We start from the raw sequence: 220777 nt of genomic DNA, 5'->3' as shown, positions 1-220777 counted from the left end.
AATATATAGAAGATCCACATCACTCGGCCAACTAAAGAAAGAACACGGGGACTGAAGTCCCCCGCGCCGCTTCCCTCTCAGGACTAAAGTCTCTGAGTTTCCCGCATCCCGCATTAATTCTTATGAACTGCGCAACCAACTTTAGTCAGGAATTACGCAGGCATATATACAGGACTAAAGAAACCTGGTTTTTCAGAAATATTAAGGGTTTGAATCAAATATTTTAGTAAAAAAACCCGGTTTCTAAACACCCTTACTTAAGTCCTATTTCATATATTCAACCATCTGCTGTTCCAACTTGGCCAACAATGTATCAACATCCGCCGCAGCTTCCTCAAAACAAACAGGAGGTTCCGGCTTAGGTTCAAATAGAATCAACTTAATTTGACCTTCTCCTATAGCCAAAATCGCCACTTCCTTCTCAGGCTTGTGAGCGTTCAACACCCCTATAACTTCCTGAATATGACTTCTAACTTGACGGTTCAACTCCTCAACCGCCTCTTTTTTACAATACACAAAACGTGCTGTTTCTGCAATATCAATGGCCAAAATTTCCTCGCTTTCCTCACCCCTTTCCAGAAATAGCCCCCAAGCCAAAGCAGCCAATTCATGTTGATTAGCTTTCACAAACTTATCTAATTTGCGACTCCAGCTATTTTCGTTGGGTTTAGACTCAGGGTTATCAAATAGAAACATTTTCTCTTCTTGCTTATAGAAACTAATATCTTACGGTTATTTGTTATTGGTTATTTGTGATTGGTTATTTGTGATTGGTTATTTGTTATTAGAAGAGTGTGAATAACTAATTACCAATGACCAATGCCCAATGACCAATGCCCAAGGCCCAAAACCCCTGCGTTCCTATTTTATACCAGATTGGACGCGCCAGAGCGACGCATAAACTCCATCATTTTCGATCAGTTGTTCGTGCTGTCCCGATTCTACCACTAGCCCCTCATCCATGACAAAAATGCAGTCGGCATTACGCACTGTGGAAAGACGGTGGGCGATCGCAATTGTAGTCCGATTTTTAGTAATTCGTTCGAGCGATCGCTGAATAGCCGCCTCCGTCTCATTATCCACCGCCGAAGTAGCCTCATCCAGAATCAAAATCGGTGGATTCTTCAACACAGCCCTTGCAATAGCAATCCGCTGGCGTTGTCCCCCCGACAATTTTTGACCCCGTTCCCCCACAATTGTCTCATAACCATCGGGCAATTGCACGATAAACTCATGGGCCTCAGCAATTTTTGCAGCATCTATGATATCAGAATTAGTTGCATCAAAACTGCCATAAGCAATATTTTCTGCCACCGTACCATGAAATAAAAATATATCTTGACTCACCAATCCAATCGCCCTGCGCAAATCTTTTAAATTCAGTTGAGTTAATTCAATACCATCCAAAGTAATGTAACCATATTGTACCTCGTAAAGCCGCAAAATCAACTTCACCAACGTACTTTTTCCCGAACCAGTAGGACCAACAATCGCCGTAGTTTTTCCCGCCATTAGCGTCAAGGAAAAATATTGTAAAATCGGTCTTCTTTGATTGTAAGAAAAAGTCACATTTTTAAATTCCAGCGCCCCCTTAATCGAACTGATGGGCAACCGAATATCTCCGGTGCGAATGGCGATCGGAGTATCCAGCAAATCCATCGCCCGATTAGTAGAAGCCATCGCCCGTTGATACTGATCCAGAGTGTCACCAAGCCTAGTCAGAGGCCACAGCAACCGCTGAGTCAAAAACACCAAAACACTGTAAGTTCCCACTGACAATCTGCCCGCTACCACCTCTAAACCACCCAGAAATAGCGTGGCGATAAAGCCCAAGAAAATGATAATCCGAATCAACGGAATAAAAGCAGCAGAAAGCACGATCGCCCTTCGGTTACTTTGGCGATAAGCTTCGCTTTGGTTGGCGATACGCTGAGTCTCATAATCCTCAGAAGTGAAACTTTTAATAGTAGTAATTCCGCTCAAGTTATTCGATAATTGACCGTTCAAAAAGCTCACCTTTTCTCGCACATCCGCATAGAGAGGGGCGAGACGGTTCTGAAAGGCGATCGAACCCCAAACAATAAATGGAATCGGCAGCATAGACAGCACAGCAACAGTCGGAGATGCTGCAAAAAAAGCCGCGCCAATAATCACTACCGTTGTAATTACCTGAATCACATCATTAGCACCACCGTCTAAAAAACGCTCCAGTTGATTAATATCATCATTCAAAATAGAAATTAAACCACCAGTGCTGCGTTCTTCAAAATAAGCTAATTCTAATTCTTGTAAATGACTGTAAGCTTCCAAGCGCAAATCATGCTGAATATTCTGAGCCAAATTCCGCCATAAGTAATCGTAAGCATATTCAAAAATAGATTCCAATCCCCAAACAATCGCGCTCAAAATAGTAATAATTGCCAGTTGCCAAAAAACATCTTTTATTCCCCACTGAGCGATAATTGAATCTTCATTTTTCACCACCACATCAACCGCAATCCCGATTAATGCCGGTGGTGCTAAGTCAAAGAGTTTATTCAGAAATGAACAGATAGTTGCTAGCCAAGCTTGGAGGCGGTAGCGGCGCCCGTATTTCAGCAACCGCTGTAAAGGATGGGTAGATTTAGGGGGATTTGGTGACAATTGAGGACTGGGGGTAATATCAATTCCGATCGCATCGGAATGATTGTTGACAGTTGACAGTTAACGGTTGACAGTTAACGGTTGACAATTGACAGTTAACTGTGAAACCATTGCTATTATTACATTTCCCTGATTCCTGATTCCTGATTCCTGATTTCTGACCTCCGCGCTCTCGGTTAAATCCGTTGCCGAATAGCCTTCTTGCTTCTGTCATATCTTGCACTACTGCCTTCAACCCGTCGAGTGGTTAAAACCCCCCGTCTAACAGCAGACATTAGCTTAAAATCGACTAAAAAGCTGAGAGCAAAAAGTTTTTAGCCATCCTAGCGAAGACTTGAGCTATCAGACAGGAGTTTCCACCTGAGAGTGGTTATGGTAACTGCGACTCCAGCCCATGGCGGGGGGCGGGTTTTTGAGTCTTTGCGTATCCTTTCCAGCTAAGGAGTGAACCCGCTCCTACCGATTCTGGTAACTGGTACTTAATCCTACGCTTTAAAGGTTAACACAGGCTTCATTTTAGCGACTACATCAACCATTTGCGCCTCTACTTGAGCGTCAATTATTGGTTGAATAGGCTTGTAAGCTGCCGGTGCTTCTTCTATTCTCTGCTCTTGGCGTAAGGTAATACAATCTATGCCAGTTAAACCCAAAGCCGTGTCACTTTTGTCAACACCTTCGCGACTCATATCGAAGCGCGATCGGGCTCTACCCGCACCGTGAGAAGCCGATCGCAAAAATCGATCGTTTCCCTTACCAACTAGCAGATAAGACGGTGCACCCATCGAACCAGGTATGATTAATGGCTGTTCGAGATAGGCGGGACAAGCACCTTTGCGAGTCACCCAGCCAGCACCTTCAGCTAAAGTAATATTGTGAGGTAAATCGTAGACTAAGGGAGCTTCGATATCGCCGAAAATTTGTCGCAAACGCAGCCGCAAAAGTTCTGCTAACAGCAAACGATTCACAAAACCGTAGTTAGCCGCTGTTGCTTCCGCTTGCAGATAGCTGTTGACAAGTTCGGGATTGGCGGAGAGTGACAGCCCGAAAAGCTCTGATTCCGGGTATTTTAGGCTTTTCGGCCAAGCGTCGCGCGATCGATCGCGCCACATTCCACCTATATATTTACCCACATTCCGAGAACCGGAGTGAATCATGAAAGCGATTTGTCCCGATCGCACACCCCAAGTATAGGCCCTAGCTTTATCCACAACTTCATCAACCACTTGAATTTCCACAAAGTGATTCCCGCCGCCAATAGTACCTAAGCCACCATCCCTGACTAAGCCGTCGTTTGGGACTAATTCTGGGGGAGCCCATTGGATATCGCCATTCATGAAACCGCCGAGGAAAGTGCGATCGGACTCTGCTACCAACTGCTCGAAATCAGAATTTGCGACACTGCCAGTTGCCACCTCCAACATAGCATCCAGCCATCCGGGAATCCCGTATTGGAACATCGCGCGAGCAGTTTTTGCCGTCATGGTAACATCGCGGGTACCGAAGAAATAATCACCTTTCATCAATTCGACAAATCGATCGCGTTTTGCTAAGAATTGGGCGATAGACAAATCAGCAAGGAACTTCGGCAACAAACAAACAGTTTTTTGGTAATTCCATTAGAATCAACCAGGCCATCGCCCAAAAGTGACAACTATCTTGGCAAAAAAACCATCTCGCGCCCAAAAATAACAAAGTCGCGGAAAATCTGTATAACTGGTATTCGCCACCAATAGCAAAATCAACAGAGTTGCTGCCTGCAAATAATAGTTAAATACACCCACTCAAAAAAAAAAATTCCTAATAGGTCAAAGTCAGTCGTGCATTTTTCCATGAAAATCATAATCTAGACTGCGACCTTAGCAAGTTAATTTTTACCTAGGTTTTTAATTTTTAACTTTTTAGTTGGAATTGCTTAACCCGTAGCTGCTTCTGGTGTCTTGAGTCAGGTTCAGCTTGTTTTCGAGAGTGGCCCAATCTTGAGCTTCGATATTGCCAATCAATTGGTCGAGACAGTCGCGGTATATAGAGAGCGATCGCAATAATTCCACTCGATTGTACTTGGCCACCATCACTCCCAACTCAGGATTGCCACCACCAACCCTACTGGTGTCTCGAAAGCCTGAACTGGCCAAATGTTGCGCTAGCTTAATAATATCTCGATCGCTCTCGTTGGCGCAGGCCGCCAGCAATGTCGCGCTCGCCATGATTGGCAAATGAGAAATCCAAGCCACAGCTCGATCGTGTTCTGCTGGCCCACAGCGGTAAATTTTAGCACCTAGCGATCGAGCAATCTCCTCTACCCTTGCCACCGCAGCAGCAGGGGTACAAGCAGTGGGAGTCACCACATAGGGCCGGCCCACAAACAAATCCGACACCGCAGCGTCAATCCCGCTCTCGGCAGTCCCCGCCATTGGGTGTCCCCCCACAAAATTGGGCCACAGAGATGATAGGGACTGGACTATGGGTGTTTTTACCGAACCCACATCGGTTAGAATAGTATCAGGGGAAAGATGAGGTACTAACTGTTGGGCGATCGACTCGATCGACCCCAAGGGCGTGCATATAAAAACCACATCGGCTACTGCCATGTCAGACAGATAGACACTGGCTCTATCCACAACACCGCGGGCGATCGCCCTCTGGCAGGTTTGTTCCCGGCTAGAAACCCCAAACACCGAAAAACCGCGCGATCGTAAATCCAGCCCGATCGACCCGCCTATCAAACCCAATCCTACAATACCAATATTCATAACTATAAAATGGAGACATTTGTTTGGTGCTCGACGCACTCTTGACTATAAAACCCCGTTGCCTGTCTCTTGTCAAACTCAGGATTTTGGTAAGGCGTAGTTTCTGGGGGGATTTACCTGTAAAACCGCGTTCTTTTTAACGCTATGGCTAGCAACTTTTTGTCTTTTGTTGATTTTAACAATTATGATTCAAACTGAATCTTCTCAAAAATGAGCGATCGCCACTCCAATTGTATTATAATCATTTAATTACTTTTTAGGCAAAAGTAAATATTTTAAATCCGACTACTTCATCGAGGCTCAAATGCGGCGAAAAACACAGACAGATGGTTGAAGAATAAATTTATTCCAGAAAGGTCAGAAATGGTGAGTTCCACCAAGATTGCCTGTGGAGCGGATCGACAAGAGTAACAGTAATTCTTAGACCGCGATGAAGCAGGAAGTTAAAACCAAAACTAGCTTAGTCCAGTTAAGTCTAGACTTAAACAGCTTTGGATAAATTTAACAGAACGGTTCTCAGTCTTCCATCTTTTTTCTATAGGGTGCCGTCCCCATGACAGTCGAGGAACTCCTTACAAAATATGCCACCGGAGAGAGAAACTTTGCCGGTATCAACCTGACTGAGGCAAACCTCAGCGGAGTCAACTTGAGCGGAGCCAACCTCAAGGGTGCGAATCTGAGTGTCGCCAACCTCAGCGGAGCCAACCTCAGCAAAACCAACCTCACCGGGGCCAAACTCAACATCGCCAGACTCAGCGGAGCCCATCTCGGTGGAGCCAACCTCACCGACGCCGACCTCAACGTCGCATACCTAGTGCGAGTTGACCTCAAAAGAGCCACACTCACAGGAGCCAAACTGATCAGAGCCGAACTGATTCGAGCCGAACTCAGTGGTGCCAACCTAAGTGGTGCAAACCTCAGCGGTGCCACCCTCACCGAAGCCACCCTGCGGGGAGCGAACCTCAGCCAAGCCAACCTTCGAGGTGCAAACCTCAGCGGCACATCCTTGACTGGGGCCAACCTGGAACAAGCAAACTTGCAAGGAGCCGACCTCAGCCGAGCCGACCTCAGCGGTGCAGACTTGCGAGGTACAGAACTCCGACAAGCCAACCTGACTCAAGCTATACTCAGCGGGGCCGACCTCAGCGGGGTTAACCTTCGCTGGGCTATCCTCAGCGGCTGCAATCTCCGCTGGGCAGATCTCAGCGAAGCCAAACTCAGTGGTGCTGACTTGAGCCGAGCCGACCTCTGCCACGCTAACTTGCTCAATGCCAGCTTAGTCCACGCCGACCTCTCCAATGCTTATCTGATTCGAGCCGACTGGATTGGGGCAGACTTAACCGGTGCCACTTTAACCGGAGCCAAACTCCACGCTGTTTCCCGGCTCGGTATCAAAACTGAAGGCATGACTTGCAAGTGGGTTGACCTCAGTCCCAACGGCGATCACAGCCAAATTTACTGGCTAAATCCCGGAGGCGGCACCCAGGAGTTTTTTCACTCCTCCTTGCCTACAGTTCGGATTGTGATTGATGCCCCCTTAGACCAAGGCGCTCATTTTGCACTAGCTGCAACTTATTACCAAATTACTCAACAATACCCAGGTTTAAGCGAGCCACCAACCATCGAAGTCAACTCCAGGCGCACCACACTTGCTTTTAAAATGGACAGTGATGATAAGTTATTCGCCACCGCTTACGTCGCCATAATTCCGTTTAACGATGCGGCCATCACTCAAAAAAATCTGATAGCCTTGATGAAAATGATTCAATCCCATGATGCAGGCAATCTCAATGTCAAAGAATCCAAACACGTCCAACATTCCAGCAAAGCCCTCAACCAAGCTATCAGCAAAGTAGATCAAATCAAAATATCTAATTCTTTTCCCAAAATAGGGGCAAGTATCAACTTCTTTCAGATACCAACACAAATGATATTAATTAATTCTCGCGACCAAAGGCTCAGTGTATATCACCACCAAGCTTTTGGCAAGCGCCTGATTAAAAAATATGACCCCAATAACTCAACAGCAGGCAAGTTCGTGGAAAGTAGCAAATTATCTCAGACAAATCTCAGTAATGTTTTAGATTTTATCAAAGGTTTCCATAACATTGATGTATAAGCATATTGCCTCAAGTTGCCAAAATTGCTTATTCTAAAGCTTTGCGATCGCTAAAAAAATCTAGGAGATAGATAAGCATGGACGCCGCAGAACTCCAAGCCAAATATGCAGCAGGAGAAAGGGATTTTACTGCCATCCTGCTGTGCGAAGCCAATCTCAGCAGAATCGATCTGAGCGGGGCTAATTTCACCGAAGCAATCTTAAGTCTCACTAACTTGAGCGGAGCTAATCTCGTTGGCACCAATCTCAGAAAAGCCAAGCTCAATGTTGCTAGACTCAGCGGTGCTAATCTCAACAAAGCTAATCTGTCTGGTGCAATCCTCAACGTAGCTAATTTGATTCGAGCTGACCTCCGGGAGGCTCAACTGGTGGAAGCTACACTGATCAGGGCTGAACTGATTCGAGCTGATTTCAGCAATGCCAATCTCAGCGGTGCTAACCTCAGCGAAGCAGATTTGAGAGAAGCCACTCTCCGAGAAGCCAATTTAGAACAAGCAGACCTTAACGGAGCTCATCTCAGAGGTGCTTGTCTCACGGGGGCTAACTTGGAACGGGCAAATTTGCACAGGGCTGACCTCAGCAGGGCTGACCTCAGAGGAGTTAACCTCTGCAATGCCGAACTCAGACAAGCTAATCTGTCTCAGGCTAACCTCAGTGGTGCCGACTTACGAGGGGCTAATCTCCGCTGGACTGACCTTAGTGGGACTAACCTGACTGGCGCGGATCTCGGTGAAGCGAGGTTGAGCGGGGCCAATTTATACGGAGCCAATTTGAGTAATGTCAACCTGTTGAATGCTACTCTGGTACACGCGGATTTGACCCAAGCCAACTTGATTCATGCTGATTGGGTAGGTGCTGATTTGACTGGTGCTGCTTTGACGGGGGCAAAAATTTACGCTGTATCGAGATTTGGTTTGAAAGCAGATGATATTACTTGCGATTGGGTTGACCTCAGCCCCAATGGCGATCGCAGTCATATTCAGCGTTTCACTGCCGAAGAAGCTCAAAAGTATTTTAATGCTACACCACCTACGGTACAAATTATTGTCGATCGACCCCTAGACCCCAACGCTAACTTTATCCTGGCCGCCACCTACCGCCAAATTGCCCGCCAATACCCAGGCTTGAGCAATCCTCCCAGTATCGAAGTTAACTCCCGACGCACCATCATATCGTTTAGAATTGACCAGGACGAACAACTCTTTCCCACTGCCTTCGTTGCCATCATTCCCTTTAGCGACGCGGCATTTACTCAGAAAAATATTATCAGTCTACTGAGGATGATTCAACCACAAACGGGCAATAACCTTGGGGTCAGAGTTTCCAACTTGGTAGCGCAATTGAGCGTGGCTTTGACCCAAACTATTAGAAAAATAGGAGAGATGAAAATTCAGCCTGTGCGCCTGGATAATGAAACTGTATCAACTTTTTTTCAGTCCCCCACCCAAACTATACTTTCTAATTCCAGTGCCGAAAGTTTGATGGTTCACTATCACCCAGATTTTGGCAGACATTTGATAAATTTACCAGGGGTCAATAAAACTGCCATTAATCCTACCATTAAAGCCCAAAGACTCACAACTCCACCTATCAACACCGTAATTGAGTTTATTAAAGGGTTTTATCAACTAGGTGATTAAATATCATCAATTCAGGCTCAAGTATTTTTATTTCTATATGCCGCCAAGTAAATCCTAGCATAATTAAGGTAAAAAAAATGGAAATAGCAGCACTTCTGAATAGATTTGAACTGGTGAAAAAATACACAGAAGGCAAGAGAGATTTTACAGAAATTAACCTCAATGAAGCAAATTTGAGTCGGATTAATCTCAGTCAATCAATTTTGAGAAAAGCGACTTTATTTGTCACCAACATCGGCGGTGCTAACTTGAGCGAATGTGACTTGACAGAAGCTAATCTGAATGTAGCAAGACTCAGTAATACCAATCTGACGCGAGCAATCTTAAATGGCGCTACTATTAATGTTGCCAACTTTGTGCAAGCTAACTTAACAGAAGCTCAATTAATTGGAGCATCCCTGATTAGAAGTGAATTAATCAGAGCCGAACTCAGCAAAGCTAACTTCACCGGAGCTAACCTGACTCAAGCAGATTTAAGAGAGGTACAAATTACCGGTACTAACCTCAGTGGTGCTAATCTTTCTGGTGCAAACCTCCGAGGTGCCTCTGGTTCATCAGCTAACTTTGAAGAAGCTAACTTACATGGGGCTGATTTGACTAAAGCAGAGCTTAAAGAAGTGAATTTTAGCAATGCGGATATGAGACAAGCTTCTTTACATGAGGTAGATCTCAGTGGCGCGGATTTAAGCGGAGCCAATCTTACCTGGGCAGATTTGAGCGGTGCTAATCTCAACGGCGCTGATTTGAGCGATGCTCAATTGAGTGGTGCTAACTTGAATTTAGCAGATTTAAGCAATGCTAATTTAGCAAATGCTAGTTTGGTTCACGCTGATTTGACTGAAACAAATTTGATGCACGCCGATTGGGTGGGTGCTGATTTGACGGGAGCAACTTTAACAGGGATAAAAATTTATTTGCTGCCGCGATTTGGGGTGAAAGTAGACGATATTACCTGTGAATGGATCGATCTCAGCCCTAGGGGCGATCGCACTCAGATTCAAAAATTTAATTCGCCCTCAGAATCGAGAAAATTTTTAAATCACAAACCGGCGTTAGTACAAATTATAGTTGATGCGCTGTTAGACCCGTCAGCAAACACCGCTTTAGCAACAGCTTACTACGAAATAGCTCGGTATTATCCGACCATGAGTTCTTCTCCCAATATTGAAATTGACTATCGTCGGACAACTATCACTTTTAAATTTGAGAGCGATGAGCATTTATTACCCTCAGCTTTTTTAGCAGTTCTTCCTTTTGACGACTCTATAGAAATTCATAAAAATATTGTAGAAATTGGCAAAAAAATTCTCAATCAAGATCTGGGTAAAAAACGGATAGTGCAGTTCTGTAAAGAATTGAATGCTGCTATAAATAATATCAGAGAGGTCAAGGAATTAGTGTTATCCAAAAAAGCTGAATATGAAACCAAATTTTTTGATTCACCTACCAAAACTATTTTAATTAGTTCGGGAATGCAGAGTTTGACTGTACATCATAACCCGAATTTTGGTAAGCGAGGTCAAAATCATCGCAGCCGTAAGTTCAATGTGTCTGTGGGTCAACAATTAGTTGATTTTATGGCAAGTTTTGATTATGTTGATTGAGGAATCTTAACTGCAAAATCAATTGATTGAGGTAGACGTCCACAACTCGCTGCTCCGTTTCCTGCGATCGCACTCCGACGAGCCACACTGGCCACATCATTTAACGATGGCGCGTCTGGTGGCGCGGGCTTTACGTTTGGGGCGCAGCGCTCTGATTCAAACAGGGCTCCCCGCAGGAGCTCACCAACAACGGTATCGAGTCAGTTATTTGATGCCGATTTTGATGTGGCCGGCTCCTGTAATTTTAGTCGCTCCGCCACGGGCGATCGAGCATTTGAAAGCAGTGGAAATCCCTCGATTGCAAGAGTGGCTGGAAACCGATCGCCCGTTAGCGAAGCCCTCGAAGAGGATCGCCACTAATGACCAAAATACCGATTTTCCAGGACTCATGCTACTAGATCCGCAATCTTGGCTAGCATCGCGCTTGGGGACTGATGCGCAACCACAGAGCCAAATTCCGACAATTATTGACGGTGTAGATGACTTGGAAGTTTGGACGCGCCAGCAATTGACGGTGTGTTTGCATCCGGGAGATTGGAATGACTTAATGTTGGCGGTACCCAGCCAAGCCGATGCTATCCTGCAAGGGCGGGTGTTGTTAACACGAGCTTGCTTTCAGCATCCAGCTAAGCCGGATGAGTGCTATTTGCTAGAAACCCCAGAGCAAAATATCTTGGAGGGGCTGTTTGAACAGATTAATCTTCGTTCGATCGAGTCTTCCACCCACATTCCGGCTGCTTGGAGCAATTTTTGGCATCGGTGGGAAAGCAACGGAAAACTGAGGTGGGCCCAAATCAATCGTGAAGCTGGGTCCTTTTCTCTGTACTGCGCGCCGATGCAGGTGGCCGAGGTTTTGGGCAAAATTTGGCAGGATCAGCCAGTGGTGTTAATTGGTGGGGCGGTGGATTTGGAACCAAAAGCGCCGATTTTTCGCGAAATGCTGGGACTTCCACCCTTGACTAGCGTTAAATTTTCGCCCGATCGACAAAGCGAATTAATTCAACTTTACATTCCCGACGGATTGCCGCTACCGAATACGCCGGAATTTCAGGGAGTTTTAATTGAGGAAATTCGGACTTTGCTATTTATGAGTTTGTCGGTGGCGGGTTTAACGGTGCTGATTGTGGGAGATGTACCGCTGAAGGCGAGAATGGCCGCGAGGCTGGCTTCTGAGTTCGGTTCGAGGGTGCGGGTAGAAACCACAGATGTGGGGGAGAATGGGATTTTGGTGACTGGGTGGGAATTTTGGCGGGAACATCAGGGGGAATTGAGCGCCCCTCATTTGCTGGCGATCGCCACTTTACCACTTCCTTCCATGGAAAATCCTTTGGTGACGGCGCGGGTGGCTTATTATAAAGAACGGCGTCAGGATTGGTTTCGGTTGTATTTGTTGCCGGCGGCCTTGAATGAGTTACAAAGGGCGATCGCACCTGTGCGAGAAAGACAGGGCGTAGTGGCGATTTTCGACAACCGAGTGATTTACCGTAGTTATGGACAGCAAATTTTAGTGGCGATGAGTCCCTATGCGAGGATTGATTATTTGGATACTACTTGGTTAACTCAGGCGTAATAAAGCCTGCTCTAAGATGATTGATATCAATTCCGGTTGTATGGGAATGATTTAACCGCTAAGGGCGCGAAGGAAGAGAAGAGAGTGTTTAATACGGGACTATGAAGAGAGGATTTTATGTGATTAGGTAGATACTGTCGCCAAGACAGTATCTACGGGAATTATGGCGATGGATTCAGAGAACTTTTAATAACCAGCTTCCTCTTCGTATTCAGGAGTCTTAGTCTTCTCAGGGATATTTACGCGAGGAGCCTTGTAAGGCTTCGGCGCTTCATCATCAGCCCAAGCATCGGCTTCCACATCATCCTCATACTCGTATTCCACCACAGGCTGTTTTTTGGTGCCATAACTTTCAGGACGATCGTACTTTTTCTCTTCGTACTCTTCCTCATAATCGTCTTCCTCGCCGCCCCAATTATCCTCTTCATAATCATCGTAATCATCCACCGGAGGTGGTTCCACCTGACGCAGGGGCTGTCGCACAGCAGGCCGATTCCACTGCGAATCCTCATCCCAAGGAACCTCCTCCACCACAGGGGCTGCTGTCTTCCGGACCATGGACGGGGCTGCTAGGGGCACTCCAGGCCCCAATTGATTTGGCGTTCCCACGGGCTTGGGATAATAGCCTTGTTCGTCCTCTTCTCGTTCCCAGGGTGCTTGTCCTAAGCCGACGCGCTCCAACAGCCCCACACTAAGCTGTCGGAGTCTTTCCTCGGAACCTTCAAACACAATCAAGCGATTGGGGCCACTGCTGACAATTTCTTCAATTCCCAAGTCATAGGTGCTGAGCACTTGTTCGGGGATTTGGGGGATTCCCAGAGAAGCAATCACGATGGAAACTAACTTACCGTCTTCTGGGTCGAACCGAAAACCTCGCACTCTCCCCAAAAGTTCGCCGGTTTCGGTGATGACTTCGCTGTTAATCAAAATACTGTAGACTTCAACATCAATATCATCTTCGATCGCGCTCTCATCTTCCACCAACAGCACGTCGCCGATTTCGCTGACACTGGTGAGGAACATATACTTAGGCATTCCAGCGACTGCAAATATATTATCTCGTAGACCGATCGCCACAACTTCCCGCCGGTCGATGTCCACCCACAGTTGACTAACTACACCCAGGCGTTTACCTCTGTCGCGGGTGATGACTTGAGTGCCGAGAATATCGGAGCGTTGGCAGATTTGTTCGGATGTCATTCTAATTTTGATCCTAATTTATTAATGAAGTACATATATCACTCAACATGGTCAGTCGATAGGAGACTTGAGATTTACTCCACAGATTAACCTGAGAGCTGGAACTGTGGTCTAAAATTTTCATCTCTTTAACGACTTAAATCGGGGATTATAACTTCAGCCCCAACACTTGAGTATAAGCTCCCCGTGCTTGAGTAACACCAATTGTACGCTGAGCCGATTGAATCATAGGTCGCCGCAAACTCACAACAATAAACTGGGCTTGTTCAGACTGTCGTTTTATCATTCTAGCTAATCGCTCCACATTTGCCCCATCCAGAAACATATCCACTTCATCAAAAGCGTAGAACGTAGACGGGCGGTAGCGTTGCAGCGCAAAAATAAAACTCAGCGCCGTCAAGGATTTTTCACCTCCAGACATGGAAGCCAGACGTTGTACGGGCTTACCTTTTGGGTGAGCGACTAGATTCAAACCGCTACTGAAGGGGTCTTCTAGATCGTCTAGCTGTAGATAACCGTCACCTTCGGAAAGTTCCGCAAAGATAGTCTGGAAGTTTTCATTGACAGCATCAAAAGCTTCTTTAAAAGCACGTCGCCGTAGGGTGGTAAAGTTTTCGATTCTCAACAGCAGTTCTGTCCGTTCACCTTCCAAGGTTGTCAATTTTTGACTCAATTCTTGCAGCCGTTCTTGAGTGCGATTGTACTCAGATAATGCTAGCATATTCACTGGTTCTAGAGCTTGAATCCGTTTGGCGATCGCCTTTACTTCCTGCTGCAATTCCATCAAATTTCCCTGCTCCACATTTTCGGGAATCGACGGGACTGGATCGGGCATTTCCGCCCGCGCCGATGCCAATAAATCCCGAACTGCGGTCAATTGTTCCCGTCTTTCTTGCTGGCTTTCATTCAGTTTTTGTAACTGCCATTGTAACTGCTGTTTGGCTAAATGTTTTTCTCTGACTTGAGATTCTGCCCGATCGCGTTCTCCCTTCTGCACGCCCAATTTTTCCTCAATTTCTGCCACCTCAGCCTTAGCTGCGGCAATTTGTTGGTCGATCGCCAACTCCTGAGAAACTATCAGGTTTAGGGCATCGGCGCAAGTATGTTGCTGGATTTGCCATTCCTGCAATTTCTCGGAGCCTGCTTTAATTTTCTCCTCCCAACGCCCGAATTGAGTTTCCAGGTCTAAAAGCCGCTGCTGGACCTTTCTGAGAGCCAATTCTCGCTCTTGCAGTTGGGCTTCTAGGCTACGAAGACTAGATTGCATTTGTTGCCATTCGCTATGACTGTTGGACTCTTCCAACTGGGCTAAAGTTTGGCGATAGTGCTGCAATTCTGTTTCCTTTCCGGGCAATTCTCCTATCAGCCATTGCAATCTAGACTGGGAATTAGTTAATTCTTGAGTATTTTTAGTAATTTGCGATCGCCCTTGTTCCTGTTGGGCTTCTAGCTTGATAATTTCTGTCGCTAATTGTTCCAGCCGCAACTGATGTTCGCGCAAATTTTGTTTAGCTTCCATCAACTCCTGACTGCTGGTTTTGACAGCCACAGACGCGCGATCGATCGCTATTTTACACCGTTCTAAAATCCGTTCAATTTCCTGAAGGCGTTCTTGCTCATAGGCGATCGTCCTTGCTTCAACTTGCGCCTCCGACGCATCAACCGTACCAAAATGCAAGGTAGATCTATTGGTAGAACTCCCCCCTGTCATCGCCCCACTCGTCTCCAAAATCTCCCCATCCAAAGTCACAATCCGGTACTGTCCCAAATAGCGGCGAGCATCACTGAGATTGCTAAACACCACCGTACTGCCAAAAACATAGGCAAAAATCTCATTGTACCGCCCATCACAGTCAATCAAATTCACCGCCGTATCCACAAAACCCGCCGCCCTACGCAAATTTTCATTCACCGAAAATCTGCCACCCCTAATTTTATTCAACGGCAAAAACGTCATCCTACCAGCCCGTTTTTGTTTCAACAATTCAATCGCCCCGGCAGCTATGCGGTCATCTTCCACCACCATATTTCCCATCCGACCACCCGCCGCAATTTCCAATGCTAATTGATAGCGTGGTTCCACCCTTCCCAGTTGAGCTACCAGCCCACAAATTCCGACTATACCACTTTGTACTATCACTTTGGCGGTAAAAGTTCCCGTGGCTTCTTGGAGTGCTTGAAACTGCATTTCCAGTTTATCTAATTTCCGCTGTCTTTCCCGTTGTTCTACTAACAAACGAGTTTGAGTTTCTTGTTGTAATTGCAATTCTTGTTCATTTCCCGCCACAATTTGAGTGAGGGATTCTACTTGCAAAGCTGCAATTCCTTGAGTTTCCATCAGCCGGGATTGTTGAATTTTTTTCCCGGCTATTTCCTGCGCTAATACTTGCAGGGATTGGTTTTGTTCTTGAATTTGACTTTCTAGGCGATCGACTCTTTCTCCAATGGCTGCTTGTTCGGCGCGAGCGGGTTCCAAACTTTGTTGCACAGTTTCTATTTGGCGGTGCAATTCCGTTTGCTGTTGCACCCAAGCTTCCGCTGTCGAGGCGATCGCATTGGCAACTTCCCGATGCTGCTCTAAAATTTGCTCTGCTTCATCCCGCTGTTGGACCAAAGTTGCTTGCTCTGACTTAACATAAGATATTTCAATCTCAATTTGCTCCAAACTTTGCCGGAATTGCCTAATTTCTTGCTCAATTTGTGCTATGTTTGCTGCCAATTGTCCCGCATTAGTTTCCAATTCTTGCTTGCGGTTTTGCATTTGCCGTCGTTCGGCTTCTTGGGTCGCCATGGTCGATTGTAGCGCCAACAATTCCGACTCTCCCAAGGCTTTGACGCGGGCATTTAGTGCATCTAGTTCTGTGGTTACTGTGTGAATTTCAGTGTTAATGGTTTGCAGTTGTTCGGTGAGAGCGGTACCATGGCGATCGCCAGCTTCGATTTGTTCCCGCAGTTTCCATTCTTGCTTTTGCAACTGACGGAATTTAAGGACTATTTCCCACTGGGATTTTTCTTGAAGTTCCGCCCGCAATTTTTGATATTTTTCCGCTTTTGTGCGATCGCTAGCCAGTCTATCTCGCTGGGAAATCAACTCTTTTTCCACAATCCGGCTGCGTTCTTCCACATCCTTAACTTCATCCAATTTCTGCCTAGCTAAGGAGATTTTGCGATCGAATTGAGCGACACCAGCCAACTCGTCAATTATTTCTCGTCGTTCTTTGGAATTCATTGAAATAATGCTAGTAACGTCCCCTTGCAATACGACGTTATAACCTTCGGGATAAATTCGCAATCGGTTGAGTTGTTCGTGAAGTTGAGTTAGGGTACAAGGTTGCCCATTGATATAATAAGTAGAAGTGTAAGTTCCTTGGCGAGTTACTCGCAGTTTCCGCGTGACACTCCATTCCGAGGATTTGAGATTTTCGAGTTGAGATTTACGATTTGAGATTTTCGATTTGTCAAGATTTTGTTGTGGAGTTTCGGGACTTTCGACTTGGGGGATTTCTACTACTTCTGCTGGTACTGCGGGCACTTCAGAGAAATCATCTGCTGCATCTGAATATTCCTCATCTTCCTCATCACCAAACCATTCATCTCCCACACCTTCGAGGGCGAAGGTTGCCGTAACACTAGCTTCCATCGTACCGCGTTTATTTTGGGCATTGTTTACCAAATCCGGCAAACGTTCAGCCCGCATCCCTTTAGAACTCGAAAGTCCCAGACAAAACAGCAAAGCATCGAGGATATTCGATTTCCCAGAACCGTTGGGACCCGAAACCACGGTAAAACCAGGCAGCACGGGAATGGCCGTCGTGCCGCCAAAAGATTTAAAGTTAGTTAGTTCGATCCGTTTAATGTGAACCATATGCTAGGACTAGCTTTGGCTCTAAGTAATTGTTCCAAGGTAACACAAGCACCGCCGATGATGAACAAAGTTTCAACTTTCGCAGTCGCGATCGAACAGATATCTTACACCTTTGTCAAGAACCCAGGATGCCTGTTGACCAACAACTGGTGGAGAATGCCCCCACCACAGGCCAGCCCAGGCAAAAATTGTAAATTTTGATGCAGTTAATTAAACTAAAGCCGATCGGGGTTGTTGGTGCAATTTTTCCTGAAAGGCTAGGCCAGAAAGCGTTTGAGAACTAAGAAGTCCGAAATTATTTTCATACCCCCTAGACATATGAAATCTTTCAGGTAAAATCGAAACCAAAATTAATAATGTATGAAGTAACAAATCACATATGGAGGGCAAAATCATTAAACCAGCTCAGAACTCATCCAATATGTCAGCTTCACCCGAAAGCGACCAACCAGTATTGAAAATTTGGGGTCGCCAGCCCCTCAAAGGACACGTCAAAATCAGTGGGGCCAAAAACTCCGCCTTAGTAGTCATGGCTGGTGCCATCCTCTGCCCGGAAGATTGCCGTCTGCGCAACGTTCCCTCCCTAGTCGATGTTGCCAGGATGACCCAAATTCTCTCCGCTGTAGGGGTCAAAATCGAGACTAATGGGGATATCTTAGATATCAATGCCAGCCAAGTCATAGACGCTCAAGCTCCCTACGAGTTAGTCAGCCAACTGCGGGCGAGCTTTTTCATCATCGGCCCGCTGCTGGCACGTTTGGGATTTGCGAAAGTCCCGTTACCGGGTGGGTGTGCCATCGGTGCCCGGCCAGTGGAACTCCACGTTCGTGGCCTGCAAGCCCTCGGCGCTGAAGTCCACATCGACCACGGCACTGTTCACGCCTATGTCAAAGGGCCAAACCGCCGTTTAAAGGGAGCTAAAATTTATTTAGATTATCCCAGCGTCGGAGCGACGGAAACTTTGATGATGGCTGCTACCTTGGCCGAAGGAGAAACCATTATTGAAAATGCGGCTCAAGAACCGGAAGTGGCAGATTTGGCAAATTTCTGTCGCGCTATGGGAGCTCAAATTCAGGGTGCTGGGACTAATACCATCGTCATTTCGGGGGTTCCCAAACTTCACTCCGTAGACTATTCAATTATTCCCGATCGCATCGAAGTTGGCACATTTTTAGTAGCTGGAGCGATTACTCACTCCGAAATCAGTTTATCCCCAGTCATTCCCGACCACATCACCGCAGTCATTGCCAAGTTGCAGGCAATGGGAGCAAAATTGATTACAGAATCTCCCGACGTGTTGCGGATAGTTCCCGGTCAGATTCATAAAGCCACAGACATCGAAACTTTGCCTTACCCCGGTTTCCCCACAGATATGCAGGCTCAGTTTATGGCCTTGCTAACTATGAGTGAGGGCGACAGCATCATTAAGGAAACTGTGTTTGAGAACCGCTTGCGTCACGTAGCCGAACTTAACCGTATGGGTGCGGATATTCGCGTCAAAGGCAATGTGGCCGTGGTGCGCGGAGTGCCAATGCTGTCCGGTGCCCCCGTCACAGCCACAGATTTGCGGGCTTCGGCGGCTTTGGTGTTGGCGGGACTGGCTGCGGATGGTGTTACCACCATCAGCAGTTTGCAGCATTTGGACCGGGGTTACGAGCAGTTAGAGGTGAAATTGCAAAAATTGGGAGCGAAATTGGAGCGGGTTCAAGAGGGTACAGAAGTCGCTAATGCTGAGGCTCCTGTCGAACCAGTGCGATCGGGTTTAAAGTAGTCATTAGTCATTGGTCATTAGTCAGTAGTCATTAGTCATTAGTCATTAGTCATTAGTCATTAGTTAGTAGCGGTGCCCTTCCTCGTAGTCGAAGGGTCATTAGTTTGTAGAAAGTCCTTACTACAAACTTTAATAACCAATTCCCAATGACCAATTCCCAATGACCAATGACCAATGACCAATGACCAATTCCCAATTCCCAATTCCCGATTCCCAATGCCCAATTCCCAACTGACTAAAATGCCAAATATACCGCTCATCGGTTTGAAAGCAGACCAGTTTCGTCACCCCCTCGATTTGGAAGCTACTAATACTCTCAAACAACTGCCGGGCTTGGATTTGATGGTGCGACAGTTGTTAGGTCAAATTGGCGAACAGTTTTTCATGCTGGAACATTTGGCTTCCAGCGTCCAAGTGGGCGAAAATCAATTGCCCCACCTACATCATTTGTTATTGGATGCCTGCAAAACTCTGGATTTGGAAGTGCCTCAACTTTATGTCCGCCAGCATCCCATGCCCAATGCTTACACCTTTGCTATGCGGGGAAAACAGCCTTTTGTGGTGATGCACACTTCTTTGATTGATTTGCTCACAGATGAGGAAGTTAAGGCGGTAATTGGTCACGAGTTGGGGCATTTGAAGTGCGAACATGGAGTTTATTTGACTCTGGCTAATTTAATTGTGTTAGCGGCTGGTCAAATTTCCCCTTTGGGAACCGTGCTAGTGCAGGGTTTGCAGGCGCAAATGTTGGAGTGGCTGCGATGTGCTGAATTTACTTGCGATCGCGCGGCTTTGTTGGCAACTCAGGACTCCAAAGTGGTAGCATCGGTGTTGATGAAGCTGGCTGGAGGTTCTCCGACTTTGGCTCCTAAACTGAGTGTTGATGCGTTTTTGGCCCAAGCGCGGGCCTACGATGACCTCAGCAGCACGGAGTTAGGGCAAATGCTCAAGCAAGCTCAGACTTCTCAGTTGTCCCATCCAGTGCCAGTATTGCGGGCCAGGGAAATCGATCGCTGGGCAAGTTCAAAAAATTATGAATCTTTGCTTGCACAAAGTCGATCGGTGTGTTATGATGGTGAAACTAAGAAAAAGGGCGGGTGGCGAAATTGGTAGACGCATCAGACTCAAAATCTGACACCGCAAGGTATGAGAGTTCGATTCTCTCCCCGCCCACTACCAATCATAAAAACAATACGGTGTGTGGCAAACAAGCGAGACTAAAGTCCCGATCGAGAAGCTGCTAGTAGAACCTCAGTCAAGAGTGTTCTTCGTAATGTGATAAAATTTGCATTGTGAGTAAGAAAAATAAACATCTACGCACGCACTGTCGATCGTGTCAATGGGCAAGTCTTTGCGTTAGTGTATCTCAGGATGACTCGCTCCTGATGGAAAAACAATGAAATCATTAGTTCGTTTAGGTGCAATTTTGGGGATTGTCGGCAGCACTCTGCTTGGCCCGTCACCCCTAGGTAATATGTCTGCACTGGCCCTGCCGGAACCGCAAATTTTGGAAAAGTTGCGATCGGTTCCTGTATTTACCATTACAGATGCTCAGGGTGCACCTCTGATCGCTTCTGTACCGAAGCAAGGTCAGGGTCAAACTGGTAATGCTTCTGTGGCGGGAATTTTTATCAGCCAGAAGGACGCTCAAGCTTTTGTCGATCAACTGAAAACCAGAAATCCTCAGTTGGCGGCATCGGTGCGCGTAACGCCCGTGTCCCTGGGAGAAATTTATCAAATCACTCAGGCAAATAAAGGTAAGCCGGATGAAGTAATGTTTGCCTACGTTCCAACTCCCCAACAAGTCCAGTTAGCTAAAACTGTACTTCAGCAAACTGGGCAACAAGTCAACGAGTTCAATGGTGTGCCTCTGTTTTTGGCTAGAGGTGGCCCGGAAAATGGTTATTTGACCATTCAGCGCGGCCAGGAAGAGGTGATTCCTTTGTTTTTTAACAAGGAAGAATTGCAAGGAATGGTCGATCGTTTTAAACAGCAGCAGCCGAGCGTGACGACGGCAATTAAGATTGAGGTAGTTAATTTGGAAAGCGTTTTGGAAGCTTTGCGTACTGAGAACGACAAATTTTTAACGCAACTGATTTTGATTCCTTCACGGGAGTCACTGGAATTTGTGCGATCGCTCCAACCTGCCGGCGCGGGGAACCAAAATCAACCCCCGGCCTCCAACCAAACCAGACCGGCACCTCAAGCTCCCATTCCCAGCCAACCCCGACCCACTCGCTAATAATTAGTCAGTTGACAGTTGGCAGTTGGCAGTTGACTGTTGACTGTTGACTGTTGACTGTTGACTGTTGTCAATTCCTAATTCCCAATTCCCAATTCCCCATTCCCCATTCCCATGTTTGTTTCTGGTTTAGAGCTTTGGCAGTGGATAAATCGAGCTAAGGTAGAGGCGATCGATTCTGATGTTTCCTTAACCGAACTTGAATGGCTCCTGCAAGAGTTGACCAGTTTGGATAAATTGGCTCTGCGTTTGGAGTCGTTTAAAGATTTACCAAAAGTTGAATTAAATTTATCCTTAGCTGAACTTGCCCAATTGTGGGAGCGACGCTTGCAGGAACGAGTGCCAGTCCAGTATTTAACTGGAATTACACATTGGCGAGATTTTGACCTCAAGGTAACGCCGGCGGTGCTGATTCCTCGTCCTGAGACAGAATTGCTGATTGATTTGGCTGTGGAAGCTATTCAAAGCCGTTTAGAAGCAGAAAATACTAATCCAAAATCTACCCCCACCCACCCAGGGCGGGCACGGGGGCACCGCCCCTACAGTCGGGGGGGAGAATTTTCTAAATCTAATTGGGTGGATTTGGGAACTGGTAGTGGGGCGATCGCGATCGGACTAGCTTCGGTATTGACAAATTCCACAATTTATGCAGTAGATTTTTCTGCCGCAGCTTTGGCAGTTGCTCAACAGAATGCGGAGAATTTAGGTTTTGGCGATCGCATTAAATTCGATCGAGGTGCGTGGTGGGAACCGCTAGAATTCCTGAAAGGGCAAGTTAGCGGCATGATATCTAACCCGCCTTACATACCCAGCAGCACTGTGTTAACTCTGCAACCGGAAGTCACCAAACACGAACCTCATCTAGCCTTAGACGGCGGTTTAGATGGATTAGATTGCATCCGGCATTTAGCAGCAACAGCTCCCGATTATTTAGAATCCGGGGGAGTCTGGTTGGTTGAAATGATGGCGGGACAAGCTGAGGTGGTAGTTGAAATACTCGAAAGTCAGGGGAGTTATTGCGATGTTCAGATATTTGCTGATTTAGCCGGAATCGATCGCTTTGCTTTAGCGTATCGGTGTTAGGAACTATTACTAAATTTTAAATTTGGGATTTGGGATTTTGGATTAAAAAGCTACTCCCTTCCCACTTAAAGAATATGGAATTATTGAACCGCGAAGACGCGAAGGACACCAAGGAAGAAAAGAAATAGAGATGAATAATTTCGATTTTTATTTGCATCAAAAAAATATTTATTATTTCTAGCTAAGTCAAAATCGACCCACTCATCATGCGCTGATATCTACGTTCTAATTCATCCCGTACCACTGGCCAATTATTCAGACTTTCATCATCTTCAATTACCATCTGAGCAGCTTGTCGCGCCAACTCCAAAACTTCTTGATCCTCGACCAAACTAGCCAAGGCAAAATCTGGTAAGCCTGATTGACGAGTTCCCAAAACTTGACCTGGCCCGCGCAATCTCATGTCCATTTCAGCAATAAAAAAGCCGTCTTGGGACTGTTCTAAAACTTTCATTCTCTGTATGGCATCAGTGGTTTTAGAACCTGGCATTAGCAAGCAGTAAGAACGGTTGCTACCCCGACCAACTCTACCCCGCAACTGGTGCAATTGTGACAGTCCAAAACGCTCGGAGTTTTCGATTAACATTACTGTTGCATTCGGGACATCGACACCAACTTCTACCACCGTAGTAGAGACTAAAATATCCGTTTCTTTGTCTCTAAATTTAGTAATTGCTGCATCTTTGTCAGCACTACTCATTCTACCGTGGAGCAAACCAACCTTAAACTCAGGAAAAATACTTGTTTCAAGTTTTTCTTTTTCTTCAATAGCCGATCGCACATCCAGCTTTTCCGACTCCTCTACCAAGGGTAACACCACGTAAACTTGACGTCCGCTCGCCACTTCTCGCCGAATCAGATCGTAAGCTTGACTGCGTTCCTTTGAAGACAAAACAGTAGTTTGAATCGCCTGTCTTCCCGGTGGCAATTCATCAATTTGACTGACATCTAAATCGCCGTGTAGTGTCAAAGCCAATGTCCGAGGAATGGGAGTTGCAGTCATGGTCAAAACGTGGGGAGATTCCCCTTTTTGTTGCAACTTCGCCCGCTGCTGTACACCAAATCGGTGCTGTTCGTCAATGACTACCAAGCCTAATTTATGAAAATTTACAGTATCTTGAATGAGGGCGTGAGTTCCTACTAAAACAGGCAATTGTCCGGTTTCTAACTGACTGTGAATTTCTCGTCGCTTGGCGATTTTTGTGGAACCAGTTAACAATTCCACAGACAAGTGCATCAAGTTGAACCAGCCTACTAATTTGCGGTAATGCTGTTCTGCTAAAACTTCCGTCGGTGCCATTAAAGCTGCTTGATAGCCGGATTGAATGGCGGCTAACATTGCTACGACGGCTACTACGGTTTTGCCAGCCCCCACATCGCCTTGGACTAATCGGTTCATCGGTGAAGGCGAGGCTAAATCGTTGAGAATGTCGTTAATTACTCTTTGTTGAGCATTCGTTAACGCGAAGGGCAATATTTGGTAAAAATGTTCGATTAACTGGCCACTAGGAAGGATGATGGCGCTAGCTTGAGCTTTTCTTTGGGTTTGACGACGGTTTAAAAGTCCTAGTTGCAGATAGAAAAATTCGTCAAATACTAAGCGGCGACGGGCGGCGGCTAAACAATCGCGATCGAGGGGAAAGTGAATATTGGTGACAGCATCGGCTAAACCCATTAAACCATAGCGATCGCGCAAGTCGGCCGGCAAGGATTCTGATAACTGTTTCGTCGCCGACATTACAGCCAAAATCCCTCGCCTGACGACACCTGCATCCACTCCATCTGTCAGGGGATAAACGGGAATCAATCGGCCAACTTTCATCGATTCGATCGCACTTCCTGAGTCATCTAATACTTCTAATTCAGGATTTTCTAAAGTAATTCCATATTTTCCCTGCTTGACTAATCCCGAAGCTGCTAGCACTGCACCGGTACAATACTCGCGCTTTTTGTGTTCTTGCCAGCCGCGATTGCTGTAGCGTGGGCCTGCAAAAAAGCGACTGAGTTTAATTTCGCCGCTGCGGTCTTTTAAAATTAATTCTAATATGGTTAACTTCTTATTTTTGGGACTAGAAAAGCAATTACAACGCTTGACTTGGGCAATCAAAGTGACTGTTTCTCCAGCTACTAATTCCCTAATTTGTACTTGCTTGGCATAGTCAATATGGTTGCGGGGATAGTAGTAAAGCAAGTCGTATACAGTGTATAAACCCAATTTAGCCAAGCGGTTGCCGTTTCCGGGTCCAATTCCGGTAACGCGGGTCAATTCTTGTGTCAGAGTCAAACTCACTGCTGTTGATGTTGAACTCAGAGGTGCGGTGCGAGGGGAAATTGGTGGATTTTGTGTTTCTTGTGTTTCTTGTGTTTCCTGTGTTTCCTGTGTTTCCTGTCTTTCTGGTTCCGCTTGTTGGCTGCTTTGTTGTTCCCAAACTCGCTGGGTTTGTGTCAGAAAACTGCTGGTGATGGCGAGCAAATGCTGACGTGCTTCGATATCCTTCTGTGGATAGATGTCAAATTCGGCTGCTAGTTGGCGGGTGCGATCGCGCAAATTGGCAGTCACGACACCAGCTAGTTGTCTCAAGCTGACGCTTAGAAACTCGCTGAAACGGTATTGACTGCCTTGTAAATCGTTAAATCCGCGATCGGCTTCTACTGCAAGAGCTTTCTGCCATCGCTGCCATTCTGGTTGGTTATTAGTCATCAGTCATCAGTCATTAGTCATTGGTTATTGGTTATTGGTTATTGGTTATTGGTTATTGGTTATTTGTTATTGGTTATTTGTTATTGGTTATTTGTTATTGGTTATTGGTTATTGGTGTTAATTCCAATTCCCAATTCCCCATTCCCCATTCCCCATTCCCCAATTCCCAATTCTCCAGTCATTAGTTACTAATCATAGCTCAATCATTCCAGAGAACTGACAAATAACTAATCTTCCAACCAACTCGATCGCCAAGCCGACTCAGCCTCCACCACCGCTAATTCGCGTCGCTTTTTCTGGTAATCGCGTCCCAGAGTATTTAACCGCACAGATAAGTTGCGAATTTGCTGACGGTAAGTTGAGGTTGCTACATCGGCAAACTCTATTTCCGACAATCGCAGTTTAATCGCTGTAATTTGGATCGTGGTAGTACCTCTGGTTTCTCTCAAGCTTTTTGATTCTGAGGAACTACCTGTTTCAATGATGATGTTTAATAAATGAGGAGGTCCGGCGACGCTTTCCCCGGAGGATTCTGCTTGATAAGCAGCTTCTAAAACCTCTTCTGGCAATTGATTGGATAATATTCCCGATTGTTGCAATAAGCGATTTATGTCACGAGAAAGCTGTTTGATAATGTTAAATATTGCCTTTTCAATAGTCCGTTGCCAGTGCGCCAAAGTTTCGGGTGAATTGGCAGGTAACTCTTGGTTTCGGGCGGGATATTGATAATTAATGATGGAATCTTCTTGTTCTTCTATATCCCGATCGTCATCTATGTTATCATCTTCTTCTCTGTTTTCATATTCGGCTAGTTCATCATATTCTTCTAGGTCTTCATCTTCTTCTATGTCGGCGCTTGGATCTTTTTTAGTGGCTAGCGATCGCAATTTTTCTTGAGATATTGCAGCCAACAGCCTTACCGAATGCTGCATTTTCTGCCGTTCTTTGAATGACAACTTGAGAAACGCATCAGGGGTTACTTGAGTGCAAAGGTGATAGCAAGCCAAAATCAACTGCTTTCGCACTGCTTCTCCCAAAGCAGTTAGATAATCTTCGTAGGTACTGCGAAACTCTAAATTAAAGGCTGTTAAAGTTTCTTCTAGTGCTGCTAAATCTTGCTCTATTCGCTCTCTAGATCCCACCATATCTCCCCGCTCAAATTTAAAAAAATTGAGAGTTAAAAACTAAAAATGTAAGCATGGCGATCGCATTTTTTGCTTTTAATTCTCAATTTTAATGGTTAATTACTGAATACCCATTTGGGCAGCGACTTCATCGGCAAAATTAGCTTCTACCTTTTCAATACCTTCACCCAACACAAAGCGCACGAATCGGCGAACTTGGATATTTTCTCCTATCAGGGCGATCGTTTGTTTCACCAACTCTTCCACCGAGATGTTTTGGTCGCGAATAAAAGGCTGATCCATCAAAGACAACTCTTTCAAACGCTTTTCAATTCGCCCTTGAACAATCTTTTCCTTGATATTTTCCGGCTTGTTGCCCAAGTCATCCTTGCCCATTTCAATTGCCTTTTCTCTTTCGACAATTTCCGGTGGGATGTCTTCAACTTTCACGTATTCCACGTTGGGACAAGCTGCAATTTGCATGGCAATATTCCGCACCAAAGTTTGGAAATCTTCGCGGCGGGCAACAAAATCGGTTTCGCAGTTTACTTCGACCAACACGCCGACGCGGCCGCCTGTGTGAATATAGCTACCGACGATACCTTCTGAGGCAACTCGTCCACCTTTTTTGCCAGCAGAAGCTAGACCTTTTTTCCGCAGCCATTCAACTGCTTTTTCTAGGTCGCCTTCATTTTCAACGAGGGCTTTTTTGCAGTCCATCATGCCAGCGCTGGTTTTGTCGCGCAGTTCTTTAACAAGTTTTGCCGATATTTCCGCCATCTTCTTTAATTTCCCAATCAAAATAAATTATTAGTCCTTAGTCATTAGTCCTTAGTCATTAGTCATTAGTTCTTAGTCCTTAGTCCTTAGTCCTTAGTCCTTAGTCCTTAGTCCTTAGTCCTTAGTTCTTAGTCCTTAGTCCTTAGTCCTTAGTCCTTAGTCCTTAGTCCTTAGTCACTAATTTTAATGTTAATGATTCTCTTTTAATGATTAGACTTTTTGACCAAATACACAGTTCGCTCACGGAGAATTTGCATTTGTAGCGCCATAATTAATTATGGCGCTAACTTTTGGCTGTGGCCAGCACTCTACTAAGGAACCCTAGGACTCGTCTGCTTCGCCGTCGTCGGTTTCATCATCTGGATCTACGTAATTGGGGTCATCCAATTCTTCGATTTCACCCTCATATTCTGCGCCTTCGTAAGCGCCTTCGTAGTCGTAGTCTTCATCCATGTCGTTACCTTCGAGTTGACCGTGACGACCTTCATAGATGGCATCAGCCAACTTGCCAACAATCAGCTTAATCGATCGAATAGCATCGTCGTTAGCCGGAATCGCAATGTCCACCAAATCGGGGTCACAGTTAGTATCCAGTAAAGATACGATGGGAATTCCCAATTTTTGGCATTCCAACACCGCATTATACTCCCGGCGTTGGTCTACCAGAACCACTCCGTCGGGAATCTTCCGCATAGACTTAATTCCGCCCAGATATTTCTGGAGTTTGACCATTTCACGGCGCAACACCGAAGCTTCTTTTTTGGGTAACAAATCCAGAGCACCTGTTTCCTCGCGGCGCTCCAAATCCTTGAGGCGTTCTACGCGGGATTTAATTGTCGTCCAGTTGGTGAGCATTCCACCCAGCCAGCGCTGGTTGACATAATAAGCACCACAGCGTTGGGCTTCTTGTGCTACAATCCCGGCAGCTTGGCGCTTCGTACCTACGAATAGAAACTTTTTGCCTTTTTCGGAGGCTACTCTCATGTACTCATAGGCATCTTCCATGAGCTGAGCGGTTTGCACGAGGTCGATGATGTGAACCCCGTTGCGCTCTGTAAAAATGTAGGGAGACATTTTCGGGTTCCACCGACGGGTTTGGTGTCCGAAGTGAACTCCTGACTCTAGCATTTGAGCCAAACTGACTACTGGCATGGTTTTTAACTCCTAATTCGGGTTAATCCTCCACCCGGTCGTATTTCTGAAGGTTTGCGCAACAGAAACACCCGAAAACCCGGATGTGCGAATTTAAACAACTTTTCTAGTTTATCACAGTCTGTGCTAATTTGTTCGACAATTTTAGACACTTATTTAGATATCTTGTGAGCTAGTACCTAGCTAGCTATTAAATAGACAAGGTGGTACACTTATAGACAAATCTACGATGTACCATTTTGTTCAAACCCTGCGCGATTCCCAAAAAAGCTTGGATTATCAGTAAAGACACTTGCTTTCGCAGGGATGTTTCGGGGAAGTTACCAGCCAAACGCACCCTGTCGGGTCATCGGTGAAATCCAGTGTTGAGGTCGAACAATGCTTTTATCCATCAAAACAAAGTTAAAGCTAAACAAGAGTCAGGCAACAATTATGAGCAAACACGCAGGAATAGCGAGGTTTACTTATAACTGGGGATTGGCTACTTGGAGCAACCTTTATAAAGATGGAGTAGCGCCCAACAAATACCTGCTTAAGAAATTCTTCAACAATCATGTGAAACCTGAGTTTACATGGATTAAAGAAACAGGAATCTGCCAGAAAATAACTCAATACGCTTTTGACAATCTTGGAGACTCTTTCTCCTTATTTTTCTCAAAAAAAGGTGGATATCCCAAGTTCAAGAAAAAAGGACATCACGACTCTTTCACGATTGACGCAGGCGGTAAGCCTATTCCTGTGGGCGGTACGTCTATAAAGTTACCCACAATCGGCTGGGTGAAAACTTACGAGGGATTGCCTCATACTACCTGCAAGTCTATCACCATTTCACGTACTGCCGATAGTTGGTTTATCGCCTTTGCTTATGAACAAAATCATGAACCGACCATCAAAAGTCATCAAGTTGTAGGGGTTGATTTGGGAGTAAAAGAGTTAGCTACCCTTTCAACGGGCGTAGTATTTCCTAACCCAAAACACTACAAATCGCATCAGGCTAAACTCAAGAGATTATCAAGAGTTCTGGCGAGAAAAGTGAAAGGTTCTAATAATAGACAGAAAGCTAAAGTCCAGCTAGGGAAACATCATGCAAAAATAGCCAACCTCAGAAAAAACACTCTGCATCAAATCACTACTTACTTATGCAAAAACCACGCAACGATAGTAGTAGAAGATTTGAAGGTCAGTGGGATGCTAAAGAATCATAAGCTAGCGCAGGTAATAGCTGACTGTGGATTCCATGAATTCAAACGTCAGCTAGAATACAAGGCTAAAAAGTTTGGTTGTGAAATAATCATTGCTGACCGTTGGTTTCCGTCAACCAAAACCTGTTCAAACTGTGGACATATACAAGATATGCCACTAAAAGAAAGGACTTACAACTGTGGAAGTTGCGGTCATGCGATGGACAGGGATTTGAACGCAGCAATTAATTTATCGCGGTTGGCTAAATCGTGAAAGCTTACCAAGGGATAACCGCTCCCATGCTCCCGTTGAAGTAAGAAGCAAATGTCTAGACTTGTCTAGGATTTGTATAGCAGAGCCCATCTGGATTGAGCTCGATCGCTAATTTTGGTCCTGGCACTTGTCCCTCTTAACATAAGCAAAAATCCCTAATCTAATAACACCATGCCGATCGCCATTCTAGTTCTAGTGGAAGTTCTAATTGTCATCGCACTATCCAGACTTATCGGTTTGGGATTCCGGTGGATCAAGCAACCTCAAGTCATTGGAGAAATCGTAGCAGGAATTATGCTCGGCCCGTCTCTGTTTGGTTTGGTTGCGCCAGATTTAGCAGCAGCAGTTTTTCCAGCCGAAGCTGTCCCATTCCTGAACGTGCTATCGGAAATTGGGCTAATATTTTTCATGTTTTTGATTGGTTTGGAACTGAATCCCAAGTACCTCAAAAACAATTTAGACACCGCTATTTTGACTTCCCATGTCAGTATTTTAGTCCCATTTTCCCTGGGAAGTTTCCTAGCACTGCTCCTGTATCCGATTATCTCAAATAACAGCGTTTCATTTACTGCTTTTGCGCTGTTTTTGGGGGCTGCAATGTCAATTACAGCATTTCCGGTACTGGCCAGAATCATTACCGAACACAACTTGCAGAATACGAAATTGGGGACTCTGGCCCTGACTTGTGCGGCCGTGGACGATGTGACAGCTTGGTGCTTGTTAGCAGTGGCGATCGCAGTTACTCGCACTAACTCAATGGTTGGCGCTTTGCCGACAATTTTTGAAGCCGTAATTTATATCACTTTCATGGTGACAGTAGTCCGCTGGTTCTTGCAGCGGCTTTCCAAGCACTACAATCGTACAGGCAGACTAACTCAGTTAGTATTGGCCGGAATTTATATGGGAGTTGTAGCATCAGCCCTAATTACTGAATGGATTGGCATTCACTTAATTTTCGGTGCATTTTTGCTGGGCGCAGTTATGCCAAAAAATGCGGGATTAACCAGAGAATTAGCAGAAAAAACCGAAGATTTTGTGCTAATATTTCTGCTACCCGTATTTTTTGCTTACAGTGGTTTGCGAACGGAAATTGGTTTGCTCAATAGTCCAGAATTATGGTTGCTGTGCGGCGCAGTATTAGGAGTAGCAATTATTGGTAAATATGTCGGAACCTACGTGGCAGCTAGAGTGTGCGGCATCAATAACCGCGAAGCTTCTGCCCTGGGATGGATGATGAATACTAGGGGTTTGACTGAACTAATTGTTCTGAATATCGGTCTTTCCCTGGGAGTAATTTCGCCGATTTTGTTTACGATGTTAGTGATTATGGCTTTAGTGACAACTTTTATGACTTCGCCACTATTGGAGTGGACTTATCCCAAACGGCTGATTCGGTTAGATATTTCAGAATTTAGTTCTGATGATTCAGAATTAGAACCTTCAGCAAATACTGGTAACAGCGAAGAAACTGATAAAAAATTGCTACCAACTTATCGGATTTTAGTACCAGTTGCTAATCCCAGCACCCAGAAAGGTTTGCTGCAACTAGCCGTAGCACTGGCGCAGTCGGCGGGTAGGGGTGGTAGCGATTTACAGTCGGCGGCGGTTCATCCTCTGAGTTTGATAGAATTAAGTGAGGATTATGCTTTTGAAAGTACCCCTGCGGAAGCAGATCGCATTATTCAAGAGCGACACTTGAAACTAGGAGAATTAATTGAGAGTTTGCAGCCTCCAGAAGCTCGACAATTGGTGCATCCGATTGTTCGTGTGACTAAAGATGTGGCGCGGGAAACTGCACAAATTGCCGAAATAGACCGGGCGGATTTAATCTTAGTAGGATGGCACAGACCTACTTTTAGTAGTAACCGTTTGGGAGGGCGTGTCGGTCAAATCCTCAGCACTGCTAAAGTCGATGTAGCAATTTTTGTAGATAGAGGGCGGGAACGGTTGAATAATTTGTTAGTGCCTTACGCGGCGAATATTCACGATGATTTGGGATTAGAATTGGCGCTGAGACTGTTAGTTAATAGTGAACAGCGGCGTTTGACGGTGCTGCGGGTGGGGGATGATGGTGAATCGGAAAATGAGCTGAGTTATGAGTTTAGGCGAGTGATTGAGCAGTTGCCGCTGGAGGTGCAGTCACGGATTGAAACTCCGATTGTGGAGGCTGCGGAGCCAATTCAAGCGGTGATTGCGGCTTCGGCGAGGGCTGATTTGACGATTGCGGGTACGAGTCGAGAGTGGGGAATTGAGCGTCAAACTTTGGGGCAGTATACTGATGAATTGGCTGTTCAGTGTCATTCTTCGCTGCTGATTGCGCGGTGTTACGTTAAAGTGCGATCGCATTTGGCTTCGGTACTTCCTCAAAGGTAGTTAGTTGTTATTGGGAATTGGTAATTGGTAATTGGTAATTGGGAATTGGTAATTGGTAATTGGTAATTGGTTATTTGTGTTAATTTCAATTCCCAATTCCCCCATTCCCCATTCCCAATTCCCCCATTCCCCATTCCCCATTCCCAATTCCCCATTCCCCATTCCCCCATTCCCAATTCCCCATTCCCCATTCCCCAATTCCCAATTCCCCATTCCCCCATTCCCAATTCCCAAAAATATGAGTCATTTCAACCTCAAGTCCTTGGCATTTTACAGTATTGCGATCGCCTCTGTCACATTGTTGTTTAAAGTAGTAACTGCCTACGGAGAAACTAATTTGAAAGCGGCTCCTGCTATTGCGGGGAGTTATAGCTTTGATGCAAAAAATTTGCCCGAATGTCTCAAATCAGATGATTTGGTATTGACAATTGAGCAATCTGGTGTTTATCTAAGTGGTAATTTGAAGTCAAATAACAATTCTGTCGATCGCCAAAAAACTAATCCTGAGAAACCAACTCTAGCTGGCAAGTGGGAAAATCAAGGATTGAGTTTGTCCGGTGCGGTTCCCAATTTAACAGGTTGTGGCAAGTCCACAGGCGACGGTAGTCAAAAGAGTCTGGTGAAACTGCGAGGAGTTGTGGAGGGAGAAAGCCTGAAAGGAAAAATTAGTCTGGTTGAAAATGCAGTGGCTACTGATTTTATTGCCCAAAGGGTGAAGAAACAAGAGCAGCAACAAGAACAAGGACATTGATTTGAGCGCCTGTAGCCCCATTTTCCTAGTCCGTAATCCTGGGAGCATGGAAGTCTGGGAGTCGATCGCCGTGACCAGTTGCTGCTAGATTGAAAACATTGATAAAAATAAAGTATCTCATAGGAGTCCTGAGTTGAGAATTTCTCATGCCAGAGACCCCGCGTCCCCGTATAGTTTGTTTGGAATAGATGTTGCCGTGATCGTAATGCCGTCAGAAACTTCGCTTGCCGAGTCAAACCCCTTGATTTTAGACAGTTTGCCAGATTTGTCGCCCTCCGATGGCGGATGTCCACGCCGCGCCAGATTGCAAATTGACCTGATGTTATTGGCGATCGAAGCCTTGTATCTCGGAGGTGCGGAAGAAATGCTGGCAGTCTCAAAAGAACTGGAATTGGCAGGAATTATCAAAAATCGCGTTGCCCTGTGGCTGCTGCGTAATACTAACCCCCTGCGTCGCTATACTCAACGCCGCCCCCTCACGGCGCTGGAGGCAAAAGCGCTGGTGGCGATCGCCTGCAATTTGGCGCGCAAGCTAACAGCGACAATTCGCCAGTTGCTGCTAGATTCCCAACAGTTACGCTCCAGAAATCTCCCATTTAACCAGCACTTACCGTTGGCGGAGTATTTAGAACGGTTTCGAGCTCACTTTCGATCGCGCATGAACCCGAAGCGATCGGTAGTGGCAGCTTACGACTCCGACGAGAAGCTGGACGAACTAGCTTTGAACTTGTTGAGCAAACTGCTATTTTGTACTGGTACAGCCGGAATGCAGAGGTTTTGGGTGAGTCTGTTTGATGGAGAAGTTGAGTAATGACTATTAGGCGTCAGTACAGTTTGCCAAATTGCACCCTAGTTCTAGAAGGGTTGAGCGATGGCTCGGTGGCAAGCCAGTTAGAAATACGGCCGGTGCTTTCGATACTAATGAGCGCTGAATGCTATTTGAGCGGTCTCACCGAGCCCCTAACCGGGGGACGGGATTTTTTTGAAAGCTTGGTGAGGGTTGTCAGCGGCTACGCTCAAGAATTTATGAGCGGAGTCCATTATCCCGATCGCTATGACCCTGATTCAGCCCTGGTGCAGTTACACAGAATTGACGGGAATTTGCATAGATTGACCATTCTAGCTGGGCAATCCGAGAGCGGAACCCAAATCGATCAAAAAACACAACCCTCTGCTGAAATCGATTTAACCACGGTTCAGCTATTTGATTTGGTAGAAGCGATCGACCAATTTTTTGCCGACAGCCAGACGCTACCAGAGTTATCGCTGCAATTAACCCCTGTTTCCAAGCGCTATATCAAATCAGCAGCACCGGTAGCGCAGCGGGTGTTACCTGCGGCGGTGGGGGTGTCGAGTTTGGCTTTGGCTGCCATGGCGTTTTTCTTGGTACCACTGCCAGAAGTCCAACGCCCCAGAGAGCCGGTGCGTCAATCCAATGGTACGGGCCAGAATATCGGCACGCCAAATCCTGGTGCGGGGACACCCAATCCCAATCCCACGCCCGCGGCAGAGGGTTTGCTACCAGACGATCGCACTCAGTCAGCTATATCGCCGGCATCTACTCCGAGTCAAACTCCGGGTGAAACACCAAGCCCAACTTCCAGTCCCATTTCTACTGCTAATGCTTCGCCATCCGTTACTCCCACACCTGTTGCCGAAGGTTTGCAGGAGGCGGCGGTGGGAGTTCCGATTACCGATCCCGCAAAAATTGAGCTGTTGAATGGCAAACTGAGGGAGGAAATTGACGGAGTTTTGAAAACGAAGGCACCTGTGGAACGGGAGTTGGTTTATCGGGTGAGTGTGGCTAACGACGGTGCGATCGTCGGTTACAAATTACAGAATTCTCCAACAGTGGATGGAATGGGCGAAGCGTTATTTTCTGAGTTGCTTTACAAGCCTGTGGGTACCAGGCCACCTGCGGAACCCCTAGCTGATTTCCGGGTAGTTTTTGTACCGGGTAGCAGTGTGCAAGTCAGTCCTTGGTAGGCTGGGCGGTTTCATTCTCGGTAGAGGCCGTGCCAAAAGCGCCGGCCCAGAGGTCTGAAACTCAAACAGCCAAAAACCTTTGAATTACTTCATCGCTAAGTTCGCTAGTATTTCCCGATGCCACAATACCACCTTTTTGCATAGCATAATACCAGTCAGCTTGCCTCACAAAATGCAAATGCTGTTCCACCAACAAAACGGAAATGCCCCTAGTAGCAACCACGCGACGTACCGCAGCTTCTATGTCTAAAATAATCGATGGTTGAATTCCTTCTGTTGGTTCATCTAAAACCAGCAACTGTGGCTCTCCCATCAAAGCTCTCGCAATCGCCAATTGTTGCTGCTGTCCTCCACTCAAATCACCACCTAGGCGATCGAGCATAGTTTTCAGCACCGGAAATAAATCAAATATTTCATCAGGAACTTCAGGATTTTTAGTTTTAGTGGATTTCGCTTCCAAGCCTAACAAGAGATTTTCCTTGACAGTTAAGCGGGGAATAATTTCCCGTCCTTGAGGTACATAACCAATACCCATTTTCGCGCGCTGATGAGTCAACTTAGAAACAATAGATTGACCACCAAAATTAATAGTGCCACTGCGAGGTTGCAGCAAACCCATTAAAGTTTTTAGCATGGTAGTTTTGCCCACACCATTACGACCGATTAAGCAAACCATTTGCCCAGCTTTGACGCTTAAATCGACATCGCGGAGGATGTGACTTTCACCATAGTAAACATTTAAATTAGAAACTTGTAGCATAGGGTTATTTGTTATTTGTGATTTGTTAGCTGCTACTGACAACTGATATCAATTCCTGTTGTATTGGAATGATTTAACCGCGAAGGCGCAAAGGGCGCGAAGGAAGAGAAGAGAGTGTTTAATATAGGACGATGCTACCAAATTTGATATGATATCAATTCCTGTTGTATTGGAATGATTTAACCGCGAAGGCGCGAAGGGCGCGAAGGAAGAGAAGAGAGGATTTGATAGGACTATTCTTCTGGTTTGCCTAAATATACCTCTATTACGCGATCGTCATTTTGCACCTCATCCATAGTTCCTTCACACAAAACTGCGCCCTGATGCAGCACCGTTACCTTTTGAGCAATTTGCCGCACAAACTCCATATCATGTTCAATCACTAAAACGGAGTGACTTTGGGCCAGAGAAATTAGCAAATCTCCCGTTAATGCTGTTTCCTCATCAGTCAAACCCGCCACAGGTTCATCTACCAACAACAAGTCAGGAGATTGCGCTACTAACATTCCAATTTCTAACCACTGCTTTTCGCCATGAGAAAGCAAACCAGCCGAAAGATCCGCTTTATTCACTAAACCAATAGTTTCTAACAAACCAGCCACCGTGCGTTTTTCCGCGACAGGGGCTGGCTTGAACAGCGTGGGAAAGACATTTTTATTATTGTTACAAGACAACTCTAAATTTTCGCGAGGTGTTAAATTCAGGAAAACTCGCGGTGTCTGAAACTTACGACCAATTCCTAAACGTGAAATGCTATCTTCTGACAAGCCACGCAAATTCCGACCTTTAAACAGTACCCGTCCTTCCGTGGGCTGCACCTTCCCGGTAATCGCGTCGAGAAAAGTGGTTTTTCCCGCGCCATTGGGCCCAATTACTACCCGTAATTCCCCCGCATCCATGCTAAAAGTTAAACCGTTAATTGCCTTGAAGCCATCAAAACTAACCGTCAAGTTTTCGATTTCTAATACTTTTCCATTCATCGTATATTTTCCTCGTAGAATGCGTCAGTTAACAGTCTCTAGCAAGCCGGAAAATCTGCGGAATTACTTACACATCGCCAATTTTCTCTGAGAAGGTGCGTCACTTAACCGTCTCTCAGTAAGCCGGAAAATCTGCGGGATGACGCACCCTAGATAACCAAATAAAAAGTTCTTGTTGTCTCAAGTAAAATTGCTAGAACTGCTCGAAATAGGAGTAGGAGCCGCCGCCAGAATACGCTCAGCTAACTTGGAGAGTGGCAGACTTTGAATGTAAACTTTACCAGGCCCAGTCATCTTAGCCAAAAACACGCCTTCACCTCCAAATAAAGCATTTTTAAACCCACCGATAAATTGAATATCGTAGTCCACTGTGGCCGCAAAAGCTACTAAACAACCAGTGTCTACTCGCAACACTTCGCCCACTCCCAAATTTTTCTCGACAATGGTTCCTCCGGCGTGGACAAAAGCGAGGCCGTCACCCTGCAATTTTTGTAAAATAAAGCCTTCTCCGCCAAAGAAACCGGCTCCGAGTCGTTTGGTAAATGCCACCTCAATTTCAATGCCGTTGGCTGCGCACAGAAACGAGTCTTTTTGACACAGAAACTTGCCACCTAGTTTACTTAAATCGAGGGGAATTACTTTACCAGGATAGGGAGCAGAAAAAGCTACTCTCGCTTTGTTTCTACCGTTGTTTACAAAGGTTGTGATGAAGAAACCCGCTCCGGTAAACATCCGTTTAAATCCTTGAAATAAGCCACCTGTAGAAGTTTGCATTTCGATGCCGCCTTCCATGTATGTCATTGTTCCAGCTTCAGCCCGAACACCTTCTTGGGGGTCAAGTTCAATTTCAATTAGTTGCAAGTCGTCGCCGTAGATTTTGTAGTCAATAATATCTGCCATAGTTTGCCTCTAAATTTGCCTAAACTCTACCATAATCATTGTTCAAGTTCTTCTTTTTCATGGAGCACTTCGGGGTCTTGTTCCAGGCTGGGGTAGGTAGATACATACCTGGGTTTTTTGAATAAGTTGCGGATTAGGTTAAAGCCTTGTTGCTGAAGCCATCCGACTAAGCCATCGGGCAGGACTGTGACTACTATTAAGAATAGTGCACCTTGGAAAAACAGCCAGACTTCGGGGAATTGTTCGCTCAAGAAACTTTTGCCAAAGTTGACGAGGAGGGTGCCTAATAGAGCTCCAGATAATGTGGCGCGACCTCCTACTGCTACCCAAATTACCATTTCAATTGAAAAGGCAATGTCCATGGCTTTGGGAGAAATAATTCCGGTTTGTACAGTATATAATGCGCCGGCAATTCCTGCCATAGCTGCTGAAATTGCAAATACTAAAACTTTAAATCCTGTGGGATTGTACCCAGAGAAACGGAGACGAACTTCGTCGTCGCGAATGGCGATTAGGAGCCGACCAAAACGCCCGGTTGTCAACCAGCGACATAGGCCGTAAGTTGCTCCTAGAAATAGTATGGTAAGAATGTAGAAAATATATTGGGTATCTCGGTCATTGACTATGGCTCCAAATATGGTTTTAAAGTCTGTTAAACCGTTGGTGCCGTTAATCAGTTTTTGTTGGCCGTTGAAAAAGTTGAAAAATACGATGGTTGCTGCTTGGGTGAGAATGGAAAAGTAAACGCCTCGAATCCGATTTCGGAATACTAAGTAACCCAAGATGGCTCCGAGTAAGCCTGGGATGAGAATTACTGCTAGTGCTGAGAAGGGAAAGGAATAAAATGGTTGCCAAAACCAGGGCAGTTCGGTAACGCCATATAGGTTCATAAATTCTGGCAATTGACTGCTGGCTGTTGGGGGAATTTGCAGTTTTAGGTACATGGCAAATGCGTAGCCGCCGATCGCAAAAAATACGCCATGCCCTAAACTAAGTAAACCTGTGTATCCCCAGATTAAATCTATACCGAGTGCTGCAATTGCTAGGGCTAAAAATCGTCCCAATTGGTTGAGGCGAACATCGGGAAGTATGCCTGGGATCAGTAATATGAGTATAAGTGCGATCGCCCCGACAATCACCCCTTCTTGTAGCCATACCTTTCTAGTTAAATTATTCATGGTTAATCAACTTTAAGATTGGGAAATTTTCAATTTTCTACCGTGCGTCCTTTTTGTGGAAAAATCCCTCCTGGGCGCACTTGTAGAAAAGCCATAATTAAGGCAAATACCATTACTTTTGCCATGCTGGTAGTGGCAAAAAAAGTGAAGAAATCAGCTAAAGGCTTGACAGGAGTCAAGATTGTTGCTAGGGTTCCTGAACCGATCAGGTAATTTGCAGTGCCGATCGCGATCGCAGCAACCACAGTCCCCACAATCTTACCCACACCGCCCACAACCACAACCATAAAAGTATCAACCACATAATTCTGCCCCGTATTTGGTCCGACAGAACCCAGCAAACTAATCGCGCAGCCAGCAACACCAGCCAAACCAGAACCCAAAGCAAAAGTCAGCGCATCTACTTGCTCCGTAGGAATCCCCAAACAAGCACTCATGCTGCGATTTTGAGTAACAGAGCGAATCCGAAGCCCCCACACAGATTTTTGCAAAAATAAGTAAATTCCCGCCAAACAAACCGCCGTTAACACAATAATAAAAAGTCGCGCATAGGGCAACTGAAAATTGCCCAGAGGTATGCCACCCCGCAGCCATCCAGGTGCTGTCACATCCACATTTTGAGCACCAAACCAAGGTTTAGTGACAGCCAGTTTGTAAGTTTCACCTAAAAACGCACTCACCGCCCAAGAAATACCCAAAGAAAGAGGCAAAAGAATCGCGATAATTCCGTTACGAACTCTCTCGAAATCTGGGCGACGTTTTAGTACCTGCAAACCGCCAAAAAACAGTAAACAAAATACCCCAATCCCAGCTACCAGCACCCCACTGACGCTGCGGACAAACTGCTGTAAAATTAAACTTACACCCCAAGTTGCTAGTAAAGTTTCTAGCGGCCGCCCATACAGATAGCGAATCACACCGCGTTCCAGAATTAATCCTACCAGTGCCGCCACTAAAAAAGCTAAGGGTATGGCAAATAAAATATAGGTTTCAAAAGCAAATCCTCCGATACCTTTGAAGACATTTTGCACTACAAAAGTGGTGTAAGCGCCCAACATCATTAACTCACCGTGAGCCATATTAATCACGCCCATCAGGCCGAAAATAATGGCTAATCCCAAGGCTGCAATCAGCAAAACAGCACCGATGCTAATCCCGTTAAATAAACCGTCTAATATCTCCATTTTGTTTTCCTCTTATTTGTTCACATAAAATCTTGGCTTTAGAGGTAATTTGTAATTATGTCACCTATTTCATATCGAGAATTGGTAATAGGTAATGGGTAATAGGTAATGGGTAATAGGTAATTAGTAATGCCCTATACCTTTCCCCCCCTGGGGGGGCAGGCGGGGGGTTCCCATTACCCACCTCACTGAGAAAGGCTATATTTCCTGTGCATAGGTGTTAGAAACAACCGGGCGACGCAAGTAAAGTGCATCGCCTAGAGTCAATCTATAAGTTGTATCAAATAGCTCGCAGCTACTAAACCTACATATTAGTAAAATTCACAAGCTATCCCTAGGATTTCCCTACTTAGGTGGCTTTAAATTTGCCTCCTTTGGCGGGGTCAGACCAATCGCAGGAAAAGCCTTTAGTTTCTGCTACAAATTGATTCCAAGGAATCGGTTTAACTGCTTCTGGGGTAGCAAAAGCTATCTTAAACAAACCGTCTTCTCTCACTTCGCCTAACCGCACAAACTTCGATAGGTGATGGTTTGTCTCCAGGGTTACTTTACCTCCTGGTGCGTCAAAAGTTTGACCCAAAGCTGCCGCCCGCACTTTGTCTAAATCGTCTGCTGTCCCTGCTTTTTCGACTGCTTGCTTCCAGAGGTAAACCATGATGTAAGCGGCTTCCATCGGGTCATTGGTTACTCTATCTTTGCCGTATTTTGCCTTGAAAGCTTCCACAAATTTTGTATTTGCGGGAGATTCCACAGTCATGAAGTAATTCCAGGCTGCATAGTGACCTTTGAGATATTCTACACCGATCGCCTTTACTTCTTCTTCAGCAATACTGACCGACATCGACGGATACTTATCCGGTCCCAAACCTGCACCCTGTAGGCCTTTGAAAAATGCCACGTTGCTGTCACCGTTTAGGGAATTAAAAATTACACCACCGTCAGGTAAAGCAGCCTTGATTTTCGTAATAATTGGGGTTACTTCTGTACCACCCAAAGGAATGTAATCTTCCCCAACTAATTCGCCGCCTTTGGCAGCTAGCTGTGCTTTGATAATCGTATTTGCTGTGCGCGGAAAAACGTAGTCTGACCCCACTAAAAAGAATTTTTTGCCTTTATTTTCTAGCAGCCAGTCAACGGCTGGTTCGATTTGCTGGTTTGGCGCTGCCCCGGTATAGAAGATATTCTTGGAACACTCTTGACCCTCGTATTGTACGGGATACCACAGCATATGATTTTTTTCTTCAAAGACTGGCAATACTGCTTTGCGACTGGCGGAAGTCCAGCAGCCGAAGACAGTGACAACTTTGTCTTGATCGATCAATTTTTTGGCTTTTTCTGCAAAAGTTGGCCAGTCTGAATTGCCGTCTTCTACTATTGCTTCTATTTGTTTTCCGAGGACACCACCAGCTTTATTTATTTCTTCAATTGCTAATTTTTCAGCATCGACCACACTATTTTCACTAATTGACATAGTGCCGCTTAATGAGTGCAAAATACCTACTTTGATGGTGTTGCCGCTGCTGGCTGGCGAACCTGGTGTGCTAGTGGGAGAAGCTGAATCTTGGGGAGTTGCTGTTGGGCTTGGTGTTCTACAAGCTTTTAGAAATAAACTGGATGTGAGAGTTGCAGAACTGTATAAAAGAAACTTCCGCCGATCGAATCGCTTAGTCATTTTTTTTGGTTACTCCTGAATATTTGACAATTCCCGGTGACGCTAAGGCGGGGATTTTTGACAATTTGCACCCTTAATATCCCTATTTCTAGGGTTTTGGGGCGAAATTTTTATAAGTTAGACGAGTAAAAATCCTATCACATCGCGGCTCTATATTAATCCTGGGTTCCAAGGGATGTTGTATGTTGCGATACAAAATGTCTAGTACCTGGAATCACCCACAACTCAAAAGCAACAATATGAAATATTAAAGGTAAATTTATGGAGAATAGCGGACTTGAACCGCTGGCCTCTGCGGTGCGATCGCAGCGCTCTACCAACTGAGCTAATTCCCCCGATCGATCTTGAAGTTAGGATTTGAGATTGGGGATTGTCCAATCTAAAAGCCTTAGAGGTTGCGATCGCTCTCACTTTCGCACATAGTTAATTATACTAACACGTAAGTGCCAATTATGTAAAGCCTAATTTACTTTCGGTTCTTTTCAAATACAAGAGCAACGATGGCATAAACCCAGTCGAAGGGCCCTTCGACGCAACGATCGCGCCTACCACCACGTAGTCGAAGGGTAAAATGGTCCGACACCGCGACACTGAGCCGGACCAATGAACAAAGCGCCAAGGTGAGTGTTAGATGTTGAAAATCTGGATAATTTGTCGAGAGCTGGGTAGAATTTTAGTAACAGTTTCTCAGCCTATTCTGGGAGCTTCCAGCCAGGTTTGACAACTTGTCGGGAACGGGCAACTACTAAACAGTCACTGGGCACATCTTCCGTCACCACAGAACCCGCCGCCACAGTAACATCTTCACCCAGAATAATGGGTGCGACCAGGACACTATTAGAACCTGTTTTGGTCCGATCGCCTATCTGAGTTTTGTGCTTATTCACTCCGTCATAATTGGCGGTGATTGTCCCCGCACCGATATTGACTTTCTCTCCTAAAGTCGCGTCGCCTAAATAAGATAAGTGAGCAACATTTGTGCGATCGCCTATTTGAGTATTTTTCAATTCTACAAAATTTCCCACCCGACAATTCGCGCCAACTTCTGCATGACCGCGCAAATGTGCGTAGGGTCCAATCCTTGAATTATCAGATACAATACTATCAGAAACTACGGCATAAAGTACAGTTGCATTTTTACCAATTTGACTGTTTTCAATCAAACTGCCTGGACCGATGCGACTACCACTAGCAATGGAAGTTTTACCTCGTAAATGGGTTTGTGGTTCCAGGATCACATCCGGCTGCAACTCTACGGTATCATCGATGGTAATGCTATTCGGGTCGATCAGGGTTACTCCCGCAGCCATCCACTTGTCCTTGATCCGCATTTGCAAAATATCCGCAAGTGTGGCTAAGTGTTTGCGATCGTTAATGCCCAATATTTCCCGCTCGTCTGCTACATCCATCGCCATCACCGGTGCCATGTATTTCACCGTATCAGTAAGGTAATATTCTTGTTGGTTATTGTCTGCCTTCAATTGGGGCAAGACTTTTTCCAAATGTGGCCAGTGAAAACAATAAACACCTGCATTAATCCGGCAATTTTCTTTTTGAGCGGTTGTGCAATCGCGGTCTTCTATAATTTCTGTTACCAAGTTTTGACTATCTGTAAACACTCGACCATATCCTTGAGGATTTGCCAAGTTAGCTGTTAACAAAGTAGCAGAATTTTGGTGTTGCTGGTGAGTTTCTACTAATTGCTGGAGAGTTTGCGATCGCAACAAAGGCACATCCCCATTTAAAACCAGTAAATCTCCCGTAAATCCCTCTAAATGAGGCAGTAGTTGTTGAATAGCGTGACCAGTTCCCAATTGTTCAGTTTGTTCGACAAATTCTAAGGGTGGCAATTTAGCATTTTCCGGTTCTAATTCTTGATTTTCCAGGAGTGCTTTTTTAACCAGTTCGCTGCGATAACCGACGATGACCAGTCGCCGGGAAATTTCAATTTCTTGACAACTGTTGAGGACTCGTTCAACTAGAGTTCGACCGCCCAATTCTTGTAAAACTTTGGGCAAGTCGGATTTCATGCGCGTGCCACGTCCAGCCGCTAAGATTGCTATTGCTATCATTTTGCGATCGATTAATCTAGTATGTGTTAAACATTTTGGCTGATGATAAGTAGGTCGCTCTAATTAAACATCAAATCCGATCGCCCTCTCCTCTCTCCGACTTGTTTCAGAATTAGGGGTTCTGGATCTGCTGTTTTTTTTAGCCGTTGCTCACCGATCGCTAGCCATCGGTCAATTGTACTGCGAGGACACAATTTTTTAATCTCCAATCTGAAAGGGAAAATTCCTTCCGGCGATATTTTTTATCGACGGATGTCAGCGACAACCCAGCCTCAGTGGCTGAAGCAGCTTGGCAGCGCACAACCACTGTCCTGTTGGGTTCCATAGGAGAGGGAAAAATCTACCAAGATAGGGAAATATCGGAAAGCCACCGGATCGATCCTTAGACTCCCTAGCTTCAAAACTCCCATCCCCAATCCTTGACTTCTAAATTCCCAATCGATCTCGCTAGTTTCGACACTTCTGGATTATACTGTTGTAAAATTTCAATTATTGTGCTTTAACATCAACAAAAATTTTCACATATAGGAAGGGGAAGTCCCTAAGTCTATCCGTTTACGGGATAAGTTACGGGATGAAAGTAATCCCGAAAATAAATTGATCGATAGCGAATCAATTATCCAAAAATTCAGGTGTTCAGCTATGACAGAGCTTAATTTTCAGGAACTTGCAAAACAGGGAAATCCACAGGCGATCGCCTCTTGGCTCCAGAGTCAGTTACAATCTGAAGACATCACAGTGACAGTTAATCTCAACGGCGATTATTTGGAAGTATTTCTGGATGCTTCGCCCGTACCTGCACCAGATAAATCAGTAGAATTTGTCCGAAAGCAATTAACCGATTTGCAGCCAAATTCGATTCGCATGGTGAAAGTTGAGGGTCGAGAAATTGGTCAGGTTGTGTCTGATTGGAGTCAAGAATTTATTTTAGAAGACCCCAACATCCCTCAAGAAAATTATCCTGAAAAATCCTTGACAAATACAATAGTTACTAATATGGAAACTGCGAAAAATATGGAGGCGACACAGCCGGAAATGAAAGAATTAGAGAAGAGACTGCGATCGACTTTCATAGTAGTCGGGATGGTGACAGGTATATTGGCGATCGCCGTCGTAGCCTTTGTTGGTAAACTTTTAAACGAGCCAGCAGCAACTGCGGGTAAAAATCTAGAAGAAACACCCACTGTAGCAACATTACCAGATCCTTTTCGAGATGCAGTTAACAGTGCAGTAAAAGCAGCAGAATTAGGACGAGGTGCCAAAACCAAAGAGGAATGGAATTTAGTTGCCAATAACTGGCAAGAAGCCATCTCTTTGATGAGAAGAGTACCCCCATCAAGTCCTCATCATGAACTAGCTCAGACAAAAGTAGCTGAGTATCAGAAATATCTGATCTATGCTCAAGAATCAGCAGTAACTCTGCCTTCCCCAACTCCAGCAACAGCCACGGGTGAAAAAGAATCGACCGAAAAATCAACTAAAAAGTCAAATTCGGAAAAAGAAGCCACTGAAAAATCAACTTCTGAAAAAGCAGCTTCTGAAAAATCAACTAAAAAATCAACTTCTGAAAAAGCATCTAATGAGAAAGCCAATCGGAAATCTAATCCCGAAAAATAAGGTGAGGAAAAAAGCAGCTTATTTTCTAGAGATGTTCAAGCTTATCACCTTTAAAGCACACTAATTTTTTAATCAATATGACAGACACCAATTTGATAGTTAATCCCGAATGGTTAGCCGCCAATACCGAAAATCAGCAAGTTGTAATTATTGACTGTCGGTTTTCTCTAGCCGATCCTGAATTGGGACAAAAACAATATCAAGAAAGTCACATTCCCGGAGCTTTTTATTTAGATTTAAACCAAGACCTCGCTAGTCCCGTTGAAAAACATGGTGGCAGACATCCGCTGCCAAATATTACAGAATTAGCCGAAAAATTGAGTGGAATTGGCATTAATTATCAAGAAACTTTAGTCGTCGCCTATGACGATTCGCGGTTGGCTTTTGCGGCTCGGTTGTGGTGGTTGCTGCGATATATGGGACACAGTAAAGTAGCATTGTTAGATGGGGGTTTCAGTGGCTGGAAAGCTGCTGGATATCCAGTGACAAATGTTTTGCCAAAACCTCGTGAGGGTAAATTTGTCCCCGAATTGCGATCGGACCTAATTGTTGATATTGAGGCCGTAAAAGCACTAAAAGACTTGCCGGGAAAGGTTTTGGTTGATTCGCGGGAGAACGATCGATATCTTGGCCTCCGAGAGCCGATCGACCCTATTGCAGGCCACATTCCTGGTGCTGTCAACTATCCTTGGCAACAGGTGACAGATGAGACAGGAAAAGTGCGATCGACTGCCGCACAAAAGCAACTTTGGACAGAATTAGCCACCGCCCAAGAAATTATGGTTTATTGCGGTTCCGGGGTAACAGCTTGCGTGAATTTATTGTCTTTAGAAATAGCCGGAATTCCCAACGCTAAACTTTATCCAGGTAGCTGGAGTGACTGGTGTTCCTATCAATAAGTGACGCAAAAAAACTAGGTACCCCACATAAATTCGAGTCTTATTCCTTCCCATCCTCTAAAAATCAAAATAAATGTAAGGTAAACCACCCTCCGGTGCCAACAACCAAACCGCATACAAACAAAGCGGTACTAACATCAACTTCACAGGCCAATTCAACTCCACCTTCAAACCCCGAATTAACGTATAATTCATCAGCATCGCCACCGCCAAGCCCCCCAACATCCAACTTAACTGCACTCTTTCCAAACCCAAGGCTTCCACATAAACCTTATGTGCAAACTGGACATCAGCAGGATGTCCCCACAAATGGGAAATCACCCATCCAGAGTCTTTCAAATTGGGAAGACGGAAAAATATCCAACTACCAAAAACCATAGCTTGAGTTAACAACCAACCGATGAAAAAGCCGATCGCATTGTCCCACAAAAAATCTATTCGCAACCGCTTAAACACCACATCCGTCAGCCTATGAACCACCAAAGCCAAACCGTGTAACCCCCCCCACACAATAAATCCCCAAGCCGCACCATGCCAAATTCCAGCCACTAACATGACGATTAACAAATTCAGACAAGTACGCCACAAACTAACCCGCGAACCCCCCAAAGGAAAATACAAATAATTCCGCAGCCAATCCCCCAAAGTCATGTGCCAGCGCCGCCAAAAATCGCCTATGCTAGCACTAAAATAAGGAAAATCAAAATTGGGTGGCAAGTACCAACCTAGCAACAAAGCAGTACCGCACGCGATGTCCACATAAGCACTAAAGTCCAGATAAAGTTGCAACCCGTAAGCAAAAATTGTCAGCCACAAATCTTCGCTTCCCGCCCGCTGCAAATTAGTAAAACTTAAATCTACATAAATTCCCAAATTATCAGCCAAAAGCCCTTTTTTTACTGCACCGCAGGCGATCGCCCACAGTCCCTCTGCAATGCGATCTGCTGTGGGAAATTTCTGGGATTTTAGTTGATAAATTAAGTTGTGATACCGAGTAATTGGTCCAGAAATTAGTTTGGGGAAAAACAACTTGTAAGCAGCAAAGTGCAGCAGTGAATTGGCCGCAGGTGCACCTCGATACACGTCTATCAAATAAGCAATGCACTCGAAGCAAAAAAAACTCAATCCTAGAGGTGCAATTACATGGGTTTTTACCCAGTCCGCACTATCTAAAACCACGGGTAAATTTAACAAATTGCCGAGGGAACTTAAGAAAAAAGGCACATACTTAAAACCTAGAAGCAGCAATACATTCAGGGTGATTCCTATGCACAGCAGCAACCAACGGCGACGGTTCCAAGATTCGTTAGCAATCCGCCAATCCAGAGGTTCCCCGATCGCCATTGCCAAGACATAATTAAACAGAGTACCTACTAACAGCAGAGGAATGTACCATCTTTGCAGCGAACCATAAAAAATCAGACTCCCAATCACCAGGATTGACAGTCGCCACCATCGCAGTGGCACTAACCAATAAACCACTAAGAAAATTAGCAAAAATTGGGCGTATTGAAGGGAGATGAAAGTCATGTTGTACAACTAAAACAAATAAGTGTTTGCATATTATGGCTGTATTCTATAACTGCAAAATGCGTTTGACGATCGCACTGGTAGAACTCGGAATTTCTATTTTAACTAAGGAAATTTTGCCTCCACAGGCTAAAACCGCAGGTGCTTCCGGTAGTGTTTCGATTTGATAGTCCCCTCCTTTAACGTAGATATCTGGCTTCAGAGTCGCGATCAGTTCAATGGCGGTAGTTTCGGGAAAAATTACTACGGCGTCTACGGCTTTGAGAGCTGCTAAAACTTCGGCTCGCTGTTCCTCTGGTACGATGGGGCGTGCTGGTAATCCCGGCTGCTGGGGTTTGAGGGCTTGTACGCTAGCATCACTATTCAATCCCACCACGAGGGAGCGCCCCAAGGATGAAGCCTGCTGCAAATAACGGACGTGTCCTGCGTGTAAGATATCGAAGCAGCCGTTGGTAAACACGAGAGGACGCCAGTGAGCCGGATTTGAGGCGATCGCACTAGCAAGTTCTTTCAACCTATAAACACCAGAAATCATTGTTTCCACCAACAGCGAGTTTGAACAGCGATGAACCATCCTACCAGCAAAAGTGAGAAATTGCACTTGCTAAATTGAAAAATTTATTTTTCAATTGCCTAATAATTAGTAAGTTATAATTGGCAGGCAAGAGCTAAAGTGAAATCAAAAAAAAGACAGCATTTTTGTTGATAAAAAATCAAGTTAAGTCGGAGAGTATGAAATTATTAAGCCCATCAGTGTATGTTAAAACTCAAGTATACCTCCCCCTGTTTGACACAATTAACAAACTAAAATGCCATCCTCATTACCGAGTTTTATGCGATCGAGCGTCTCCACAGACTTGTGGTGCTCTGAGCAAGTCGCTAAAATCTTTCACAGGAGTGCTGAAATTGTTTCGAGAAGGGAAGCTGGAAGATAACCCAAAACACCTAAATTATCGTCCTGCGCGGATTATTTTCGACATCACCGCGCCCACGCAAGCTAGTTAAAAGCTGCTGGAACCGCAAGCATCGAGAACACCTCTGTATGGAAACCGCAGTCAAGAACAATTAGAAAAAAGTCGAGCCTGGTGTCGCAACGAGCTCTTTTGGTGGAAAATAACTTAACTTGTGCAACAAAATCTACTCAACTACCGCCTTGAATCTAACGGTGTAAAATTATCCAACAGGAATTCTTGCTTTACGCACATCTCACGATACGCTCCCTCGCCAGAGCCATCAATTCAGCCGTACTGACGGGCCTCGCGTCTTAACTGACTAGGTTATTTGAGTCAATACACCCGCTTGATAGCTAGCTAATCAAGAGATCTGTTGCTGCTGGTTCATAGTCTGCTATGTAACAGAGACCGTGCTTTGGGCCCCTAAAACTGTCATCACAAAGGCGCCCTCACATCACTCCGCAAGGGAGTAGGCCCAAAGGTATGAGGGGTCAACCACCCTCGATTCTGCTATTGACTAGGCGGTTCCCACCGCGGCTGTCACTTTCCTCTTGGATCTAAACTCCCTCGTTTCCCACTTACCGCATATTTGTATGAAAGCAACTAATAGCCGTCAATTTTCTTCTGTAGCCGCTCGCACTCTCAAAGTAGTGGGGATTATCTTGATTCTCTCTGCTTTGCTCGACTGCATTGTGCTGTCACTACCGGGAGAAACCTCCGACATTCTGAATCGAGGGTGGCAGTTGGCTGCGGCAACTCAGATAGTTGACCGGGGAATTATTCCTTTAATGGGTATAGCCCTACTGATGACTGGCTTTTGGGTGGACAGCAGCACTGGAGTCTCGATCGAACGCCACAATATTTGGCTGGATTTACGATTCTGGGCCCTGTTAGTTTCCAGTTTGCTAGGCCTGATTTATCTGTGTCTGGTGCCGCTTCATCTCAACAATACTCGTTTGGAACTCAAGGACGCTCTTGTTCAAGTCGATAGAGAAGTCGGACAAGCTGAGGGTCAACTGGAAGCCCAAATTAAAAGCGATCAGTTCAAAGCTCAGATAGAACAGCTTAAAAGTCAGCGCCGCAGTCAGATAGCAGCCCTGCTACAAGATGAAGGAAAAATGGCACAAGCACTCAAGAGTCCAGAGGTTCCCAAGGAATTGAAAGCTGTGCTTCAGGAGTCAAAAAATGACCCGAAAGCCCTAGACAAATTTCTGGAACAGCAAGCCCAAGAACTTCCCAACCAGGCCCGCAAAGAAATTCAGACTCGTAAGCAACAAAAAGAGAAAGAGTTGAGAACTCGATCGAGAAATTCTAGTTTGCAGACGGGAATCAGCAGTTTACTCTTGGCGATCGGTTACATTACTGTTGGTTGGACTGGATTGAGAAGCATGGGAATTCCTCGGTTCGGCCGCCGCAAGAGTTGACCAGCCAACAGCGGGGATCGCGCGGGTCGAGACATCTCTAATAAATATTTGATGTGGTTAATAGAGCAACCGCTGAGGCAGTTAGGACGTTGTTAATTGCTGAAACCATTGATTTTCTTGCATTTGCACATCGCTCTTCTGCCGACATCCATCGGACTTCTTCCTTCTGCTATGGTTTGCCCTTACTGAAAGCTGGGAATGTTCTCAATTTATATTCTGACTTACAACGAAGAGATTGATATCGCCGCTTGCATTGAATCGGCGCTACTTTGTGACGATATCATTGTGGTTGATTCTTTCAGCAGCGATCGTACCCTTGAGATTATCCAGGGCTATCCAGTCCTCTTGGTACAGCACGCTTTTGAAACTCACGGGCGTCAGCGGACTTGGATGTTGCAAGAAGTTCCCTGCAAGTACGAGTGGGTTTATATCCTCGAAGCAGATGAGCGCATGACACCTGCACTGTTTGCTGAATGCTTAAAGGCGATCGAAAGTCAAGAATATATAGGCTATTACGTCGCTGAAAAAGTAATATTTATGGATCGTTGGATTCGCCGCAGCACTCAATATCCCCGCTATCAAATGCGTCTGTTTCGCAAAGACAAAGTATGGTTTAGTGACTACGGTCACACGGAACGGGAAGTTTGCAATGGTCCGACTCACTTTCTCAAGGAAACCTACCCTCACTATACTTGCAGCAAAGGTCTTTCTCGCTGGATTGAAAAGCACAACCGCTACTCGACTGACGAAGCAGCCGAAACCCTCCGTCAATTAGAAGCTGGTCAAGTAAATTGGTGGGATTTATTTTTTGGAGCCTCAGAAGTGGAAAGACGCCGTGCATTGAAAGATTTTTCTTTGCGCTTGCCTTTACGACCAGTTGTGCGCTTTTTCTATATGTATATTTTACTAGGCGGATTTCTTGACGGTCAAGCGGGATTAGCTTGGTGTACGCTACAAGCTTTTTATGAATATTTAATTCTGCTGAAAGTTTGGGAAATGAAGCATATGCCACTGCCAAATTTAGACTGTGGGAAAGAAGAATCTATTTCGGATATAGTAACAATTGACTCGCCTAAAGTTTCATCGAATATCTAATAATTCTGCTCTCTCTGTGTTCTCTGTGTTCTAGTAAGGTTAAATCATTCCGATGCAACCCGAATTGATATAACCAATAATCAACAGTCAACGGTCAACCCTCAAAGAGTCAACCGTCAACCATCAACTATCAACCGTCATCAAAATTCTTGAGATTTTGCTGCTGTTTTTGCCCGATCGAGCTTCAAAATTAACACACCCAAAGGCGGCAAACACAAGTCGATCGAATAAGCACTATTGTGGAACCACCACTCATCAGTCCACTTGCCCCCCAAATTGCCCATATTGCTGCCACCGTACTCCCGTGCGTCGCTGTTAAACAACTCCGTATAGAAACCCGGTTCCGGCACTCCGACGCGATAATGAGAGTGTGGCTGTGGCGTAAAATTGCAAACTGTCACCACAAACTCGTCACTATCCTTAGCTCGACGTATAAAAGCGACGACGCTGTGCCGATTATCGCTGCAATCAATCCAGTCAAACCCATCCTCAGCAAAATCTTGACTATAAAGTGCTGATTCACTCCGGTACAGATTGTTCAAATCCTTAAAAAACAGCTTCAACTTTTGGTGAGGCTCAAATTGCAGCAAATTCCACTGCAAATCCCCCCAAACGTTCCACTCTTGCCACTGACCGAACTCCATCCCCATAAACATGGTTTTCTTGCCGGGGTGAGTAAACATAAAAGTAAACAAACACCGCACGTTTGCACACTTTTGCCATTCATCTCCAGGCATTTTCCCAATGATGTGAGCCTTGCCGTGGACTACCTCATCGTGGGATAGCGCCAGCATAAAATTTTCGCTGTGGTTGTACCACATACTGAAAGTTATGTTGTTCTGATGAAACTGACGGAACCAAGGGTCCATGTGGAAATAGTCGAGCATATCGTGCATCCAACCCATGTTCCACTTCAGATTGAAGCCCAAGCCACCTACATAGGTCGGCCAAGAGACCATCGGCCAAGAGGTAGATTCTTCCGCAATGGACAGTGAACCTGGGAAATAGCTGAAAATTACATGATTCACCTGCCGCAGAAAATCTGCCGCCTCAATATTTTCCCGGCCGCCGTACTGATTAGTCAGCCATTCTCCCGGTTCGCGACAGTAATCCAAATACAGCATGGAAGCCACCGCATCTACCCGAATCCCGTCAATGTGGTACTTGTCGAACCAGAAAAGAGCGTTAGATACTAAGAAATTCCGCACCTCGTTGCGGCCGTAGTTAAATACCAGGGTTCCCCACTCTTTGTGTTCGCCTTTGCGCGGGTCTGCGTGTTCGTACAAGTGAGTTCCATCAAAGAAAGCCAAACCGTGTCCATCTTTGGGGAAATGTCCCGGTACCCAGTCCACCAGTACACCAATGCCCGCTGCGTGACACTGGTCAACAAAATACATGAAATCTTCTGGTTTGCCGTAGCGGGATGTTGGGGCGAAATAGCCCGTTACTTGATAACCCCAAGAGCCGTCGAAAGGATGTTCTGCTACTGGCAGAACTTCGATGTGAGTGTATCCCAAATCTTTGACGTAAGGAATGAGTCGTGAGGCTAATTCCCGATAAGTCAGAAACCGGGCTCCTGGTTTCAGTTCCGAAACTTGGACTCGCCTTTCTATGTCACCATTTGGCAACACTGAAGGTTCATCACTCGCGGCATGGAGCCAAGAACCGATGTGGCATTCGTAAACGGAAATCGGCTGTGTCAGGGGGTCTGTCTGCCTCCGTTTTTCGATCCAAGCGCTGTCGTTCCAAGTGTAGGTGTTTAAGTCTGTGACTATGGATGCTGTTTTCGGTCGTACTTCTTGCTGGAAGCCATAGGGGTCTGACTTTTCATAGGGATGTCCGTCTTGGTTTTTCACTTCATATTTGTAGTGAGTTCCCGCATCGAGTCCCGGAATAAATAATTCCCAGATGCCATTTTGGGATTTCCGCATTTGATGTTTGCGGCCGTCCCAATAGTTGAAATCGCCTAAAACTGAGACATTTCGGGCATTGGGTGCCCAAACTGCAAAATAAACTCCTGGGATGCCGTCTACTTCTGTGAGGTGCGCCCCTAGTTTTTCGTAGATCCGGTGGTGATTACCTTCTGAGAATAGATGCTGGTCGAATTCTGTGAGTTTGGGCGATCGAAAGGCGTAGGGATCGTAGATAAAACGTTCGTGTTCTCCTTCTTTGACTCGCAGTTGGTAGTTAGCTAGTTCTGGAATTTCGATCGCACATTCAAAAAAATGAGGGTGATGTACTGACTGCATCGGGTGTTCCGTTCTCGATGCTGGCAATACCACCGATACCGCATCCGCATTGGGCAGATAAACTCGGACGGCCCAGATTTTTTTGCCGTTTTCCTCGATCGCGTGGGGGCCGAGCACTTCAAATGGATCGTGGTGTTGATTCCCCACAATCCGGTCAATCTGTTCAAATGGGACAGTCGCGGGCATAAAACTACTTACCTCAATCACTTAATTTAATTGTTTTGAAAAGAAAAAGTTGGCTCGACGTGGTACTTTACATTTTTTTACATTTTTTCTTGCTCATCCTACCACTGAATCAGCCTGAATTTCCCCGATCGCATTCTGACCCCGCCTGTATGTCAAGTGTTTTCACCTGCTTTTGAGCTTGGTTTTCCTAGGGTCTAATATCTAAGTATCAAAATCTTAAAACAAATTGAAAGATTTGTATATTTCTCTAAATACTATTGACCTATACGTTGTCTTGTGGTATGGCAACTACTAAATTCAAGTTTTTAGATCGATATTTAGGTCTAAATTCTTTCCTGTTGACACAGCCACTTATCGGCGTTAAGTAGAAGCCATCATGAAAATAGCAGGAGGCTAATATTATTTATTTTCACAATTTTTTTGATTAAATAATTGACGATGCACTCTGTTCAGAAGTGTTTTTGCATCCAGTGTCCCTTCGAGATCGGACAAAAACCAACACCCAATATCAGGCCCAGACCAGTGTGATAAAAAAATGTGAGAAGCGAACGATTTTTTAGCAGCAGGCTAGGCCCGTTGGGGCTGTACTCCGCGATCGCCGTGGTTAGGGCTTTTTAGGAGCAGGAGAAGCAGATTCTTTAGCAGCAGGAGACTTCTCAGCCCCTGGAGACTTCTCAGCCCCTGGAGAGGTCTTTGGAGATTCCTGTGGTGCTGGAGCCGAAGCAGGAGGAGGACTGGCTTCGCCAGCAGGGGAAGGAGTAGTGGTGGTAGGGGGAGTTTCAGCAGCACAAGCGCCAAGAGTGGCGGCTAAGCCTAGTACCAAAGTCAGACGAATTAATCCCTTGTTCATAAAAAATCTCCTAGGTTGGAAACCCTGTCTGTTTAGAGCAGGGATGAAAACGAGTGAGCGGTTTTGAACCGTAAAATCAGAAATCTCATCGCTCCCGGTGAGATTCCGTCGCTTCTATCAGTAACACTCTGGTAGAGCAGCTACAGATAGGGAATGGTTTACTGGAGAACCAATGCTGGCACGAATCGAGCGACGATTCGCTCGTTGATTACAATACTGCATTTAGTCACATATTCCCACATCAAATCAAAGATTATTTTGTGGGCTGACAACAGACCCATTGAGGATATGTTGAACTTGGCTTCGAGGTATCCTGGTGATTGACCTCTACAGCGTTTTATAGTGAGGAAGTATAGCTGGCCTTACTGCCGATCGGCTCAAGGATTTGTTTTACTTCCGGGTATCCTAAGTCGCAAAGTTTTTCTTTTTCCGGTAAAAGAAGCAAGAAAATAGACCAGTGATAGGATTGGTTAGTTGGTTTGTGAGGTATCCTTGGCAAGGATAACCGATCTAGCTCCAATTGCCACCATTGAATATCCGATCGCTCCAAAAGCAATTCTAACCTAAGTCAAATATTGGTGAATTCTATGACTGCTGCTATCAGAACCACGGATTCTCGCCGCAAAGCGGCTCGCAAACCCCCCTCTGGGTCTGCCAACAGCAAAGTTACTTCCATTGCTCAACGGAGGCGGGCAAAAACAGGACCAGTATTACCCAATTACTCCCCGGCAGAAACAGCTCAAACACAGTCTCGGCAGGAAGCATCTGTACTCAAAGTGCTGCCGAATCATCGCGTACATCCCGCGTGGCTCCAATCGCTCCTGGGGGCGCAACGGGCTTCTGCTGTGGCAGTTATGCTGCTGTTGAGCGGAGCTTTAAGTGTCTACGGCTTGACTGTCTACGGCGAGCAACGCTGGAGCCAAGAGTATCAAAAGTTGGAAACTCTGCGCCTCCGAGAACAGCAATTGAGTGCCGCCAGCGAAGTCTTGAAACACCAACTGGCTAAAGACGCGGAAAATCCAGCAACGGGTTTAGCCCCACAGAAGCCTGGGGAGACTATTTTCTTGCCGCCGACCCCAGTTGGTCGATCGCCCCAAGCGGCGACCCCACCAAATCCCGCCCCAGGAGTCCAGGGTTCAGATTCTGTGGAAACTCCCCTGGGTTATTAATCAGGCATCGGGCATCGGGCATCGGTTATTGGTTATGAGTTATGAGAACGAACAAATAACAAATAACAAATAACCAATAATCACTAACTAATGACTTCTTTATGAGCTACGATCCTCGTTTTGACCGCTACAGATCCCCCAACTCGAAAGGTTCAAAACAGCCGGACGATCGCACTCGATGGGCTAAACCAACGAAAATGGCTATTTCTGGCAAGCCTGGTAGCCCGCCTCGGCCACCGATGAATCGCTTAAAACTGAGCAAGTTTCGCTTGTGGGCGGTGTGGGCTGTGTTGATGTTAGGAGGGCTGGGGTTGGCTGTGAATTTGTTTTATTTGCAGGTGACGCGAGGGCCAGCGCTGCAAAAACAGGCCGAGCAGCAACAGACTTTGAAAACAAAGCCCTTTGTACCCAGACGCCCGATTATTGACCGCAATGGGAATGTGTTGGCGATCGACCGACAGGTATACACGCTCTACGCTCACCCGAAGTTATTCAAGCACACCAAAGCAGAAATCGCAGCCTCCTTGGCTCCCATGGTCCCCATCAAAGTTAGCGCTGGTAATACGGCGGAAACTGAATTGCTCCAAAAGTTTAATCTTGCCGAAACTGGTATTACGATCGCCGATTCCTTGGCTCAAGAAGTTGCCGATCAAGTGGGGCGGATGCTGATTAAAAATAGTCCCGTTGATGGGTTGGAATTGGTGCGACAGCAGCAACGTTTTTACCCCCAACAGGAATTGGTAGCCGATGTCTTGGGTTATGTCGATGGAGAGCGGAAGGGGCAAGCAGGAGTAGAATACAGTCAGCAGAATTTGCTGGAACGATCGATGCCGTCAATTCAATTTAGCAAGTCGATCGATGGGCATTGGCTTCCCGATCGACTGACGGCAGGATTTGTCCAGTTGGATGACTTGAAATTGCAATTGACGATTGACAGCCGTTTGCAGCGGGTAGCCCGGATTGCTCTACGGGAAAAAATGGAGAAACATGGGGCGAAGCGGGGCACAGTGATTGTGATGGATGCCCGTAATGGAGAGTTACTATCGATGGTGGCCGAACCTTCCTACGATCCCAATCAGTATTTTAATTTTGGTTTGGAACGTTATAAAAATTGGGCTGTCACTGATGTTTACGAACCAGGTTCGACTTTTAAAGCAATTAATGTGGCGATCGCCATGGAAGCTGGTGTGGTCAAACCTAACAGCGTGTTTAACGATGAAGGTCGAATTTACATGGGTATTTGGCCGATTCAAAATTCCGATTATCAGTCAGCAGGGGCGCGGGGTCCTTCGACGGTTACAGAGATTTTAAAACATTCTAGTAATGTGGGGATGGTACACATTATGAGAACTATGAAGTCTTCTCTTTACTATCAAGCTTTAGAAAAACTAGGACTAGGACAAAGTGCAGGTACTGATTTGCCTTTTGAAGTAACCAGTCAGCTCAAAAATCGAGAGCAATTTATCAATTCTCCGGTGGAAGTTGCTACCACTGCTTTTGGCCAAGGTTTTTCAATTACTCCGATTCAATTAGTGCAGCTTAATGGGGCTTTGGCCAATGGTGGGAAGCTGGTAACTCCCCACGTAGTGCGGGGACTTTTCGATCGCGAAGGTCAAGCTTATTGGAAGCTTCCGAGGGCTGTACCGAAGCAGGTTTTTTCACCTAAAACCACTAAGCAAGTGTTAGAGATGATGGAAACTGTTGTGGATGGCGGTACGGGGAAGGCTGCACAGATTCCCGGCTATCGAATTGCAGGGAAAACTGGTACGGCTCAAAAGGCTAGTGGTGGTGGTTATTCTAACAAGGCGATTATTACTAGCTTTGTCGGAATTATGCCTGTGGAGGCTCCTCGGTATGTGGTTTTGGCAGTGATTGATGAGCCGAAGGGGGGTTCGGGAGGGACTGTAGCGGCACCGATTGTGGAGTCAGTGATGGAGGCGCTGATTAGTATTGAGAAGATTCCTCCTAGTAAGAAATAGGAGGTTAACGCACAGTTAAAATAGTTCAAGGGCTCTCACCAAGCGTTAATTTCGGCGTGCCCCGCCGTATTTTGAGCGCGTTGTCCGAAAACTTAGACCAAATTGTTTGCCCCCGGTGGTGGATTGTCAAGAGGGAATAGATCTTAGCAAAGTTTCCACACTAGCATTGTGGTCGATAAAGGAGAACAAATGTTTAAATAAAAGTTTTCCATCTGCATCCAAAACAAACTGAGCAGGCAAAGGCGCTCCTAAAGCTTGACCGACTTGATAGGCGCGAAAAACTTGACAACTAGGATCGCTCAACAGTGGCATTTTTAAGCTTAAATCTCTAACCACTATCTGACTTTGCCGCTCGTCGGTACTTGTCACCATCAATAATTCTATATTGCGATCGGCAAATTTTTCCCAGTTTTCATTCAAGGCTTTAATATGAGGAAAACAGAAGGGGCAATATTGCTTTTCAGTAAAAATCCGAGTAAAAGCCAGAACCACAGGCCTATCGCCACGATAATTAGATAGCCGTACTAATTTACCATTATTGAGATCCGGCAATTCAAAATCAGGGGTTCTGTGTCCCATTTTCAGAGAATTAGTAGCAGGGACAGGCAATAAATTTTGGAAAAACCGCTGATTTAACAAGCCGCTAAAATCAGTAGAAGTTAGCATATTTCCTAATTGGTTAATTGGGAATTGGGGAATTGGGAATTGCAGGGAAAGTTTCGAGTTTTGAATTAAAAACTCTTTAACTCAAAACTCAAAACTCAAAACTATCAATTTAGACAGCAGCAAAGAAGACTTTAGACTTAACAGGATCGGGAGTCATAGTCTTGTCACCGGGCTGCCAGCCGGCGGGACAAACTTCATCGGGGTGAGACTGGACGTGTTGAATCGCTTGGAGAGTGCGGAGAGTTTCGTCCACGTTGCGACCGAAGGCAAGGTTGTTGATAGTAGAGTGTTGGATGATGCCTTCTTTATCGATGATAAACAGACCTCTGAGGGCAATGCCTGCTTCTGGGTCAAGGACGTTGTAGTCGGCACTAATTGTTTTTTTGATATCTGCCACTAAAGGATAGTTGAGGTCGCCAACCCCGCCGGATTTGCGGTCTGATTGTATCCAAGCTAGGTGAGAGAATTCGCTGTCAACTGATACGCCGAGGATTTCGGTATCGAGTTTATTGAAGTCTTCAAAGCGATCGCTAAATGCTGTAATCTCTGTTGGGCAGACAAAAGTGAAGTCCAAGGGGTAAAAGAACAGGACTACATATTTTTTGCCTTTATAGTCAGACAGTTTAACAGTCTTGAATTCCTGATCCACTACGGCTGTTGCTGCGAAGTCTGGGGCAGCCTGACCAACCCGGAGGCATTCACTCGTCATAGATTTTGTTTCCTTTTTTACGAACTGTTACAACTATATCATAGTCATAACGAGTACAGTTACCTTAAATTAAAATAAAAAACACGCTCTCTATTTTGAGAGCGTGCTGATTGTCATCACATTATGGCTCAGGCGGGATTTGAACCTGCGACCTTGGGCTTATGAGTCCCCTGCGCTAACCACTGCGCCACTGAGCCAAAACCTGTTCACGATTTACTATCGTAGCACGGTAGGGCGTTCTAGGGATAGCTGCTTGACTAAATTATTTGTAATGACTAACGGATAAAGTTATGAGTTTTGCTGATATATCAAAACCCATAACTTGAAACAAATCCTTAGCGAGAAGCGCTGGAATCATCCTTGGGCAGAAAAGCCATGGGATTGACAGCTCCCGATCCGGCGGGATGAATTTCAAAGTGCAAGTGAGGGCCGGTACTATTGCCTGTGCTCCCCATTTCGGAAATCTGTTCCCCTTGAGCAACTCTCTGACCTTTTTGCACCAAAATCCGGCTGTTGTGGGCATAGATAGTCTCAGTCCCGTCAGGATGGGTAATTTCCACCAGATAGCCGTAGCCACCGTCGTTCCACTGTGCATAGGTTACTACCCCGTCCGAGGCCGCGACAATGGGTGTGCCGATCGGTCCTGCAACGTCAATACCCTTGTGCATCCGTCCCCAACGCCAGCCGTAGCCGGAAGTGAAAACACCTTTAGCAGGCCAAATAAACCCATTGGCTGACTGTTTTGAACCGTTAGGCAGATAGGTATCAGCGCCGGAAAGGGGTGGCAGTTCTGGAGAAACCATCTGTCCCAAAGAGGGATTGCTGAGGGGGTCGTAACCCTGGGAACCCAAGGGAGCAGTCGCCACCACGGGCCGTTCTAAATTAGAGTTCGGTGTCAGGTCGATGGGTTGCGATTGGGCGGCGCGGGCGGGGTCAAAACGCTCTTGCTGCTGCTTCTGAACCTCCTGGCTCCACCCTCTCGACGGGGGTCGGCTGATTTCATTCTGCACCGTTCCAGCGTATTCTGGGGTGTAGAGATAGGGATTGAGATGTTCGCTGTCCTCCGACGGGTTGACCCCAGGGACTTTAGCCTCTGGGTCTTCCGTGGGAGCTAGAGCCACTGAATTGGGACCGATCGAATTTCGCTCTGCCCGATATTCCTCTCGTAGCCGGACGACTTCTGCCCTTAAGCGTTCAGCATAAGGGTTGATAGCCTCTGCCGATGGAGTAGTCACTGCTGAGGAATCCGGTAGGACACTAGCTCCATCGGTGGCTAAACTCTGGGTGCTGACAACTGGTGTCCAGTTAGCAGGCTGGGCTGATGCAGCATTCAAGGTAGAGCTGGCAGTGGCAGTGGCTGGCATTGGTAGCGCACTGGTATCCACAGCACCGGTGAATTTTGGTTCGCCTTGAAGCTCCAACTTCCCAGGGTCGCTAATGGTTTGAGAAACTTGACTTAGCGGGATGTTGTTAATTTGGGGAACCATCGGCGCTGAAATATTGTTCAGACCTTCTAAGTTCGCCAGGGGAGAGACCATCGGTACTGTGGGCGCAGATACTGTAACGCCAGCACCAGGGATTTCTGAGTTAGACGAGCTGGGGTTCAAAGATGCGGGAACCGAAGCTGCCGAAAAGACAGATGTAGAGTTAGATGCCTGAATAGAAACGGATGCTTGCACCCCTGGATTGTTTAACCCAGCTTTCGGAATTTTCAGTCGTTGATTGACATTGAGCAAATTGGGGTTGCCGAGCTTGTTGACCGCGATCAGGTCTTGTGCCGACACGCCCTGAGATGAGGCGATCGCGTCTAGGGTATCTCCCGGACGGACACGGTACAACACATCCGTCGGTGCAGATGTAGTGTTTGCTGGGGCAACTACCACAGCAGAGGGTAAACTGGGTGTTACCAGGGATTGTTCAATAGATGATTGAGCAAACCCGCTATTGGGGATAACTGTTGGTGTTGCAGAGGTAGAAGATGCCTGCGTCGGTGCTGGCGACTGTAAGGATATAGCGGAGGATGTAGATGAACTCGTTCCTCCCTCAGACTCCAATTGGGTCTGACCCACTGCCGCTGTCCGGTTTTCTTGTTTTTTCAAACTCTCAATCGCCCCGTTGGGATTGGGCACGAAGCTTGAATTTTGCTCAGGTGTGGGTGTGACGAGGGGGCTCGTTGCTGTTGATTGCTCCCCTGACTGCACCACCCCACTAGCAGAAGGCTCAGAGCCTGTTAAATCTAACTTTTGTTCGGGATTGACCTGGGAGGCTGCATCTGGTGCTGGGGCTGCGGTGTTGCCGAAATTCTGTTGTGGTGCGACGACATCGGCTGACGGAATTGTAAGCTGTTGCCCTACTTGGAGTAAGGTTTCCGATTTAATGCCGTTAGCAGTTGCTAGTACATCTGGAGCAACTGCATAGTCCTGAGATAACTCCCACAGAGTTTGTCCTGGTTGCACCTTAACCGCTACCTGGTTATCAGGTTGAGCTGCGGGTGCAACTGGGGAAGTATCACCTACAGAGGTAGGGATTTCGTTAGCCGAGGCAGGCTGTACTTCCGCGGTGGGTTCTGGTGTCGGTGCGAGTTCGGACGCGCGAGCGCTGTCCCCGGTTCTCGGCAGCAGGATGCCGGAAGCACCTACTGATATTGCAAGTCCGAGCGTGGCTAGAGAGCGAACTCTGCCAGTGCTTAGCGTTGTCTGTTTGGACTGTTCTGTAGAACCGTCTCTATCGATTTCACTAGCCTTAACAGGCTGATTGTTTTGGGGATATATTCGTTTCAAAAAAACGACCTCCTACTGAGAAGCGCTAACTGTCCTTGGAAACACGCAAGGTATTGCATGAGACTGATTTATCAACAAACAAAAATATTTTGATTGTTGACAGCTATCATGCTTAGGCAAGATTACCTTGATTTTTTAATTTAGACAAGCTCGGAGAGCCACAAAAATTAAATTTTCTGGTAAATTATGCGGCGATCGCACCCAAAACCCTTACACGGCAATAGCTAGAACAAATAGATAAAATATCTGTTGGCGCTAGGGCTAGGAGTACGATCTTTGACGATCGCACTCTATCCTAACTTCGGAATTAACTACAACCGTATATTTACTAGATGTAGCGCCACTAGGGGTTCTAAGTTCCATCTAGAACGCTCTAGCGCTCAAAAACTCTGTTTTGGTTGCTCAATCATCTTTGAAATATTTTGGTATTGATGATAACAATCTCTTTTTGGTTGAATATAATCTATTAATCTTGGCTGTTTAGATTCTCACAGCTTTGATACAAATTTCTTATCTTTTGATGTAGATTTCCTAGATGTATAAAGCTATTAAATATCTATATCTATATTTATCGATGATTCTTTATCCGAGTTCGCCCAACTGTCGCTTTGCCTCAAATAAACCTACAGCGGCGCTGACAGAAAGATTTAAACTCCGCACTCCAGGCTGGCTCATGGGAATAAAAACTGTGGCATCGCAGGCATCTAAGACGAATTGAGGAATGCCGACTGTTTCGGAGCCAAACATCAGCCAGTCGCTGGCAAGAAACTGGAATTGCGTGTAACTGTATCGCCCGCCTGTGCTGAATCCGATCGAGCGTCCTCCCCTTTGCTGCTGACAAGCCAGAAAAACTTCTAAATTCTCGTGAATGTGGAGGTTGACATGGGGCCAGTAATCTAAACCAGCCCGTTTCAGGTAGCGATCGCTAATTTCAAATCCAAGTGGTCCGACCAAATGCAATTCAGTGCCTGTGGCTGCGCAAGTGCGGGCGATATTCCCAGTATTGGGGGGGATTTGGGGGTGAATCAAGACAAGTTGGGGCATGAAGCTATAGAAGAAGGAAGCAGCAAGAAGAAAGAACGAATAAGTCACCCCCTCCGCCCTTGGGGGGCAGGGGGAAATTCAGGAAACAGAAAGAAGGGAGATGTCTAATGGTTCGAGCCATTAAGAGCGTCTTCACCGCCTGGGTAGTTGCTATAAAAATCTACCCAAAGGTAGAGACAACCATAGCTTTTATTTATAACCTGTGTCAGACGCGATTGATTAAATATTCTGATTTGTCTGGAAATTGTCTTTTCAAGCAACTAACTGGGCGCACAAGTTATCTTCGAGTTCCCATTCCTGTTGAACCATACCATTAATCCCTTGCAGAATAATACTGCGGGTGTCCAAACCACTGTCATGGAGTTTTAACCACTGCTGGGCGGTGTTGCCTTCTCGCAGAATCTTTTTGAGCGGTGAGAGAAAGCAGCTAAAGCCACTTTTTTTGGCAATTGGCCAGACTTGCTGGTAGATTTCCTCTATCCAATCCCGTGCCAGAATAGTTCTGCCATCTTGCCAGTGTCGCAGTTCTGCATCCAAACTATGACGAGATGCAGCAATTTCATTGGCATCGGTGAGAGCAACTAAGTCTTGGTTGCGGGTAGCCGCGGGGAAGGTGGACAGTTCTAAGGGGTCTAAGCTGGGGTCTTCCATCATCTGCCCAATCCGAGCTTCTAGCAAGGCAGTAATGGCTAACAGGGCAAGAGGATTGACTTCAAGGTCACAAATTCTCAGTTCTAGGCGGTTGAGACAGTAGGGGCGACGATCGCCATTGGGGCGCACGGCAGACCACAGGTGGCGGACGTTTTGCATGGTACCGAGTTGTAGCTGTTCCTCAGTCCACTGGATGTAATGCTTGTGACTTTCAAACAGGGGGACGATGGCGGGAGTTTTGGGAAACAAACCCCAGCGAGTGGAATGATAGCCGGTGACTTCGCCATCGAGGAAAGGAGAGGAAGCACTCAAGGCGAGGTAGAGGGGTGCTTCCACGCGGGCGAGACGAATTGCCCGCATCAGCAGTTCTGGTTGAGAGATGCCGATGTTGATGTGAATGCTGGCGGTGACGACTTTGGTGCCGTAGGTTTGCTCGATGTAGGTGTGGTAGGGGTTGTTGGGGTCCGATCTGTAAAATCGATCGCTCCCTCCCAGAGACAGGGTACTTCCTGGCAGTAAGGTATAGTCGCCCAATTGTTTTAAGTATTGCCGCAGCCGGACTCGTGGCTTGACTAGGGCACACAGCAGGCGATCGTAGCTACACAGGGGTGCAGTCGTGTATTCTACATTGCGACTATCGGGTTCTCGTACAAATCCCTCTAAATCGGCGACTATGCGATCGGAGAGACCGACAACATCACCTTCTGGCGTGCCGGTATACATTTCTACTTCAAAACCTTTTGATAGCAGCACGTTGGTTCCTCAGCTAAGTTGAGTGCTGCTGTTTATTATCCCAAAAATTGGCCATTTCAGACTATCCTCCACAAGGCATAGTTGCCCATTTTTATCTGTTCTGAGGGAATCTAGGTGCTATGGATTTGCACTCAGAAATTTGAGAATGGGTAATGGGTAAGGGGTAATGGGTAATGGGGCATGGGTAATGGGTAATGGGTAACTTGTACTGAGTCCTTCGGCTTCGCGAGCGGGTCGAAGTATGGGGCATAGGGTATAGGGCATTATTAATTACCTATTACCTATTACCCATTACCAATTACCAATTACCCATTACCAATTCTCGCTCGTACCTCGACAGCTCGAAAGGCTATATTTGGTTGATTATCAATAAATAAATTGCAATTCCGTTGGAAATCTTGCTTCTTCCGGCTCTGGGTTGTAGATATAATCACAGTCAAAGTGCAAAGCTTGAGCGTGCCGACTGATAGAAAATCCACAGTTAGTTACCATTTCTGTGGTAAAAGTGGCGGTTACTAATTCAATTAGTTTTTTGTAGGAAATATCCGGCTGTTGAACGTAATATACCCGCCTCGCAAAAAATATTTTTTCATCCTTTGGGACAATGATACCGTTAATTTTGTGTGCGTGTTGAATGGGTTTGATGTAGGTTTCTATAAACTGGCACTGATTTTTTTGTAGTCTCGCCAATCGTTCGTGTTGCAACCAGCTCATTTGAAATACTATTTTAATAAATTCAAAACCCAAAATGTAGTTGAAAACATTATTGCGTTCTTCTGTACTCAAAACGAAACGAAGTGCCGATTCTAAATATTGGTCATTTTGCCCGCGTACTTGTTGAGCAGAGTGGATGTAAAATTGTTTGATGTAGGTTCTTAAATCTGATTCGTTTAATTCTTTTTTAACTCGGAACCTGATGAGATACTCTTTGACTCGATTTAGGGTATCTACGTCTTCAAACATTTTTGAAACTAAGCCATCTGCCGTGTAGTCATCTAAAAATTCGGCTTGCAAGTCGGGAGTGGAGGCGCACAAGATATAACAGAGGGACAATAGATAGCGGCGCTTGTTCCAAGGGAGGCTTTGGGCCCAATCTTTAACTTCTACAGGAATTTGCCCTAGGATATCTGCGTGTCGGCGCTGAGAAAGGTCGGCATATTTATTTGGTGTTTGAATCATTGCCTAGAACCTTGATTATGAAGATGATTAAGTGGAGGAGATAATGTATCGCAGAGAAATTTAGGGTAGAGGAATTATGAAAAGATGCACTTAATTTGTTATCTTATTTTTTACAATTATATATGCTGTTATAGAACAAAGTAGTGATACAGATCACATTAATTGGGGTTTGAAATCACAAACATTAGGTGTGCCGATCGCCTCTGGAGAATAGAACTGTCACAAAAAAGACTTATGCTCGTCACCTGAAAATCTACGGATTGAGTGGAGGATGAAGTAGAGTTATTATTAGTCATAATTACTGAGGTTTGTGATAACTAGACCCTAAGTATTTTTTCTCAAAATCATTGCCAAGATTTAGCTATTTCCCCCTAGGCTTGCGGATGCAGTGGGATAGTAGTTAGATTCAATAGATGTGCGATCGCGAGTCCTAGCTAAGTAGTTGTACCAAGTTATACTGTTAATGTGTTCTGTTGAGTGAAATATCTAACGATAGGGCGATCGCAGCGGAAGATGTCAAATAATTTTGGATGTTAGATGTGAGATGTGGGATTTTATTTAACGAAATAGGTTGATTGTCAGGGCTTAGGGGTGATTGAAGGGTCTGACACCTCGATCGCCTATAGATGCTAATTATTTAGGGCGCGCCTGGAGTGGCTAGTTGTTCGATCGCTAATTTCAGCCTTCGTCGTTGATAATCTATTAGTAGATGCTTGTCGCTCAGAACAGGAATCGAGAGGAAAAACTAGCTAAAAATTAAGCTAAAATAGTCGCCTCTAACCAAGTCGAATAAAAATATTTAAACCGCTAGTGTCGAGCAGGGAAGTGAATATGTTTAATGCCACAGAATTACTAATTAAAGCTTTCGTAAATAGGCTGATTGAAGGATACCGCCACACTTACGGTGGCTTCAAGTCAGACTATGGAGAGATTATTTGCTGGGTAGCTGATATGGCCTTGCAAAATATTGCCAATAGCGATGCTCTTTACCACAATGTAGAACATACTATTTTAGTGACCTTGGTGGGACAAGAAATTATGCGTGGCAAACACATTCGTGAAGGGGGTGTTTCCTGTGAAGATTGGCTACATTTCCACATCGCTTTGCTATGTCACGATATTGGGTATGTGAAGGGAGTTTGCCGTCTCGATCAAACTGATTTGAGGATGTATGCGACGGGGATAGGCGATGGGAAAATAAAACTGCCTCCGGGGGCGACGGATGCTAGTTTGACTCCCTATCATGTCGATCGCGGTAAAATGTTTGTTTCTGAGCGTTTTGGCGGTCATAAACTGATTGATGCGGAGCGGGTTAAGCGTAATATTGAGCTAACTCGTTTCCCGGTGCCGGTGGCAGAAGATTATCAAGATACGGTCAATTATCCAGGTTTAGTTCGCGCGGCTGATTTAATTGGTCAGTTGAGCGATCCGCGATATTTACAAAAAGTGGCGGCGCTGTTTTACGAGTTTGAGGAAACTGGTCAGAATCAGGTTTTGGGGTATAGGAATCCGGGGGATTTGCGGGATGGATATCCTAAGTTTTATTGGAATGTGGTTTATCGGTATATCAAGGATGCGATCGGCTATTTGGAACTGACGCAGCAGGGGAAACAAGTTGTGGCTAATTTAAGCGCAAATGTGTTTCGGGTGGAGCATTCTCAGGTGATATCTGAGGATGTGGCTGTAGCTCGTTGAATCGGGAGCATCCCGAATTTGCAAATATATCGGTAGGGGCGAAGCATGACCGTAGTAAATCTTTCCTTTTAACCAATAACTTATCTGCGGTCATGCTTCGCCCCTACAAAATCGGGATGCTCCCGTTGAATCCTTGTCCGATAGGAGGAACGAAGCAATCCGAATAAAATCTGTAATTCCCGATCGAATTCAGCAATCCTGTTGATATTGCAGCGCTAAATATTCGATGAGTTCCACCATGGCGCGAACCATCGGCATTTTAGTGAGAATTTCGATCCAATACCACTGTCCGTTGGGATTGAGTTCGATAAAATAGAGCGTATGATGTCGAATGCACCAAAATGTAAGCCGAACTCGTCAAGCATTTGATGGAGTTTGTTGAGGTAATCCATTGGTAGCTTGTCGGGAACGTGAACGAGTTTATCAGGTTCGGTGACGCGCCAATCCAAAGTCACGTCTGCATCCTTGGTATGCTGGGCATCAATGCGGCAGACAAAATCATGCTTGCCAATTAATGTAACACGATTTGACAGAATAGAAGATATAGCAAGTGCTAAGGGCTGAGGGACTTCATTATCGAGCGGCTCAAGGTTGGATAGAGCATGAAATATCTAGTTTTGGTAACTCGCCCCATCCATTTTTCCAATGGGTTAAAATAATAGGTAAACTACTTTAACATAGATTGACCATGAGATTCATTAACCCCAAAACTGATTTTGCCTTCAAAAAAATATTCGGCTCCAATCAAAGTAAACCAATCTTAATCAGCTTTCTCAATGCTATGATTTATGATGGCAATCCCACCATCACTGACTTAGAAATTATTGACCCGTATTTAGCATCGAGAGTACAGTATCTCAAAGACTCTTACTTGGATGTCAAAGCCAGACTGGCCGGAGGCGAAACTGTAATTATCGAGATGCAAGTTTTAAATGTAGAATCTTTTGCGAAACGGGTAGTTTACAATACTGCGAAAACTTACTCAACTCAACTGATTCGCGGTGAAGGTTACTTTAAGTTAAAGCCTGTAATTGCTTTGACAATTACTGATTTTGAAATGTTTGACAATGACCGAGAAGTAATTTCTCACTTTGTGTTCAAGGAGAAAAAGCGTTTATTTGAGTATCCAGATCCAGGGATGGAAATGATATTTATTGAATTGCCGAAATTCAACAAACAATTGGATGAGTTGGAAACTTTGACTGATAAGTGGGTTTATTTTATGAAAAATGCCCCCAGTTTGGAAGTAGTACCGTCAACAATGGAAAATGTTTCGGAAATACAACAAGCTTTTGCGATTGCTAATGAAACTAACTTGAATGCTGAAGAGTTGAAAGATTTAGAAGATCGCGAGAGGTATATTATGGATCAGCAGGGAATCTTGCGAAAGGGAATTGAAGAAGGACTCGCACAAGGGCGAGAACAAGGTAGAGAAGAAGGCAGAGAAGAAGGCAGAGAAGAAGGCAGAGAAGAAGGCAGAGAAGAAGGAATCGCGCTAGGAATGCGAGAAAAAGCTATGGAAATTGCTAGGCAACTTCTGAATGTTCTGGACAATCAAACTATCAGTCAAACTACTGGTTTGAGTGTTGAAGATATTCAAAGTCTGCGATCGGAATAAAAGGAGGGGAAAAAGTCCGATCGCCCTGACGATCGTATTCAGTAAAAAATAGAATGCGCGAAGCCTTCCCCCCATAGGTGTTTGGTGAGATTGGAGCAGCCACGGGGGGCTGCCCCTACAAAAGAATGAAACAGCCCTGCCCCGTCCACTCAAGGGCTGATTATTTCTGATATCGTCTGGGGGTGTAAACCCAAACATCTCCATATTTGCGAGGAATAATCCGAGTCTGACTGGAACCAATAATTACCAAAGTTCTCATATCCGCGTCTTCGGGCTGGAATTCACCTAGTGTACAAACGCGCACGGATTGTCCAATTCTGCCGAGGTTTCTACCTAGTATGACGGGGGTTTGAGCCGATCGACTTTGCAACAAAATCTCGATCGCCTTAGACAATTGCCAAATCCGCTGTTTCGAGATGGGATTGTAGAATGCAATCACTAAATCAGCAGCCGCAGCCGCAGCAATTCGCTGTTCAATCACCTCCCAAGGCTTGAGAATATCCGAAAGCGAGATCGCGCAAAAATCGTGTCCCAGAGGTGCTCCGATGGCAGCCGCGGCGGCCTGCATGGCAGAAATGCCGGGTGCGACACGGATATCGATACCATCCCATTCTGGTTTGCTATCGAGGTCGATCGCCTCAAACACCGCCGCCGCCATGGCAAAAATCCCCGGATCTCCCGACGAAACCACGGCGACAGACTTTCCCGATGCTGCTAAATCTAGGGCAAAACGCGCGCGATCGATCTCTTGGCGGTTGTCAGAATCGTGTCGTTGCTGGCCTGGACGCAGGGTTCCCGCCAAATCAAGATAGAACTTGTAACCTACCCAATCCGTAGCTTCCCGCAGAATTTCCTTAACTTCCGGGGACATCCAGGGCGCGCCGCCTGGCCCAGTACCGACGATCGCCAGTTGGCCGCGACTAATGCCGATCGCCTCAGCATCAAGGGGTTGGGCTGCCAGGGCGATGGCGCAACTGAGTTGGTTGAGGCGATCGTACCCGACTAACTGACTGTTGGCACCGCCGGCTGTCAGGGCAATTTGTGCCGCCGTCACATCAAAATTTGCGTTATATTCTATTAATTTAACCGAGTCAAATTCTGTCAGTTCTGATAGATTGAAGAAACGGACGGGGGCTTTAAAATAATCTGAAATCGCTGTCAGCGCCGGACTGCCCATGTCATTTTTGATGGCAAATATTCCCGCAATTGAAGCTAGGGATAAACCAGATTTTGCCAAAACTTGCTGGATAAGTAAAATTGCTATTTCTGGCTGAATATTTGATATTTGCGTGAGGGCAACTGTCACTGTTTTAGGATGGTAAACCAAACAATCTGGTGTTGGTTTTATGGCTTTTTCGGTGATCTGAATAGTCAATTTTGCGTCGGGGTCGATCGGCAAATTACTCTCCAAGAGCCAGTTGGCTGCGCCTTCAATGCGTACTTTCGCCCCGGCGAGCAAATTTGAAATAAAAGTTTTGGCATCCTCTGCATTGGCCAAATTATAGCCCTGGGGAGGACTGAGTAGGGCGGTGCGAAACCGGATATCTCCGGTAGTGGTGATGGCTGGCTGCACGCCGAGGGCTTGGGAAATTTCTCTGGCCAAGTCATTCACCCCGTGCAAACCGCCCAACAATGGTACAACGGTGCTGCCATCTTCGGCTACGGCTAAGACAGGGGGTTCGGCGCGTTTGTCTGACAGCAGTGGGGCGAGGGTGCGAATCAGAATTCCGGCGGCGCAGATGCCGATAATTGGGGTTTCGGTTGTAAATAATTCCCGCAAGGTTTCGCCGAAGTTGGTAATGTTGATATCGGCATCGGTTGTGCGATCGCTCAAACCGTAAATCAGTGAACCGGGGAAAAGTGTGGCGATTTTTCGGGCGATCGGCTGGCTGTTTTGACCTAAAATTACAATGGCGGGAGAAACTCGATTCACTGTTGTCTGTATGGCTGTGTTTGCATTTGTTTCTTTATTTTAATCGCTTTTTAGTCAAATCATATTTATTTAATCAACCGCGAAGATGCAAAGGGCATGAAGGAAGATTTAGCATAAAATAGAATTTTTGCTAGTGTTTTATGACTAATTACTGTGATTAAAATTCAGTATAAATGACAGATTCCCAGGCTCTTCCTGGGAATCTTTTAATGACTAAAGTCCTTACTACCAACAAATTATATCGTTTCCGGCTACATCGGAATGATTTAACCGCAGAGAACACAGAGGACACAGAGGGAGAGAATAGACATCTCCCATAATTATTTTGGAACAGGCAGGATGCCTGTTCTTGACAAGCTTTTTGGGAGATGTCTAATAGAGATCTGAATTATTCAGATGCTACCGGATTTGATATTAAATATTAAATCCCCCGATCGCTCTCTGGTTTTTCGGCGGGAACAGATGGTTTGTTTGTAGTTGAATGAAAAGAGCGATCGACAAAATCGCCAAAGGGAATAAACTGCTGGGAAGATAATTGTTCTGGGTTTCTGGTTCTCAAAACTGTTACCTGTCCACCGCCATCTTGGGCGAAATTAATTAATCTGCTTAAAACTTCACTGGGATTTTTAGCATTTTTGCTATCCAGGGTGAACAAGATATTTTGAGAATTGCAACGCCCTCTTCCATTCACATAACAAACCACAGGGAGGTTATTAATCGTACCTGTTGTTAACTGTAAGTTGGTCAAGCGCCCGCCGTTGTCCGCAACTGCTCTGGTCAATCTGTTGGAAACAATCTGACAGCGCTGCCAAGGTGTAAATTCTGGTCCGAATTCCCTAGATTTCCACAGAATTATGGGATCTGTCGTCACATTTCCCCGTCGGGCAATTGTCACAAAATTCCTACCGGAAGTAACGCATTGAAATGTTGTTGTAGTGTCATTTAAAGTATTGGTGACAAGCCGAGTTTTTCCTTGACCTGCCAATGCAGCAGTACCGGTCAAAACTAAAGCGGATGCTAATAAAGGTGCGACAAATGTTAATTTCATGATAACTCCTGGATCTGAGGCAGGTAGATTTATGTAGGAAGTCATATTTGTAGGTACACTGCTGTTGAGTGTTCCTACATATCTTAGATTCTGCTGGTTGGTACTTGCACCCGGATATATTTTAGTTGATTTAGGCCCACACCGATCGCCCTTAAATCCTCGACTCCTCACAGCCCAAGCACAAATCCCCGACTTCAGGGAAAGGAGAAGTCGGGGATTATAGTCTCAGAGGCTTAAATTCGCTTTCTGAAGCTAATTTTGTGCTTGTTCCTGTGCCTGCATAAGTCCTGTACTTATACCAATTTTAAAAAATAATGCAACAGTAGTCTTGTCCTTCCCCTTTATAAGGGGGGGTTAGGGGGGGTCAAAGATTGTTGCACGATTTTAGAGAAATGGTATTAGATTCCTCGATTGCTTGGTTGGGCTTTCACAGGCGCTGGGGCTGTATTCAAAGCTCGATCGACTAAATCTTGCAAGGAAACGTACTGCTGTTCCGGTTCATCAGTAGGACGAGTTCTGGAAACTACGGCTTGACCAACACCGTTTTCCGCAAAATTGACCAAACGGGTGAGCACGGCACCAGGATTGCTGGCATTTTTGCGGTCAAGAGTAAATAGTGTATTGCTAGAGTTGCAGCGTCCACGTCCGCTCACGAAACAAACAACGGGTAGGCTATTAACAGTACCTGTAGTTAAGAGTAAATTACTTAAGCTTCCGCCATTATTAGCAACTGCTTGTGTCAATCTTCTCGACACAGCTTGACAGCGCTGGCTGGGAGTAAACTCGCGACCAAATTCTGTGGTGCGCCACAGAATTATCGGGTCAGTGGTACGATTTCCTCGCTTGGCAATTGTTGCTAAGTTTCGACCTGAACCAACACATTGAAATACTGTCGTTTCGTTAGCAACCAAAGTGGCTGGACCAGCTTGCACTGTTGTTGCAGTTACCATAGTGCCCGATACTGCTAGTGCAGATAACAATATTTGTGCAATCAATTTAGATTTCATGAAAACTCCTCTTGTTTGGATGTTGTAGATGATTTTTAACTTCTCATCTAACCGTTGCCTGTTGATCTGAATATAATTTTATTATTCGCTAAAACCCTCACCCATCCGGGTGATAAATAGCTGTTTTTTTCAAAGATTTAAAATTATTTAAACTGTCCCGATTTACTATATTTCTTGCCGAATACACTAAGTTTTAAGTGGTTGACAAAAGCATTTAAAAAGTAGTTACTATACTGGTATAACCTCGAAGTTTCAGGATAAAATTTTTTTTTAAATCCGGCGCTATCGGGAAACTGCGGCTACAGAAAATGTCATCTGACTGTGCAGACAAGGGATATAAAATGGTAATAAACCTGATAAAATTAGGTCAGCACAGACTCTCTATTACCTGCGATTGAGAATGATAAAATTTTTAGCCTTAGTTGTGTTAGGGATGATTTTGGCGATCGCTCCTGTAGCTGTTGCCGCTCAACCTTTGTTTGTGGCTTATCCTCCTCCTAATCACCAGACTACAGTCGATCGCATTTTTTTAATTGGCACAGCACCACCATCGGGACAAGTCTTGGTAAATGGCAACCAGATCCCCCGCACTCAAGCCGGTCATTTTGCCCCCACTTTTCCCCTACAAGTGGGAGAAAATGTCTTTACACTGCGTTACAACAATCAGGAAGTGAAAATTAAGGTGACGCGCCAGCCAAGTCAGGCAGCAATTCCTTTAGGATTGGCTTTTGCTAAGGATTCTCTGACACCGAAAGTTGATGTGGCAACTTTGCCGGGGGAATATATTTGCTTTGGGGCGATCGCACCTATGAATGCTCAGGTTTCGGTAAAATTGGCTGGGGAAACTATTCCTTTAAAAGCGCGATCGCAAGTTGAATTGCCAGATAATAAATCTGTATTATTAGGCGAAAACTCTCCAATCAAAACTGCTACTCAACAATATCAAGGCTGCGCCAAAACCCCCCCCAACCCCCCCTTACTAAGGGGGGGCATTGAGTCGGACACCCAAATAAATAACAGCAAAAAAGTAGATTTGGGAGTGCCTGTATTTGAACTAACCATGAATAATCAAACAGTCAGCCAGCAAGGCACGGGCAAAATTTCTATTCTTTCTCCTGCTGATTTGGAAGTAGCAGAAGTGACAGCAGAACCAGGTGTTGCCCGCACTGGCGCGAGTACCGATTTTTCTCGGATGACACCTCTACCGAAGGGAACAAGAGCCACAATTACTGGCCGCGAAGGAGAATGGGTTCGACTCGATTACGGTGCTTGGATCAAAGCATCAGAAGTGAAAATTGTCAAGGATACAGTGCCACCGCGATCGCTAATTCGCAGTGTGCGATCGCGTCAAGTTCCCGGTTGGACTGAAGTCTTATTTCCTCTAGAAATACCAGTCCCCGTCACCGTAGAAGAAGGTGAACGCGCGTTCACTTTAACGCTGTACAATACCACCGCTCAAACTGACATTATTCGCCTCGATGATGACCCCGTAATTTCCCGTTTGACATGGCAACAAATATCGCCATTGCAATTACAATATACTTTTAATCTCAAATCAGCGCAACAGTGGGGTTACAAATTGAGATACGATGGCACAACTTTAGTGCTGTCCTTAAAACATCCCCCTGTAAAAGCCAGCCAGATAGCTAATCCACCAGCAAAGCCGCTGTCTGGAATTAAAATACTGTTAGATCCGGGACACGGCGGGCCCGAAGATTCAGGGGGTGTCGGGCCCACAGGCTACCGAGAAAAAACTGTGGCTTTAATTGTGTCAAAATTGGTGCGTCAGGAATTGGTAAATCGGGGTGCAAATGTGGTAATGACGCGGGTGGAAGATGTGGATCTGGATTTGCCACCGAGGGTGGAAATGATTCAAAAAGAAGCACCTGCGATCGCAATTTCTCTTCACTACAATGCTTTACCCGATAACGGGGATGCCATTAATACTAAAGGAGTTGGCGCTTTTTGGTTTCACCCGCAATCCCACAGTTTGGCAATGTTTTTGCACAACTATTTAGTGGCTAAATTGAATCGTCCTTCCTATGGTGTATTCTGGAACAACCTAGCCATGACTCGTCCTGCCGTTGCTCCTTCGGTTTTAATGGAATTAGGATTTATGATTAATCCTGATGAGTTTGAATGGATTGTCAATGCGACAGAACAGCAGAAGTTAGCAGAGGCGATCGCCCAAGGTATTACCGAGTGGTTTGCCTCAGTTAAATAAAAATTAGTAGTAAGGACCAAGAGTCCTTATTAACCCACGGAGATTAAATAGATGCTAAGTTTGACTCAATCCAAAGCCTTTTTCATTGCAGCCGCCGTCGCTACTTTTGGCTTTTCCCTGGTCAGTTTTCCCGTTTTTGGTAAAGAGCAAACTCTGTCACCCGACAAAGTAGAAGCTTTAAAAGAGCAAACTAAATGCTCCTTTATTAATGTTAAAACAGGGACTGTTAACATTCGGAAAGGTCCCGGCAATAATTACCCGGTGGTTGTTAAACTGAAAAGAGGAGACGGAGTTAGGGCTGTTAGCAGAAAGGGACAATGGGTGAAAATTGCGGCGAGAACTCATGGGACTACTCCCAATGAGACTTTTGAAATTTTGGACGGTTGGGTGAACAATCAATATATCAACGGCTGTTCGGAAGATCAATTTGATATGTGGCGGAAATAACGAATTTCTTATTCTTAGACACCAACACCCTGTAGGGGCGGCTTCTACCAACAAGATCTCACCAATACAAACAATCTCGAAAAACCTGCCCACACACACAGATCGACCACATAAACCAGGATGTTTGTCAAATCCCAAAAATATCGCCAGGGATTTACCGTTGGGTGCGGGCGGGTTGAATAGATTGTCGATTATTCACGATTATTATTGGTGAAACCCGCCCCTACAGCGACATTTACTGAAAACCAGGGGATTTACCGTTGGGTGCGGGCGGGTTGAATAGATTGTCGATTATTCACGATTATTATTGGTGAAACCCGCCCCTACAGCGACATTTCCTGAAAACCAGTTATGAAAATTCCTTCTTTTTCTAACTTATTCGCCAGAGTTGCTGGGACACTTCCCCTACGAACTGTTTTAATTGTTCCTTTCGTTATACAAATTGTCGGGACGGTGGGATTGGTGGGTTATCTATCCTATAAAAACGGGCAACAGGCAGTTAAAGACTTAGCTTATCAGTTAATAGATGAAGTGGACGGGCGCGTTGAGCAAAATCTGCAAAATTACCTGGATGTCCCAAAGCAGATTAATCAAAACCATGCAGCAGCAATTCGCACAAGGGTTTTAGACTGGAAAAATTTTTCGGATTTAGAACGCTACTTTGCACAGCAATTACAAATCTATGCCACGGTTAGTAATGTGGCGATCGCCACTGAGCAAAAAGAATTCCTCGCTGTCGAAAAATCATTGGCAAATGATTCTTTGGTGATCCGAGTTATGGATAAATCTACGGATTACGCCTTTCACCGCTATGCTGCCGATCGTCAAGGGAAGCGAATTAAGCTCACCAAAGTAAGACATGACTACGATCCGCATAACGATCCACCTAAAGGTCGTCCCTGGTATCGAGCCGCCCAGGAAGCAGGTAAAGCAATTTGGCTTCCAGTTGTTAATTTATCACAGGGAGTCGATCGTCCTTTATTGACAATTGTTAACTTTTTGCCGTTTTCTGACCCAGATGGGAATTTTCAGGGAATTTTGGCATCCTCCCTCTATCTCCCTCAGTTTGCTAATTTTCTAAATAGTTTGGAAGTGGGACGGACAGGGCAGGTATTCATTATCGATCGCCTTGGCCTACTCATTGCGAGTTCCACAGGCGAGACACCATTTAAGCAAAAATTAGATTCAGATTATCTAAAAAACTTAAAGCCTCAAGAATGGAGACTGCTGGCTCAAAACAGTAGGAATCCCCTCACTCAGGCATCTGTTAATTTTCTGTTGACTCATCTTAAAAATTTTCCTAAAATTGAGCAAAATCAAAAATTAGAGTTTGACTTTAACCGCGCTCGCTATTTCTTACAGGTGAACCAGATCTCGGATAAATCTGAGTTGGATTGGTTGATTATCACAGTCGTTCCAGAAGCCGACTTCATGGCACAAATTTATGCCAATACTCGCACGACTATCCTGCTGTGTATCGCGTCATTAATCGGGTCTACAGGTATTGGGATTATTACGGCTCGTTGGGTTACAAAACCCATTCTGGATTTAAATAAAGTTGCTAAAAATATTGCCCGGGGCGAATGGCATAAATCAATAGAAATTGAACGCTCTGATGAATTGGGACAATTAACAAAGACGTTTAATCTGATGTCTGGTCAACTGAAACAGTCATTTGCAGACCTCCAATCCTTAAATGAAGCCTTAGCCCAGAGCGAGAGCAAACTGAATCAAATTCTCGAAGCGATGCCAGTGGGGGTAGCAGTTCACGATCTTACCGGACAAATCATTTACGTTAATCAGATGGCCAGACAGTTACTGGAGATCGACGAAACTTTACCCTCCGCTCAAACCGAGGAATTAGCAGCAACTTATCGCATTTATCACGCCGAAACCCAGCAGTTATATCCGGCGGAAAATTTGCCGATCGTGCGATCGCTTAAAGGCGAACAGGTGAGGCTTGACGACCTAGAAATTCGGTTTAGCGATCGCATCTTTCCCGCCGAAGTCTACAGTATGCCACTGTTCGACGAAACAGGGCAAATTGTCGGAGCCATTGCTGCTTTTGCCGACATCACCGATCGCAAACAAGCAGAAAAATTCTTAGCCAATTACAATCGCACCTTAGCAGCCCAAGTTACAGAACGTACCGCCGAGTTAGCCCGCACCAACTCTCAATTAGAACAGGAAATTTGCGATCGCAAACAAACAGAAATCGCCCTTGCAGCAGCCAAAGAAGCCGCCGAAGCAGCATCCCTAGCTAAAAGCACATTTTTAGCAAATATGAGCCACGAACTGCGCACCCCCCTCAACGGCATTATGGGCTACGCCCAAATCTTGCAGCGATCCAAAGACAGCACCGCCAAACAACAGCAAGATCTTCAGATTATCTACAAGTGCAGCGAACATTTGCTGACGCTGATTAACGATATTTTAAGCTTGTCTAAAATCGAAGCCAACAAACTCGAACTTAACCCGGAAATCTTTGATTTTGCCGAATTTCTGCAAGAAGTGTCAAAAATTTTTAGCCTCAAAGCTCAACAAAAATTAATCGACTTTACCTGCATCAATCTTACCCAACTACCACTCAGCATTTGTGCCGATCGCCAGCGGCTGCGCCAAATTTTAATTAACTTTTTGTCCAATGCGCTCAAATTCACCGACAAGGGTAGTGTCGTGTTGAAAGTTGGACTCAAAGACAGCAGCCCGGATGAATTAGAAATTGTGCAGCATGAAGCCGATAGCGATCGTCATTCATCGGGGCTAAATCACTCCCAGAAAATGCGCTTCCAAATAGAAGATACAGGCTGCGGTATCTCTCCCGAAAACGTAGCAAAAATCTTCTTACCCTTCGAGCAAGTCGGAGATATTTCTCGCCAAGCAGAAGGAACAGGCTTGGGATTAGCAATTACTAAAAATCTGCTTTCTTTAATGGGAAGTAAAATTTGTGTCGAGAGCAAGGCCGGAGTTGGCAGTAAGTTTTGGTTTGATTTAAAATTGCCTGTAAGTTCAGATTTAATCCCATCAATCTCCCTCAAATCAACCCAAAAAGTTATTGGATATCCAGGTCAAAAACAGAAAATATTGGTAATCGATGACCACTGGGAGAATCGATCGGTGATGATGAATTTGCTAGAACCTCTCGGCTTTGAAGTGGTAGAGGCAGCCGACGGAGAAACAGGTTTAAAAAAAGCTGTAGAATGGCAACCGGATTTGATTTTTTCTGACTTAGTAATGCCGGGGATGGATGGCTTACAACTGATCCAAAAACTGCGCCAATTACCTCAGTTTCAAAGTACAACCATCATAGCTGCCTCTGCCAGCGTGTTTAATGAAGACCGCCAAAAATGTTTAGAATTGGGCTACAGCGATTTTATCGCTAAGCCGATTCAAGCGGTAGAATTGCTAGACAAAATCCAGAATTATTTAAATTTTTCATGGATTTACGAACCAGCATCAAACGGGTCAAACTTGACTGAGGCTGTATTTTTAGCTGCTAGTCCGCAGGAAATGGTAGTGCCGCCCAAAGAAGAATTGCTTGCTTTGTATCAAGCAGCGGAGAGCTTTTATGTTGAAGATGTCGAATCGGAAATCAGACGGCTGCAACAATTACATCCAGAGTACAGTTCCTTTGTTGCTAGGATGCTGGAACTTTCCGAAGATTTTGAATATGAAAAAATCGTCAAAGTTATAGATGGATATTTATCGTAAAATCTAGTATAATGCAGCGGTTCAGCTACTTTATAACTAACAAACACACTGTACCATAATTTTACCAAAAAATAGCCCATGACCGAGCACCCAATCGATCTGACAAACTGCGATCGCGAACCGATTCATATTCCGGGAACGATCCAGCCTCACGGAGTTTTGCTAGTTTTGCAAGCTTCCAGCCTCGAAATCATTCAAACCAGCAGCAACACTCAGGAATTGATTGGTCGCGCACCCGCAGAACTGCTGGGAAAGCCGCTCTCAAACTTATTCGAGGCCGAGCAAATTCAGCAGATTCAACAATGCTTGAAATCTGATTTTGATAATATTAATCCCCTCAATTTGTCATTCGAGCATCTGGAGAATTTAATTTATTTTGATGGAATATTACATAGTTTAGATACAGTCATTATTCTGGAATTAGAGGCGAAACAGGTCAAACAAAAAAACGATTTTTTTGAATTCTACCACCAGGTAAGAGGAACCATTACCCGGATTCAAAAAGCACCAACGCTGTTAGAAATGTGCCGGGTAGTTGTGAAGGAAGTCCGGCGAATCACTGGCTTCGATCGCGTGATGATCTACAGATTCGATCCAGAAGGAGCAGGCTGCGTCATTGCGGAAGATACCGACCACGAAACGCCTTATCTCAACTTACATTATCCCTCCTCTGATATTCCCCAACAAGCCAGACAGCTATACACCCTCAACTGGCTGCGCTTAATTTCCGATGCCAACTATCAGCCAGTTCCCTTAATTCCAGAGACAAATCCCGTCACAAATCAACCCCTCGATCTGAGTCGATCGGTATTGCGGAGCGTTTCTCCCCTGCATCTAGAATACCTGAAAAATATGGGCGTGACTGCCTCTATGTCAATTTCGCTAATGCAAGATGGCAAGCTGTGGGGGTTGATTGCCTGTCATCATTTGTCTCCCAAATATGTTCCCTATAACATCCGCACCGTTGGCGAATTTATCGGACAGGTGATGTCTGTAGAATTGGCAAATAAAGAATCCAGTGAAGACAGCGACTACAAAATACAATTGAAGTCGCTGCAAACTCAGTTTATCGAAGCCTTGTCTCAAGCTGAATATCTTATGGATGGCATGGTGCAACTGAAATCTCAGTTGCTCCATTTGGTGAATGCCACTGGAGCGGTAATCTACAATAGCAAGGAGTGCATTCTAGTGGGTGAAACACCATCGGAACCAGAAGTATATGCCTTACTCGATTGGATTCTACCTCGCTTTAAGCACAGCTTATTTGAAACGCGATCGCTCTCTAAAGATTACCCGGAAGCCGAGTCATTTAAGGCGATCGCCAGTGGCGTATTAGCCCTAGAAATTTCCAAAACTCACCAAAATTACATTCTTTGGTTTCGTCCCGAAGTATTTCAAACCGTGAATTGGGGCGGCAATCCCAACAAGCCTGTAGAAGTTTTAGAAGACGGTAGCTTGCGAATGTCTCCCCGCAAATCCTTTGAGTTGTGGCAGGAAACAGTGCAAGGCTGTTCCTTGCCCTGGAAACCCTGCGAAATCGAAGTGGTTGCCGAACTACGTAGCCTGATTGTGGGTATTGTGCTGCACCAAGCAGAGGAAATGGCATCGATGAATTTTGAATTGCAGCGCAGCAATGAAGAACTCGATTCCTTTGCCTACATTGCCTCTCACGATTTGAAGGAACCGCTGCGAGGCATTCACAATTACGCCAATTTCTTGATGGAGGACTATGCAGATGTACTGGATGACGATGGAGTGGGGAAACTAAAAACTATGGTGCGGCTGACACAGCGCATGGAAGATTTGATTAATTCACTCCTCCACTTTTCCCGCGTGGGACGCGCTGAGTTGATACGGCAAACTTTAAATCTAGATGAATTAGTACAAGAGGCGATCGCCACCCTCACTATTTCCCGACCCCAGAGTGAAATAGAGTTTCGCGTTCCTCGCCCTCTGCCCAACATTAAGTGCGATTTCAATCAAATTAACGAACTTTTCACCAACCTGATTGGTAACGCGATTAAGTACAACGATAAAGCCCAGAAATTTGTGGAAATTGGCTTTATCGAAAATCCGCCGCCCCAGAGCACTCAGGAGGCTGCTACCCAGGAGCAAGATCCACCAGCACTCGGAACTCACTACACCTTCTACGTGCGCGATAACGGCATTGGCATCTCGTTACAGCATTTTGAAAAAATATTTCAGATATTCCGTCGCTTGCACGGGCGGAATGACTTTGGCGGTGGCACGGGGGCAGGGTTAACTATTGCCCGCAAAATCGTAGAACGGCACGGTGGCAGAATTTGGGTGGAATCGAGCCTGAATGAAGGCAGTACGTTTTATTTCACCCTATCGGCGGAGGCAACCCTATGACTAACAGTTTCAGCACTCCACTCAGGCAAACTCGATCGCTGCTAGTGGTGGAAGATAGCAACGAAGACTTTGAGGCACTAAAGCGCTTTTTGATGCGATCGCCCATTGCCCCTAACGTGGTGCGGTGTATGAATGGCGAGCAAGCCTTGGCGTTTCTTTACCGAACTGGCAGTTATGTCGATCGCAAAATTGCTCCCCGTCCCGGCTTGATCGTGCTTGACCTAAATCTGCCTGGAATTGACGGCCGCGAGGTTTTGTGCCAGATCAAACAAGATGCCAAGCTCAAAACCATCCCGATTGTAGTTTTTACTACTTCCAACAATCCTAAAGATATCCAAGAATGCTACCAATACGGAGCCAACAGCTACATTGTCAAGCCGATCGATTTTGCTCAACTGAAACGAGATGTGCAAATGCTCGTAGATTACTGGTTTGAGGTGGCGACGCTGCACGATTGGGAGGATTAATCGACAGCTTGCCGGCATGGCCAATGTATTGGCGATCGCCCTACGGATGGCCTCGATTTTTGTCTAAAAAAACTACTTAAAATTTCGCAAAATGAGGAAAAAACTGATTGTCATAGTCAAGGGTGCGGAGTGTAAGTCGATCGGTAACTGCAAAATTGCACTATGGTAGAACAGGCAAGATGCGTGTTTTAAATTTTTAAGGGCGGGTTCTCCTGCCACCCCACAATCAAAAAAACTAAGTATTGTGGAACAGGCCTCAACAGTCTGTTAATAGATTTACCAGTGGGGTCAGTTCTTCCATCAAAAATCCCAGCTCCGAAATCTAAAATCGAGATCGTCGATATATATATGGAATTCTATGCAGTTGCAGCGGCAATTTAGCGGACAACTGATCGCGATCGACACTAACACGGCGATCGCCAGTGGAGGTGAAGGTCGCATCTATCCCCTCCCCCAAGACCAGTCCCTAGTAGCAAAAATTTACCACAGACCGACAGAAGAAGACGGCGACAAACTCACAGTCATGTTTAGTATGCCACCAGATGCGCCGATCGCCGCACCGGGACACGCTTCAATTGCTTGGCCACTGGATTTACTGCATACTGTCGGCGGGCGAGAAAAAATCGTCGGTTTTGTGATGCCCCGCGTCACCAAGGTATCGCCAGTTCACACTTTTTACACTCCCAAAACCCGTCGCGAACAAAAACCGCTATTTAACTATCTTTACCTGCATCGCACCGCCCGAAATCTGGCAGCCGCCGTCAACGCCCTCCATGTACGGGGTTACGTGATCGGCGATGTGAATGAGTCGAATATCCTCGTCACCGACACAGCTTTAGTAACCTTGGTAGATACGGATTCCTTTCAAGTACGCGATCCCTATACAGGTTACGTTTATCGATGTCCCGTGGGAAAGCCAGAGTTTACGCCACCGGAATTGCAGGGAAAAACTTTTCGGGATATTGACAGATCCCCAGAACATGATTTGTTCGGCTTAGCGGTGCTAATTTTTCAACTACTGATGGAAGGTACGCACCCGTTTTCAGGAGTTTATCTCGGTACGGATGAACCGCCGCCCTTAGAAGCAAGAATTCGATCGGGCCATTTCCCCTCTGGCACCAAGCGAATTCCCTATCGCCCCATGCCCGCAGCACCAGCTTGGGAAATGCTGCATCCCCGACTGCGACAGATGTTTATCCGCTGTTTTGAGGATGGGCACACCAGTCCTTTGGCGCGCCCGGATGCCAAAACTTGGGTAAATGCGCTGCGGGAAGCGGAAGATGCTCTAATTACTTGCAGCAGAAATAATCAACATAAATACGGCAATCATCTCAGTCGCTGTCCTTGGTGCGATCGGGCAAAACTGCTCAAAGGGCGCGATCCATTCCCCTCGCGGGAAGCAGTCCGCAACGGAGTGAACTTGCAGCCTGCGAAAAATCAGCGTCAGAAGCCCAAACCCCCCGTGGTTGTACGGGAGACCGCAAGACCCAGACAACAGCAGTCTACGGGACTGCCAAGGTCTCTAGGTCAATACCAGCCGCCACTGTTGCCGATGCCGATGTCTTCTCGGACTCCGCCTCCGACAGTACCTGTTAGCAAGTTGGAACGGGTATTTCAGGATGCTGTTTGGGGTGCTGTTTGGGGCGGTTTGTGTTTGGCGGCGGTGGCGGGGGTATTTTCGGCGATCGCCCAGGGTGGTGGGGCGATTTTGGGGGCAATTTTTGTGGGTTCGATTTGGGGCGCTTTTTTTGGGATGATATGGGGCATTTTGGCTGTACCTCCGAATCGGATTTTGCGGAAGTGGGTGGGTGTTTTGGTGGGGACTTTGTGGGGGGCTTTTGTGTTGGCGGCGATCGGGGGTGTGGTGTTTGGGGCGATTAGTGAGAATCCGGCGATCGGTCGAGGAATTTGGTCTGGTGTGGGGGTGGGTATTGTCTGGGGCTTGGTTTGGACGAGCTTTAAGCCTCCTCTGATAGTGCCGATGGGGAGAGTTTGGGGCCGACGGGGAGCGTTTTTGGGGGCTGTCTGGGGGGCGTTTTTGGGGACTTTGGCTGGTGTTTGTTTGGGTTCGGGGTTGGTGGTGTGGCAGCAATATAGTGGGACGATGACTCCGGGGAATGAGTTTGCGAATTTGTTGTTGGTGGTGGGGATGGTAGCGGCGGGGGTGGGTTCGGTTGGTGGTATGGTTTCTGGGAGTTTGTTGGGTTTTTGTGGGTTTGCGCCGAAGTTGCCGGTGTCGTTTCAGCCTTCGGGGGTGAGTGGGGGATTTTTGGGAGGGATTTGGGGCAGTTTCTTGGGGGCGATCGTCGGTATGGTGCTGGGTGGGGGCTTGTCGGTAGTGTTTCCGGCTATCAACCCTGGGGTGGTGGGAGATTTTGCTCCTGTGGCGGGGGCGATCGTTGGTTCGGGTTTAGGGGCGATTTGGGGGGTGGTTTCGGGTATGGTGTGGGGGGCTTTGGGGAAATGGTGAATCCTTGCCGAAAAAGCTGGAGCAGTCGTCGTTCCGCAGAAACCTGCTTATACTTCAATGGTTCTGTGCTATCGGAATGAAATTATTTTCACCGATTGCGGTATACGGAACTATTGGGATGAGCAACATTCTTTAATGGTCGATCGCGATCTTAATGCTGCGATTAACGTAAAAAGACTGGGGTTGGACATTTTCCCCAGTATAAAACGCCGTAGTGGGAATCTTTCCATAGTTGGTTCTATGGATAAAGCGTACCAGAAGGAAATCTTACATACCCTTCATCGGGCTGTTAAGAAGCCCACATCATAATCTGTACTCAGATTTGATGTGGGAGTATGTCACGATTTACGCAGTGTTTAGAAACTGAGTTTTTTTACAAAAATACTTGATTATCAACCGCAGATTCGGTAAAAAACCCGGTTTCTGATCCCCATCGTCTGATAACTCTCAAAACAAATTTTCACTTGAGATGACAATGACAATTCGGCTTTTCAATCAAAGACTCAACCAAAGCATTCAAAGCCACCGCCGCCAACAATCCACCGCCAAAAGTCCCCACAGTCGTAATATAAGGAACACCCGATCGCACTAAACGCCGTTTCGCCACTGGAGCATGACTAAAACCGATCGGCATACCAATCACCAAAGCCGGTTGCAGTTCCCCTAGCTCGATCGCCTCACAAACAGCCATTAACACAGAAGGCGCATATCCTATCACCAATATACATCCTTTTTCCACTTGCAACAACTGTTCACACCATCCTTTTTTTTGCCAAAATTCCTGTTCCGCTTCCCCAGGAGCATTAATGTGTGGAGCGTCAATTAAATTGACAATACTTGTTCCCAAATGTGCTAACCTAGTAGCATCCAAAGCAGCAAAAACTGGCGACACATCAGCCACAATTTGACAGCGATTTTTCAAAGCTTCCCGCGCCGATTGAATCGCAGTTTCGCTCAACTTCACAAACGGCAATAGGGAACAATCACCACTAGCTAATACCAGTTTTGAAAGCAAGTCTACCTCAATTTCTGAGCGATCGCTCAAATCCGGCAACAAATGCTGCAAAGATTCCTCAAAATTCTCCGGGTGAGAATGCGCCACAGCATCCCAACTCTCCCACAACTGTTCCAACTCACCCAATCCCCCCTCAGTTTCCACCTGTAACAGCCTCATTTGCGCCAATGCTTCCCCTTGAACCGCTTGACAGGAGAGATCCCGCCCCAGCAAACCCTCCAGCGCTAAAGCCGTTTGTCGGAGGCGAACTATCTGCTCAGTAACAGAAAGATACTGTTGCTGTAGAGTCCCCATCAGCGCGTCAGGAGAAGCATCCCCATCAGTTTCTAACAACTTGCGGATGTGGGAAAGCTGAAAACCTTGCTGTTTTAGTGCGACTATTTTTTGCAGTTTCTGCACATCGCTGCGGGTGTAGAGTCGGTAATTAGAGGTCGATCGCACTGCGGTCGAAAGCAGCCCCAAGGAGTGATAATGTCTTACCATCCGGGGGGTGACAGCACCTTGAACTGCTTCTGTAAGTTGTTTGATTGTGAGGTATTTGGGCATTAGATTTGAGATGCTTGAATTATATATTGGGCCATCGCATTCACCCGCAAGTCCTATCTCAACTCTCTTCAGTCCTCTGTGAGAGGACTTGCGCTTTCTCGACAGGGATTTCAATCCCTGTCGGAATCTCGGATGTAACCAGGGGCGAGTTGATGACGAATTTATTTTGGTTTTACTCTTGACATTGACATTAATGTCAAGGTTTAGGCTACAGAAGTCATTCTACCAAATCAAATTTTTCCAATGACTTCTAATTCCATCTCAATTTCTCGCATCTCTCAGTTAGCAGAAGAACATCCCGACGCTTTAACCGCCACCCTGTGTGGAATTCTGGTCATTTTGGGTTCCCTAGCGCTGCAACTAGGCTGGTTGGGCTTGGCTATATTCATCCTCCCGGCTGCTTATGTCATCGGCGGTTATTCCAGCGCCCGCGAAGGATTAACGACGCTTTTTCAAGAACATGAATTAGATGTCGATTTGCTAATGATTGTGGCTGCTTTGGGGGCGGCAGGTTTGGGACTGTGGCGACATGAATATCATTTAATTGTTGACGGCGCTGTGTTGATTTTAATCTTTGCGATTAGCGGTGCCCTAGAAGGTTATGCTATGCAGCGGACTGAACGCAGCATCCGCAGTTTGATGAGTTTGACTGCGGATACTGCTAGAGTTGTGGTGGATGGCGATGAAAGGAAAATTGCGATCGATAAATTGCAAATTGGCGATCGCATTTTAGTCAAGCCAGGAGAAATAATTCCCACGGATGCGATAATTTTAGAAGGTGCTAGCAGCCTCAATCAAGCCTCAATCACCGGCGAATCTATGCCCGTGGAAAAAACAGCGGGTGATGAAGTTTATGCCGGAACAATTAACGGTTTCGGCGCGCTACAAATAGAAGTCCACAAAACCCCAGAAAGCAGTTTAATTCAGCGCGTCATTCGGCTGGTACAGCAAGCACAAACCGCAGCACCTCCTTCTCAAATGTTTGTGGAAAAATTCGAGCGTGGTTATGCTCGATTTATTGTAGTTTTTGGCTTGCTGTTGGCAACTTTGCCACCATTTATTTTCGGTTGGAATTGGGAAGATACAATCTATAGGGCATTGATTTTCCTAGTAGTTGCTTCTCCCTGCGCGCTGATGGCTTCGATTATGCCCGCCCTACTTTCGGGAATTGCCAATGGGGCGAAACAGGGAATTTTGTTTAAAAGTGGCGCGCAGTTAGAGATAATTGGTAAAGTCAGGGCGATCGCCTTTGATAAAACAGGAACTCTAACTACCGGAAAACCGGAAGTTATCCAAATTGTCCCCGCCACCGGATATACTGAAACAGAAGTTCTGCAATTAGCGGCCGCCTTGGAAACTTACTCAGAACACGCGATCGCAATTGCCATTGTCGAAGCCGCCCAAAAGCAAAAATTAGCACTTCCCATCGCCACCGAAGTTCAAGCCAAAGTCGGCCAAGGAATTGTCGGCAAAATCAACAACCAAATCATCTCCATTGGTAAAGCTAATTTTGTAAAAGCAACAGGAGAGTTAACTCAAGTCAGTCAACAGTTGCAAGCAGCAGGAAAAACAGTGGTTTGGGTGAGTCAGGGCGATGAACTGTTGGGCATAATTGCTGTAGCAGACACCCTCCGCCCCGAAGCAGCCAATACCATCAAACGCTTGACCAAGTTAGGCGTAGAACATATAATTATGCTAACGGGTGACAATCAGCAAACAGCTCAATACATCGCCCACGAATTAGGCATCAAAGAAGTCTATGCCGAACTGTTACCAGAAGACAAAGTAGCCGTAATTCAACGACTGCAAAAACAATATCAAACCGTCGCCATGGTAGGAGACGGTATCAACGATGCCCCCGCCCTCGCTCAAGCCTCTGTGGGAATTGCCATGGGAATTGCTGGCAGCGATGTAGCTTTGGAAACTGCGGATATCGTATTAATGGCCGATCGATTGGAACAGCTAGCAAAAGCAATTATTTTAGGGCGTCGCGCTCAAAATGTTGTCAAACAAAACATTGTTTTTGCACTCAGTTGTATTATGCTATTACTGGCGGCTAATTTTATCGGAAATATTACCATGCCTTTAGGTGTCATCGGTCACGAAGGCTCTACAGTAATAGTAACATTAAGCGGCTTGCGATTGCTGAGAAATTAGAGAAATGCGACGCAGAGGAAGAGCGACATCAAATCCACCATAACTAGGAATAATTAGCCCCCTTTCCTCCTCCTCTGCGCTCTCTGCGCTCTCTGCGGTAAAAAAAATCAAAATAACAACAAGAGCCACATAAAATCCACCATAACTAGGAATAACTAGCCCCCTTTCCTCCTCCTCTGCGCTCTCTGCGCTCTCTGCGGTAAAAAAAATCAAAATATTAAGAAAAAATACAATTTTTGTTTTGTCACCCAAAACACGCTAGGGTCAAAAGTATTGAATCATACCAAAATCTAAAATTGCTCTAGAGTGCAATCAAAAATTACCTAGAAACAGTCTAGAAGATGAGATTCAATTTAATCCACTCTAGAGCAATTGAAAACTTGTTTTCAGTCGGAGGCAATATGAACCACAAAGTCATTGGGGCCACGCGGAACATTGCAATTGTTGGCCCTTATTTAAGCGGTAAAACCGCACTGCTGGAGAGTTTACTATCGGTGACAGGGGCAATTACCCGCAAAGGTAATGCCAAAGATGGCAATACAATAGGTGATAGTTCCCCCGAAGCGCGCGATCGCAAAATGAGCACAGAAGTGAACGCCGCGAGCACAGAATACGAAAATGTCCGCTTCACATTTCTTGACTGTCCAGGGTCCATCGAATTTGCTCAAGAAACTCTCAACGCACTCATCGGTGTAGACGCGGCCATAGTAGTTTGCGAACCCGTAACCGATCGAACTCTCACCCTCGCGCCCCTGTTTAAATTCCTCGATGATTGGGAAATTCCCCACCTAGTTTTTGTCAACAAAATAGACCGCGCTTGTACCGACGAAACGACTTGCGGTAGCAACTTTACCAACATCATCAACGCACTCAAATCTATTTCTAGTAGACCGATCGTACCTCACCAATATCCGATCGGACAAAACGAAAAAATCATCGGTTTCATCGACTTAGTAACCGAACAAGCTTATCACTACCATCCAGGAGCCCCCGCCGATCCCGTACCGCTACCAGAACACCTCCAAGCCCAAGAAAACGAAGCGCGGCAACAAATGCTGGAGGAATTGGCAAATTTTGACGATAATTTACTTGCAGAATTGTTGGAAGAAATCAACCCCCACACCGAAGAAATTACCCGCGATTTAAAGATGGAATTGGGTGCCGATTTAATCGTGCCCGTATTCATCGGTATTGCAGAACAAGATTTTGGGGTGCGCCCATTACTGGAAGCTTTGCTGCGAGAAGCCCCCGCCCCAGAAACAACAGCCCAAAGGCGCGGTCTTATACAAAGTGATGAAAAAGTCACCGCTCAAGTCCTGAAAACCTATTATACACCCCAGGGTGGCAAACTATCTTTAGTGAGAATATGGCAGGGGACCTTAGCAGATGGAACAACTTTGAACGGCATTCGAGTTAACGGTTTGTACCGTTTAAACGGCTGGCAAACCCAAAGCTTAACCAATGCCAGGGCCGGGGAAATAGTAGCTTTGGGACGGCTAGAAGGTGTAAACACAGGCGATACCCTGACAGTCGATCGCACCAAGTCATTGCCAAAAGCCGAAATATTGTCGCCAGTGTACGCCTTGGCGATCGCCCCTGAAAAACGCAACGACGAAGTAAAAATGACCAGCGCCCTAGCCAAACTCCTGGAAGAAGACCCATCTTTAGTTTGGCAACAGCACGGCGACACCCACGAAATTATACTTTGGGGTCAAGGCGAAATTCACCTGAAAGTATCTTTAGAGAGATTGCGCCGCAAGTATAACTTGCCGATGACAACTCACTTACCACAAGTACCCTACAAAGAAACCATCCGCAAACCCGCATCAGCCATCCACGGGCGCTACAAACACCAAAGCGGTGGCCATGGACAATTTGGTGACGTTTACCTAGACATTCAACCGCAGCCACGAGGAGAAGGCTTCAATTTCTGCGATCGCATCGTCGGTGGAGTCGTCCCCAAACAGTACATTCCCGGTGTAGAAATTGGGGTGCGCGAATATCTCGATCGCGGCCCCCTCGGTTTCCCTGTGGTAGACGTAGCTGTGACACTGACAAACGGTTCCTATCACAGCGTCGATAGTTCGGAACAAGCTTTCAAACAGGCGGCGCGTTTGGCGATGCAGGAGGGGATGCCGAAGTGTGAATCGGTGTTGCTGGAGCCGATCGCCAAAGTGGAGATTCACACTCCCAATGAGTTTACTTCAAAAGTGCTGCAATTAGTGAGCGGTCGCCGCGGTCAAATTCTCGGCTACGAAAGCAAATCAAACTGGAAAGGATGGGATACCGTTACAGCTTATGTGCCGCTAGCAGAAATGCAGGATTCCATTGTCGAATTGCGATCGCAAACCATGGGAGTCGGCTTTTTCCACTGGGAATTCGATCGGTTGCAGGAAGTACCAGAACCTTTAGCAAAGCGGGTTTTGTTAACTACTGGAAACGGTAAAAATTAAACCCTAGGGGCGGGTTTGACCTGTTGGCGTATAATTTGGTTCAGTATCCAATTGGAAATCTAATTTAGTAGACAAAGATTATGGGCGAATCTAAACGTCGCAAACAGGCGATCGGCGACAAGTATGGTGAAGAAGAACGTATCTATCCTTGGCTGCCGATCACGAAAACCCAAAGCGAAGATTTTGTAAAGTGGACAAGTCGGGGAAGCTGGATCGGGATTAGTTTGCTGGTTGCTTGGTGGGTTGTAGTACGATTTGTCGGCCCCGCGGCGGGCTGGTGGTTGGTTGATTGATGCTAGGCTCGACTAATGCCTGTGCGTGCGATCGGGCATTTTGTCGAGTGCCACTAAATTTTTCGGGAAATTGTGCTTGCAAATCTGGACATAGTATGATAGATTAGTTATCTACGGGCAATTAGCACAGTGGTAGCGCACTTCCTTCACACGGAAGGGGTCACAGGTTCAAATCCTGTATTGCCCATTTTTTTCACTCAAACTAACCCACATTTTTCACAGCTAACAGTAGGGTGCGTCAGGGGGAAATTCTTAGTTTATTGTCGTCACATTCTGCCCTGACGCACCCTACAACTTTCATGGGCGTGTAGCACTTCCTGCACAACATGAAAGTGAAAAGGGGGTATGAGGAAAAAATCAAGCAGGTAGAAAAACGGACTGGAAATAAAAATTAATTGGTGCTTAGCTTAAGCTTCAACATATTCGCAAATAGAGACAGGTTCGGGAATCGGAAAAGCATCCTCTTGTAGTCCTTCAATATGAAATGCGATCGCCTCTTTAATTAAATTCCTCACCTCTTCTAAACTTTCAGCCACAGCCACACATCCCGGTAAATCGGGAACATACGCACCGTAGCTAGTTTTACCTTTTTCAATTACCACAGCATAACGCATTAATCTTCCTCCTCTAGTTGAGATTGTCGCAAAACACTTTTAAGCGTACCAATTGGCATATCAATGCCTAAATTACCTGACACCGTGACAGTTCCAGCCTTTTCTGGGTGTTTGAATTGACGGTGACTGCCCCTTGTTCTAGCTAAATACCAACCATCATCTTCTAACATTTTAATAACTTCTCTAACTTTCATTGTTCATTTATCTATAAAATTCATCAACTCCCGCATTTATATCCCCATAATATGCTTTAACTTCAGCAACCTCTCGATTGTAACCTAGGGCGACTGATAAAAAACCTGATTCTGCTCAATCTGAAGACAATGTTCAACACAGTAAGCTAACAGTAGGGTGCGTCAGGGGGAAATTCTTAGTTTGTTGTCGTCACATTCTGCCCTGACGCACCCTACAACTAGAAAACAGGATGATCTTCGGGAAAAACAACATCTTCATACAGCAGAGAAATCGGACAGCAGAAATCAACGCTCGTAAAATCAACTTCTACTTCTGTACCGTCGATAGTTGTCGCGTCAAGACAATAAGCAGTGAGTTCCCATTTGCCTTTCTCATTGATGCGGTAACATTCCACGTTCAGGCGATCGGCTTCAATCAAAACATATTCTTTTAAACTTTCAATTTGACGGTAATTTCTAAATTTCTGGCCGCGATCGAATGCTTCTGTTCTTGGAGATAGCACTTCAACAATTAAACAGGGATGATAAATAACTTTACGGGCTTTTTGGTCGAGTGGATCGCAACTGACCATGACATCTGGATAGTGAAAAGGACCATTTTGCGAAACCCCTAGTTTGGCATCTGCCATAAAAACTTTACAACCTTTACCCCGCAAGTGATTTTTGAGTGCAGATGTCAGGTTGATCGCAATGGAGTTATGGGCCAGAATTCCCCCGGTCATAGCAAAGATTTCCCCATTCATATATTCATATTTAATGGGTTGTTGTTCTTCCCATTCCAGATATTCTTGGGGACTCATGAATTGAGGTTGTAGTTGAGAAATCATTTGAAATATCTCCTTCGATTACCATAGTATAACGCATTAATCTTCCTCCTTAATAATTAGACACTGTTCAACAAGGTCAAAATTGCCTTAGCTTGCGGGGCGGAACGCGATCGCCCAAAACTCCCTTTCCTTAATACTACACATATGTTACAATAATATTATAACTCTTGCCCCCCCGGAGGTTCCCTCATGGCAAATGCCAATATTTCCCAAAATTTCAACTTAATCATCCCCGCAGGAACCCAGATTGTCACCAAAATCGAGGTCAAAAACCCCGCCACTAATCAATCTTGGAAACCAGGAGCAGTAGGTGTCATCGTTCAATCGCCTACGGATAATTCTCACGCATATTTAGTCAAACTCCCAGACGGCACAGAAATCAGTTTACGGCGACACGAACTCAGTATCCGCAAGCAGTTTCAGAGCGAAGGATTGCAGTCAAAAGCAGATTTTTTAGCAGAATATAACCTGTATGATTCTGTCATTTACCGCTGCATAGTCGGTTCCAAAGCCTATGGTTTAGATAACGCGCAATCTGATACAGATCGGCGCGGGATTTATCTGCCACCCGCAAACCTTCATTGGTCGCTTTATGGGATTCCAGAGCAATTGGAAAACAAGCAAAATGATGAATGTTATTGGGAACTGCAAAAGTTTTTGATTGTGGCGCTCAAAGGTAATCCAAATGTGCTGGAATGTTTGTATACTCCTTTGGTAGAAACCCTTTCCCCTGTAGCACAAGAATTGCTGGAAATGCGGGAAATCTTTCTGTCTAAATTGGTTTATCAAACTTACAACGGCTACGTTTTATCTCAGTTTAAAAAAATGGAGCAAGACTTGCGAAATTCAGGAGAAATTCGCTGGAAGCACGCCATGCACTTAATTCGGTTGTTGTTGTCAGGAATTACGGTGCTCAAGGAGGGTTTTGTGCCGGTGCGAGTGGATGATTATCGATCGCAACTTTTGTCGATCCGCAATCAGGAAGTACCCTGGGATGAGGTGAATCAGTGGCGGCTGGATTTGCATCGAGAGTTCGATCGCGCCTTTGACTCAAGTTGCTTACCCGAACGCCCTAATTATGAAAAGGCTAATCAGTTTTTGATTAAAGCGCGCCGAAGTGCGATCGAGGATTAAGGTAGCTGCGAATCAATTCAGCTTGTCAGTAAGTGATAAAACTAACACCCATCGAGAACCCCGACTTGTTCAAGAAGCCGGGGAGCTAAACCACTTATTCAAAATGCTTTTTAAGCAATAAAAACTAGAGTTCCCTTACTCATTTCCAAACAATCGCCCATCTGCATACCATTGTGAAAAGCACCTAGAAGCACATCGCTAGTTTTACCACAAGCGATCGCACCAGTAGCATCAATACCAATTGCCCCAAAATCCCGTTTATGTTCGTCAGCTTCGGTAAAAGAACGCTCAAAAGCAGCTTTCAAACTAAAACCATCCGTCACCCGAATCACAATTCTGGCAGCCAAACACTCATCCATAATGTGTTCGCCAATTCCGGTACAACTTACCCCTGCACTTCCAGTAGCATAATTTCCCGCCGGCATCGCCGAGTCGCTAACCCGCCCAATCCGCTCAAAACCCTTACCACCAGTAGAAGTTCCCGCCGCCAAACGTCCCTCGGCATCCAAAGCTACGACTCCGATCGTACCTACCCCCCTTTCTCCCCCCTTACCAAGGGGGGACAGGGGGGGTGAGGCCGGTTCCGCCACCACAGTAGCCATGGCTCTGCTAAAATTGCCTTTGCGTTCCTCCATCCACTCATGTAAACGCAAATCCGTCATAGGATCGTAAATCGGCAAGTGAAGTTCTCGCAACAATTCCGCCGAGCCATAATCCGAGAGTACCCGATCGTCCGAAGTCTGCAAAAATTTAGCAAGTTCGATCGGATTTTGAACGCGAGAAACATTAATCGCCCCGCTGAAACGCTGCACAAAACCATCCATCAACGAAGCACTCATCCGAATTTGACCATCTGACTGCACCACAGAACCCGTACCCGCATTAAAACGTGGGTCATCTTCCAATAACCGACAGCCCCGCACCACTGCATCTACGGCACTCGCACCATCTTTGAGCAGGGGATAAACTTCCTCCAAAACATGATAAAGCGATTTACGTACCGCCTCAATTCCGCCTTTGCTATGTAGAGAACTGCCGGCACCGCCGTGAATAACTAACTTTGGTTGTACCTGTTGCGATGCCATACTTTTTAAATTAACCTAGGATTTTTCCTTTGCAATCTTAACCTCGGTTTTGTAAATGGCAAGAAATTCTTAATTTTCGGTGCTATGCCGACGGCGACGACAGCGTTCCGAGCAGTATTTGACATCATCCCAACACTCAGCCCATTTTTTGCGCCAAGTAAAAGGTCGATCGCACACCGGGCAAATTTTTGTAGGTAAATCGGATTTCGATCGCTGCTTAGCCATGTTAATTTTGACAATACATATAACTAATTTACATTTTGTATCATTTTCAAGAGCACGCAAGATGCCTGTTGCGAAAAAAACAATTTGCTTGTGGAACAGACATTGTTGATTGCTGAAACCCTTGCTCACCATTGCCTCTTCCTTCTTCCTTCGCTATATCTCCCTAAATTAAATGCTCTCAACGGCCGCCGCCAACATCCGAATTATCTTAGTTGAACCCGCAGGCCCTTTGAATGTAGGCTCTGTAGCCCGCGTGCTCAAAAATATGGGTTTGCACCAATTAGTTTTGGTCAATCCCCAGTGCGATTATTTAGGAGCAGAAGCCCGACTGATGGCTGTGCGCGCCGCCGATATATTGGAAAATGCCAGAGTAGTTGAGAGTTTGCCAGCGGCTTTGGTAGGCTGTACAAGGGCGATCGCCACCACAGGGGACGATCGCCCCTTAGCCACAAAGCCAGAAGCACCAGCAGATGCCTTACCTTGGCTCCTAGAAGCCCCCAGCGCTCTCATTTTTGGTCGAGAAGACTGTGGCCTAACCAACGCCGAATTAAACTATGCTCAGCGCCTGATCCGCATTCCCTCCAGCGAAGCTTACACCTCCCTAAATCTCGCCCAAGCCGTTGCTATCTGCTGCTATGAATTATATAAGTTAGTTCTTAACCCCCCCATCGAAGTCAACCCCCCCCTACCCCCCCCAAGGGGGGAAAAGAAGGAACCCCCCCCAAGGGGGGAAAATAAGGAAACTCCCCCCTACCTCCCCCAAGGGGGGAAGGAATCATCACCCCCCCCAACTCCCGGAAGGAATCATCACCTCCCCCAAGCGGTGAAGGAAGAAGATGCTTCTGCTACCTTAGAAAATTTAGAAGGATACTACCAGCAACTAGAAACTTTGTTGTTAAAAGTGGGATACTTGCATCCCCACACAGCAGCCAGCCGGATGGCAAAATTTCGCCATTTATATAATCGCGCCTATCCTTCCGTTGGGGAAGTCGCCATGTTGCGGGGGATTCTCCGACAAGTAGAATGGGCGATCGGAAAAACTCACCCGATCGGTCCTGTTTCTGATAGTCTGGATCAGGCGTTGCCCGATTATCCAGCTCAAAAGGCGAGCGATCCAGATTAAAAATCAGCAATTTGAAGTGTACATTGGTGAAGGAGTAAGACGTGGCAGAGCGGTTTCCCAAGCGATCGATATTCTCAGAGATCTCCTCAATATCATCTCAGCAGTCGAGCAAAACAAATCAGTCTAGCAAATCAGGCCGCCGCGGTTCCACCCAATCGCAGAAACCAAAACCGCCAGCTTCCAGTAAAGCAAAAGAACCTTCGACTCTACCATTGGAACCACCAAGCGGCAGCAGAATTAGGGCAAATTCCCCTGCTAATCCCCCCGCAGAATTAAACACACCAGACTTTTTATCCAATCCCCAATCTGCAATTACGGGTAAAAAACCCCGAACTAGCAAAACTCCCCAGTCGAAGAGCCGTCAATCTCCCAAAAAAGGCCTCGCTGCTGTAGATTTGTTCAATCCAGGGCCAACACCAGAAAATCTGAGTCCGGCCAGCAATCCCAACAGCCAGTTTATACCGCCAACCACCCCTGCATCCCGTCCCGGAAGTCGCTCCCAGTCCTATTTAGGTCGCATTGCAGACACTGAAACGCCTCCCAAGGTCAAAAAACGCCCCGACCCCAAACAGCGCCCCCAAGCCAGCGATAAACCCCGCAAACGACCCACACCTAGCACGACACCACCGCTGGTGTACGCTACTCGTTTGTTGATTTTGGGAGTTGGGATGGCGGTGATTTGCGGGACAATGTTGTCAGTGGTGAATGCTGTGAGTCGATCGGGTTCCACAGCGCAAGAACAGAACGCTCCAGGAGCTAATGGGCAACAAACTCCCGCAGAAAGTGATAGCGCCGCAGCTACAACCCTAGCCCCCCCTGCACTGCAACTGAATCAAGAATTAGCCACCCTCAAAACGCAAGTTCAGGTTTTGACCACGGACAACCCTAGCTTGACTGCGGGAGTATTCTTAGTCGATTTAGATAGTGGAAGCTACCTAAATGTTAACGGGGACACTACTTTTGCTTCAGCTAGTACGATTAAAGTGCCGATTTTAGTAGCTTTTTTCCAAGCTGTAGATGAGGGGAAAGTGCGACTAGATCAGATGTTGACTCTACGGGCCGAAGATATTGTGGGCGGTTCGGGAGAGATGCAAGACCAACCTCCGGGTACGAAGTATTCGGCTTTGGAAGTTGCCAAAAAAATGATTGTTGTCAGTGACAATACGGCGACAAATATGATGATTGAGTTGTTGGGAGGTGCAGAAGTTTTGAATCAGAAATTTGCAACCTGGGGTTTGAGGGCGACGGTTATTCGCAATAAATTGCCTGATTTAGAGGGAACCAATACTACCAGTCCCAAGGATTTGATTAATATTATTGCCCAGATCGATCGGGGTAATTTGGTGTCAGTGAAATCGCGCGATCGCATTTTTCAAATCATGAGGCAAACTAAAAATGATAGTTTGCTACCCAAAGGTTTGGGGGACGAGGCAATTATTGCTCATAAAACGGGAAATATCAACACTTTGCTAGCCGATGCAGGGATGGTAGATTTGCCAAACGGCAAGCGTTATTTAGTGGCGGTAATGGTGAAACATTCCCCGGAAACAGAGAAGCCTGCTCAAAGTTTGATTCGGGATATTTCTCGGATGAGTTATCAGTATTTAAATGATGGAGAATCTACGGTTGATGCTAAAGTAAAACTTAAAAATTAAACCACAAGGCAAAAGCCGCTTTAAAAAATTTTTTGTTGTTACCGGATTTTTAGTTTAACTGTTGTATATCTGACAAACTATAAATCAGTTTGCCCTATGAAACCAAACATCAGGCTTCCTTATCTGGTAGCATTATCAATTATGGCTGTTGGAGTCTGTCCCTCAGCGAGTAATGCCAATTCTTCTCCTCAAGGTGAATTCGACGAAATCACAGTTGTTTCCAATAATATCGAACTGAATCGGGCCAAAAACTTAGCTCGTCAAGCAGCAGAAGTCGCCAACGGTGGCTTGGGACAATATCGAGCCGAACCTTCTATGCACGGTGTTTCTTCGGAAGCGCCGTTTGTAGACAATGGCGATGGTACTTGGACATTTTCTTTTAAAGGAAGCAGACCTGGTTCTTCTGTCTATAGGATAGAAAGCGTTGTTACTGTTTCTCGAAATGGACAGGTCAGAATTGATTACAACGGGCTGATTCCTAACTCCAACCAAATTTGATCGGCAACTTACTTGAGTGGAAATAGCAGTCGCCAAGGCGCTTTGGCGGGGGAGCATCCCGATTTTGTAACAGGGCTGTTTCATTCTCTTGTAGGGGCGGTGCGTGTGAGTGCCCGCCCCAATCTCACCAAACACCTACAAAATCCTGGACGAAGAGGGTAGGCACGGGGCACTACCCCTACAAAACCATGATTTGTCACCAGAATGAAACAGCCATGGATTTTGCATAGGCGAAGCATGACCGCAGACAATTTATTAGTGATAACCAGAGATTTACAGCGGTCATGCTTCGCCCCTACGAATATATTTGCACTCATTGAGATGCACCCTTTGGCGGTTGCTATATTTCTGGAAAAGCAGAACCCGTTTCGGCTAGGAAACTGCAACTGCTAAAAGTTCCGCTGCTTCTTTTTCATTCAATTCGTCAAGTTTCTGCCAAACCTGCTGCATCAACTCATCCAATCCCACTCGACTGACAGCGGAAATAGACAAAATTGGAGACCCACTGATTTCTTGAAGTCTAGCAATCAAATTATCCATTTCTGCGCTTTCTAGATCGATCGCATCTACCTTATTAAAAGCCAAAATCTGCGGTCTATTTGCCAAACCTCGCCCGTAAGCTTTCAATTCTTCCCGAATTGTAATGTAATTCGCGATCGGGTCTTCATCGGTAACATCGATCAAATGCAGTAGTAACCGAGTTCGTTCAATGTGCCGCAAAAACTCATAACCCAGACCAGCACCTTCGTGAGCCCCTTCAATTAATCCTGGAATATCTGCAAAAACCGTACCGTCTCCCGTCGGTTTTCTGACTACGCCTAAATTCGGCACTAAAGTTGTAAACGGATAATCTGCTATCTTAGGACGAGCGGCGGATAAAGCAGAAATCAGGGTAGATTTGCCGGCATTTGGTAAACCAATAATACCCACTTCAGCTAATAGCTTCAATTCCAGCCGCAAAAACTTGTGTTCTCCTTCTCCACCGGGCATGGCATAATCTGGAGCGCGGTTAGAATTGGTCAGAAAACATTTATTTCCCAAACCGCCTTTGCCACCTTTGGCAACGCAAAAAGTCTGTCCGGGGGTTACTAAATCTGCTAAAATTGCCTGAGTTTCCGCGTCGTAAACTACAGTACCGCAGGGAACTTCAATTGTGCGATCGTCCCCACCAGCCCCGGTCATATTTTTCGGTGCACCCCGCTTCCCATCTTGCGCTTTAAAGATGCGGTTGTACTGAAAATCTAGCAGGGTTTGCAGACTTTCTACCGCCACCATAAATACTGAACCGCCCCGCCCGCCGGTGCCACCGCTTGGCCCACCCGCTGGTACATACTTTTCTCTGCGAAAAGCAACCATACCGTCGCCGCCTTTGCCGGCTGCGACTTGAATATCTGCTCGATCGATAAATTGCATAATTTAATTAGTAATTGGTTATTGGTTATTGGTTATTGGTTATTGGTTATTCCCCATGAACCATTGCCTATTCCCCATGAACCATTCCCGACTCAGTGGTCATTAGTAAGTAGTGGTTAATTATACCATTTGTGAGCATAATTCGCCTGTTTTGCAATATTAAGACCGCACAGTCTTGATATTTCACGACTATGGGAGATTGGGTAGTTTCAACGCTACTGACTAATGAGTCCTGAATCATGACTAACAATAGGACGAGATATCTTCCTTGCAATCATCGGCTAAATAGCACAGAGCTCGGAAGCGCATCCCTACCAACTGTTCGTAAAGCGGATTAATCTGGCACATCGCCGGAATATGTACGATTTTGCGGCCAAATAACACAATATCTCGCTCAAACGGACATTGGGGCGGAATCATTTTGCAGACAAAGTGTGCCACCTTGGGGTCGTGAATTTCCCAGCCGTCGAGCCAGTCTTTGACTGGTTGTAGGACATCTTTGTGGGGTGGTTGCAGCGGTTTTGCACTCAGCGGTGTTGCCGCATTCCACTCCACAGCCGCTGCTGAGTTTGCGGGTTTTTCTAGGGGGTATTCGGTTCCTTCGATGGTGTGTCGGAGAGCTTCTATCACCTTCACATTTTGACCTAATGCTGTACAAAATTTCTCTAGCAATTCATCTTCGCAAAGGGAATAAGTACCGTCTGCTAAAGCTACCATGACTGCGGTTCTCAAGAAATTTTCACCGTTGGCGGTACTTTTCCCTAACACACCAGCTAGTTCTTCTGGGGTAATTGGTTCAAAATCTGTCTCCAAAGATACTAAATTTAATTCCTCGTGAGTTAGAGTCGCAATCAGTTGTTGCTCGTTTTCGTCAAAGTTGCCGTCAGCCCAAGCAATTGTCAGCAATCCGCGTAGCCATGCGGTAATCTCTTCGTTGGTACAGGCAGATTTCACGTTATTCATCAGTCTTTCCACTTCGATAGACCAGTCAATTTGTTGATTGGGAGTGGGATAAATATTCCCCCCAAAATTATTTTTACTACTTTTTTGTTCGATCGTTCTATTTGTTGAAGGTTTATCCCTGAAGATTGCTCGAAACGCTTGTAGTGGACGTGTTAAAAGCATATTTTTGTGTCAGGATTATCGCTGCTCTAGCGAGAGAATTAATTAGCCGATGTTTTTCCCTCAGAATGTCATCTATCTTAAGGGATAAGTTTGTCCGATCTTAACTCTAGCTGCACCAGTCTCGATCGAGCTTCACTCTTTGCATATTCTAGTACAACTTTTATTAATTTTTATGTACAAAAGCTACAAAACAAAAAATTAACCAAAACTTATGTTATTGGCTTGATAAGTATTCTTCGGTGTTTGTGCTTCTTAACTAGGTACTAACTCCGGCGACACAAAATCCAGCGCAATTCCATCGGGGGGCGTCCATTGGCCATGGGAAAAACATCACGACCTGTGGCCCAACTGGTAAACCAGGGTGTCGGGGGCCAGGCTGCTTCGGGCAGATGGGTGCGTTCGTACTCAAATACCAATTCATTGGAGATGGGGACTAGGGGCAAGCCTTCCATCGCCACAGTCAGTTCTTGGGGCGTAAATAAAGTAGACCAGGAAAGTTGGGCTACTTGTCGCACGAGGGCATCTGGTTGGTAGTCACCTACGGATAAAAATGTACTGAAGAGTAATAGACCTCCGGGACAGAGGGAATCGCACATTTTTGCTAGGAACAGTCGCACTTCGTCGCTGTCTCGAAAATGAGAGATGACTTCGGCGGCAACTGCAAGTTGGTAGCGAGCCGGTTTCATCCGCACTAAGGGGTCGAGTACATTGCCTAGTGTCACTGTCACTGGTAAGTTTTCGGCTGTCGCAGCAGTTTGTAACTGTTCTGCAAAAGCTGGGGTTAGTTCGATCGCATCCACAGCATAGCCCAATCTCGCCAAGGGCAAAGTGTTGCGGCCGGTACCAGCACCCACGTCCAAAATCCGCACGCGATCGGGACTTCCCAATTTAGCAACCGTTGTCATCAATTTTGCGTCTGGATGGGAGCCGAATAGGGGAGCTTCCCTGGTATCTACCCAACTTTTATACTGTTCTCCTACTGTGGAGGTAGCCACGAGCACTTTGCAAGCTAAACCGGTTTGGGGAGGCTGAACTGACTCGTATTGAAGTATCAACATCGAAGCAGTAGAAGACTGGTAGCCTTGTTCTAATTTGCTGGCTAACAGTTGGCTCAGTTCCTCTTTTCTGTCTGCTGGCAGAGGTCTGTCGAGAGTGCTGAATAGTTTTTCGATGGACTGGAGATAGTGGTTTAGCATTCCCGGCACACAGGGAAACATTATTTCTCCGCGGGCGGTAATTCTAGTATTAATTTTGTAGAGAATAGCTTGCTGGAGAATATCAGGATTTACTACCAGCGGTAGCTGCTCAGTTTGGTTGATTGTACTGTCGCCGCCCATAGATTCCGCTCAAGGAAAAAATAATTACATAGTTAACAGTTGACAGTTAACAGTTGACAGTTAACAGTTAACTGTTAACTGTGATTAGTTGCTGCCAGTAAAAGTCACGAGGGGGAATTTTGACTGAGCTTCATTCATTGGTCGCCGTCTGCCTTCTTCTTGCCAGTAGTTGATTACTTCTGTCGCTTGGTTGAGGACTTCGACGCGATCGTTGTCGGCAATCCAGTGTTTGGCTTCGAGTTCGTTTTTGAGATCTTCCCACGCATCCTTGCGGGGCCAGAAAAAGTAAGCTGTCAGCGGGCTAGTTCCTTTACCGACCACTTGGTCAACGGCGAGGGCAACATTCTCTTCTAGCCAGAGAACTTTTAAGATGAACTTGGACAAACAAACCTCCGGGGTTTCGATCGAACTTATTAAAAATTTCTACAATCGCTAAGCTTAGCATACTTTTGTCATTTTTACTTAAAATTCCGACATTGGCTCAGGTAAAATGCCAATAGTTAACTGCGGGTGGGGCACTGATGACAGCAGACAGAGCGATTGTAGTTTTTGATATTGACGGTGTGGTGCGGGATGTGTCTGGTTCTTACCGACGGGCGCTGGCGGATGTGGTGGAGCATTTCACGGGGGGTGCTTTTCGTCCCAATTCTATTGATATTGACTCTCTCAAGTCTGAGGGAGTGTGGAATAATGACTGGGAAGCTTCACAAGAGTTAGTTTACCGTTATTTTGAGGGCATTGGGCGATCGCGAACGGAAAGCGCGATCGACTATAACGAGTTAGTAGCATTTTTCCAAAGTCGCTATCGTGGTCCCGACGAACAAAATTGGACTGGTTACATTGGCGACGAACCGCTGCTGCTAAGTCCGGCTTACCTGGAAAATTTAACGACAGGTGGCATAGTTTGGGGCTTTTTTAGCGGGGCGATGCGGGATGAAGCTACCTATGTTTTGTCAGGGAAACTCGGCTTAAATTCCCCTGTATTAGTGGCGATGGAAGATGCACCGGGAAAACCCGATCCTACTGGACTATTTGCGACTATTGAAAAATTGGAAAACCTGAACGCTTTACCAGAAAGTTTGCCTGTGGTTTATGCAGGAGATACTGTTGCAGATATTTACACTATTGTCAAAGCCAGTCAACTACAACCCTCGCGAGTTTGGCTGGGAATTGGAATTTTGCCACCTCATGTTTTGGAGGATGCTGTGCGGTGCCAAGCTTATACTGCGGCGCTACAAAATGCTGGTGCTGTCTCAGTCTTGAGGAATGTTGAAGAGTTGACTCCGGCACTGATTTGGGGGTTATTAATGGGAATTGGGGATAGGGAATAGGGAATTGGGGATAGGAGATTGGGGATTGGGAATTGGGAATTGGGAATTGGGAATTGGGGATTGGGGATTGGGGATTGGGGATGGGGAAGAAGTAATGGGTTATTGGTTACTCTAACGAACCAATAACCAATAACCAATAACCAATAACAAACAACAAACAACAAACAACAAATAACCAATAACCAATAACCAATAACCTAAATATTATTTCAAGTTCAAGAATTTATCCAAAGCACTGACTGCAAGTGGTGGCCAACGGCGGGTATTTTTAACCCAATCGAGGTCTTTGTAGCGGGAGTCGAGACCGACGGCGGCAACCCAATTGCTCTCAGCTTCCCCACGCTGTCCTGCCTCCCACAGACAAGCGCTGAGGGCGGCTCTCATGTCGGCAAATTGGGGGTATCTGCGAACAATGTTTTTCATGTTGCGAATTGCTTCTTTGGTTTGTCCATTTTGATAAAGGGCGAGGGCGTGGTTGGCGCGAGCAAAGGCGTATTCAGGTGCTAGTTCAAAGGCTTTGTTGTAGTCGATAATTGCTTGTTTCCATTGACCTAAACCTGCTTCGGCGTTGCCTCGGTTGTTGTAGGCTGCTGGATCTTTTGGGTCTAATTCTAGTACATGATTGTAGTCGGCGATCGCTTCTTCCCACCGTCCTAAACCTTCTAAGGCTGTACCGCGGTTTAAGTACGGATCGGGAGCGTCGGGAACGAGTTCGATCGCTTTTTCGTAGTCGGAAATTGCTGCTTGTAGCTGGTTCTGACTGACTCTAGAATTACCACGGTTACTCCAAGCTGCGGCTCGATCGGGAAATTTGTCAATGATTTGAGTCCAAAAACTTTCAGCCAGGGGGAATTTGCCTTCGTTTGTTGCTTCAAAAGCTTTCTGAACCAGTTCTGCTAACTGCTGCTGGGGATCGGTAATATCTGTGGGTTCAACTTCTGCGGAGGCTGGCATTACATTTCCTAGCCAAACCATCCCACTTACAACTAATACTGTCAAAAATGTCAAGAGCGATCGCATCATAGCTGTTGGTAGTTAAAACTTTACTTAACATATTATATTGTTAAGTCTTGACTAGATCGGGTAAGGGGAATTCTATGAAAAAACGCTTGCTAATTTTGGGAGGAACGGGGGATGCGACGGAACTGGCGACGCGGGCTTCCCAAATCGCTAACTTGGAGGTGGTTTCTTCCCTAGCAGGACGCACTAAACAACCTTCCACCCCAACGGGTACGCTGCGAATTGGTGGGTTTGGGGGAGTAGGTGGACTGGGTGAGTATTTGACCGATCGCGCGATCGACTTGTTAATTGATGCGACTCATCCGTTTGCTGCTCAGATTTCGATGAATGCAGCCACCGCTGCTGCTGAATTTCAATTGCCACATTTGATGCTGGTGCGTCCTGCTTGGACTCCGGTGCAGGGCGATCGCTGGATTGAAGTCGAAAACCATGAAGAGGCTGCCATGGCTTTATCTGAGCGATCGCAGCGTGTATTTCTCACTATTGGTAGACAGGAATTGACTGCTTTTTCTAGTCTGGATTCTATTTGGTTTTTGATTCGGGCGATCGAACCCCCAGCCCTAGGTATTTTATACCCCCAAAGCCAATTAATCTTAGCAAAGGGGCCTTTTTTCTTAGAAAATGAACGGGAATTGTTGCTCAAATATCAGATTGATACCATTGTCAGCAAAAACAGCGGTGGTGATGCGACTTATGCCAAAATTGTCGCGGCGCGGGAATTGGGAATTCCCGTGGTGATGGTGCAGAGGCCACCGATACCGGATGCGGAAGTCGTTACTGATGTCGAAGGGGCGATCGCTTGGCTGAAGAAACATTTAAATTAATTAAGTAGACTTTCTACTTCAAATAAATGACTAAAAAATATGTGATTTGTGCCTTAATTTCGTTGGCTTTAATTATAGGATTTAGCCTAATAAATCCTGTAAGTTATGCTCGGAATTTAGGGGGAAAAAGTTTTGAATTTGCCTTAATTGGCGACTTGCCCTACAGTGCAGAACAGGAAGCAAAATTTACTAAGTTGATAGCAGATATCAATCGATCGCCAGCCGCTTTTGTTGTCCATGACGGCGACTTCAAAAACGGTTCAACTCTCTGCGATGATACAACTTTTGTCAGTCGCAAAGAATTATTTCAGAAATTTGAAATTCCATTTATTCTGGTTTATGGTGACAACGAATGGACTGATTGCCACCGCTCAAATAATGGTAGTTACGATCCCGTAGAAAGACTAGCTAAACTGCGGGAAATTTTCACTCAAGGAAATCAAAGTCAGGGAAAAAAGACTTTAACTCTTACTCGTCAAAGCGAGAATCCACAGTTTGCTAAATACCGTGAAAATATCCGTTGGAATTATCAGGGAATTATGTTTTTTGGGATTAATATGCCGGGGAGTAACAACAATTTTGGGCGCACTCCCGAAGGCGATCGAGAATATGCCGATCGCAATGCAGCTAACTTAGCTTGGATAAAAGAATCTTTTGCTCTAGCCTCCCGCAGCCATAGCAAAGGAATTATGTTAATTGCTCAAGCAAATCCGGGATTTGAACTAGATCCAACCGACAACAGAAGAAGCGGCTACAACGATTTTATTGCAACTCTGGAAACTGAAGCCAGCAAATTTAAGGGACAAGTTGTATTTGTCCACGGCGATACTCACTATTTCCGTATCGACAAACCTCTACCGCGTTTTACAGATGAAACTCAACTCCCCAGAATGAAAAACTTTACCAGAGTAGAAACTTTCGGCTCTCCCAATGTTCACTGGTTGCGGGCTAGTTACGATCCGCAAAATCCTAATGTATTTGAGTTCAAACAGCAGATTGTTCCGCAAAATTAGTCCCGTGACACGGGATTTTATCTAAAATATCTACCATAAACTCTGTCCCTAGCCCCAAGTCAGAAACACAAATCACATTTTCATCTTTATACCCCGTGATAATATCGATCGACTAACTTGACAATTGCTTCATATTCAAAATCATTGGAAAGTTCCACCACCATGGCAACAAACGAACTATACTCTGGCTCTAATTGTTGCAAACGGTTGATTTCGCGATCGACATCTTCCACATAACAGCTCTTAGCCGCTTGATACAAAACCAGCAATTCCTCCCTCGGTGGCATCACCATGGACTGGGAGCTAGTAGCTACAGCCTTCCTCACATTTTCCCCACTAAATTCTGGTTCGTAAATCCATGACAAATTTAAATAACTCTTGATTTTTTCTAGTAACTCTGGTGCTTGTATCGGCTTGGCGAGAAAATCGCTGTAGCCCAATTCCAAACATTTTTGGCGATCTTCATTAAACACGCTGGCAGAGACGGCGATGATTGTTATACTTTGAAACAGAGGCAATTGGCGCAGTTTTCGGATCATTCCGAAACCATCCATCCGAGGCATTACTAAGTCAGATAAAATCAAATCAGGTTTAAATTCTAGCGCTGTTTCTAACGCTGCTTGTCCGTCTGCTGCTTCCCCCAGTTCAAAGCCCAGAGGCTTAAGCAAGTTAACCAGTACAGAGCGATTCTCCGAGCGGTCATCCACCACCAGAATTTTCTGTTTTTTACCTTCATAGCCAAGGATAGTATTATTTGGTTTCAAGATTAATTCGGTGAGATCTGAACTTACAGGCAAATCTAAATCAAACCAAAATTTGCTACCAACTCCGGGAGTGCTCTCAACAAAAATTTCACTTCCCATTAAAAAAATCAGCTTCTGAGTAATTGTCAATCCCAAGCCTGTTCCTTCTGTTTGGCGAGAAATATTTCCCACTTGCTCGAAGGGTAAGAAAATTTTTTCTAATTCTTCGGGAGAAATGCCACAGCCTGTATCTTCTATTAGAAAGCGAATTTTCTGCGACGTATGATGCCTAGGGGATGAAGGATGATTAGAAGGAGATTCCTGCTGATTATTAACATTTTTAAAATCCCGATCTGTAGTCGCTATAACTCCTACTTTCAAACTTACACTACCGCGGTCTGTAAATTTGATAGCATTAGAAAGAAGGTTAATTAAAATTTGACGCAGTCGCTTTTCGTCAGCATACACCTTTTTGGGTAGTTCAGTCAGAGGATGGTAGGTAAAATTAATAAATTTTTGTTTAGCTTTGAGGATAAAAATTGCTGTTGAGTCTTGGAGAAATGGTTTAAAATCAAATGTTTGTGGGTGAATTTCAATTTTGTTTGCTTCAATTTTAGACAAACTTAAAATATCGTTGATCAGTGTCAGTAAATGTTGGCTGCAATTGTAGATAATTTGAAGATCTTCCTGTTGTTTGACGGTGGTGTTTGAGTCTCGTTGCAGGATTTGTGCGTAGCCCATAATGCCGTTGAGAGGGGTTCGCAGTTCGTGGCTCATATTGGCTAGAAATTTGCTTTTGGCGCGGTTAGCGGCTTGTGCCGCATAGGCTGCTTCCTGGAGTTGTATAGCCTGCTGTTGAGTTTCTTGGAGTAACTGAGCTTGCTGCAAAGCGACTCCCAACTGAATCGCAATTTGAACGACTGTGTTGATTTCGACTTCGCTCCAAGCACGGGGTTCCAAATTTTGATAAATCGCGAGCAATCCCCACAGTTGACTGCCACAAAAGATGGGAACAATAATGTAAGCCCGGATTTCAAGTTGTTCTAATAGGTCAATATAACAGGGGGTAAATCCTGCTTGGTAGATATCTTCGGTAACTCGGCAATTGATACCTTGGTTGTAGATACCGCCCTTGGTTTCTTGTAAATAACTATCTACAACGGGTTCGGGAGTGCCTCTCAACATTGTTGTTATGACATTGCAGCGAGACTCATTCACAAATTGAGTTCCATCAGAATTATTGGTTTCTGGTTGCATCAAAGCAGTCCAACCCTCTCCTGCTGATTCGGCCACAAATTGTCCACTCCAGTCGGCATTGAACTGATAGACAACGACACGATCGCATTTCATAAACTGTCGTAGTTCTGCGGTGGTGGCTTGGAATATCGTTTCCATATCAAGGGTTTGCCGCATTCTTTGAATCACAGCGGCGATCGCTTTCTCCCGCTGTAGGCTTTCTTGCAGGGATTGTGTGGCTTGATAGAGTGCTGCCTGCTGAAGCCCAATGCCAACCAGACTTGTTAATTCTTGTAATAAATCAATCTCAAAGGGTTGCCACTGACGGGTGGAGCAACACTGGTTTGCGACTAATAAACCCCACAATGTTTCTTGGTGCAGAATCGCAACTACCAAGTTGGCGCGGATTTGAAATTTGACCAGTAAATCGACATGACACTGGGTTAAACCTCCGGTATGAATGTCGGCAACTACCTGAATGCGTCCCAACCGATAATCTTCACCCCGCGTTTCCATGAAATATTGGTCGTTTACCTGGATATTCAGAAGGGGCAACCAGTCGCTACCGACAGATTCCACCGTGATAATGCCGCTAAAGTCTGGCTGAAAACGATAGATAAAAACTCGATCGACCTTGAGGAACAGTCGCGTTTGAGTTACTATAGTTTGCAGAATTTCTTGCAAATCCGTTGTTTGATAAATCTTCCGAGTAATCTCGGAGATCAACTGCTCTCGTTCCATGCGCAGTTGTATTTGAGAGTGAAGCTGCACTGTGGCAATTGTCGCATTTACTGCTTGTTGCAACCTTTGGGGCGTAATTTGCTCCTTGACCAAATAATCCTGTGCCCCCGCTTTCATGGCCTCGACGGCGGTTTCCTCATTGCCCTGCCCCGTCACCATAATCACCGGGAAGCGTAGCTGGGGCGAGGATGGTTGTAGTTGACGGAGAAATTCCACTCCGTCTATGTCGGGCAGTCGATAATCGAGCAACACGGCATCGGGTTGCTGCAGCCACAATTCCAGCCCTTTTTTCCCCAGTCCCGCCTCTAAAAAAGTGTAGGAATATTCGCGATCGCGCTTCAGATACCGCCGATACAGTTCCCTGTCTTCAGGAGAGTCATCGATAATTAAAACAGTACGGGTTTTTTGAGTCATGACTCAGTTTTTTAAAAGCAAAATTCACTAACAAAGTTCTCAATCTGAACATCGACCCTACTAGGAAAGTCGATAGTTCTATAATGAGCCTAAATCATTTGCGTAATTTTTGCAGTGGCAATCCCACCCAGCGTCAAATTCTCTCCCGCTCTCTCTTTCTCCCTCTCTCTTTCTTCCCCTCCTCAAGCTACAGATACTTTGGACCTGTAGCAGCTATTGGTTTTCTACTTTTAGTTGAATTGATTTTCTCTCTCCTCTACCAGTTCTTCCACTGTTGTTTTGATAAAGTTATTAACTAACCAGTCGCGGGTGCGTGAGAAATCACTGTCCAATTCTAGGTAACGATTGCCTAATTTGGTCTTGAATTCTTTGGGAAAAATTTCTTTGGCGACTAACATTTTTTTCCACTCAGTTAGCTGGCTGGCTTTGCGTTCTGGAAAACGGTGGTATAGATAGTCAAAGGCGATCGCCTCTAAAATTTCTGCACCCAGGATTCGTAGCCGTTTAACAGCTATTTGTGGGGATTTTTTTGTCCCTTCAATTAGAGCGCTTTTTTGACTCATCTTGTCAGCAACTGCTTGGGCTATGAAATTCTGAATCAGCCAGTCGCCCGCACGCAAAAAATCGCGATCGCACTCCAAGTAAATCGCCCCAAACACCGCCTCAAAAGTTTCTCCTAAAAATTTCTTGTACTCACTTTTTTCTATTTCTTTCCCCTGCACACTATGCAAGCTAAGTTCCTGCAAATTCAAACTGAGCGCAAATTCCGATAGTTTGTTCTTGTCTAGTAACCCAGATTTTAAATTTGAGATACAATCTCGTTCGAGATCGGGATATTGGCGGTATAGGTAATCGGTAACAACGGCACTCAAAATCGCGCTTCCTAGGAGAGCCAGCCTTTTGTACTGGACATCTTGGTCCAGTGACGAGTCAAAAGATCTGCCTCGAAAATCCTTGGTATCGCCACGGTGACTCAAGGCTATTTCCAGTAATTGTGTTTTCTGAAAGTTAGAAAAGCCGATCGCTATTTTGATAGCCTCAACATCTATACTGGTAATCGTGTCAACTTCTAAATCTGCTGCTTCCACTTTTCCCCATTCTTCCAACCAATCTCCACCAGCGTCATCCACATACAAATCTACAAAATTTATCCCGTTTTTCATCCAGTCATCCTGCATTTTTCGGGAGGATTCCAGTTTTTCCAAGACTTTTTGTAAACTTTTTTCAACAGTCGTTGTGCCTTGTGCTGTCATGGTGTTATTTTCGATCGAATTTTAAGGTTGCTATACTATCGGGCTAGGGAAATATCTAGGGCTTCACAAGCGTCCATTCATAGCAAATATCTGAGTTGTTCCTGGACGCAAAAACCCGGTTTCTTAAACTGATTGCGTCATTTGAGATTCAGTAGCAGAAAGAGAAACCGGGTTTTTTTTCCGTTGAATTCGTAAGTCCTGTGTTTCTAATCGCTGTTTCCAGCGCGTAGTCCCTAGGTTTGACTTAACGCCATCTTATTTTGTTTAAATTAGATTGGTTGAGGCCGGAACGGCAGAGAATGCTGAGGAATAGCCGACAGAGAAATATTCACATTTTTTCACAACTTTTTTAACAACATTTACGAGGCCCCATTCTCGATTCTAGGAAAATTTCAGGTAGGTGCCAGCCTGTAAATTGTCGCTGTTGTATAATGCCATATTAACTAATCGAACTACCGAATTTTCAATACTTGGATTGTAACTTAAAAATAATCCTCTGTCAATCCCCCATTCCTGAAGAGTTTTTTGCCAATTATCATATTTTTCTTGCGAAAATTCATCCGAAATACTGGTGATTTGTATACATAAAGGCTGATGTTCCCGGCTGCTGACTATGGAATCCGTAGCCATCGAAAGATCGGCTATATAACGCTGTATAAAAGAAGTATCTTCTCGCTGCTGAATGTGAGTTATGATCGATTGGAGTATCTGCTCGTCAGCCGGATAAAATTCTCCCGCCATTAATTTTTTCTTCCAAATATGAAATTTGCGATCGGTTTCACTCAGCCATTTAGGAAAGAGATAGCTATACCAATATCTTTCGGCAGAACTCATTAACTCAAAGGCCGCTTGTTGCGCTGCTTCCGAAGGTAGAGATTTGACAGCCAACCAAACTTCTGAATCACTGACAAGCTGTAGCAGAAAAGCCATCACAAATTTTTTGGCAGTTAGCGAACCGGGTTTGACATCTTTTACCCAGCGATAAATTTCATCCAATCTTCTCGCCAAACTCGGATCTATTGGATATGCTTCGCTAATTAGGGATTTGAGTTGATCCTTAATCTCTTGTGCTTGCAAGTGATGACCTACTGTTAAACGGGAGCATAATTGTTGACAAGTCGATTTTATTATAGAACCGCTACCTTGAACAGATGAGACTTCTTGCCCAAATCAGAATCGGTTTTGTAGCGCAGATGAACGCCAACCGACGCAGATAGATGCAGGTGGATAATTGGTTACTACTGCGGACAAACTTAATAAAGTTTTACAAGACTCGCTGTGGCAAGATGTCTACTGTTAATTTTCTGGTAATTCCGAACTCAAACAACTTGCCAATAATAATGTTAAGTCATCATCGGTGCGTTCGGAAACGCGGGGCGATCGCAAAAAAGACTCCAACTGCTGTTGTGCATCAGACTCATCTTGAACTTGAGCAGAAAATCGAAATAGGGGTGCAAAAAATGGACTGTGTGGTGTGCCTTCCGGGATTTTCAGGGCTAGCATTTGCAATCCGTCGGAAAACACGGCTAAATGCGCCATTTTTTCCCTTCGCAGATGAAATTGTGCAGTTTCTATGGCATTGGGGGAAATCAAAAAAATCGTTTCATTGATATATTCACCACAGGGAGGTACTGTCAGGGCGATCGCACTTCCTTGATTATCACCCGCCACCACCGCACCATCACCGATTTGAGCAACGGCGATTAATTCGGGTGTAGCCACCACCGCAATTAAAGTGCAAGCTAAATCTCTAGCCGCCACTCCCCGCGTCGCGGCTTCTGTTTCCACAGCCGCCCGTGCGACTTGAAGTGCAGATGTGAGGAATACTTGCCATTGGCTGTCATCTTCAGGCAGCTTTTCTGATTGCCGACAAATTGTTTCGACAACTGCTTCCACAGCAATTTTAGCACCTACTTCTGCCAGTGTTGCTGAACCCGCACCATCGGCAACGGAGGCCGCCAAAACACCATTGGGCAACAGCCGCCAGCAGTGGGCATCTTGACAAGGTTGCGATCGCTTGGAGTGACTCGTCCCCATCACCGATGCTGCTACCACTTGCCACTTTGTCATTTGTTCTGTCATTTGTCAGTTATTCAGATGTTAGTAGTTAATTGTTAGTAGTTAATGGTTAGTAGTTAATTGTTAGTAGTTAATTGTCACCTGCTACTCATAACAAATAACCAATAACGAATGACTAAACGGTTCCCCACCCCGGAGGTGGTAAGGCTACTTGTTCATCAATTTTTGAGTGAGAAACTCGCTGCATACTGGCTGACAGCCAAATAAACATCTCCCTAAAGTCCAATCCTTTCAATTTTACAGGAGTCCGTTCCACAATTTCGGCGAGACGGGCAATATTAGCACCTTCGACTCCTACCGCAAAAAAAGCAACGCGCTTGTTAGTTTCTTCCTCTTTAATCCGCCGTGAAGCGATGTCTACAATATCGTCCGATTCGCCTTGGGGTTCTCCATCAGTAATCATAAATACCCATGGCCGATAATAGGTAATTCCGTTGTTGCGATATTCCGATTTGCGGGCGGCGATTAAATCTAGTGCTTGTTGAATACCTGCACCCATGTGAGTTTGTCCTTGGGCTTTCAGCAGTGGTGTCTCGAATTGGTCTGCCGTCACGAAATCCTGCACAACTTTGATATGATTGTCAAAGGAAATAATCGCGACTTCAACTCGCTTTTTTGCCAATTCATCTTTAATCAGATCCTCCCTAAAAGTTTGCAGCCCTTCATTCAAGGCATCTATAGGAGCACCTTGCATTGAACCGGAGGTGTCCAACAGGAGGACGCAGGGACAACGCGGCTCAGGGTTTTCGGCAAATTCTACGGCTTCGTCTAGTCTCATGGTTCGCGATTGACCTTGGAGTGGCTGGATTTTTTTGGTTTGCTACTTTCTAGCCTAGCAAGTTAGCAACCTATGGAACTGAAATTGCTATGGCGATCGCATTTTACCATTAATGGGAAATATGAGGTCAAAAAAAGTAAATCCAGCCCCTCCACCCTTGGAGTCCGCGGTTGGGCTAGTAGAGTCCAAGGACACAGCTACTGACTGGGGAATGGGGAATGGGGAATTGGGAATGGGGAATGGGGAATGGGGAATTGGGAATTGGGAATTGGGAATTGGGAATTGGGAATTGGGAATTGGGAATTGGGAATTGGGATTAACACCAATAACTACTAACCAATAACCAATAACCAATAACAAATAACTCATCACAAATAACCAATAACCAATAACTACTAACCAATAACCAATAACTACTAACCAATAACCAATAACAACTAACCAATAACTAATATGCAAAATGTTTCCGAACCCAAAAAACTTAGTGCTTGGGATTTCAAACCTTGGTGGTGTCAGCCTTGGTCGATTCTTTTAACAGGAATTAGTCTGATTACTGGCAGTTGGTTTTTATTGAAAACTGTTTGGATTACAGTTATAGTAGCGATACCATTATTAGTGTGGATGGGTTTTTTCTTGTTAGTTTGGCCCAGACTCATGTTGTCGAGTGGTATCTTGGAAAAATACCAGGAATCAGCACGAAATGAATAGGCACTCTAGGGACAAAAACTTGGTACAGAGAAGATAGGGCCTATTCAATCCGAGCAGTATCTCAACTTAGAAAATCAGCAATTCTTCTGACAGCTTCTGCCAAAATTTCCGGTGATTCAACTAAGGCAAATCGCACATAGCCTTCTCCAGATTTGCCAAAGCCGGCACCGGGGGAAGCTGCAACTCCTGTGCTTTCTACTAACTCAGTGCAAAATTTCACGGAATCTAAAGCCCAAGGTTCTGGGAGTTTCGCCCAAACGTACATGGTGGCGGGGGGTAATGGCACTTCCCAGCCAATGTCTTGTAAAGCACTGACGAAGGTATCCCGCCGTTGTCGGAAGGTTTCTACACTGGTTTTAACGGTGTCCTGGGGGCCTGTTAAAGCGGCGATCGCTCCATTCAAAATTCCTTGGTATTGATTGAAATCTACGGTGGCTTTTACCTGTCGCAGTGCTTCAATGATTTGGGCATTGCCGATCGCGTATCCGACTCGAAAACCACCCATATTGTACGACTTCGAGAGTGTAAAAAACTCGATCGACACGCTTTTATCTGGATCGGCCTGAAAAATAGACGGTGCCATCACTTTTCGATGCTCCTCGTTACCAGGAATATCCTGGTAAGCCCGCTGCTTTGGCTCTGCCTCTATGCTAGAATGGCGATCGTCAAAAACCAAATCCACATAGGGGAAATCGTGCACCAAAACCAGCCGGTGTTCCCGACAAAAAGCGACGGCTTTTTCAAAAAATGCTAAAGGGGCGATCGCACTTGTCGGATTATGAGGATAACTCAAAACCATCATCTTCGACTGAGCTAGCACTGGTTTGGGAATATCATCAAATACTGGCAAAAACTGATTTTCTGCTAACAACGGCATCGGATAAATTTGCCCGCCAGCCAAATAAACACCACCCGCATGGGAGGGATAACCCGGATCGAGCAACAAAGCAAAATCTCCGGGGTTGAGTATAGCTAAAGGCAAATGGGCCGTGCCTTCTTGGGAACCAATTAAAGGCAGCACTTCGGTTTCTGGATTGACGGAAATCCCGAATTTTTGTTCGTACCAAGTCGCGGCTGCTTCCCGAAAAGATTTCGTCCCGTTAAACAGCAAATAGCCGTGGGTGCTGGAGTCTGACAGAGAAAGTGCGATCGCCTCTGTAATGTGAGCAGCAGTCGGCAAATCGGAAGAACCAAGAGACAAATCAATCACATTTTTACCGGCGATTCTCGCTAGAGATTTCGCCCGATCCATATCGGCAAATACATTAAATTGTAGAGGTTGTAAGCGATCGGCAAATTTCATATCTTTATCAATTAATTTTGTAATTTTAGTTTTTGTATGTGCAATTTTACTCTAGGGTTTGTTTCCCAAATCAATGGTTGGTAAAACTTGCCTCTACAACATTTTTTCTAGCCGCCTAATGCGATCGCGAAAATTTCTTAAACTCGCGCTTCTGCCTATAATTGTACTTTGAGCTACAAACTCGGCTATCATTTCAACAATTGGTAATCCTGGAAAAATAGGGCTACTTGGGAATGCAACATATCTCCCATCTTGCAGTACATTAATTTGCAATTGATTATTTTCATAGCGCCACAGTTCAGGAACTTGTAAAGCTTGATAAGCATCCAATTGCGTTTTGGAAGTTACATCGATTTCAATTGCCAAATCAGGAGGAGGATCTACTGTTAAATCCACCCGCCGTTTGCCTCTCATTTGCTGATGGTTTTCAATATAGAAACACCGATCTGGTTCCACACCGCTTTTTTGGGTTTCTCGTTTAAAAGTCGTCGAACCAAAGCACTCGCAATCTATTTCTAATTCTTCTAGCAATATTTTCACCATATCACCAATTAGTTCTTTATCTACCTCATGTTCTGGTAAAGGCATCCGAATCTCCAATGTTCCTTGGCTATAAGCTAAGCGCGCGGAGCGATATTCGCCCATTTCTACTAAAATTGCTTCAAATTCTGACCAACTAACATCGTGTAGCAGCACTCGCTGTCCTAGGGGAATATCGAGCTGTCTGAGCTGAAGTGTTACCATAAGATTTTAGAAGTGCGATCGGGCCGTGGCTAGAGGTTTGTATAAGTTTTTCTAAACTTACAAAAATATTGTCATCTAAAAGGCTTTAAACAAGCCATAAAATGTTTTTTTAGCTCCTAGACAACTTTTGTGAAATCGGGTATCTGCTAAGTTGATGAACGAGTAAATTGCCTTGGGTAGTCGCGGGTTTTACCGATAATAATTACCTAGGACTAATTTTATCAACCCGCACCCATCCAAGGACAAATCTATCACAATTCAAAACTTTATAAATTAGCGTCTAACAAACCTGTCAATTTTTGTTTAGTAATAGCTCCCTCGTGAGACATCACTAATTCAGAATTTTTAAACAGCCTGATAGCAGGGACTCCTTCTACTTTATACTGTTTGACAGTAGCTGGATTGGGGTCAATTTCCATTTTAACCACTTTCAGCCGATCGCTGTAATTGGCTGCGATCCAGTCTATAGAAGGCGATACCAGTTTGCAAGGGCCACACCAAGCAGCCCAAAAGTAGGCAAGCACTGGCTGCTCTGCTTTCAGGACTTCCGTTTCAAACTTTTCGTCGCTAATGACAATTACACTGTTGCTCATGGTTTAAAGAATTATTTTTCCTATTTATTGCTACAGCATTGGATCGGTGAAATTTATACAAACTTACTTTCACAGCTTCCCATGACTATTACCAATTTTAAAACATCCTGTCCATTATGGAAGGCAAACTGAGGACTGGAGACCGATGACTAATTCTGTTTGGCGTTTAATTCCGCTGCTGCAAGCTTCTGGTACGGTGCAGATGGCGATCGACCAATGGCTCCTGGAACAGCATCTGGCTGGCAAAATTCCCCCTACTCTACGATTTTATACTTGGGCACCAGCCACAATTTCTTTGGGCTATCACCAACGCCGATGGCCAGACTTTTGGGAGCAGCTATCTTGGCGCGGAATGTCTGTAGACTTAGTACGCAGACCAAGCGGCGGGCGGGCTGTGCTGCACCAGGGAGATTTAACTTATGCGGTGGTAGTGTCGGGATTGGCGGGGAGTCGTCTCGAAGCTTATCAGAATATCTGCCAGTTTTTGATTGAAGGTTGGAAGGCGATGGGTGTGGATTTGCACTACGGGGAAGCCGGACGAAATTACATTCACAATCCTAATTGTTTTGGAACTGCGACGGGTGCAGATTTAGTTACACCTGATGGCTATAAATTAATTGGTAGCGCCCAATTACGCAGGGGCGATGCTATTTTGCAACACGGTTCTATGCGTTTACTGCCGGATTTTGATTTATTTTATCAAGTTTTTGGAGAGGAATTAATTACCATAAAATTACCTCTAGATCAAGAGGGAAATGATTTGATGGAAACTGTTATTGAAGCTTTGAAAATGGCTGCTTGTCGTTGTTTTGAAATACATTTGGAAGTGCAACCACTTTCTGAACGGGAATGGTCGGAAATTAGATCGATTCCGGTTGCACTGATAGGGAGCATCCCGATTTTGTAAGGGCGAAGCATGACCGCAGACAATTTATTAGCTCGCGCCAGAGATTTACAGCGGTCATGCTAGAGCATCCTACGAATATATTTGCAAAACACAGATGCACCCGTGGACAATAAACTATGGCTGTGGCTCGATTGGAGTGCTAGGCTCTGGAGCGATTTCCACGAGCGGCTCTGGAGCGATTTCGCCCAATTTTACTGAATCTAACAAGCTAGCCCAATCCACAGTTAGTTGGGCATCCTTGGGATTAGCAAGGCGAGCGGCTGCTAAAGTGCTCAGGGCATCTTGCCAAATCCCATTCTGAGCATAAATAAAGGTTTTTTCTCGCACATCAGCCTTCTCTAACTTACTGCGGATATCTGCACTGAGTTCAACTCGACGCAAAATACCTTGTTCGGATATATCAGCAGATCTGTCTTGAGCGTCGCAAATCAATGCCACAAACCAACGGTAATTTTTGCCTACTTGCAAGGGCGACATATTGCCATTGGTGGGAATACTCACACCTGTTACCCCTGATGAATTGTTGATTTTTAGGGTAGTTTGATAAATCTGTTTCCCGTTTTCATCTTGCAGGACAAACTCGGCTTGTGGTGCATCTGTTTGAGGTAAGTAGAAAAAGAATACAGGATATTCTGAGACAGTTCGTGCGATTTTATTTTCTGGTACTAAGGCAGTGAGGTCTATCTTACCCTTGATACATGAACCTGCTGTGCGGGTTACTCTTGGTCCATCGCCGGATACCGCATCGTCAGTAGGTTGAACGAACCGCGGTCCTCCCGGTTCAGTCCCTGGTTTCCCTGGAGTGGGGGGAGCCAAGCGCGGTCCTCCCGGTTCAGTCCCTGGTTTCCCATTTATATTTGGAGATACCTGCCCCATCACTGCGAATTGGGAAACATCAACAAGTGTGGCTATCAATAGGATGGAGCTAACGGATGTGAGATTGAAGAGAAACTTAGTAAATCTTTTCATTGGATTCATGATTTTTTAGGGATAGATGCTGTCCTTTTATTTTTTTTTTGTTCCCAAAACTCGGTATACATTAACTTTTTGTTCCCTACCTTTCAAGGGTAATGGTCCCCAAGATTCTACTTCAAATTTATCTGACAGATGCAGCAAGGTTTCTTCTGCAATCAATATTCGGCAAGTGTCTTCTTGTCGATCCTTTTCGCAACTTTCCAGCCGAGAGGCAATATTTACGCTGTCGCCGATCACTCCATATTCTAAACGGGTTGTACCTCCCAAACTACCTACCATCACAGGCCCTGTAAAGATGCCTACTCGCATTTTTGCTGACGGTAAACCCCGATCGAGCCAATTTTGATTCATTTGTGGTAAACGAGAACTGATGGCTAGGGCGCAAGAGACGGCGAGGCTAGCATCTTTGGCAATTTCTTCGGGAGTTGTGCGGGGAATCGGTACACCAAATACTGCCAGCATTCCATCTCCGGTAAATTTATTAATCACACCTTGATGTGCTTGGACTTCTTGGGCCATGGCGGATAAATACTCATTTAACCAACTCATTACCACTTCTGGTGGTAGTTTTTCCGAGATTGTACTAAAACCCTGTAAGTCGGTGAGGATGATAGTAGCAATAACTTTTTGGCCTGGTAATAAACCAGATTCGAGTAAATGGACGCGCTCTTTCCAAAGAGCATTGGCGATCGCAGGTGAAGTTTGTTGTCCTAATAATTTCATGACAATCCCTTGCTGTTGCTTCGACTGCTCGTACTTATAGGTGACTATGACTCCTGCGGTGATTAAAAGTGCCAGACTAGGCGCCACCAGAGGTATCCATCCCTGTTGCATAAATAGCCAAAATGTGAATCCGAATAACGAGCCGCAAGCTGCGATCGCGCTTCCGATAAAACTCATGGCATTTTCCAGCCGCCAAGCCAAACAAGCACCGACAGCCCCCCAACCCACAATCCAGCATATTTCTTGCCATTCATCCCAATACCAAAATAGCCCTTTACCGTCTAAAACAGCACTGAGTATTTGGCTAGTCGCCGTGGCATGAATTAATACCCCTGGCATCCGGCGATTTCCACTAGCAGTAGCGCTGTAAGGAGTGTAAAAGATATCTTTTACGGTTAAGGCTGTCACGCCGATAAGGACTATTTTACCTGTCACTAATTTGGGGTCAACTTTGCCTGCCAATACCTCAGTTAGTGTCACGGTATTTGCTATTTTTTCAGCCGAGCGGTAATTAAGCACTACTTGATAGCCTTGGGCATCAATGTTCTGATAACCTCCTGAGTTAGTTTCTAACTTAGAAAATACTGTTTTACCGACCTGAATTTCATTTTTTTCGGTGAGCTTACCCTCAATATTTTTACTTTTAAAATAAGCAAATGCTAGCTGCATTGACAATGAATTTAGTGTTTTTTCACCATCGCCAGCAAACATCAAATTACGACGCACTCTACCGTCTGGATCGATAACTAAATCATTAAAGCCTACCCGATTTTCGGGTATGTTAGGAGGTGGTGGTGCTCGATCGTACTTGGAGTTACCTATGAAGGTAATTGGGATTACTTTCGGGTTTTTTAGTTGAGTTACTAATTCGGCATTTCCGGGTTCGTAGGGAGTATTGCGAATTAGATCTATCCCAATAGCTGTAGGTTTAAAACGGGATATTTCGGCGATCGCTTTGGCTAAAGTGCGGTCGGTAATTGGCCATTTGCCAATATTATTAATGTCTTTTTCGGTGATTGTTACTACCAGCAAGCGGGAGTCCACACCTGCATCAGGACGCAACTGAACCATGAGGTCGAAAGCATTTAATTCCCATGGCTGTAACCAACCTAATTGCCTGACTGCCCCTAGGCTTGCTGTAACGGCTATGCAGGTAATAATCAGAGGTTTGAAGTCAGCGAAGGAGCAGGAATTAGTTAACTTTTTCCAACTCCAATCTCTCTGCTTCAACTGATGATGAAATTGCTGCAAAATTTGGGGCATAATATTTTTTTCAACTCTCCTTGAAAAATTGCACCACATCTTGATTTTTCATAAATGCCCCTGATTCATGCCCAATTTTTAGTTATCCTGTGCGGTTTTGGCGATCGCACTTAATTGCAATCCCTGGGGATAGCTATTTTCGGCTTTGCAGCGCTTGATTTCGGCTTCGGAAATGCTGGGTTTGAGGTGTTTTGCCAAAACTTTTATCACGTCACCGCGATCGATCGTCCCCACTACTGAACCGATGGGCGAGAGGACGATGATGCGGGGCAGTTGACGGAATTCCATAGTGTTAATTACTTCGGCTAGGGATGCCTTTTCGGAGACTGTGGGGTTTTTTTCCAGGGGTTTCAAAATGTTGTGCAGAGTCTGAATTTGCCACTGACTGCGTTCTGTGAAGCGGATATCGTCGATCGACACTAAACCTAAATCCCGTCCATTGGCTGCTGCAACGTAAAATGGCAATGGATTTACTTCTAACAAATATCGATCGGCAAATTCTCGCAAGGTTGAATTTGCATCAACTACTCGAAATTCATGACTCATAACCTCAGCCGCTTTAGTTTTTACCAAGGCTTCTTGCAAGGAAACAAAACGGCTGTAAGCCTTCGCATTGCGGATGGCAAACCCGCCGATTAGTGCCATCCACAAGCCGCCATACTCCCGTGCTAGGAAGCATAAAGTTAGCCCAAAAGCCACAGCTAACCAACCTAAAACTTGTCCGATTTTTGCCGCCCAGCGAACACCAGTAAATCGAGAACCAGTCATTTGCCAAATTGCTGCTTTTAAAACCTGTCCTCCGTCTAGTGGCAAACCCGGAATTAAGTTAAATAATCCCAAAACTAGATTAATTTCTGCTACCCTTTCTGTGACTATGGCTAACAAATTTGTTCGTGGCAAAACTTGAGAACCTAAACCAAGGATTAAAAACAGTCCGAAGCTGACGAGAGGGCCGGCGATGGCTACTTGAAAAGCTTGAGCGGGAGTTTTTGATTCTGAGTCGATGGAGGCAACTCCACCAAATAAGAATAGGGTAATAGAATTAACTTTAATGCCTTGGGACATGGCCGCCAAGCTGTGTCCCAATTCGTGCAGCAGTACGGAACCAAACAGCATCAAAGCTACCGCTAATCCGGCACTCCATGCCAAGGCTGGCCCCCACACACTGTAACTGCTAGCATAGGCGCGGGTTGCTAGGGCTAAGATGATAAACCACGAGTAATCTAAAAACAGCGGGATGCCAAATAAGGAGCCGACTCGCCAACCTGTCTGCATGAAGTTTTCCTGGGAAAGGAGAATAAGGAAGAGTTTCTATTATTATATCCTCCGTTCTCCTTTCCTTTTTTTTAGAGAACTCCCGCGTTTCCTAAGCCCAAGATTACTCCAGCTCCGAGTAAGTGGCCGAGGCTGGTTGTTGCTAACAATTCTGGTATGCCAAAGCCTTTGAACATTCCAGGCATGACAAGGGGTAAAGCTGGGCCTTTGCCTCGGTTTTTTTTGTTTATGCCGTAGTAGCCGATCGCGATCGCCAGTAAGTTGCACAAGATCATTGTCAGTGCTACCATTGGCGACCACTCCGGTGTTGAGGGAATGGTCGATTGTGCTACTAACAGTAAAGATGAGTAAATCACGTTATTATGCTCCCGGTCTCACAGATAAATTCAGCTATCAAATTATAAAAAGTGTTTTGCCTTAAACTAAGATTTGTTTTAATAGTTAACAATTGATTGATATTTTGATACAAATTGGCAAGGGAGAAGCAGAAGTGCGGGTGAAAATTTGCGGAATCACGAAAATAGAGCAGGGTATGACGATCGCCGGTTTGGGAGCCCAGGCTTTGGGGTTTATTTGCGTTCCCGCTTCCCCCCGCTATGTCAGCCCCGAAACTATTCGTCTAATTGTTGAGCACTTGCCCGCAACAGTCGATCGCATCGGTGTGTTTGCAAATAGCACAATCGAAAATATATGTCAAGTAGTTGCTCAATCTAATTTAACAGGGGTGCAGTTACACGGAGATGAAACAGCGGAATATGGCGATCGACTGCGGGAATTATTACCCAAAATTGAAATTATCAAAGCCCTGAGAGTTAAGACTCCTGAAACTTTAGACATGGCAAATATGTATGCTATTCATGTGGATACTTTACTGCTGGATGCTTACCATCCCGACCAACTAGGCGGTACTGGCAAAACCCTCGACTGGAAAATGTTAGCAGAGTTTCGACCAAGCTGTCCTTGGTTGCTGGCTGGGGGTTTGAGGCCGGATAATGTATTAAATGCGATCGGCAGTTTTGCAGGTAATAATTTTAGCGGTATTGACCTTTCTAGCGGCGTAGAAATAGCCCCCGGAGATAAAGATTTGACAAAAGTTGCCGATTTGTTCGATCGACTAAAAAAAATTAATCAGTAACGCAATTAATGACTAGGAAGAAGAACCCCCCCAGCCCCCCCCAAGGGGGGAAATAAGAAAGAAGAAGATCGATTAACCAATAACTAATGACTAATTACTTAGCACTACTTGCACATCGAGTCACCATGGCTGTTTCAACTATGCCCGATCGCACTGATTGGCTGATTACTGTGCTGGTGGTGGTGGCTTATAGTGCGATCGCGCTTCCCATTGGTTTTTGGTCGGGCTTTCTGAAAGTAGATCGGCAAACCTCTTGGCGTACAATTATTGGGGTAATAGTCGGCTGTTTGTTAAGTCCCGGCATCAGTGAGGAAATCTGGTTCCGCGTTTTAATGCTACCCCACAAGCAGGAAAATGCTTCTGGGTTAACGCTAGGGCTTTGGGTAAGTCTGAGTTTGGCGCTGTTTATAGTTTACCATCCGCTCAACGGGCTGACTTTTTACCCTGTGGGGCGATCGACCTTTCTGAATCCAGTGTTTTTGCTACTGGCAGCCCTGTTGGGGGTCGCGTGTAGCATTGCATACCTCCAAAGTGGCTCAGTATGGCCGGCTGTGCTGATTCACTGGCTGGCGGTGACAGTCTGGCTGCTGCTATTGGGCGGTTACAGGAGGCTATATGGTTAAATATAAAAGTCGAGTACAACTATTTTGTCGCGAGGTATTTAAGTTGTGGGTATCATAGGAGCGATCGTCGGTTTTTTAGTAGGCATCGTAGTTGCTTACTCCTTGGTGGAAAAACGGTTAAACAAGCAAAAAAAAGAACACTTAGAGCAAACTCGCCAAATTGCAGAGGAAATAGAAAGAGCTCACCAGTCTCGGATTCAGCAAACAGTCCAATCTCTGCAAGTAGAACAGGATGAGCGACTCAGACAAGTTACTCTAGAACACGAAAATTTACTCAAACAAGTTACTACCGAACACGAGAATCAGCTTACCAAAATTATTGAAGACCGGGACAATCAGCTCAGACAAGTTACTAGCCAACAGGAGAACTATCTCCGTGCATTGAGTGCAGAATTAGCCGGTAGTCATGATTCTCAGTTGCAAGAAAATATCCAATCATTGCAACAAAAACACGAATCAGAATTACTCAAGCTGGCTGAAGAACTGCATCACAACTATCAAGCTCAAATTGATGATAACCTACAAGCTCTGCAACAAGAACATGAAATTAGGTTGAGAGAAACTGCTGAGGAATATCAAAACCGCGAAGTGGAGATGGAGTTAAGATTGCAATCTTTACAAGCAGAATACGAGAGTCAATTAGCAGCAGTTAATCAGCAGTTACAAGCTCACGAAGCCCAGATGCAATCCACCATCAAGTCTTTACAGGAGCAGTATGAAAGTCAGTTAAACCGAACACAAGTGCCACCGTCACAGTTTCGGGAATTAGAGCCAACCGAAGTGCCACCTTCACAGTTGTCGGAGTTAGAGCCAACAGAAGTTTCACCGTCACAGTTTCGGGAGTTAGAGCCAACAGAAGTTTCACCGTCACAGTTTCGGGAGTTAGAGCCAACAGACTTAAATCAAACACAATTTACAGCACCGCCTCAAATAGTCAGACAAACACCAAATTATTCCTTAGCGCAGTGGATGGGAATTGTTCAAAGTCACGATACAGAATCGCGAAAATTAGCAGCATCTGCTTTAGGTAAAATTGCGTCTACAAATCCTTTGAGAATAGATGCTCAGCGAGCCATAGAAACTTTGGGAAAATTAGCTCAAGATTACGATCGTGAAGTTCGTCAGACAGCGGTGGAAGCATTAGGAATGATTAAGTCAGAAAAAGTGATTCCACTGTTACAAAAAGCTTTGCGAGATACAGATAGCCTTGTGGCTAAATCTGCCAGTGCTGCTTTGAATAAGTTTAAGTTTTATCGGCGCGTTTCCGCGGTCAAAGCCAAAATTAGTGCCCTGAAGAAACCCAAGCCTTAAGCGATTAACCTGTCCCACAGTCTGAGGATTCTCACAGTCCGTCATCCTAAGTAGATTTAACAAACGAAACCTATCCTGCTTCCCAGACTTGAGCCTGGGAAGGCAGAAAACCGTTATTATCCCAGCCCCTGGAGTCGCTTCTCCAAGGTCAAATCTAGAGAATTGGATTTTACCAAAGATTATGCTACTTTATTTATTAAGACCCTTTCCTTAATGAGTGAAATGTACTTATCCATTGTTGGCGATCGTAATTACATTTTAGGAATAGCAGCAATACTAAAATCCATAGAACTGAATGCTACCACAGATCCCAATCAGTCCGTTAACATTACAGTTGTCTCCACGGGTTTTAATACAGAGCAACAGGAAAAGTTGCAACAGTGCTGCAAATATAAGATTGAATGGCAAGAAGTGAAGGATAATTACAATGACTTGCTGTCGCTTTCTGGTTCTAAGCTAACTTATGCTAGATTGGAGCCGGAAAAATACACAAAGGCGACAGAAAGACTAATCTGGCTCGACAGTGATATGATTGTGTTGGACAGCTTAGAGCCACTGTGGAATTTAGATTTTCAAGGAATGCCACTCGCCGCAGCGCTCAATGTGTGGGGTAATCCCAACAATCCTCAAGATAAAAACCCTTATTTCAATGCAGGCTTATTAGTTTTCAATATGAAACTTTGGGTTGAAGAAAAATTGTCAGAAAAAATGATTGCTGATGCGAAAGTCAACCTGTGGTCTGATTGCGACCAAGGGACATCAAATTCGGTTTTAGCGGGACGGTGGTATCAACTAGATCAGATCTGGAATAATCCTGATACTGAAGACGCTGCTACTAAAGTGATGCACTTTATATCCCGCCCAAAACCTTGGGAAAGTCCCGAACCGAATAAATTATGGATGGAGATGTTGTCTCAAACCCCGTTTAAGGATGAACTGGCGAAAATTCAAAATAATTCTGATTGGCTTTTGAATTTAAAGCTAAAATACGCAAGATGGGAGCCTTGGGTAAGACACCCGATCAAAAAAATCAAGAGTTACTTGAAAAATCGATCCAGGTAAATTACGGAAAAATTAGCTATCAAACCCGGTCTTTCTCCACCTCAAATCAGGAAATTAGGTGTAGAAACCGGGTTTTTGCGTCCTTGGCTATAGGAGTTTAGTCGATCGCCAGAATATTTAGATAAAAATTATCATCAACTTTATCGACTGGCCCTATGTATCCAAAAGCGACGTCTGGGTAGTGAAGCTAGTAGCGGCGGAACTTTGACAGGAGTTGGTCGGGTAAATTGTATTTTACAACACAAACTAGGCGACAGCACTTAAAATAGTCTGGATTTACCGATACACTGCACCCTTAGCAGGCGATGTATATTACCAAGAGTAGGGGGCTTGTGCCTTCAAAATCCTGAGAATGGTGCACAATTTCAAATTAATATCACATAACTGCACCATTTTCAGTAAGCTTTGGGTAGAACAGGCTTTCTAGCCTGTTGATAGCAATGGTGCAAAATGTAAAATCGATCGTTAATCTTGTCCAACTACCAATTACGAACCTATGCCCCGTCGCCAAGACTTACAAAAAATTCTGCTAATTGGTTCCGGCCCAATTGTGATCGGTCAAGCGTGCGAGTTTGACTATTCGGGGACGCAGGCTTGCAAAGCTTTGCGAGAAGAAGGTTATGAAGTAGTGCTGGTGAATTCCAACCCAGCTACCATTATGACCGATCCAGAAACAGCCGATCGCATCTACATCGAACCTCTAACGCCAGCCATCCTCGAACAAATCATCGCTAAAGAAAGACCCCAAGCAATTTTACCGACAATGGGCGGTCAAACAGCCCTGAATTTAGCAGTCGCGGTCGCTAAAAATGGCGTTTTAGACAAATACAAAGTTGAGTTAATTGGCGCTAAGCTACCAGCAATTGAAATGGCAGAAGACCGACTGCTATTTAAAGAAGCGATGGCGCGCATTGGTGTCGCTGTGTGTCCTTCGGGAATTGCCAACAATCTAGATGAAGCCAAAGCAATTGGCCACCAAATCGGTACTTATCCGTTAATTATCCGTCCGGCTTTTACCATGGGTGGCACCGGCGGAGGCATTTCTTACAATCAAGAAGAGTTTGAAGAAATGGCCCAAGGTGGCATTGATGCTAGCCCGGTATCCCAAATTCTGATCGAACAATCTTTAATCGGTTGGAAAGAGTACGAACTAGAAGTGATGCGGGATTTAGCAGATAATGTGGTGATTATTTGCTCGATCGAAAATATAGACCCGATGGGAATTCATACCGGGGACTCGATCACCGTTGCACCGGCCCAAACCCTGACAGACAAAGAATACCAACGGCTGCGGGATGCCTCGATTAAAATTATTCGCGAAATCGGAGTGGAAACCGGCGGTTCTAACATTCAATTTGCCGTGAATCCGGTAAATGGAGATTTCATCGTCATTGAAATGAACCCCCGCGTTTCCCGTTCCTCGGCTTTGGCGTCAAAAGCCACAGGATTTCCCATTGCGAAAATGGCTGCAAAATTAGCAGTGGGCTACACCCTGGATGAAATTTCTAACGATATTACCAAGAAAACTCCTGCTTCTTTTGAACCCACAATTGACTACGTGGTGACGAAGATTCCCCGATTTGCTTTTGAAAAGTTCCCCGGTTCTGAACCGACCCTGACAACGCAAATGAAGTCAGTGGGAGAGGTAATGGCGATCGGGCGTAGCTTCAATGAATCTTTCCAAAAAGCGCTGCGAGGATTAGAAACTGGTCGGGCGGGTTTCGGTTGCGACAAACCAGAAAAGTTGCCTAGTTTGGAACAAATTCGCGCCGGATTGCGGACACCAAATCCCGATCGCATTTTTACGGTTCGCCACGCAATGATGATGGGAATGTCGGTGGAAGACATCTTTGAACTCACAGCAATTGACCCTTGGTTTTTGGACAAAATGCAGGAATTGCTGGAAACGGAGAAGTTCATGAAACGGACTCAGCTCCAGCAGTTGACCAAAGACACAATGTTTGCCATCAAGCAGTTGGGATTTAGCGATCGCCAAATTGCTTACGCGACCAAAACATCGGAAGATGAAGTGCGCGCTTATCGCAAAAATTTAGGCGTAACACCGATTTACAAAACAGTTGATACCTGCGCAGCCGAATTTGAAGCATTCACCCCTTATTACTATTCTACCTACGAATTGGGAACAGCAATTTGGGAATTAGGCGATGAAGAAAAGAAAATTTCACCGGTGGCTCAAAGTCTCACCCCAGAGTCAGAAGTTTTGCCTTCTACTAAGCGAAAAGTGATGATTTTAGGCGGTGGTCCTAACCGCATCGGACAGGGAATTGAGTTTGATTACTGTTGCTGTCATGCTTCCTATTCCCTAGGAGCAGACGGGTTTGAGACCATCATGGTTAACTCCAACCCAGAAACGGTTTCGACGGATTATGATACCAGCGATCGCCTGTATTTTGAACCCCTAACCAAAGAAGATGTTCTCAACATTATCGAGGCGGAAAATCCAGAGGGAGTCATCATTCAATTTGGCGGACAAACACCCTTGAAATTAGCACTGCCTTTACAAAAATCCCTCGAAAATCATCCAGATGTACAAACAAAAATCTGGGGAACTTCGCCGGATTCCATTGATACTGCGGAAGACAGAGAAAGGTTTGAAAAAATTCTGCGACAGTTGAATATTCAGCAAGCTGCTAACGGGTTGGCCCGCAGTTTTGAGGATGCTTTAATCGTAGCTCAACGGATTGGTTATCCAGTAGTGGTGCGCCCCAGCTACGTGTTAGGTGGTCGAGCCATGGAAATTGTTTATTCCGATACGGAATTGGAACGTTACATGACCTATGCGGTGCTGGTAGAACCAGACCATCCGATTTTAATTGACAAGTTCTTAGAGAATGCGACAGAGGTAGATGTAGACGCGATCGCCGATATTACAGGTAATGTCACTATCGGGGGCATTATGGAACACATTGAGGAAGCGGGAATTCACTCCGGCGACTCTGCTTGTACCATCCCTTACCAAACACTTACTGAAGCAGCTTTAGAAACAATTCGCCGCCAGACAGTGGAATTAGCCAAAGCCCTGAAAGTGATCGGGTTGATGAACATTCAATTTGCGGTTCAAGGAGAGCAAGTTTTCATTTTGGAGGCGAACCCACGGGCTTCTCGAACAGTGCCTTTTGTCTCCAAGGCGATCGGAGTACCCCTAGCAAAAATGGCCTCGCGGGTAATGTCTGGTCAAACTCTGGAAGCTTTAGGTTTTACTAAAGAAGTTGTACCCACTCACGTTTCGGTGAAAGAAGCCGTACTACCCTTTGCTAAGTTCCCTGGAACCGATACTTTGTTAGGACCAGAAATGCGATCGACTGGCGAAGTCATGGGGATTGACACCGATTTTGGCAAGGCCTTCGCCAAAGCTCAATTGGGTGCTGGACAAGTGATGCCACTGTCAGGAACTGTACTGGTTTCCATGCGCGATCGGGACAAACTACCAGTAGTACCAGTTGTCAAGGAATTCTTGGAATTAGGTTTCAAAGTAGTAGCCACTCATGGTACTCGCAAAGTATTGCAAGAGCAAGGTTTAGAAGTAGATTTGGTGTTAAAACTCCATGAAGGGCGGCCCAACTTGTTGGATTCGATCAAGAACGAGAACATTCAACTAATTATCACCACACCTTCCGGTGAAGAATCCCGCGCCGACGGTATCTTTATCCGTCGTACAGCGTTAACCTACAAAATTCCGATTATTACCACCATTGCCGGTGCGAAAGCGACGGCGGCGGGAATTCGATCGCTCAAATCTAACCCAATGGAGGTAAAAGCAATTCAGGATTATTACCCCTAAATTTCCATCTCCCTTCCCTTTTTGAGCCCTGGCTGATTGACATTTTTCTTAACAAAATCAGGCTTGAGATGAGGGTGGGGCGTAGGTAGAAATTAATTTTGAGGTAGTAGAGTAGATCGATCGCCTTTGATTCAATCCTCATCCAAACACGGCCCCCAGATAAATCTGGGGGCTAAATTATCTATACCTAAAAGAAGATAAATTTAAACGCATTGAGTGTCAAAATTCATGTAGCGAAATGTTAACGAGAGACACCCTGGGAATTGCCACTCCCACTCACCCACTCTAAAAATCCTTGAAACGGCTGCTGTCGCGGTAAGGATTGTTCCGTCGTCACGATCGCAAATCCCAGAAATACAGCACTTCCCAACAAAGCCAACAACGGGAAATGCTTCCCAAGCCCCAAATCCCGCTGAATGCGAGCTAGAGGCCTGCTCTCGCGCCTGAGCATCTTCCCCACCGTTAATTGTTTCAGGCTAAAAGGATCGCGGACAAAATGGCCACTCCAACTAATTACCAAATGGGAATGACAGTGAGGACAACTGAATAGTCCGCTAACCATCCCCACAGCGCCGACGATGCTGGAACGGTTGCAAATCGGACAAGTGACAGAATGAGTGTTGTAGGTGGGAGCGTTCATAACTGTTTTTCTTGAGTAAAAAACCAATAACTAATAGAGAGCCTGCGCTAATGCCTAGGGCATAGACCTAAAGAGGTACTTTTCCTTAATTCCTAGTTTACCTCTGATATCCGCCAGATCGGATCTCAATTCATTGTAAAACCTTTAAATTTCCAATCCTGTAAACTGTGCAAGTCTCGGCCACAGGTGAGGTTGTATTGAAGAGGAGTAATGGTAATTTTATGGTCGCGAATAGCTTGTACATCCGTAGGAAGATCTCGCAAATCAGAGGTTTCTAAGGTTTCTTCCACATCTTCTAACAATTCCCCAGCTAGCCAATAATAAGTTTTGCCGCGCGGATCGGTGCGCTTTTGAAATATATCGAAATAGCGGCGAATCCCTTGACGGGCGATCGCAACTCCGGTAATTTCTGCTTGTTTAACCGCTGGTATATTCACATTCCACAACATGGGTTTTGCCATAGGTTGTTTTTCCAACTGTGAGAGCAAAGTCACGGCAAAATTTACTGCCGGCTCAAATTCCAAGCAACTATAGCTCGCAAGGCTGAAAGCAATGCTGGGAATGCCTTCCATAATGCCTTCCATGGCCGCCGAAACCGTCCCGGAACAAATGATATCCGTTCCTAAATTCGGGCCGTGATTAATACCGGCCAGAACAAAATCTGGCGGTTTGTCAAGTAAAGCCCACAAAGCTAGTTTCACGCAGTCAGCGGGAGTACCAGAACAAGCCCAAGCTTTGACTGCGGGGTCAAAAATAGATTCGACAATTTCAGCGCGGATGGGTTGGTGCAGGGTGAGGCCGTGACCTGTCGCTGAGCGTTCTCTGTCGGGACAAACTACGCTGACATCATGACCAGCCGCGGCGAGTGCGTTGGCGAGGCTGCGGATGCCTTGTGCAAAGATGCCGTCGTCGTTGCTAATTAGAAGTTTCATGAAAAGTTTTGTAGGCCACAGGACAATACTAAACTAAATTCAAGTCTGGCGATCGCTTTGGTCTCTAATTACCAATTACCGATTAAAATCTCAAAGGTAAAATCAACCAGCCACTCGCACTCAAATTGCGCTAAACTCAGCTTGGCTCCAACAGCCATCAATCTAAAATCTAAAATCTAAAATCTAAAATGACTGTCCAGCTAAGCGACATTGAAACCCAACTAGAAACCCTCGGACAAGAAGCCAAAAGTGCGATCGCCACCACTAATACCCTCGAACAACTCGAACAGTTGCGCGTCAATTACCTAGGTAAAAAAGGCCAACTCTCTCAAGTTTTAGGTATGATGGGCAAACTGCCAGCAGATCAGCGACCGAAACTAGGTGCGATCGCCAACACCGTCAAAGAAGCCCTACAAACCGATTTAGAAGACAAACGCACCTCCCTCCAAACCGCCCAAATTCAAGCCAAATTAGCCTCAGAAACCCTCGATGTCACCATGCCTGGGATTTTTCGCCCCCAAGGCAGAATACACCCCTTAAACAGCGTCATAGACCGCGCTTTGGATATCTTTGTTGGCCTCGGCTACACCGTAGCCAACGGCCCAGAAATGGAAACAGACTATTACAATTTTGAAGCACTAAACACCCCGCCAGACCACCCAGCGCGGGATATGCAAGATACCTTTTATCTCCCCGGCGGAAACCTGCTGCGAACTCAAACATCCTCCGTGCAAATTCGCTACATGGAACAGCACAAACCCCCGATTCGGATTGTCTCTCCAGGGCGCGTTTACCGCCGCGATACCGTCGATGCTACTCACGCCGCCGTCTTCCATCAAATTGAACTTTTGGCCATAGATGAAGGGCTGACCTTTACTGACTTGAAAGGCACAATCAAAGAATTTTTGCGACAAATGTTCGGGCAAGATTTACCAATTCGTTTTCGCACCAGTTATTTTCCGTTTACCGAACCGTCTGCCGAAGTAGATTTGCAGTGGAATGGTAAATGGCTAGAAGTTTTAGGATGCGGCATGGTCGATCCTAATGTTCTGAAAGGAGTTGGTTTAGACCCAGAAAAATACAGTGGTTTTGCCGCCGGTTTTGGTGTCGAGCGCTTCGCAATGGTACTGCATGAAATTGATGATATTCGTCGGGTTTATGCCAGCGATTTGCGCTTTCTACGCCAATTTTAACTAACCAGAGAGCCGTGATTTAAGATGACACCAGAACTAATTTTTACAGTAGGAAACCTGTTCGTTTTGCCCTTCTGGGCAATCATGATTTTACTACCCAACTGGGGAATTACTCGAAAAGTGATGAATTCCTTCATCCCCTTTGTAGTGCTCGCCCTGATGTATATCTATTTGTTTGTTACCAGCATAACCCCAGAAAATGCGGCCGCTTTGTCCAATCCCAAACTAGCAGATATCGCCAAATTTCTTGGGGAAGAAACCGCCGCAGCTACAGGATGGATACATTTTTTAGTGATGGACTTATTTGTCGGGCGTTGGATTTATTTAGAAGGACAACGCACCGGAGTTTGGACGATTCATTCCCTCGCATTGTGTCTATTTGCAGGTCCGATGGGATTGCTGTCTCACATTTTAACTAATTGGATAACTCAGCAATTTTTCCCTAATTCAGAATCGCCGACTACCACCATAGTCAACGAATAGAATTTTATTAGGTAAAATCTAAATTGTCGGGTGCGTCAGGAGAGTTTATTTAACAATTTTTCAGGTGGTGGAACTGACGCACCTTACCAATTCATATCAAATCCGTTGACATCGGAATTATTATTTCTCTCTTCTCTTTCTCTGTGTCCTCTGTGTTCTCTGTGGTTTAATCATTCCGATACAACCGGAAACGATATCACCCCCTGTTACGAAGTCCTTTGCAATTGCTTGTTAACCTTGAGAATTTTTTTATCAAAATACTCTTGTCTGTGTCCCAATCTTTTAGCCACATCCAAGGCTTTTTGATAAGCTTCTAAAGCTTTGTTGTAGGTTTTCATCTCCTGATAAACTTGACCAAGATTATCATAAGCATTCATCAATCCATACAAGTTATAAGCCCGTTCTTCTAACAGTAACTGCATTTGATAAATCCGCAAAGTCGGTTCCCACTGTTTTTGCGATCGATAAAGCAATGCTAATTTTTCCAACGCTTCGCTAGCGTGGGCATACTGTTGAATGGGGACAGCTAAATTGTATGCTTCCTGATAATATTGAGCCGCTAAATTGATTTGACCTAGGGTTTCGTAATCCGCAGCGATCGCAATTTTGAGCGGTGGTACAGCGTTAGGATTTTGCAGATTCATATATACTGATATCAATTTCTCCCTAGCTGCGATCGCCTTCAGATGTTGTTTAGACTGGTGGTAAACATAGGCCAACTGTCTCAGAGAATCCACCTCAGTGGGAGGAGTTACAGCCACAGGAGGCGCACCATTCCCCGCCACCACCGCCGGAGTCGAAACCACAGAGTTTGCAGCAAATAAAGCGCGATTTTCCTGAATTAAACTTGCCAATTCCTCATACACAGCAGCAGCTTTTTCATAACTCAACCAATTGATATGAATTAGCCCCATCGCCTTCAAAGTCTGACCCTCAGCCAAAATATCCTGTTGCTGCCGCGCATTGTCAAGAATTTGTTGATAAACTTCTATTGTCGGGCCCTTAGCACGCACTTGTTGAAAAGCAGCAGCCAAAACTCGCAGTAAATCAATATCAACTGGTACCTGAGATTTGACTTGTTTTTGAATTACTTGGAGCCGTTGAGTAATAAACTGTAATTCAATGGTTTTACTGTTACTCCAAGCCACACTTCCTACCCGACTCAAAGCAGCAATTTCCACCGCCGGGCCCAGATAGCGTCGCAGGCGCAATTCTCGGAACCAAATATCAAAAGCACCCACTCCATCTCCAGCTTGCAGTTTAGCCAATGCTTCTAAGTTTAAGCCATCTAAAGCCACACTCAATTCATCCCGCTGAGTGCTACTCAAAGATTCATTCGTGGGAGTTAAGGGATCGGGTGTGGTAATCTCTAACGGATTAGGAGAAAATTGATCCAAACCTGGTGGAGTGGTTTGAGCGCTAGCAATTGAACTAGCACATAGCCAACAGAAAAGCAAGCACCCGATGGGTACAGAAATTCCCATCCTCAAAATTTGGTGGGAGCGAACCCCTATCGATTCCCGAAACATCAAGTTTTGCATATCTACAAAACGGTATATATTATGTCACAAAGATGGCACAAAAGCCAAGAATTGAACCAAAACAGCCCCATAAAAATTACCGCACTGAGCAATTATTGGGATTTTAAGAGCCTGGGCGATCGCATTCTACGCTTATTCAGTTTAGCGTTAATTTTGTTAACTATTTGCACAGCTTGTGCACCGCCTCCCGCAGCAGCAAAAGACCGCTCTTTCCCGGAAATGTCCCTAGAATTTCTGGGAGACTACCAATTGCCAAAAAATAATTTTGAAGGAGTCCCCGTCGGAGGCTTATCAGGAATTACCTACGACTCCAAAGGAATGAGCCCAGGGACTTCCCAAGGTTATCGTTTTTACGCTATTTCCGACGACCCCAGCGAAAACGGAGAAGCCAGATTTTACAGTCTCCGACTAGACCTCAAATTAGGAGATGCAACCAATATTCGTCTCAAAAAAGTTGCTGTTGAAGCTGTTACTTCTCTCAAAAAAGCAGATGGCCAAACATTCTCTTGGGGGGCCATCAATCCTGAAGGTATCGCTCTTTCTCCCCGCAATTCCGTCTTTGTCGCCAGCGAAGGTGTCACTCACGTTGGCATTCCTCCCTTTGTGGGAGAATTTGACCTCAAAACTGGTAAGTGGCTGGGGGAATTACCAATTCCCCAGCGTTATCTTCCCGATGCTAGCGATGAGAAACAGCAGCAAGGAGTCCTAGATAATTTGGGATTTGAATCTCTGACAATTGACCCGGAAACTTTTAGTCCAGGCGGTCTCGATCCGTTTCGTTTGTTTGTGGCCACAGAAGCGCCTTTAATGCAAGACCTAGACCCCGAAAATGCTAGTAAAATTCGGATTCTACATTATATCCTAGTCAACAAAACACCGCAATTAATCTCAGAAAATCTTTACACTTTAGACCAAGTTCCTTTAAGTATTTTAAACGGTTTAACAGAATTAGTAACTGTTGGTGGCGGTCAATTTTTGAGTTTAGAGCGTTCCTTTGGGCTTTCAGGATACGGCGCGCGGATTTATCAAGTTGCAGTGGGTGCCGCTACAGATACTTCGAGAATCAAGAGCTTCAAAGGGGGGTCGTCTGTAGTTGAACCTGTGAGGAAAAAATTGCTATTAGACTTGAGCGAATTAGGAATTCCGTTGTATAACTTAGAAGGAATGACCTTGGGGCCGCGCTTGCCTGATGGTAGTCAAAGTTTAGTTTTAGTTAGCGATGACAGTTTTGATGAAGCACAAAAAACTCAGTTTATTTTGTTGAGTCTCAAAGGCAAATATTAGGCGATAGGGGCTGGCTATCATCGCTTATCCACAATCAAATCCCGTCTTTGTGGCATAGGCCCGAAAGCTATTTACCATCCTTTCTAGAGGGGAGTTTGATATGACACACCCCCGGCCCCAGGGCGGTTTCATTCTCTTGTAGGGGCAATCCCCCCGTGGTTGCCCCAATCTCTGAAATGACGGAAAATGGTTGGTGGGGGGGGTAGGCACGCACCATCCACTACCCCTACAAAGCCCTCGTTTTTTGGAGAATGAAACCGCCCTGGGCTAGGGGTGGGTCTTTTACCAGCTATTATTCCCCATCGTCGTTTTTTTGAGAATGAAACAGCCCTGGGGGCTAGGGAGGATATCTGTGACTGGCTTTCAGACTTAAGTTGATAAATCAGTTAATTTTAAATAAGTTTAATTAAAAAGATGCCAATTCGTCACACATTAGTTTTGCCAGAAATCGAAATTTCTTACTTAGAATGGCGACCAAAAACAGCATCACAACAAGTTCCGCGCTTGCTGTTGTTACATGGTTTAGCAGATAGTGCAGTTGTGTGGACGAGCCTGGGAAATTATTTGTCAAACCGCTACCATATTGTAGCGCCAGATATGCGCGGACATGGAGAGAGTAGCAAACCAGATATCGGCTATACTTTTGAAAGTGCGATCGCCGATTTAGAAGCTTTGATGGCACACCTTAACTGGCACCATGCTCACATTCTCGGACATTCTTGGACCGGAAAGCTAGCGCCAATTTGGACCAGGCAAAATCCCGATCGCTTTTGCAGTATGATTTTAGTAGACCCCATCTTCATCACCAAACTTCCCGCTGTGATGAAACTCACCCTACCACTTCTTTACCGCAAATTAGATTGTCTCAAATGTATGGGTCCCTTTGCGACTTTATCCGCAGCGGAAACAGCCGCCAAACTCTCAGGAGAATACGCAGCTTGGAGTGAGATGCAACAAATGGTATTCCAACAGCAAATCGAGCAAAAGCCCGATGGTAGCTGGGGTAGTAAATTTGTGATTCCCGCCCGCAATCAGATATTTACAGAAGTGATGCAAGTTGCTGGTTTAACTGAAAATATTCACATTCCCACTTTGTTAATCCAGCCCGAAAAAGGTGTGAATCGCATGGATTGGCAAATCCAGCCCTATCAGAGATACTTGAAAAATCTTACGATACAGAAAGTACCGGGAAATCACTGGTGTTTTTTGGTAGAAGCGGCAACTTTTAATCAGACTGTGGCTGAATTTTTAGATACAACAAAATCATGAGTTTAGAAATTATTGCCCATCGGGGATTTTCTTCGATCGCCCCTGAGAATACCTTAGCAGCTTTTGAACAGGCGATCGCCCGTGGCGCTCATTCCATCGAATTTGACATCCAGCTATCGGCTGACAGCATACCAGTCATTTTCCACGACGCCACACTCGATAGGATTACCGCTGTTTCTGGTAAAGTCAGGGACAAAAACTTACCCCAATTGCAGTCACTGGATGCAGGTAAATGGTTCAGAGATGAATTTTCAGGACAAAAAATCCCCACCTTAACAGCAGCATTGCCTATCCTCAAACAAGTTGACAAGTTTCTCTACTTTGATGTCAAACCCCACTGCGAATGGTCTAATTCAGAAGTAGCAGATTTTGTCAATACTTTGCAGGAGGCTGGAATCACAGAAAAATGCGTGATTACTTCCTTTAACGATGGATTTCTCGAACAAGTGCGCCAAATAGCTGATGATTTGCCGATCGGACATATTGTTGCTAATCTGGAAGCGTACCAAGCTCAATTGGCTCAAGCTGTAGTTAAGGGCGATCGTCTGATTAGCACTTTGTATAGTGTTTTGCTGGCAAATCCGGCACTGATTGCCGAAAGCCGCAGTCAGGGAGTTGACATTGTGGCCTGGACGGTGGACGATCGAGAAGATTGGCAAAAGTTACTTGATTTAGGAATAACCCGGATTGTCACTAATTGTTTGATATAATTTTTTTCAATACCAATGAATTGAGATCTAAGCCGATAATAATAGATGAATTACTTTCGCCAAAAAATCCACGAAATGTCTGGCTATGTACCAGGGGAACAACCACCACTAGGTACTAAAATTATTAAACTCAATTCTAATGAAAACCCCTATCCACCTTCTCCACAAGCTTTAAAAGTGCTTCAGCAAATAGACGGGGAGATACTGCGGCGCTATCCCGATCCCACTGGTAAACAATTCCGCATCGCAGCTAGTCAAGTCTTGGGAGTTCCTGATGATTGGATTGTGGTAGGTAACGGTAGCGATGATTTGTTAAACTTGATAGTTCGGGCTGTAGGCGAAACTGGTAAACAGGTGGTTTGTCCTTCCCCAACCTATGTATTGTATCGCACTTTGGCAGAAATTCAAGATGTGGAATTCGTCGAAATTCCCTATCCCGATGACTATCAGTTACCTGTTGATTTACTAATAGCAGCCCAAGGTGCTGTCACTTTTGTGGCTTCACCAAATAGTCCATCGGGAACGGCGATACCTCTAGCAGATTTGGAGCAACTAGCTAGGGGTTTATCTGGCATTCTGGTGATTGATGAAGCTTATGTAGATTTTGCAGAAAATCATGCTTTGGAGTTGACAAAAACCTACAATAATGTTATAGTTTTGAGGACGCTTTCTAAAGGTTACTCCCTAGCCGGATTGAGGCTAGGTTTTGGCATTACAAATCCAGCCTTGATAGCTGAGTTAAATAAAATTAAAGACAGTTATAATGTGGATGCTTTAGCTTATCTAGTAGCCGCGGAGGCGATCGCAGATCAAACCTACAAAACAGCCAATGCGGAAAAGATTAAAGCTTCACGACAAAAATTAGCCCTCAACCTCCAAGAGTTAGGCTTTGACATTTGGCCATCCCAAACCAACTTTTTGTTAGTCCGTCCGCCCCAGGGCGATGCCGAAAGGATTTATCAAAGACTGAAACAAGAAGGAATATTGATTCGATACTTCAATCAGCCGCGATTAGCGGATAAGTTGCGAATTACTGTAGGTACGGAGGCACAGAATCAAATATTAGTTAGAATTTTGACCGAAATTTTATAAATAACTAGAGACACAAAAAAAACAAAACACCCACAGTCCTGATTTCTTAAAGAAGTCGGGACTTTCATCAATGAGTTAAAATTAATTTATGTGAATAAATATTGACGTATTTACCTAAAAATGTTAAACACAGCTAGATGTGGAAAGACCAAAAGACCCATCCACTTTTTTGCTATATTGACGTGCAATTAAGATAATGATTGTGGTGAATTGAGGAGTTGAACGTAATGACAAAGATCAATGGTTGGAACAAACCCGCTGTATTGCTGAGCGCGATCGCGATCGTAGTCGGTAGTCTGCCCGCAAATAGCATCCCTGCGGTAGCTGAATCAACATCCAATATCAGCGACAATATTTCCTTCACAAATAGCCCCACTTTTCAAATAGCCCAAGCTGGGAGCCTTTGTCGGAAAGTTACTCCCAAAGAGGGTTTGACCGTTCGTCAGAGTCCAGAAACCAAATCTGCTAGAGTCGGCGGTGTCGCCATGAACACTCAAGTAACCTTGGCTAGTGGCGCGACTACCATTAAAGGCTCCGATGGTCGCCTCTGGATGGAAATTACCGCTCCGGTAAAGGGTTATGTCGCAGTTGGATATCCCAATAACGAGGGTAATTTAGTTTCCTGTACCACAGGAAGCGCCGTGACTCCGAGTCCTTCCCCCGCACCAGCCCCCGCACCAGCCCCGGCCCCAGCACCAGCACCAGCACCAGCACCAGCACCAGCACCAGCACCAGCACCAGCACCAGCACCAGCACCAGCACCAGCACCAGCACCAGCGCCCGCGCCCGCGCCAATGCCCACACCAGCCCCAGCGCCAGCCCCAGCGCCCGCGCCCGCCCCAGCACCAGCGCCCGCGCCCTCCCCTGGCCCTGTAAGTCTGTGCCGCCAAGTAGAACCTCGTGTAGCACCCAATGGTCTAATTATCCGCGCGGATGCTTCCAAAACTTCTGCGATTAAAGGTAGCGTCGCCGCTAACGGCAAAGTAACGCTGGTGCCCAATTACCAGTCTGTGAAAGATAAGAATGGAGAAAATCGTAATTGGGTGGAAATTTCGGCCCCTGCGGCTGGATTTATATCTGCTGGCAATTTGATTATGTGCAAGTAATGGGTAATGGGTCATGGGTCATGGGTCATGGAGAACCCCCCCTGACCCCAGGGCTGTTTCATTCTCAGGAAAACGATGATTTTGTAGGGGTAGTGGATGGTGCGTGCCTACCCTCTTCGTCCACGATTTTGTATGTGTTTGGTGAGATTGGGGCGGACACTCACAGGCACCGCCCCTACAAGAGAATGAAACAGCCCTGCCCCTGACCCCCCACCCCCCCCTGCCCCCCCCAAGGGGGATGGGGGATGGGGGATGGGTATAGGGCATTACCAATTACCAATTACCTATTACCTATTACCTATTACCTATTACCTATTACCTTGTTCCATAAAGTTTCATTAATAAGTCCTCTACTCACTATTTTTGTTCGGGATGGGCTGCTTCCGGGGAATCTGCACCCATTTGATTGATAGTAGCAATTAGCTGATATAGCCTGCCTATATGTCGCTGGTTGAAATGCAATATTAGCCTTGGTAAATCGAAACTTTCGTCTCCGACTTCTGCTTGTAAAGCTTGACTTTTTTCAATTTTACCCTTGACTAAAATATCGCTGAAATCCGTATTTAACCGCTCGACACTATCATCAGAAAGTTCCGACTTCAAGCGAATTACCAGTTTTTCATTCACGTAGCGACACGAGTGATAAACTAGATAAAAATTGGCGATCGCCTCGCAGGCTAATTCCACATTGTCTGTCACCGTATATAAACTGCGATCGTCCCCGGAAATCAAACCCCTCGCCCGCAATTGTTTTTGCACAAAAGCATCCAAATCGTGCCAATAATCGCCGCCTGGTCGATCGATTAACACCACAGGAGCGGGTCCAAACTTGCCCGTTTGAATCAAAGTCAGACACTCAAAAGCCTCATCCAGAGTACCGAAACCGCCTGGAAACAGAGCCAAAGCATCGCTTTCCCGTAGAAAAAACAACTTGCGAGTGAAAAAATATTTAAAATTGAGCAATTTGCCATCGCCGGCAATGAAAGGATTAGAACCTTGCTCGAAAGGCAAATTAATATTTAGTCCAAAAGAATGTTCCGCAGTGGCCCCCTCATTCCCTGCTTGCATGATGCCCCCACCACCGCCAGTAATCACCATAAACCCTTGTTGGGTAATGGCTGTCGCAAAATCTTTGGCTATCTGATATTCTGGCGATTCCGGGGACACTCTCGCCGAACCAAAAATCACTATTTTGCGAACGTGACGGTAAGGATAAAACATGGAGAAAGCCTTTTCCATATCTCCCAGAGATGCGGAGATAATTTTCCAGTCTAGGCGATCTAGATCCTCTCCGGCTATTCTCACTAGAGTAGAGAGCGATCGTCCGATCCACTCTTGGTGCTTCAACAGAGGCAAGTGATTAATCAAATCTATCACCTTAGCCTGGAGAGATTCAAAAGCTTTGCCAGACGGAGAAGGAATCATGAATTTTTCTGCAACTGCAACAATTAATAGCAACTGAAAATCAAGGGTACAACCAGACTCATCAGCCATAAGTAGAGTTCAGGAATCAATTAACCTAAGTTCTATTCTGTTCCTGCAAGCTGCTTGTTATCAAAGAGGTCTTTAATTCCAGGAAAGGTCTTTGAATATCTCATGAAACTGTTAATCAACCTCCCAGTCACTACCCAATTTGGATATATTTGGGTAGATTTTGGTAGATCTTCAAAAGTGGTTAAATGTACTTTTCCAAAGTGTTAGCCAGAGTAGTTTTCGGAACTGCCCCAACCACCATATCCACCCGTTGACCGCCCTTAAATATCATCAGTGTTGGAATACTGCGGATACCGTATTGGCTAGCCACGTTAGGATTTTCGTCGGTATTAACTTTTACTACCTTCACCTGTCCATCAAATTGCTGAGCAATTTCATCTACGACAGGGGCGACCATCCGACAGGGCCCGCACCAAGGAGCCCAAAAATCAACTAAAACTGGAACTTCGCTATCGAGCACTTCCTGCTTGAAGGTAGAGTCGGTTACTTGCGCGGCTGCTGACATCCCTAGCCATCCTTGTAAATACTATTTCTCGGTTTATAATTCTAGCAAAAAGTGTAACCAGTCGCACTAAATATTTTAGGAGGGAGAAGCAAGAGGACACAATGTCCAAAGAAGAGGGAACAAGCTAGAAAGTGGGCGATCGAGGGACAACCCGTTATCAAAACCCTCAAACCCTTACTGAACCACTAAAAACTAGAACTTTGTTACAAAAGGAACCGCCCAAACAGTAGTTCGGGCGGAGTGTGGTGTGAGGAGTGAACGGAAACTTGTGTCTCCGCTTACTCTATTGTGACATCTCCTCCTCGATAATTCCACAACATTATGTAAATTTCGAGACTATCTCACAAAATTTGTAAAGGTAAGCTTGTACGTTGCAAGCACTTCTACTTACCCATACCCAATTGCTGAGCTTTTTGATAGACCTTACCCTCCGTCAGCAGAGAAGGAGCAATCACCACTTCCACTTGCTGCATCTCCTTAAGGTCTTTAGCACCAAGGGTTCCCATGCTAGTTTGCAGAGCCCCTAACAAGTTGTGAGTCCCATCATCTAGTTGGGCCGGACCTCGGAGAATCTGCTCCAAAGTACCCGTTGTCCCCACTCGAATGCGAGTGCCACGGGGCAAAACGGGGCTGGGGGTTGCCATCCCCCAGTGGAATCCACGGCCGGGGGCTTCTGCGGCCCTAGCGAAGGGAGAACCAATCATCACGCCATCAGCACCACAAGCAATGCACTTACAGATATCGCCACCGGTAATTAAACCACCATCAGCAATCACTGACACGTATTTGCCTGTTTCGCGATAGTAGTCGTCCCGCGCTGCTGCACAGTCTGCTACTGCTGTGGCTTGGGGAACGCCCACACCGAGCACACCACGGGAAGTACAAGCCGCTCCCGGTCCAATGCCTACCAGAATGCCAGCAGCGCCTGTTTTCATTAAATTGAGGGCTACTTCGTAGGTGACGCAGTTGCCCAAAACTACTGGTATCGGCATCTCTTGACAAAATTGAGTTAAGTCTAGAGGCGCTACCGATTCCGGGGCCAGAAAAGCTGTTGATACTACAGTTGCTTGTATGAAAAATATATCAGCTCCTGCGGCGGCAACTGTTGAGCCGTATTTGCTTGCCCCCGCGGGGGTAGCGCTGACGGCAGCAATCCCTCCTCCCTCTTTAATTTCTTTGATTCGCTGAGTGATTAATTCTGGCTTGATCGGTTCGGCATAGAGTTGCTGCATCAAGGAGACGAATTCGTGATTCCCGACAGAAGCGATGCGCTCTAATATTGGCTGGGGGTCGGCATAGCGGGTGTAAATTCCTTCTAGGTTGAGGACTCCCAGTGCTCCCAATTCCGACAGTAAAACGGCCATGCGGACATCAACTACTCCGTCCATGGCGCTGGCGATAATCGGGATTTCGCGATCGATCCCGCCAATCTGCCACCGGGTGTCTGCCAGACTCGGATCGAGGGTGCGCTGTCCTGGTACGAGCGCGATTTCATCTATGCCGTAAGCTCGGCGAGCGCTTTTGCCCCGCCCAATTTCAATATTCACGCTGTTTCACTTCCACAATGTATTTAAATTAGATTAACAAAATCGTAGCCTGCTGGCAGGTAGCGATCGCGCCACTGAGTGGAAAAAAACTAGATCTTGATTCTGATGGTATGAAATTTAAAGGCGTACTGTTCCTCAGCAATGGCCACGGGGAAGACGCGATTAACTGTCAAATTTTGTCCGCTTTGAGAGCATCTGGCAGCGATGCCCATTGTCGGTGACGGGGCTCCTTACGCTCGATCGGGTGTACGGATGATTGGGCCTACCGGTAAAATGCCCTTCGGTGGCATTTTTTACATGAATCCCATATTTTTGGTCAAAGATATTGGGGCAGGGCTGATTGCTTTGACTTGCCAGCAATTGCGAGCTGTTTGGAGGCATTCGCCCCACTGCGATTTAGTTGTGGCCACTGGGGATATTGTAGTGGCGGCGATCGCCCATTTGACCGATCGCCCCTATATAATTTTTCTGTCAGCTCATTCTAGTTACGATCAAGGTCGAGTCAATTTAGGTTTAATCTTACCGCGTTTACTCTCCTCCCCTAGCTGCTTTAGTTCCCTCTTTGATGCCCGAATTAGATAAGATTGCCCTGCGGTCTGGCTGGAAAAATCATTCAGAAAAACAGATTTTTATCGATCTTAAACCTAATTATTCACATAAAATAGGTGTGGAAATACTTTGCTATTCCGATGCTTTTGCAGATATTTTACAACGCGCTAATTTAGTAATTGGCATGACAGGAACTGTGGTATAACAAGCCCTCGGCTTGGGAAAATTTGTAATTTCCGTAGCCGGAAACTGGCCATCATTATATATATGTTATATTAACACCATTCAAATTTTACCGCCAGAATTTTAAACAGTCCCTGAAAGAACAGCAGGATAGAGATGAAAAAAAGGTGTTTAAGGTGCGCTCCTATAAAATAAAAAAAGATACAATCAAGTAAAGTACAACCATAAACTTTGTAGATATGAAACTAAAACGATTAGGTCACGTAGCCGTTTGCGTGCAAGACATTGAAAAATCTGCTGATTTCTACCAAAACTTGGGTATGGAGTTAGTCTGGAAAGATGCAGACTGGGCGTATTTGAAAGCAGGAGAAGACGGACTGGCGCTGTTGAGTCCTACTTACGATCAAGCAGGGCCACATTTTGGGTTCGTATTTGACGATCGCACCGAAATGGAATCAGCCTACCAACAACTCAAAGTTGAAGGTGTTTCCGTCACTCACATTCACGAACACCGGGACGGTACTGCATCCTTTTATGGCAGAGATCCCGATGGTAACGGCTTTGAGTATCTTTATGAACCAGCCCCTTCGTCTAAATAGTCATCAGACTTTTGGCAACAAGATAGTCAAGAACAGATATAGATTAGTTGTTGGTGATTTGTGATTGGTGGCGATCGCGTGCCAATAACCAATCACAAATAACCAATCACCACTTATCCTCAACCCAGGCGGGGCGGGGACTGACAGCCACCGCCCCCAAAACTCCAAACCATTCTCCCCTTCCCGGAACACCCCTAGTAGTCGCCGAAGAATCTGACGTAGCCAGACCGAGGGAGTACAGTAAGGTTTAAACTCTCAATAGCCACAAACATATCCAGAACTTCCGAAAATCGACCCGATAATCTAAAATCTAAAATCTAAAATCTAAAATCCTCATGTTTCAAAGAATACAAGTCAAAAATCCCTGGAAATCAATCCTCAAACCCTGGGCAGAAATAGACCCCTGGCTGTTCGCCGCCTGCATCGGCCTCACCGTATTCGGGGGAATTATGATTCACAGTGTTGAGATCAATCAAGGATTGATCAATTGGTGGCGACACTGGGTTACAGGCGGAGTAGGTTTGTGTTTAGCCATCCTCATTTCCCGGTGTCGGTACGAAGTATTGATCGAGTGGAAATGGCCAATCTACATAGCGATCAATTTGTCACTGATTGCGGTGCGGTTTATCGGTAGTACAGGGCTCGGTGCTCAAAGGTGGATTAATATCGGCGGCTTCTACTTGCAACCGTCAGAATTTGCCAAAATCGGCATGATTATTACTTTAGCAGCCCTGATGCACGATAAAACAGTCCCTACGTTGCGGGATATGTTGAAGATGCTAGCAATCATGGCTGTACCCTGGGGATTGATTTTTGCCGAACCAAACTTGGGTACTTCTTTGGTATTTGGGGCGATAACCATGGGGATGTTTTACTGGGGTAATGTCAATCCCGGTTGGTTGATTTTGTTATTTTCTCCTCTGTTCTCGGTGCTCCTCAATAACTTGTCTACACCGATTTGGGTAGGTTGGATATTAGTGGCGGGTGTGATTGCTTGGCGGTCTCTACCTTGGCGCTGGTTGGGGACTTTCGGTACAGTGTTGGTGAATGTGGTTTCGGGACACGTCGGACATATTTTTTGGAGCGTGCTCCTCAAAGATTATCAAAAAATGCGCCTGACTGGGTTTTTAAACCCAGAAAAAGACCCTTTAGGTAGCGGATATCACTTGATTCAATCTCGGATTGCGATCGGTGCTGGGGAACTAAAGGGGAGGGGTTTGAATCAAGGAACCCAAACTCAACTTAACTTTATTCCCGAACAACATACGGACTTTATCTTTTCAGCAATTGGCGAAGAATTAGGTTTTATTGGTTGTGTTTTAGTCTTATTTTGTTTCTGGCTAATTTGTTTACGGTTGGTGATTATTGCTCAAACTGCTAACGATAATTTTGGTTCTCTGTTGGCAATTGGAATACTGTCAATGTTGATTTTTCAAGTATTTGTGAATATTGGGATGAATATCGGCTTGGCACCTGTTACGGGAATTCCGCTACCTTTTTTGAGTTACGGTAATGCCTCGCTACTAAGTAATTTTCTGGGTTTGGGGCTGGCGGAGTCAGTGGCGAATCGCCGACAGCGCAAGAAGATGTGGAATAGGTAAAAAATATTGGTTATTGGTTAGTTGTTATTTGTTATTTGTGATTGGTTATTTGTTGGGGGTTAGTTGTTGGTGGTTCGTTGTTAGTTTAATAACCAGTAATTAATAACCAATAACCAATAACCAACAACTAATAACTAACAACTAATAACCAATGCCCAATGCGCGATTCCCCATTCCCCATTCCCTATTCGTTCATATTTTTGTAAGTAGCCACAGCAGAAGGAGAACTCCGATTTAAGTAGCGGAATATCCAATACTTAAATACGGTATCCAAGATCACAGGAAAAGTGGCAATGAACAGAAATATGAACTGCCTATTTTCTCGTAGTCCGAAATGTCTTGATATACCTTCCAGAATTACTTCCCAACCGTGGGGTGAGTGGAATCCGACAAACACATCGGTAAACAAAATAATCACAAAAGCCTTGGCACTGTCACTGAGACCATAAACTACATCGTCCATAAAAGACTTGACAATTTCAATTTCTTTCTTGTTGGTGAGGAGAATCATCACAAAAGCCAGACCGGAAATCAAATCCGCAAACACATTTTTGATAGCCCCAGAGCTTTCATTCCCGAATTCTTCAGCTATTTCCAGAGCTTTTTCTTCAATTCTCTTTTCGGTTTCTTCTGGAGAAATAGCTGGAGCCCTACCAATTAATGTTTGAAATTTCAGGTGTTGCTCAAACTTTTCCAATTCTTTAAATGCTTCTTCTTCCAAATCAACATTGATAAAAAGAGGAGCATTGTTATTAGTTCTTACCCGATCGACTATCGGTCCAACTATAAAAGTTTTGGCAATTTGATGAGTCAACAGGGGGACTAATATCAAAAGTAAAATAAACCTCAAAGAAATGACTGTTTTTATTTTTGAGTTGCGAAAATTTTTAACTACTTCTTTTTCGGCGGCCGGGTCTAACTCTTTAGTAATGCGATTCAAGGTTCCCAAGAGCGATCTGGGTAATAAACTAACTTCCTCAGTATAAGTATCAACTCCCTCAGCGTCAGTGGGGATGGAGTTAGGGGAACCGTTATTTTGGTAAGGATGAGGACTGCCAGTTTTAGAACTAATGGGAAGATTGGGACTATTAGAAATTTGTACAATAGCCGTGGGTTTACGATTAATGTAGCGGGCGATGACCCCATCAATAAACTCTAACTTTTCAAATACAAGGGAGGCTCGATCTTTGGTATCTATGCCGACTCCACGGTGGTAACGATCGACCAAAACTCCACTCTTCGGTTGAGCAGCCACCCGCTCTGGTAGTTCCAAAAAAGCACGGCTGGCATTAAACTCAACCATTCTAGTTTGAATGGCTTTTAGGTATTTTTGTAGATCGGATTTAAAGTAAGATAAAGTGCTGTCTCCGTAATCGCCCGCGCGATCGCCAATGGGTTGACCACCAAAATGCTCGTCTTCGATCGCCTTAATTGCCAAAGCAGCTTCGTAGGCTTGTTCTAGAGCTCTTTCGGGCGTTTCTCGATACCATTGGCGAGCACTGTAGAGATATTTTACAAATTTGTTCCAGGGAGAAGTATTCATAGCTAAAGCTGGTTAGTCTACCGTGGGATTATTAAAGTATTCATGGTATAGTAGCAAACTTACTTAGATTAGAAATCGTGTCTTCGGATTCAATTTGGATTGTCGGAGCCGCTCGCAGTGGCAAAACCAGTCGCCTAATAGAACAGTTCTGCCAGTGGAGCAAAACTGTTAAGCCTCTGTCAGCAAGAGTTTCAACTCGCTTGGGTTCTGGCCATCGTAGGGTAGGACAGACTGGTCGAGCAATTTTAGTTTTAGCAGCTAATGGAGAAAATCGCCTGGAATTGGCCGATCGCATCGCCGTCGCTACCCAAGGAAAATATACCTTTAACTCAACCACACCCTTTGGCTTTTTCGAGCAGGAGGTAATGCTTTTTTGGCCGCTGCTAGTGGATTCCCTGGAATTGAGGGTCCAATTTCCTCTGCGGCTGCAACCTGAAACTGAACTGGAACTTGCAACTAGACTATGGCGTCACGAGCTAGACGAAGGGATTTTGCAACAAACAGGGGTGAGTCCAAATCGCATGGTGCGTCGAACTCTAGATTTGTTACAACTGGCTGCGGTTAGCGGGACACCGATCGAAGCAATTCCCACTATTCTAGAACAGGGATTTACTCAGCAAAGTGGCCAGACTCGTCTTTGGACTAGCATGGGAGAGTTGCTGGGAAGATGGCGGGAATGGTGTTTGACAAGGGGGCTGCTGACTTACGGAATTATTGGGGAACTCTACTGGCGCTATCTGTTGCAGAATCCCACTTACCAAGAGCGTTTAGCCTCGCGATACCAAGCAGTCATCGCTGACGATGTGGATGATTATCCAGCCATCAGTCGCGATTTGTTCGAGTTTCTGCTGTCTTCTGGGGCGACGGGGGCCTTCACCTACAATCCAGATGGAGGAGTGCGCTTGGGTTTGGGGGCTGATACGGAATATATGGCCCAACTGGAAACACGCTGTGCCACAGTGGAATACTTGGATCGAAAAGCAGGTTTAGCTAAAGATATTGGTGAGTTAGCGGTGAATTTAGCTGTTAATTTTGATGCTTTTTATCCTTTTGGTTTGAGTTTTTCTGGGGAGGTGCGATCGATCCAAACTACCTCGCGGGCCCAACTGCTGCGAGAAACCGCTGAAATCATTGCTGAGGCTGTTAATTCAAAGGCTGTGGCACCGGGGGAGATAGCCGTAATTGCTCCTGGTATAGATGCGATCGCCCGTTACACCCTCACAGAAATTTTAGCCCGCGACAACATCGCCACGGAATCTCTCAACGATCAGCGTCCCCTGTCAAGTACCCCAGCGATTCGAGCTTTGTTAACAGTGCTAGCGTTAGTTTATCCGGGACTAGGCCGTTTAGTCGATCGAGACGCAGTAGCGGAAATGCTGGTAGTGTTAAGCAGGCAGGGAAACCGCCCATGGGAAGAGGAACCCGAAGCAGAGGCTAACAATCCCACATCTAAAATCCCATATCTAAAATCGATCGACCCCGTGAGAGCTGGTTTAATTGCCGATCACTGTTTTTGTCCCAATCTCGATCGACCCCCATTGTTACCGTTGACAGCCTTTCCTCGATGGGACAGACTTGGATACCGAGCGGCGGCTGCTTACGAGGACATTGTGGAGTGGATCGAACAACAGCGGAGGCAACAACAGGAGCGACTGTTGCCGAGTCCTATTTCCTTGCTCGATCGAGCTATCCAGAAATTTCTGATCTTCGATCGATACCTAGCCTACGATCGACTAGCAGCCCTGCGAGAATTAATGGAAACTGCCACTCACTATTGGGAAATAGACGGACGAATGCAGCAAATAGAACCAAAGTCCGGTGGCGATTCCGAGACAATCGCCCGTTTTATTCATTTATTGCGCCAAGGAACCGTCACCGCCAATCCCTTTCCAGTCAGGCCAGATGGACCAGATGGCCAAACCGTCACCATCGCCAATATCTTTCAGTACCGCAGCAGTCGTCGCGCCCACCAATGGCATTTTTGGCTAGATGCGGGTTCGCCGCTGTGGCTGAGTGGGGGTGCGGCTACGTTGTATGGTGCTCCTTTGTTTTGGCGATCGCAACAGGGGCGATCGTGGCAAAGTGAAGACGAAGAAACAGAAGGACAACAGCGACTGCGGCGAATTCTGGTAGATTTGTTAAGTCGCTGTTCCCAACTTTACCTGTGCCACAGCGAACTCGCCGTTAACGGACAAGAACAAACCGGGCCACTTCTGCCTCTAATTCACAACTCTGTTTCTTACCAAAGACCTGCGATGGGTAGAAGGTAGAAACCAGAAACAAGAAGGAAGAATAAATTAGTTAGTTGTTATTTGTTATTTGTTATTTGTTAGTTTTTACTTCCCCTAACCAATAACAAGTACATCAATACCCAATCCCTGCCGTTTAATCCGCCCATTACCGATTACCGATTACCGATTACCGATTACCGATTACCCATTGCCCACTTAATTTAGTATGTTAGAACAGAATCAGATTATTAATCAATGTAAGGCCAAAATTTTGGCAACTAACTGATATCAATCAGTTTTAAAGTCAATCATAATCATTGTGTAAAGGAGCCAAAATTATGCCAGCAGCAGTACCATTTATTCCGGTGCCAACGCCAACTCCAACTCCAGACCCAACGCCAACCCCAACTCCAGACCCAACGCCAACCCCAACGCCAACGCCAACGCCAACGCCAACGCCAACGCCAACGCCAACTCCCGCCGACGATACATTTGGGGGGATAGACGACACCTTGGGCACAGGTGGCAACACCACACCCGCAATCATCGGCGGGATTATCCGCGGTACAGACCAAAATGACTCCTTGATAGGCAGTATCGGCCCCGACGTGATTTCCGGGCTGCAAGGCAACGATAACCTCCAAGGTGGGGAGGGCGACGACCTGGTATTTGGCAACGAAGATGATGATGTACTATTCGGGGGACCAGGTAACGACGCTCTCGACGGCGGTTCAGGACTAGATACGCTCTACGGAGGCAAAAACAGCGACTCCCTAGACGGCGGAAATAACCCCGACCTGCTTTATGGTAATGACGGCAACGACACGGTAGTGGGAGGGGAAGGCAGAGACACAACTTTCGGGGGCAAAGGCGGTGACAGCCTGCGCGGTGGCTTGGGTGATGATAGTATGTTTGGCGATCGAGGTGATGACGTTGTTTGGGGCGACCAAGGTAACGACTCCCTGTTCGGTGGCGATGGCGACGACCTGGTATTTGGCAACGAAGGAGGCGACTGGCTCTACGGCAACGTCGGCGCGGACACAATTTTTGCCAATGATGGGGACGACATCATTTTCGGCGGTGCTGGCGAGGACATCATGGATGGTGGTGCGGGCAACGACGTTCTGTGGGGAGAAACAGGCAAAGACTTAGTTTCAGGAGGCGAAGGTAAAGATGTCTTCGTCATGGCCCGTGTTAGCTCTCCCGGCATTGGTGGCAGCACAGACCCCGTATTTATCACCAGCGGCGGCCCTGACATTGGTGATGCCGATATTTTTACAGATTTTCGCATTGGCGAAGATCTAATTGGGTTAGGCGGAGACCTCAAGTTTGAAGATTTGATCATCTTCCAAAGCAGCGACACCAAAGCAGGCAGTACGATTATTCGCAACGGTGTCAGTGGCGACTTTTTAGCAGTATTGCCCGGAGTGGACAGTAGAACCCTCGGCCGCAGCAGTTTTGTGATTGGCCAGACAGTTCCCGGCAGCGCTACCCCTCTCCCCACACCAACTCCAGACCCGACTCCAACTCCGACTGCAACACCGACACCGACACCAACTCCGACTGCAACACCGACACCGACACCAACTCCGACTGCAACACCGACACCGACACCAACTCCGACTGCAACACCGACACCGACACCAACTCCGACTGCAACACCGACTCCGACACCAACTCCGACTCCGACACCAACTCCTATTCCCTTGCCCAATCAGGCTCCAAAGGCAGTCAACGACAACTTCACCACGGTGGCGGGACAAACACTGAGTCTCAACGTCCTGTTAAACGACACTGACCCAGACAATAACATTCTGACTGTTACCACTTTTACCGCCACCAGCAAGGGGAGTTTGACTCCTTTGGGCGGTGGCAGTTTCAAATACACCCCGAATGCTGACTTTTCTGGTGCAGACAGCTTTAGTTACTCCATCTCAGATGGCAGAGGAGGTACAAGTCAGGCAGTAGCGACAATCAACGTCAGTAGCCCGCCGAAACTAGCAATTAATGATGGTGTAGTTGTTGCTAAAAGTGCTCCGATTGGGACAATTACGGCGGCCGATTTGTTAGTTACAGACACCGACAACACGCCGTCGGAAATTGTTTACACGATTACTCAAGCCCCTAACGCTAACAAAGGCTTTATCCAAAGGGGTACCGCTTTGTTGAATGTCGGCAGTAAATTCACCCAAGATGATATCAATAACAACATCATCAAATACAACCTGTTACCGACTGGTGGCAACGACAGCTTTACGTTTACAGCCTCAGACGGTTCAGGGACGATCGGACCGGCATCCTTCAGTATTACCGTTGTAGATAGTATTGTCGATCGCAGCAACCTCCCAGCCAGCAGCTTTACAGGCAGCAACCTCAGCGACTTTATCATCGGGGGCGCGGGGGACGATACCCTCAGTGGCGGTGATGGCAACGACATCATCGACGGCAGAGCCGGCAACGACCTAGTATTAGGTCAAGCAGGGAACGACTCTCTGCTAGGTTTTACAGGCAACGACACCATCGACGGAGGCGAAGGCAACGATACCATCGACGGCGAAGACGGCATCGATTCCCTCCTAGGCGGGGTAGGTAATGACCTGATGTTTGGGGGTAATGACGACGACATCCTCAGTGGCGGTGACGGTAGCGATACCATTGACGGTGGCACAGGCAATGACTCCGTACTTGGTGAAGTTGGCGACGACTCGATACTTGGGGGCGTTGGTAACGACACCTTATTTGGCGGGGTTGGCGACGACTCCATCGAAGGCGGTGTTGGTGATGACAACCTCGACGGCGGTATCGGCAGAGACTTACTCGATGGCGGTATCAATAACGACTCCCTCTCCGGTGGCGACAGCGACGATACTATTTTGGGTGGAGAGGGCAACGATACTGAATTCGGAGGTGCCGGGAACGACTATCTCTTGGGCGAAGCTGGTAGCGACTCGTTGTTAGGAGATGCGGGAGACGACACCATCGATGGTGGCATTGGCAGCGATAGTCTGAGTGGCGGCTTCGGCAACGACTTGCTGTTGGGTGCTGATGACAATGACTCGCTTTCTGGGGGTGCGGGCAATGATATTATCGGCGGCGGTGCTGGTTCCGACTTGCTCACCGGCGATGTTGGCAATGATTTCTTCTACTACGAAACTCCTAGCGAAGGCGTGGACATTATTGCTGATTTTAACAACGGTAATGGCAACGATAACTTCTTGTTTAGGTCCGCAAACTTTGGTGGCTTTACTAACTCTGGCACTGCTAACGATTTCACCAGTTTTATCGTCAGAAATATTGGCAGTGGCGGAGACAATATCAGCAAGCAATCGGTCATTTTGTTTGAAAATAAATTCGACAATGCTCAAGCAGTGAATGCAGTATTGAAAAATCAGAATGGTTCGGGCAAAACAGGAGCTTTCTTTGTGTATCTGAATAATACTTTCAACAAGTATGTTCTCGGCTTCGATCCGAATGCTGCTGATGACAGTCTCCCAGCTTTTGATTTGGCTGTGTTGAATTCTATTCCTACAGTCCCAGGTTCTCTGAGCACGGTGATTACTGCGTCGCAGTTTAAGTTTCTCTAGCCTGAGATTTTAGATTGTTATGATTCTTAAGAGCAGGCATCCTGCCTGTTCCACCAAGAATGAATTTGATTGGGGGGTGGGCTCTTATAGCCCGCCCATAAAAGACTTGTTGAGAATCGATTGTTTGATTTTTGAGTAGTGTCGCAAGGAGGCGGAATTATGCCAAGTGCAGTACCAGCAGCTTTTCTGAGAGGGGACCCATTGTTCCTGTTAGAGAATCAACCAGCTACAACGACTTCATCTACCGGTACAACAACTTCATCTACCGGTACCACAACTTCATCTACCGGTACCACAACTTCATCTACTGGTACCACAACTTCATCTACCGGTACCACAACTTCATCTACCGGTACCACAACTTCATCGCCCGGTACAACGACTTCATCGCCCGGTACAACGACTTCATCGCCCGGTACAACGACGATTTCGATAACGCCTGTATCACGACCAACTCCGATCGCCCCTCCGACCCCCCCCACACCGATATTTGTCGATGGCATAGTGGTAGGAAGCAGCATCTCTGACTATTTCATCAGTAGCTTGTTCAATGACACCATTTCCAGCCGTGAAGGGGATGACACCATTCTCGGTCGCGATGGGGATGATTTACTGAGAGGGGAGGATGGTAATGATTATCTCAACGGTGGAGCCGGCAAGGATATAGTTGATGGCGGCCCTGGTAATGATACCGCACGGGGTGGTAAAGATGATGACTTGGTAATTGGCGATCGGGGTAACGATCAAGTTTTTGGGGACCAAGGCAACGATACTGTCTTGGGTAGTGAAGGTGATGACACACTCTATGGCGGTAAGGGGAATGACTCTCTGCGTGGAGGTGGCGAGGGCGACTTAATTTTGGGCGACAAGGGCAATGACAGTATTTTTGGTGATACCGGCAACGATTGCTTACAGGGCGGTGCTGGCAGTGATTTGCTGTTTGGTGAAGAGGGTGGAGACATCATCAGTGGTGGCCTAGGCAATGATACTGCTGATGGCGGCGATGGAGATGACCGACTCTTCGGGGGGGATGGCAATGATTCTGTGTCTGGTGGCGCAGGGGATGATGTTATCGGGGGCGATCGCGGTACTGATACTCTGACAGGAGGCGATGGTGCGGATATCTTTATTCTCGGTAGGGTGGGCACATCCGCTGGGGGTAGCGGTTTTTTGACTACTGGTGGACCTCAAATTGGCGATGCTGATTTAATTACAGATTTTAAGGCTGGAGATTCGATCGGTCTAGCTGGAGGTTTGAGCTTTACAGACTTAAATATTTTTCAGGGTCAAGGATCGAATTCTAGCAACACAATTATTCAAGACAAGCGCACTGGTGAATTTTTGGCGGTCTTAATTGATGTTAGGGCTAACGCGCTAGATGAATCTAAGTTCACGACAGCTCAAATACCCCGTGTAGATGACAATCCCTTCATCATTCAGGGGACAACGCCTTCTAATACTGGCACAACTACTTCTACTACTGGCACAAGAACTTCCACCACTGGGACAACGACTTCTACTACTGGGACAACGACTTCTACTACTGGCACAAGAACTTCCACCACTGGGACAACGACTTCTAATACTGGGACAACGACTTCCACCACTGGCACAAGAACTTCCACCACTGGGACAACAACTTCCACAACTGGAACAACAACTTCCACAACTGGAACAACAACTTCCACAACTGGAACAACAACTTCCACAACTGGAACAACAACTCCCACACCAGTAACCACAACTCCCACACCAGTAACCACAACTCCCACACCAGCAACCACAACTCCCACACCAGTAACCACAACTCCCACACCAGTAACCACAACTCCCACACCAGTAACCACAACTCCCACACCAGTAACCACAACTCCCACACCCACAACATCAGCAGGAACAACCGCGAGTCCGACACCAGGAACATTACCAACACTGGTTCCAAGTCCGAGTCCGAGTCCAAGTCCGAGTCCAAGTCCGACTCCGAATTCTTCCATTGTCCCAACTCCCACTTTGCCGAGTCCAACTCCGCCGGCTTTTCCATCACCAACTCCTAACCAGCCGCCCATCGTCGAAAGTGGCAAAACGATAACGGGTTTCCAGAATTTGCCTCTGTCTCTAAGCATTTCTGCCCCTAGTGACCCGGAGGGTCAGTCCCTGTCAGCCACTGTAACCCAACTGCCAAATCCTAAATTCGGTTTAGTCGTTACCGGCACAATCCCGATCGCCGTCAACCAAAAATTGACCGTTCAAGAATTAGTCGGACTGAATTTCACACCAGCAACAGATGTCATCGGACAAGCTGGATCTTTCAGCTACAGCGTCAGTGACGAACAGGGTGGCACAGCAGCAGCAGCAGTCGCAATTAACATCAATTCTTTCAATACTTCGGTAACTACTCCAACTAACCTAAGTCCGATCGCAGTTGATGACGGCATCATATTCACAAATACGAACAATTTGCTACCCACATTCATCGACGTGCTAGCCAACGATGTCAGCCCGCAAAATGCGAAACTCAACATCATCAACGTCGGCACACCCAAACTGGGGATAGCCGTAAATCTCGTCTCTCAGGTGCAATTCATCCCCGGTAATGTACCCGGTAGCACTACTTTTAGCTACAACATCAGCGACGGATTCGGCACAACTCCAGGCACCGGTGTTGTCACCGTTCAAATCTTGCCAGGAGATAGCGGGCCAAACAATCTAATTGGCGGCTCTTTGGCTGATAATTTTAACGGTTTGGCCGGCAGCGATACGATCGACGGTAGAGGTGGCAACGATACGATTAACGGCGGTGTAGATAACGACGTACTCATAGGTGGCCCAGGGGTCGATACTATGACCGGTGGGGGTGGTAGCAATCAATTCCGGTATACCAGTCCTGATTCAGGAGGGCCAGTGTTTGATGCTGCTTCTTCCGCGGCAATCAATGCTGCGATCGCCGCAGGTGGATATGATTTAATTACAGATTTTACTGGTCTAGGAGTGCCGATCGCCGATCAATTTAATTTTGCCCCCGGATTCGGGAATGTCAGCAGCACCAACCAAGTTTTACTCCCCGTGCAAACAACAGTTTCATCTAATATTTTAGGAGGAACAGCATTCTTATTTGCCTATGACACTGGCGGCAACACTTACATCATTTATGATGGCAATGGCAATAATATCACTGGCAGTGATTCTCGGATTTTGGCGAAATTAAACGGTGTAACCGGCGTTTCTTCTTTGTCAGGATTTGACTTTACTTTCATCTAGAAACAAAGTCATTAGTTAGTGGTTACTGGTTATTTGTGATTTGCAGGGTCAAGCAAATCACAAATAACCAATAATATAAAATCCTCTCTTCATCGTCCTGTATTAAACTCTCTCTTCTCTTGCTTCGCGTACTTCGCGCCTTCGCGGTTAAATCATTCCGATACAACCGGAATTGATATAACTACTAACTAATCACTAAATCTCATTATCTTCAGAAAACAGCCCCAACAAAGGGCCAAGAATAGCACCAAAAACAAACCCACCAGCATGGGCCCAGTAGGCAACTCCCCCAGATTCCATACCCACATTGGCTGGCGCATTCAAGGAAGCAAGGCCATTAAATGCCTGCTGTACAAACCAAAATCCTAGAAAAAAGAAAGCGGGTACTCTCACTGTAGTAATAAAGATTCCCAAGGGGAGTAATGTTAGAACTTTGGCCTGGGGATATCGGAGAATATAAGCTCCCATGACACCAGCGATAGCACCGCTAGCACCCAGAGAAGGAATGGCCGATGCTGAGGCAAAAAACCACTGAGTTAGGGATGCTAAAACGCCACAAGTAAGGTAAAATATTATAAACTTTATATGTCCTAAACGGTCTTCTACATTGTTGCCAAAAATCCAGAGAAATAACATATTTCCGGCGATGTGGAGAAAGCCTGCGTGTAGGAATTGGGAAGAAATTAGCGTTGTCCATTCGGGAAATGGCGAAGCGGGTAGAGAAACTCGACAGATATTAGTTAGCTGACAAGGTACTACGGCCCAGGAGTAGAAAAATTGGGTTAATTGGCGATCGCCCAAAGTTAATTCGTACAAAAATACTAACACATTGGCAGCAATCAGTCCATAGGTGACATAGGGAGTGATGCGTGTGGGATTTTCATCGCGCAAGGGAACCATAGGATTTTTTTGTCATTAAAATATTCACCCTAGGATAGCGCATCTATTCTCAGGATGTCTCCTGTCTAGAGGAAGATAATTGCTGAGGGTTCAGGGTTCAGGGTTCAGGGTTGTCTGTCGTCTGTTGTCTGTTGTCTGTTGTTACCAATTACCAATTACCAATTACCAATAACTATTGAATAATAACTATTGACTAATAACTATTGACTAATAACTATTGACTAATAACTACCACAACTCCTGCACTTTCTACAGCCATTCTACTTACGGCGCACAAAGCATAGGTTCCCGGTTGGATTGCTACTTCTGCTGTCTCTCCATGCAGAATTCTCATCAATTTCCAACTATTACCATTTTTCTGATAAATTGTCCAAGAGCCGATATTATTTTCGGCTGAATTGTTCCAACTCAAAACAGAACTATTTGCCACTTTTTTGACTTCAATTCCTGTCGGAGTAGGTGGCGGAGTTCCCTTTAGCCAAGGCATCGTAGGAACCAGTGCCAAGTTGGCATAGGTAGTCGCTTTTAAACTATCATAAATTTGCTGGCGATTGTCAGTAAATGATTTCATGCTGAAAAAAATATTGCCCAAGGCTAACTTTTCATCTAGGTTGCGCGTGATCTGAATTTGTTTGTTGATTTCGGCAACCGTCCACTTATTACCGTCAAGTAAGCCTAAGTTGTTTCCAGCGTAAATATGTTTTTGTTTGGGGTTGTTTGCTACCCACCAATTCAACAACATGGGATAACTTTGAGCAGTTTCGTCTATGCGCCAGTAAAGTTGCGGAGTTAGGTAATCTACCCAGCCTAATTCTAACCATTTTTTCGAGTCAGCATAAAGTTCTTCGTAAGTATCTAAACCGCGACTTCCCGGTGGTTGTCCAGGGCGATAAATGCCGAAGGGACTGATGCCAAATTTAACATGAGATTTGGTGGATTTAATGCCGGCTGCTACTTTTTTAATTAAGCTATTGACATTTTCCCTACGCCAGTCTCCCCGACTCAGTTTCCCTCCTTGCGAGCGATAATTATTATAAGTCTTGCTGTCAGGAAATTCTTTGCCCGCAATCGGATAAGGATAGAAGTAATCGTCAAAGTGAATACCATCTATATCATAGCGCTTCACTACGTCTAGAATCACCTTGTAAGTCCGGTCTTGAACTGTCGGAATTCCGGGGTCCATCCACATTTGATCGCCCCAAGCATACACGCATTCGGGATTAGTTACCGAGATGTGAGGGCTGACGGTGGCGGGGGTTTTGCTAGAAACTTTGGCGCGGTAGGGATTTAACCAAGCATGAACTTCTATGTTGCGTTTGTGGCTTTCAGTAATGGCAAATTCTAAAGGGTCATAATAGGGTTGGGGGGGCTTTCCTTGGGTTCCTGTCAGCCAAGCACTCCAAGGTTCTAATTCTGATGGGTAAAGGGCATCTCCCGCTGGTCGGATTTGAAGGATGACAGCATTAAAATTCATGTCGGCTAATCTGTCAAGGATTTTCAGCAGTTCGTTTTTTTGCTGTTCGGTTGAGAGTTTGGCGCTGGATGGCCAGTCAATATTCCAGACAGTTGTTACCCAGGCTGCGCGAAATTCTCGCTGATGACTGACTTGCACTGTTGGTAGTGGTGGTGGGGGAGTTTTGCCGATAGTTACGATGTATTGTGAGGGAATTTTGGGCGCTATTTTTAAATAAACTAATGCTTGATAAACCCAGGCGCAAACATCGGCTCGTGTGGCGTTTCCAGCGGGATTTAATAATTTTAAGTTGGGATAATTGACGACTATTTCTGATTGAGTTGCGAGGGCGATCGCACTTTTGGCGTAGTTAGGAATTTCTGTGCTATCTTGATAGATGTTGGATAGAACAACATTGGTCGGTGTGGCAGTATTTGCGTCGAAAATACCGCTGACTAAAGCCAAGAATGCCTCGACTCTAGTAATTTTATTTTCGGGTTTAAATAAATTGTTGGGATAGCCAGATATAAAGCCTCTTTTAAATGCTGTTTGAATGGCTGGTGCTGCCCAGTAGGTAGTGGGAACGTCGGCAAAGGGCAGGTATGTTTGTTTGTCTGGTGTGGGAAATGCTTTGCTGACTATGGTGGCAAATTGGGCGCGGGTTAAGTTAGTGTTAGGACTGAAAGTGCGATCGGGCAAACCCCTGACAATGGCTCGTTCCATTAAGCCTTCAATGAATTGTCTCGCCCAATGATTTTGAATGTCCGAGAAGCTGATATTGTTGGAAACCATAATTATATTGAGGAATTTAAAATTAACATCTGAATTTTTTTTTTAAGTTGAGGCGAAGCCTCTGGATCTGCGTTACCAGGAAGAGCCTGGTAACGAGAAAGAAAACTCACTCATATCAAGAACAGGCGGGAGGGTCTGTTCTTGATATGAGTGCAAGATCTCAGTTATAACAAACCAGCATTTTCATACAACAACCGGATTGTATTCAGGATTTTTTGGGCGTATTGGGGTTCGGCATTCCATCGTCCTACCAATTCATTCACCGTGGGGGCGACACCCCGCTTGACAAACTTAAAACGCACGTTTTCTTTAACTAAAGGTTGATTGATTGGTTCTGTGCTACCGTAAGCTTTGAGATGCTGAATGTGAGCTCTGACTCCTGTCCGGGCATCGGGAAAGGAGAGGCCAGAACTGGTAGCGTTGATGACTCCCATGTCAGCAAAGTTAAATTGTTCCGGTTTCACAGAACCGCCAAAACTGAGAAAATTTGTTTCTAGACACATTTGGCAAAATGCTAGGTCATGGTTGACGCTTTCTGCTGCTGCTTCTTGGATGTAGATTTGAGGTAAATTGGGAAATTCTGCCAGGGCTTTGCTGTTGTTTTTGGTCAGGAATACTGTCAATTGTTGGGCAGTAGTTTGACCGCGATTCATGATTTTTCCCACTCCTGAAAGGATATCACGGCGCGATCGCAAGGATACGGAGGTTGTGGACTGATCCCAGGCTACGGCAATATCGCGATCGCGCAAATCGATCGCTCGCACAAATACAATTCCATTGTAAGTAATCCGCCTGTCAAGCGCAGCGGGTTCGATATCAAAAATATCCAGAACTTCTGACGGAACAAAAGCATTTCCATTCACCAAAATACCTTTCTCTTCGTGGGGTGCACCGTTAATGTTGATATTAATTGGTGGATAACTTATGGGTGTGGGTGTGGGTGGAGGTGTGGGTGTGGGTGTGGGTGGAGGTGTGGGTGTGGGTGTGGGTGGAGGTGTGGGTGTGGTTATGGTTGCGGGTGTGGGTGCTGGTGTGGGTGTGGGTGTGGGTTTTGGTGTGGGTGTCGGCGCAGGTGTGGGTGTTGGTAAGGGTTTCAAACCCGTATTTTTTAACCAAGCTTCGAGTCCATCAGCCAATCCCAGAGCAATATCCGGGCGGCGAGTTTGAATAGTTCGCAAGTCATCGATATTAGTCAAAAAACCGAGCTCCATCAGCAGAGAAGGGATAGCCACTCGCCGACAAAATCCCAGACTACCAACACCAGCCTCAGTATCTGCTCTTGAACCACGACTGACCATACCTGGGAGACGTCGCAAATAGCCATTTAAGATTAAATCAGCATCAGCTTTTCGCTTAGGATTACTGCCAATATAAAACACACTAGCACCGCGAACTTTCGGATTAGAAAAAGCATCGATGTGCATTTCTAGAGCCACATCTCCGGCGCGACAGCGGTCGTTGATCCAAGCGATAGTTTGTACTAAACTCAGAGTATCTGGGACGGAGAAAGTTTCTATGCCTCGTCGCCGTAATTCAGGTACTAATAAATCCCGAATTAGCATAAGTTCCTGGGCTTCGGTGGTGCCAAAAGCTATGGCGCCGGGATCGCGCTGATTTCCTTCAAAGCCGCCGTGTCCAGCCGAAACGAATATAGAGCCCATTGAATAAAACCCTCCACCGTGTGGTTATTTGAGTACCTGCTTTTCAGTCTTAGGTTTTATTTTACCTGAAATCAGTAAATTTAATTTTTCACAGCACAAGTTTGCAGTTGCAGGGAATCAGAAATGAGTCAACGTGCAACTGCAAACTTATTTAACCGCCTGCTGATTACATTTTTACAGCGGGGCTAGTAGAAGGTTTGGGAGCTTTAATTTCCTGGGAAAGAGCGTGGGCGCGGTAGACTTTAGCAACGGCTTGCTCGCATTTAGACAAATCTGATTGTATCTCTGTAAAAATGGCAGTTGATACCGGATCTGTGAACTTAGCGCGTAGGTGGTTGATATCGACAACGCCGGTTTGTAAATCCCCCAGAGTGCTGCGTAACAAGAACAGTTCATCTGTTCCTTGCACAGAGGCTTTTAACTTAGCGTATTTATCAGCAATTTGGGCGGGAATCGAAGGTTTTTCGCCGAAATCGTGAAGACGACTTTCTAGGGCGATGATGTGGTGTTGTTTATTTTGAATCATTTCTGTCAGGAGCGATCGCAATTCGCTATCTTGCGTTTTTTCCGCATAATTTGCAAAAGCTTCACAAGCATAGCGTTCCCCAGCCAAGGCAGTATTAAGGCCTTTAACAATGTCACCTTGGGTAGAACCACCCCAGGCATTAGCTAATTTCCACCATTCTGCATTAGTGTCATTTTCTTCTGGCAAACCGACTTCTTTACCACCGTAACCAAGTCTAGATAAAATTGCAGTAGTAAATATTGCTAAATCTCCTGGTTGCCGGGAAGTAATTAAATTGCCGTCAATGACTAAAGCTTCATTAATGTAGTTAGCACCGGCATTAATCATGTCAGTTTTAATTGCCAAAAAACCTGTGGCGTTTTTGCCTTTTAGCAAATCAGCTTCAATCAAAAGTTGTGGTCCGTGACAAACAGCCGCCACGAGTTTTCCTGATTCAAAAGCTTCTTTGACAAATGCCACGGTATTAGGATTTGTCCGCATAGTATCGGGAGCCATACCGCCAGGAATTACCACTGCATCAAATTCTGTCGCTACTGCTTCAGTGGTAGTTCCGTCTGCTTGCATGGATAATTTGCCCAGTTTTCCTGCATACTTTTCATTAGTGCGAGAACCGAGGACAACCACATCAAAATTTGCTTGTTTTAAAGCATTATAAGGAACTAAAAACTCGGAATCTTCAACTCCATTTTCAATGAGTATGGCAACTCGTTTTGTTTGGACTCCGTTATTTGTTGTCATAATCAAATTACCTCAGACTATCTGGTTATTTTAAAGATAAATCATTGAGAATTTGCTCAACCTCTGGCTAAAGTGATAAATTAGGGCAAATATCCAAGGTTTAACAGTGAGTCTTTAGAGGTACTTTATAGTAATAATCTCAAAACACATAATCTCTATCTTTTCTCTACCTCTGCGCTCTCTGCGCCCTCTGCGGTAAAAAAAAAGAAATCTTCTTCACAAACGAAAGAGAAGACGTATATATAGCAATGAGTCGTAAATATTTTTACCCCACCCCAACCCGGACCTTACCAAGGGGAGGGAGTAAGAAATTCACAAATGATTTAGCGTTGCTATATAATAATTCTACAGGATAGAGCGTTATATTTGAAATAAACCTAAAAATTCGCCATGCAAGCACTTGTGTTCGATCGCTACGGCGACATTGAGGTATTGCAATACCGAGAAGTGGAACAGCCAACAATCAAACCAGATCAACTGCTAGTGCAAGTTCGCGCTAGCAGCGTCAACCCCGTAGACTGGAAAATCCGGCAAGGACACCTGCAACTATTGTCAGGATTTAACTTTCCTCGCATAGTCGGTTCAGACATATCGGGAGTTGTAGTGGAAGTTGGTCAAGATGTCACCAGATTTCAACCGGGAGACGAGATTTATACTTTCTTAAATCCCCTGAGTGGTGGCGCTTGTGCCCAATACTGCGCTGTACCAGAATCTACTGCGGCAATTAAACCTCGAAACGTTACTCATGCGGAAGCAGCAGTAGTACCAATTGCAGGTTTAACTGCTTTGCAAGCACTCCGGGATTTGGGTGAAATTCAAGCTGGAAAAAAGGTATTGATTAATGGTGCTTCCGGCGGAGTTGGGATGTTTGCCGTCCAAATTGCGAAGGCGATGAAGGCAGAAGTTACAGGAGTTTGCAGTGCCAAGAATCTAAATTTTGTGCAGAGTTTGGGAGCAGAGATTGTTCTGGATTATGGTGAAGTTGACTTTACTCAACAAATACAAAAGTATGATATAATCTTGGATGCTGTCGGCAAGAAAAACTTTGAGGACTGCGAAAGTGTATTGCAAACGGAGGGAATTTATATTTCGACTTTGCCGAGTTTCGAGAACCTAGGGCCGATGTTTTTAAGCTTGTTTATGTCTGGCAAAAAAGCTAAATTAATTGTAGCTAACGCTAATCCCAGCGATTTAGGGAGTTTGCGGGAATTAATCGAGTCTGGTCAAGTTGAGCCGATTGTCGATCGCACTTACAGCCTCGAAGAAGTAGCAGCAGCCCACGCTTACAGCGAAACGGGGCGCGCCGTTGGCAAAATTGCGATCGTCATTGAATAAAGAAGAAGTCAGTAGTCCTTAGTCAGTAGTCATTAGTTGTTAGTTGTTTGTTGTTGGTTATAATAATCAAGACCAATACTTTTAGGGTCGATTCTCGATTCCCGATTCCCGATTCCCGATTCCCCATTACCAATTCGCCATTCCCTATGACAGCCCCCTCAGACTTGGAGACATCCGAAGTAGGTTCCGACAACAACATCGAACCCAGCATTGCACCAATCGGCGACGGTGCAATCCGTACTCGCAACTTGGAAAACGAATTTCTCGACGAACTCCCCGACGAAGTTGAGATGTCTTTGTTCGAGCATTTAGAAGAATTAAGATGGCGAATTTTCTATTCACTAATTGCAGTAGTAATCTGTATAGTAGGCTGCTTTTTATATGTGAGACCCATCGTTAAACTGCTAGAAGTACCAGCAGGAGCAGTCAAATTTTTGCAACTAGCTCCCGGAGAGTATTTCTTTGTCTCGATTAAAGTGGCTGGTTACAGCGGTTTGTTAATCGCCAGCCCGTTTATTTTTTACCAAATAGCATTATTTGTACTCCCAGGCTTAACTCGCAAAGAACGGGGGTTACTCGGCCCTGTTTTCTTCGGTTCTAGTTTCTTATTTTTGGGCGGGTTAGTATTTTCTTACATCGCTTTGATTCCGGCGGCGCTCAATTTCTTTGTCACCTACGGCGCTGATGTGGTAGAGCAATTATGGTCGATCGACAAATACTTTGAATTTGTTTTATTATTAATGTTCAGCACCGGCTTAGCGTTTCAAATTCCGATCGTCCAAGTTTTGCTAGGTATTTTAGGGATAGTTTCTTCCAACCAAATGCTCTCCGGTTGGCGGTATGTAATCTTGGGAGCGGCAGTTTTGGGAGCTGTGTTAACGCCTTCAACTGACCCTTTGACTCAAAGTCTTTTAGGAGGTGCAGTGTTAGCTCTTTACTTTGGAGGGATAGGTTTGGTGAAGCTTTTAGGACGCTGATTTCTTGTAAAATAAACACGGTCGCGTTATAAATCCTGGAAAAAATGCGAGAACTTTACCCGCCAAGACTACCTTATCACGAAGGAGAACTCAAAGTTTCTGACCTCCATACCATTCATTTTGAAGAGTCAGGCAACCCAGAGGGAAAACCTATTGTATTGCTACACGGGGGGCCAGGAGGTGGATGTCCGTCTTTTTACCGACAATATTTTGACCCGGCAAAATGGCGTTTAGTGATGTTTGACCAACGCGGTTGCGGTCAAAGTAAACCTCATGCAGAATTGGAAGAAAATACAACTTGGGATTTAGTCAACGATATTGAGAAACTTCGAGAATATTTAAATATTCAGCAATGGGTTGTTTTTGGTGGGAGTTGGGGAAGCACTCTATCTTTAGCTTACAGTCAAACCCATCCAGACCGTTGTCAGGGTTTAATCTTGCGCGGTATTTTTATGTTGAGAAAAAAAGAAATTCGCTGGTTTTATCAAGAAGGAGCAAGTTATATTTTCCCGGATGCTTGGGAGGAATATGTTAAACCTATCCCCATAAATGAAAGGGACGATTTGCTAACAGCTTATTATCAACGCTTGACGAGTCCCGATGCTGAAATTAGATTAGAAGCGGCTCGTGCTTGGTCAATTTGGGAAGGGAGTACGAGTAAGTTATTTCCAGATTTAAATTTAAAGCAAAGCTTTGGAATTGATGCTTTCGCAGAGGCGTTTGCCAGAATTGAGTGCCATTATTTTATCAATAACGGTTTTATAGAACCGGAAGATAAATTGCTTTTAAATATCGATCGCATCCGCAAGATTCCGGCGGTTATCGTTCAGGGAAGATATGATGTGGTTTGTCCGATGATATCGGCGTGGGAACTGCATCGTGCTTGGCCTGAAGCTGAGTTTATTATAGTTCCTGATTCTGGACATTCGATGAGCGAACCGGGAATTCGCACCTGTTTAATGGAGGCCACGGATAAGTTTGCAGACTGGTAGTCATGCAAATTGCTAAGGGTTAATTGCTAATTTTTAATTAGTCGTATAGTAGTCCTTGCAGGAGTCGTAAAGTTTTTTACCCCACCCCAACCCGGACCTTATGAAGGGGAGGGAGTAAGAAATTCAAAAATGATTTAGGATTGCTATATCAATATTTTCCGGGGGATGGTAATTTTTGGCTGGGTATGGGGCGATCGCTCAATTTTAAGGTTGATAAAAATTATAGAGACGCGATCGCCCGCGTCTCTATAGTAGTAAATGTTAAAATTCCACACCAAAGTTTTGCCAAAACCTTAACTACATTCGGAACTGTTCAACTTCTGGGGTGTAACCGATCGGCAAAATGTAATCCAGATTTTCATGGGGACGAGCAATAATATGATACGATAGCAACTTTCCACCATCGACCTTTTTAACTGATTCAATCCCCGCAGCAACGGCTGCTTGTACTTCCGATATATCTCCTCGAACTATAACTGTCCAGTAAGCACGGGTGATTTTCTCATAGCGAACTAAAGTAACGCGGGCTGCTTTCACCATTGAGTCCGCAACTTCTACGGCAGAAGGAAGTCCTAAGACTTCAACCATTCCAACTGCAACACCCATTACAACATTCTCCTAAATTTCACGGGATATCTGAAACTCATTGTATGTGAAATTGATGCTGATTTTATGTCTGAGATTTTGGTAATGGGTGCTGTCGGGACTGCTAGATCGGGAGCGATCGCCCCGTTGGAACCAAAGGTATCCGATCGCCCGTACAATTTTGTAACTGGTGTCGGCTGTCTCCATCGGTACTTACTAATGACTACTGACTAATAACTAATTCAAAACTCGTCCAGCAGCCACTCCGAGGCTCTTTCCCCCAAATCTAGAGGGACGCTGACAGCTTTGCCCAAACGGGGGCGATCGCGAGTAGTTTCAATATACTCTCTCACCTGGGCGCTGCTGCCCCAGCCGTTGAGGTAATTGGCCACTGCGTCTAAATGCTCAAAATAATCAGCCTCCGTCATCGGGAAAGAAACCTGTTCCAGATACCTCCACATAACTTGAACAAAAATCTTGCCCCGCGTCCGCCGCAATCTGATATCGTAAGACTTTCCCCACTTTTGTATTATTAGCTGGTGTAAATCCTTGCCCGTCATGGTTTCTCCTGAGTGAATTTCTTAAACAATAAAAGACAAAGTTCAAAAAATGTAATAATACTCTAATAAAGGCTGGAAGCTGCATTCTTAAAAGGAATTTTCACAGCCGAGATGAAAGTGAAAGCAGACCGCAATGATTGCCGTTGTCTGCACGTAACAGATTCACAGCTACAGCTCGCAAACAAACGTAACTTAAAAACGCAAAGGCAGGTCATGGCTCAAACTTCTGCTGGAAATCCCGATGTCCCCGATATGGGGCGTCGCCAATTTATGAATTTGCTGACGTTCGGTACTGTCACAGGTGTGGCACTGGGCGCACTCTATCCTGTTGTCAACTATTTTATTCCTCCTTCGAGTGGGGCCGCCGGTGGCGGGGTAACAGCTAAAGATGCCCTGGGTAACGACATCGTAGTCAGTGAATATTTGGTTTCCCATCCCGCGGGCGATCGTAGCCTAGCTCAAGGTCTCAAAGGCGACCCCACTTATATTGTGGTGGAAAAAGACTCATCTTTTGCCGAATACGGCATCAATGCAGTCTGCACTCACTTGGGCTGCGTCGTACCTTGGAATGCTAGCGAAAACAAGTTTATCTGTCCTTGCCACGGTTCTCAATACAACAGTGAGGGCAAAGTGGTACGCGGTCCAGCACCTTTGTCTCTGGCCCTGGCCCACGCCACTGTCGCAGATGACAAGCTGGCTTTTACTCCTTGGACAGAAACTGACTTCCGCACCGGGGAAGCCCCTTGGTGGTCATAGTTATTAGTCATTAGTCAGCAGTCAGCAGTCATTAGTTAGTAGGTAAAAATGTCGGAGTTGGGAAATATTTCGATGCGCATAACTAACAACTAATGACCAATGACCAAGGACTAAGGACCAAGAACTAATAACCAATGACAAATGACTAATGACCAATGACTAAATTGTTAGACCTTTGAGATTGAATACTCTGATGCCACAAATTAATTTATCTGCGATTGTTCGTCGCAGTGTTCGGACGATCGCGAAAACTGCCATAGTTGCGATCGCCGCCGCTGCATTTTTCCTCAGCAGCGACATCGCACTTCCCCAAGCAGCACTAGCCTATCCTTTCTGGGCTCAGCAAACAGCACCCGCTACTCCCCGCGAAGCAACGGGCAAAATTGTTTGCGCTAACTGTCACCTCGGCGCCAAACCCACCGAAGTAGAAGTACCCCAATCTGTTTTGCCGGACACAGTTTTTGAAGCTATTGTCAAAGTTCCCTACGATACCAACGTTCAACAAGTAGTTGGCGATGGTAGCAAAGGCGGCTTGAATGTGGGCGCTGTTGTCATGTTGCCCGAAGGTTTCAAAATTGCTCCCGAAGACAGAATTCCTGAAGAAATGAAGGAAAAAGTCGGCGATCTTTACTTCCAACCTTACAGCGAAACCCAAGAAAATATTGTTTTAGTGGGCCCACTGCCAGGAGATCAGTACAAAGAATTGGTATTCCCAGTTTTGTCGCCAAATCCAGCAACTGACAAGTCCGTTCACTTTGGTAAATACCTAATTTATGTCGGTGGCAACCGCGGTCGCGGTCAGGTTTATCCTACTGGTGCAAAAAGCAATAATACTGTTTATAATGCTTCGGTAGCTGGTACAATTTCTAAAATTTCCACACCAGAAGATGGCGGTTATGAAGTAACAATTCTACCGACAGAAGGTGAAGCAGTTGTTGAGACAATTCCTCCGGGCCCTGAACTGCTTGTTTCTGAAGGACAAACTGTGACAGCAGGTGAAGCTTTGACAAACAATCCTAATGTAGGTGGGTTTGGTCAAAAAGATGTTGAGATTGTGCTGCAAAGTGCCGATCGCGTTAAAGGGTTGATGGCTTTCTTGGCCTTGACCATGTTGGCTCAAATCATGCTGGTTCTCAAGAAGAAACAAGTCGAAAAAGTTCAAGCTGCTGAAATGAATTTCTAATAGTGGCTTTAACTCGATCGCCAGTAAAGTGTCCTAGACATTCTACTACTAGGTAATTAGGGCGGGTATTCCCCGCCCTCTTGTTTGATAGATAGCAACTGCCAAGATGCTTTAGCCGTTTCTGATTCCCAATTCCCAATTCCCCATTCCCAATTCCCAATTCCCCATTCCCCATTCTTAAAATAATGTCAATTGACGAAAAGACAATCCAGTCCGGGTCCCTGGAATGGTTTTATCGAGAAACAAATCCGGTTAACAAAACTGATAAACCTCCTGTGCTGTTACTGCACGGTTTGCCATCTCAGAGTTTTACTTGGACTGCAATCATGCCCGATTTAGCGACAAACGGGTTTCGGGCGATCGCACCAGATTGGATCGGTTATGGGCGATCGACCAAACCGGACAAACGCGACTTTCCCTACACTCCCGATGCTTTTGTTCAAGCATTTGCTGATTTTATTCAAGCTTTAGAAATAGACAAATTTTACCTAATAGTTCAAGGATTTTTAGCTTCCGCAGGCATTCAATATGCCCTGCGCAACCCCGATAAAATAGAACGTTTAGTAGTCATTAATACACCCGTTACAGCCGATATAAAATTACCTTGGAAAATGCAGCAATTAGGACTGCCTTTTATTGGCGATATGATGACCCAAGACCCACTTTTGGTGGACAGAACCTTAGAAGGTGGCTGTCGCCAAATCATATCAGACAAAGATTTAGATGTTTATCGCCGCCCATTTTTGAAGAGTTCCGATGCGGGGCGATCGCTCATGAACACAGTCCGCAATATTCAATTGCCACAGTCAATAGCAGAAATTGAATCGGGATTTTCAGCATGGACTAAACCCACCTTATTTGTATGGGGATTAACCGACCCTTGGCTGAGTGTGCAACCAGTGGAAAAGTTGGTTAGTTCCTTGCCAAATGCAGAATTGGTCAAAGTAGAACAAGCAGGGCATTATCCTCAAGAACATTGGTCAGAAAAAGTTGGTGATGCTCTAATTGGTTTTCTGCGCCGAAAAGAGGTAAACTAACATTTTGTACCTCACTTTCGGTGCTGGGTGAGCGAGGCAGAGTCTCTGAATCTGCGTTCCCAGGCAGAGCCGGGGAACGAGCTTTCCGTAGAACCTGTATTCGATCGCAACGAACCATCTAAAATCTAAAATCTAAAATCTAAAATCGACATGATTCGTCTCCGTTCAATTCTTGCCTTAATGATGTCATTTCTGATGGCATTTCTAGTAAGTTGCAGCAGTGTGGAAGCAAAAGTTCCCACCACTTACACAGCAGCGCAGGTTCAGCAAATTCAGCGTTATGTTCCTACTCTGACAGAATTGCGATCGCGCATGGATAACCTGGGAACTCTAATTCAAAAACGCAACTGGGTTGATACCAGAACTTACATTCATGGTCCTCTGGGCGACTTGCGGGGCGCAATGAAAACCGTATCTGTAAGTTTGTTACCTAAAGATCAACAACAAGCCGTTGATTTAACCAAGAGTTTGTTTGCAGATTTGGTGAATATTGATATTGCTGCTAAGGATCTTGACTATGCAAAAGTTACCAGCAGCTATCAAAAAGCAGTCAAGGATTTTGATGCTTTCTTGCAGCTAATTCCTAAAGCTTAATTAGCAGATCGCAGTGCCGTATCCCTACAATATTATTTTGGGTAGGGACACGGCATTGCCCATTGGTGTCAACTTAAGCTGTCAGCCCGCCAAGTCTGCCACGTCGCCCGCCAGTCCGCCAGGGAATGAATTCCCTGTCTAATAGCTAAAGTCCTCTGAAGAGGACTAATGAGTGGAAAATTCTTCTCTTCAGTCCTCTTAAGAGGACTTTAGCTTTGAGGCAGGGGTTTCAACCCCTGCCGGACTATAGGTTATACCTTAAGTTGACACTAATGGGCATTGCCGTGTCCTCTATCATTCCTAAAATCTTAAATCTAAAATCTAAAATTGAATGGTTCGTATTGCAATTATTGGATGTGGTATTGTCGGAGCATCGATCGCCTTTGAACTGAGCCACTATCCCGAACTGAAAGTCACTGTATTCGACAAACAGCCACCAGCACAAGCATCCACCGGTGCAGCCCTCGGTGTATTGATGGGAGTAATCAGCCACAAAACCAAGGGCAGAAATTGGCAGTTAAGAGAAACTAGCCTTCAGCATTACGAAACTCTGATTCCTGAATTAGAAGCAATGACGGGGCGGAAAATTCCTTTTAACAAACAGGGAATTTTGATGCTTTGTTCCGAGGGAGAGGATTTAAGTAAGTGGGAAAAATTGCAAGCCACTCGCCAGTCTCAAGGTTGGAATTTGGAAATTTGGGATTTAGAGCAAGTGCGCGATCGCCATCCTCATCTTAATCTCAATCATCATATTATTGGTGCTATTTATTCACCTCGCGATCGACAAGTCGATCCCACAGCCCTGACTTTAGCTTTAGTTGACGCTGCTAAGCTCAAAGGAGTTAATTTTGAGTTTGGGGTAGAAGTTCAAGGCCTCATGGGCGGGAAAAATGCCCACCCCACAACCAATGTAATACCTTGTGGAACAGACATCTTGCCTGTGATTGAAAATGGTGCAAAATGTCAGATTCAAACAAATGTAGGAAATTTAGAATTCGATTGGCTAATTGTAGCTGCTGGTTTAGGCTCTTCTGCTTTAACCGCATCATTAAATCAATTGGTTGACATTCGGCCGGTGTTGGGACAAGCGCTACATTTGCGATCGCCCAAACCTCTAGAAAATCCTGATTTTGCCCCAGTAATTACTTGCAATGACGTCCATATTGTGCCTTTGGAAAATCAGGAATATTGGGTAGGGGCGACGGTAGAGTTTCCGGTAAATAGCGAGGAAATTCAGGCGAATGCTGATATGTTGCAGCAAGTCATGGAAAAGGCGATCGCCCTTTGTCCAGCCTTAGCAACAGCCAAGATTATCAAGCAATGGTCAGGATTGCGCCCACGCCCGGAAAAACGACCCGCACCAATTATCGATCGACTTTCCAGTAACAACAACATCCTCATCGCCAGCGGCCACTATCGCAACGGCGTATTACTCGCCCCCGCCACAGCACGCACAATTCGAGAAATGATTTTGCAATAATTAACAAATCTTAATATAATCAAGATTGCCATCCATCTCTTACATTTCAATATGTCCGAAAAACCTTTAGGTAAACCCCGCTCCTTGTGGAAAGTAATTTTGCTATCCGCAGCCACCTTGCTGCTGTACTACGGATGGTATAAATGGATTATTCAAGAAGAGTTGCGCCGCTATAACGGCACCGGGTGGTCAGGAACCCTCTGCTTGCTACCCTTTGTGTTAGGAGTAGCCATTCCCCAAGCTTTGCGAATCTACGATCCCGACGTTCCCGGATGGTTTGGTTGGTTTTCCTTCCTAGGCATTGCTTGGATTTACATCGTACAATTCAAACTTTACAACACAGTCAACGAACTGTATCGCCAAGAAGGAATCAAAGAACCGCTAACAGTTTGGTGGATTTTCATACCTGGTTTAAATTTAATAGTGGGTTTGCGCCAAATCCACTTTTTGAGCCAATTTTGGGCGATGAAACAGGGAATTGAAGTTAAAGATAACCTAGCAGAAAGCCTTCCTTTCCTGTCAGCTAACGCTTAATTTACTTCTTATCTTAGTCCGCCTGTGCGGACTTTGTTTGACAAGACGCGGTTGAAACCGCCGGACTTTGTTTGTTTAGACTTTTGAGCTTCTTATCTTAGTCCGCGCAGGCGGACTTTGTTTGACAAGACGCGGTTGAAACCGCCGGACTCATTTTTACCAAAATCTAGGCGACAAATCCCCAAGAATCAATTTCAATTCCGGTTCATCAACCCGCTTAATTGCTTTAGGAATACTCACCCACTGCCGCTTTCTCTTATAAGCTTCAGGCCAATTTTCCACCACAGTTTCTACTTGCAGTAAAAATACATCTACTTGCCAAGTACAACCAGACTTATAGTATTCGTAAGTCCCCATCAAATCTGGAAACACTCGACCCAATACACCTGCTTCCTCCCAAGCTTCCTTTGCCGCGGAATCTTCGGGAGTCATGTCAGGTTCAATCAAACCTTTGGGAATTACCCAGCGCTTACCTCCCGAAGAAGTAATCAGCATTACTTCAATTTTACCGTCCATAAGGCGGTAGGGAATTACCCCCGATTGTTCCACCAATACAATTGTTCTGCTACTCATAATTTAGGAAACATATTGTAGTGCAAAAACTGGTTCAACTTAATTGACACTTGAAAATTAAAAACATAAATTTCACCCAGGTTTTACATAACTTACGCGCGATGTCAAACACCCGGTTTCTTCCTCAATATCTCACATAAATCGAAATTTATCGAAGAAACCGGGTTTTTTAGGTTTATCTACTTAACCTAATCTTGTTTCGACTTAGCCTCCAAACTTTCCAAACGACTCTTCAAATCTTGATTATCCTTTTTCACCTGGTCTAATTCCTCTCGCAACTGCTTCACTGCTGCATCAGAACCCGCGCTTTTGAGCACTCTTTGCACAGCCTCATCCGCCATGCGACGAACGCGCCCATCAGGAGTTTGGTCCGCCAAAGAACGCAAAATCCGAATCGCTTTGCGAGTTTCCATTTGTCCTAATGCTGCAACTACAGATACTTGAGTCAAGAAAAAGGTCTCTCTAGACAATTCTGCCAGCCGCTGCAAAATCCGTTCTAAATTGATATTAGTTTGACCTGTTGAAATTGTACCCAAAGCACGAATTGCACCCAAGCGCAAAGCTTGGGGAGTACCAATGGCTGTGTATTTCAAAATCTGATTCAGCGCGTCTTCAGAGGTTTTCATTTGGGCTAAACCGGAGATCGCCCCCGATCGCACCACCTCATTCCACCCTTGACGCTCTTTCAGCACCAATTTTAACTCTTTCAGTACCTGTTCGTCAGTCGGTTTTTCATCGAGGTTAGCCCCTGCAATTCCCCCGATCGCACTCGCAGCCGCTGCTTCTACATAATAGCTAGCATCCCCTTTTTCAACAATGGATCTCAAAGCTTTATAGCTTTCGTGAGTTTTGATTTTACCCAGCGCCCCCACCACAGCACGGCGAACACGAGCATCTTTATCCTTCACACCAGCTACTAAACCATCAAAAGCTTGGTCGAGTTTAATTTCTACTAAATAGCCTGCAACTTCCGCACGCACCGCCCAAAACGGCTCTTTCTTCAGAGATTCTGACAGCGTATGCACGACCTCCAATCCTCCCTTTTTCGCCAAAGCTTGGGCGGCATAAATCCGGGAAACAGGGTCAGGATCGAATTGTAATTGAGCTTTTAGTTCGGCAACCGGCAACTCTAAACTAACTGTTTTTAAGTATTTATTTCCCACATCAAAACTAATGAAGGCTGGCTTCTGTTCCAGAGGAAAATAGAAACTTTGCTCCCGTTCGTAAACGCGCACTGTGAAAGTTTTCAGATTCGGCCCAGAGGAGGCAGAACTCTCATCGCTATCTGATTTTTCCGGCTTGTAACCGAAGCCGATCGGAATTTTGAGATCGAATACATCCTTACTGTTAGCATTGCCATTTTTAGGTTCTTTGATCTGAGTTTGGGTAACAGTAACTTTCGCTAGTTTGTTATCTCCATCCCAGGAATAAGCAACTTTGTAATCTGGATGACCGCCTCGATAAACGTACTGGTCAAACAAAAACATTAAATTGCGGCCAGTCGCTTTTTCGATCGCCCGCAACAAATCGATAGTTTCTACAGTTTTGTGAGCATTGTCCTGGACAAAAGTCTGAATAGCTTTGAAAAACAACTCATCGCCCAACTCGGCGCGGATCATGTGATAAACGCAAGCGCCTTTTTCGTACAAATGGCGATCGTACAATTCGATCGCCTCCCGGTAAACGTGAGTGACCATCGGGCGACGGTAGCGAGCACTATCTTCAGCTAAATAATTGCGCGCCTCATTTAACATATAGTAAGCCGCGTCTTCTTTCCCGTATGCTTTATCAGTCCACAGCACCTCGGAATAAGAAGCCATGCCTTCTTTTATCCAAGCATGAGACCAGTGTTTGATGACTACCAAATCGCCAAACCATTGGTGAGCTAATTCATGAGCAACCAAGCTTTCCGAACCACGATTATCCAGAGTAGCGCGTTCGTCTAACAAGCACCTATCTGTTAGCAAAGTTGTCGAAGTATTTTCCATCCCCCCGAAGATGAAATCATCGACGCAGACTTGAGCGTATTTCGGAAACGGGTAAGGGTAGCCAAATATCTGAGAGAAAAATTCAATCATTTGAGGCGTTTTGCCCATGGTGCGTTTGGCATCAGCTTCCCGGCTTCTTTCCACGTAATAATTAACAGGTTTGCCGTTCCACTCATCTTTAATTTCCGCAAAATCTCCCACAGCCAAAGTCATCAAATAGCTGGGATGAACCTGTTTTTGTAACCAGTGATAAATTTTATCATCTCCCTTGGTTTCTGTGTTGATTAATTCCCCGTTAGAAATAGCAAAAAGTTGTTTGGGAACTTGTACTTTAATTTCGGAAGTTGCCAGTTGTCCGGGATAGTCGAAACAGGGAAACCAAAAGCGCGAATCTTCATCTTCGCCTTGCGTCCAAACTTGAGTTGGTTTATCGGGGTAGTGTTTGTCGGGACCGACGAAATAAAGACCTCGCTGGGGTTTTTCGACTGCATAGTCGATCGCAATAGTAATTGGTTTGTAGGCTGCGGTTGGTTCTTGTAGTTGAATTTCTAGAAATTCGCCATCACTCTCAAAACTTTGCTCGATATTGCCGACTTTTACTGATTTAATTTTTAGGTTAACGGCATCTAAAGTTAATTTGTCAATACCGCTGCGGACTGGATTGATGCGGATGCTGCAAGTACCGTGAAAGCTTTGTTTGGGAATATCCAGCACTAAGTCCAGGAAAATATGCTCTACTTGACCGGGGCGATCGGGATTGTAATGCGGCCGAGCACCGGGCATCTCAAAGGATTTGTGACCGTTGTCAGAATCAAAGTATATGTGTGACATTTTGATGGCGAAGTTGTGAATCGAGCGCTGGTACTTGAGCTGCTGTTGAGCTGCCAGCTTATTCTAGAGTAGCGCGTCAAAGTTGCTCTTGTCTCTAATCTGATTAAAAACTTTGCTGATATTCCCCCGGATGGCAACTAGGATTTTTTTGCTACAATACCAGCAAGGCTAATGACTACAATCATTAGCCTACCATTGAAATTGAAGGGGAAATCTGTATGACAGCTACACTATCAGTTTCCAATTCCATCGAGTCTTGGCTCGGCGATGAAGCAGAAGACTTGCTGGGCTATCAAGCAAAAGTTTCTAAAGATTTATTGCACCTACCCGGCCCGGATTGGGTCGATCGCATTTTCGCTCAAACCGATCGATCGCCTCAAGTCCTCCGCTCTCTTCAGCAACTATATTCTAGCGGACGCTTAGCAAATACCGGCTATTTATCTATCCTGCCCGTAGACCAAGGAATCGAACACTCAGCCGGCGCTTCTTTCGCACCAAATCCCATCTATTTTGACAGCGAAAATATCATTAAATTAGCAATTTCTGCCGGATGCAATGCTGTCGCCACTACCCTAGGAGTTTTGGGAAGTGTATCTCGTAAATACGCGCACAAAATCCCTTTCATTGTCAAGTTAAATCACAATGAATTGCTAACTTATCCCAATCAATACGACCAAATAATGTTTGCTTCCGTCGAACAAGCTTGGAATTTGGGAGCCGTTGCAGTCGGAGCCACAATCTATTTTGGGTCGCCGGAATCGACCAGACAAATCCAAGAAGTCAGTCAAGCTTTTGCTCATGCTCACGAATACGGAATGGCGACAATTCTGTGGTGTTATCTCCGCAACGACATCTTTAAACAAGACAAAGATTATCACCTTGCAGCGGATTTGACCGGCCAAGCAAATCACTTGGGTGTGACAATTCAAGCTGACATTATTAAGCAAAAATTACCAGAGTGCAACCACGGTTACGAAGCTGTTGCTAAAGCTAGCAGTAACAGTTACGGCAAAACCGACAAGCGGGTTTATTCGGATTTAACGACGGATCACCCGATCGATCTGACTCGCTATCAAGTCCTCAACTGTTATGCAGGAAGGATGGGTTTAATTAATTCCGGCGGTGCTTCAGGAAAAACCGATTTTGCAGAAGCCATTCGCACAGCAGTAATTAACAAACGCGCTGGGGGTTGCGGTTTAATTTCTGGACGTAAAACCTTTCAGAGACCTTTTGAAGAAGGGGTAAAATTATTTAACGCCATTCAAGATGTTTACCTGTCTCCCAAAATTTCTATAGCCTAAAATCTGGCCATATAATATCTCGATCTTACTAGATCGGGATGCTCCCCTACAATTCGATATTACCCATTACCATATCCTCAGTCCAGTATCAATTCAACATACCCAACAGCCAAGTCTATTCATTTTTTGGCTTAATTTCACTAACAATTTCATAAACATCACTGTCTGGTATTTTCACAAACAAAGGCGTCATTTTATTTAAGATTTCCTGATAAGCTTCGCTATGGTTAGCAGCCATTTCATCTACGCTTTCCCAAAAAACGATAGCAATACCTTTGTCTGTATTAGGTAATTGCAGTAAGTATGCGCCCTTGAAACCTGTGACGTAAGTTGCAACCGCTTTTTCAAAAAGTTCTTCTGCTGCTTTAAATTTGCCTGGTTTAAATTCCCCAACCGCAACGTAGGCAAACTGATGTCTGAGAAAGTCTAAAAATTCTGACATAGGTCTGTCCTCCAAAAATCTGTCTCGACTAAATTTTATCAGAGTCGATCGCCTAATTTTGTGAACTTGACAATTTGTAAAATTGTTTCCAATTTAAGTAATATCGATCGCCCTAGCACTAAGAAATGATTGTTGACGATTGACTGTGAATGGGTTGATGATTGCTTTTTCTGAGCTACAATTGAGCATTGCGAGCATTCCATTTATTTTTATGACAGGCTCAAAAATGGGAACAGCAAGGCAAAAGCAGTCAAAACAATGGTTTGAGCAATTAATCACGTCTTAATTGATGGGTAAGTTCAGGAAATTGACAATTCCTCACCGTCGGGGGTGGCTTAGACTGGGTATGTTGAATTGGTAAAAAAGCTATGAACCCACAATCTAAAGGCCGCTTAGTTTGGAATCACTCTACCCATCTTGACGGATTGATACCAATTTTAGAGCGATTGACTCAAAAAATTGGCATTCAAACCATTACTCCCGGCGTCATTAACAAAGTTAAAGGTCACATCCCCCACATGACACTAAGAGTGTCAGTTCCCATTCGCGGGGGATTTAAAATTATCGCCAGACAGGGCAAAACTGTACAAGAAGTCTTTATATTAACCACTCTCCCTCAACGGGATTTGGAGGAGACCATCGCCCAAACCCTAGCCCGGTAACAATTGTTGTTGAGCAAGCATGGCCCGTGCCCTAACTGAAGAAGTTTCATCACCAGAGGCAATTTCCTCAAGTCTACTCAAAACTTGCGACAGCCAATCCGGTTGAACAGCAGCACTAGCCAAAGCTTGCAAACCACCTACTGCTGCGTAGCGCACCACCCATTCAGGGTCTTGGGACGCTTGCAGCAGCGTTTGAGATACGTTTTTTTGAGATTCGGGAATTTGTGCTGCGGGCATCAGTTCCCAACAAATGGTTCCCAAACCCCTAGCGGCCGCCCGTCGCACGCTCAAAGCAAAGTCATTGGCTGCTGCATCGAGCAAAATATTTAAACCTCTGGGATCGCCAATTCCCGCCAAAGCCCGAACAGCCCAAGCTCTCGCTCCGTAATTGTAGCCGTCAAGCTGTTCGAGAAGCGGCAGTACGGCTGGTTCTCCGACTTGAATCAGCCCGTCTACGGCGGCAACTGCTGCCCCTGGGTTGTTGTAGCCGAGCACTGTAATTAAGGTGGGAATTGCTTCTGTTGAGCCAGCGGCCGCCAGTGCTTTGACGGAGTTTAACAAGCCCTCAGCAGAATCTGCTTGTTCTACAGCTTGAATTAGTTGATTAGTCATAAGTTATAAAAGGCTATCCATTAAGTTCATAACGCGGATAGCTTCATCTGACAAAGATAGTGATGCTTGTTGTTTGAGATGATGCTCCAAAACTCCTTTTAGGGCAATCAATTTCATGCTATTTTCGGCTAAAGTTTCAGAGATAGCTTGAGCTCCGGGCAAATAGCCGATCGCCCCTAAGTCCATTAAAGCCGATCGTCTCAACTGCAAATTATCCCCATTCAAAGCAGTCACCAACAGTTCTCCGTAAACTGATTCCCCAGTTAACTGATACATCGCCCGCGCGGCCGCGTACTGCACCCGCTCGACAGAATGCTCTAAAAAAGGTTGAATTACTGGTAGCGCTTCCTCAGCTTGCAGGGTTCCCAAAGCTTCAATTACTGAGTCATAGGGTTGCACTAAGTGGGATTTTCCCGGCACGCGCACGGCCGCCGCCACTCCCCCATCTAATAGTTTCATCAGTGCCCCAATCCCATCCCGATCGCCCAGCATTTCTAGAGCTTGAGCCGCCGCTTCCCGCACGTAATAATCCTCACATTCCAAGCACTGAATTAGTGCTGGCAATGCTTGTTTGTCACCCAATTTTCCCAGAGCTCGCGCTGCATTTCGCAACAGAGAATAATCGCCAATTTTTGTTTGTTCCGATTCTTCTTGCAAAGCAGCAATCAGAGCTGCAATCACTGTCGGTTCTTTAACTCGAAATCTGCCCACCCACCATGCAGCGTAATAGCGGAGGCTGTAATCTTGGGAGCGGAGATTGGCGATCGCCTGTTCTAACGTTAAAGACTCGCCGCTAGCTACATCGGCCGGCGGTGAGTCTGATTCATAATAATCCATAGTTATTAGTCATTAGTCATTAGTCATTAGTTCTTAGTCATTAGTCATTAGTCATTAGTTATTAATTCCTAGCAACAAATCTGACTAAGCAAGACTAGATTAAAATACTAACGACTGCTGACTAATGACTATTCTGATTCTGGGCTGGCACTCAAAGCCTGAATATTCACAATTTTGCCGCCCATGCGAGTAATGCGCTGCATTTCTTGATTCATCCGGCTGTAAGGCACAGTGATAAATGTACTAGCGCTCGATCGAATCGAATAATCGATATTTTCCGTTTGATCGCTTTGGCGCAAGCCGACAACTTCATACCGAAAGCAGCGACCAGCAGAAGCTGTATTGCCACTTGTTCCTACTAAACTTTGACCCAACATAAGCTTCTTAGTAATTAGTAATGGGGAATTTGGGGCATTGGGCATTCAACATTAGTTATTAGTTATTTGTACTCTTCTAATAACTAATAACTAATAACTAATGACTAATGACTAAAAACTAAATTGGAGTAATGCTGGCGATTTTCCCGCCCAAACGCTGAAATTTCTGCATTTGCGACGACAAATCATCAACAGGTACGATAAACGCTTTGCTGCTGCGACGCACGTTGGGATATCCGCCCGTGCGAATGCCTGAAACTTCCACCCGGAAAAGTCGTCCTTCTTTGCCGTAAGCTGCCGCACCGCCGAAACCGCTGCTGGGAGTTACGTTTTGTGCCGAAGGGCGATAAGCCCAACCTTCGCTGCCACCGGAAGGGCCAACTACTGCCGTAGCACTGTTGCTACCAACTTCCACGGCTAGGCGAGAGTTATTGCCTTCTAGTTGAGCTGTATCGCTATTTGCGTAGCCCCGATACAAGCGGAACATCCGGGTAAAACCAACGGTTTTTTGTCCCCGCTGATTATCAAAACCCCGGTAGTAAGGGACGATATTTTCGCCAAAGTTTTCTTGATATTCTACGGAATCGATGTAGGAATCAATATCAGCATCGTATCCTTTGTTTTCGTACAAATCTAAGTGATAAACTACTTCAGATTCGTCGTAAATAGCGCGACCGAGCAGATGTTTGTAGTTTAGTTCGATCGTCCGAGTTTGGAAACTGCTGTAGAAAAACTTGGTTTTGTACAGTTCTGATTTAGCTACTGTGCGCACAAATTCTCGTACTGTTAAGCTGCCGTCTCGCAGCAAAGATTCAGCACTTTTCAAGCGCTCGGATTTCATCAAATAATCGTTCCCTAACAACTGGCGGTAAGTAGCGCGAATTACCATTTCTACGTCATCTTTTGTGTAATTCGGACGCAATTCTACCTTCGGGGCATCGCTCAATGCTGATGTCCCCAGTCTGGACGCTGCTGTTGTAATAGCCACCAGAATTTCTCCTAAATGTATGAATGTGAATTGAAAGCTTTGTGGTACTGGAGTGTTTTGCGACTTAGGCAAAAACAGTTATTTTGTAGTAAGTTGATTTTATAAAATCCACCCAACAATGTTTAATTGTCTGGTTTCTGTAATCATCCATTCAACTTACTTTCTTTGATGCGACTTTTTTCTACGACCAAATCTTTGAGCGCGATCGCTACCTGAAACAGCGTTATGCAGGACTCAATCGAGACATTTTTACTTCTCCCTTTTTGCTTTAAAAACTGAAAGCTTTTTAAAATTGTTTGGAAAACTTAACCCTCCAACGCAGATGCCCGGAATTGTAAACAACCGCTAACACTCAAGCTAACAGCAGCTTACATTTCCGGGCATCACGCAAATCTAGCTCAGGGCGTTGATTGCGTAGTCTAGGTAGGAGGTAGCTTCAGTAGCAGCATCGCCACTCAAACCGTGGTTGGCTTTGATGTACTTGAGAGCTTCAACGTACCAGCTAGGGGACAATTCAAAAGTCCGGTTGATTTCATCGATACCTGCAATCAGGTACTCATCCATTGGGCCTGTGCCGCCTGCAACCAAACAGTAGGTGACCATACGCAGGTAGTAGCCGATGTCGCGAGCGCACTTTGCTTTACCTGTTGCGGTAGAAGCATAGTTAGGGCCTTGCATTTGTTGGGTGTACGGGAATTTGTTGTACACTGCTTGGGCTGCACCGTCGATCAAGCGCTGAGAGTTAGCTGTCAGAGCTTTTGCTGCTTCTAGGCCAGCAGCAGCTTGGCGGAAACGGCCGAAGGCGACTTGAAGTTCGGTGCTGCTGAGGAAACGGCCTTGAGAATCGGCTGCTGTTACTGCTTCGGTCAACGGGGTTTTCATTGTCCTGTTTTCTCCCTAATAATGTTGTGTTGTTTTGGTACAGAGTAGTTGTAAAAATGCGATTTATCGCTTTTTTTACATTCAATTAATCGTCGCTGAGCTATTTTTAGCCGACTGCACTAGCTGCACGGTCGAAGTAGCCACCGATTTCGGACATCAGCGAGCTGCAATCGCCACGAGTAACACCGTTGGGGTCGTTAGCAATCGCGATCGCGGCTTCCTTCATTTTTTGGACGCCTGCTGCTACTGAAGCACCAGGAGTGCCCAAGGCCAGGTAGGTTTCCCGCAAGCCGTTCAAGCAACGGTCATCAAGAACGCTGGCATCACCTGCGAAAGTTGCATAGGTGACATAGCGCAAGATGATTTCCATGTCGCGCAAGCAAGCTGCCATGCGACGGCTGGTGTAAGCGTTGCCGCCTGGGGCGATCAATTGAGGTTGCTCAGCAAACAAAGAGCGAGCTGCATTGGCAACGATTGTGGAAGCGTTGCTGGTGATGCGGTTAACTGCATCAATGCGCTTGTTGCTGTCTGCAACCATGCTGCTGAGGGCATCTAGTTGACCTGCTGCCAAGAATTCGCCACGAGCGTCAGCTTGGGAAACTACTTTTGTAAAGGCGTCTAACATGAAACAACTCTCCTACTTGAGTTAATTGAGTTTGGTTGCGGTATAAAACCGTTAAGTTAAATTTGTTCAGGCCGATCGCCTGTAAGGGTTGAGGGTTGACACCAGCTAATTAGCTGAGCGGCTCGATCTCTCCCTTTCCGCTACCTGTACCATTGTTACATTGCAACGGACGTTTAAGAAACCTTAGAATATTTTACATCTTTTATGAGATGCGACAAACCTTGTCAAACAGTGTTTTTGTTAACTTTAGCCTGCCCCTTCAACCCTCTCCTACCCTTTATACAATGCTGACGAGTGTTTGTTTATTACAAATTATTACAGGAATTTATCTGTTAAGAGAGGCTGAGACTGGAAGACTACTGTGGCAATGGTTATAGTCTGGCGATCGCCTCCGATGCCCATAATTTTCTGGTAGGTTTTGCCAAATCCCCAAGGCCTTCTCAGGAGTCCACCTTCCTGATGTCCGGGGTTTGAGCCTATTGTTAAAAGAAGTTAAGATAATTAAACTTTCACAAGATAAATTTGGCAAAGCAAAAAAACAGCGACACATTCAACCCGATCGCCAGTTAGCGGTAGCGAAGCGATCTGCTTGAAGGAAATCCCTCAAATTACGATTCCGACTCTGACCGGACTGCCAATCCCTGTATCGAGTCATGTAGCTACTGACTTGCCCGACAGCAAACATGATTGCACCACGGCGCAAATAGGAAGGAAATTTATGGAACGCTTTATCTATTGCCGGGTGTGCCATAAGTGGGGTTACTGTGCTGTGTCGGGCGGCGGGGCATCTCTGGATGTCATCAAGTCCTAGGTCCAGAACGACTGACTAAACGACGTTTTCGTAACATAAAATTCTGCTTCAAGCTTGATATAGAACGGCGTTCCGATGAACGCTTAATAGTCACAAAATATCATGAATTAATCACGGTAAAAAATTAATTTACTAAGTTGTTCGGCATTTAAATTACATCGTTACCAACTTGTGGCCGAGCCTTCAATCCCTCTCCTCATCTCCCTATCCCCGATCTTTGAATAGAGTCTGTTGGCCCACGGAAATTCCTGATTTTTGGTAAGTTTGGTAAGGTGGATTAGTGCAATCAGGAGTACCTATACAGACAGAGCCAGAGAGAGGTTTCTAGCTTCCTCCTTCCTCTTAACTCTTCCCAATGCCCGATCGCCCCCTCCACTGGCTGTAGCTGTAGGGTCACAGCCACCTTTATGCCCCATGCTCGATGGTAATTTATGTCTTCAAATCCTCCGTCTTCTTGGCACACCGTAGCAATCGACACAACCCTGAAACAGCTCAGCAGCAACAAAGACACTGGCTTAAGGGCTCAACAGGTATCAGAACGCCTACAGCAATACGGCAAGAACGAACTAGAAGAAACAGCAGGCCGCAGCCCTTGGTCGATTTTTATCGATCAATTCACCAACATCATGTTGTTGATGCTGATGGCGGTAGCCATAATTTCCGGTTTCTTGGATATCAAATCCAACAACTTTCCCAAAGATGCGATCGCCATTTTTGCGATCGTCATCCTCAACGGCATTCTCGGCTATCTCCAAGAAAGCAGAGCCGAAAAAGCCCTCGCAGCCCTCAAAAACCTCTCATCCCCCCTAGTCAGAGTGGTGCGAGACGGCACAACTTCAGAAATAGCAGCTAAAGAAGTCGTCCCCGGAGACATCATGCTCCTGGAAGCCGGAGTGAAAATAGCCGCAGATGCGCGATTGATCGAAGCATCCAACCTGCAAGTCAGAGAATCTGCATTAACAGGAGAAGCCTTAGCAGTAACCAAAGAAGCGAATCTGGAACTTGCAGAAAATGCTTCCTTGGGCGATCGCCTCAACTTGATTTTTCAGGGCACAGAAGTTGTACAAGGGCGCGCCAAGGCGATCGTCACCAACACCGGAATGCAAACAGAACTAGGCAAAATCGCCACCATGCTTGCCTCCGTAGAAACCGAACCAACTCCCCTGCAACGACGGATGAGCCAGTTGGCGAATGTTCTAGTCTCCGGTGCGATGATTTTAGTCCTGATCGTCGTCATCGGCGGCATGATTACCTTCCAAAATGGCAGCCTTGGGTTCGATACCAGCAAATTTGAAGAACTCTTAGAAGTATCTCTGAGTATGGCTGTAGCCGTTGTCCCCGAAGGACTCGCAGCAGTTGTCACAGTCACTTTAGCCCTGGGAACCAAGCGGATGGTGAAGCGGCAGGCCCTGATTCGCAAACTACCAGCCGTAGAAACCTTGGGTTCAGTAACTACTATTTGTTCCGACAAAACCGGTACCCTGACCCAAAATAAAATGGTAGTTCAGCGAGTACACACAGGCAATTCTGATGTCGGCATCGACGGATCGGGTTATAACCCGATCGGCATTTTTACCGATCGCCAAAAATCGGCCCCAATTGATAACTTAGAAGCATATCCAGAACTCGAAGCCTTATTAATAGCTTGTGCAGTTTGCAACGACGCATTTTTGCAGCACCAACAGCAAGAATGGACAATTTTGGGAGATCCCACCGAGGGAGCCCTGCTATCTTTTGCCGCCAAAGCAGGCATATATAAAGATATGCAGTCTCAATTACTGCCACGGACGGCAGAATTTCCGTTTTCTTCCGAACGCAAGCGGATGAGCGTAATTTGCCAACTACCAGGGCGATCGCACAATTGCGGATTTCCCAAACCCGAAGGAGAAGAACCCAATTATTTAATGTTGACCAAAGGTTCTCCAGAGTTGACTTTGGAGCGATGTCAGGGCATGATTGTGGGCGATCGAATTCAACCCATAACACAGGAAATGCGCGATCGCATCCTTGCCGAAAACAATGATATGGCAAGTAGCGGTTTGCGAGTCCTCGGCTTTGCTTACAAACTATGGGAAAACTTACCACCATCAGGTTCCGAAGAAACCAGCGAACAAGACATGATTTGGTTGGGGTTGGTGAGTATGCTAGATGCACCGCGCCCGGAAGTACGGGAAGCTGTAGTGAAATGCCGGGATGCAGGGATTCGCGTGGTGATGATTACCGGGGATCACCAACTGACTGCTAAGGCGATCGCCCAGGATTTGGGAATTGCCAGTGTAGGCGATCGAGTCCTCACGGGTCAAGAATTAGAAAAACTCAGCCAAGAAGAACTCAAACACCAAGTAGAGCACGTTAGCGTTTACGCCCGCGTCTCCCCAGAGCACAAATTGCGAATAGTCCAAGCCTTGCAAAGTTGGGGCAAATTTGTCGCCATGACAGGTGACGGCGTTAACGATGCCCCTGCTTTAAAACAAGCCGATATCGGCATCGCCATGGGCATTACCGGCACCGATGTCAGCAAAGAAGCTAGTGATATGGTGCTGCTAGATGACAACTTTGCCACTATTGTCGCCGCCGCTGAAGAAGGACGAGTAGTCTATACTAATATTCGGCGTTTTATCAAGTACATTTTAGGCAGTAATATTGGCGAAGTTTTGACCATCGCCGCCGCCCCTTTAATGGGTTTAGGAGGAGTACCGCTGACTCCCCTACAAATTTTGTGGATGAACTTAGTTACTGACGGAGTTCCAGCGTTAGCTTTAGCGGTAGAACCAGCCGAACCGAATGTGATGAAGAAACCTCCCTTTAGTCCGCGAGAAAGTATTTTTGCGCGGGGTTTGGGTTCTTACATGATTCGGATCGGGATTATTTTTGCAATTTTGACCATAACCATGATGTCCTGGGCTTACGGATACACTCATGCGGCAAATTATCAGGGCGATCGAGAAGCTTGGAAAACGATGGTATTCACCACTCTCTGTCTAGCACAAATGGGTCACGCGATCGCCTGTCGTTCCCAAACTCAGCTAACTATTGAATTAAATCCCTTCACCAATATCTTTGTGTGGGGTGCAGTGATAGTTACAACTTTTATGCAAATGCTACTAATTTACGTTCCCCCACTCAGAACATTTTTTGGAACTCACTATTTGAGTTTATTTGAATTAATGGTTTGCTTCGGTTTCAGCGCCCTAATGTTTGTCTGGATTGAAATGGAAAAACTGTTTATACGCTTCTACAAACCCAGCCGATAACCATCAATATCTTCTCAATTCTCTTCCTCTGCGTCCTCTGCGCTCTCTGTGGTTAAATAATTCCGATCTAATCAAAATTGAGATATAGCCTTTCTCAGTTAGGTGAGCCTGTAATGGGTAATGGGGAACCCCCCCTGCCCTAGGGGGATGGGGCATCGGGCATTACTAATTACCAATTACCCATTCCCAATTCCCAATTACCCGATATTACAAAAGTGCTATATTATCATGTATCTCAAAAATATTCACCTCCGACAATTTCGCAATTACCTAGACCAAAAAGTAGTATTTGACGCTCCAAAAACCATTTTAGTAGGCAATAACGCTCAGGGAAAGTCGAATTTATTAGAAGCAGTAGAATTGCTTTCCACATTAAAAAGTCACAGGGCCACGCGCGATCGCGATTTAATCCTCGACTCCAAACCCATGGGGCAAATAGATGCCAGCCTAGAGCGTCAAACCGGCTCGATAGAATTAGCATTAACTATGCGCTCCCAGGCACGCCGTGTATGCAAGATTAACGGCGAACCTCTGCGCCGTCATTTGGACTTTTTGAGCGTCTTAAATGTCGTGCAATTTTCTTGTTTAGATTTGGACTTAGTGCGCGGTGCCCCGGAAATAAGGCGACATTGGATCGATCGCCTCGTAATCCAATTAGAACCAATTTACGCTCATATTTTGCAGCAATATAACCAAATTTTGCGCCAACGCAACGCTCTATTAAAAAGCTCTAAGGAAATTAGAAAAACCGATGTTTCCGAAACTATTGACAAAATGCAATTTATGGGAAACGAAACTCCCTTCTCACCAAATAGAGAACAATTCCCCATTTTTTCCCCCCTTCTGGGTGAGGGGGGGGTTGCCCAATCCCCCATTCCCAATACAGAATTAGCATTGTGGGATGCACAATTAGCAACGGCGGGTGCTCGTGTGATCCGTAGGCGCGATCGCATTTTAGATCGATTGATACCCTTAGCTCGCAATTGGCACTCTTCCATTAGCGGTTCTACAGAACTTTTGGATGTGAAGTACGCTGCTAATATTGAAGTAGGGCAAGAATTCATCGCTAAAGACAATCTTGAAGGAGTGCGGCAAGCATTTTTAGATAAAATTCAACAAAGGGCGATCGCCGAAAAAATTCAAGGTACTACTTTAGTCGGTCCCCACCGTGATGATATTACATTTACCATTAACAATACACCCGCTCGTCAATACGGATCTCAAGGCCAGCAACGAACTCTGGTATTAGCCTTAAAACTAGCCGAATTGCAGCTTATTGAAGAAGTCGTTGGCGAACCACCTTTGCTGTTGCTAGACGACGTACTTGCAGAACTCGATCTCAACCGCCAAAATCAACTTTTAGAAACCATTCAAGAACGATTTCAAACTCTAATTACTACTACCCATTTAGGCGCTTTTGACTCTCAATGGCTGGAACAAACTCAAATTCTGACCGTTGTTGCAGGACAAATCCATCAATTTTAGATAGGGGATTTTGAGATTGACATTGACAAAATATATATTTCATGGTATGGAGATATTTTTGGGTAAATTGACATCGGTATCCTGATTCGAGATAGGATAAAGGTTAATATTCGATCGCGAATTTGGCTGCCATTTCTCTAAACCCTTATGAAGCATTACATTTCCCGTCTGTTAGCCCTAGTATTAGTTGTTGTCCTAGGCATCAGTGGCTGTACCAATGTTCCAGCCACTCTCAGCGGAGACTACCGCCAAGACACATTAGACTTAGTAACCAGCTTGAGAACCTCGCTGACTTTACCAGAGGGTACGCCGGAAAAAGCAGCAGCTCAAGCAGATTCTCGCACAAAAATCAATGACTTTGCTGCTGCTTACCGTCGCGATCCCGCTCTTACCAAGCTTTCATCTTTCACAACAATGCGAACAGCTTTAAACTCTTTGGCCGGACATTACAGTTCCTATCCAAATCGTCCCGTTCCTGAAAAGTTGAAAAAGCGTCTTGAAGCAGAATTTCAGCAGGTAGAAATGGCTCTCAAAAGAGGAGCTTAATTCTTTTATTTTGAGAGTTGAACGAGAAAGTTATGATGACTTTCTCTCGAAACCCGGTTATTTTAAACAACCGGGTTTCTGATATTGATACTTTGATTGGCAATCAATTCTGTTAAAATCATCCTATGACAGAACCCCATCAAAACTGGCAAACTCAACCCTCAACTCAAGTCCCAGCTTGGCTAATCCAAGCTGTCAACAAACACGCACCGGAACTCCCTGGAAACTATGCCGCAGCACTCCTCTGGTATCGAGGCATTAAAAACCCAGAACAAATACCCGGATTCTTAAATCCCCAACTTTACCAGCCCGCAAGTCCCTGGGAATTCGGGCAAGAAATGAACTGGGCAATAAACAGAATCCATCAAGCAAAAAACCAGGGTGAAAAAGTCGCAATTTGGGGAGACTTCGATGCCGACGGTATCACCTCAACCTCCGTACTCTGGGATGGACTTGGCAAAATATTTTCCCAAAATGACCAACTAATTTATTATATTCCCAATCGTTTAACAGAATCTCACGGTCTCAATATTCCCGGCATAAACACCTTAAAAACCTCCGGCGTTAACCTAATTATTACCTGCGACACCGGCAGTACAAATATCGCCGAAATCAAATATGCCACAAGTTTAGGCATAGATATAATTATTACAGATCATCATACCCTCCCCGACGATCGCCCTGACGCAGTAGCCATTATCAATCCCCGATACCTCCCATCAAATCATCAACTTTTTCACCTATCCGGTGTCGCCGTCGCCTACAAATTAATCGAAGCACTATATCAAACATTGCCAGATATTCCCCAGGTTGCTTTAACAGAGTTATTAGAATTAGTAGCCATCGGATTAATCGCCGATTTAGTCCAACTCACAGGAGACAGTCGCTACCTAGCTCAACTGGGCATACAACAACTACAAAAACAACTCAAACATCCCACTCGTCCGGGGGTGGCTAAATTACTACAATTGTGCAACAAAAATGGCGATCGCCCCACAGACATTTCCTTCGGACTAGGCCCCCGCATCAACGCCGTTAGCCGCATCCAAGGCGACGCCAGTTTCTGCGTAGAACTCCTCACCAGCCGCGACAAAAAACGCTGCGAAGAACTAGCACTCTTAACCGAAATAGCCAACTCCAGGCGCAAATCTTTACAAACATCTGTAGCCAAAGATGCAGCCCAAAAATTAGCCAAACTAGACCTGTCCACTACTAGCGTCATCGTCCTCTCTGACCCCCAATGGGCCCTAGGAGTATTAGGATTGGTAGCCGGACAAATCGCCCAAGAATACGGCCGCCCCGTAATTTTATTCAGCACCGAAGCCACACCAGAAATCAACGAAACTCTCCCAGAAACAGAATCGATCCAATCTTTAGACTCAGAAATACCCACAGTCTCCCAATCCCGAATTGCCAGAGGTTCTGCCCGTTCCACCAATCAAATCGACCTTTACCAATTAGTCAAAGACCAAGCACATTTATTAGATAGATTTGGCGGTCATCCCTTCGCCGCTGGATTGAGTCTGCCCGTGGAAAATATCCCCCTATTTACCGATGCTGTCAACCAGCAACTACGGCAGAAATACAGCACCGAAAGTTTGACACCATCTCCCGTCCAAGCAGACCTCACAATTACTGTTGCTGAGTTAGGAAAAAACCTCTTTCAAGAATTAAAATTACTCGAACCCTGCGGTATGGGAAATCCCGCACCAAAATTACTGATTCTTAACTGCTGGTTTGACAATGTTTGGAATAAAAATATCAAAGATGGGAAAGGACAAGAAATTAAATATATCAAAACCAGATTTAAAATTTGGGATGAATCTGTCAATACAGGATTTCCCGGTATTTGGTGGGGACACTACCGAGACGAAATTCCTGAAGGTCGATGCGATGCTATAGTGGAACTAGACTTCAATACCTATGAAGAACAATATGAAGTGCGACTGATAGCATTGCGTTCTCGCCAAGAATCAAACCCCATCCAGCCGACCAATCAAATAGATTGGATATTAGACTGGCGGAGTGGCAATCCAGAGGCAGAATTATTAGCAGCCAGCAAAAACTTAGCCTCTCCAATATCAGCAGAACATCGAGTTGATTCCTCCGAAATATTCGATCGACCAAACTGCCTCATCCTCCAAAAATGCCCCACAAGTTGGGATGAAATGCGGATTTGGTTGAGAAAAGCACAGCACAATCAACAAAAACTGGCGATCGCCTACAGCTTACCCCCAGCAGTCCCCCCTGAGCAAATCTGGCAACAGCTAATCGGTATCGCCAAATATCTCAGCCGCACCCAAAAACCTGTAACCAGACAGCAACTAGGCCACAAACTCGGCATCAGCGACACATCCCTGCAATTGGGGTTCAAAACCTTAACCCATCTTGGTTTCAAAGTCAATTATCGCGATCGAGCCTTTTACATCACCAGACAAGCCGAAACGGAAAACAGAGGAAATAACATCTCCAAATCCTTATTACCTAGCCAATCCACCCAATTCTCCAATTCCAATTCTCGACAACTAGCCCACTGGACAGCAAAATTCCTAGCAGCAGTCTCCGAAGAACAATTCCGGCGTCAATATTTCTGTCAAGTACCCCTGTCCACCATTCAATCCATCGCCAGAGAGACTTTTTTCCAAGAAGATTCCCCAGCAATTCCTTTCTAACTCAACCAAAAACCACATTCTCAGGAACAGCATCTCTGACAGGTTAGACAACACATCAACTTTGTTATCGGCACCACAGGAGAACCCCCCCCCACCAAAGTGTCACATCTCGATTCCCAGAAATATCTTCGTTCTCAATTCATGCCGATAAAATAGGTCATAGGACAATGGGAGTTATCCGTTGCAACTCTTGCCCAAAACTCAGAAGAACCCAAAACTCCCTCCCTCTTAAATTCGATCGCACATCTTCAAATTTTTAACCCCTATGCTCCTGTGTCCCCGCTGCCAGTTTGAAAATCCCAATCAAAACAAGTTTTGTCAACAATGCGGAAATTCCCTAACTTACAAATCTTGTCCCCAATGCGGCGTCCAAGTCGCTGTGAGCGCCAAAGAATGTCAGAATTGTGGCACCGCAACAGGTCAAGTGTGGCAAGCAATTATTTGCGGTCGATCGAATTTGCCAGCAGTTGAGACAGAGGAACAGCCACCACAACCAGACACTCTTCCCCAAAGCACCCCCATCGCCAACTCCGTTGAATTCCCAACAGACGCAACTCCAACAGAAATCATCACCCCAGCCCAAGACCCAGCATTAGTCCCAGCAGCAGTTGAACCACCAATCGATGCTGTAGTCGGCGTGAGCGCGATCGTCCCCGAATCCTTTCAAACAGACCAAAAAAGCACTAATGCACCACTAGACAGCCAAATAACCCCATCCCAAAGCAATTTGGACACCACTACAGACCCTGAAGCCCAACAGGAATCCACAGAAAATCGCGATCGCCCAACCATCGCCAACACCCCTCCCCAAGCTTCCGAACTCCCCACTTCCAACTCCCAAAACTTAATCCCTTCCCAGCCAGCAGGAGCCTATCTCGACAGCCAACAGCGCTACCAACTCCTAGAAACCCTACCACCAAGAAAACCCTCAGACACAGTAGCCGTAACAGTCTTAGACTGTCAGCCACTGCAAATGTCACCCCTCAAAGCCCTCCTAGCAGCCAATTCTGCCACCGTCGCCAAACGAGCCTCCCCCTACAGAGGAGCCCTAGAACCCAGAGCCAACTTCACCGACTCCGCCCTAGAAAAGCTGTGCCAAGGCATAGCCGAACCTTATCTAGCTCTGAGATGGCAATTCTCCCAAAACCTCCCAGTCATTCACGATAGCTGGCTAGAAAACCAACAAGCAGTGCTGCTGTTAGAAGACTGCTCCCAGTGGCCACTGCTCATAGAACGCTGGAGTCAACCCGAAACCTCCACCCAACAAATTCTGTACTGGCTCCACGAAATGACAGAACTGTGGGCAGCCCTAGAACCCTGGCGCTGTCGCCAAAGTTTGTTGGAACTGACAAATTTGCTAGTCAACCCCGACTCTTCCTTTGCATTAGCCTCTTTGCGGCTGCAACGTCTCTATCCCGAACCCCCCGACTCCAACCTGCAACTGCTAGATTTGGGGCAATTGTGGCAGACCATATTTAACCAGTCCGATCGCACCCAATTTGGCGCCTTGCTCGAACTCCTGCAAGAAATGTACAGGGGCGAAATTCATACCATAGACGAATTGCGATCGCGCCTAGAGACCGTCCCCCTAGAACTCCAACCCGAACCAGCAAAAACTTCCACTCCCACACGCTTCCAATTTGGCAAACCCGAAGAACCCAGTCCCGACCCAGGGGAAGTCTTAACCCAGCCCATGCCAGTGCAGATTTACAGCTTGGAAGACGCAGGTATCACCGATGTCGGACTCCAGCGCGCCCACAACGAAGACTTCTTCAGCATCTGGACTCAAATCAACAAGCTCGAAACATCCTTCGGTAGAACCTTCCAAACCAAAGGACTGTACATTCTCTGTGACGGCATGGGCGGACACGACAGTGGCGAAGTCGCCAGTCAACTAGCCGCCGAAACCCTCAGAGAATTCTTTCAAACCAGTTGGGAGAATCAACTCCCTTCCGCAGAAACTATCCGCAAGGGCATTTTATTAGCCAACAAAGCCATCTTTGAAATCAACCAAAAGGAAAGCCGTTCCGGCAGTGGTCGCATGGGTACAACTCTAGTCACAGTCTTAGTTCAAGACACCCAAGTGGCCTTTGCCCATGTAGGCGACAGCCGCCTCTACCAACTCCGAAAAGGACAATCCCTAGAAAAACTCACCTCAGACCATGAAGTAGGCCAGCGGGAAATTAAGCGCGGGGTTGACCCCGAAACAGCATATTCTCGCCCCGATGCCTATCAACTGACTCAAGCCATCGGCCCACGAGACAGTAATTTTCTCAAACCTGATGTCCAGTTTTTAGAATTGTCTGAAGATACTTTATTGATTTTGGCTTCTGACGGTCTGACAGACAATAATGTTTTGGAAACCTACTGGCAGACCTGTCTCGAACCACTCTTAGACTCACAAGCTAATTTGGAGCAAGGAGTGGCGAAGTTAATAGAACTAGGCAACAAACACAATGGTCATGACAATATCACAGCCATTGTGATTCGGGCCCTAGTCGGGACATCGCGATTTTAGACTTTGGAGGCTACCCACTTTTTCTTGGCCGCTCCCAAGCCAGCGGCCGCCAGACCTAAACCTGCAACAGTCGCAGGTTCGGGAACAGCCTCCGAATTTTCATGGCAGGGCTGGATTTCCTCTACTATCAAATATCCAGTGTTGACGGATTTTCCATTGGATTGTCCCCCACCCGATTGCATCCAACTAATCCTCCCTCCGCCAGCACCGAAACCTTCGCCAAATATTCCCAAAGCTGGCAGAATGCGATAATTACCAAAAGCCCATTGACTTGCTAATTGAGCTATAACTCCACTGCCTATGACCTTAGCATCAAACACAAACCGTGTTTTCACCGTATCGAAGGGGGCCCACAGCAAAGGAGTAAGTAGTTCACCCCTGTCTCCTGAACTCGCTTTAGACAAATCCCAGGATTTCCCCCATACCGTTGCCGAAAAGCTTGTGAGCGCGAACCATTGATTGCTCGCTTTTATTTCTAGGGGCGGCATTGAGAAGCTAGATAAAATAGTGTCTTGATAAGGAGTCGAGCCATCATAGCTGAAGGAGCCTTCACCTACTAGAGAGTTACTCGAATCAAAAAAACTTAAACTAAAATTAAGTGAGGCCGCCTGTGCTGAGTTGACCCCAGTCAAGGCAAATCCCAGAACAGTACCTGTCACAGCAACAGCAAATTTACCTAAAATATTAGTCATTGTTCACCTAATTTTTGTATTGTCAAGTATTGCATCGAGGAGTTTTGTTTTTGAACTTCCTCTGCTAAAGTAAGTCAATTAAAAATACCAAATACCCCCATTGCCGACTTCTTTAAGCGATCGACAATCCCCGATCGGCATTTGTTACCTTTAACCCCGTGGACTTAGCGCTCCGTAATTTTACACATGAATACCCACCAGAAACATCTCCAATAATCATGTTTATCAAATCTTTAATAAAAATTACGCTATTATGAAGATTTAATCAAACTTCTGGCTACAACTCCTAGGGGAATCAGCGCATCTATTGTTAGTTGTTTCTGATTAAAAACCAAAAATTCCCCCTTGAATATTACAAAATTTAATTATGTTTAATTTTTAGTTATTAATCCTTAAAATTTCCTTACTTAATTCCCTATACTCTCAACCTGTAAATTATCTTTTGCCCGCCACTGCCAAACAACGGATCTCAACCACATCAATTGAAAATGCTGCTGACCCTTTTAGATCCAGAACAAAATACCCCTCTGCAACAGTGGAGTTTTGAAAGCGAATCCATTGTTCGCATCGGCCGTTCTCCTGAAAATCACGTTGTGATCCCCAATGCTCTAGTCTCCCGGCAGCACCTGGAATTGCAAAGAATTAAAAGTGGTGCATCTAGTCAGTGGTATTTAGTCAATTCTGGGACTAATGGGACTTTTGTTAACGGTATGCTTTTATCTCAGGGATGGATATCCGACGGTGCTTTAATCCAGTTAGCGCGAGGTGGCCCACTGCTACATTTCCAAGTCACCACCATTGCTTGTGGTGGCAAAATCGAAACCATGCCTCCCATTGCTCGTCCCTCTCCCCTATGCACCCATGCGGGAAACCCCCCTGGTAATTTATTCTGCATCCACTGTGGCGAACCGATTAAAGTCGAGCGCACGGTGCGAAACTACCAAGTGCTACGAACTTTGGGTCAAGGCGGTATGGGAACAACCACCTTAGCTTGGGATCGAGACAAAGCAAAAGCTCAACAACCAGGAAGTTCCCCCGCAGCTTCTTTGGTAGTTCTCAAGGAAATGAATGCTGACATGGCTCAAATCGCCAAAGCTCAAGAACTTTTTGAACGGGAAGCTAAGACCCTCAAATCTCTCCATCATCCCGGAATTCCTCAGTTTTTTGACTTTTTTGTCGAAGGGGGCAAAAAATACTTGGTGATGGAAATGCTCCACGGCGAGGATTTAGAAAAACGCATCTATAACCGCGGCCCTGTTACTCCGCAGCAGGCTATAGAGTGGATGATTCAAAGCTGTGAAGTTTTGGAATACATTCACTCTCAAAAACCTCCCATCGTCCACCGGGATATTAAACCTGCTAATTTGCTAGTCCGACATCGAGACAATGGCATTTCAGTGCTCGATTTTGGCGCTGTTAAAGAAATTGGCACTCCTCCGGGTACTCGCATCGGCGTTGAAGGTTACACAGCGCCTGAACAAGACCGGGGACAGCCTCTTCCTCAGTCGGATTTATATGCTATTGGCCCTACTTTGATTTTTTTGCTCACCGCCAACGGCCCGCAAAAGTATTACGGCAAGATAGCTGGAGGTTATGGTTTTAAGCTCGAAAATATTCCCACTATTACCCCAAAATTGCGAGAAATTATCTTAAAAACCACAGCAGCTAAACCTGGGGACAGGTTTCAAACTGCTAAACAATTAGCTCAAGCTTTAGCAGCTTGCCTTTGAAGGCAGGCAGAAGTTAGAACCTGTATTTTTTGTTCATGATTTCTTTAATGTCAGCAAAAGTCGCTCAAAAAAACCTTTATTTAGTATCAGCTCTGAGGATGTTTGGAAACCCCCTATTTCTAAACACCCTAGTCTTCCTTGTCGTTGCTCTTATTCTTCGTCCCAAGCTTCTACAGCTAACAACTCGCTCACGGGGTCTTGCATGGAAAAGTCAAACTCTGTGAGTTGCTGCTTCCAGTAGGGCCATTCGTCCCCGTATAGCAGAGCAATCTTCCAAATGCTGTCTGTCGGTTTGATGATGTCAGACGTGACGAGAGATTGCACCTGACGCTGGAACTTAACCATCGGCTGTATAACCTGCTGGTTCATAATACCTCTTGAATTGTTTAAATCTTGCTTGTAATTACAACTTCCCGGCTCTCACTTTTTGTCGCAGTTTCGCCAAGAACAGTTTCACCAAGATACGTGTAGATTTTTTTCGGGAAGCTACATCTTCAACTTATATCTTAACATCGTTGGTTTTGACAAGGGGCTATAAGCAAGACTTAATAGTCAAGACTGACTCGAAAGAATTGATCATCTTTAAGTGCCACCACTATCTGCTGTTGATTAGCGACTGGTTATGGGTGGCCTTGACTATTTCTAGCTTTTGTTAGTTGCGATGACTGCCGGAGTCCTGTTTTTGACAAGATTTGGCAAATTCCTGCAACTACAGCTAGATGCTGCTACAGCGAAATGTCTTCTCCCCGCGATGTGAACTGCACTTGTTTCACGTTCCACACTGGGTTAGCGATGAGAGTTTTGCGCAAACTGCCGAAGATAGCTAGCTGTTCGCAGGTTGACATGGAAGTCAAAGTACGTTTGGAGTCGGGGGAGACTCGCAAATCTATTATAGCCTTGCCACTGTTTCGATCGACACTTACCCGATAAGCAAAGTTTAAGTCACCGCCATATTGTCTTTCCAGAATCTTAGACACTGCTGCTAACAGCGATTTTTCAGCAGGGAGTGAAATTGGCTGGGGCATCAGTGTTTTGCACTCAGAGTCTGGTTCGTAGACTGTAACTGTGACTATCTTTGCAGTGTCTGATAGCTGCATCCCTGGAGTCGCAGACAGAAGCGAAGGTGTTTGGCTGGCTGCTGCTGACTCGACTTTGAGCGAGATTGCCATAGGTACACTGTTAGCGTGTAATCTGCGAGACTGGATGCGGTTAGGGGGCAGCATACTACAGCTATACAAACCCATTATAACTGTACTGGCGGCAAAGGTTGTCAAAATTTGTTGGATACTGTTCATCAAAAAAATGGGTCTGAAACCCCGTCCTTTTAGGACGGCTTTACATGAATTTTTGTTAATATCTACCATTTCACACAAGACGTGCTAGTATGTGAAGCGTACTTAAGGTCAGCATGACACTAAAAGCCTTCAGCTATCGATTCTACCCAACGCCGGAACAAGAAAGTTTGTTGCGACGTACTTTGGGTTGTATTCGTTTGGTCTACAACCGTGCTTTAGCCACAAGAACGGAAGCTTGGTACGCACAACAGAAACGGGTAGGCTATGCTGAAACTTCTTCAATGTTAACTGAATGGAAGAAAACCGAAGAACTAGATTTTCTGAACAAAGTTAGCTGTGTGCCATTACAGCAATGCTTGAGACATTTACAAACGGCTTATACCAACTTTTTTGATGGGCGGGCAAAATATCCTAACTTCAAAAAGAAACGCAATGGTGGTAGTGCAGAATTTACCAAGTCAGCATTTAAGTTCAGAGATGGACAAGTCTACCTAGCAAAAAGCACACAAGCGTTACCAATTCGCTGGAGCCGGACACTACCTGATGGTGCCATACCATCAACCTTAAGCGTGAAGCTTGCACCATCAGGTAGGTGGTCGGTTTCTCTGCTGGTAGATGTTGAAATTGAAACACTACCCAAAACAGATAATCAAGTCGGCATCGACCTGGGAGTTACAAGCTTGCTCACTCTAAGCACTGGCGAAAAGATTGCCAATCCCAAAGGATTCAAGGCAAAGTATCGCAAGCTTAGAAGAGCGCAGAAAGCCTTAAGTCGCAAGCAAAAAGGGTCAAACAACCGTCACAAAGCACGGCTTAAAGTAGCGAAAGTGCATCAAGAAATTACTGATGCAAGGAAAGATCATCTTCACAAGTTAACAACACGGTTGGTGCGTGAAAACCAAACCATCGCCGTAGAAGACTTAGCTGTGAAGAATCTGGTTAAAAACCGGAAACTTGCTCTAGCTATAAGTGATGCAAGTTGGGGGGAATTAGTCAGACAACTAGATTACAAGTGCGATGGGTACGGTCGTACTTTAATTAAGATTGACCGATGGTTTCCGAGTTCAAAACGGTGTGGCAATTGCGGACATATCGTTGACAAGATGCCGTTGAATATCCGGGAATGGTATTGTCCTAATTGCGGGACGCACCATGACCGAGACATCAACGCGGCAAAGAATATTTTGGCGGCAGGGCTTGCCGTGGCAGTCTGTGGAGCGACTGTAAGACCCGAACAGAGTAAATCTGTTAAGGCTGGTGCGAAATCCCCTCTGAGGACGGAAGCAGAAACCTAAGTCGTGAGTCTTAGGAATCCCCGTGCGTTTACGCCGGGGTGGATGTCAAGATTATCACTAAATCTCGATCGAACATTCTGGGCGGCTGTACACAAATCCGCATTCAGGAGTCTTTTAAGAAAGTGGCGGGGGAACTCCGTCACTCACAAAAGCCTTTGCAAAAAAGGAAAAAGAAGCCTGCGGTCTAACTGTACTCAGTTGACCGTCAGGTTTGTTCACTTGAAACTTGCTACTCTCGACTTAACTCTATGACTTGGACTCGGCGCCACATTCTCACTCTGGCTGATTTTACTTCCGACGAATACGATACAGTGCTGCAAACGGCGGCGAGTTTTCGGGAGGTACTCGGCCGCCGCACCAAGAAAGTGCCAGCTTTGCAGGGTCAAGTCGTGGCGAACTTGTTTTTTGAGCCTTCTACCCGGACTCGCAATAGTTTTGAGTTGGCTGCAAAGCGACTTTCAGCCGATACCCTCAATTTTACCCCTGGTAGCTCTTCTCTCACCAAGGGAGAGACGATTCTCGATACGGCTAAGACTTATCTGGCCATGGGGACGGATTTGATGGTAATCCGCCACGGACAGGCGGGAGTGCCTAGCACTATTGCCTCGGAAATGGATCGATTGGGTTCGAGAGTCAGTGTTCTCAATGCTGGAGATGGTCAGCACGAACACCCTTCCCAAGGTTTGTTAGACCTTTTTACTATCTGTTCTCTTTTAGATCCCGAACGTCCGAGACTGAAACTTTTAGCAGGCAAAAAAATTGCTGTGGTTGGGGATATTTTGCATTCGCGGGTAGCCCGGTCTAATATCTGGAGTTTAACGGCTTCCGGGGCTCAAGTTCACCTCGCCGGACCGCCTACTTTACTCCCACTTTTGTTTGCTGAGTGCGGCGAAGGTAGGGAAGGTAAGTTATGTTTGCACTGGCATCTCGAACCTGCTTTGGCCGATGCTGATTTTGTGATGACTTTGCGCCTGCAAAAGGAACGGATGAGCCAGAATTTGCTACCGAGTTTACGAGAGTATCATTCTCTGTATGGGATTACGCGCGATCGACTCCAACTCTGCAAACCCGATGTCAAGGTTTTACACCCAGGTCCGGTGAACCGTGGCGTGGAAATTAGTTCCGATTTGATGGACGATCCCCAATTTAGTCTCATTTCTCAGCAAGTTACCAGCGGGGTGGCGGTGCGGATGGCCTTACTTTACCTGATCGGTGGCGGTAAAGTTTAAACTTGCGGTTGCTATTGAAAATAATCGTTACCAGGCTCGACTTGGTAACGATTAACACTCTTTCTAGAAAAATAAACTTTTCTAGTTAAGATTTATTGAATCCAGGCAGCAGATACCCAGCCACCGTTTGCGAGTTGGGCCCAACCATGTTTGTAACGACCACTCAATGCCACATAATCTCCATCATATAACTTGCCAATGACATGAGAACATTTAGTGGGTCGGTGGCGGATATTCAGTCGCCCGCCATTGGTAACAACTTGGGTAGAGCTGTGATACTTGTGATGACCACCGCATTTGCGATACCCACAACTTGCCTGGGCTTCCCCAGGAATACTCACCACAGATAAAGCTACGGCCATACCTACAACGCCTACCCATGCAGAATTAGGAATTTTTAAACCCAGTTCGTCTAAGGACTTGAGCTGGAGTTCAGACTCTGGAGATTCATAAGCAACAAAAGAGTGGTTCAATGCTAGTGCTTCCATAGTTTCCTCATGATTGTTGTTAACTGTTGTCGCTGGAGACTCAGATCAAAAAATCGATTACAAGCTCTAATTATTAACTTATGTGTCACAGAAGGCACAAAGAACTTTTAGGGTCTTGCTGTTACCGAATATTAGACTATTTGCCTGAATCCTGCACAGGTATATGATGCCATGTCAGCAGCTTGGATGGCAAAAAAATCAATAAAGTTTACATCGGCTGCTGAAAATCTTGGGTGAGGGGGGAATGCTCGGACGCTCTGATTTGAGGTATTTGTATCATTGCGATGGGAATCAACAAATGACTTGGGGTTCGAGATTGATTCCTGGATAGATAAATGATACTGTCGATCGCCTAAAATTTGCTGATTGATTGGTTACAGTGCGATCGATAATAAATTAGATCCGGTAAACATCGAGCGATCGCCACTGGCATTGTGTCAAGATAAATTAAGTTCTCCAGCACTATTTCCCAACCATGAATTATGGCGCTGCTCTATCCATCAACACAGTTCCTCAACCCAATCGGCAAGACAGTTTTGCCATTACTTTTGCCCCTTTATCTGTAGAAGAAATCTACACTTTGGCAGATGACGAAGCTAACGGAGCGGTGGTATTGATGAGCGGTACTGTCCGCAACCAAACTGAGGGTAAACCTGTAATTGCCCTAGAGTACCAAGCTTACGAACCAATGGCGGTGAGAGTATTCCAGGAAATCGCCACGGAAATTCGTCGCCAGTGGGCTGATGTCAATCGAGTAGTCATTCATCACCGCGTCGGACGCTTGGAAGTGGGGGAAATCAGCGTGTTGGTAGCCGTGGGCTGTCCCCACCGACGGGAGGCCTTTGCAGCTTGTCAGTACGGGATAGACACGCTCAAACATCATGTTCCCATTTGGAAAAAGGAACATTGGGCTGATGGTTCTAGTAGTTGGGTTAATATTGGTGCGTGCGAAGTTGCTGGTTAGAAGCAAGAAGTCACCCCCCCTAGCCCTGCCCACTCTCTCCTGTCTATTGGCCTGTTTGGGAACTTCCGAAGATAGCGCAACGTCAAAAATCATGGAATGTTCGATGACCCGATTCCACCCATGAGTGACTTTATTTCAGTGTCCTGGTCTGCGGTTGTGGCGACCGTTCAAAGAGTGCAATTGCCAGCGGAAAAACTCTCTAACTATGACTTGGTGTTGCGGTGTCAGGAAGGAAATCGACCTGAAAGCGCTGCTTTTTCAGAACTGTTGAAGCGATATCAATCCCATGTCGATCGCGTTCTCTATCACTTGGCCCCTGACTGGCAAGACCGCCCTGATTTGGCTCAGGAAGTCTGGATTCGAGTTTATCGAAATATCAATCGCTTACAAGAGCCTGTCAAATTTAGGGGCTGGCTGAGTCGCATTGCCACAAATTTATTTTATGATGAGCTGCGCAAGCGCAAGCGCGTCCGCACTCCCCTCTCCCTGGATGTACCCCGTACTCTCGAAGATGGGGAAGTCGATTGGGAGATTCCGGCAGATTGTCCGGGACCGGAGGAAGATTTGACGACCAGAGAATTTTACGACCAATTGCGGGAGGCGATCGCGGATTTACCAGAAGTATTCCGCACGACCATTGTTTTGAGAGAAATCCAAGGGTTAGCCTATGAAGAAATAGCTGAAATGACAGGAGTTTCTCTCGGCACTGTCAAGTCGAGAATTGCCAGAGCTCGCCAAAGATTGCAGTTGCAATTGCAAAAATATCTAGACGGTAATTAGTCTAGTGATTTGCCAGGTAACAACAGAAGATTTGGTGAAGTTTTAGCTAACATCAAAACTTCTATTTGTCAATATAAATAAGCTCTAAATAATACTAAGGGAGAGGTGATACTTTCCCGAATGTGAGGAAGCAGTATAAATTATGAAATCTAACTTTGAATCGGAACACAATCAGCATCACCAAGGTGGCGGGGATGCACTCGCTAGGAATCAAGCTCAACAAAATCATGCTCAGGGGAATGTAACTACTATGACTTGCGATCGCTTTGAAATGCTCAGCGCCTACCTCGATGGCGAAGTTACTGCTGCCGAACGGCGGCAAGTTGAGGAATGGCTGGCAACGGACCCCGCCACTAAAGCTTTGTACTCGCGACTGCTAACTATGCAGCAGAGTTTTCAGTCTCTTCCGGTACCGCCTTCGGCACAATCGGCACAGGAGTTGGCCGCCAAGGTGTTGCAGCGAGTTGAACGCAAGCCGAAACGGATGATAGTCTGGGGTGGATGCGCGATCGCAGCTTTGTTGGTCGCGGTAGTGTCTGGTGTCAGTAGTGGCCGCCAATCCTTCAGTCCCCAGTTTGCTCAATCCCCCGTTAATCCTGAATATGACGGTTTGGTGGTGGCATTAAACGAGCCTGTGGTGGAGATTATTAATCCTAACGATTTGCTCCTCGGAGTCGATGCACCGGTGGTGGAAATTCCCAAATCTGGCCACAAGTAAGAGTTTTAGCTCAACAGATTCCATTGATTTTGCCTGAAAAACCCAAAACCGAAAGCGGCGACTTCTTCAAGAAGTCGCCGCTTTGCACTACAAATTTCTCAACAACCGCTGTTTTTTTCAAACAGATTTATAATAATTGGAAAACTTAGGTTTTTTACCTACAGTGAACTTTATTCTGTTTCAAGTAAATACTAAGTATTATAGCAAAACCTGAAACTATTGTCAATAATTTTTGGGTAAATTATCAAATTTCAAGGAAATAAAAGCGTGTCTGAGCCTAGCAATCACTACCAAACCCTAAACGTCACCCCAACCGCAACACAAGCCGAGATTAAACAAGCCTACCGCCGTTTAGTCAAATTATTTCATCCAGATAGTAACAGTCAAACCGCTGGTCACGAACAAATTGTCCGCCTGAATGCAGCCTATGAAATACTAGGAGATGCCCAGCACAGACAATCCTACGATCGCCAAATTTTCCATCGCACCGTACAGCAAGCACAACCTGTTTCCAACGAAAACATCAGCCGCCAGCAAACAGCCACTGCACGGGATGCCGACGAACACATGGAACAGTGGCTGATTAAAGTATACAAACCCGTGAATAGATTTCTCAACAACATATTGAAACCACTCAAAAAAGAAATTGACCAATTATCAGCAGACCCTTTTGATGACGAATTGATAGAAAATTTTCAAACCTATCTCGAAGCCAGTCGCGAGTTTCTCAAACAAGCTCAAAAATTTTTTCGTTCCATGCCTAATCCATCTAACGTGGCCGGAGTAGCCGCTCATCTTTACTACTGCATCAATCAAGTCGGAGATGGCATAGAAGAATTACATTTATTTACCTTAAACTACGACGATAGGCACTTGCATACAGGTCAAGAACTCTTTAGAATTGCCACTAGACTGCGACGGGAAGCACAAGCTGAATTAAAAATAAAAGCTTAAAAATTAAATTTTCCATCCCTCTAGCTGCTTCCTGCTTTCTTCTTACCCCCTTGGGGCACGGCGGTTTCATTCTTGGCAGGGGCTGTGCCAAGAGTGTCGGCCCTCCGAGTCCCACAAATGCCCATAAAATCGTTTTCCTGCTTTCAAATTCCAAAAAGAACTTGAATTCGTTTCCTAACTTTAAGAAAAGGAGTTTGTTCCAAAGAATCATCATCCAACAATCCCAAATCTCTTAAAGCTTGTTGACGTTCCGACAATTTGAGAGCAATTTGATCTGCTAAATTGGGCTGTTCTACTAATAATTTTTTCAAATCATGGCGTTCCACTACAAACAAAATTGAATCCGCGCTAGTTTTAACAGTCGCGGTTCTCGGAGTTCCCAACAGCAAAGATATTTCCCCAAAAAACTCCCCCTCGTGAAGGGTAGCAATATACTTACCAGTTTTTTGAGAAAGAACTTCTACAGACCCAGAAAGAATAATATAGAAAGAATCGCCTGGATCGTTTTCTTTGCAGACAACCTGTTCTGCTGGAAACAGTTGTCGGTAGCCATATTCTATTAATTGTCGTAGTTCTAAATCTGTACATTGTTCAAAATAAGTTACTCGTCGCAACAAATCGCGCAAATTCCAATTATTTAGAGACTTCGGTACAGACTGTTTGGGAGAGGTAGCATGACCATTGGATTCTGCTGAGTTTTGGACATGGTGGGGAAAAACCTTGTCATTGGAAATATCATTTTTGTGATTTTCAAGTATTTTGGTTAATTCTTGCGGATTTCGCAGCCATAAATCCTGTTGAGGAAAAGGAATTTCGATGTTGCGGTTGCGAAATTCGTAATCAATTAAAAAATTGACTGCACTTTTAATCGCATCGCTTTCCTGTGGCTGGTCCGTCCAAACCAAAAGGTCAAAGTTTAAAGCATTATCTCCAAATCCGCGAAACCAGACTTTCGGAGAAGGATGTGACAAAACATTTGGTTCCTTCCTCGCAGCGACTAAGAGTGCTTCCGTCACTAAAACTGGATCGGTGCCGTAGGCAACGCCAACGGGAATATGTAAGCGACACCGAGGGTCTCTATAACTCCAGTTAATAATGTTAGTTTCAACAAATTTAATATTGGGGATAATAACAAAAAGACCATCTATGGTTTTAATAATCGTGGAACGAATGGAAATATTTTCGACTGTTCCTAATAAATTGTCTATTTCAATAAAATCTCCCACTCTAATTTGGTGTTCAAATAGTAAAGTGATACCGCTGATAAAGTTAGTGGCGAGATTTTGCAAGCCAAAGCCAAAACCAATACCCACAACCCCAGCTATAACAGTTAAAGAAGTGAGATTGATGCCTGCGCCTTGCAGGACGATGATGCAGCCGAAAGTTGTCAAAATATAGCCAATTATGGTAGAAATTGCTTCTTGACTACCTCGATCTAATCCCATCCGAACTAGGAGGCTGCGCTTGATTCCTTCACTAATGATGCGAGCTACAAAAAAGGAAACTATAGCTAGTAAAATTAGTTTGATGATGGCAGCAATGGAAAGATGAGCATCGCCCACATAAAATAGTGGGGTCATCATCGCAGCAGATAGTTGTTCAAAAAAATGTTTGGCTTTTACAGTAATCCAATTCATTAATATTGGGTAAGGGGTAATAAATGGTTGGGAACAGGTGATTAGTTTTGGTTGTCATGGAACTGCAAACGGCTAATTATTGCAGAGTTTATCGGAAAAACTGCAACTGTAGGGTGTCCTGTGTTGCAAAAAAGTCGATCGCACTTTTTATGTCAAAGATTCCTAACTGATGGGCTAGCAACTGATGGGGAGAAGATGTTTGCTAGGGGTACTTGATATCTGATATCTCTTTGTAGAATTAATGTAAAATCTTGCACTATGCTCAAGAACAAGCATCTTGCCTGTTCCCCAAAGAGTAAATTTGATTGTGGACTCGGCGGGAGAGCCCGCCCCTTGCCCATATCTGGAAAATTGGTCGCAATTCATGTACAGCACCCTCAAAGTATCGAAAAATTCCAGCAAAAATTAGTTTATCCTTAAGAAGTAAGTCCTTTACAGAACTTTACAAGCTTACCCTACTTGACTTTTATGCAGTGCATCATCAATCGTCGGGCACAGTTTTCGGCGAGTCATCGTTACTGGCTACCGGAGTTGAGCGAAGCCGAAAATTTTGAGCGGTTTGGCCCAACAGCCCGCGCACCGGGACATGGACACAATTACGTCCTGTATGTTTCTATGATAGGAGAACTTGATGAGTACGGCATGGTGTTGAACCTGTCTGATGTCAAGCACGTCATTAAGCGGGAAGTTACCAACCATCTCGATTTTTCCTACCTTAACGAAGCGTGGCCGGAATTTCAGCAGACTTTGCCAACTACCGAAAACATCGCACGGGAAATTTGGTGGAGGCTAGCTCCTCATTTACCTGTGAGCAAAATTCAATTGTTTGAACACCCAGAACTTTGGGCCGAATATTTAGGAAACGGAATGGAAGCTTATCTAACTGTGTCTACTCATTTTAGCGCCGCCCACCGGTTAGCTCGTCCAGATTTGAGCTTGGAAGCAAATTCGGAAATTTACGGTAAGTGCGCTCGTCCTCATGGTCACGGTCACAACTATCATTTAGATGTGACGGTGAAAGGGGAAATTGATGAGCGGACTGGTATGATTGCGGATTTGGGAGCTTTGCAAAAAGCTATTGATGATTATGTTGTTGAACCGTTGGATCATACTTTTTTAAATAAGGATATTGCTTATTTTGAAAATGTTGTACCGACGGCGGAAAATATTGCGGTTCGTATTTGCCAATTATTACGATCGCCCGTGCGTGAATTGGGAGCAGAGTTGCACAAGATTAAGCTGACTGAAAGCCCCAATAATAGTTGTGAAATTTACTCCGCTGATTTAGAGGAATTGGTGAGTGAAAGTCAGCAGCAGTCAGGGGTTTTGGTTGGGGTTTGACCTCTCCCCGGTCTAAAGACACGGGCATTCTAAACTGTTGCGTAGTGGCAGGATTTATCCCTACCACTACGCTTTTTAGTTTTGGTTTCCTAGATACTGAAACTACTTGACAGTAAAATTCCCAGGGTGTACTATAAAAATAGTATACAAAAATAACAACATGAGACTGAAGAGTTGGGAGTCTCCCCGCAGTGAAGGCAGAAACTCCAAAGGAAAAGGTGGCTCAGCCAGAGTTCGACAGCTAAAAAAACAACAGCAAACTTTGCGGAAAAAATTAAAAGCCCAAAACCCTGAATCGGGCGATCGCCAAAACTACACGCAAAACCAGAAAACAAAAGGGAAGGAAACTCACATTTCCTTCCCTTTTGTCATATTTGCCTCACCTCATTCCGATTACTCAGTACCCTTCATAGGGAGGATTTTTTTTAGATAGGTTGTTGAGTGTGGGTAACTGAGGTCGAGAAGACTGAGGGGGGAGATAGTATTCGGGAGCAGGTGCAGGCTGTTCGGCTCCTGAGCGGTAACTCTGCCAGAATCTCAGGGCGATCGCCACCCCAGCGGTACCTAGCCCAAAAGCCAATAAAGAGCCACTAGCACCAATACTGCCGATCGCTGCATCGACAACACCCACTGTCACAACAAAGCTGGTAATAGGATCTCTACGGTAAGCAGACCTTAAAAGTCGCGTCCATGAAGCATTCATTGCTGTTTACTCTTTTCTATATTTATCTACAATCTGCTATACAAATACTAGACTTGTCTCGACATTTGCTTCTTACTTCATCGGGAGCATGGGAGCGGCTATCCCTCAGTAAGCTTTCACGGTTTAGCCAACCGCGATACGCCAGTTGCTCCACTTGGGGACACCCCAAGACCGCACTAGCTTAAATTAATCGCTCTAAAGCTGATACCTGGCGGAACATTCGGGATTTCTAGCTCAAATACTAGCTTAACCTAGATTAACATTCTCGCCTGTGGGGCATTGTACGGGAGCCCGGTCAAATTGCCAACCTTGTCAAATCAATTTTTTGCCCGATCGACACATCATAATCCAGCTCTACCGTTTTGATAACAAGTATCCCAAGACCGAAAAGTCTCTGATATTGTTTCTTGTGGATATTCTAATCAATTCGAGAACTGGTGACACTCCACAGAGAACTCACACCGACTATTCCCTGGCGATCGAGCCGATGTGAGGCTGACAGCACGCTAAAATTAGTTGAGGCCTAACCAGGACAGTAAGCCCTGCCCTGTGGCATACTCGATCGCCAAAGTGAGGATAAAGCCGATCATCGCAGCTCTACCGTTGAGCCTTTCGGCGTAGTTGTTGAAGCCAAATTTTGGCTGTGACAGTTTCGGAGTTATGGTTGGTTGTATAGGTGTCATTGCTTTAATTGCCTCTGTGTGCCTAGTATCTAAATGTGAAATCCAATGTTAGTTACAATTCTTAAACGTTTCTTCTCCCATTGTAAAGAGGGTTTGTGAAAGTTGACAAAATACCTAGATTTTTAGAAGCGGTTAACCCGCCATAAATCAATTTGAGATTTAAAATTTGAGATTGAAGAATTAAAGAATTGCTCCCACGGTCTGATACCTTAAACTCTTTTGGTCTCCAGTCCCTGCTACCAAAAACTCCTAGCTAAACCTAACCAGTTACACTGCTGCATATATGACAAATCAGTTAGATACAGATAATCTTCCCCTAGCGGCACAGCGAGTTGCCTTTGCCCTGCGGACTGCGGGCTGGACTTGCTTCTGGGCCCAAGCAGTGCTGGGCGTGGTGGCGGGGTTAATTTTGCTGCTGGCAGTCCCCTCTGCCCTGTCGAGTAGTGCCTCCGCTACGAGCCAGACCAGTGCTGGAACCGGCGGAGGTGTATTGTTGGCTGTGTGCGGGCTCTTAGCCCTCGGCTACAGCGCCTATCGGGCTTTTCGGTTTACTCGCTTATCTAAAGAACTGCGATCGCCCGCCAGCGGTGTCCGCCCCAAAAGGGCGCAGACGATTCAAGAAGTACGATTGACACTGATGAGTAATTTGTCGGGAATGCTGCTGACGCTGCTGGGAGCAGAAGCAATCGGTGGTACATTGTTCGTCAAATCTATATCTCAGCCCCAAGTTTTATTCGGTGCAGCCGTCGATTTCAGTCGGTTCATTCAGCCCCTCGATATATTTGTAGTGCTGGCAAACATTCACGCTACTTTAGCCCACTTTGTGGGGATAGTCGGAGCTCTGTGGTTGCTCGATCGCATCAACAAGCAGTAGTTATTAGTTATTAGTGATTGGTTATTAGTGATTGGTTATTAGTGATTGGTGAGGGAAGATCCCAAGCATGAATCACCAGTTACCAATCCCCAGCGACCACTTCATCAATAGCAAATCAAGGGAGCTTAGCCCTACTAGACTCTCCCCCTAATGGCATCCGGAATCAGTACCAACTTGTCGAATAAGTTACTCAGATACCTTGTAGTAAAACAACATAAATATCATGGCACTGAAACCCGATGCTTATTTTGGGGTGACAGATCACACAACTATTGAAGTTTCTCAAGAAAGTTTTCGCTCTGTCCTTGGTCAAATAGAAGCTGAACTACTTTGTAGCGACACCTACAGCCACGCTCTAGCTAGCTTGCAAACTATGTTGGGCGAAGCGGCATCGGCAGCGGAAATTTTAATTAGAGCGGTTAGCCGAGAAGCAGTCAAACTAGCATTTGAGCGGTTCCCCAAATCACAAAAAACGGAACTACAACTAGCCCCGGAGAGTTTCGCCCTGGCAAGTTCTACTATGGGAAGTTCTTCCCTGACAAGTCCGCTGCTGAGCAAAGCTACAGAATTTACGGCAGTCAGAGAATTAGAACCGTCACAAGTATCTGCTCCCATCTTTTATCGTCGTAGCACTACTGTGGAATTGCTACCCAAAACAGAGTCGGACACTGAAAATGCCGATCTTCGAGATACCGAAACTCTCGAACCAAACCAACAATTTCCCCCAGACGAAGGTCAAGTTGAGTCAGCTACACCCGGTGCTGTGGTAGTTAAAGGAAACTCCTTCCCAGGATTTTCTTTTCTTCAGAAACACAAGAAGCTCACTAAGGAAGAAGCACTAGCTTTGGGTATTCAACAACGGAAAGATTGTTTGTGCGAGTTGGGGAGAGAATTGCGCCTAGGAAGGGAACTTAGAGCCTTATCTATCCAACACATCCACAGTCAAACTCTGGTGCCGCTGCACCACATCGAAGCGATCGAAAATGGGGAAATTGAGAAACTCCCCCAAGACATCTACGTTAGAGGTTTCATCCGTCGGATCGGCGATGCCGTGGGACTCAACGGCACTGCCATGGCAGATGCTTTGCCTCAGCTAGATGCCAGTGGCAATCTCAACTCCTATTTGTCGGTTTCCGAATCGGACTCAGACGATGGCTTTCAAATGAATTCAGCCCATTTGTATATCGGGTATACAGCTTTAATGGCTGGGGCTGTGGGGGGTGTGGCTTGGCTATCGCAACAACCTGTTGTGCCAGGGGGGCAGCCCGTACCGGCAAATCTAGTGACACCACCTGCCTCCGTTGCGCCAGCGACGGCGCGCGACACCCCCGCACCTAAACCTGGTGTGAAAAAGTCTACCACTCATGGGGGCATGATTATGGGGGCTGATATGGCGCCACCTGAAATGATTTGGGCCTAAAATCTGTTAGTGGAAAATACCGATCGCAATTTTCATCGATCTAACCTTGAGGTCGATCGCCCCACAGTCACAAAGTGAATTTTCCAGTACATCAGGAAACCCGATATCTGCGATAAACTAACTACTCGACCAGTCATTTTAAGGTTTCCGAGAAGATGAGTTCCCCTGCCACTGCTGCTTCCTCCCCGATCGAGCCACTATCGACTCAGCCACCAAGTATCCCAAATTTGGTGACACCAGACACTACTTTGTCAACGACTGCTCCAATTCCACAAAAATCTTGGACAATCGAAGATAGCGAAAAACTATACCGAATTCAAGGTTGGGGGGAACCCTATTTCTCGATCAATGCAGCCGGTCACGTTACAGTATCTCCCAAGGGCGATCGTGGCGGCTCCCTGGACTTGTGCGAACTGGTAGAATCTCTCAAACAGCGAAACTTGGCACTGCCACTACTGATTCGATTTTCTGATATTTTGGAAGACCGGATTGAGCGGTTAAATTCTTGTTTTGCAAGAGCGATCGCCCGCTACAATTACAAAAATGTCTATCGCGGTGTCTTTCCGGTCAAATGCAACCAGCACCGCCAATTAGTTGAAGATTTGGTGCGTTTCGGTCAACCGCACCACTTCGGCTTGGAAGCTGGATCTAAACCGGAATTAATGATAGCTTTAGCCACTTTAAAAAACCCAGGCGCTTTATTAATTTGCAATGGTTACAAAGACCGCGAATATATAGAAACGGCTATTTTAGCCCAGCGGTTAGGGCAAACTTCAGTAGTTGTGCTTGAGCAAATAGAGGAAGTGCAACTGGCGATCGCCGCGGGCAAAGCATTAGGAATTAAACCAATTTTGGGAGTGCGAGCCAAACTCAGTACCACTGGTGTTGGCCGCTGGGGAGGTTCCACAGGCGATCGAGCAAAATTTGGCTTGACTATTCCTGAAATTGTCCGCGCTGTCGAGGAGCTGAAAAAAGCAGGAATGCTAGACTGTTTGCAACTGTTGCACTTCCATATCGGCTCTCAAATTTCATCGATTAGCGTCATCAAAGATGCCATCCGAGAAGCCAGCCACATTTATGTAGAATTAGCTAAGTTGGGAGCTAATATGAACTACTTGGATGTAGGTGGTGGACTGGGCGTTGACTATGATGGTTCTAAAACTAATTTTCATGCCTCTAAAAATTACAATATGCAAAACTACGCCAACGACGTAGTAGCGGGAGTAAAGGATGCCTGTGACGAGCGAAAAGTACCAGTACCAATTATCATTAGTGAAAGCGGACGGGCGATCGCTTCTCACCAATCAGTGTTAATTTTTGATGTACTTGGTACGAGCGAAGTTCTGAGGGAAGTACCAGAACCTGTAGACGAAAACGCCCACCAAATTCCGCGGAATCTCTACGAAATTTACCAATCAATTAGTCCTGAAAATTATCAAGAAGTCTATCACGATGCTATCCAATTTAAACAAGAAGCAATCAGTTTATTTAACTTAGGCTATTTGGGAATTGCTGAACGGGCTAAAACTGAGCAATTGTATTGGGCTTGCTGCGAAAAAATCCAGGCGATCGCGCGGGAAAAAGAATATGTATCCGACGATTTGGAAGACTTAGAAAAGGTGATGGCCTCAATTTATTACATCAACTTATCTGTTTTTCAGTCAGTGCCCGACAGTTGGGCAATTAACCAATTGTTCCCTATTATGCCAATCCACCGACTTGATGAAGAGCCAACTCAGCGAGGAACTTTGGCAGATCTCACCTGCGATAGCGATGGTAAAATCGACCAATTTATCGATTTGCGAGATGTCAAGTCAGTTTTGGAACTGCATCCTCTGAAGCCCGGACAACCTTACTATTTAGCTCTATTTTTGGGAGGTGCTTATCAAGAAATCATGGGGAACCTTCACAACTTATTCGGCGATGCAAATGCAGTACACATTCAGCTAACGCCTTCTGGCTATCATATCGAACACGTTGTGAAAGGAGACACGATGAAAGAAGTTCTCAGCTATGTACAGTACGATGCAGAAAGTTTGGTTGAAAGCATCCGCCGTCAGACAGAGGAAGCGTTGCAGCAAAATAAAATTACTCTTTCGGAGTCACAACTTTTGCTGCAAAATTATGAAAGGAGTCTTAGCCAGTATACTTATCTTCAATCTTAGTTAGTTATTGGTTATTGGTTAGTTGTTAGTTGTTAGTTGTTAGTTGTTAGTGGTTAGTTGTTGGTTTTTATTATTCACAACTAATAACACACAACCAACAACTAATAACCAAGAACCAATAATAACTAACCAATAACAACCAATAACCAACAACCAATAACCAATAACCAATAACCAATTAGTTAGTGTTGCTGAGAATATCTGCGATCGCCCGCCGTTCTTCTTGTTGTTGAGTTGGCAAAACTTGACGAGCATCAGTAATCAGCCAATCGAGAGCCGCCGCTTGCAAATCGATCGCAGCCCCCGTTTTATCAACGCAGTAGCGCCCGAACACCAGTTTGTCAACTAAGCGCACTTCTGGCCCCAAACGGGAATACTCAAAAATCACGCTATTTTCCACTGTCGCGCCACTGCAAAGCCAACAATTGGGGCCGATCATCGTCGGGCCAACAATTTTGGCTCCATCTTCAATAATCGTCATCCCGCCAATATAAACAGGTCCGGTAATGTCAACCTTGTCCCAATTCACAGCTACATTTAAACCAGCATAAACGCCGGGACGAACTTCTATTCCCGGAATCGAAACATTTTTAACTTCTCCCAATAGTACACTTTGAATCGCCCGCCAATAGTCAGGAACTTTGCCGATATCCACCCACTCAAAGTCCATGCTAATCCCATAAAAAGGCGCGCCTGCTGCTACTAGCTTAGGGAATAATTCCGAACCGATATCGTACTCTGTATCAGATGGAATATAATTGAATATTTCAGGCTCAAAAATGTAAATACCAGTGTTGATATCGGTACTCAGAGCTTCTTCTACAGAGGGTTTTTCTTGGAATGCTTTAACTTTACCAGAATCGTCTGTTACCACAACTCCGTAACTCGAAACTTCTTCGCGGGGGACCGATTTCATCACAATAGTAGCGATCGCTCCTTTTTCCCGGTGCCACTTGACAGCAGCCGTCAAATCCAGGTCAATCAAAGCGTCTCCGCACAGCACCACAAAAGTATCATCAAAAAATGGTGAGAAGTCCTGAATCCGCTTCATACCGCCAGCCGAGCCGACGGCTTCTCCGATCATTTGTCCCTCTTCAATCCGTCCCTCAAAAGAATAGCCAATTTGTACCCCAAATTTTTGACCATCGCGGAAGTAATTTTCAATCACGTCCGCTAGGTGGGAAACATTGACCATAATCTCGTCAAATCCATGCTGACGGAGCAATTCAACCAAAAATTCCATCACAGGTTTTTGTAGGATGGGAATCATTGGTTTCGGTATTGTCTGAGTAATGGGACGGACACGAGTACCTTTACCGGCCGCCAGAATCATCGCTTTCATTCTTAACTTCCTCAACCCTTTGTTAATTGATATCAACTCAACACTTAGATGCTAGCGGTTACGATCTACAATTGTCGATCGCACTTAAAAGCCTGACCTGTTTATTTCCCACACAGTACCAGGCTATGAATCACTGATTCGGGATTTCCCTGAATTTCACCAATCAGGAATCACGACTCAGTTAGCACTGGAGTGAGTGTCTTGCTCCCAAATAGAGCCAGAAAATTCCGGCTAGGGAGCTTCTGCCTGGAATATTAACCGACGGAGTAACATAGTTATTAGTTTCGGAGCAGTCAGTCTCATTTCCGTTGAAGTTTAGAGAACTCGGATTTTGAGGTCTCGATAAAACTCTTCTTGAACCAACTCTACTTTAGACTGAGCCGACAGTAGCAACAGCGCCCAAAAAATACCAACGCGGTCATGATTGGGCGAATTTGTTTCCTCCGTTTCCTCCATAGAGACCGTAATTTGCGACTCAGCAGGAGAGTGCAAATCGTGATGAGGCCAGAGTTCCAGCAGTTGTTCCAAGTCCAGCCAACCCTCATCAATTTCAGAATTGCGTTCTCCCAAAAACCGCTCCAGTTCACTAGCAGTTTCCACCAGATTTTCTTGGTGAGCTAGCTCAAATATAGCCCGCGCCGCTTGAGACCGCATTTTTGAGCTAGTGCGTCGCCGGGGAACAACTGTCTCCTCCATTGCCGCTTTCATTAACTGCAACTGCTCAATCAGCTCTGGAAGCGTCACCGGGCGTTTTTGGGGTAGTTTAGCCACACCACGACGCCGCAGTTGCCGCTCCAAATGCTGCGGCAAATGTCGCCCTCCTGAGTTTTCTGCCTCTTCTAGTGGCACCTCATCGGCGGAGTCATTCACGGGGGGTTCCGAGAGGACAATACTTTCTGCTTTGAGCAAAACCAGCATGGAAGCATACAAAAATGCCTGACCGGAGTGGGACAAATCAGAGAAATCCCCACTCTGCTCCGCATCCCGCGCCTCGTTTAGCTTGTTCAAACAGCGATCGAACACTTCAATCACTTTAACGTCCCAAGGATTGATTTCTCCCCGTTCTGCTAAGTCAATTAAAATTGCGATCCCCTCGGAAATCGTCTGTAAACCATCTTGGGCTTTGGCAATGGTCATTCGATTTTAGATTTTAGATGATCGAGCCTATATTTGATTTAATTAGCGATCGCCACCGCACTCTTGATATCATCTTACACGGTGGACGGTTCTGCACTTTCTAACAAAAGTTGTTTCGCTTCTACTTCTGCTTTATACCGTTCTATGTCCTGTTCCAAAGCTTGAATTTGTTGCTCCTTTTGGCGAACTTGACGAGTCTCGGCACGAGAGGCGAGCATTCGCTGCATTCTAGACCACAAACTAAAAAGCCACGCTAAAATTGCCCCCAATCCAGTTGCCATAATTAATTCTACTGACAAAGGAGCTTTAACTTGGAAGCCTTTGATAATTTGAATAGTTGTCGGCTCTGTATTCTCAATGCTGAACAAGACTAAAGCCAAACAAATCAGAAAGATGAAGAAGAAGTTGAGTGCCCGCATTTTCTCTGTTCCTAATTCTCAAACTGTACAAATTTTTGTGTCTTGGTAAACTATTAGATTCCCGACTTTTTCCAGCAGTCTTGATGCTAGAGCTTCTGTTTTTTAGCTGTGACTGAGCAACTGCTTTAGGTTTGCAGGATTTTCTGAGTTTTGTGACCAATGCCCATGGCTGGCAATAGTTTATATTTCAAACCAATACCAGCAACAACGAATAAAGCAATAATCACTGCACCAATTCCTACCGGACTGGGAACCCAAAATACAGCCTCTAAATAATTAATTTCCCCCGGTTTGAGCTTCCAGACTAACTGTTTTCCCTGGTCAGAGATTTCCGGTAAGATCGCACCGGGGACAGTTTGAATACTTTCGGATCCCCAAGGCGTGTTCAAGCTAAAGTCTAGCTCTAAAAGTCCCCCAGGACTGACGATCAGATTACCGTTAGCCGACAGCAAAGAGATCGATCGCAAATCCAACTCCAAACTTAACCGATTTCGCAGCACCAGCAACAAATTATTTTGCTTGACCTTTAGGTGAGATTCAAACTTCGGCAAATCCGTTTCTAAGGGAGTAGCAACCCTAGTTTTTTTGGTAGGTACGGGATTGTAAAATTGGTTAAACTTTTCCTCTAACTCTGCACCATTATTAAAAGGAATCCTAACCAAAACCTCTCGCTCTGAAAGCCGTTTAGTTTTCCCATCCAAAGAGCGTACTCTACGTTCTACACTATTCAACCAATCTCCAACAATCTCGCTGCTGAAGCTCGTCAGCCGTTCCCCCAGCTTAATGTGCTGCACAATTTCGCCGCGAGTTTGGCTTTCAAAGTTGACTCCGACATCGTACTGAACGCAGCCTGTTACCAAAGTTAAAAGGCACAATACAAAAGGTAAAAGAAACAAGAAGTGTTGTTTCCTTTTCCCTGGTTCATCCTTGACCATTTGCTGCTTCATTGTTGTGTTATTTTTTCCCTGTTTAACTTCCAGGATCTACCTGGAAACCCATGTCACTCTTGCTCTGCCTCGCCAGCTTTGATGCAAATTTGAGGCAGAGCCTCTGCATCTTCATTACCAGGCAGAGCCTGGTAACGAGTAATTACCAGTCAGAGCCTGGTAACGAGTAACTCACAGCCAGGACACTCCAAAAGCCTATTTATTGTCTAGAGGCAACGCCCAACTGTCGAAACAGCATACTGGGTAAATAAGCCCCGCCGCCTACCCATTCAGATTCGCTACTCAAATCTACCAAATTTTTAAAGGCTTCAAAAATGCTGCCCGCTACCATTGTATTCTTGACGCGGCCTACTATTTTGCCTTTTTCTACTTTATAGCCTAAAGCCAAATTGACTGAAAATTCGCCGGCTAATTGATTGGACTGACCGGCACCTAGAACCTGCTCTACTATCAAGCCTTCGTCCATGCTCGCAATCAATTCTTGAGTAGGAGTATTTCCGGGGAGAATGCAAAAGTTGGTCAAATCTGGACCGGGGCGAGACAGTCCCCCCCGAAAACCGTTGCCTGTAGATTCTACACCTCCACGAGCAGCCCATCTACGATCCCAATAAAATCCGGTGACAGTACCTTTGTCAATTAAGACTTTACGAGTGGTAGGAGTGCCTTCGTCGTCAAAGGGACGAGCATAGGGCCCTAAAGTGGGGTCTTCTAAAAAGGTAAAGCGTTCGTCAAATAAGGTTTCGCCGATTTTGTCGGCTAGGGGAGAGGCTTTTTGAACGACGGCTTGGCCCGACAGGATGGTGTCAAATAGACCACCGAGGGTGCTAGCGGCGGCGTTGGGAGTGAATAATACGGGGTAGGAACCGCTGCTGATGCTGGCTGCATTTTCGGCGAGGCGGTATTTTTCCAGGAGTGTTTGCAGGATGTTGTTGGTGTCTAGGGGGCGATCGCACGCTACATCATAACTGTATGCTTGCATAAAATCTTCTCCCTGCACCAAGTTGCCAGAAATAGTGCCACTGACTATTTGGCTGCTTCTTTCGGCATAGACATCTTGGGTGGTGGCAATTTTGACGCGGCCGCTGCGGACGTGGAAGCCGACATCGACGATGATATCGGGATTGTAGGCGTGAACTTCCTCGATGAGGTTTTTGCCATTTTCGACTAATTCGGCGGTTGTGGGCGGAATGTAGGTAGTTTCCGGCGTGGTTAGGTGGAAGTTGGAGGCTAGTTCAAATTCCGCTGCATCGCCGATTTCGGCAGTTTGAATAGCTGCATCGACTAAATCCTCTACCCGCGTTAAATCGGTGGAACTAGCAAAGCCGATTTTGCCCTTGTAAATCAGTCGGAGTGCTACGCCTTGGAGGGCTTTGGTTTGCAGGGATTTGAGGCGATTGTTCTCAAATTCGATCGGGGTGTCTTGGCTGGATAGGTAGTATACTTCAGCGCTATCGGCGCGCCCAGATGCCAGTTTCAAAATCTGTTCTATGGTGGAATCGCTCACAATAATCGCCTTTCTGGTTTGGTCTTTGTTTTATTTTAGCTATTTTATGCGTGGCCAGAAACCGGGTTTTTTCTGAGAATAGCGATACCCCACAAAAAAAACTGCGAAAAACCCGGTTTCTTCGGTTGTATGCGCGGCCATAAACTGGGTAAAACCTTGCGCTTCAACTGTCAACTGTCAACTGTCAACTGTAGAGGGCGATCGATATAATTAAACTAGATCCATGAACGAGGTAAACTATGCCACTAACTGCAACCGAATATAAATATGTGGAATTAGATGAGAAGAATGTGCCTATCATCGCCGGAACCACAATGAAAGTGATTGAATTAGTACAAGCTCATATCGCTTACGGGTGGAGTCCCGCCGAGTTGCACCTAAATCATCGTTATTTGACAATGAGCCAAATTCATTCTGCTTTCGCTTATTATTGGGATCACAAACAAGAGCTTGATTCGGATATGCAGCGCCGATTCGAGTATGCTGAAAAGTTACGATTAGAAGCGGGCGAATCTCCTTTATCTAAAAAACTCCGCGCCCAAGGACTAATTAAATGAGCATAGCGCTATATATGGACGAACATATCCACTTGGCAATTACGGTGGGATTACAGTTTCGGGACGTAGATGTTTTGACAGTTCAAGACGATGGTAGAAAAGGTATGCCAGACACGGTTATACTCGATCGCGCAATGGATCTTCAGCGCGTTGTTTTTACACAAGACGAAGATTTTTTAGCCATAGCCAACCGTCGCCAGCAAGAGGAAGTCAATTTTTCTGGTGTCATCTATGCCCATCAACAAAAAGTCACTGTGGGTGATTGCATTCGTGACTTGGAAATTGTTGCTAAGGTTAACGAACCTGAAGATTTAGTTAACTGCGTTCAGTACCTACCTTTGTAGCAAACCAGTTAGTGATATTATTTCCGATGGTTTCTGAGTCGCCTCATCCAAGAAACCGGGTTTCTGTGAGATTTTACGCATCCTCACGAGATATTCATGAGAAACCCGGTTTCTGAGTCTCGCGTGCAAACTTATGACACTCCAGCCATCTGCTGAACTCTAGCAATAATTTCCCTGACTATCTCCGCATCTGGCGATCGCAAACGCTGTAAAATATCCAAAGATTGCTGTAAATAATTCAAAGCTAACTCAAAATCTCCCTTCTCATTTGCTAACAACTGTCCCAGCATTGCAAAAGTAGCAGCTTTCCCTTGAACATTGCCAATTTTTTCCTTAAGTTCGAGAGATTGTTGATAAAATGCGATCGCCTGTTCTACTTCTCCTTGATTGGCATAGATTATGGCTAGACAGTGCAAAGTAGCAGCTTTCCCTTGAACATTGCCAATTTTTTCCTCAAGTTCGAGAGATTGTTGATAAAATGCGATCGCCTGTTCTACATCTCCTTGATTGGCATAGATTATGGCTAGACAGTGCAAAGTAGCAGCTTTCCCTTGAACATCGCCAATTTTTTCGTAAATTTCGAGAGATTGTTGATAAAATGCGATCGCCTGTTCTACATCTCCTTGATTGGCATAGATTCCTGCTAGTTGGTGCAAAGTAGCAGCTTTCCCTTGAACATCGCCAATTTTTTCGTAAATTTCGAGAGATTGTTGATAAAATGCGATCGCCTGTTCTACATCTCCTTGATTGGCATAGATTATGGCTAGACAGTGCAAAGTAGCAGCTTTGCCTTGAACATCGCCAATTTTTTCCTGAAGTTCGAGAGATTGTTGATAAAATGCGATCGCCTGTTCTACTTCTCCTTGATTTGCATAGA

At 45.5% G+C, this 220777-nt stretch carries 182 protein-coding genes and 4 tRNA genes; 92 read left to right on the top strand and 94 right to left on the bottom strand.

Annotation, left to right across the window (positions count from 1 at the left end; translation table 11 throughout):
* Positions 1-264 precede the first annotated feature (264 nt).
* The 4 genes from ccmS to AAFP14_RS02465 form a co-directional block, all read right to left on the bottom strand.
* The gene (gene ccmS, locus AAFP14_RS02480) at positions 265-696 is read right to left on the bottom strand and encodes a beta-carboxysome assembly chaperone CcmS (RefSeq protein ID WP_341730739.1); all 432 of its coding nucleotides are present in this window, start codon (positions 694-696) and stop codon (positions 265-267) included.
* A gap of 165 nt (positions 697-861) precedes the next feature.
* Positions 862-2643: an ABC transporter ATP-binding protein gene (locus tag AAFP14_RS02475; protein ID WP_341730738.1), complete on the bottom strand. Its 1782-nt coding sequence runs from the start codon at positions 2641-2643 to the stop codon at positions 862-864.
* A gap of 485 nt (positions 2644-3128) precedes the next feature.
* A complete protein-coding gene (locus tag AAFP14_RS02470; protein ID WP_341730737.1) occupies positions 3129-4211 on the bottom strand; it encodes an RtcB family protein in 1083 nt (360 codons plus the stop codon).
* Between the two features lie 330 nt (positions 4212-4541).
* Positions 4542-5393, bottom strand: coding sequence for a prephenate/arogenate dehydrogenase (locus AAFP14_RS02465; RefSeq protein WP_341730736.1), 852 nt, complete (start codon positions 5391-5393; stop codon positions 4542-4544).
* A gap of 553 nt (positions 5394-5946) precedes the next feature.
* Between AAFP14_RS02465 and AAFP14_RS02460 the strand changes: the two genes are divergently transcribed.
* The 4 genes from AAFP14_RS02460 to AAFP14_RS02445 all read left to right on the top strand — a co-directional run bounded on the left by AAFP14_RS02460 (position 5947) and on the right by AAFP14_RS02445 (position 12326).
* Positions 5947-7512, top strand: coding sequence for a pentapeptide repeat-containing protein (locus AAFP14_RS02460; RefSeq protein ID WP_341730735.1), 1566 nt, complete (start codon positions 5947-5949; stop codon positions 7510-7512).
* A 77-nt stretch (positions 7513-7589) separates the two neighbouring features.
* Positions 7590-9152, top strand: coding sequence for a pentapeptide repeat-containing protein (locus tag AAFP14_RS02455; RefSeq protein WP_341730734.1), 1563 nt, complete (start codon positions 7590-7592; stop codon positions 9150-9152).
* Positions 9153-9229: 77 nt separating this feature from the next.
* Positions 9230-10756, top strand: coding sequence for a pentapeptide repeat-containing protein (locus AAFP14_RS02450; protein ID WP_341730733.1), 1527 nt, complete (start codon positions 9230-9232; stop codon positions 10754-10756).
* 22 nt (positions 10757-10778) lie between these two features.
* A complete protein-coding gene (locus AAFP14_RS02445) occupies positions 10779-12326 on the top strand; it encodes a helicase C-terminal domain-containing protein (RefSeq protein ID WP_341730732.1) in 1548 nt (515 codons plus the stop codon).
* 186 nt (positions 12327-12512) lie between these two features.
* Here AAFP14_RS02445 and AAFP14_RS02440 read toward each other — a convergent pair whose 3' ends face one another.
* Both AAFP14_RS02440 and smc read right to left on the bottom strand, forming a co-directional pair.
* Positions 12513-13526: a PRC-barrel domain-containing protein gene (locus AAFP14_RS02440; protein ID WP_341730731.1), complete on the bottom strand. Its 1014-nt coding sequence runs from the start codon at positions 13524-13526 to the stop codon at positions 12513-12515.
* A gap of 148 nt (positions 13527-13674) precedes the next feature.
* Positions 13675-17391, bottom strand: coding sequence for a chromosome segregation protein SMC (gene smc / locus AAFP14_RS02435; protein ID WP_341730730.1), 3717 nt, complete (start codon positions 17389-17391; stop codon positions 13675-13677).
* Between the two features lie 421 nt (positions 17392-17812).
* Between smc and murA the strand changes: the two genes are divergently transcribed.
* From murA to prmC, 5 genes are all read left to right on the top strand, one after another.
* The gene (gene murA, locus AAFP14_RS02430; protein WP_472851017.1) at positions 17813-19162 is read left to right on the top strand and encodes a UDP-N-acetylglucosamine 1-carboxyvinyltransferase; all 1350 of its coding nucleotides are present in this window, start codon (positions 17813-17815) and stop codon (positions 19160-19162) included.
* Between the two features lie 240 nt (positions 19163-19402).
* Entirely contained in the window at positions 19403-20275 is an 873-nt protein-coding gene (locus tag AAFP14_RS02425) for a M48 family metallopeptidase (RefSeq protein ID WP_341730728.1), read from the top strand.
* Positions 20254-20335 (top strand) — tRNA-Leu (locus AAFP14_RS02420). Before AAFP14_RS02425 ends, AAFP14_RS02420 begins: the two co-directional genes overlap by 22 nt.
* A 223-nt stretch (positions 20336-20558) precedes the next feature.
* Positions 20559-21404, top strand: a complete 846-nt coding sequence (locus AAFP14_RS02415) for a Tic22 family protein (protein ID WP_341730727.1) — start codon at positions 20559-20561, stop codon at positions 21402-21404.
* Positions 21405-21518: 114 nt separating this feature from the next.
* Positions 21519-22487, top strand: coding sequence for a peptide chain release factor N(5)-glutamine methyltransferase (gene prmC, locus AAFP14_RS02410; protein WP_341730726.1), 969 nt, complete (start codon positions 21519-21521; stop codon positions 22485-22487).
* 181 nt (positions 22488-22668) lie between these two features.
* Here prmC and recG read toward each other — a convergent pair whose 3' ends face one another.
* From recG to rpsB, 4 genes are all read right to left on the bottom strand, one after another.
* Positions 22669-25188, bottom strand: a complete 2520-nt coding sequence (gene recG, locus AAFP14_RS02405; RefSeq protein ID WP_341730725.1) for an ATP-dependent DNA helicase RecG — start codon at positions 25186-25188, stop codon at positions 22669-22671.
* A gap of 227 nt (positions 25189-25415) precedes the next feature.
* Entirely contained in the window at positions 25416-26333 is a 918-nt protein-coding gene (locus AAFP14_RS02400) for a hypothetical protein (protein WP_341730724.1), read from the bottom strand.
* Between the two features lie 99 nt (positions 26334-26432).
* Positions 26433-27092 carry a translation elongation factor Ts gene (gene tsf / locus AAFP14_RS02395; protein WP_341730723.1) on the bottom strand — a complete coding sequence of 220 codons (660 nt, stop codon included), beginning with the start codon at positions 27090-27092 and terminating at the stop codon, positions 26433-26435.
* A gap of 321 nt (positions 27093-27413) precedes the next feature.
* A complete protein-coding gene (rpsB, locus tag AAFP14_RS02390; protein WP_341730722.1) occupies positions 27414-28244 on the bottom strand; it encodes a 30S ribosomal protein S2 in 831 nt (276 codons plus the stop codon).
* A gap of 378 nt (positions 28245-28622) precedes the next feature.
* Between rpsB and AAFP14_RS02385 the strand changes: the two genes are divergently transcribed.
* Positions 28623-29699 carry an RNA-guided endonuclease InsQ/TnpB family protein gene (locus AAFP14_RS02385; protein WP_341730721.1) on the top strand — a complete coding sequence of 359 codons (1077 nt, stop codon included), beginning with the start codon at positions 28623-28625 and terminating at the stop codon, positions 29697-29699.
* Positions 29700-29870: 171 nt separating this feature from the next.
* Positions 29871-32072 carry a cation:proton antiporter gene (locus AAFP14_RS02380; protein WP_341730720.1) on the top strand — a complete coding sequence of 734 codons (2202 nt, stop codon included), beginning with the start codon at positions 29871-29873 and terminating at the stop codon, positions 32070-32072.
* Here AAFP14_RS02380 and AAFP14_RS02375 read toward each other — a convergent pair whose 3' ends face one another.
* Positions 32073-32285 (bottom strand): hypothetical protein, encoded by a 213-nt coding sequence (locus AAFP14_RS02375; RefSeq protein ID WP_341730719.1) that lies wholly within the window; start codon positions 32283-32285, stop codon positions 32073-32075.
* Positions 32286-32310: 25 nt separating this feature from the next.
* Between AAFP14_RS02375 and AAFP14_RS02370 the strand changes: the two genes are divergently transcribed.
* The 3 genes from AAFP14_RS02370 to AAFP14_RS02360 all read left to right on the top strand — a co-directional run bounded on the left by AAFP14_RS02370 (position 32311) and on the right by AAFP14_RS02360 (position 34809).
* A complete protein-coding gene (locus tag AAFP14_RS02370) occupies positions 32311-32823 on the top strand; it encodes a hypothetical protein (protein WP_341730718.1) in 513 nt (170 codons plus the stop codon).
* A 205-nt stretch (positions 32824-33028) separates the two neighbouring features.
* On the top strand, positions 33029-33634 hold the full coding sequence (locus AAFP14_RS02365; RefSeq protein WP_341730717.1) for a DUF3038 domain-containing protein: 606 nt from the start codon (positions 33029-33031) through the stop codon (positions 33632-33634).
* Positions 33634-34809 carry a DUF4335 domain-containing protein gene (locus tag AAFP14_RS02360; protein ID WP_341730716.1) on the top strand — a complete coding sequence of 392 codons (1176 nt, stop codon included), beginning with the start codon at positions 33634-33636 and terminating at the stop codon, positions 34807-34809. Before AAFP14_RS02365 ends, AAFP14_RS02360 begins: the two co-directional genes overlap by 1 nt.
* A 61-nt stretch (positions 34810-34870) precedes the next feature.
* Here the strand turns inward: AAFP14_RS02360 and urtE are convergent, their stop codons facing one another.
* The 8 genes from urtE to glmU all read right to left on the bottom strand — a co-directional run bounded on the left by urtE (position 34871) and on the right by glmU (position 43555).
* Positions 34871-35569 (bottom strand): urea ABC transporter ATP-binding subunit UrtE, encoded by a 699-nt coding sequence (urtE, locus tag AAFP14_RS02355; RefSeq protein ID WP_341730715.1) that lies wholly within the window; start codon positions 35567-35569, stop codon positions 34871-34873.
* A gap of 233 nt (positions 35570-35802) precedes the next feature.
* Positions 35803-36549 (bottom strand): urea ABC transporter ATP-binding protein UrtD, encoded by a 747-nt coding sequence (gene urtD, locus AAFP14_RS02350; RefSeq protein WP_341730714.1) that lies wholly within the window; start codon positions 36547-36549, stop codon positions 35803-35805.
* 180 nt (positions 36550-36729) lie between these two features.
* A complete protein-coding gene (locus tag AAFP14_RS02345; protein WP_341730713.1) occupies positions 36730-37449 on the bottom strand; it encodes a TIGR00266 family protein in 720 nt (239 codons plus the stop codon).
* A gap of 35 nt (positions 37450-37484) precedes the next feature.
* Positions 37485-38627, bottom strand: coding sequence for an urea ABC transporter permease subunit UrtC (gene urtC, locus AAFP14_RS02340; protein ID WP_341730712.1), 1143 nt, complete (start codon positions 38625-38627; stop codon positions 37485-37487).
* Positions 38628-38656: 29 nt separating this feature from the next.
* A complete protein-coding gene (gene urtB / locus AAFP14_RS02335; protein WP_341730711.1) occupies positions 38657-39811 on the bottom strand; it encodes an urea ABC transporter permease subunit UrtB in 1155 nt (384 codons plus the stop codon).
* A 349-nt stretch (positions 39812-40160) separates the two neighbouring features.
* Positions 40161-41483, bottom strand: coding sequence for an urea ABC transporter substrate-binding protein (gene urtA, locus AAFP14_RS02330; protein ID WP_341730710.1), 1323 nt, complete (start codon positions 41481-41483; stop codon positions 40161-40163).
* A 262-nt stretch (positions 41484-41745) separates the two neighbouring features.
* A tRNA-Ala gene (locus AAFP14_RS02325) sits at positions 41746-41818 on the bottom strand.
* Positions 41819-42175: 357 nt separating this feature from the next.
* Positions 42176-43555: a bifunctional UDP-N-acetylglucosamine diphosphorylase/glucosamine-1-phosphate N-acetyltransferase GlmU gene (gene glmU, locus AAFP14_RS02320; protein ID WP_341730709.1), complete on the bottom strand. Its 1380-nt coding sequence runs from the start codon at positions 43553-43555 to the stop codon at positions 42176-42178.
* 642 nt (positions 43556-44197) lie between these two features.
* Between glmU and AAFP14_RS02315 the strand changes: the two genes are divergently transcribed.
* A complete protein-coding gene (locus tag AAFP14_RS02315) occupies positions 44198-45172 on the top strand; it encodes a hypothetical protein (protein WP_341730708.1) in 975 nt (324 codons plus the stop codon).
* Between the two features lie 77 nt (positions 45173-45249).
* Entirely contained in the window at positions 45250-46071 is an 822-nt protein-coding gene (locus tag AAFP14_RS02310; RefSeq protein ID WP_341730707.1) for a sulfurtransferase, read from the top strand.
* Between the two features lie 57 nt (positions 46072-46128).
* On the opposite strand, the gene AAFP14_RS02305 is transcribed toward AAFP14_RS02310, so the two are convergent.
* Positions 46129-47601: an MBOAT family O-acyltransferase gene (locus AAFP14_RS02305; RefSeq protein WP_341730706.1), complete on the bottom strand. Its 1473-nt coding sequence runs from the start codon at positions 47599-47601 to the stop codon at positions 46129-46131.
* 46 nt (positions 47602-47647) lie between these two features.
* On the bottom strand, positions 47648-48136 hold the full coding sequence (gene rfaE2 / locus AAFP14_RS02300) for a D-glycero-beta-D-manno-heptose 1-phosphate adenylyltransferase (protein ID WP_341730754.1): 489 nt from the start codon (positions 48134-48136) through the stop codon (positions 47648-47650).
* A 197-nt stretch (positions 48137-48333) separates the two neighbouring features.
* On the opposite strand from rfaE2, the gene AAFP14_RS02295 reads away from it, so the two are divergent.
* From AAFP14_RS02295 to AAFP14_RS02285, 3 genes are all read left to right on the top strand, one after another.
* Positions 48334-48606 carry a hypothetical protein gene (locus AAFP14_RS02295; RefSeq protein WP_341730705.1) on the top strand — a complete coding sequence of 91 codons (273 nt, stop codon included), beginning with the start codon at positions 48334-48336 and terminating at the stop codon, positions 48604-48606.
* Positions 48607-49147: 541 nt separating this feature from the next.
* Positions 49148-49978 (top strand): hormogonium polysaccharide biosynthesis protein HpsJ, encoded by an 831-nt coding sequence (gene hpsJ-B / locus AAFP14_RS02290; RefSeq protein ID WP_341730704.1) that lies wholly within the window; start codon positions 49148-49150, stop codon positions 49976-49978.
* A 198-nt stretch (positions 49979-50176) separates the two neighbouring features.
* Positions 50177-51073, top strand: a complete 897-nt coding sequence (locus tag AAFP14_RS02285) for a glycosyltransferase family 2 protein (protein WP_341730703.1) — start codon at positions 50177-50179, stop codon at positions 51071-51073.
* Between the two features lie 140 nt (positions 51074-51213).
* Here the strand turns inward: AAFP14_RS02285 and glgB are convergent, their stop codons facing one another.
* Both glgB and AAFP14_RS02275 read right to left on the bottom strand, forming a co-directional pair.
* Complete coding sequence (gene glgB / locus AAFP14_RS02280) at positions 51214-53508, bottom strand: 1,4-alpha-glucan branching enzyme (protein ID WP_341730702.1); 2295 nt, start codon at positions 53506-53508, stop codon at positions 51214-51216.
* A gap of 604 nt (positions 53509-54112) precedes the next feature.
* The gene (locus tag AAFP14_RS02275; protein ID WP_341730701.1) at positions 54113-54358 is read right to left on the bottom strand and encodes a serine protease; all 246 of its coding nucleotides are present in this window, start codon (positions 54356-54358) and stop codon (positions 54113-54115) included.
* A gap of 587 nt (positions 54359-54945) precedes the next feature.
* Between AAFP14_RS02275 and AAFP14_RS02270 the strand changes: the two genes are divergently transcribed.
* A complete protein-coding gene (locus tag AAFP14_RS02270) occupies positions 54946-55527 on the top strand; it encodes a hypothetical protein (RefSeq protein ID WP_341730700.1) in 582 nt (193 codons plus the stop codon).
* A gap of 101 nt (positions 55528-55628) precedes the next feature.
* A complete protein-coding gene (locus AAFP14_RS02265; protein WP_341730699.1) occupies positions 55629-57506 on the top strand; it encodes a peptidoglycan D,D-transpeptidase FtsI family protein in 1878 nt (625 codons plus the stop codon).
* Positions 57507-57632: 126 nt separating this feature from the next.
* Here AAFP14_RS02265 and AAFP14_RS02260 read toward each other — a convergent pair whose 3' ends face one another.
* From AAFP14_RS02260 to AAFP14_RS02230, 7 genes are all read right to left on the bottom strand, one after another.
* Positions 57633-58172 carry a peroxiredoxin family protein gene (locus AAFP14_RS02260; RefSeq protein WP_341730698.1) on the bottom strand — a complete coding sequence of 180 codons (540 nt, stop codon included), beginning with the start codon at positions 58170-58172 and terminating at the stop codon, positions 57633-57635.
* A 109-nt stretch (positions 58173-58281) separates the two neighbouring features.
* Positions 58282-58881 carry a peroxiredoxin gene (locus AAFP14_RS02255; protein ID WP_341730697.1) on the bottom strand — a complete coding sequence of 200 codons (600 nt, stop codon included), beginning with the start codon at positions 58879-58881 and terminating at the stop codon, positions 58282-58284.
* A gap of 124 nt (positions 58882-59005) precedes the next feature.
* Positions 59006-59078: transfer RNA gene (locus AAFP14_RS02250), tRNA-Met, on the bottom strand.
* Between the two features lie 138 nt (positions 59079-59216).
* Positions 59217-61661 (bottom strand): peptidoglycan DD-metalloendopeptidase family protein, encoded by a 2445-nt coding sequence (locus tag AAFP14_RS02245; protein ID WP_341730696.1) that lies wholly within the window; start codon positions 61659-61661, stop codon positions 59217-59219.
* 582 nt (positions 61662-62243) lie between these two features.
* A complete protein-coding gene (locus AAFP14_RS02240) occupies positions 62244-62705 on the bottom strand; it encodes a tRNA (cytidine(34)-2'-O)-methyltransferase (RefSeq protein WP_341730695.1) in 462 nt (153 codons plus the stop codon).
* Between the two features lie 252 nt (positions 62706-62957).
* A complete protein-coding gene (gene gshA, locus AAFP14_RS02235; RefSeq protein ID WP_341730694.1) occupies positions 62958-64109 on the bottom strand; it encodes a glutamate--cysteine ligase in 1152 nt (383 codons plus the stop codon).
* 366 nt (positions 64110-64475) lie between these two features.
* Entirely contained in the window at positions 64476-65288 is an 813-nt protein-coding gene (locus tag AAFP14_RS02230) for a cobyrinic acid a,c-diamide synthase (RefSeq protein WP_341730693.1), read from the bottom strand.
* A gap of 831 nt (positions 65289-66119) precedes the next feature.
* Here AAFP14_RS02230 and AAFP14_RS02225 point away from each other — a divergent pair.
* Together AAFP14_RS02225 and AAFP14_RS02220 are read left to right on the top strand one after the other, a co-directional pair.
* Positions 66120-66983: an Npun_R2479 family HD domain-containing metalloprotein gene (locus tag AAFP14_RS02225; RefSeq protein WP_341730692.1), complete on the top strand. Its 864-nt coding sequence runs from the start codon at positions 66120-66122 to the stop codon at positions 66981-66983.
* 688 nt (positions 66984-67671) lie between these two features.
* Complete coding sequence (locus AAFP14_RS02220) at positions 67672-68601, top strand: Rpn family recombination-promoting nuclease/putative transposase (RefSeq protein WP_341730691.1); 930 nt, start codon at positions 67672-67674, stop codon at positions 68599-68601.
* A 160-nt stretch (positions 68602-68761) separates the two neighbouring features.
* Here AAFP14_RS02220 and cobJ read toward each other — a convergent pair whose 3' ends face one another.
* From cobJ to AAFP14_RS02205, 3 genes are all read right to left on the bottom strand, one after another.
* Positions 68762-70534: a precorrin-3B C(17)-methyltransferase gene (gene cobJ / locus AAFP14_RS02215; RefSeq protein WP_341730690.1), complete on the bottom strand. Its 1773-nt coding sequence runs from the start codon at positions 70532-70534 to the stop codon at positions 68762-68764.
* Positions 70535-70955: 421 nt separating this feature from the next.
* On the bottom strand, positions 70956-71582 hold the full coding sequence (locus tag AAFP14_RS02210; protein ID WP_341730689.1) for a COP23 domain-containing protein: 627 nt from the start codon (positions 71580-71582) through the stop codon (positions 70956-70958).
* 398 nt (positions 71583-71980) lie between these two features.
* Positions 71981-72589 carry a COP23 domain-containing protein gene (locus AAFP14_RS02205; RefSeq protein ID WP_341730688.1) on the bottom strand — a complete coding sequence of 203 codons (609 nt, stop codon included), beginning with the start codon at positions 72587-72589 and terminating at the stop codon, positions 71981-71983.
* A gap of 400 nt (positions 72590-72989) precedes the next feature.
* On the opposite strand from AAFP14_RS02205, the gene AAFP14_RS02200 reads away from it, so the two are divergent.
* The 6 genes from AAFP14_RS02200 (at position 72990) to AAFP14_RS02175 (ending at position 84281) form a co-directional block, all read left to right on the top strand.
* Positions 72990-74813, top strand: coding sequence for an N-acetylmuramoyl-L-alanine amidase (locus AAFP14_RS02200; RefSeq protein ID WP_341730687.1), 1824 nt, complete (start codon positions 72990-72992; stop codon positions 74811-74813).
* A 51-nt stretch (positions 74814-74864) separates the two neighbouring features.
* Positions 74865-75260, top strand: coding sequence for an SH3 domain-containing protein (locus tag AAFP14_RS02195; protein WP_341730686.1), 396 nt, complete (start codon positions 74865-74867; stop codon positions 75258-75260).
* A gap of 351 nt (positions 75261-75611) precedes the next feature.
* Positions 75612-78971 carry a response regulator gene (locus AAFP14_RS02190; protein WP_341730685.1) on the top strand — a complete coding sequence of 1120 codons (3360 nt, stop codon included), beginning with the start codon at positions 75612-75614 and terminating at the stop codon, positions 78969-78971.
* Positions 78972-79049: 78 nt separating this feature from the next.
* Complete coding sequence (locus tag AAFP14_RS02185) at positions 79050-81344, top strand: ATP-binding protein (RefSeq protein ID WP_341730684.1); 2295 nt, start codon at positions 79050-79052, stop codon at positions 81342-81344.
* Positions 81341-81811 carry a response regulator gene (locus AAFP14_RS02180; protein ID WP_341730683.1) on the top strand — a complete coding sequence of 157 codons (471 nt, stop codon included), beginning with the start codon at positions 81341-81343 and terminating at the stop codon, positions 81809-81811. Before AAFP14_RS02185 ends, AAFP14_RS02180 begins: the two co-directional genes overlap by 4 nt.
* A gap of 358 nt (positions 81812-82169) precedes the next feature.
* Positions 82170-84281, top strand: coding sequence for a DNA-binding protein (locus tag AAFP14_RS02175; RefSeq protein ID WP_341730682.1), 2112 nt, complete (start codon positions 82170-82172; stop codon positions 84279-84281).
* 460 nt (positions 84282-84741) lie between these two features.
* On the opposite strand, the gene AAFP14_RS02170 is transcribed toward AAFP14_RS02175, so the two are convergent.
* Positions 84742-85842, bottom strand: coding sequence for a precorrin-8X methylmutase (locus AAFP14_RS02170; RefSeq protein WP_341730681.1), 1101 nt, complete (start codon positions 85840-85842; stop codon positions 84742-84744).
* A gap of 243 nt (positions 85843-86085) precedes the next feature.
* Here AAFP14_RS02170 and AAFP14_RS02165 point away from each other — a divergent pair, with 243 nt between their 5' ends.
* Entirely contained in the window at positions 86086-87999 is a 1914-nt protein-coding gene (locus AAFP14_RS02165) for a heavy metal translocating P-type ATPase (RefSeq protein ID WP_341730680.1), read from the top strand.
* Here AAFP14_RS02165 and AAFP14_RS02160 read toward each other — a convergent pair.
* Entirely contained in the window at positions 87970-88251 is a 282-nt protein-coding gene (locus AAFP14_RS02160; protein ID WP_341730679.1) for a hypothetical protein, read from the bottom strand. The genes AAFP14_RS02165 and AAFP14_RS02160 overlap by 30 nt on opposite strands.
* A gap of 149 nt (positions 88252-88400) precedes the next feature.
* Between AAFP14_RS02160 and AAFP14_RS02155 the strand changes: the two genes are divergently transcribed.
* The 3 genes from AAFP14_RS02155 (at position 88401) to AAFP14_RS02145 (ending at position 90932) form a co-directional block, all read left to right on the top strand.
* Positions 88401-90452 carry an elongation factor G gene (locus tag AAFP14_RS02155; RefSeq protein WP_341730678.1) on the top strand — a complete coding sequence of 684 codons (2052 nt, stop codon included), beginning with the start codon at positions 88401-88403 and terminating at the stop codon, positions 90450-90452.
* A gap of 80 nt (positions 90453-90532) precedes the next feature.
* Positions 90533-90745, top strand: a complete 213-nt coding sequence (locus AAFP14_RS02150; protein ID WP_341730677.1) for a DUF2839 domain-containing protein — start codon at positions 90533-90535, stop codon at positions 90743-90745.
* Between the two features lie 115 nt (positions 90746-90860).
* Positions 90861-90932, top strand: a tRNA-Val gene (locus tag AAFP14_RS02145).
* 220 nt (positions 90933-91152) lie between these two features.
* Here the strand turns inward: AAFP14_RS02145 and AAFP14_RS02140 are convergent.
* The 3 genes from AAFP14_RS02140 to AAFP14_RS02130 form a co-directional block, all read right to left on the bottom strand.
* Positions 91153-91359 (bottom strand): type II toxin-antitoxin system HicB family antitoxin, encoded by a 207-nt coding sequence (locus tag AAFP14_RS02140; protein ID WP_333313260.1) that lies wholly within the window; start codon positions 91357-91359, stop codon positions 91153-91155.
* Entirely contained in the window at positions 91359-91553 is a 195-nt protein-coding gene (locus AAFP14_RS02135) for a type II toxin-antitoxin system HicA family toxin (protein WP_333253065.1), read from the bottom strand. The genes AAFP14_RS02140 and AAFP14_RS02135 overlap by 1 nt, the downstream gene beginning before the upstream one ends.
* A 218-nt stretch (positions 91554-91771) precedes the next feature.
* A complete protein-coding gene (locus AAFP14_RS02130; protein WP_341730676.1) occupies positions 91772-92380 on the bottom strand; it encodes a Uma2 family endonuclease in 609 nt (202 codons plus the stop codon).
* 189 nt (positions 92381-92569) lie between these two features.
* Here AAFP14_RS02130 and AAFP14_RS02125 point away from each other — a divergent pair, with 189 nt between their 5' ends.
* Positions 92570-93514: a nucleotidyltransferase domain-containing protein gene (locus AAFP14_RS02125; RefSeq protein WP_341730675.1), complete on the top strand. Its 945-nt coding sequence runs from the start codon at positions 92570-92572 to the stop codon at positions 93512-93514.
* A 110-nt stretch (positions 93515-93624) separates the two neighbouring features.
* Here AAFP14_RS02125 and AAFP14_RS02120 read toward each other — a convergent pair whose 3' ends face one another.
* Positions 93625-94599: an isoaspartyl peptidase/L-asparaginase gene (locus AAFP14_RS02120; RefSeq protein WP_341730674.1), complete on the bottom strand. Its 975-nt coding sequence runs from the start codon at positions 94597-94599 to the stop codon at positions 93625-93627.
* Between the two features lie 69 nt (positions 94600-94668).
* Positions 94669-94956: a DUF2256 domain-containing protein gene (locus AAFP14_RS26650; RefSeq protein WP_472851016.1), complete on the bottom strand. Its 288-nt coding sequence runs from the start codon at positions 94954-94956 to the stop codon at positions 94669-94671.
* 40 nt (positions 94957-94996) lie between these two features.
* On the opposite strand from AAFP14_RS26650, the gene AAFP14_RS02110 reads away from it, so the two are divergent.
* The 3 genes from AAFP14_RS02110 (at position 94997) to AAFP14_RS02100 (ending at position 98100) form a co-directional block, all read left to right on the top strand.
* Positions 94997-95947 (top strand): RNA methyltransferase, encoded by a 951-nt coding sequence (locus AAFP14_RS02110; protein WP_341730673.1) that lies wholly within the window; start codon positions 94997-94999, stop codon positions 95945-95947.
* Positions 95948-95988: 41 nt separating this feature from the next.
* Positions 95989-97602: a serine hydrolase gene (locus tag AAFP14_RS02105; protein ID WP_341730672.1), complete on the top strand. Its 1614-nt coding sequence runs from the start codon at positions 95989-95991 to the stop codon at positions 97600-97602.
* Between the two features lie 96 nt (positions 97603-97698).
* Positions 97699-98100, top strand: coding sequence for a hypothetical protein (locus AAFP14_RS02100; RefSeq protein ID WP_341730671.1), 402 nt, complete (start codon positions 97699-97701; stop codon positions 98098-98100).
* Positions 98101-98472: 372 nt separating this feature from the next.
* Here the strand turns inward: AAFP14_RS02100 and obgE are convergent, their stop codons facing one another.
* The 4 genes from obgE to AAFP14_RS02080 form a co-directional block, all read right to left on the bottom strand.
* Positions 98473-99513, bottom strand: coding sequence for a GTPase ObgE (obgE, locus tag AAFP14_RS02095; RefSeq protein WP_341730670.1), 1041 nt, complete (start codon positions 99511-99513; stop codon positions 98473-98475).
* 243 nt (positions 99514-99756) lie between these two features.
* Positions 99757-100638, bottom strand: coding sequence for a Mo-dependent nitrogenase C-terminal domain-containing protein (locus tag AAFP14_RS02090; protein ID WP_341730669.1), 882 nt, complete (start codon positions 100636-100638; stop codon positions 99757-99759).
* 263 nt (positions 100639-100901) lie between these two features.
* Positions 100902-101975 (bottom strand): class I SAM-dependent methyltransferase, encoded by a 1074-nt coding sequence (locus AAFP14_RS02085; protein ID WP_341730668.1) that lies wholly within the window; start codon positions 101973-101975, stop codon positions 100902-100904.
* An 84-nt stretch (positions 101976-102059) separates the two neighbouring features.
* The gene (locus AAFP14_RS02080) at positions 102060-102380 is read right to left on the bottom strand and encodes a 30S ribosomal protein PSRP-3 (RefSeq protein ID WP_340523226.1); all 321 of its coding nucleotides are present in this window, start codon (positions 102378-102380) and stop codon (positions 102060-102062) included.
* A gap of 116 nt (positions 102381-102496) precedes the next feature.
* On the opposite strand from AAFP14_RS02080, the gene AAFP14_RS02075 reads away from it, so the two are divergent.
* Complete coding sequence (locus AAFP14_RS02075; protein ID WP_341730667.1) at positions 102497-103306, top strand: TIGR01548 family HAD-type hydrolase; 810 nt, start codon at positions 102497-102499, stop codon at positions 103304-103306.
* Positions 103307-103510: 204 nt separating this feature from the next.
* On the opposite strand, the gene AAFP14_RS02070 is transcribed toward AAFP14_RS02075, so the two are convergent.
* Positions 103511-104329, bottom strand: coding sequence for a tetratricopeptide repeat protein (locus AAFP14_RS02070; protein ID WP_341730666.1), 819 nt, complete (start codon positions 104327-104329; stop codon positions 103511-103513).
* Positions 104330-104403: 74 nt separating this feature from the next.
* On the opposite strand from AAFP14_RS02070, the gene AAFP14_RS02065 reads away from it, so the two are divergent.
* Positions 104404-105150, top strand: coding sequence for a cobalt-precorrin-6A reductase (locus AAFP14_RS02065; protein ID WP_341730665.1), 747 nt, complete (start codon positions 104404-104406; stop codon positions 105148-105150).
* 26 nt (positions 105151-105176) lie between these two features.
* Entirely contained in the window at positions 105177-106163 is a 987-nt protein-coding gene (locus tag AAFP14_RS02060) for a metallophosphoesterase family protein (RefSeq protein ID WP_341730664.1), read from the top strand.
* Between the two features lie 86 nt (positions 106164-106249).
* Here the strand turns inward: AAFP14_RS02060 and AAFP14_RS02055 are convergent, their stop codons facing one another.
* From AAFP14_RS02055 to AAFP14_RS02035, 5 genes are all read right to left on the bottom strand, one after another.
* Entirely contained in the window at positions 106250-109297 is a 3048-nt protein-coding gene (locus AAFP14_RS02055) for a response regulator (RefSeq protein ID WP_341730663.1), read from the bottom strand.
* A 230-nt stretch (positions 109298-109527) separates the two neighbouring features.
* Positions 109528-110550: a ribonuclease III domain-containing protein gene (locus AAFP14_RS02050; RefSeq protein WP_341730662.1), complete on the bottom strand. Its 1023-nt coding sequence runs from the start codon at positions 110548-110550 to the stop codon at positions 109528-109530.
* Between the two features lie 381 nt (positions 110551-110931).
* On the bottom strand, positions 110932-111627 hold the full coding sequence (locus AAFP14_RS02045; protein WP_341730661.1) for a hypothetical protein: 696 nt from the start codon (positions 111625-111627) through the stop codon (positions 110932-110934).
* A 219-nt stretch (positions 111628-111846) separates the two neighbouring features.
* Positions 111847-112632: a PP2C family serine/threonine-protein phosphatase gene (locus AAFP14_RS02040; RefSeq protein ID WP_341730660.1), complete on the bottom strand. Its 786-nt coding sequence runs from the start codon at positions 112630-112632 to the stop codon at positions 111847-111849.
* A gap of 112 nt (positions 112633-112744) precedes the next feature.
* Positions 112745-113407: a vWA domain-containing protein gene (locus tag AAFP14_RS02035; RefSeq protein WP_341730659.1), complete on the bottom strand. Its 663-nt coding sequence runs from the start codon at positions 113405-113407 to the stop codon at positions 112745-112747.
* A gap of 121 nt (positions 113408-113528) precedes the next feature.
* Between AAFP14_RS02035 and AAFP14_RS02030 the strand changes: the two genes are divergently transcribed.
* Positions 113529-113750: a hypothetical protein gene (locus AAFP14_RS02030; protein ID WP_341730658.1), complete on the top strand. Its 222-nt coding sequence runs from the start codon at positions 113529-113531 to the stop codon at positions 113748-113750.
* Between the two features lie 110 nt (positions 113751-113860).
* Entirely contained in the window at positions 113861-114115 is a 255-nt protein-coding gene (locus AAFP14_RS02025; RefSeq protein WP_341730657.1) for a DUF6737 family protein, read from the top strand.
* 61 nt (positions 114116-114176) lie between these two features.
* Here AAFP14_RS02025 and AAFP14_RS02020 read toward each other — a convergent pair whose 3' ends face one another.
* From AAFP14_RS02020 to AAFP14_RS02010, 3 genes are all read right to left on the bottom strand, one after another.
* Positions 114177-115418 carry an LL-diaminopimelate aminotransferase gene (locus tag AAFP14_RS02020; RefSeq protein ID WP_341730656.1) on the bottom strand — a complete coding sequence of 414 codons (1242 nt, stop codon included), beginning with the start codon at positions 115416-115418 and terminating at the stop codon, positions 114177-114179.
* Positions 115419-115511: 93 nt separating this feature from the next.
* A complete protein-coding gene (locus AAFP14_RS02015) occupies positions 115512-116162 on the bottom strand; it encodes a Uma2 family endonuclease (RefSeq protein WP_341730655.1) in 651 nt (216 codons plus the stop codon).
* 266 nt (positions 116163-116428) lie between these two features.
* Positions 116429-116755: a thioredoxin family protein gene (locus AAFP14_RS02010; RefSeq protein WP_341730654.1), complete on the bottom strand. Its 327-nt coding sequence runs from the start codon at positions 116753-116755 to the stop codon at positions 116429-116431.
* 145 nt (positions 116756-116900) lie between these two features.
* Between AAFP14_RS02010 and AAFP14_RS02005 the strand changes: the two genes are divergently transcribed.
* On the top strand, positions 116901-117662 hold the full coding sequence (locus AAFP14_RS02005; RefSeq protein WP_341730653.1) for a lipoate--protein ligase family protein: 762 nt from the start codon (positions 116901-116903) through the stop codon (positions 117660-117662).
* Positions 117663-117776: 114 nt separating this feature from the next.
* Here the strand turns inward: AAFP14_RS02005 and AAFP14_RS02000 are convergent, their stop codons facing one another.
* From AAFP14_RS02000 to psaK, 4 genes are all read right to left on the bottom strand, one after another.
* Entirely contained in the window at positions 117777-118640 is an 864-nt protein-coding gene (locus AAFP14_RS02000) for a DUF928 domain-containing protein (protein WP_341730652.1), read from the bottom strand.
* Positions 118641-118667: 27 nt separating this feature from the next.
* Entirely contained in the window at positions 118668-120623 is a 1956-nt protein-coding gene (locus AAFP14_RS01995) for a CHASE2 domain-containing protein (RefSeq protein WP_341730651.1), read from the bottom strand.
* A 78-nt stretch (positions 120624-120701) separates the two neighbouring features.
* Positions 120702-121898 (bottom strand): site-2 protease family protein, encoded by a 1197-nt coding sequence (locus AAFP14_RS01990; RefSeq protein ID WP_341730650.1) that lies wholly within the window; start codon positions 121896-121898, stop codon positions 120702-120704.
* A gap of 71 nt (positions 121899-121969) precedes the next feature.
* Positions 121970-122254, bottom strand: a complete 285-nt coding sequence (gene psaK / locus AAFP14_RS01985; protein ID WP_341730649.1) for a photosystem I reaction center subunit PsaK — start codon at positions 122252-122254, stop codon at positions 121970-121972.
* Positions 122255-122388: 134 nt separating this feature from the next.
* Between psaK and AAFP14_RS01980 the strand changes: the two genes are divergently transcribed.
* The 5 genes from AAFP14_RS01980 (at position 122389) to carB (ending at position 129831) form a co-directional block, all read left to right on the top strand.
* The gene (locus AAFP14_RS01980) at positions 122389-123033 is read left to right on the top strand and encodes a phosphoribosylanthranilate isomerase (protein ID WP_341730752.1); all 645 of its coding nucleotides are present in this window, start codon (positions 122389-122391) and stop codon (positions 123031-123033) included.
* 86 nt (positions 123034-123119) lie between these two features.
* Positions 123120-123656, top strand: a complete 537-nt coding sequence (locus AAFP14_RS01975) for a CPBP family glutamic-type intramembrane protease (protein WP_341730648.1) — start codon at positions 123120-123122, stop codon at positions 123654-123656.
* 45 nt (positions 123657-123701) lie between these two features.
* Positions 123702-124967 carry a HEAT repeat domain-containing protein gene (locus AAFP14_RS01970; protein ID WP_341730647.1) on the top strand — a complete coding sequence of 422 codons (1266 nt, stop codon included), beginning with the start codon at positions 123702-123704 and terminating at the stop codon, positions 124965-124967.
* A 222-nt stretch (positions 124968-125189) separates the two neighbouring features.
* A complete protein-coding gene (locus AAFP14_RS01965; protein ID WP_341730646.1) occupies positions 125190-126029 on the top strand; it encodes a glycosyltransferase family 8 protein in 840 nt (279 codons plus the stop codon).
* 496 nt (positions 126030-126525) lie between these two features.
* The gene (gene carB, locus AAFP14_RS01960; protein WP_341730645.1) at positions 126526-129831 is read left to right on the top strand and encodes a carbamoyl-phosphate synthase large subunit; all 3306 of its coding nucleotides are present in this window, start codon (positions 126526-126528) and stop codon (positions 129829-129831) included.
* A 241-nt stretch (positions 129832-130072) separates the two neighbouring features.
* Here carB and AAFP14_RS01955 read toward each other — a convergent pair whose 3' ends face one another.
* Together AAFP14_RS01955 and surE are read right to left on the bottom strand one after the other, a co-directional pair.
* Entirely contained in the window at positions 130073-130471 is a 399-nt protein-coding gene (locus AAFP14_RS01955) for a hypothetical protein (RefSeq protein ID WP_341730644.1), read from the bottom strand.
* Positions 130472-130596: 125 nt separating this feature from the next.
* On the bottom strand, positions 130597-131403 hold the full coding sequence (gene surE, locus AAFP14_RS01950; RefSeq protein ID WP_341730643.1) for a 5'/3'-nucleotidase SurE: 807 nt from the start codon (positions 131401-131403) through the stop codon (positions 130597-130599).
* Between the two features lie 188 nt (positions 131404-131591).
* Between surE and pheS the strand changes: the two genes are divergently transcribed.
* Both pheS and AAFP14_RS01940 read left to right on the top strand, forming a co-directional pair.
* Positions 131592-132596, top strand: coding sequence for a phenylalanine--tRNA ligase subunit alpha (gene pheS / locus AAFP14_RS01945; RefSeq protein ID WP_341730642.1), 1005 nt, complete (start codon positions 131592-131594; stop codon positions 132594-132596).
* Positions 132597-132620: 24 nt separating this feature from the next.
* On the top strand, positions 132621-133079 hold the full coding sequence (locus AAFP14_RS01940; RefSeq protein WP_341730641.1) for an ABA4-like family protein: 459 nt from the start codon (positions 132621-132623) through the stop codon (positions 133077-133079).
* Positions 133080-133285: 206 nt separating this feature from the next.
* Here AAFP14_RS01940 and AAFP14_RS01935 read toward each other — a convergent pair whose 3' ends face one another.
* Positions 133286-134563: a tetratricopeptide repeat protein gene (locus tag AAFP14_RS01935; protein WP_341730640.1), complete on the bottom strand. Its 1278-nt coding sequence runs from the start codon at positions 134561-134563 to the stop codon at positions 133286-133288.
* Between the two features lie 78 nt (positions 134564-134641).
* Here AAFP14_RS01935 and AAFP14_RS01930 point away from each other — a divergent pair, with 78 nt between their 5' ends.
* The 5 genes from AAFP14_RS01930 (at position 134642) to AAFP14_RS01910 (ending at position 140081) form a co-directional block, all read left to right on the top strand.
* A complete protein-coding gene (locus AAFP14_RS01930) occupies positions 134642-135904 on the top strand; it encodes an esterase-like activity of phytase family protein (protein ID WP_341730639.1) in 1263 nt (420 codons plus the stop codon).
* Between the two features lie 414 nt (positions 135905-136318).
* Positions 136319-137173 carry an alpha/beta fold hydrolase gene (locus AAFP14_RS01925; protein WP_341730638.1) on the top strand — a complete coding sequence of 285 codons (855 nt, stop codon included), beginning with the start codon at positions 136319-136321 and terminating at the stop codon, positions 137171-137173.
* The gene (locus AAFP14_RS01920) at positions 137170-137883 is read left to right on the top strand and encodes a glycerophosphodiester phosphodiesterase (protein WP_341730637.1); all 714 of its coding nucleotides are present in this window, start codon (positions 137170-137172) and stop codon (positions 137881-137883) included. Before AAFP14_RS01925 ends, AAFP14_RS01920 begins: the two co-directional genes overlap by 4 nt.
* Positions 137884-137928: 45 nt before the next feature.
* Entirely contained in the window at positions 137929-138975 is a 1047-nt protein-coding gene (gene hisC, locus AAFP14_RS01915) for a histidinol-phosphate transaminase (protein ID WP_341730636.1), read from the top strand.
* A 227-nt stretch (positions 138976-139202) separates the two neighbouring features.
* Positions 139203-140081: an SH3 domain-containing protein gene (locus AAFP14_RS01910; protein WP_341730635.1), complete on the top strand. Its 879-nt coding sequence runs from the start codon at positions 139203-139205 to the stop codon at positions 140079-140081.
* A gap of 357 nt (positions 140082-140438) precedes the next feature.
* On the opposite strand, the gene AAFP14_RS01905 is transcribed toward AAFP14_RS01910, so the two are convergent.
* The 3 genes from AAFP14_RS01905 to AAFP14_RS01895 form a co-directional block, all read right to left on the bottom strand.
* Positions 140439-141506: an LOG family protein gene (locus AAFP14_RS01905; RefSeq protein WP_341730751.1), complete on the bottom strand. Its 1068-nt coding sequence runs from the start codon at positions 141504-141506 to the stop codon at positions 140439-140441.
* Positions 141507-141756: 250 nt separating this feature from the next.
* On the bottom strand, positions 141757-142080 hold the full coding sequence (trxA, locus tag AAFP14_RS01900; protein WP_340523999.1) for a thioredoxin: 324 nt from the start codon (positions 142078-142080) through the stop codon (positions 141757-141759).
* A 383-nt stretch (positions 142081-142463) separates the two neighbouring features.
* Positions 142464-143627, bottom strand: a complete 1164-nt coding sequence (locus AAFP14_RS01895; protein ID WP_341730634.1) for a GuaB3 family IMP dehydrogenase-related protein — start codon at positions 143625-143627, stop codon at positions 142464-142466.
* 204 nt (positions 143628-143831) lie between these two features.
* Between AAFP14_RS01895 and AAFP14_RS01890 the strand changes: the two genes are divergently transcribed.
* The 4 genes from AAFP14_RS01890 (at position 143832) to rodA (ending at position 146559) form a co-directional block, all read left to right on the top strand.
* Positions 143832-144209: a hypothetical protein gene (locus tag AAFP14_RS01890; RefSeq protein WP_341730633.1), complete on the top strand. Its 378-nt coding sequence runs from the start codon at positions 143832-143834 to the stop codon at positions 144207-144209.
* On the top strand, positions 144193-144381 hold the full coding sequence (locus AAFP14_RS01885) for a hypothetical protein (RefSeq protein ID WP_341730632.1): 189 nt from the start codon (positions 144193-144195) through the stop codon (positions 144379-144381). Before AAFP14_RS01890 ends, AAFP14_RS01885 begins: the two co-directional genes overlap by 17 nt.
* Before the next feature lie 217 nt (positions 144382-144598).
* On the top strand, positions 144599-144958 hold the full coding sequence (locus tag AAFP14_RS01880; RefSeq protein ID WP_341730631.1) for a VOC family protein: 360 nt from the start codon (positions 144599-144601) through the stop codon (positions 144956-144958).
* Positions 144959-145293: 335 nt separating this feature from the next.
* Complete coding sequence (gene rodA, locus AAFP14_RS01875; RefSeq protein WP_341730630.1) at positions 145294-146559, top strand: rod shape-determining protein RodA; 1266 nt, start codon at positions 145294-145296, stop codon at positions 146557-146559.
* Positions 146560-146743: 184 nt separating this feature from the next.
* On the opposite strand, the gene AAFP14_RS01870 is transcribed toward rodA, so the two are convergent.
* On the bottom strand, positions 146744-148102 hold the full coding sequence (locus AAFP14_RS01870; RefSeq protein WP_341730629.1) for a proton extrusion protein PcxA: 1359 nt from the start codon (positions 148100-148102) through the stop codon (positions 146744-146746).
* 77 nt (positions 148103-148179) lie between these two features.
* Here AAFP14_RS01870 and AAFP14_RS01865 point away from each other — a divergent pair, with 77 nt between their 5' ends.
* Positions 148180-150372, top strand: coding sequence for a recombinase family protein (locus AAFP14_RS01865; RefSeq protein WP_341730628.1), 2193 nt, complete (start codon positions 148180-148182; stop codon positions 150370-150372).
* Between the two features lie 299 nt (positions 150373-150671).
* Positions 150672-153917, top strand: coding sequence for an Ig-like domain-containing protein (locus AAFP14_RS01860; protein WP_341730627.1), 3246 nt, complete (start codon positions 150672-150674; stop codon positions 153915-153917).
* 218 nt (positions 153918-154135) lie between these two features.
* Here AAFP14_RS01860 and AAFP14_RS01855 read toward each other — a convergent pair whose 3' ends face one another.
* Entirely contained in the window at positions 154136-154438 is a 303-nt protein-coding gene (locus AAFP14_RS01855; RefSeq protein ID WP_341730626.1) for a hypothetical protein, read from the bottom strand.
* A 22-nt stretch (positions 154439-154460) separates the two neighbouring features.
* Here AAFP14_RS01855 and AAFP14_RS01850 point away from each other — a divergent pair, with 22 nt between their 5' ends.
* Positions 154461-157175, top strand: coding sequence for a calcium-binding protein (locus tag AAFP14_RS01850; protein ID WP_341730625.1), 2715 nt, complete (start codon positions 154461-154463; stop codon positions 157173-157175).
* 195 nt (positions 157176-157370) lie between these two features.
* On the opposite strand, the gene AAFP14_RS01845 is transcribed toward AAFP14_RS01850, so the two are convergent.
* The 4 genes from AAFP14_RS01845 to AAFP14_RS01830 all read right to left on the bottom strand — a co-directional run bounded on the left by AAFP14_RS01845 (position 157371) and on the right by AAFP14_RS01830 (position 163245).
* The gene (locus AAFP14_RS01845) at positions 157371-158075 is read right to left on the bottom strand and encodes a rhomboid family intramembrane serine protease (protein WP_341730624.1); all 705 of its coding nucleotides are present in this window, start codon (positions 158073-158075) and stop codon (positions 157371-157373) included.
* Between the two features lie 214 nt (positions 158076-158289).
* Positions 158290-160320, bottom strand: coding sequence for a glycoside hydrolase family 10-like protein (locus tag AAFP14_RS01840; protein ID WP_341730623.1), 2031 nt, complete (start codon positions 160318-160320; stop codon positions 158290-158292).
* 164 nt (positions 160321-160484) lie between these two features.
* Positions 160485-161981, bottom strand: a complete 1497-nt coding sequence (locus tag AAFP14_RS01835; RefSeq protein WP_341730622.1) for an N-acetylmuramoyl-L-alanine amidase — start codon at positions 161979-161981, stop codon at positions 160485-160487.
* 166 nt (positions 161982-162147) lie between these two features.
* A complete protein-coding gene (locus AAFP14_RS01830; RefSeq protein WP_341730621.1) occupies positions 162148-163245 on the bottom strand; it encodes a DJ-1/PfpI/YhbO family deglycase/protease in 1098 nt (365 codons plus the stop codon).
* A 390-nt stretch (positions 163246-163635) separates the two neighbouring features.
* Here AAFP14_RS01830 and AAFP14_RS01825 point away from each other — a divergent pair, with 390 nt between their 5' ends.
* The 3 genes from AAFP14_RS01825 to pip all read left to right on the top strand — a co-directional run bounded on the left by AAFP14_RS01825 (position 163636) and on the right by pip (position 166549).
* Positions 163636-164580, top strand: a complete 945-nt coding sequence (locus AAFP14_RS01825) for an NAD(P)-dependent alcohol dehydrogenase (RefSeq protein ID WP_341730620.1) — start codon at positions 163636-163638, stop codon at positions 164578-164580.
* A gap of 146 nt (positions 164581-164726) precedes the next feature.
* Positions 164727-165557, top strand: a complete 831-nt coding sequence (gene tatC / locus AAFP14_RS01820; RefSeq protein WP_341730619.1) for a twin-arginine translocase subunit TatC — start codon at positions 164727-164729, stop codon at positions 165555-165557.
* A gap of 44 nt (positions 165558-165601) precedes the next feature.
* Positions 165602-166549, top strand: a complete 948-nt coding sequence (gene pip, locus AAFP14_RS01815; RefSeq protein ID WP_341730618.1) for a prolyl aminopeptidase — start codon at positions 165602-165604, stop codon at positions 166547-166549.
* A gap of 297 nt (positions 166550-166846) precedes the next feature.
* Here the strand turns inward: pip and AAFP14_RS01810 are convergent, their stop codons facing one another.
* Complete coding sequence (locus tag AAFP14_RS01810; protein WP_096828118.1) at positions 166847-167155, bottom strand: carbon dioxide-concentrating mechanism protein CcmK; 309 nt, start codon at positions 167153-167155, stop codon at positions 166847-166849.
* A 66-nt stretch (positions 167156-167221) separates the two neighbouring features.
* Here AAFP14_RS01810 and AAFP14_RS01805 point away from each other — a divergent pair, with 66 nt between their 5' ends.
* Entirely contained in the window at positions 167222-167368 is a 147-nt protein-coding gene (locus AAFP14_RS01805; protein WP_341730617.1) for a hypothetical protein, read from the top strand.
* 8 nt (positions 167369-167376) lie between these two features.
* Here the strand turns inward: AAFP14_RS01805 and AAFP14_RS01800 are convergent, their stop codons facing one another.
* A complete protein-coding gene (locus tag AAFP14_RS01800) occupies positions 167377-167694 on the bottom strand; it encodes a DUF3067 family protein (RefSeq protein ID WP_341730616.1) in 318 nt (105 codons plus the stop codon).
* 213 nt (positions 167695-167907) lie between these two features.
* Between AAFP14_RS01800 and petC the strand changes: the two genes are divergently transcribed.
* The 6 genes from petC (at position 167908) to AAFP14_RS01770 (ending at position 173278) form a co-directional block, all read left to right on the top strand.
* Positions 167908-168450, top strand: coding sequence for a cytochrome b6-f complex iron-sulfur subunit (gene petC / locus AAFP14_RS01795; RefSeq protein ID WP_341730615.1), 543 nt, complete (start codon positions 167908-167910; stop codon positions 168448-168450).
* A gap of 193 nt (positions 168451-168643) precedes the next feature.
* Positions 168644-169633 carry a cytochrome f gene (petA, locus tag AAFP14_RS01790; protein ID WP_341730614.1) on the top strand — a complete coding sequence of 330 codons (990 nt, stop codon included), beginning with the start codon at positions 168644-168646 and terminating at the stop codon, positions 169631-169633.
* A gap of 185 nt (positions 169634-169818) precedes the next feature.
* The gene (locus AAFP14_RS01785) at positions 169819-170670 is read left to right on the top strand and encodes an alpha/beta fold hydrolase (RefSeq protein WP_341730613.1); all 852 of its coding nucleotides are present in this window, start codon (positions 169819-169821) and stop codon (positions 170668-170670) included.
* Between the two features lie 150 nt (positions 170671-170820).
* The gene (gene psbQ / locus AAFP14_RS01780) at positions 170821-171264 is read left to right on the top strand and encodes a photosystem II protein PsbQ (protein WP_341730612.1); all 444 of its coding nucleotides are present in this window, start codon (positions 170821-170823) and stop codon (positions 171262-171264) included.
* 331 nt (positions 171265-171595) lie between these two features.
* The gene (locus AAFP14_RS01775; RefSeq protein WP_341730611.1) at positions 171596-172744 is read left to right on the top strand and encodes an NAD(P)/FAD-dependent oxidoreductase; all 1149 of its coding nucleotides are present in this window, start codon (positions 171596-171598) and stop codon (positions 172742-172744) included.
* A 51-nt stretch (positions 172745-172795) separates the two neighbouring features.
* The gene (locus AAFP14_RS01770) at positions 172796-173278 is read left to right on the top strand and encodes a hypothetical protein (RefSeq protein WP_340521903.1); all 483 of its coding nucleotides are present in this window, start codon (positions 172796-172798) and stop codon (positions 173276-173278) included.
* A gap of 156 nt (positions 173279-173434) precedes the next feature.
* Here the strand turns inward: AAFP14_RS01770 and AAFP14_RS01765 are convergent, their stop codons facing one another.
* Together AAFP14_RS01765 and AAFP14_RS01760 are read right to left on the bottom strand one after the other, a co-directional pair.
* On the bottom strand, positions 173435-173851 hold the full coding sequence (locus tag AAFP14_RS01765) for an NUDIX hydrolase (RefSeq protein ID WP_341730610.1): 417 nt from the start codon (positions 173849-173851) through the stop codon (positions 173435-173437).
* 188 nt (positions 173852-174039) lie between these two features.
* Positions 174040-176670, bottom strand: coding sequence for a M1 family metallopeptidase (locus tag AAFP14_RS01760; protein WP_341730609.1), 2631 nt, complete (start codon positions 176668-176670; stop codon positions 174040-174042).
* Between the two features lie 218 nt (positions 176671-176888).
* On the opposite strand from AAFP14_RS01760, the gene AAFP14_RS01755 reads away from it, so the two are divergent.
* The gene (locus AAFP14_RS01755; protein ID WP_341730608.1) at positions 176889-177971 is read left to right on the top strand and encodes a class I fructose-bisphosphate aldolase; all 1083 of its coding nucleotides are present in this window, start codon (positions 176889-176891) and stop codon (positions 177969-177971) included.
* A gap of 115 nt (positions 177972-178086) precedes the next feature.
* Here the strand turns inward: AAFP14_RS01755 and AAFP14_RS01750 are convergent, their stop codons facing one another.
* On the bottom strand, positions 178087-178413 hold the full coding sequence (locus AAFP14_RS01750) for an antibiotic biosynthesis monooxygenase (protein WP_341730607.1): 327 nt from the start codon (positions 178411-178413) through the stop codon (positions 178087-178089).
* A 368-nt stretch (positions 178414-178781) separates the two neighbouring features.
* On the opposite strand from AAFP14_RS01750, the gene AAFP14_RS01745 reads away from it, so the two are divergent.
* A complete protein-coding gene (locus tag AAFP14_RS01745; RefSeq protein WP_341730606.1) occupies positions 178782-179075 on the top strand; it encodes a DUF2103 domain-containing protein in 294 nt (97 codons plus the stop codon).
* On the opposite strand, the gene AAFP14_RS01740 is transcribed toward AAFP14_RS01745, so the two are convergent.
* From AAFP14_RS01740 to AAFP14_RS01710, 7 genes are all read right to left on the bottom strand, one after another.
* The gene (locus tag AAFP14_RS01740; RefSeq protein WP_341730605.1) at positions 179064-179687 is read right to left on the bottom strand and encodes a HEAT repeat domain-containing protein; all 624 of its coding nucleotides are present in this window, start codon (positions 179685-179687) and stop codon (positions 179064-179066) included. The genes AAFP14_RS01745 and AAFP14_RS01740 overlap by 12 nt on opposite strands.
* A 3-nt stretch (positions 179688-179690) precedes the next feature.
* The gene (locus tag AAFP14_RS01735) at positions 179691-180524 is read right to left on the bottom strand and encodes a HEAT repeat domain-containing protein (protein ID WP_341730604.1); all 834 of its coding nucleotides are present in this window, start codon (positions 180522-180524) and stop codon (positions 179691-179693) included.
* Between the two features lie 128 nt (positions 180525-180652).
* Positions 180653-180901 (bottom strand): phycobilisome linker polypeptide, encoded by a 249-nt coding sequence (locus tag AAFP14_RS01730; protein ID WP_341730603.1) that lies wholly within the window; start codon positions 180899-180901, stop codon positions 180653-180655.
* Positions 180902-181019: 118 nt separating this feature from the next.
* The gene (locus AAFP14_RS01725; protein WP_341730602.1) at positions 181020-181889 is read right to left on the bottom strand and encodes a phycobilisome linker polypeptide; all 870 of its coding nucleotides are present in this window, start codon (positions 181887-181889) and stop codon (positions 181020-181022) included.
* A 393-nt stretch (positions 181890-182282) separates the two neighbouring features.
* The gene (cpcA, locus tag AAFP14_RS01720; protein WP_340521912.1) at positions 182283-182771 is read right to left on the bottom strand and encodes a phycocyanin subunit alpha; all 489 of its coding nucleotides are present in this window, start codon (positions 182769-182771) and stop codon (positions 182283-182285) included.
* A 106-nt stretch (positions 182772-182877) separates the two neighbouring features.
* The gene (locus AAFP14_RS01715; protein WP_341730601.1) at positions 182878-183396 is read right to left on the bottom strand and encodes a phycocyanin subunit beta; all 519 of its coding nucleotides are present in this window, start codon (positions 183394-183396) and stop codon (positions 182878-182880) included.
* Between the two features lie 550 nt (positions 183397-183946).
* The gene (locus AAFP14_RS01710) at positions 183947-184147 is read right to left on the bottom strand and encodes a hypothetical protein (RefSeq protein WP_341730600.1); all 201 of its coding nucleotides are present in this window, start codon (positions 184145-184147) and stop codon (positions 183947-183949) included.
* A 491-nt stretch (positions 184148-184638) separates the two neighbouring features.
* Between AAFP14_RS01710 and AAFP14_RS01705 the strand changes: the two genes are divergently transcribed.
* The 5 genes from AAFP14_RS01705 (at position 184639) to AAFP14_RS01685 (ending at position 194682) form a co-directional block, all read left to right on the top strand.
* A complete protein-coding gene (locus AAFP14_RS01705) occupies positions 184639-187461 on the top strand; it encodes a cation-translocating P-type ATPase (protein WP_341730599.1) in 2823 nt (940 codons plus the stop codon).
* Between the two features lie 228 nt (positions 187462-187689).
* Entirely contained in the window at positions 187690-188946 is a 1257-nt protein-coding gene (locus tag AAFP14_RS01700) for a DNA replication/repair protein RecF (protein WP_341730598.1), read from the top strand.
* A gap of 147 nt (positions 188947-189093) precedes the next feature.
* A complete protein-coding gene (gene psb27 / locus AAFP14_RS01695; protein WP_340524981.1) occupies positions 189094-189492 on the top strand; it encodes a photosystem II protein Psb27 in 399 nt (132 codons plus the stop codon).
* A 125-nt stretch (positions 189493-189617) separates the two neighbouring features.
* On the top strand, positions 189618-192164 hold the full coding sequence (locus AAFP14_RS01690) for a single-stranded-DNA-specific exonuclease RecJ (protein ID WP_341730597.1): 2547 nt from the start codon (positions 189618-189620) through the stop codon (positions 192162-192164).
* Positions 192165-192429: 265 nt separating this feature from the next.
* Entirely contained in the window at positions 192430-194682 is a 2253-nt protein-coding gene (locus AAFP14_RS01685; protein WP_341730596.1) for a serine/threonine phosphatase, read from the top strand.
* Here AAFP14_RS01685 and AAFP14_RS01680 read toward each other — a convergent pair.
* The gene (locus tag AAFP14_RS01680) at positions 194679-195374 is read right to left on the bottom strand and encodes a PEP-CTERM sorting domain-containing protein (protein ID WP_341730595.1); all 696 of its coding nucleotides are present in this window, start codon (positions 195372-195374) and stop codon (positions 194679-194681) included. The two genes, AAFP14_RS01685 and AAFP14_RS01680, sit on opposite strands and share 4 nt — an antisense overlap.
* Positions 195375-195862: 488 nt before the next feature.
* Between AAFP14_RS01680 and AAFP14_RS01675 the strand changes: the two genes are divergently transcribed.
* Positions 195863-197104 (top strand): FHA domain-containing serine/threonine-protein kinase, encoded by a 1242-nt coding sequence (locus tag AAFP14_RS01675; protein ID WP_341730594.1) that lies wholly within the window; start codon positions 195863-195865, stop codon positions 197102-197104.
* 150 nt (positions 197105-197254) lie between these two features.
* On the opposite strand, the gene AAFP14_RS01670 is transcribed toward AAFP14_RS01675, so the two are convergent.
* Positions 197255-197473: a DUF4327 family protein gene (locus AAFP14_RS01670; protein ID WP_341730593.1), complete on the bottom strand. Its 219-nt coding sequence runs from the start codon at positions 197471-197473 to the stop codon at positions 197255-197257.
* A gap of 356 nt (positions 197474-197829) precedes the next feature.
* On the bottom strand, positions 197830-198273 hold the full coding sequence (locus tag AAFP14_RS01665) for a hypothetical protein (protein ID WP_341730592.1): 444 nt from the start codon (positions 198271-198273) through the stop codon (positions 197830-197832).
* Between the two features lie 239 nt (positions 198274-198512).
* Here AAFP14_RS01665 and AAFP14_RS01660 point away from each other — a divergent pair, with 239 nt between their 5' ends.
* On the top strand, positions 198513-199694 hold the full coding sequence (locus AAFP14_RS01660) for an RNA-guided endonuclease InsQ/TnpB family protein (protein WP_341730591.1): 1182 nt from the start codon (positions 198513-198515) through the stop codon (positions 199692-199694).
* 248 nt (positions 199695-199942) lie between these two features.
* Positions 199943-200923 carry an aspartate carbamoyltransferase catalytic subunit gene (locus tag AAFP14_RS01655; RefSeq protein ID WP_341730590.1) on the top strand — a complete coding sequence of 327 codons (981 nt, stop codon included), beginning with the start codon at positions 199943-199945 and terminating at the stop codon, positions 200921-200923.
* Between the two features lie 92 nt (positions 200924-201015).
* On the opposite strand, the gene AAFP14_RS01650 is transcribed toward AAFP14_RS01655, so the two are convergent.
* Positions 201016-201411, bottom strand: a complete 396-nt coding sequence (locus AAFP14_RS01650; protein ID WP_341730589.1) for an SH3 domain-containing protein — start codon at positions 201409-201411, stop codon at positions 201016-201018.
* Between the two features lie 475 nt (positions 201412-201886).
* Between AAFP14_RS01650 and AAFP14_RS01645 the strand changes: the two genes are divergently transcribed.
* The 4 genes from AAFP14_RS01645 to AAFP14_RS01630 all read left to right on the top strand — a co-directional run bounded on the left by AAFP14_RS01645 (position 201887) and on the right by AAFP14_RS01630 (position 204827).
* A complete protein-coding gene (locus tag AAFP14_RS01645; RefSeq protein WP_341730588.1) occupies positions 201887-202375 on the top strand; it encodes a molybdenum cofactor biosynthesis protein MoaE in 489 nt (162 codons plus the stop codon).
* A gap of 120 nt (positions 202376-202495) precedes the next feature.
* Positions 202496-203155, top strand: coding sequence for a sigma-70 family RNA polymerase sigma factor (locus AAFP14_RS01640; protein WP_341730587.1), 660 nt, complete (start codon positions 202496-202498; stop codon positions 203153-203155).
* 142 nt (positions 203156-203297) lie between these two features.
* A complete protein-coding gene (locus AAFP14_RS01635; protein WP_341730586.1) occupies positions 203298-203873 on the top strand; it encodes an anti-sigma factor family protein in 576 nt (191 codons plus the stop codon).
* Positions 203874-204140: 267 nt separating this feature from the next.
* Positions 204141-204827, top strand: a complete 687-nt coding sequence (locus AAFP14_RS01630) for a J domain-containing protein (protein ID WP_341730585.1) — start codon at positions 204141-204143, stop codon at positions 204825-204827.
* Positions 204828-204970: 143 nt separating this feature from the next.
* Here the strand turns inward: AAFP14_RS01630 and AAFP14_RS01625 are convergent, their stop codons facing one another.
* Positions 204971-206464, bottom strand: coding sequence for a cyclic nucleotide-binding domain-containing protein (locus AAFP14_RS01625; RefSeq protein WP_341730584.1), 1494 nt, complete (start codon positions 206462-206464; stop codon positions 204971-204973).
* 468 nt (positions 206465-206932) lie between these two features.
* Between AAFP14_RS01625 and AAFP14_RS01620 the strand changes: the two genes are divergently transcribed.
* The gene (locus AAFP14_RS01620) at positions 206933-207805 is read left to right on the top strand and encodes a 6-pyruvoyl trahydropterin synthase family protein (protein ID WP_341730583.1); all 873 of its coding nucleotides are present in this window, start codon (positions 206933-206935) and stop codon (positions 207803-207805) included.
* 397 nt (positions 207806-208202) lie between these two features.
* Here the strand turns inward: AAFP14_RS01620 and AAFP14_RS01615 are convergent, their stop codons facing one another.
* Complete coding sequence (locus AAFP14_RS01615; protein ID WP_341730582.1) at positions 208203-208508, bottom strand: hypothetical protein; 306 nt, start codon at positions 208506-208508, stop codon at positions 208203-208205.
* Between the two features lie 512 nt (positions 208509-209020).
* Positions 209021-209191, bottom strand: coding sequence for a hypothetical protein (locus AAFP14_RS01610; protein ID WP_341730581.1), 171 nt, complete (start codon positions 209189-209191; stop codon positions 209021-209023).
* 283 nt (positions 209192-209474) lie between these two features.
* On the opposite strand from AAFP14_RS01610, the gene AAFP14_RS01605 reads away from it, so the two are divergent.
* From AAFP14_RS01605 to speA, 3 genes are all read left to right on the top strand, one after another.
* Complete coding sequence (locus AAFP14_RS01605) at positions 209475-210065, top strand: DUF3611 family protein (protein WP_341730580.1); 591 nt, start codon at positions 209475-209477, stop codon at positions 210063-210065.
* Between the two features lie 223 nt (positions 210066-210288).
* Positions 210289-211485, top strand: coding sequence for a helix-turn-helix domain-containing protein (locus tag AAFP14_RS01600; protein WP_341730579.1), 1197 nt, complete (start codon positions 210289-210291; stop codon positions 211483-211485).
* A 155-nt stretch (positions 211486-211640) separates the two neighbouring features.
* Positions 211641-213650, top strand: coding sequence for a biosynthetic arginine decarboxylase (gene speA / locus AAFP14_RS01595; RefSeq protein ID WP_341730578.1), 2010 nt, complete (start codon positions 211641-211643; stop codon positions 213648-213650).
* 178 nt (positions 213651-213828) lie between these two features.
* Here the strand turns inward: speA and AAFP14_RS01590 are convergent, their stop codons facing one another.
* The 5 genes from AAFP14_RS01590 to AAFP14_RS01570 all read right to left on the bottom strand — a co-directional run bounded on the left by AAFP14_RS01590 (position 213829) and on the right by AAFP14_RS01570 (position 218999).
* A complete protein-coding gene (locus tag AAFP14_RS01590; protein WP_341730577.1) occupies positions 213829-214992 on the bottom strand; it encodes an NDP-sugar synthase in 1164 nt (387 codons plus the stop codon).
* 315 nt (positions 214993-215307) lie between these two features.
* The gene (locus AAFP14_RS01585; protein ID WP_341730576.1) at positions 215308-216129 is read right to left on the bottom strand and encodes a segregation/condensation protein A; all 822 of its coding nucleotides are present in this window, start codon (positions 216127-216129) and stop codon (positions 215308-215310) included.
* Between the two features lie 74 nt (positions 216130-216203).
* Positions 216204-216548 carry a LapA family protein gene (locus AAFP14_RS01580; protein WP_341730575.1) on the bottom strand — a complete coding sequence of 115 codons (345 nt, stop codon included), beginning with the start codon at positions 216546-216548 and terminating at the stop codon, positions 216204-216206.
* A 125-nt stretch (positions 216549-216673) separates the two neighbouring features.
* Positions 216674-217495: a DUF3153 domain-containing protein gene (locus tag AAFP14_RS01575; protein ID WP_341730574.1), complete on the bottom strand. Its 822-nt coding sequence runs from the start codon at positions 217493-217495 to the stop codon at positions 216674-216676.
* Positions 217496-217694: 199 nt separating this feature from the next.
* Positions 217695-218999, bottom strand: coding sequence for a TldD/PmbA family protein (locus AAFP14_RS01570; RefSeq protein ID WP_341730573.1), 1305 nt, complete (start codon positions 218997-218999; stop codon positions 217695-217697).
* Between the two features lie 239 nt (positions 219000-219238).
* Here AAFP14_RS01570 and AAFP14_RS01565 point away from each other — a divergent pair, with 239 nt between their 5' ends.
* Positions 219239-219556, top strand: coding sequence for a DUF433 domain-containing protein (locus AAFP14_RS01565; RefSeq protein ID WP_341730572.1), 318 nt, complete (start codon positions 219239-219241; stop codon positions 219554-219556).
* Complete coding sequence (locus tag AAFP14_RS01560) at positions 219553-219900, top strand: DUF5615 family PIN-like protein (protein WP_333273926.1); 348 nt, start codon at positions 219553-219555, stop codon at positions 219898-219900. The genes AAFP14_RS01565 and AAFP14_RS01560 overlap by 4 nt, the downstream gene beginning before the upstream one ends.
* Before the next feature lie 131 nt (positions 219901-220031).
* Here AAFP14_RS01560 and AAFP14_RS01555 read toward each other — a convergent pair.
* On the bottom strand, positions 220032-220777 hold a 746-nt coding region (locus tag AAFP14_RS01555; protein ID WP_341730571.1), incomplete at its 5' end, for a tetratricopeptide repeat protein.

This window comes from Microcoleus sp. EPA2 (genome assembly GCA_020882975.1).
In the GTDB taxonomy this organism is placed as follows: domain Bacteria; phylum Cyanobacteriota; class Cyanobacteriia; order Cyanobacteriales; family Microcoleaceae; genus Microcoleus.
This window is presented reverse-complemented; position numbering and strand designations above follow the sequence as displayed.

Coding starts and splice junctions, on each gene's coding strand:
- ccmS (WP_341730739.1), bottom strand. CDS start 696: ATGTTTCTATTTGATAACCCTGAGTCTAAACCCAACGAAAATAGCTGG.
- AAFP14_RS02465 (WP_341730736.1), bottom strand. CDS start 5,393: ATGAATATTGGTATTGTAGGATTGGGTTTGATAGGCGGGTCGATCGGG.
- AAFP14_RS02460 (WP_341730735.1), top strand. CDS start 5,947: ATGACAGTCGAGGAACTCCTTACAAAATATGCCACCGGAGAGAGAAAC.
- AAFP14_RS02455 (WP_341730734.1), top strand. CDS start 7,590: ATGGACGCCGCAGAACTCCAAGCCAAATATGCAGCAGGAGAAAGGGAT.
- AAFP14_RS02450 (WP_341730733.1), top strand. CDS start 9,230: ATGGAAATAGCAGCACTTCTGAATAGATTTGAACTGGTGAAAAAATAC.
- AAFP14_RS02440 (WP_341730731.1), bottom strand. CDS start 13,526: ATGACATCCGAACAAATCTGCCAACGCTCCGATATTCTCGGCACTCAA.
- smc (WP_341730730.1), bottom strand. CDS start 17,391: ATGGTTCACATTAAACGGATCGAACTAACTAACTTTAAATCTTTTGGC.
- murA (WP_472851017.1), top strand. CDS start 17,813: ATGTCAGCTTCACCCGAAAGCGACCAACCAGTATTGAAAATTTGGGGT.
- AAFP14_RS02425 (WP_341730728.1), top strand. CDS start 19,403: ATGCCAAATATACCGCTCATCGGTTTGAAAGCAGACCAGTTTCGTCAC.
- AAFP14_RS02415 (WP_341730727.1), top strand. CDS start 20,559: ATGAAATCATTAGTTCGTTTAGGTGCAATTTTGGGGATTGTCGGCAGC.
- prmC (WP_341730726.1), top strand. CDS start 21,519: ATGTTTGTTTCTGGTTTAGAGCTTTGGCAGTGGATAAATCGAGCTAAG.
- recG (WP_341730725.1), bottom strand. CDS start 25,188: ATGACTAATAACCAACCAGAATGGCAGCGATGGCAGAAAGCTCTTGCA.
- AAFP14_RS02400 (WP_341730724.1), bottom strand. CDS start 26,333: ATGGTGGGATCTAGAGAGCGAATAGAGCAAGATTTAGCAGCACTAGAA.
- tsf (WP_341730723.1), bottom strand. CDS start 27,092: ATGGCGGAAATATCGGCAAAACTTGTTAAAGAACTGCGCGACAAAACC.
- rpsB (WP_341730722.1), bottom strand. CDS start 28,244: ATGCCAGTAGTCAGTTTGGCTCAAATGCTAGAGTCAGGAGTTCACTTC.
- AAFP14_RS02385 (WP_341730721.1), top strand. CDS start 28,623: ATGCTTTTATCCATCAAAACAAAGTTAAAGCTAAACAAGAGTCAGGCA.
- AAFP14_RS02380 (WP_341730720.1), top strand. CDS start 29,871: ATGCCGATCGCCATTCTAGTTCTAGTGGAAGTTCTAATTGTCATCGCA.
- AAFP14_RS02375 (WP_341730719.1), bottom strand. CDS start 32,285: ATGGGGAATTGGGAATTGGGGAATGGGGAATGGGGAATTGGGAATGGG.
- AAFP14_RS02370 (WP_341730718.1), top strand. CDS start 32,311: ATGAGTCATTTCAACCTCAAGTCCTTGGCATTTTACAGTATTGCGATC.
- AAFP14_RS02365 (WP_341730717.1), top strand. CDS start 33,029: ATGCCGTCAGAAACTTCGCTTGCCGAGTCAAACCCCTTGATTTTAGAC.
- AAFP14_RS02360 (WP_341730716.1), top strand. CDS start 33,634: ATGACTATTAGGCGTCAGTACAGTTTGCCAAATTGCACCCTAGTTCTA.
- urtE (WP_341730715.1), bottom strand. CDS start 35,569: ATGCTACAAGTTTCTAATTTAAATGTTTACTATGGTGAAAGTCACATC.
- urtD (WP_341730714.1), bottom strand. CDS start 36,549: ATGAATGGAAAAGTATTAGAAATCGAAAACTTGACGGTTAGTTTTGAT.
- AAFP14_RS02345 (WP_341730713.1), bottom strand. CDS start 37,449: ATGGCAGATATTATTGACTACAAAATCTACGGCGACGACTTGCAACTA.
- urtC (WP_341730712.1), bottom strand. CDS start 38,627: ATGAATAATTTAACTAGAAAGGTATGGCTACAAGAAGGGGTGATTGTC.
- urtB (WP_341730711.1), bottom strand. CDS start 39,811: ATGGAGATATTAGACGGTTTATTTAACGGGATTAGCATCGGTGCTGTT.
- urtA (WP_341730710.1), bottom strand. CDS start 41,483: ATGACTAAGCGATTCGATCGGCGGAAGTTTCTTTTATACAGTTCTGCA.
- glmU (WP_341730709.1), bottom strand. CDS start 43,555: ATGATAGCAATAGCAATCTTAGCGGCTGGACGTGGCACGCGCATGAAA.
- AAFP14_RS02315 (WP_341730708.1), top strand. CDS start 44,198: ATGACAGAGCTTAATTTTCAGGAACTTGCAAAACAGGGAAATCCACAG.
- AAFP14_RS02310 (WP_341730707.1), top strand. CDS start 45,250: ATGACAGACACCAATTTGATAGTTAATCCCGAATGGTTAGCCGCCAAT.
- AAFP14_RS02305 (WP_341730706.1), bottom strand. CDS start 47,601: ATGACTTTCATCTCCCTTCAATACGCCCAATTTTTGCTAATTTTCTTA.
- rfaE2 (WP_341730754.1), bottom strand. CDS start 48,136: ATGATTTCTGGTGTTTATAGGTTGAAAGAACTTGCTAGTGCGATCGCC.
- AAFP14_RS02295 (WP_341730705.1), top strand. CDS start 48,334: ATGAAATTATTAAGCCCATCAGTGTATGTTAAAACTCAAGTATACCTC.
- hpsJ-B (WP_341730704.1), top strand. CDS start 49,148: ATGAAAGCAACTAATAGCCGTCAATTTTCTTCTGTAGCCGCTCGCACT.
- AAFP14_RS02285 (WP_341730703.1), top strand. CDS start 50,177: ATGTTCTCAATTTATATTCTGACTTACAACGAAGAGATTGATATCGCC.
- glgB (WP_341730702.1), bottom strand. CDS start 53,508: ATGCCCGCGACTGTCCCATTTGAACAGATTGACCGGATTGTGGGGAAT.
- AAFP14_RS02275 (WP_341730701.1), bottom strand. CDS start 54,358: ATGAACAAGGGATTAATTCGTCTGACTTTGGTACTAGGCTTAGCCGCC.
- AAFP14_RS02270 (WP_341730700.1), top strand. CDS start 54,946: ATGACTGCTGCTATCAGAACCACGGATTCTCGCCGCAAAGCGGCTCGC.
- AAFP14_RS02265 (WP_341730699.1), top strand. CDS start 55,629: ATGAGCTACGATCCTCGTTTTGACCGCTACAGATCCCCCAACTCGAAA.
- AAFP14_RS02260 (WP_341730698.1), bottom strand. CDS start 58,172: ATGCTAACTTCTACTGATTTTAGCGGCTTGTTAAATCAGCGGTTTTTC.
- AAFP14_RS02255 (WP_341730697.1), bottom strand. CDS start 58,881: ATGACGAGTGAATGCCTCCGGGTTGGTCAGGCTGCCCCAGACTTCGCA.
- AAFP14_RS02240 (WP_341730695.1), bottom strand. CDS start 62,705: ATGCCCCAACTTGTCTTGATTCACCCCCAAATCCCCCCCAATACTGGG.
- AAFP14_RS02230 (WP_341730693.1), bottom strand. CDS start 65,288: ATGATTCAAACACCAAATAAATATGCCGACCTTTCTCAGCGCCGACAC.
- AAFP14_RS02225 (WP_341730692.1), top strand. CDS start 66,120: ATGTTTAATGCCACAGAATTACTAATTAAAGCTTTCGTAAATAGGCTG.
- AAFP14_RS02220 (WP_341730691.1), top strand. CDS start 67,672: ATGAGATTCATTAACCCCAAAACTGATTTTGCCTTCAAAAAAATATTC.
- AAFP14_RS02210 (WP_341730689.1), bottom strand. CDS start 71,582: ATGAAATTAACATTTGTCGCACCTTTATTAGCATCCGCTTTAGTTTTG.
- AAFP14_RS02205 (WP_341730688.1), bottom strand. CDS start 72,589: ATGAAATCTAAATTGATTGCACAAATATTGTTATCTGCACTAGCAGTA.
- AAFP14_RS02200 (WP_341730687.1), top strand. CDS start 72,990: ATGATAAAATTTTTAGCCTTAGTTGTGTTAGGGATGATTTTGGCGATC.
- AAFP14_RS02195 (WP_341730686.1), top strand. CDS start 74,865: ATGCTAAGTTTGACTCAATCCAAAGCCTTTTTCATTGCAGCCGCCGTC.
- AAFP14_RS02190 (WP_341730685.1), top strand. CDS start 75,612: ATGAAAATTCCTTCTTTTTCTAACTTATTCGCCAGAGTTGCTGGGACA.
- AAFP14_RS02185 (WP_341730684.1), top strand. CDS start 79,050: ATGACCGAGCACCCAATCGATCTGACAAACTGCGATCGCGAACCGATT.
- AAFP14_RS02180 (WP_341730683.1), top strand. CDS start 81,341: ATGACTAACAGTTTCAGCACTCCACTCAGGCAAACTCGATCGCTGCTA.
- AAFP14_RS02175 (WP_341730682.1), top strand. CDS start 82,170: ATGCAGTTGCAGCGGCAATTTAGCGGACAACTGATCGCGATCGACACT.
- AAFP14_RS02170 (WP_341730681.1), bottom strand. CDS start 85,842: ATGCCCAAATACCTCACAATCAAACAACTTACAGAAGCAGTTCAAGGT.
- AAFP14_RS02165 (WP_341730680.1), top strand. CDS start 86,086: ATGACTTCTAATTCCATCTCAATTTCTCGCATCTCTCAGTTAGCAGAA.
- AAFP14_RS02155 (WP_341730678.1), top strand. CDS start 88,401: ATGAACCACAAAGTCATTGGGGCCACGCGGAACATTGCAATTGTTGGC.
- AAFP14_RS02150 (WP_341730677.1), top strand. CDS start 90,533: ATGGGCGAATCTAAACGTCGCAAACAGGCGATCGGCGACAAGTATGGT.
- AAFP14_RS02140 (WP_333313260.1), bottom strand. CDS start 91,359: ATGCGTTATGCTGTGGTAATTGAAAAAGGTAAAACTAGCTACGGTGCG.
- AAFP14_RS02135 (WP_333253065.1), bottom strand. CDS start 91,553: ATGAAAGTTAGAGAAGTTATTAAAATGTTAGAAGATGATGGTTGGTAT.
- AAFP14_RS02130 (WP_341730676.1), bottom strand. CDS start 92,380: ATGATTTCTCAACTACAACCTCAATTCATGAGTCCCCAAGAATATCTG.
- AAFP14_RS02125 (WP_341730675.1), top strand. CDS start 92,570: ATGGCAAATGCCAATATTTCCCAAAATTTCAACTTAATCATCCCCGCA.
- AAFP14_RS02120 (WP_341730674.1), bottom strand. CDS start 94,599: ATGGCATCGCAACAGGTACAACCAAAGTTAGTTATTCACGGCGGTGCC.
- AAFP14_RS26650 (WP_472851016.1), bottom strand. CDS start 94,956: ATGGTGAGCAAGGGTTTCAGCAATCAACAATGTCTGTTCCACAAGCAA.
- AAFP14_RS02110 (WP_341730673.1), top strand. CDS start 94,997: ATGCTCTCAACGGCCGCCGCCAACATCCGAATTATCTTAGTTGAACCC.
- AAFP14_RS02100 (WP_341730671.1), top strand. CDS start 97,699: ATGAAACCAAACATCAGGCTTCCTTATCTGGTAGCATTATCAATTATG.
- obgE (WP_341730670.1), bottom strand. CDS start 99,513: ATGCAATTTATCGATCGAGCAGATATTCAAGTCGCAGCCGGCAAAGGC.
- AAFP14_RS02090 (WP_341730669.1), bottom strand. CDS start 100,638: ATGCTTTTAACACGTCCACTACAAGCGTTTCGAGCAATCTTCAGGGAT.
- AAFP14_RS02085 (WP_341730668.1), bottom strand. CDS start 101,975: ATGGGCGGCGACAGTACAATCAACCAAACTGAGCAGCTACCGCTGGTA.
- AAFP14_RS02075 (WP_341730667.1), top strand. CDS start 102,497: ATGACAGCAGACAGAGCGATTGTAGTTTTTGATATTGACGGTGTGGTG.
- AAFP14_RS02070 (WP_341730666.1), bottom strand. CDS start 104,329: ATGATGCGATCGCTCTTGACATTTTTGACAGTATTAGTTGTAAGTGGG.
- AAFP14_RS02065 (WP_341730665.1), top strand. CDS start 104,404: ATGAAAAAACGCTTGCTAATTTTGGGAGGAACGGGGGATGCGACGGAA.
- AAFP14_RS02060 (WP_341730664.1), top strand. CDS start 105,177: ATGACTAAAAAATATGTGATTTGTGCCTTAATTTCGTTGGCTTTAATT.
- AAFP14_RS02055 (WP_341730663.1), bottom strand. CDS start 109,297: ATGACTCAAAAAACCCGTACTGTTTTAATTATCGATGACTCTCCTGAA.
- AAFP14_RS02050 (WP_341730662.1), bottom strand. CDS start 110,550: ATGACAGCACAAGGCACAACGACTGTTGAAAAAAGTTTACAAAAAGTC.
- AAFP14_RS02040 (WP_341730660.1), bottom strand. CDS start 112,632: ATGACAGAACAAATGACAAAGTGGCAAGTGGTAGCAGCATCGGTGATG.
- AAFP14_RS02035 (WP_341730659.1), bottom strand. CDS start 113,407: ATGAGACTAGACGAAGCCGTAGAATTTGCCGAAAACCCTGAGCCGCGT.
- AAFP14_RS02030 (WP_341730658.1), top strand. CDS start 113,529: ATGAGGTCAAAAAAAGTAAATCCAGCCCCTCCACCCTTGGAGTCCGCG.
- AAFP14_RS02025 (WP_341730657.1), top strand. CDS start 113,861: ATGCAAAATGTTTCCGAACCCAAAAAACTTAGTGCTTGGGATTTCAAA.
- AAFP14_RS02020 (WP_341730656.1), bottom strand. CDS start 115,418: ATGAAATTTGCCGATCGCTTACAACCTCTACAATTTAATGTATTTGCC.
- AAFP14_RS02015 (WP_341730655.1), bottom strand. CDS start 116,162: ATGGTAACACTTCAGCTCAGACAGCTCGATATTCCCCTAGGACAGCGA.
- AAFP14_RS02010 (WP_341730654.1), bottom strand. CDS start 116,755: ATGAGCAACAGTGTAATTGTCATTAGCGACGAAAAGTTTGAAACGGAA.
- AAFP14_RS02005 (WP_341730653.1), top strand. CDS start 116,901: ATGACTAATTCTGTTTGGCGTTTAATTCCGCTGCTGCAAGCTTCTGGT.
- AAFP14_RS02000 (WP_341730652.1), bottom strand. CDS start 118,640: ATGAATCCAATGAAAAGATTTACTAAGTTTCTCTTCAATCTCACATCC.
- AAFP14_RS01995 (WP_341730651.1), bottom strand. CDS start 120,623: ATGCCCCAAATTTTGCAGCAATTTCATCATCAGTTGAAGCAGAGAGAT.
- AAFP14_RS01990 (WP_341730650.1), bottom strand. CDS start 121,898: ATGCAGACAGGTTGGCGAGTCGGCTCCTTATTTGGCATCCCGCTGTTT.
- AAFP14_RS01975 (WP_341730648.1), top strand. CDS start 123,120: ATGACTAATTACTTAGCACTACTTGCACATCGAGTCACCATGGCTGTT.
- AAFP14_RS01965 (WP_341730646.1), top strand. CDS start 125,190: ATGTACTTATCCATTGTTGGCGATCGTAATTACATTTTAGGAATAGCA.
- carB (WP_341730645.1), top strand. CDS start 126,526: ATGCCCCGTCGCCAAGACTTACAAAAAATTCTGCTAATTGGTTCCGGC.
- AAFP14_RS01955 (WP_341730644.1), bottom strand. CDS start 130,471: ATGAACGCTCCCACCTACAACACTCATTCTGTCACTTGTCCGATTTGC.
- surE (WP_341730643.1), bottom strand. CDS start 131,403: ATGAAACTTCTAATTAGCAACGACGACGGCATCTTTGCACAAGGCATC.
- pheS (WP_341730642.1), top strand. CDS start 131,592: ATGACTGTCCAGCTAAGCGACATTGAAACCCAACTAGAAACCCTCGGA.
- AAFP14_RS01940 (WP_341730641.1), top strand. CDS start 132,621: ATGACACCAGAACTAATTTTTACAGTAGGAAACCTGTTCGTTTTGCCC.
- AAFP14_RS01935 (WP_341730640.1), bottom strand. CDS start 134,563: ATGGGAATTTCTGTACCCATCGGGTGCTTGCTTTTCTGTTGGCTATGT.
- AAFP14_RS01930 (WP_341730639.1), top strand. CDS start 134,642: ATGTCACAAAGATGGCACAAAAGCCAAGAATTGAACCAAAACAGCCCC.
- AAFP14_RS01925 (WP_341730638.1), top strand. CDS start 136,319: ATGCCAATTCGTCACACATTAGTTTTGCCAGAAATCGAAATTTCTTAC.
- AAFP14_RS01920 (WP_341730637.1), top strand. CDS start 137,170: ATGAGTTTAGAAATTATTGCCCATCGGGGATTTTCTTCGATCGCCCCT.
- hisC (WP_341730636.1), top strand. CDS start 137,929: ATGAATTACTTTCGCCAAAAAATCCACGAAATGTCTGGCTATGTACCA.
- AAFP14_RS01910 (WP_341730635.1), top strand. CDS start 139,203: ATGACAAAGATCAATGGTTGGAACAAACCCGCTGTATTGCTGAGCGCG.
- AAFP14_RS01905 (WP_341730751.1), bottom strand. CDS start 141,506: ATGATTCCTTCTCCGTCTGGCAAAGCTTTTGAATCTCTCCAGGCTAAG.
- trxA (WP_340523999.1), bottom strand. CDS start 142,080: ATGTCAGCAGCCGCGCAAGTAACCGACTCTACCTTCAAGCAGGAAGTG.
- AAFP14_RS01890 (WP_341730633.1), top strand. CDS start 143,832: ATGCCCATTGTCGGTGACGGGGCTCCTTACGCTCGATCGGGTGTACGG.
- AAFP14_RS01885 (WP_341730632.1), top strand. CDS start 144,193: ATGCCCGAATTAGATAAGATTGCCCTGCGGTCTGGCTGGAAAAATCAT.
- AAFP14_RS01880 (WP_341730631.1), top strand. CDS start 144,599: ATGAAACTAAAACGATTAGGTCACGTAGCCGTTTGCGTGCAAGACATT.
- rodA (WP_341730630.1), top strand. CDS start 145,294: ATGTTTCAAAGAATACAAGTCAAAAATCCCTGGAAATCAATCCTCAAA.
- AAFP14_RS01870 (WP_341730629.1), bottom strand. CDS start 148,102: ATGAATACTTCTCCCTGGAACAAATTTGTAAAATATCTCTACAGTGCT.
- AAFP14_RS01860 (WP_341730627.1), top strand. CDS start 150,672: ATGCCAGCAGCAGTACCATTTATTCCGGTGCCAACGCCAACTCCAACT.
- AAFP14_RS01855 (WP_341730626.1), bottom strand. CDS start 154,438: ATGCTGCTTCCTACCACTATGCCATCGACAAATATCGGTGTGGGGGGG.
- AAFP14_RS01845 (WP_341730624.1), bottom strand. CDS start 158,075: ATGGTTCCCTTGCGCGATGAAAATCCCACACGCATCACTCCCTATGTC.
- AAFP14_RS01840 (WP_341730623.1), bottom strand. CDS start 160,320: ATGGTTTCCAACAATATCAGCTTCTCGGACATTCAAAATCATTGGGCG.
- AAFP14_RS01835 (WP_341730622.1), bottom strand. CDS start 161,981: ATGGGCTCTATATTCGTTTCGGCTGGACACGGCGGCTTTGAAGGAAAT.
- AAFP14_RS01830 (WP_341730621.1), bottom strand. CDS start 163,245: ATGACAACAAATAACGGAGTCCAAACAAAACGAGTTGCCATACTCATT.
- AAFP14_RS01825 (WP_341730620.1), top strand. CDS start 163,636: ATGCAAGCACTTGTGTTCGATCGCTACGGCGACATTGAGGTATTGCAA.
- tatC (WP_341730619.1), top strand. CDS start 164,727: ATGACAGCCCCCTCAGACTTGGAGACATCCGAAGTAGGTTCCGACAAC.
- pip (WP_341730618.1), top strand. CDS start 165,602: ATGCGAGAACTTTACCCGCCAAGACTACCTTATCACGAAGGAGAACTC.
- AAFP14_RS01810 (WP_096828118.1), bottom strand. CDS start 167,155: ATGGGTGTTGCAGTTGGAATGGTTGAAGTCTTAGGACTTCCTTCTGCC.
- AAFP14_RS01805 (WP_341730617.1), top strand. CDS start 167,222: ATGTCTGAGATTTTGGTAATGGGTGCTGTCGGGACTGCTAGATCGGGA.
- AAFP14_RS01800 (WP_341730616.1), bottom strand. CDS start 167,694: ATGACGGGCAAGGATTTACACCAGCTAATAATACAAAAGTGGGGAAAG.
- petC (WP_341730615.1), top strand. CDS start 167,908: ATGGCTCAAACTTCTGCTGGAAATCCCGATGTCCCCGATATGGGGCGT.
- petA (WP_341730614.1), top strand. CDS start 168,644: ATGCCACAAATTAATTTATCTGCGATTGTTCGTCGCAGTGTTCGGACG.
- AAFP14_RS01785 (WP_341730613.1), top strand. CDS start 169,819: ATGTCAATTGACGAAAAGACAATCCAGTCCGGGTCCCTGGAATGGTTT.
- psbQ (WP_341730612.1), top strand. CDS start 170,821: ATGATTCGTCTCCGTTCAATTCTTGCCTTAATGATGTCATTTCTGATG.
- AAFP14_RS01775 (WP_341730611.1), top strand. CDS start 171,596: ATGGTTCGTATTGCAATTATTGGATGTGGTATTGTCGGAGCATCGATC.
- AAFP14_RS01770 (WP_340521903.1), top strand. CDS start 172,796: ATGTCCGAAAAACCTTTAGGTAAACCCCGCTCCTTGTGGAAAGTAATT.
- AAFP14_RS01765 (WP_341730610.1), bottom strand. CDS start 173,851: ATGAGTAGCAGAACAATTGTATTGGTGGAACAATCGGGGGTAATTCCC.
- AAFP14_RS01760 (WP_341730609.1), bottom strand. CDS start 176,670: ATGTCACACATATACTTTGATTCTGACAACGGTCACAAATCCTTTGAG.
- AAFP14_RS01755 (WP_341730608.1), top strand. CDS start 176,889: ATGACAGCTACACTATCAGTTTCCAATTCCATCGAGTCTTGGCTCGGC.
- AAFP14_RS01750 (WP_341730607.1), bottom strand. CDS start 178,413: ATGTCAGAATTTTTAGACTTTCTCAGACATCAGTTTGCCTACGTTGCG.
- AAFP14_RS01745 (WP_341730606.1), top strand. CDS start 178,782: ATGAACCCACAATCTAAAGGCCGCTTAGTTTGGAATCACTCTACCCAT.
- AAFP14_RS01740 (WP_341730605.1), bottom strand. CDS start 179,687: ATGACTAATCAACTAATTCAAGCTGTAGAACAAGCAGATTCTGCTGAG.
- AAFP14_RS01735 (WP_341730604.1), bottom strand. CDS start 180,524: ATGGATTATTATGAATCAGACTCACCGCCGGCCGATGTAGCTAGCGGC.
- AAFP14_RS01730 (WP_341730603.1), bottom strand. CDS start 180,901: ATGTTGGGTCAAAGTTTAGTAGGAACAAGTGGCAATACAGCTTCTGCT.
- cpcA (WP_340521912.1), bottom strand. CDS start 182,771: ATGAAAACCCCGTTGACCGAAGCAGTAACAGCAGCCGATTCTCAAGGC.
- AAFP14_RS01715 (WP_341730601.1), bottom strand. CDS start 183,396: ATGTTAGACGCCTTTACAAAAGTAGTTTCCCAAGCTGACGCTCGTGGC.
- AAFP14_RS01710 (WP_341730600.1), bottom strand. CDS start 184,147: ATGGCACACCCGGCAATAGATAAAGCGTTCCATAAATTTCCTTCCTAT.
- AAFP14_RS01705 (WP_341730599.1), top strand. CDS start 184,639: ATGTCTTCAAATCCTCCGTCTTCTTGGCACACCGTAGCAATCGACACA.
- AAFP14_RS01700 (WP_341730598.1), top strand. CDS start 187,690: ATGTATCTCAAAAATATTCACCTCCGACAATTTCGCAATTACCTAGAC.
- psb27 (WP_340524981.1), top strand. CDS start 189,094: ATGAAGCATTACATTTCCCGTCTGTTAGCCCTAGTATTAGTTGTTGTC.
- AAFP14_RS01690 (WP_341730597.1), top strand. CDS start 189,618: ATGACAGAACCCCATCAAAACTGGCAAACTCAACCCTCAACTCAAGTC.
- AAFP14_RS01685 (WP_341730596.1), top strand. CDS start 192,430: ATGCTCCTGTGTCCCCGCTGCCAGTTTGAAAATCCCAATCAAAACAAG.
- AAFP14_RS01680 (WP_341730595.1), bottom strand. CDS start 195,374: ATGACTAATATTTTAGGTAAATTTGCTGTTGCTGTGACAGGTACTGTT.
- AAFP14_RS01675 (WP_341730594.1), top strand. CDS start 195,863: ATGCTGCTGACCCTTTTAGATCCAGAACAAAATACCCCTCTGCAACAG.
- AAFP14_RS01670 (WP_341730593.1), bottom strand. CDS start 197,473: ATGAACCAGCAGGTTATACAGCCGATGGTTAAGTTCCAGCGTCAGGTG.
- AAFP14_RS01665 (WP_341730592.1), bottom strand. CDS start 198,273: ATGGCAATCTCGCTCAAAGTCGAGTCAGCAGCAGCCAGCCAAACACCT.
- AAFP14_RS01660 (WP_341730591.1), top strand. CDS start 198,513: ATGACACTAAAAGCCTTCAGCTATCGATTCTACCCAACGCCGGAACAA.
- AAFP14_RS01655 (WP_341730590.1), top strand. CDS start 199,943: ATGACTTGGACTCGGCGCCACATTCTCACTCTGGCTGATTTTACTTCC.
- AAFP14_RS01650 (WP_341730589.1), bottom strand. CDS start 201,411: ATGGAAGCACTAGCATTGAACCACTCTTTTGTTGCTTATGAATCTCCA.
- AAFP14_RS01645 (WP_341730588.1), top strand. CDS start 201,887: ATGAATTATGGCGCTGCTCTATCCATCAACACAGTTCCTCAACCCAAT.
- AAFP14_RS01640 (WP_341730587.1), top strand. CDS start 202,496: ATGAGTGACTTTATTTCAGTGTCCTGGTCTGCGGTTGTGGCGACCGTT.
- AAFP14_RS01635 (WP_341730586.1), top strand. CDS start 203,298: ATGAAATCTAACTTTGAATCGGAACACAATCAGCATCACCAAGGTGGC.
- AAFP14_RS01625 (WP_341730584.1), bottom strand. CDS start 206,464: ATGAATTGGATTACTGTAAAAGCCAAACATTTTTTTGAACAACTATCT.
- AAFP14_RS01620 (WP_341730583.1), top strand. CDS start 206,933: ATGCAGTGCATCATCAATCGTCGGGCACAGTTTTCGGCGAGTCATCGT.
- AAFP14_RS01615 (WP_341730582.1), bottom strand. CDS start 208,508: ATGAATGCTTCATGGACGCGACTTTTAAGGTCTGCTTACCGTAGAGAT.
- AAFP14_RS01610 (WP_341730581.1), bottom strand. CDS start 209,191: ATGACACCTATACAACCAACCATAACTCCGAAACTGTCACAGCCAAAA.
- AAFP14_RS01605 (WP_341730580.1), top strand. CDS start 209,475: ATGACAAATCAGTTAGATACAGATAATCTTCCCCTAGCGGCACAGCGA.
- AAFP14_RS01600 (WP_341730579.1), top strand. CDS start 210,289: ATGGCACTGAAACCCGATGCTTATTTTGGGGTGACAGATCACACAACT.
- speA (WP_341730578.1), top strand. CDS start 211,641: ATGAGTTCCCCTGCCACTGCTGCTTCCTCCCCGATCGAGCCACTATCG.
- AAFP14_RS01590 (WP_341730577.1), bottom strand. CDS start 214,992: ATGAAAGCGATGATTCTGGCGGCCGGTAAAGGTACTCGTGTCCGTCCC.
- AAFP14_RS01585 (WP_341730576.1), bottom strand. CDS start 216,129: ATGACCATTGCCAAAGCCCAAGATGGTTTACAGACGATTTCCGAGGGG.
- AAFP14_RS01580 (WP_341730575.1), bottom strand. CDS start 216,548: ATGCGGGCACTCAACTTCTTCTTCATCTTTCTGATTTGTTTGGCTTTA.
- AAFP14_RS01575 (WP_341730574.1), bottom strand. CDS start 217,495: ATGAAGCAGCAAATGGTCAAGGATGAACCAGGGAAAAGGAAACAACAC.
- AAFP14_RS01565 (WP_341730572.1), top strand. CDS start 219,239: ATGCCACTAACTGCAACCGAATATAAATATGTGGAATTAGATGAGAAG.
- AAFP14_RS01560 (WP_333273926.1), top strand. CDS start 219,553: ATGAGCATAGCGCTATATATGGACGAACATATCCACTTGGCAATTACG.